Genomic DNA, 207,548 nt, shown 5'->3' on the forward strand with positions numbered 1-207,548 from the left:
GGCCAGGAGCCCGTGCAATCGGGCCCGGGAAAGCCTGCCGCCCCCCAGCCAGGCAGCATAGGCAAGCGCGACAAGCAGCAGTAGGCTCGGCCCGACGACATTGAACTTCACCGAAGCGACGGTGAGAAAGCGCGGCAGCAAGGCGCCGGTGTTCAGGCCGAGCAGGGTCAGGATGTCATCGACATAGGCGCGCACGATGCCGGTCACGAAATCGAGCGGCGCGAGCACGGCAATGACCAGCGCCGCGGCGACGGACGCGTCGCGCAGGCGCATCCGTCCGGACAGAACCGCATAGCCGACGAGGAACGTCCCCGACACCGCTCCCGTGACCTTGACCAGGAAGAGGGTGAGCAGCAGCAGGACGACAAGCCCCACTTGCAGGCGGCGCGCMTCGACGAAGAGGAGTGTCGACACGAGCAGGTAAAGCAGGAGGCTGATATGGCGGTTATAGTGCCCGAAGCCATCGAAGCCTGGCATCGGATAGAGGCTGTGCAGGTTGATCGGCAGCGACGCGAACAACAGGAAAGGTAGCAACAGGGCCAGTGCCTGGCCACGCGAGCGCTTCCCGACATGGGCGGCAATCAGCGCCATCATTGGCAAGGCGACCGGCAAGATGCCCCAGTTCGCCAGCAGCATCGGCTGCGCCTGCGGAAACAGGGCGTGGAGCCAGGTCACAAGATAGTAGCCGAGAGGGCCGACAGGGGCGAAAAAGTCAATATTGGGCAGTTGCCCGACCTCGATGCGTTGCGCAGCATCGAGATAGATGTTCGTGTCCCAGTAGTTGGGGCCCAGCGGCAGGCGCAGGGGCAGCATCAGGCCAATGACAACCGCTGCTGCGAACGCGACCAGCCAGATCAGCGGTGCTCCAGCGAGCCGACTTAACATCTGCGCGACGCCAAGCGCGGAGCCGGGCCTTCTGCCCTCTCTCATGTCCCCAACCGTCATGCCCAGATCCTTGGCCTCACAGCCAACATGACAGAGAAACCTTACTCGTATCCTGCACAAGCCATGGCCAATGCACTCTGCGGTCGAGTGAAGGGGGCTCGCGCGCCGGGCGATAATGCGGCGGGTATGTTCACCGCCGAGCGGGATTCAGCGAACGATGACGGTCCGAAGCACAGTGCCGCGGACGACAGCGGCCGACCGCAGACCGCTATCACCCATCTCGGAGAGGACTGATCTCCGCGAAACGGGATGGCAAAGCGAAGCCCAGTCCGAGCGGATCGTCGGCCTCGATAATGAAGGCGCCCTCGCCTGCGAGGTAGCTGAGGCCGCCGACTTCGACGGTGACCGCTCCCTCGGCGGGATAGGCAGCAGGCCCGAGGACACGCCCCGAGAAACGCCCGCCTGTGATACTGCGGAAACTCCGTGTCCGCCCCAGCCCGAGCAGCCCCTTGGCGTGGTCGAGCGCCATGCGGGCGGTCACGCCCGAGCCGGTCGGTGAGCGGTCGATCTGCCGCTCGGCGAAGATGCAGAGGTTGAAACTGGTCTCGCCCGGTCCGGCCTCGTCGGTCACGATCGTCCCGTAGAGAAAGCCAAGATCGGGCTCGGTGGGATGCGTGATCGGCGCGCCGGCCCGCACAATGTCGGTGAGGGCAGCAGCAGCCTCGGTCAACTGCTCGACCGGGGTTTCGAAGAGATCGAGCCCGAAGCGTGAAGCCGGAAGGATGCAGTAGAAGGCTCCGCCATAGGCGATGTCCGTCGTGACGCTTCCGTAGCCGGGCACCTCGACCACACGGTCGCGGGCATGGACGAAGGCCGGCACACTCTCGAAGCGCACCTCCCCGACCTTCCCGTCGGCGACGTCGCAGGCGAGCCGCAGCAGGCCGCAGGGCGCCTMGATGGCAAAGTGCGTGACGGGCTCGACCGCCGGCACCAGGCCGCGCTCGATCGCATAGCGGCCGAGCGCGATGGTGGCGTGGCCACACATCGTCGAGTAGCCCTCGTTATGAGTGAAGAGCACGCCGAAGGCAGCCTCGGGATGACTCGCCTCGACCGGAATGACACCGTACATTCCGGCATGGCCGCGCGGTTCCAGCATCATCGCACGGCGCAGCTGATCGTGGCTGTCGCGCGCCTGTCGACGCTTGTCGAGAATCGTCGCGCCGGTCAGCTCGGGATAGCCGCCCGTAACGATGCGCACCGGCTCGCCGCAGGTGTGGTAGTCGAGATAGCTCAGGCGCATTGGCGCGTTCCCCTCACTCATAGGGTGGTTTGGGTGTGAGACGCGGCGGATCGCAGCCGCGCCGGCCGCAGGTCTCGGCTGCGACCTCTGCCGCGAAACCCATTGCGGATGCGGCAACGCTGTCTGACAATCCGCGCAGTCCTGCTCCGAGCTCGCCCGCCTGCGCGAGCGAAGCGAGAAATGCGCCGATGAAGCTGTCGCCGGCGCCGATCGTGTCGACCAGCTCTGCAACCGGAACGAAGCCGCGGACAGTCCTTTTCCCTGGCCGTTCGAGCGCCGCTCCGCGATCGCCCTCGGTCAGCAGGATCGCTGAAACGCCCCGGTCGAACCAACGGCGCAGCGGCGCAACGTAGCCGCCGGGATAGAGCCAGTCGGCATCGTCCGTACTGAGCCGGATGAGGTCTGACAGCGCCATGCGCTGCTCGATGGCGGCAAGCGCCGCCTCCCGATCCGGCAGCGCCGGCGGCCTGATATTGACGTCATAGCTGGTGCTCAGGCCGGCGGAGCGCGCCTGGCGCAGCAGCGTCAACGCCGCGTCCCCGGATGGGCCGATCGTCGCTCCGAACGAGGTGACATGCAGATGGCCAAAACCCGTGAGGTCGGGCGATGGCGGAGGCTCGGCCAGTGCCGTACCGGCGAGGTGGAAGTGATATCGGGCCCCGCCATCGACCCCAAGCGGGTCAACGACCGCCAACGGTGTGGGAGCATCGCTCTCAGCAACGAAGCGCCGATCGATCGCCTCTGCCACAAGCCGGGCCTGGAAGCGCCGCCCCGTGACGTCGCGCGAGAGCGTCGCGCAATAAGCCACGGAGGTGCCGCAGCGGGCGAGCGCCAGCGCTGTGTTGAAACCGGATCCGCCCAGCACGCACTGATAGCGCTCGCCGCACCCATCCTCCGGCACCAGATCGGCGAGCGCTTCGCCGAAGACGAGGACCGCCCCCTGGTTCACAGAAGCCCGCGCTTCGCCAGATTGCGCATCAGATGCGAGGCGCCGAAGGTCCAGGGTTCGCATTCATCGGTGCGGCGCATGCAATTGACGAGCGCTCCCAGTTCCGGCGCGGCAATCGTGACGATGTCCCCATATTTGTGGGTGAAGCCGCCGCCCGGCGTGTCGCGATCCTTGATCGGAGCAAACATGGTGCCGAGATAGAGCGCCGCGCCATCGGGATACTGATGGTTGCGATTGAGCATCTGCGCAGCAAGATCAGCCGGGTCGCGGCTGATCTTTGCGATCGAGGACGAGCCTTCGAGCCTGAAGCCGTCCTCGCCCTCGACCGTCAGCGTCACGGTTGTCCTACGGACATGGTCGAGCGAGAAGCCGGCGTCGAAGAAGCGGATGAAGGGACCGACCGCTGCGGCTGCATTGTTGTCCTTGGCCTTGCCGAGCAGCAGCGCCGAACGGCCCTCGACGTCGCGCAGATTGACGTCATTGCCGAGCGTTGCTCCGACGATGGCGCCGGTCGAGGCGACGATCAGCACGATCTCCGGCTCGGGATTGTTCCAGGTCGAGGCCGGGTGCAGGCCGGCATCGACACCGGTGCCGACGGCCGACATCGGCGGCGCCTTGGTGAAGATCTCGGCATCCGGCCCGATGCCGACCTCGAGATACTGGCTCCAGGCTCCCTGCTTGATCAGCACGTCCTTGAGATGCATCGCCTCGGGCGAGCCGGGCTTCAACTTCGAGAGATCGTCACCGATGAGCTTGCCGATCTCCTCGCGGATCGTGGCGGCGGCGGCCGGGTTGCCCCGCGCCTTCTCCTCGATCACGCGCTCCAGCATGGAGACCGCGAAGGTCACTCCAGCGGCCTTGACCGCCTGCAGGTCGAGCGGCGCGAGCAGCCAGGGCTTCGTCGCATCGCGACGCGAAGGCGGCGTGTTTGCAAGGATGTCGGCGAGCGTCCCGATGGGCTGCCCCTTGGCGGCGCGCAGGGCTGCGGCGGGATCGGCCGTCTCGCAGAGATCGCGCATCGTGGCGCAGGCAGCGGTGATATCCACAAGTTCATCACCGCGCAGAACGACGACCGCGGGACCGGCGACGTCCGGGCGCCAGACCCGGCCAGCGAGCGCGGCGGCTGCGGCGTCCGCCGGCAAAGTGTTCCGTGGCGTCAGGGCAAGCTCGGGCATGATCGATCGTCCGTTGGTGGAATTGTCACGTTGAAAGTCGCAGGCGAGAACAGCCGCTTCGCAGCCAATGTGCAAGAGTGCAGGGACGCGGATCAGACATGGCGCACATGTCGTGCGATTGTCATTGAAACGTCACCTGTTCTTCATGCTAGCTTGCGCACCAACGACAAGAGCCGCCCGCACGAGCGGGGCATAAGGGAGAGATAGATGACATCCAGATCGCGCTTGATGATTTCGGCCGCGGTGTTGACGCTGGCCGGTGCGGCTCCGGCCGTCGCGCAGACAGAGATCCAGTGGTGGCATGCGCTGACCGGCGCCAATAACGACGTTGTCGTAAAGCTGGCCGAGGAATTCAACGCCTCCCAGAAGGAATACAAGGTCGTTCCGGCCTATAAGGGCTCCTATCCCGACACGCTGAATGCCGGCGTCGCCGCCTTCCGCGCCGGGACCGCGCCGCACATCCTGCAGGTCTTCGAAGTCGGCACCGGCACGATGATGTMGGCCAAGGGCGCGGTGAAGCCCGTGCACGAACTGATGAAGGAAGCCGGCGAGCCTTTCGATCCCAAGGCTTATTTGCCGGCGATCACCGGCTACTACTCGACCGCTAAGGGCGACATGCTCTCCATGCCGTTCAACTCGTCGAGCATGGTGATGTGGTACAACAAGGACGCCTTCAAGAAGGCGGGCCTGAACCCCGACGCCCCGCCGAAGACCTGGCCAGAAGTCTTCGAGGCCGGGAAGAAGCTGAAGGCTGCCGGATATGACAAGTGCGGCTTCACCAATGCCTGGGCCACCTGGGCGAATATCGAGCAGTTCGGTGCCTGGCACAACATCCCGATCGCGACCAAGGCGAATGGTCTCGATGGCTTCGACACGGTCCTGAACTTCAACAGCCCGCTCTTCCTGAAGCACTGGACCAACCTAGTCGAGCTGCAGAAGGACAAGACGTACGATTACTCCGGCCGCACCAATAACGGCGAAGGCCGCTTCACCTCGGGCGAATGCCCGATCATGCTGACCTCCTCGGGCTTCTTCGGCAACGTCAAGGCCAACGCCAAGTTCGACTGGGCCAACGCCGCGATGCCGTACTATCCGGAAGCGGCCGGGGCACCGCAGAACTCGATCATCGGCGGCGCTTCGCTGTGGGTGATGGGCGGCAAGAAGGCTGACGAATACAAGGGCGTCGCCAAGTTCTTCACCTTCCTGTCCGATGTCGACCGCCAGGTGAAGCTGCACACCGAGTCCGGTTATCTGCCGATCACCAAGGCMGCCTATGCCAAGGTCAAGGACTCGGGCTTCTACAAGGACAAGCCCTATCTCGAGACGCCGCTGCTGGAACTCAACAACAAGGAGCCGACCGAGAATTCGCGCGGCCTGCGCTTCGGCGGCCTGGTCCAGATCCGCGACATCTGGTCGGAAGAGCTCGAAGCGGCGCTGAACGGCCAGAAGACACCGAAGGCTGCGCTTGACGCCGCCGTCGAGCGTGGCAATCAGGCACTGCGTCAGTTCGAACGGACCGCCTCGCGCTGAACCGGCTACGATCCAGAGCCGGGGCATTCCGCCCCGGCTTTTCTCTTGCTTCACGGGCTGCATGCAGAAGAACGCCTATTTCCGGAGCCTGACGATCCCGCTCCTGCTGCTCCTGCCGCAGCTCGCGATCACGGTCGTGTTCTTCTATTGGCCCGCAAGCCAGGCGGTCTGGCAGTCCTTCCTGCTGGAAGACGCCTTCGGGACGTCGACCCAGTTCGTCTGGTTCGAAAACTACCAGAGCCTCTTTTCCGATCCGGGTTACTTCAAGGCGCTGCGCAACACCGCGATCTTCTCGACCTTTGTCTGCGTGTTCTCGCTCTCGATCGCGCTGCTCTTTGCCGTCATGGCCGACCGCCAGATCCGCGGCGCGGAGATCTACAAGACCCTGCTGATCTGGCCCTATGCCGTGGCTCCCGCCATTGCCGGCGTGCTCTGGATCTTCATGTTCGATCCCTCGCTCGGCATGCTCGCGCGTGGACTGCAGAACCTCGGCATCGCCTGGAATCCCCGGCTCAACGGCAATGACGCCATGACGCTGGTCATCCTCGCCGCGACCTGGAAGCAGATCAGCTATAATTTCCTGTTCTTCCTCGCCGGGCTGCAATCGATCCCCAAGAGCGTGATCGAGGCGGCGGTGATCGACGGCGCGCGGCCGATGCGCCGCTTCTGGACCATCATCTTCCCGCTGCTCTCGCCGACGACGTTCTTCCTGCTCGTCGTCAACATCGTCTATGTCTTCTTCGACACCTTCGGCATCATCGACACGGTCACTGGCGGCGGGCCTGCGGGCGCGACCGAGACGCTGGTCTACAAGGTCTATTCCGACGGCAAGGGCGGCTCCAATCTTGGTGGCTCGGCGGCACAATCGGTCATCCTGCTCGTGATGGTCATCGCCATGACGGCGGTGCAGTTCCGCTTCATCGAGCGCAAGGTGAATTACTGATGGCCTCGGTGCTCTGGAAGGAACTGACGGCCGAGGATCTGCGTCACAAGGCGGCGAAGGATGCGATCGTCGTCCTGCCCGTGGCCTCGATGGAACAGCACGGGCCGCACCTGCCGGTCGGCGTCGACACCATCCTGTGCGAGGGCGTCTGCAAGGCCGCGGCCGAGCGCCTGGACGAGGCCGATGTCGTGGTCGCCCCGACGCTCTGGTGCGGCATGGCCGAGCATCACATGGCCTTCGGCGGCACCTTCACCTTCGACATCCCGACCTATCGGTCCGTGCTGCTTTCGCTGCTCAGGAGCATCGAGCGGCATGGTTTCCGCCGGGTCGTGATCGTCAATGGCCATGGCGGCAATATCGCCGCGCTCGGTGCATTCCTGCCGGATTTCGCGCGCGAGACCGGCCTGCGCATCATCGCGACCACCTATTTCGAGCTGGCGCAGACTGCGATGCTGCCCTTCATGCAGGATCAGACCAGCGTGATGCATGCCTGCGAGATCGAGACCTCGATGATGATGGTGCTGGCGCCGGAAACGGTGAAGCAGGAGCGGCTGGGGCAGGCCTTCGGCATGCTCGGCGCCGATCCGCGTGGCCTGATGCGCCCGACCGTCGCGCGCTACCGCCCCTTCCGTGAGATGACAGAGACCGGCGTGATCGGCGATGCGCGGCGCGCGACGCCGAAGAAGGGCGAGGAATTCCTTAACGCCTGCGCCGAGGCGCTCGCGGCCTTGCTGCGCGACGGGGAGGCCTGGCACTGATGGTCGAGAACCGCCGCTTCGGCGACATCGTCGCCTATATCATCCTGACGATCGGCGTGCTGATCGTCGCCTTTCCGGTCTGGCTGACCTTCGTCGCCTCGACCTGGGATGCTGCGACCATCATCAACGGCCAGCTGCCGCTCTATCCTGGCCCGCATTTCTTCGAGAACTACTACCGCATCCTCTTCGTCGGGACCTCGGGCTCGACCCGCGAGCCGGTGGCCGTGATGATGTTCAACTCCTTCGTGATGGCGCTGGCCATCGCGTTCGGCAAGATCTTCATCTCCGTGCTCTCTGCCTACGCGGTCGTCTATTATCGCTTCCCGTTTCGGATGGCGGCATTCTGGATCATCTTCGTCACCCTGATGCTGCCGGTCGAAGTCCGCATCTTCCCGACCTTCAAGGTCGTCTCCGATCTCGGCATGCTCGATACCTACCAGGGCCTCGCCGTGCCGCTGATCGCCTCGGCGACCGGCACATTGCTGTTCCGGCAGTTCTTCATGACGATCCCCGACGAACTGCTCGAGGCCTCGAAGATCGATGGCGCCGGTCCGTTCAAGTTCTTCAAGGATACGGTGGTCCCGCTCTCGCTCACCACGATCGCGGCGCTCTTCGTCATCCAGTTCATCTATGGCTGGAACCAGTATCTCTGGCCGCTGCTGGTCACCACCAAGGATTCGATGCAGACCATCGTCATCGGCATCCGCAAGATGATCACCACGGCCGATGCGCTCACCGAATGGCAGCTCGCCATGGCAACCGCGATGCTGGCGATGCTGCCGCCCGTCTTCGTCGTCATCGCCATGCAGCGGCTCTTCGTGAAGGGCCTGGTGGAAACCGAGAAGTGACATTGCGTACCGGCAGCCCGGCCCGCTGAGCCGATCGCCGATTATCCGTTACCGACTGACCAAGGAACCCAATGGCCCAGGTTACTCTTTCCAGCGTCAAGAAGGTCTATGCCGGCGGCGTCGAGGCCGTGAAGGGCGTCTCTTTCGACATTCCCGATGGCGGCTTCTGCGTGCTGGTCGGCCCCTCCGGCTGCGGCAAGTCCACTTTGCTGCGGATGGTGGCAGGCCTGGAGACGATCTCGTCCGGCGAAGTCTCGATCAGCGGCAGGGTCGTCAACCAGATCGAACCGGCGGACCGGGACATCGCCATGGTGTTCCAGAATTACGCGCTCTATCCGCATATGAGCGTCTACGACAACATGGCCTATGGCCTGCGCAACCGCGGGACGCCGAAGGACGAGATCGAGAAGCGGGTCAAGGAAGCAGCCCGCATCCTCGCGATCGAAGGCCTGCTGGAGCGCCGGCCGCGCCAGCTCTCGGGCGGCCAGCGCCAGCGCGTCGCCATGGGCCGCGCCATCGTGCGCAAGCCCCAGGTCTTCCTGTTCGACGAGCCGCTCTCCAATCTCGACGCGAAACTGCGCGTGCAAATGCGCGTCGAGATCAAGAAGCTGCAGCGGGCGCTCGGCGTCACCGCGATCTATGTCACGCACGATCAGGTCGAGGCGATGACGCTCTCCGACAAGCTCGTTGTGATGAATGGCGGCCAGGTCGAGCAGATCGGCGTTCCGGCCGAGGTCTACCGCAAACCCGCAAGCCGCTTCGTCGCGACCTTCATCGGCTCGCCGCCGATGAACCTGCTGCCGGCAGCCATCGACGGACCCGGCATCGTTGCGCTCGGCGACGCGCTCCTCGAAGCGCGTGACCTCAAGCAGAACCTCGCATCGGGAACGAAGGTCGAGGTGGGCCTGAGGCCAGAGGATATCGAGATCGCGTCCGAGGGCCAGGCCGGGGCCCTGCCCTTCGATGTCGAGTTCATCGAGGAGCTGGGCGCGACCCAGCTCTTCCACGGCAAGCTTGCCGGACAGCCCTTCGTGATGCAGGCCGCAACCGGCGATGTCGCTGCCGAGGCCAAGCGCCTGTGGATTTCGGTCGACCCCGACCGCGTCCACGTCTTCGATGCGCAATCGGGCGTCCGACTCGGGCGCGAATAAAAGGGATCGACCGCGGAGGATCTCCAGCGGCCGGAAACAGCCGCTGGATGCGCTGCTCAGCCCGCCGACCGTTCTTTTGCATCGCGTTCGTAGACGGCGAGGAATGCCTTGCCCATCAACGAGCTTTCGCCATCGATGGCTTTCCGGAGCACGGCGCCCCGGATTGCCTGGATCCCTCGATCCTCGGGCGCTGCTGAACTCGCGAACTCGGCAAGATGAACGGCGAGGCGCGCCTGGCCGTCCTCGGCCAGCGCCGCGGCCCGCTCGGCCAGTTTCTCGGCGCCGCCCGCAAGCCGAGCCAGTTCGGACGCAAGATCAGTGTTCTTCGCCGGCTTCAGGTTTGCGGGGTTTCCGTCAAACCAACCCGCATAGAAATGGTAGATCCCCCGGACCAGAAATTCGGGGTCATCATATTTCGGCAAGAGATAGGGCTTCGCCAGATAGGCGGCCGGGACCTTGACCGCGCGCAGCACCTCGTCGAGCGTCGCACCCTGGTTCATCAGCGCCAGGGTATCGCGAACCAGATGCTCAAGCGCTTCGGCCCCGTCGCGCAACACCTGCGCTGCCCGGCCCTCCCCGACAATGACCGGGCCATGTCCGGGGATCAGGATGCCCGGCTTCAGGCGCTCCATCCGGCGCAGGGCGACAGCCCACTCGGCTGCATAGCGCTGAACCTTGCGCGGATTGCCTGCATTCGGGAAAACCCAGATTACGAAGTCCCCGCTCGCCAGCACGCGCCGCCGCGGCAGCCAGACGAATGTGGCATCGTCGGTCTCGCCGCGCCCGTGGATGAGTTCGAGCTGTTCGCCACCGATCGCAAGCGATAGCGTGTCGTCATAGACGTCATCGGGACGCCGCTGGCCTATCGGATAGACATAGTCCGGCTTGTTGAACTGCTGCCCCTGCACGATGCTGTTGAAGCCATGGGAGGCTTCATATCGCTCCATCCGGCGCGGGACGTTGCGATGAGCCACGATTCTCGGCCGCGGCCTTGCTCTCGCATCGGCCTCCTCGTCGATCACCTTGATGCCGCTGGTGTGGTCGATATGGCCGTGGGTATAGATCACGGTGTGGATGGGGCTGTCGTCCCAGCTGCGGATCGTCGCAAGCGTCTGGGCGGCGGTATCTGGCTTGGCCGTATCGATCAGGACAAGGCCCTCACTCGTCCGAATGGCGGTGACGCTGCCGCAGAAATAGGTGGTGTGGACGGTGATGATGTTCTCTGCCACTGCAGTGATAGCGCCGGCAGAGACCGCCTCAGTCCATTCCTCCATCTGCGCTGCGCCACTCCAAAGGCGCTCGAACAATGCGTCCTGCCGCATCTGAATTCCTCCGTCGACCAGAGCATGTCGATAGCACCGCTGGGGAGGAATGACAGGCCACACACGCGCAGTCCTGACGCGCGATGTCAGCTATGAGCAAGGCGCGCGGTTCGGTGTCGCGGCAACGCGCTCCGCCCCCTGCGACCTACCCCCCGGGCCCGCCCTCGATCTCGCTGGCCCAGGCCAGCGCCGCCTCGTACTCGATCGGTTTGAAGCAGCGGATCTCGACGAAGGGGATGACCGGATTGGCGATCGCCACCAGCGTCTCGATCCAGCCCTTGTCGCTGATCAGGGCCTCACGCGGAAAGCGCCTGAGTTCCGACAGCTTGCTGAACCCATAGCGCAGATCCGTGGCACCCGCCCGGAGCGTGATATCGTGAAAGCCGGTCAGATCGACCAGAACGCCGATCTTCTCGTGCCGGGTCAGCCGTGCGTCGATATCGGCGATCACACTGTCATAATCCTCCACGGTCAGCGTGCCGGAGAGGCGGTAGGCCGCGACATGATCGGGCCCAGCGAGGATTTCGAACATGGACGTCATCCTTTCGCTTCAGACAACGCAGCAGGCCCGCCGCGGTTTCGATTGCTGCCATTGCGCGGTCATGCGTCGTGGTTAGTCTCGCCCTCCACAGGAGGAACGCAGCATGAGCGATGAACTCGTCTTCTACACCCACCCGATGTCACGCGGCCGGATCGTGCGCTGGATGCTGGAGGAAGTCGGCCAGCCCTATCGCACCGAGCTGGTCGGCTTCGGCCCGCCGATGAAGGCGGCCGCGTACAAGGCGCTCAATCCGATGGGCAAGGTGCCGGCCCTGAAGCATGGCGACATGATCGTCACCGAATGCGCCGCGATCTGCGCCTATCTCGCGGACGCCTTTCCCCAGGCCGGGCTGGCGCCGGCACCGGGCAGCAAGGAGCGCGGCCCCTATTATCGCTGGCTCTTCTTTGGCGCCGGCCCGACCGAAGCTGCGGTGACCAACAAGATGCTTGGCGTCGAGGTGCCACCGGAGAAGACCGGCTCGGTCGGCTATGGCTGCTTCGCCGATGTCATGGACACATTGGAAAAAGCGGTATCGCAGGGCGAGTATCTGGTCGGCGACAGGTTCAGCGCGGCCGATGTCTATCTCGGCGCGCAGATCGGCTGGGGCCTGCAATTCGGCACGATGGAGCGGCGGCCGGCCTTCGAGGCCTATGCCAAACGACTGCAGGCCCGCCCGGCAGCGATCCGCGCCAATGAGATCGACAATGCGCTGATGCCGCAGCAGCAGCCGGCGGCGGAATAGGCGTCGTTCCACGCTGAGTGCATGCCAAACCCGGCCTCTGGCCGGGTTGTTGCGCAGCGGCGCATCGCCTAATCCTGCGAGAATCGGCCGGCTATCTTGCTGGCCTCTCCCATCTGCGAGACGGGACGTTCCGGGCTGTGCCCGGCAGCAGGCAGAAATGACCGACACATTCGACATTGCCCGGCCGCGCCACGGCATGGGTTTCTATCCCTTCGTGGCGATGATGGCCGCACTGATGGCGACGAACGCGCTTGCGATCGACGCCATGCTGCCGGCCCTGCCCCAAATGGGCGAGACACTCGGCATTGCCGAGCCGAACGACCGGCAGTGGATCGTCACCAGCTATCTGCTCGGCTTTGGTGTGGCCCAGATCATCTACGGCACGCTTTCCGACCGCTTCGGCCGACGGCCCGTGCTGCTGACCGGGCTCAGCATCTATGTCGTCGCCAGTGTGTTCGCTGCCTTCTCCGGCTCCTTCGAGATCATGATGGCGGCGCGCGTGCTGCAGGGCGTCGGAGCAGCCGCGACGCGGGTGCTCGCGGTCTCGATCGTACGGGACTGCTATTCCGGCCGCGACATGGCCCGCGTCATGTCGCTGGCCCTGATCGTCTTCCTGGCCGTACCGATTCTGGCGCCCTCGATCGGCCAGGCGATCCTCTGGGTCGCACCCTGGCGCTGGATATTCGGCGTACTGACCGCCTTCGGCGCCATCGTGATGCTCTGGACCGCAATGCGCCTGCCCGAGACGCTGCATGAGGAAGACCGTACGCCGATCAAGTTCGCCAGCATCGTCTCCGCCTTCCGCACGGTGCTGACCTCGCGCATCGGCGTCGGCTACATGCTGGCGATGACCTTCGTTCTCGGCGGCTTGTTCGGCTTCATCAACTCGGCACAGCAGGTCTTTGTCGATGTCTTCCGGGCGCCGGAATGGTTCACCACCATCTTCGCCCTGATCGCCGCATGCATGGCGGTCGCGTCACTGCTGAATTCGCGCATCGTCGGCCGACTCGGCATGCGCCGGGTCTCGCATGGCGCATTGCTCGGCTATATCACGCTGACCAGCCTGCACGCGGTGCTGGCCCTTGCCGGCAAGGAAACGCTCTGGCTCTTCGCCATCATGCAGGGTGGGACGATGTTCTGCTTTGGCCTGCTGGCGCCGAATTTTGGGGCGATGGCGATGGATCCGCTTGGCCATGTCGCGGGTACGGCCTCGTCCGTCCAGGGTTTCATCACCACGGTCGGCGGAGCACTGCTCGGCTTCTATGTCGGCCAGCATTTCAACGGCACCGTCGTGCCGCTGACACTCGGCTTCTCACTCTGCGGGCTCATGGCGCTCGCGGTGGTTCTGGCGGTCGAGAAGGGGCGGCTCTTTCACCCGGCGCCGGGGCGCAGCTAGCGGCCTGCCCTCTGGGCGCGGAACGTCGTTCCAGCCCGGGCACGCGCGGGTCGCAAGCCGCCGGTCCGTCAGGCCCGCTTCGTGCGCTTGGACGCTGCGGTCTTGGGCCGTGCAGCCTCGGCGATCGCGGCGGCCTCTGCGTCTGCGGCTTCCTTCGCCAGCCGCAGCGCGCGCAAGCGCGCGGTCTTTTCCGTAACGGCAACCTGGGCGGCGCGCTGCGCATCCAGCCCACGCTGGGCTTCCTGCCGCTTTTGCTCGGCCTTCTCCAAATTCGCCTGGGCCCGGCGCTTGGCTTCGTCGGCCGAGAGTCCTTTGGTCGACATGGCAGTCCACTCCTTCACGATTGCCGCCCGGTTGGCGGCACTCACAGCGACGCGCCCTATCGGTAGCGCGCATCCAGGCGCACTGGACTGCGTCGAGCAGACCCTTGCGCCGGCATCGTCAGGCTGGCCTGAGCTCAGGCTGCCGCCGGTGCAAGACGCGGCGGACGAACAGGCTTGGCCTTGGGCTTCGGCGCTGCGATCAGTCCTTCGCGCTGAGCCTGCTTGCGCGCCAGCTTGCGTGCACGCCGAATGGCGTCAGCCTTCTCGCGAACCCGCTTCTCGGACGGCTTCTCATACGCCGCACGCCGCTTCATCTCGCGGAAGACGCCTTCGCGCTGCATCTTCTTCTTCAGGACGCGCAGCGCCTGGTCGACATTGTTGTCGCGAACGAGAACCTGCATCTCGGGCTCCTTTCAGAAAAGAAAAAAGGGCCGGGTAATCCCGACCCTTCGTCCAACCGTGCTGCGTATCGTCCTGAAAGGGGGGCGCCAGTACATCCGTGGTMGCCACTCGATTCGGAATGCTACGTTTGCACGGTCATGCAGATCACTCGGCGCGAAGATTGTCCGCGGACATCTTGCCAGAGCGCTTGTCCTGGACGAGCTCGAAGGTGATCTTCTGACCTTCGCGGAGCTCGCGCAGACCAGCACGCTCGACAGCGCTGATGTGGACGAAAGCATCCTGACCGCCATCATCGGGCTGAATGAAGCCGAAACCCTTAGTCGAATTGAACCATTTAACAGTGCCGGTGGCCATGACGAATTCCTTCTCGCAAGGCATTAGTTCGCATGAGACGACGCCTCACACGGTGTTCGATTTTGAGCGGGAAGTTCGTCAGCTAGCGCGCCATTAGCGCGGGGGCCAATTCATTCGGCCTAAGATCGATGCCCCTATATGGGTGATTGTGACCAATTTGTCAATGCAACCTGTCGTCGAAGCAGGACCGCAGCCTTGCGTGCCCCTGTGCGGCCATCGACCCCACCCAGACATAGCGCGAGCTCACGACGCCTCTTCGAGCCCTTCGGGCTGCCGCTGAAGCAGCCGCAGCGGACGCCCTTCACCCGATAAGCCCGACCATGCCAACCACGACCGGCCCCATCAGCGGCAGCAGGACGTTCGAGATCGCATAGGTCACGGTGTAGCCGATCACCGGCGTCGAATTGCCCGCAAGGGAGACCAATGCGCTGATCGACGGAGTGCTGCAGTGCTGGCCAGCGATGGCTCCGAGCAGGATCGGAGCCTCGATCTTCAGCAGGTAATGCCCGATATAGAGTGAAGCCAGGGCCGGCAGTGCGGAGACGAGAATCGCCAGGACCGGCAGCACCAGCCCGTACTGCTTGAGCAGCGCGAAGGCATCGGGCCCGACCGACAGACCGATTGCGGCGATGAAGGTCGCCAGGCCGAAGTCCTTCATGAACTCTGCAGCATGCAGCGGTATCGCGCCATAATGCGGGCGATGCATGTGGAGCCAGCCGAAGACCAGGCCGGAGACGAGCGCACCACCGCCGGTCCCCAGCGTCAGGTTCAGGGCGCCGACCCTGAAGCTCAGTTCTCCCAGCAGGAGACCCGCGACCACTCCCAGCCCGAGCATCACGAAGTCGGTACTCGAAGTCGCCGGGAGCAAGTGGCCGAGCTCCGGGGCCGCCCGCGTGATCGCGTCCTCGGAGCCGTAGAGCGTCAGGACGTCGCCCTGCTCGAGAACGGTGCCCGGCAAAGCGGGAACGATATGCCCGAGCCGCCTGATGCGCGAAATGAAGACACCGCGCCGCTGTTCCGCGCTCGCCAGCCGACGAAGATCCCGAATCCGGCGCCCCATCACCTCGCTACGGACGAGCACGACCTCGCGCTCGACGAGTGGCACGTTGTCGCCTGCCGGCATCGGCACCTCGGCGCCCAATCTCTCGCTGATCGCGATGACGGCGCGGCGGCGGCCGAGCACGAGGACAACATCGTCGGCCTCCAGCACCATGTCCGTGGTTGCCTTGGTAAAACCTTCGCCGCGGCCGACCTGTTCGATGGTCACAACGCCATTGACGCTGTTTTCGAAGGCGCCGACGCTGCTTCCCGCAATCGGCCCGGCATGGAAGCAGCGGGAGACGATCTCGGGCACGCCGTTCTCCTTGCCCGCGTCGTCCTCGGCTCCCAGTTGTTTTGCAAGCGCGGCGGATTCCTCGCGCACGTCGATCCGCAGCAGCAGGGGACCGATCTGCGTCGTGAAGACGACGATCGCCACGAGGCCGAAGAGGTAGGTGACGCTATAGGCCGTCGCCATGTTGGATTGCAGCCGCGCCACTTCGGCTGCCGGCAGGGCCAGCCGGGCGATCGCATCCGAAGCCGTCCCGAGCACAGCCGATTCCGTGGCCGAGCCGGCGAAGAGCCCCGACGTGGTGCCGGGATCCAGGCGGAACAAGATGATGGCCGCTGTAAGCAGCAGCAGGACCGTCCCGACCTCGACGAAGGACAGGATTCCGTAGCGCCAGCCACCACGGATATTGTTGAAGAACTGCGGTCCGGCCGTAAATCCGAGAGCGAAGATGAACAGCGCGAACGCCGTGTTCTTCAGGTCCGCGCTGATGGTGACACCAAGCTGCCCAAGGGCCAATGCGACGAAGAGCGTGCCGCAGACACCGCCGATCTGAACGGGGCCAATTCTGATCTTTCCGATCAAATGGCCAAGAGCCAGCGAAATGAACAGTGCAACAACCGGCTGTTCAACAAATGCCACGATGGACCCCAGTTCCAGAGCAGTGGTCGACGGCGACTATTCGCTGCCTGCCCCTGCTCTGCAAGAGCCGCGATCGCCGGTGCGGCACTCGTCTGCGGCACATCGAGGTCGTCCACTCATTGGCCAGTGCCAAGTGAAGTCGCGGCACGTCGACGATTTGGATTGACTCCAAAGAAAGTTCATCCCTAAATCGTGCACGATCCAAGATGCGGGATAATAGGCATTGAACGGGGCGCGAAAGATCGAACGGGTCGTCCTTGGCGACCAGGTCTATGAGGCGATCAAGGAACGCATCCTCGATCAGGCCTATGCGCCGGGCGAAAAGCTCAATGTCGATGGGCTGGTGCGCGAACTGGCCGTCAGCTCGACGCCGATCCGCGAGGCGCTGACGCGGCTCGTCGCGGAAGGGCTCGTGTCGGCCGTCCCCTTCGTCGGCTTCGCGACCGCGGCGCTGCCCGATCGCAACTATTACGAGGACGTCTACAGCTTTCGGAGCGTGATCGAGCCCTGGGCCGCGGCAGAGGCCGCCAGGCGGCGCCCCGGCGCCGATGTCATCACGGCGCTGCGCGACGCCGTCGCGGTCATGATGGCCGATCCGCCGTCCCGCGAGTATCGCAGCCACCGCGCGTTCACCGAAGCCGATGACCGCTTCCACCGCCTCATCCTGACAGCGGCGGGCAATCAGGTCGCGCTGAAGAGCTATGACGACCTGCGCTTCCATCTGCACATTTCACGGCTCTACCTCAGCCGCGAGCAGGATGTCGGGATCACCCATGCCGAGCATTTCCGCATCATCGATGCGCTCGAGACCGGCGATMCTGAAGCTGCCGCCGAGGCGATGCGACGGCATCTCGAGGGCTCCCATGAGAGGCTGATCAAATAGGCCGCCCGTCAGAGGCAGCTGTGCAAGAACCACCATAACATCCGGGAGGATATGATGTTTCTACGACGCCTTGCCGCGGCGAGCCTGATCGCAGGCAGCTTCCTCGCGACAGCCGCCCAGGCACAGACCCTGCGCTTTGGCCATGCGAACACCACCACCGAGATCGCCGGCGAACTGTTCCAGGAATTCGCCGATCGCGTGAACAAATCGACCGGCGGCGCCGTCACCATCAAGGTCTTCCCGGCCGAGCAGCTCGGCAAGGAAATCGACCTGTTCAAGCAGGTCAAGGAAGGCGCCCTCGACATCTCAGCGCCCTCGATGGCGGCCGCCTCCGCGCTCGTACCCGCCCTCGAGATTCCGAGCGCGCCCTTCCTCTGGAAGGACTGGAGCGAGGCCGAGGCGATCATTCGCTCTGCTGCCTTCGACCCGATCTTCGACGAGCTCCGCGACAAGCATAGCATCGTCCCGGTCAGCCGCATCTGGTACTGGGGCTGGCGCAACATGACGACGCTCGACCGCGCGGTGAAGAAGCCGGAGGACCTGCAGGGCCTCAAGATCCGCGTGCCGGAAAGCCCGGTCTGGGTCGAGATGATCAAGGCCTATGGCGCCTCTCCGACGCCGGTTCCCTTTGGCGAGGTCTACACCGCGCTCCAGCAGAAGACGGTTGACGGCCAGGAAAACCCGATCCCGACGATCTTCTCGCGCAAGTTCTATGAGGTGCAGGGCTATGTCGCGATGACGAAGCACATGCTCCAGAACAACATGATCGTCATCAACAAGGACAGCCTCGCCCGGTTGAAGCCCGAGCATCGCGAGGTCCTGTTCGCCGAAGCCGCCCGCGCCTCGGCCCTGAACACCTATCTCCAGCAGAAGCGCGAGGCCTCGATGCTCGAGGACATCCGCAAGTCCGGCCGCTCCAAGATCGTCGAGGATGTCGATCGCGACGCCTTCGCCGCCAGGTCCAAGGTGGTGGCAACCGCGATGGAAGGCCGCTGGGGCAAGGCCCATCTCGACAGCGTGCTCGCCGCCATCGACGCTCAGCGCAAGCGCTGACCGGCATGACCGGGCTCGACCTGATCCGGCGGCTCGACGACTGGTCGAGCCGCCTGGAGAACGCCTTCCTTGCCGCGCTGCACGGCGCGATCGCGACGCTGGTCTGCGCCGCCGTCGTCTTCCGCTACGCGCTGAACGATCCGCTGACCTGGTCCGAGGAACTGATCCTGCTGCTGTTCGGCTGGATGATCTTCCTCGGCATCGCCAACGCCTTCCATGCCCGGACCCACATCATCATCGATGTCGTGGTGCTGTTCGCCCCGCGCTGGCTCTGCACCCTCTTCGGCGTCGTGGCGCTGCTCGCGACAGCGGCGGTTCTCGGCACGCTGACCTGGTTTTCCTGGCGCTATCTCCAGCGCGAACTGCCGAACCTGACGCCGATGCTCGGCATTTCGGCCGGCTGGACGGTGGCGCCGCTCTTCGTCGGGAGCCTGCTGTCGCTACTGCATCTCCTGCGCAACCTGATCGACGAAGGCGTCACCGGCGCACTCTGGTCCGACATCACGACGCGGGACTAGCGGCATGGTCTCCATCCTTCTCCTGACCTTCGCGGTCCTGCTCGTAGTCGGCACGCCGATCTGGGTCGCGATGGCGGGCTCGGCCCTGCTGACGATCTTCATCGAAGGCGTGCCGCTCACCGTCGCCGCCCAGCGCATCGTGGCCGGCGTGCAGTCCTTCCCCCTGCTGGCGATCCCGCTCTTCACGCTCGCCGGCTCCCTGATGAACGCGTCGGGCATCTCCGAGCGGCTCTTCAGCTTCACCAAGGCACTGGTTGGCCATATCCGCGGCGGGCCGGCCCATACGCTGGTCGTCGGCGAGGTCTTTCTCTCCGGCATCTCCGGATCATCCGTCGCCGATACGGCCGCAGCCGCACGGGTCTTCGTGCCGCAGCTCGAACGCATGGGTTATCCACGTGCGTTTGGAGCGGCGCTGTCAGCGGTTGCCGGCACGCTTGGCCCGATCATCCCGCCGTCGATCCTGATGGTGGTCTATGCCTGGCAGGCCAATGTCTCGCTCGGCAGCCTCTTCGTCGCCGGCATCATTCCTGGCCTGGTCATGGCCGGCTGCATCATGGCGACCATCGCCATCCTGGCGCTGCGGCGCGATTTCAAGCCGGCCGGCTCGTTCTCGTTCCCGAATCTCTGGAAGGAGTTCAAATACGCTTCGCTGGCGCTGCTGATGCCGGTGCTGATCATCGTCGGCTTCCGGGCGGGGTTATTCACCGCAACCGAGATCGCCGGCGTCGCCGCCGCCTATTCCCTGGTTGTCGGCATGTTCATCTACCGTTCGATCAAGCTTGCCGACCTCCCGGCGATCCTGATCGGCACGGCGCGCGAGACGGCGGTGGTCATCGCCATCGTCGCCGCGGCCTCGCCCTTCAGCTGGATTCTGGCCATCGAGCAGGCGCCGCAGCTGGTCACCAGCTTCATGACCTCGATCTCGACGGATCCGCTGGTCGTTCTGCTGATCCTGAACATCGCCCTGCTGATTGCCGGCATGTTCATGGAGACGATCGCCATCATGATCATCCTGGTGCCGATCCTGCTGCCGCTGCTGGCCGCGTTGCAGATCGACCTCGTGCATTTCGGGATCGTGCTGCTGGTCAACCTCGTCATCGGCCAGGTGACACCGCCCGTGGGCGTGCTCTGTTTCGTCGCCATGGCGATCACGCGCGTCAAGCTCGGGGCCCTGCTGCGGGAGCTCTGGCCCTTCCTGATCGCGCTCGTCGTGGCGCTCGCCATCATCACCTATGTGCCGGCCCTGAGCCTCTGGCTCCCCCGGATCGCCGGTTTCTGAGAGGATCATCATGACCAGGATTGCAGAGGTTGAGGTCGTCGAATTCTCGTTCAAGAGCAGAAATCTCGGCCGCTCGGCCGAGAATGCCCGGGCGGTCTACAATGTCGGATACAAGCCGAATTCAGAGCTCGAGCTGACCAAGTTTGCGATCGTCATTCGCAGCGATGACGGCGCCGAGGGACAGTATGTCATGCACTGGGGCGGAACCCGGGCCACGATGGCGCAGACGCTCTCGCTTGCGCCCAACCTGCTCGGCCGCAATCCGGACCACCGCGAGGAAATCTGGAACGACATGAAGCGGGAGCTCCGCCAGCATGACGGGATGGGGATCGGACCGATCGACATCGCGCTCTGGGACCTGGCGGGAAAGCGCTTCGGCGCTTCTGTGTCGCAATTGCTCGGCGGCTTCCGCACGCGGCTCAAGACCTATGCCTCGACCTATCACGGCGACCGCAATGGCGGGCTCGACAGCAAGGAGGCCTTCTCCGACTTCGCCGAGGCCTGTTACGCACTGGGCTACCGCGCCTTCAAGCTCCATGGCTGGCATGAGGGCGACGCGCGCGAGGAGGCGGCAAACGTCCTGCATGTCGCCAGGACGGTCGGTGATCGCATGACTTTGATGCTCGACCCGGCCAATGAGCTCAGAACCTTCGCCGACGCACTCTATGTCGGGCGGGCCTGCGACGAGGGGGGCTATTTCTGGTACGAGGACCCGATGCGTGACTGTGGCGTCTCCGCGTTCGCCCACAAGAAGCTGCGCGAGATGCTGAAAACGCCGATCCTGCAGACCGAGTATCTGCGCGGCTTCGAGCCCAAGGCCGATTTCCTGATCAATGGCGGCACCGACATGCTGCGCTCCGATCCGGAATACGATCTCGGCATCACCGGCGCGATGAAGATCGCCCATCTCGCCGAGGCCTTTGGCGTCGATGTCGAGATCCATGCCTGCGGGCCTGCGCATCGCCACTGCATGGCCGCGACTCGTAACACCAATTTCTATGAGCTTGCGCTGGTCGGCCCGGATTGCCCCAACGCCGTGCCACCGGTCTACACCTGCGGGTACAGCGACCAGCTCGACGGTGTCGACAAGGATGGCTGTTTTCCCGTGCCCACGGGGCCAGGCCTCGGCGTGAGCTATGACTGGGATTACATCCGTGCCCATCAGACGGGGCGGGAGCTGTTCAAGCTCTAGATGCGTATTGGGAGGGCCGGCCTTTTTCGGGCTGGCCCTGGTCCTTTCTACCGCCGCCTTGGGGCGACGGGCATGCCGGGAATCGTCTTCAGTCCGGATAGAGAGATAGAGATTCGCATTGGCTCGGGAGGTGACGCCGCCGATCGCCCTCCCGCAGAAGGCGGAGATCAAGCCGTCTTGAGGTTCACCGCCGAGGACTTGCCGGTCTTGCGATCGGCCTCGAGATCGTAGCTGATCTTCTGGCCTTCGTTCAGGCCGCGCAGGCCCGAGCGCTCGACAGCGCTGATATGGACGAAAATATCGCTTCCGCCCGCGTCAGGGGTGATGAAACCATAGCCCTTGGTCTCGTTGAACCATTTCACGGTACCCGTGCTCACGTGCTATCCCTTCAGTCACTATTCAGGTTGGCTCATGCCAGCCCGGGAACCACTGTAGGGTCGAAAATACGCATGTGGCAATGATGCCGTTAAAAACCGCGTCGGCGCCCGCAAAACGCCCCAATGCTCAGGAGCGTCCGCCGTCGACGGAAAGCACCTGGCCGCTGATCCAGCCGGCCTGTTCGCTCAAGAAAAACAGCGTGGCATTGGCGATGTCCTCGGGCGTACCGAGGCGTCGGGTGTGGATGCTCTCGACCAGTTTCTTCTGGCCGGCCTCGCCATAGCTTTGCCATTGCCGTTCCGTTGCCGGATTGGAGCGCACGAAGCCGGGCGCGACGGAGTTCACCGTAATGCCATGCGGGCCGAGCTCCCAGGCGAGCTGCTTCGTCAGCCCGACCAGCGCGTGCTTGGCACTGGCATAGGCCTGGATGCCGGTGAGGCTCGGGCGCAATCCCGCACCGGACGAGATGGTGACGATGCGGCCATAGCCGGCCTGCTTCATCACCGGTGCTGCGGCTTGCGTCAGGAAGAAGGCGGCATCGACATTGGCGGCGAAAATGCTGCGCCAGTCCGCCTCGGGAATCTCCTCGATCGGCCGCCCGACCTGGCCGCGCACCCCGCCCGCCGCATGGACGAGCAGGTCGAGCGAGTCGTTTTCGGCCGAGATCGTGCCAAGCAGATCGCGCGCTGCGTCCGGCGTCGCGAGATCGACGGCATGAAACCTGGCCCCGATCTCGGCTGCGGTCTTCGCGACCCCCTCGGCATCGATATCGGCGAGATGCACCCTAGCCCCGGACCGAGCCAGGGCGGTTGCGATGGCTCGGCCGATGCCCTGGGCAGCGCCTGTGACGAGGGCTACGCGATTGTCGAAGCGGAGTTGCATTGGTCGATCAGCACCTTCAGCGTATCGAACGAGAGTGGGCGCTCGCCGTCCTCGACCTCGTGGATCAGTCTCACCAGCGTCTCGATCGTCGGGGTCGGAATGCTGGCCTCGCGCCCGAGGCGCGCGATGATGCCGATCTGGGGATCGACCTCGGTCTTGCGCTTGCGCACGGCAAGGTCGCGCCAGATCCCGGAATGCGTCTTGGCCGTCTTCGAGGTGTAGTCGGCGAGCCAGGCGATCGCGGCGATCTGCGGATATTCCGGCCGGCCCGGCGCGAAGACCATCGGATCGAACTCGCCGAAGCCGAGCGAGGAGACGCCACGCGCCGCCGCGACCGCACCGACCTCCCGCCCGAGTTCGAGCCAGACGGCGAGCCGCTTCGGATCGGCGAAATTCGCCGACATCGAATCATCCGTCAGCGCCGTGGCAAACAGCATCGCCCCGTAGGCGAGCTTGCCCCACAGATAACCCCAGATATTGCTGGTCAAAATCGAGTCGGGCTCGAAGAGCAGCATCAGCTTGTGCATTTCGAGGGCGCGCGGCGTCATCGCGCCATCGATCTCGCCCACGACGACAGCACCGCGGTTGCCGTAGAGAATCTCGCCCGGCCCGTGCCAGTCCGCGCCGAAATTGACGAAGCAGCCCATGGTCCGGGCCTCGCCGACGTGCCTGGCAATGGCCAGTTCGTTGAGGCCGTTCTGGGCAGAGAGCACGAAACCGTCCTCGGCCAGATGCGGGGCGAGCGCGTCGAGTGCCGTTTGCGTGGCGCCCGCCTTCACCGCGAGCACGATGCGCTTGTAGGTTCCTGTCAGCTCCGCCGGCGTCACCGCGGGCACGACCTGGCGAAATTCCTCGATCGGCCCGCTGATCGCGAGGCCCGTCGTCCGGCAGGCTTCGACATGTTCGGGGACGACATCGACGAGCAGGACAGGAATGCCCGCGCGCGCCCAATAGGCTCCAAGCGTGCCGCCGATCGCGCCCGCACCCCAGATGACGATCGGCTCAGGCGTGCTCACGCAGCCGCCTCGAGCTGACCGGCGACTTCGACATCGCGATGGGTCGCGACATGGATGAAGCCATCGGGCGTCACCCAGCCACGATACATGCCCGCGGAATTATAGGGCGCGACGATGCTGCCATCGGCACCAATCGCGACCAGGCCAGCCCCGATCCTGTGCTCGGTGAGCTCGGCTATCGCCCGGGCGGTCGCCTCCTCGAGGCTCAGGCCGGCATAGGCCATCAGCGAGGCGATCTCGTGCCCGACGCAGTAGCGGATGAAATATTCGCCCTTGCCCGTACCCGAGACCGCGCAACGCCCGTCGCGCGCATAGGTACCGGCACCGATGATCGGCGAGTCGCCGACACGGCCGGCCGGCTTGTTGGTGTAGCCGCCCGTGGAGGTCGCAGCAGCGAGATGGCCCTGGGCATCCAGCGCGACCGCACCGACCGTGCCGTGCTTCTCGGCCTCGCTTGCTTCGGACATGGTGCCGACAAGCTCGCGGATCTTCATCGAGGACAGATTCTTGCGGCGCCGCTCGGTCGAGAAATACTCGTTTTCGACCATGTCGAGCCCCTCCGACTCGGCGAAGCTGTCCGCGGCCGTGCCGGCCAGGAAAAGCGGATCGCCGCGGCGCATCAGCACCTTGGCGGCGCCGATCGGGTTCCGGATGCGCTTGACGCCGCAAAGGGCGCCGGCGGCCAGCGTCTCGCCATCCATGATGGAGGCGTCGAGCTCATGCTCGCCATCCGCGTTGAACGCGGCCCCGTGGCCGGCATTGAAATGCGGCGAATTCTCCATCACCAGCACCGCGGCCTCGACCGCATCGACGGCCGAGCCGCCCTTGCTGAGAACGGCCCAGCCGGCGCGGAGCGAGGCGGCGAGATCCGCCTTGGCCTCGGTCCACTCCGTTTCGGTCATCTCGGCCTTGGGCAAGGTGCCACAACCGCCATGAATGGCCAGGGCAATAGGTGAGATTGTCATGGGTAATCCTGGTGCGTTTCCCTCTCTCCCGCAGTGGGAGAGGTCGAACCGTGTAGTCGGGAAAGGGGAGAGCAGGCGGCGGGGCACATACCCCACCTACTGGCCTTGCGGCTAGTCTCTCCACGCATGCCCGATACTCGTTCGGCGCGTTTTTATACCGGTTCCTGCATATTTGCAGGAACCGGGCGAGCGAGGCCGAAGCCTCATTTCTTGGCGGGCTTGATGTCCATGGCGAGCGTGTCTTCATCCACGCGCGGCTTGATCACGACCTTGTCCTTCTGCATGGCCCAGGCCGAGCCGACGGCGACGATCGGCAGACGTGGCCGGTCCTGTGCGACGATGGCGTTGGCATCGGAGAGGAACTTGTTGCGCTTGGCCTCATCCATCTCCACCGCCGCATCCTCGATCAGCTTGTCGAGCGCGGCGTTCTTGTAGCCCAGCACGTTGAAGGCGCCGAGCTTCTTGGCCGGATCGTTCGAGTGCACCACCGAGGAAAGCGTGTAGTTTGACTCACCGGTCAGCGTGCCCCAGCCGGACATCGACATCGAGAAATCACCGCGCAGGCGGGCCGGGAAGAAGACCGCGCCCGGCTGGGCATTGGCATTCACGTCGATGCCGATCCGCGCCAGCATCTGGGCGATGGACGTGCCGACCTGACGGTCGCCGGGAAGGCGGTCATTGGTGAACGAGAAGGCGACCTTGAAGCCGTTGGCGTAACCGGCCTCCTCCATCAGCTTCTTGGCCTTGGCGAGGTCAGGCTTCAGCGCCGGCAGCGACTTATTGTAACCCGCGATATCCGGCGTCACGAGCTGGTTCACCGGCGAGCCGAGACCTTCCATCGCAATCTCCGCCAGGGCCGGGCGATCGATGGCGAGATCGATCGCCTCGCGCACCTTGACGTCCTGGAGCGGGTTCTTCGGCAGCGGTGAGCCATCCTTGGCGCTGACCTGCGGGGACTTGTCCCGCATGTCGAGCTCCATGTTGAAGACATAGACCGTGTCGACCGTCGTGACCGCGAGCTTGGAGTCGCGTTTCAGGGTCGGCACGTCGGATGCCGGCGCCCGCACGATGATATCGACCTGCCCGGCCTTGAGCTGGGCGACGCGGGCGGCGTCGTTCGGCAGCTCCTTGCGCAGCACGCGGGCCCAAGGCTCCTTCTCGCCCCAATAGCCGTCGAAGCGCTCCAGCACGAGCTGGTCCTTCGGCGTCCAGGACACGAACTTGTAGGGGCCGGTACCGACCGCTGCCTTGCCGGTATTGAAGGCCTCGTTGGCGTTGTCCTTGGTCAGTCCGGCCGCCGCCTTGTGGGAGACGATGAAGAGGCGGATGAAGTCGTTCGGCAAGTTCGGGGCCGGCCCGTCGGTGACGATATGGACCGTCAGCGGATCGATGATCTTCACCTCCTTGACGCGGCGCACATAGATCGTGGTCGGGTTCGGCCCGGCGACCACGGGGATGCGCTCGATCGAGAATTTCACATCCTCGGCGGTGAAGTCGGAACCGTCATGGAACTTGACGCCCGGGCGCAGCTTGAACTCCCAGACCGAAGGCTCGATCGCCTTCCAGCTCGTCGCAAGCCGCGGCTCGATCTGCAGCTTGTCGCCCGACCAGGTCAGCGTGTCGAAGACATGCTTCAGCGCTTCGGCATGGGTGCCGGTCGCGGTGAAGTGCGGATCGATCGATTCCGGGCCGGCGCGAACGCCGATTGTAAGCGTCTGCGCTAGGGCGACCCCGGAGACGGAGGCGCTGAGTGCGGCCGCGAGTCCGAAGATGCGGACGGTGGTGGCAAGCTTCATGACGAATTCCCCTGTTTTGTTTCGGTAAAGGCCGACATGTCGGCCCTCCCGCTGGTTTATTATGTGGCCTCGGCGGTGGCAGTCGGCCCACGCAACGAGGCGCCGTGGTGTCACTTGATTAGGCGATCCTGACTCGACTGTTGTTCTCAATTGGCGCGGTACGGCAGTGAAGACCCACCACCATCCCGCAACTCTTTGGAAGAACGCTTCGCCCGACCCGGTCTATGACTGGGGCTCGAGATCCGCCGGCCACACCGGAGAGGCAATGACGAGCTTGTCCATCAATTCGCAAAGCTGGCGCTGCTCGGCCTCGGTCAAGGCCGAGAGCATGGCGCTCTGCTGCTTCACCATCAGCGGCATGGTCTCCTCGAAAATGGCGCGTCCTGCAGGCGTCAGGCGCAGCACGAAGCTGCGCAGGTCGTCCCGGTCCGTCTCGCGCTTGAGCAGGCGCCGGGTCAGCAGCTTCTGGATGGCGCGGCTGAGCGTGTTCTTCGGCAAACCGGACGAGGCCACGATGTTCTTTGCAGCCACACCCTCCTTCAGGCCGACCGCGTAGAGCGCGACGAATTCCGGGCGGACCAGGCCGTAGCGGGTCTCTATCCAGCGATAGACCGGATCGTTGAAGCGGAAGGCGACGAAGTTCAACCGGAACGACAGCCAGCAGGGATTGTCCCAGAGCTTGGTGACGGTGAGCGGGTCGAGATCGCGCAACGCCGCTTCGCGCTCATGGTCGAGACGCGAGAGTGATGTGGGGGCGCGGCGCATGATGAGCTCCCGTTTAGTTCCAAATGGAACTTGACGACGTTCTGACTGGGAGTCAAGGATGGCGCACTGCCAGAGAAAAGCAAGGAACGGGCCGTGCGTGTCGCCGAGATGAATTGGATGCAGATCGAAGCGCAGGCCCAGCGGGATGACCGCTGTGTGCTGCCGCTCGGCTGTGTCGAGCAGCACGCCTATCTGAGCCTCGCCACCGACGCGATCCTGGCAGAGAAAGTGGCAGGCGATGCGGCCGAGCCGCTGAACGTACCCGTCTTCCCGGTGCTGGCCTATGGCATGACGCCAGGCTTCGTCGCCTTCCCCGGCACCGTCTCGCTGCGGATGAGCACCTATGTCGCGCTGATCGAGGATATGCTGGAGGGCTTCTACCGCTCCGGCTTCCGCCGCATCGTGCTGGTCAACGGCCATGGCGGCAATGCACCCGTGATGACCTTCTGCACGGAATGGATGGGCCGCCGCCCCGATGCCAGCGTCAAGCTGCATGATTGGTGGGCAGGGCCGCGCTTCCAGGCGGCGGTGAAGGCGGTCGATCCCGCTGCCTCGCATGCCTCCTGGATGGAGAACTTCCCCTGGACCCGGCTCGACGGCGTCGCCATGCCGGATGCAGTGAAGCCGCCCTTCGATCGCGCGCTCTACCAGGCCTCGAACCCGGCGAAGAAGCGCGAGATCCTGGGCGACGGAAATTTCCACGGGCGCTACCAGCGCTCCGACAACGAGATGCTCAGCCTCTGGCAGGTCGGCGTCGAGGAGACGCGGGCGGTGATCGCGGAGAACTGGCCGTGACCGCAGGCGCCAGGCGCTTCGTCAGATGCTAGGGCACATCCTCGGGCGCATCGTCCAGGCTCTGCTGGTGATGCTCGTCATGTCGGCGCTGGTTTTCGTCGGCGTCTACGCCATCGGCAACCCGATCGACGTGTTGATCGGGCCCGATGTCAGCCAGGAGATGAGACTCGAGACGATTGCCCGCTACGGGCTCGATCGACCGCTCTGGGAACAGTATTTCACCTTCCTTGGTCGTGTGCTCCACGGCGATTTCGGCCGTTCCTTCGTCTTCGGCATGCCGGTGCTGGAACTTATCCTGTCGCGCCTGCCCGCGACGCTGGAGCTGACGCTGGCTGCCGTATTCGGAGCGGCCCTCATCGGCGTGCCGGCCGGCATCTATGCCGGCTACAAGCCCGACAGCCTGCTCGCCAAGATCATCATGGCGATCTCGATCCTCGGCTTCTCCGTACCGACCTTCTGGATCGGCCTGGTTCTGATCATCACCTTCGCAGTCGAGCTGCAATGGCTGCCTGCCGGTGGCCGCGGCGAGACCGCTTCGCTTTTCGGCGTCGAGTGGAGTTTTCTGACGTTGAACGGGCTCAGCCATCTGGTGCTGCCGGCCCTTAACCTCGCCTTCTTCAAGCTCGCCCTGATGACGCGGCTGGCCCGGGCCGGGACGCGCGAGGTGATGCTGACCGATACGGTGAAATTTGCCCGAGCCGCCGGACTTTCGGAATGGACCGTCCTGCGCCGGCATGTGCTGCGCCTGATCGCGATCCCGATCGTCACCGTCTTCGGGCTCGAATTCGCCTCGACGCTGGCCTTCGCGGTCGTCACCGAGACGATCTTTTCCTGGCCCGGTATCGGCAAGCTGATCATCGACTCCATCACCTCGCTCGACCGGCCGGTCATGGTCGCCTATCTGATGCTCGTCGCCTTCGTCTTCATCACCATCAATTTCCTGGTCGATCTGACCTATGTCGCGCTCGATCCGCGCCTGAGAAAGGCGCGCGCGTAATGAAGCAGGCTTCGCCCCTCGCCCGATTCTGGAACGAGTTCCGCGAGAGCAAGGTGGCGCTCGCAGCCCTCGTCGTCGTCGTGCTGATGATCGGCGTGGCGCTCCTTGCGCCCTGGATCGCGCCGCAGGATCCCTATGATCTCGCCAATCTCACCCTGTCAGATGCGCGCCGCCCGCCGGGCTATGTCGGCTCCGGCGGCTTCACCCATCTGCTCGGCACCGATGCGCAGGGCCGCGACCTGTTCTCGGCCATCCTCTATGGCCTGCGCATCTCGCTGCAGATGGGGTTGATCGCCGGTTCGCTCGCCTTCACGGTCGGCGTCACGCTCGGCATCACCGCCGCCTATCTCGGCGGCCGCTGGGAAGCGTTCATCATGCGCATCATCGATCTCCAGCTCGCCTTCCCGGCGATCCTGCTCGCGCTGGTGATTTCGGCCGTGCTCGGCCAGGGCAAATTCCAGCTCATCGCGGCGCTGGCAGCCGCGCAATATGCCTATTTTGCCCGCACGGCCCATGGCGCAGCCGCGGCCGAGCGCGGCAAGGACTATGTCGAGGCCGCCTTCTCGACGCCGCTGCCGGCCCGCCGGGTGGTCTGGCGCCATATCCTGCCGAACTGCCTGCCGCCCCTGATCGTGGTCGCGACGGTGCAGGTGGCGAGCGCCATCGCGCTCGAAGCGACGCTTTCCTTTCTCGGTGTCGGCCTGCCGGTGACAGAGCCCTCGCTCGGCATGCTGATCTCCAACGGCTTCCAGTACATGATGTCGGGCCGCTACTGGATCTCGATCTATCCCGGCGTCGCGCTGATCATCCTGATCGTCGCAATCAACCTCGTCGGCGACCAGATCCGCGACCAGGTCAACCCGAGGCTCAGGCGATGAGTGGCTCGGCCGAGGCAGTGCCGCTGCTCGAGGTCCGTGACCTCGCGACGCATTTCCACACCCGTGCCGGCGTCGTGAAAGCCGTCGACGGCGTCTCCTTCTCACTGAAGCGCGGCGAGGTCATGGGCCTCGTCGGCGAATCCGGCTCCGGCAAGAGCATCACGGGTTTCTCGATCATCGGCCTGATCGACCCGCCAGGAAAAATCGAGAGCGGCTCGATCCGGCTCGAAGGGCGCGAATTGATCGGATTGCCGTCCCGCGACCTGCGCGCAATTCGCGGCAAGATCATCTCGATGGTCTTCCAGGACCCGCTGATGACGCTGAACCCGGTCCTGACGATCGGCGCCCAGATCCTGCTGGCGCTGGAGGCGCATGAGAAGGTTTCGGCAGAAGAAGGGCGCAGGCGCGCCATCGCGGCGCTTGCCCAGGTCCGGATTCCAGAGCCCGAGGCGAAGGTCGATTTCTACCCGCATCAGTTCTCCGGCGGCATGCGCCAGCGCGTCGCCATCGCCATCGCTCTGCTGCACCGGCCAAAGCTGATCATCTGCGACGAACCGACCACGGCGCTCGATGTCTCGATCCAGGCCGAGATCCTGGCCGAAATGAAGGAGCTGGTGGCGGAGCTCGGCACGGCACTGATCTGGATCAGCCATGATCTGGCGACGGTCGCCTCGATCGCCAGCCGCGTCTGCGTGATGCGCTACGGCAGGATCGTCGAGACCGGGCCTGTGCTCGACGTGCTGACCAGGCCGCAGCATCCCTACACCCAGTCGCTGCTCGATTCGCTGCCGTCCCGCGCCAAGCCGGGCACTTTCCTCGCCCGGGGCGGCGGTGTCCCCGATGCATCGCCGCCGGCACGCACCTCCGGTGCCTCACCGTCGCGTGGATCGAAGGCGGACGCCTCCTATTTCGTCATTCAGGACGTCAGCAAGCTGTTCCAGACCCCGCCCGGCATCCTGCGCCTGCTCGGCCAGAAGCTTGGACTGTCGCAACCGGGCCGTGGGGTCCAGGCCGTCGCTTCCGTCAGCCTGACCGTCCCGCGGGGGGAGGCACTCGGCCTCGTCGGCGAATCGGGCTCGGGCAAATCGACGCTCGGGCGTATGGCGGCCGGCATCTATGCGCCGAACTCCGGCACGGTGCGGCTGGAGGGCGAGCCGGTGATGGGCGGCGGCGCGCGGCCGCACAAGAACACCACCCGGATCCAGACCATCTTCCAGGACCCCTTCGCCTCGCTGAATCCGCGTATGAGCATCGGCGACAGTATTGCCGAGGGGCCGATCATACATGGCATCGTCACCAGGGCGGGGGCGGCCGAATATGTCCGGCAATGGCTCGCCGCCGTCGGGCTCGATCCCGCCTTCGCCAGCCGCTATCCGCATCAATTCTCCGGCGGCCAGCGCCAGCGCGTCGCGATCGCGCGTGCGCTCGCCATGCAGCCTGATGTCGTGGTCTGCGACGAGCCGGTCGCCTCGCTCGACGTCTCGATCCAGGCACAGATCATCAACCTGCTGATGCGGTTGCGGACCGAGTTGAACCTGACCCTGATCTTCATCTCGCACGACCTCTCGGTGGTGCGCCATCTCTGCGACCGGGTCGCGATCATGTATCGCGGCAAGATCGTCGAGGAGGGGCCAGCGGGCCAGATCTACGACAATCCGCGCCACGACTACACACGCAGGCTCCTGGCCGCCGTGCCGGTCCTGCCGACCGCCCCGCCAGCCTGAAGGACACCCGCCATGACCGAACCTGCTCTCGAACCCTGGCAATGGCCCGAGGAGGTCTGGCGCGACAAGGTCGAGCGCGTGCGCGCAGGCCGCAACCTGAAGCCCACGAAATGGAAGAACGGCGCGCGCTGCGCCGTCGCCCTCTCCTTCGACGTCGATCATGAGACGAACGAATTGCGCGATGGCGGCAAATCGGTCGGCCGCCTCTCCTGGGGCCAGTATGGCAACCGCGTCGGCATGCCGCGCATCCTCAGCCTGATGGCGAAGGAACAGATCCAGGCGACCTTCTTCGTGCCGGCGGTGACCGCCCTGCTCTATCCCGACGAGCAACGCCGCGTCATAGCGGAAGGCCACGAGATCGGCCTGCATGGCTGGATCCATGAGGTCAACACCGCCGTGCCGCCCGCGGCCGAACGCGAACTGCATCTGCGCTCAGCCGATACGCTGGAGAAGATCACCGGCGTCAGGCCGGTCGGCATGCGCACGCCGTCCTGGGATTTTTCGGAAGTGACCCTGAGCATCGAGCGCGAACTCGGCCTGCTCTACGATTCCTCGCTCTTTGCCGATGACGACCCCTACGAGATCATCGAGAAGGGCGAGCCGACGGGCATGGTCGAGCTTCCGGTCGAATGGATCCGCGACGATGCGGTCTATTTCAACATGAACCGCTTCCAGGCGCTGCGGCCCTACACGGCGCCGGAAGCCGTATTCGACATCTTCCGCCGCGAATTCGACCGCGCCCATGAGGAAGGCGGGCTCTTCCTGCTGACCATGCATCCCCATGTCATCACCTACCGCTCGCGCATCTGGATCCTCGAGGAGCTGATCCGGCATGCCAAGGCGAAGGGCGATTGCTGGTTTGCCAGCCACGCCGAGATCGCGCGCTATGCAAAGGCCGAGGCCGGGCTTTAGCCCGCACAGCTCGGGTCGGGCGGGGAGGAACCCTGCCCGATTTCGGCCGTTTTCGGTTCATGGCGGGTTCAGTGCGCACGCGCGCTGATAGCCCGAGCCACTGAAACGGAAACGGAACTCATGACGCGCACGAAAAACTGGCTTCTGATCGGTACTGTCCTTCCCGGCCTGACCCTGTCGCATGGCGGCTTCGCGGTCGAACCGGCGCAGGCACCGATGAGATTAGCGCAGGCTCCTGCGCCGTCGGACGAAGAGCCCGGACAGCCGCGCCGGCCTCGCCCCCCGGGAGCCCCAGCCGCGCCCGGCGAGGCGCGCCCGCCTGGGGCCGAACGCCCGCGGCCCGCTCCCGGAGCACCCGGGGCGCCGCCTGCGATCCAGCGGCCGGTCGCGCCTCCGGCGCCAAGCGCAGCGCCACCCGCGCAGCCACGCCCACGCGCCGCGCCGCCGCCTGAACCGCGCCGCGAGCCGCAGATGCCGCGCCCCGTGCCGCCGGGCGCCGGCGAACCCGGACGCCCACCAGCCATACGGCCGCAACCCGCGCCCCCGCCCTCCTCCGCGCCTCAGCCAATCCCGGCGGTGCCGCGCCCGGCTCCTCCAGCCCAGCCCAGCCAGCCTCAGGCCGTGCCGCCGCGCGCCCAGCCGCCCGTCCCGGCCCCCGTGCAGCCGCCGGCAGCCCGTCCGATTCCCGCCCCACAGGCGCAGCCGCCGGCAACCGCACCGTTGACGCCCCCAGCAGGGGGACGCGCTCCCGGAGCGGCTCCGCAAACCCAGCCGCCCGCTACCGCCCCGCTGGCGCCACCTCCTGCCGGCCGTGCGCCCGGCACGCCCCCGGCCGGCCAGGCGCCAGCGGCAGCTCCGGGCCAGCCTCCGGCGGCTCGCCCGACGCCAGCACCGGTGCCAGGAACGGCTCCGCAAGCCCAGCCGCCCGCCACCCAGCCACTGGCGCCGCCTCCGGGTGGTCGTGCGCCCGGCGCGCCGCCAGCCGGCCAACCGCCTGTGACCGCTCCCGGCCAGGCGCCAGCGACGGCTCCTACCCAACCCCCGGCGGCTCGCCCGACACCAGCGCCGGTGCCAGGAACTGCCCCGCAAGCTCAGCCGCCCGTGACCCAGCCGCTGGTGCCGCCTCCGGGTGGTCGTGCGCCCGGCGCGCCGCCAGCCGGCCAACCGCCTTCTGCAACACCCGGTCAGGTTCCGGCGCCGCTACCCGCTCAGCCGCCGGCAGCAGCCCCGCTCGCCCCGCCCCCCGGCGGTCGCGCGCCCGGCGCAGTCCCGCCGCCCGTTGCACCGCCGCAGCCGGGCCAGACGCTCGCTCCGCCTCCGGCCGGCCAGCCTCCAGCCGCTGGACCCGGGCAACTGCCCCCGCCTGACCGGCAGGGCCGTCGCGGTGGCATCGGCCTCGGTGGCGCGGCTGCGATCGGCCTTGGCGTCGGCGTGCTCGGCGGCATCATGGCGACGCAGGGCGCGACCCGCCTCGACGATGTCCGCGGGCGCCGCGAGGAGCGCCGCGAGGGCGACGTCACGATCATTCGCGAGCCCGGTCGCACGATCATCCGCGACGACGACCGTGCCATCATCCGCCGCGACGAGACCGAGCGCTTCCGCGACCTCGGCTGGCAGGGACGGACCGAACGGCGCGGAGACGAGAACGTCACCGTGTTCGAACGGCCGGACGGCAGCCGCATCATCACCGTGACCGACGAGGATGGCCGCCTGATCCGCCGGACCCGGCGCATGCGCGATGGCGATGAGATCGTGATGATCGACAACACCCGCCGCGATCGGCCGGATATGCGCTTCTCGGACGAGGTCGTCGTGCTGCCGCCGCCGCCGCTGCCGATCCCGCGCGAGCGCTATATCGTCGACGCCGAGCAGGCCGACCAGCGCCTGATCTATGAGACGATCACCGCCCCGCCGATCGCCGCGATCCCGCGCCGCTACACGCTCGACGAGGTCCGCTACTCGCCGGACCTGCGCGCCCGCATGCGCAGCGTCGATATCGACACGGTAACCTTCGAGACCGGGTCCTGGGAGGTCACCCCCAACCAGGCGCAGCGGCTCTCGGTGATTGCCGCCTCGATCAGCCAGGCACTGCAGCGCGCGCCGAATGAGGTTTTCCTGGTCGAGGGCCATACCGACGCCGTCGGCTCGGATGTCGACAACCTCTCGCTCTCGGATCGCCGGGCCCAATCGGTCGCCGAGATCCTGACGCGCGATTTCCAGGTGCCGCCGGAGAACCTGACGACGCAGGGCTATGGCGAGCAGTATCTCAAGGTGCAGACGCAGGAGGCCGCCCGCGAGAACCGCCGCGTCACGCTCCGACGCATCACCCCGCTGCTGGCCGGGCAGAATCAGCCGCAGTGAACCAATAGAACCGGCGCGGCGGGCGACCGTCGCGCCGGTCTCCCCGGATCAGGGGATTCAGGAATCAGCAAGCTCTCCGGCTTAAGACCTGTCGTAAGGAGAGTTGAGATGAGTGAGACAACCGTCGCGATCGCGCAGGGCTTTGCCGCAAGCCAGGCAGCCTCGACCCGCCAGACCTTGCAGACAGCGATGGTGAAGCAGCAGGCGACGTCCGACCAAGCGCTCGTGGATATGCTGCAGCAGAGTGCCGAGTCCCAGAAGGCTACTCTTGCCGCTGGCCAGGGCCAGAACGTCGACATTCTCGCCTGAGCCCGGCATTCCGGCGCCGCATGGCAGGGCCGCATCCCGCCCCTTGCCGGTTGCGTTCAAGAGCCGCCGGCCCTAACCTCCGCTTCGTTCCGAGGGGTGCTCGCAAGAGCTGAGATGGCGTCCAAAGCCGAACCCGTCGAACCTGATCCGGGTCATACCGGCGGAGGGACTGGAACGCGGCGTGCGCCACACGTGTACCCGCAGACAGCGACTGGACCGCTTCTAAACCCGGATCTCCTGAACCTTGGACCAAGGAGGAGATCCCATGAACGCCCACACCAAGCCCCAGAAGAATACCGTCAAGGCTGCCCCTCAAAGCGTGACGACCGGACCGATCATCGGCTCGCGCAAGATCTATGTCGCGCCGCCGGACCATCCCGAGATGCGGGTGCCCTTCCGCGAAGTTCAGCTCACCACCGATTCCGAGCCGCCGGTCCGGATCTACGACCCGTCCGGTCCGTTCACCGAGAGCGATGTCACGATCGACCTGAATGCCGGCCTGCCGCAGCCGCGCCGCGCCTGGCTCGATGCCTCCGGCTTCACGACCGTGCCCGGCCGCGCCGTCACTGCCGCCGATAACGGCCATATCTCGCCTGAACAGCTCGTTCCCGCCTGCCCGGCCCCACGCCCGATCCTCGAGGCGAAGCCCGGCCAGATGGCGACCCAGTACGAGTTCGCCAAGGCCGGCATCATCACGCCCGAGATGATCTATGTCGCGCATCGCGAGAATCTCGGCCGCGCCGCGATGCTCGAAGGCGCACGCGAGCGCCATGCCGATGGCGAGAGCTTTGGCGCCTCGGTTCCGGAATTCGTCACCCCTGAATTCGTGCGCGAGGAAATCGCCCGCGGCCGCGCCATCATCCCGGCCAATATCAACCACCCCGAACTGGAGCCGATGGCGATCGGCCGCAATTTCCTGGTCAAGATCAACGCCAATATCGGCAATTCGGCCGTGACGTCCGGCGCTGCCGAGGAGGTCGAGAAGCTGGTCTGGGCGATCCGCTGGGGCGCCGACACGGTGATGGACCTGTCGACCGGCCGCAACATCCACAACATCCGCTCCTGGATCCTGCGCAACTCGCCGGTTCCGATCGGCACGGTGCCGATCTACCAGGCGCTTGAGAAGGTCGGCGGCGACCCGATCAAGCTCGACTGGGAGGTCTTCAAGGACACGCTGATCGAGCAGGCCGAGCAGGGCGTCGACTATTTCACCATCCATGCCGGCGTGCGCCTGCCCTATGTCCCGCTCACTGCGAGCCGCGTCACGGGCATCGTCTCGCGCGGCGGCTCGATCATGGCGCGCTGGTGCCTCGCGCACCACAAGGAGAGCTTCCTCTACGAGCGCTTCGACGAGATTTGCGAGATCATGCGCAAATATGACGTCTCCTTCTCGCTCGGCGACGGCCTGCGTCCGGGCTCGATCGCCGACGCCAATGACCGCGCCCAGTTTGCCGAGCTGGAGACGCTGGGCGAGCTCACCAAGGTCGCCTGGGACAAGGGCTGCCAGGTGATGATCGAGGGCCCGGGCCACGTGCCGATGCACAAGATCAAGGAGAACATGGACAAGCAGCTGCGCGAATGCGGCGAGGCGCCGTTCTACACGCTGGGACCGCTGACCACCGACATCGCGCCGGGTTACGACCACATCACCTCGGGCATCGGCGCGGCGATGATCGGCTGGTTCGGCTGCGCCATGCTCTGCTATGTCACGCCCAAGGAGCATCTCGGCCTTCCCAACCGCGACGACGTCAAGACCGGCGTCATCACCTATCGGATCGCGGCCCATGCCGCCGATCTCGCCAAGGGCCATCCAGCGGCCAAGATCCGCGACGACGCGGTCTCGCGCGCCCGCTTCGACTTCCGCTGGGAGGACCAGTTCAACCTGGCGCTCGACCCCGATACGGCACGTTCCTTCCATGACGAGACCCTGCCGAAGGATGCCCACAAGGTCGCGCATTTCTGTTCGATGTGCGGGCCGAAATTCTGCTCGATGAAGATCACGCAGGATCTGCGCGCCGAAGTGCTGGCGATGGGCGAGAACGAACGCGCGGCGCTCGAGGGCATGGCGGAGAAATCGCAGGAATTCCTCGCCAAGGGCGGCAATCTCTACTTGCCGGCGGCGGAATGAGCGCGACGATGACCGCGGCCCGCCTCGACGCGACGGTCGTTGCAGGCGTGCTGGCGCGGGTGGCAGCGAGCCGCCCGCGGGTGCAATGCCTCACCAATACGGTGGCGCAGAACATTACGGCGAACATGCTGCTCGCCTTCGGCGCGATCCCGTCCATGGCGATCCATGTCGACGAGATCGCGGCAATGGCCGAGGGCGCCGGCGCGATCCTGATCAACATCGGCACGATCAATGCCGAGAGCGAACTCGCCATCCCGAAGCTGCTGGAGGTCGCGCGCGACCGACAGAAACCGCTGGTCTTCGATCCGGTCTTCGTCGAACTCTCGCCGCTGCGCCAGCGCGTGGCGCGCGAGGTCTTGCGCCTGCCGAACATCGTCGTGCGCGGCAACGCGACCGAGATGGCCGCGCTTGCTGCCGATCTCAAGACGGCGCGCGAGCGCAACCTCACGCTCGTCACCACCGGCAAGGTCGACCGGATCATGCGCGCAGGCGGCATGCTGTCCGTCTCCCATGGCCATCCGCTGATGACGAGGGTCACCGGGGTCGGCTGCGCAGCGGGCGCCCTGATCGCGGCATGCTGCGCGGTCGAGGGCGATCCGGCAGTCGCGGCCGCCGCCGCGCTGACCGCCTATGGCGTCGCCGGCGAGATTGCGGCAGAGACATCGCAAGGGCCCGGCAGCTTCGCCGTGCACCTGATCGACGCGCTGGCAGGGATGGACGAGGCCACGCTGCGCGAACGGATGGGAGAGCACGGGTGAGCGTTGATATCCGCCTTTACGGCATTGTCGATCCGCAGATCGCGGCCGGGCGCTCGCTGGCCGACCTGGCGCGTGCCGCGGTCGATGGCGGCGCCACCCTGATCCAGCTGCGCGCCAAGACCGAGACGACGCGCGAGATGGTGCGCGAGGCCCGGGCCATCCGCTCGGCCCTGCACGGCACAAGGGTGCCGCTGCTGATCAACGATCGCGTCGATGTCGCGCTCGCTTCCGGTGCCGACGGCGTCCATCTCGGCGCCGACGACATGAAGCCGAACGATGCCCGCCGCCTGCTCGGGCCCCGCGCCATCATCGGCGCGACGCTGAAGCATGAGGATGAACTCTCCGCATTGGCCTCGGCGAAGATCGACTATGCCTGCATCGGCGGTGTCTTCCAGACCTCGCACAAGGACAATGCCGGCTCCTCGCTCGGTCTCGACGGCTTCACGGCCCTGCGGCGCAAGGCTGCTGCCGCATTGGGGCCGCTCCCGGTCGGAGCCATCGCCGGCATCACGGCAATGAATGCGGCCTCGGTCATCGAGGCAGGGGCTGACGGCATTGCCGTGATCGGCGCGCTGTTCGTGCAGGACGATGTCGAGGCCGCCGCGCGCGCACTGCGCGCGGTGCTCGAGCGGCTGCTGCCGACGCCGCCAGAAGCTCCCGCATCCACCTGAACCGTCACGCGGCAATGCCGGGCGCGCAGCCCCGCCACGAGCGCCCGGCCCCTTGCTTCGCGCCCGTCGCTCGCCCATGAACGGCACGACATCGAGGGAGCGCTGCGTCATGACGAATTATGTGATCGAACCGCCCGCCATCAACGCGGTTCCGGTAGCGGGTGGCGGGCTCTTCCCCGTGCGCCGCATCTTCTGCGTCGGACGCAACTATGCCGAACATACCCGCGAAATGGGGGGCGATCCCGACCGCGAGGAGCCGTTCTTCTTCACCAAGCCCGCGGACGCAGTGGTGATCAACGGCACCGACATGCCCTATCCCAGCAAGACCAAGGACCTGCACCACGAGATGGAGCTGGTCGTCGCGATTGGCACCGGCGGGCGCGACATCCCGGTCTCCGAGGCGCTCTCGCATGTCTATGGCTATGCGGCCGGGCTCGATATGACCCGCCGCGACCTGCAGGGCGAAGCCAAGAAGACCGGCCGCCCCTGGGACATGGGCAAGGGCTTCGACCAGTCGGCCCCGATCGGGGAGATCGTGCCCGCGAGCCATAGCGGCCATCCCGCGGCCGGCAAGATCGAGCTCACGGTCAATGGCCGCGTGCGCCAGACCTCCGATCTCGCCAAGCTGATCTGGAGCGTGCCGGAGACGATCGCCTATCTTTCCGGCCTCGTCGCGCTGGCTCCCGGCGACCTGATCTTCACCGGCACGCCGGAAGGTGTCGCCGCCGTCGTCGAGGGCGACGTGCTGGAAGGCGCCATCGACGGCGTCGGCACCGTCCGCACCCGGATCGCCTGAAGAGACTTCGAGGAACCTGACCATGCAGCTGACCCCTGACGCCCGCGGCGTCTATCCCATTGCGCCGACCCCCTTCACGCCCGATGGCGCCATCGACTGGCCGAGCACCGACCGGCTCTTCGATTTCTACGCCGGCATCGGTTCTGACGGTATCACCGTGCTCGGCATCATGGGCGAGGCGCCGAAGCTCGAACCGGAAGAGTCCGTCGGGCTCGTCAAGCGCGCCGTCGCGAAGATGGGTGGCAAGCCGATCATCGTCGGCGTTTCGGCGCCGGGCTTTGCGGCTATGCGCTCGCTGGCGCGGCAGGTGATGGATCTCGGCGCCGGCGGCGTAATGATCGCCCCGCCGCCGAGCCTGCGCACCGACGACCAGATCGTCGGCTATTACGCCCAGGCCGTCGAGGCGATCGGCAGCGACATTCCCTTCGTCATCCAGGACTACCCGCTGACGCTCTCGGTGGTGATGACGCCGGCCGTGATCCGCCGCATCGTCCAGGACAACCCGTCCTGCGTAATGCTGAAGCACGAGGACTGGCCGGGACTCGAGAAGATCTCGACGCTGCGCAAGTTCCAGGCGGAAGGCAGCCTGCGCAAGATCGCGATCCTCACAGGCAATGGCGGGCTCTTCCTCGATTTCGAGATGGAGCGTGGGGCTGACGGCGCCAATACCGGCTATGCCTTCCCGGAATTGCTGATCGACGTCGTCCGCCTTTCCAGCGAAGGCAAGCGCGACGCGGCTCATGACATCTTCGACGCGCACCTCCCCCTGCTGCGCTACGAGCAGCAGCAGGGTGTCGGCCTTGCCGTCCGCAAATATACGATGATGAAGCGCGGCATCCTGGCCAGCGACGCCCAGCGCAAGCCGGGCGCCGGTCTGACGGCCGCGGCCAAGGCGGAAGTGGACTATCTGCTGACGCGGCTGGCAAAGCACGACCCGCGCGCCAGGTTCTGAAGGCCGGAATCGCGATGGCCCCCTCTCAACGAGAGGGGGCCATCGCCTTGTCTTCAAGCGCTCAGTGCGTGTGCTCGGCGGCTGCGCCCTTGGCGCCGATCCCCTCGACCTTGAACTCGACCTCCACCACACCAGCCTTCTCGAAGGTCAGCGTGCCCTTGACGCGCTCATCCTGCTTCAACGGCTGCTTCAGCTCCTGGAACATGATGTGGAAACCGCCGGGCTTCAGCTCGACCTTGGCGCCGGCCGGGATTTCGATACCTTTTTCAAGCTCGCGCATGGTCATCACGCCATTGGTGACCGCCATTTCATGGATCTCGCCGCGACCGGCGAAGGGCGCAGAGACCGCAATCAGCCGGTCGGGCGTCGAACCGGTATTCTCGATCGAAAGGTAGCCGCCGCCGACCTTGGCGCCGGCCGGCGTGGCGCGCGACCAGGGATGGCCGATCTTCAGCGGGCCAGCCTTGTAGTCATGGGCGAAGGCGGCGGCGCTCGCGAGTGTGAGCGCGATCGCGGCGAGGTAGTGAACGGGCTTGTTCATCAGCATGGTCCTGAAAGAGGTCGCGGCCATTCGCGAATGGCCGGAAATCCCGGCTTGCGGCGGCCTGTCCGGCTGGCCGCGAGACGAGAGGGAGAGACGAAATCGTGTTCAGGATGCGATCGGCGGCGCTCGCGATTGCGGCAGCCCGAGGACCGCGCCATGGATGGCATCCGTCCGAATGGGAACGGAGCGCTCCAGCGGGGCCGCAAGGCGCGCGCCCACCGGCTGAGGCGGTACAGGAGGGATCGCAAGGGCAGGATTGATCGGGCAGCCAATGCAATGCTGGACGCCATTCGCCGGCTCCGGAACCTCGGACGTGTCCGAGACGGACTGCCCGGAACACAGAACCGCACCTGCGAGCGCTGGATGAGCCGCAAAGGCTGACGCCGGCGCCAGGCCTGCCGCCAGAACGGCCAGCGCATAGACGGCCGCAAGCCAGGCTCCGAGGACGGAGCGGCGCAACGTCTCAAGCGGGGGACCAAGGGCCGACATGGCGCGACTTGGCCTCGTCACCTGCTCTCCGTCAAGCCGCGCTCTGTCGCAGGGGGAGGTCCGCGGGATGGTCGAGGAGAGATTTCTGCCCCCTCGGCAACGGCGCGCGAAAGATTCATTCCCTTTCATTCGTTTCTTTAAAAGAACGATCGGGTTGACAAAGAGGACACTTTCACCCAAATTGGCACTGTCGCTGGACATGGTTCGGCGGCCGCGGAGATTTGAGCGAGCAGCTTGCGCCGCGTCACCAAACGCTAAAGCGCCACGACCGGGTCGTGGGCTCCAGTGACGAGGAGATGAACATGACCGTTTCGACCTTGCGCCGGTCCGCTGCCACGATGCTGATGGCTGCCTGCTGTTGTCGATGCTGATCCTGCATTGAAAGACCGCCCGGGCTGACGCCGGGGCCTCTCCCAATCCGATCCGCCCAATCGAACGCCGCCCATGCGGCGGAGGTAAGCCATGACCCAGTCGCAGACCCAGCAAGCATTCATCATCGAAATCGGCGAGACCCAGGCCGGTCTCGTCAATCGCCGCAACGACGAACGCTTCTTCACCTTCATTTCCGCCTCGTCCGCCTTTCGCGCACTCGAGGGCCTCCGTTTCGCAACGCCAAGCGCTGCCRAGATCGCGGCCCGGCAACTCGCCGCCTCCCAGCGCCGTCCCGCGCTGCGGCTGGCGTCATAGCGGGGGCAGGCCGATGCCGCTGATCACGACCCTGAGCGCATTGCTGCGGGACTGGCTCGACCGGGCCCTTTCCACCGCGCTCGCACCATCTTCGACCCAGGAGCGAGTGGACGAAGACGAGAACACACGCCGCTCCATCCACGACGTGACGCTGGAACAGCTCGGCATCTCGCACTGGTCCTGCCACACGCTCCTCTGAGGTTATGATGAACGCTCTCGTGAAGCCCGACGCCTTCAGCGTCGGTGCCAATCCCGTTTTCAGTCCCGAGCCGGCGATCCGGTTCGAGAATGTCGGCAAAATCTTCTCCGGCCGCTCCGGGCAAGGCGCCGTGACTGCGCTCTCGGGTATCGATCTCACCGTGCCGCGCGGCGCAATTCTCGGGGTGATCGGCCGCTCCGGCGCCGGCAAGTCCACGCTGATCCGGCTGGTCAACGGTCTGGAGCGGGCGAGTTCCGGCCGCATCCTGATCGAGGACGAGGATGTCACAGGGCTGACCGAAGCCGGTTGGCGGGCGCGGCGCCGGACGATCGGCATGATCTTCCAGCACTTCAACCTGCTCTCGTCGCGCACCGTCTTCGACAATGTCGCGCTGCCGCTTGAAATTGCAGGCGCGCCCAGGGCCGAGATCGAACGCCAGGTCACGCGGCTGCTCGATCTCGTCGGCCTGTCCGACAAGCGCGAACGCTATCCGGCCGAACTCTCCGGCGGCCAGAAGCAGCGCGTCGGTATCGCCCGCGCGCTTTCGACCGAGCCGAAGGTGCTGCTCTGCGACGAGGCGACCTCGGCGCTGGACCCCGAGACCACACAGTCGATCCTCGGCCTGCTGAAGCGGGTCAACCGCGAGCTCGGCATCACCATCCTGCTGATCACCCACGAAATTCCGGTGATCAAGGAGATCTGCGACCGCGTTGCAGTGATCGAGGGCGGGCGGATCGTCGAGGAAGGCGAGACCTTTACCGTCTTCACCCAGCCCAAGCACCCGACCACCGCGCGCTTCGTCGAGACGGTGACCGGTGTCGAACTTCCCGCCCATCTCGCCGGCCGGGTCAGGCCGGAGGCACGTCCAGGCGACAGCGCCCTGCTGCGCATCACCTTCATCGGCGAGAATGCGACGGCCCCGGTGATCAGCCGGCTGAGCTCGATCGTCGGCGTCGATGTCAACATCCTCGCCGGACGGATCGATGCCATTGCGGGCCAGCCCTTTGGCAGCCTGCTCGTCTCGGTCACGGCCCATGAGCCGGAACTCGCTGCCGTGCTCGGCGCCCTGAAGAGCCTCGAACTCAAGGCGGAGGTTATCGGCCATGTCTCCTGAACTCATCCGCCTCATCGCCCAGGCGACCGCCGACACGCTGCTCATGGTTGCGGTCGCAGCCGGGATCGGTACGCTGATCGGCCTGCCCCTCGGCGTCTTCCTGGCGACCAGCAAACGTGGTGAGCTCTTCGCCGCGCCCGCCGTCAACGCCGTGCTCGGCGTGCTCGTCAACGCCACGCGCTCGACGCCCTTCATCATCCTCGTTGTCGCGATCATCCCTTTCACCCGGCTGCTCGCCGGCACCTCGATCGGCACCAATGCTGCCATGGTCCCGCTCACCGTCGCAGCCGCCCCCTTCATCGCGCGACTGATCGAAGGCGCCATCCGCGAAGTCGATCAGGGCCTGGTCGAGGCCGCGCGCGCCATGGGGGCGAGCCCGCTGCAGATCGTGCGCAAGGTCCTGGTGCCCGAAGCACTGCCGGCGATCACACTCGGACTGACGCTGGCCATCGTCAGCCTGATCGGCTTCTCGGCCATGGTCGGCGCCGTCGGTGGCGGCGGCCTCGGCGATCTCGGCATCCGCTACGGCTACCAGCGCTTCATGCCGGACGTGATGGCCGTCGTCGTCGCCGTGCTGATCGTCCTCGTCCAGACCGTGCAGAGCATCGGCGACCGGCTTGCCCGGCGCCTCAACAAGCGCCTGCGCCACGTCTGAGCCAATCCGTCCTCAACCGTTCAAACAGCCGCAAGGAAACATCATGTCGATCAATCTGACCCGCCGCGCCGCGCTTGCCGCCTCCGGCCTCGCCCTTCTCCTCTCGGTGCCGGCCCTGGCCCAGCAGAACCAGACGCTGCGCATCGGCGTCTCGCCCGGCCCGCATGCCGAGATCCTCGAGAAGGTGAAGCCGATCGCCGCCAAGAAGGGCCTCGACATCAAGATCGTCGAGTTCTCCGACTATGTCGTACCGAACCAGGCTCTGGATGCAGGCGAGCTGGAGGCCAACTCCTTCCAGCACCAGCCCTATCTCGACAACCAGGTGAAGGACCGCGGCTACAAGCTGGTCAGCGTCGGCCTGACCGTGAACTTCCCGCTCGGGATCTATTCGTCGAAGTACAAGAGCTGGGCCGAGATTCCCGATGGTGCGACCGTCGCCATCCAGAACGACCCGACCAATGGCGGCCGCTCGCTGCTGCTGCTGCAGGACAAGGGCGTGATCAAGCTGAAGGACGGCGTCGGCGTGAAGCCGAGCGTCGCCGACATCACCGCCAATCCGAAGAAGCTGAAGATCATCGAAATCGATGCGGCGCAGGCGCCGCGCTCGCTCGCCGATGTCGGGGCCGCCTCGATCAACACGAACTACGCCGTCGACGCCAAGATCGAGCCGACCTCGGCCATCCTGCGCGAAGACCCGAAGGGCCCCTATGTCAACGTCATCGCCGTGCGCGAGGCTGACAAGGACAAGCCCTGGGTCAAGACCCTGGTCGAAGCCTATCACTCACCCGAGATCAAGGCCTTCGTCACCGAGCGCTTCAAGGGCAACGTGCTCGCTGGCTGGTGATCTCAATCGTTCCTCCCACCTGGTCACGCGATACGGCCAGGCACCTGCCCCGGATGCGCAAGCATCCGGGGTTTTTCTTTGCAGGCAAGATGGGCCGGGCCTGCGGCGGCGCAGGCGGCTATGATGGCAGCAGGATTGTCGCGATCAGAGGAGGAGATCATGCGTTGCCTGCCGCTCGCCGCCTGCGCCCTCGCCTCACTGCCGGCCGCCGCCCAAACCGAACGGCTGGCGCGCCCTGAACTCGTGCTCAAGACAGTGGTTCCGGGAATGCCGACCGGTCCCCAGCAGGAAATCAGGGTGATGACCGCCATGATCAAGCCGGGAGACAGGACACCGTTCCATACGCACCGTTTCCCGGTGACGGTCCATGTCATCGAAGGCGCCTTCACCCTGGAAATGCAGGGGCGCACGGCCGTGACAGTGAAGGCCGGCGAATCGCTGGTCGAACCGCCGAACGTCAAGATGACCGGCTACAACCGCGGCAACGAGATGCTGAAAGTGGTGATCTTCTATGTCAGCGAGCCGGACACGCCGTTCCTGGATCCGGTTCGCTAGAAACCCGGCAACGTCAAATCGTCAGACCGGACCTTCCGGTCCGACGATCCAGCCATCTGTGTTTGCGTCGTCTTTCCCGAAAACCGCAATCCGCTTTTCGGGGCGGTGCCTGAGGCCCGCTGCCGGGCGATTGCGCGTGCCTTACCGCGAGATCTTGCCGAAGGCGAAGAACTGGGTCTCGCCGGAGGAATCGTCGACACCGTCATTGTCGGTGACAACGAAGAGATTGCMAGCCTTGTCGACAGCCATGCCCTCAACCTTGTCGAGCCCATAGCCGCCAGCCTTCATCAGATCCGGCGTGAGATCGCGCAGCGGCTTCTTCTCGACGGTCGGGATGGCGGCGGCGCCGATTGCGGCCGGCGTCAGACMCTTGACCGAGAAGGTGGCCAGCGTCTTCACCGCCTTGGCGCCGAAGAGATTGTCGCGCTCGATCACGGCAAAGGTCTCGTTGCCGAGATAGGTCAACTCGGAGAGGCCCATCCAGGCACCGGCGGCCGGAGCCGTCAGCGGGTAATGCAGCACGCCCCACTGCTTGCTGGCCGGCTTGTAGGACAGGATCTTGGTCTTGCCCTTGGGATCGTCCTTCCATTCGCGCTGCACGGCAAGCCAGACGGTCTCGTCCGCGCCCTCGCCGGTCACCGTCACGCCCTCGAAGCCGAAGCGCACGGCATGCTTGTCGAGCTCTTCGGGAAGGTGGATCTCCTCCTCGATCTCACCCTTTGCGGTCGCCCGCAGCAGGATATTGCGAGTCGGCTTGTCCTTGATCTCGGGATTGCCCTCCGAAGCCAGCCAGAAGCCGCCATTGGCGCGGGTCGCGATCCCTTCCAGGTCATAGGAGGCGGGCTTGCCACCCTTGGTCACCGTCAGGCCGGCGACGATCCTGGCCGGCTTCTGCGTGGCGTCGATCTCGAGGATGCGGGACGGCGTATAGGCGCTGTCGGTCACGGCAAAGAGGCGGCCAGCTGTGCTGCCATGGGCGGCAAGTCCGGACAGCGCGCCCCAGCCGATCGGCAGACCCTCATGATCCTGCGAGACGATCGTCGGATAGGCGGCGGGGCCTTCGTTGCGCTCATAGATGGTCACTGCGGAACGGGCGCCACCCTTCTCGCCGACATCGGTCTCGGAGGCCGACACAAGGAGATTGCGCTGCGGGATGGCAAGCAGGCCTTCCGGACCGATGCCACCCGGCAGGGCCTGGAGGTAACGCGGTGCTTTCCCGGCGCCCTCGTCCTTGAAGACCAATACGAGCGAGGCGCGCTCCAGGCCGACGAAGATCAGCTTGTCATTGCCGTAGGTGCCGACCTCGATCCCTTCCGGTTCGCTGCCCTTGGCGGCCGAGCGCTTTTCCGGATAATGGCCGTGACGCATGGCGATATGGTCGACCATCGCAGCCGAATCGAACTCGATCGTGCCGTCCTTGCGGAAGATGGTGAAGCCGCGCGAGCCACCCTTCCAATCGCCTTCATTGGCGGTGACGAAGCGCTCGGTGTCGATCCAGCGCACCGCGTCCGGCTCGCGGGCGACGCCCTTGAGTTCCTCGACCGGCTTGATTTCGCCGTCGCGGGTCTTGTCGATGTTCTTCAGATCGACGGTGCCGGCGGAGAAATGGGTGACGATCTTGCCGGTCTTGGTATCGATGATGGCGAGGTGGTTGTTCTCCTGCAACGTCACCACGGCGAGGCCGTCCTGGTTGACGTCAACGAATTCCGGTTCGGGGTCGGTCGGCTCGATGGCGGCGATGCCCGTCAGGTCGATCACCTGGCGCGAGGCGCAATCGGCGCCGCCATCCTTGATGCCGACCAGGGTCAGGTTGCCGGCGGGCAGCTGCGGCAGCGCACCTTTGTTCAGCTTCTCGTCGCGCTCGTTCTCGATGACGATGGCGATCTTGCCCTTGTCCTTGGTCAGCGTAATCGAATCCGGCTGGCCGCCGAGCTCGCATTTGGCAACGACCTGCCGCGCCTTGAGATCGACCGTGGCAAGGTGCCCGGCGGGCTCCTTGAAATTGTCGCCGGAGGTGACGACCACGACGAAGGCCTTGTCGCCAAGGATCACGACCGAGGTCGGTTCGCCCTCGAGCGGAATGAAACCTGCCGGCTTCGGAGCGGAGGCCGTCGTGATGTCGATCAGGCCGAGGGCCTTCTGCTCGGCATCGGTATAGGCCAGGAGCGTTCCCGCTTCGTTGGCCGCGATGATCTCCGACACCGTCTTTTTGGACGCGTCGCGATCGGGCGGCAGGTTGAGCGGCACGGAGAAGGTCGCGACACGGTTGAACATCGGCTCGGCCAGAGCCGTGCCGCCAAGCAGGACCGAGGCGAGAGCCGCGAGAACGAGTGAGGTGCGCATGGGGCGGTCCTGTTCCGTTGGGGCAAGAAACTGTGCAGGCCGCATCAGCTATTGAGTGCGGACGACAGTTTCGTGACGCTTTCCCCGATCGGAGCCCGCGCTCCCCCATTGGGCCGCGAACAAGACGCCCACGCCACAAGATGGCTTTGCGAAAACAGCTCGACGCCCTCCGGCGGCGGCCGGAAGGCGTCGAGTTGGAGATGCCTGCTGCTTACGTTCAGGCGGCGACGGCGACGGCGGTCGAGCGCTTGAAGCCGATGATCTCGAGTTCTGTGACGATCGCGACCGCTGCAGCCTGTGCCAGCACGAAGGCGATGCCGAGCCCGGTCGGCACAAACCATCCGGCAACCAGGATCAGGATGCTGTCGGCGATCCAGAGGAGGTTGATGCCAATCACCGCGTAGACGGCGAGCCGCGGCAGGGTCTCGCGACTGGAGAGGAGGGCCAGCAGCGCGGCGCAGGGGAGCAGCACCAGGCCGGCGCCGCGGAGGAAAGCCTCGGGGAAGCCGAGCAATCCGGTGAGCGGCGCAGCAGCGAAGGCGAGCAGCAGACCGGTGGCGGCGCAGGCAGCGGCATCGAGAGCAAGGGCATTGCGGAGGAAGCGCGAGGACTGGATCGAGGACATGGCGTGGTCTCCTGGGTGTGAGTCCGTTCCGGCGGCCGGCCCGGGCTGTTGATGTTGGAGCCATGCTGACGCTGTCGTGTCGGCCCGTCGATTAAGCGAGAGGTAATTGGAACGAACCGACAGCCCGGATAGGTTTCTCGCCATGAACAAGCATCATCAACCCACCGTCGGTCACCTCATCCGCGACTGGCGCCAGCTGCGCCGGCTGAGCCAACTCGACCTCGCGCTGGAAGCGGAGATCTCCCAGAAGCATCTCAGCTTCATCGAGAGCGGCCGCTCGGCGCCGAGTCGCGACATGGTTCTGCACCTGGCGGAGTATCTCGCCGTGCCGCTGCGCGAGCGTAACGCCCTGCTGCTGGCCGCGGGCTATGCCCCGGTCTATCTCGAACGGTCGCTGGAGGATCCGAGCTTGCAGGCAGCCAAGTCGGCGATCGATCTCGTGCTGAAGGGGCACGAGCCCTATCCGGCCGTCGCGGTCGACCGGCATTGGACGTTGCTTGCCGCGAATGCCGCGGTGACGCCTCTCCTCGGCCTTGTCGCGGATGCCGAGCTGCTGCGCCCACCCGTCAACGTGCTGAGGCTCAGCCTGCATCCGAGCGGGCTCGCACCCTTCATCGTCAATCTCGCGGAATGGCGAAGCCATCTGATCGCAAGGCTGAGGCAGCAGATCAGGGCGACGGCCGATCCGATCCTGGCCGATCTCCTCGTCGAGCTGCTGACCTATCCGGCGCCACTTCAGCCCGCTCGCAAGGGCCACGCGCCGGAACCCGAGGCGGAAGCTGCGATCGTCGTGCCGATGCAGCTGAAGGTCGGCGAGCAGGTGCTCTCCCTGATTTCGACGACAACCGTCTTCGGCACGCCGGTCGACATCACGCTGTCGGAACTGGCGCTGGAAACCTTCTTTCCGGCCGATGCGGCGACCGCCGAGGCGCTGCGGTTGATGGCAATCGCATCCGCGGACCGGTCCGGAGCAGCTTGAACTTTTCCGGGAACCTTTGCCCGTTCCAGCCGTTTCCTCAGCACAAGTCGCTGATACGACATGCGTTTTTTAACAGAGGAACAGGACCCATGGGCAGCACCGCGGACAAGATCAAGGGCATGGCCAACGAGGCCGCCGGCAACGTCAAGCAGGGCGTCGGCAAGGCGATGAACAAGCCGGGGCTTCAGGCCGAAGGGATTGCGCAGGAGCGCAAGGGCGAGGCCCAGCAGGCCGTTGGCAAAGCCAAGGATGCGGTCAAGAAAGTGATCGACAAGGCCTGATCTGCATCAGGCCGGCGATCTGAAAGGCGGGTGCCCCGGACGGGTCGCCCGCCTTTTCAATTGCGGGGCCCGCGCTCAGGCCGCGCCGCCGCTCATGCCGCCCAGGAACTCCTTGACGCGACCGAAGAAGCCGGCGGTTTCCGGGTGGGTTGCGCCTGAGCATTCGCGCTCGAATTCGAGCAGCAATTCGCGCTGACGCGCCGTCAGCTTCTGCGGCGTCTCGACCACGACCTCGATATAGAGATCCCCGACCTCGCGCGAGCGCAGCACGCTCATGCCCTTGCCCTTGAGCCGGAACTGCTTGCCGTTCTGCGTGCCCTCGGGAATCTTGACGCGTGCCTTCTCGCCCGTCAGCGTCGGGACTTCGATCTCGCCGCCGAGAGCAGCCGAGGTGAGGCCAAGCGGCACCCGGCAGAACAGATCGGCCCCGTCGCGCTGGAAGATCGCGTGCGGCTTGATCGACAGGAAGATGTAGAGGTCGCCCGCCGGCCCGCCGCGCAGGCCAGCCTCGCCCTCACCGGCAAGCCGGATGCGTGTGCCATCCTCGACGCCGGCCGGAATGTTGACCGACAGCGTGCGCTCGCGAGTGACGCGCCCGGCGCCCGAGCAGTTCTTGCAGGGGTCGTCGATGACTTCGCCGCGCCCGTTGCAGGTCGGGCAGGTGCGCTCCACCGAGAAGAAGCCCTGATTGGCGCGCACGCGGCCATGGCCGCCGCAGGTCGGGCACTGGCGCGACGTCGAGCCCGGCTTGGCGCCGGTCCCGGAGCAGGATTCGCAGGCAATCGAGGTCGGCACGCGGATCGAGGCGCTTTTGCCGGCGAAGGCGTCCTCCAGCCCGATTTCGAGATTGTAGCGGAGATCGGCACCGCGCTCGCGGCCATTGGCACCGCGCGGTCCACCGCGGCCCCGCGCATCGCCGAAGAAGGAATCGAAGATGTCCGACATGAAGTCGGAGAAATCGGCCCCGCCGCCGGCACCACCGCCGCCATTCTCGAAGGCCTGGTGGCCGTAGCGGTCATAGGCGCCGCGCTTCTGGCCGTCGGCCAGGACCTGATAGGCCTCGTTCAGCTCCTTGAACTTGGCCTCGGCCCCCTTGTCGCCGGGATGGCGATCGGGATGGCATTGCATCGCGAGCTTGCGGAAAGCACTCTTGAGCTCCGCCTCGTTAGCCGTCTTCGAGACGCCGAGGATCTCGTAGTAGTCGCGTTTGGACATCAAACAGCCACCCCTTCGTTCTTCTCGGCATCATGGCCGGGGGAACCCGGCCATGTTCGTCAGAAGAACGACATTTCCCTTGCAAGAGGCCCTTCCCGAACGAGATGGCCGGGGCGAGCCCGGCCAGGTCGTCGTGGAGAGGTCAGAGCGCGATCAGGCGCTCTTCTTCTTGTCGTTCTTGTCGTCGCTGACATCCTTGAAGTCGGCGTCGATGACGTCGTCCTTCTTGGCGTCGGCATGCTCTTCGCCGCCTTCAGCCGTGGCACCCTCGGCCTGGCTCGCCGCATACATGGCTTCACCGAGCTTCATCGAGGCCTGCATCAGGTCGGTCGTGCGCGAGGTGATCGCCTCGACATTCTCTTCGGCCAGCGCGGCCTTGAGCGCGTCCAGTGCGGTCTCGATCGCTGACTTGTCGGCGGCAGAAACCTTGTCGCCATAGTCCTTCAGCGACTTCTCGGTGGAGTGCACCAGGCTCTCGCCCTGGTTCTTGGCTTCCACCAGCTCGCGACGCTTCTTGTCCTCGGCGGCATTCGCCTCGGCGTCCTTCACCATCTTCTGGATGTCGGCCTCGGAGAGACCACCGGAAGCCTGGRTGCGGATCTGCTGCTCCTTGTTGGTGGCCTTGTCCTTCGCCGTCACCGAGACGATGCCGTTGGCGTCGATGTCGAAGGTCACCTCGATCTGCGGCATGCCGCGCGGCGCCGGCGGGATGCCCATCAGGTCGAACTGGCCGAGCATCTTGTTGTCGGCAGCCATCTCGCGCTCGCCCTGGAAGACCCGGATCGTCACCGCGCCCTGGTTGTCCTCGGCGGTCGAAAAGACCTGGCTCTTCTTGGTCGGGATCGTGGTGTTGCGGTCGATCAGGCGGGTGAACACGCCGCCGAGCGTCTCGATGCCGAGCGAGAGCGGGGTCACGTCGAGCAGCAGCACGTCCTTGACGTCGCCCTGCAGCACGCCGGCCTGGATCGCGGCGCCAATGGCGACGACCTCGTCCGGATTGACGCCCTTATGCGGCTCCTTGCCGAAGAACTGCTTCACCACCTCCTGGACCTTCGGCATGCGGGTCATGCCGCCGACGAGAACGACCTCGTCGATCTGGCCCGCCGAAAGACCGGCATCCTTGAGCGCCTTGCGGCAGGGCTCGATGGTGCGCTGGATCAGATCGTCGACCAGGCTCTCGAACTTGGCGCGCGAGAGCTTGATGGCGAGGTGCTTCGGCCCGGAGGCGTCGGCAGTGATGTAGGGCAGGTTGATTTCGGTCTGCGCGGCGCTGGAAAGCTCGATCTTGGCCTTCTCGGCAGCTTCCTTCAGGCGCTGCAGGGCGAGCTTGTCCTTCTTCAGGTCGATGCCCTGCTCGCGCTTGAACTCGTCCGCAAGGTACTCGACCAGGCGCATGTCGAAGTCTTCGCCACCCAGGAAGGTGTCGCCATTGGTCGACTTCACCTCGAAGACGCCGTCGCCGATCTCGAGGATCGAGACGTCGAAGGTGCCGCCGCCGAGGTCATAGACCGCGATCGTGCCGGTGGTCTTCTTGTCCAGGCCATAGGCGAGCGCAGCCGCGGTCGGCTCGTTGATGATACGCAGCACCTCGAGGCCGGCGATGCGACCGGCATCCTTCGTGGCCTGACGCTGGGCGTCGTTGAAATAGGCGGGAACGGTGATGACCGCCTGCGTGACCGGCTGCCCGAGATAGGCCTCGGCGGTCTCCTTCATCTTGGTCAGGGTGAAGGCGGAAATCTGCGAGGGCGAATAGTCCTTGCCGTCAGCCTCGACCCAGGCATCGCCCGTCGGGGCCTTCTTGATCCGGTAAGGGACAAGATTCATGTCCTTCTTCGTCATCGGATCCTCAAAGGTCCGACCGATCAGGCGCTTGATGGCGAAGAAAGTGCGCTCCGGATTGGTGACGGCCTGACGCTTGGCCGGCTGGCCGACAAGCCGCTCGCCGTCATCGGTGATGGCGACGATGGAGGGCGTGGTGCGCGCGCCCTCGGAATTCTCGATAACCTTCGGTGTAGTGCCTTCCATCACGGCAACGCAGGAGTTCGTCGTGCCGAGGTCGATACCAATAACTTTACCCATGGACGGGATCCCTTTCGATTAGCAGATCGCCGACCGGCGACGCATTTCGCACCGCCTGCCGGCCCATGGACCGGCCCGCCCCCGCCTTACGCGGCAAACGGAACCGGCATTCCACGTTTCGCGGTCGTCAAACCGCCTCTTGGCGGCGTATATAGTGAGGGTGTTCCCGCCCTTGCAAGACACGGAGCCGGATTAAGAATCGGCAACCGCGCGCGTCACGCGGGGAGACGTCGCGGCCGCATCATTGCCAAGCAGTGTTGCGCCAATGCTCTTGCACGCGTTCGCTCGCCAATTCATGCAGAAGATTGCGTTTACCATTTCACGGCACCCGATGCTGACCAGACCCGGCCGCATAGCCCTCAAGATCTTCGCGATGCTGGCTGCAGCCGGTTCGGGTGGGCTTGCCCAGGCTCAGCCGATGCAATTGCCGGGCGCGCAACCCTTCAATCCGCCGGGCGCACATCAGGCGGCGCCCCCCGGCACGGGCGGACCGGCCAAGCCGCACACCCCGTCGATGCCGGCCATCAAGCTGCCGACCGAGGAAGGGATCATCGGCCGCGTGCTCCGGCAGAATGGCGGCGCCGGCGAAGCGGTCTTCGAGAAGACACCGACCGGCTTTGGCCTCAAGCTCAACGCTGCCGGCTTCCAGCCCGGCAACCTGACCGAGCCCTGTGCCATTTCCTTCGGCGATACGCCGCTGCCGGTGACATCGCTCGGCAAGCCGGCCGGTGTGCCACGCTACAAGCTGGAGGCCTCGGCCTGCCCGATCGTGTTCGATGTCCTGGAGGGCGCCTTTCTGGTGGTCGAGCCGGAGCAACCCTGCGTGATCGAGGCAGCCGCCTGCCGGATCGATCCGCGAGGCCTCTGGGGCCCTGATGCACGCACCCTCTCGGCGCGGGCCAAGGAGATCGAATCCGAACGCGGCAGGGCGGAGCGCGCGGTGCGCGAGGGCTTTCGCGCGCTTGCAGCCAAGGGCGATCTCAGCACGCAGCGCAGCATCGCGCGGGAACAGGCCGGGTTCACCTCCGAGCGTGAGCTGACCTGCCGTGATTTCCAGCGCGAAGGCTCGCTCGGTTTCTGCGCCGCGCGCATCACAGAGGCCAAGGCTGCCGCAATCCGTGCCCGCCTCGGCCTGCCCGAACCCAAGCCCGAACGGCCCAAGCCGGCGCGACCGGCCGTGGCCCGCCCGGTCGCGCCGGCGGTTGCCGTTCCGACCCAGTAAGCCCGACCCTTACACTTTCGGCAGGTCCGGAACCTTGTAGGCCGTGGTCGCCTTGATCCGTTCCATCGCGAAGCGGGAGGTGACGTTCTTCAGCGGAATCGTCTCGATCAGCCGCTTATAGAACCCGTCATAGGCCGCCATGTCGGCAACCACCACGCGCAGCATGTAGTCGACATCGCCGGCCATCCGGTAGAACTCCATGACCTCCGGCATCGACGCGACCATCTGCGCGAATTTTTCCAGCCAGGGACCGGAATGGTCGGCGGTCTCGATCTGGACGAAGACCGTGAGCCCGAGTCCGATCTTCTCCGGCGCCACCAGCGCGACACGCTTGGTGATGACGCCCGTCGCCTCCAGCCGCTGAATCCGCTTCCAGCAGGGGGTCTGCGAGAGGCCGACGCGATCGGCCAGCTCGGCGATCGAGATGTTCGCATCACCTTGCAGGACAGTCAGGATTTTCCGGTCGATCGCATCCATTCTCTCAGCCCATCAATTGGAGAACTAATTTCCTATTGAATTGGGAATCTAGAGAAAAATCATCTTTTCGATGCCCGCATCTTGCTTTCAGATAGAAAATCCTTTTCTCAATCTGTCAACCGGCGTTCTCGCCGGACCGATTTTCACGAAGGATGGATCGATGGATCGCCGCCAGTTTCTGCTCGCCGGCTCTTCGCTTCTCGCGAGCACTCCCCTTGCCGGCGCTGCATGGGCCCAGAGCGGCGTGACAGCCCGTGTCGGCTACATCCCGGTCATCGGCACGGCGCCCGTCTTCGTTGCCAATGGCGAAGGCTGGCTCAAGGAGGCCGGCATCAATGCCGCCTTCACGGTTTTCGAATCCGGTCCGAACATGATCCAGGCCCTGGCCTCGGGCACGATCGACCTCTATGTCGCGGGTATCGCGCCACTTGCCGTCGCCCGCTCGCGCAGCGTCGACATTCGCGTCGTGGCCGCAACTGCGATTGCCGAGAACGTCTTCGTGGCAGCTCCCGCGCTCGCCAAGTTCTTTACGTCCGGCACCGCACCGGCTGCGGCCTTCGAGGCGCATAGGGCCGCCACCGGAAAACCGGCCCGGCTTGCGACCCAGCCCGCCGGCTCGGTGCCCAACACCACCCTGCAATATTGGCTCTGGGAGGTCGCCAAGGCCGACAAGGCCGATGTCGAGGTCGTGCCCATGGGCATCGACGCGACACAGCAGGCCGTGCTCGCTGCAGCTGTCGAGGGCGCGATCGTGCGCGAGCCGGCGCTGTCGATCATCCAGACCCGCAATCCCGGCATCAAGCTGATTGCCGGCGGCGAGGAGCTGTTCCCCGGCCAGCCCGGGACCGTGGTCGCAGCATCAGGCGATTTCGTGACCAAGAATCCGGACGCCGTGCAGAAGCTGGTGACGAGCCTGGTGCGTGCCGCCGCTCTGATCGCCAAGGACCCCGACAAGGCTGCCCCGCATGTCGGCGCCGCGCTTGGCAAGGGCATCGTCGACCCGGCCCTGATCCGACAGGCGCTGACCTCGCCCGCCAGCAAGTTCCAGATCGATCCGCGCGTCATCATCGAGCCGTCGCGTGCCATGCAGGCCTATCAGGTCAAGCTCGGCTCGCTCGAGAAGGAACTGCCTTTCGACGGCCTGTTCGAGACCCAGTATTACGAGCGCGCCATCAAAACCCTCTGACAGAATCCGGCGGCTGATCTTGACCTCGCTCAGGGCTCCGGCCCTCGCCTTTGCAGGCCTCCTCGCCTTCCTGCTGCTCTGGGAGGCGATCCCTCATTTCGGGCTGGTGAACCCAGCCTTCCTGCCTGGCCCGTCTGCCTTGCCGAAGGCATTCTGGCGCGAAGTGACCTCGGGCGCGTGGTTGTCGGCGATCGGCGGCTCGCTCGGCCATTATTTCACGGGCCTCATCGTCGGCGCCGGCCTCGGCATTGCCACTGGCGTGCTCGTCGGCATGTCGCGCACCGCGGACGAAGCCACGGCCTGGGTCGTGCGCGTGCTTCGGCCGATTCCCGGCCTCGCCTGGGTGCCCTTCGCCATCATCTGGTTCGGGGTCAATCCGTCGGCGGCGGTCTTCATCATCGCCATCGGCGTGTTCTGGATCGTCTTCTTTGCGGCACAGGGCGCGATCCGCGGCGTCGATCGTGACCTGATCGAGGTCGCGGATGCGTTTGGTTTCCGATCGGCCTGGCAGCGTCTGAGCAAGATCCTGCTGCCGGCCGCAATGCCCGGCATTCTGGTCGGCGTCCGCACCGCGCTTGGCCAGGCCTGGATGGCGGTGGTCGCCGCCGAGATCTTTGGTGTCGCCGGCGTCGGGCAGCGCATGATGCAGGCCTCCAGCCTGCTCGCGACCGACATCGTGGTGATCTACATGCTGACCATGGCCGCGCTTTACGGCCTGCTCGACACCGCCTTCGTCGCTTTCCAGGGATGGGTGCTGCGATGGAAAGCGTGATCGACATCAAGGCCCTGTCGCTGACCTTCACCCGCGACGGGGAAGCGACCGAGGTGCTGCACAAGCTTGACCTCCAGGTCGCGCGCGGCGAATTCCTCGCCATTGTCGGCCCATCCGGCGTCGGCAAGTCGACCCTGCTGCGCGTCATCGCCGGGCTCGCCAAACCGAGCGGCGGCGAGGTCATCTTCCATGCCAGGGACCGGACCCGCCGGCCGGTCGCGCTGGTCTTCCAGGATTCGCGCCTGCTGCCCTGGCGCAAGGTGATCTCCAATGTCGGCTTTGGGCTCGAGGGGCGGGCCTCGCGCCCTGCGCGGCTCAAGCAGGCTCAGGAGATGCTCGATCTCGTGGGGCTCGGTCAGCTCGCACAGCGCTGGCCCCACCAGCTCTCGGGCGGCCAGCGCCAACGCGTTTCGCTGGCGCGCGCGCTCGCGGTCGAGCCGGAAATCCTGCTGATGGACGAGCCCTTCTCGGCACTGGACGCACTGACGCGCGAAACCCTGCAGGACGAGCTGATCCGCGTCTGGCAAAGCACCGGCAAGACCGTGCTCTTCGTCACACACGACATCGACGAGGCTGCCTATCTCGCCGACCGCGTCGTCGTGCTCTCGGGCGCACCCGGCCAGATCATCGCCGAGCATCGGATCGCCGCTCCGCGCCCGCGCCGCCGCGGGGCCGCCGCCGAGACCGAGATCGTGCGGGCCGTGCGCCGCGGACTTGGCGCCGATATCGTCGCGGATGGCGCAGCGATCTGATCGCCGGTCACACCACGTCGTGATTCCAGCCGACGCGCAGCGCAGCCTCGGACACCCTCCCGGGCGCCGGGAGCGATGATCGCGTCCGGAACGGCGGCGCTGCGCGGCTCGTCCGGAATGGTGACGCTCCCGTGCGCGGGGCGACATCATAGCGCGGGGCATCCTTGCGCCTGACGCCCGAAGAAGGCCCTGCTCACGCGCTATCACCGGCTTGTCATTGGCGCGCAGCGCCAATCTGGGGCAGGTGAGCTGAGGCCTTTACGATTTGATGACGGAAAACATGGTCGAGCGCATTACAAACGGCTTGCTGCGGCGGGGCCTTCTCATCCTCGCACTGCTCCTGCCCGGCGCCGCCCTTGCCGCCGAATCTGCTGCGGTCACCAGCCCCCGCGTCACTGCGACCCTGCTCTCCAGCCGCGACGTCGTTGCGCCCGGCGAGCGCTTCCAGGTCGCGCTCAGCCAGAAGATCGCCAAGGGCTGGCACACATACTGGGCCAATCCCGGCGATTCCGGCGAACCGACGCGGATCGAGTGGACATTGCCCGCAGGCTTCAGCGTCGGTGCGATCCAATGGCCGGCGCCGAAGGCGCTCCCGGTCGAGCCGCTCGTCAATTTCGGCTTCGGCGATGCCGTGCTGCTGCCGGTGGAGATCACCGTTCCCGAAGGCGCACAGCCGGGCGAGCGCCTTGCCCTCAAGGCGAACGCGACCTGGCTGGTCTGCGAAAAAATCTGCATCCCCGAGGAAGGCTCCTTCACGCTCGACCTCAAGGTCGGCCCGGCCCCGGTCGCCGATGAGGCGGCACAGTCGCGGATCGATGCGGCCCGCGCCGCGCTGCCGCAACCTGCCGATTTCCGGGCGAAGCTGACCCAGGACGGCGATGCGCTCGCCCTCGCGCTGCCGGGCCTCGGGCAGCCCGTCGAGGAGCTGCGCTACTTCCCGCTGCTCGAGACCTTGATCGAGCACGCAGCCCCGCAGACCGCGACGAACACTGCCGCCGGCACGGTCTTGCAACTTGCCCGCTCCAGCTCGTTCAAGGTCGGCGAGACCGAGCTCAGCGGGGTCATCACCTATCGCGAGGCCGGCGTGCCGCGCGCGCTGAGCCTGATGGCCGATGTCGAGCCTGCGCTGGTCAATTCCACCACGGCGCCGCAAGCGGCCCAGGCCCCGGCCGTGGTGCGCGTCGCCGCAGCGCCCGAAAGCAACCTGACGCTCTGGGCGGCACTGGCCTTCGCCTTCGCCGGCGGCCTGATCCTCAACCTGATGCCCTGCGTGCTGCCGGTGCTGTTCATCAAGGCGCTCGGCTTCGCGCAGGCCGCGCAGGCGAGCCGCGCCGAGGTGCGCGAGCAGGGTCTGCTTTTCCTTTGCGGCGTCCTTACCAGCTTCATCATCCTTGCCGGCGCGGTGATCGCGCTGGCAGCGCTCGGCACCAGCATCGGCTGGGGGTTCCAGCTGCAATCGCCGCCCGTCGTGATCGCGCTGGCGGTCATCATGGTGCTGATCGGCCTCAACCTGCTCGGCGCATTCGAAATCGGCGGCTCCGTCCAGGGTGCCGGACATGGGCTTGCCTCCAGCGGCGGACGCTTGGGCGCCTTCATGACCGGGGCGCTCGCCGTCATCGTCGCGACGCCGTGCACCGCCCCCTTCATGGGCGCGGCGATGGGATATGCCGTGACGCAACCGCCGCAGATCGCGCTTGCGGTCTTCCTGGCGCTGGCGCTCGGCTTTGCCGCGCCGGTGGTCCTCCTGTCCTTCGCTCCCGGCTGGCTGCGTCTGCTGCCCAAGCCCGGCCGCTGGATGGTCATCCTCAAGCAGGCCTTTGCCTTCCCGATGTTCGCGACTGCGACCTGGCTGGTCTGGGTCGCCTCCGTCCAGGCCGGCCCCGGCGGCGTGCTTGCCGCTCTGGCTGCGATCCTCGCCGCCGGCTTCCTCGTCTGGCTGCTCGGCCTCGGCCGCAGTGCTGGCGGGCGGACCCGAGTCGCCCTGTCGGCTCTCGCCCTGTTCGTCGCCGTCAGCGCCGGGGCCTTCGTGCTGCAGAGTGCCGTTCCAAGCGCGACGGACGCAGCACGAGCCGGCGACATCGAGCCCTGGTCTCCCGAGCGCGTCGCCGCGCTGCAAGCGGAAGGGCGTCCCGTTTTCGTCAACTTCACCGCGGCCTGGTGCATCACCTGCCTTGCCAATGAGCGGGTCGCGCTGGTCCGGCAGGAGGTCAAGGACACCTTTGCCAAGCTGAACGTCGCCTATCTCAAGGCCGACTGGACCAACCGCAATGCCACCATCGCAGCCGCACTTGCCGAGCACGGCCGGGCCGGCGTGCCGCTCTACCTGTTCTATCCCGGCACGAAGGGCGCGCCGCCCGAAATCCTGCCACAACTCCTGACGACCGACATGCTGGTCGAGGCCGCCGGCCGTGCCGCCGGCAAAGAGGCGAGGACCGCGCAGAACCGACCCTGATCCTGGGAAGACGGAGGCAGACATGACAGCTGTGACACGTCAGAGGTTCATCGCAGGCTTGGTCCTTGCGGGCCTCACCCTCGCAGCGGCCCCGGCGCTCGCGCAGAGCGGCCCGCGGATCGGTGCGCCGGCCCCCGCCTTCTCGGCGCTCGATGTCGACGGCCGGACCCGGTCGCTCCCGGAATTCGCGGGCAAGACCGTGATCCTGGAATGGACCAATCACGACTGCCCCTATGTCCGCAAACACTACAACAGCGGCACCATGCAGAGCCTGCAGCGCGATATGACGAAGGAAGGCATCGTCTGGCTGAGCGTCGTCTCCTCACCGCCGGGTGAGCAGGGCTATGTCACGGCCGCCCAGGCCAAGGGGCTGACCGCCTCGCGCAACGCCGCCCCCAGCGACCTGTTGCTCGACCCCAAGGGCACCATGGGCCGCGCCTATCGCGCGCAGACCACGCCGCATCTGTACATCATCGATGGCAAGGGCACGCTGGTCTATGCGGGCGCGATCGACGACAAGCCCTCGGCCAGCGCCGCCAGCCTGAACGGCGCCAAGAGCTATGTGCGCCAGGCAGTCGCCGAAATGAAGGCCGGCAAACCGATCTCAGAAGCCACAACCAAGGCCTATGGCTGCGCGATCAAGCTCGCCCCGCTGAACTGACAGCAGCGAGCGCCGCCTCCGCACTGTCGCGGTGCCGCCGATCCACCTATGTCGAGGTCAGCGCGGCATGGTGCCTGATCGGCCACATCGACGATCGGATCCCTGGTCCGGCCGGCGCTTAGGGCGTCTCCTTGAGCGTCGCCTATCTCGCGACCAGCTGGACCAGCCCCAAGACAAAGCTCCATCCGGGCCGGGAAACGTCGTCACGTACGAGCCGGAAGCCGAGATTGCTCGGAGGCGTGCCGGATGCGCAGCCGCCGGCGCGCGCATCGCGAACGAAATCCGCCATGTAGGCCCGATGGCGGCCCTCAACGACGCGAACCCCGCAATTGGCCAGGACAGCCGTCCTTGCCCCCGTAGCAGCGACGGCGATGCGCTGAAAACAGGTGTCGGTCCATTCCCAGACATTGCCGGCCAAATCGAGAAGGCCATTCTCGTTCGCGCCGAAACTTCCAATCGGTTGTGGCGCCTTTGCGACTGTCGTCACGCGGCTCGCGTCCCTGTCATAGATCGCAAGCGCTCGCTGGCCGGGGTCGCCGCCACTGAGGTTTTCCGGCAGGGCGTCGTCGTGGAATCGGCTCGCGGCTGCATAGGCCCACTCGCCGTCCGTCGGTAGCCGGAACGTCGCCCCCGTCTCGCGTGACAACCAGGACGCATAGGCCTGAGTATCCCGCCAGCTCACTCCGACGACGGGACGGTCAACGGCAGCAGCGTCGGTGCCCGCCATCGGGCACGCTCGGGCTTTGACGCAGCGCAGATAATCCGCGACCGTGACCTGATTTTTCATCACAGCCAGCGGCCTGTCGACAGCAACCGCCACAATCGGCGCGATGATCGGCTTCCCGTCCCGCAAGAACTCGCCGCTGGCACGGTAACGGAATGTACCGGACCGCAGTTCCACGAGCTCCGGGAACGGCGCACGTGCTGTCGCCGATCCGGTGCCATATCCCGGCGCAAGGGCCGAGATCGCGATGGGCGCCAGCGCCGCGCTGGCCAGGGCCATGAGTTTGAACGCGGACAGCATGATGCCTCCCGAGGCGGCCGTCCGACGGCCCTAGGCGGGTGATGGTCAGATCATTTATGCGCGACGTTGCTCACAATCGGTTCGGGCGCCTTTACCTGGGTCATCAGGTCATCATTCCATTGACCCTCGACCCTGAAATGGGCTGTCGCACCAAGTTCGAAGGCCTCGATCATGTTGTGGTTCACGTATCCGACAATGCCGGGCTGAAGGAATTTGGTGAGCGCCGCGCCCGCGGATCCGCCCCGAATGAACCAGGTTTCGAGATTGGTCTCGGGAGGATTCGAGAACTTGCCGGTCTCCCAGACATAGTCTCCGAACCCGCCGACCAGATGTGGACGTGTGTCGCGGCTTGCCTGGGAATGCACGATCAGCACGTTCTCACCGACCTTTGCGGGCATCGCGTTCTTGCCCGTCAGGGCTCCGACCGCGCCGTTGAACACGACGTGACTTGGCACCAGCTTTCGCATGACCTCCATCGTGTCCATGTAGGCGTCGCCATGCGTGTCGTAGTGCTTGAATTTGCCCTTCTCGTCGCGCGGAACGTAATAATCATGCTCGCCGATGTAGTAGACGCGATCGTAGTGAAGCGGCCGTCCGGCCGCATCCTTGAGGCCGTCCCGCGGCAGCACCATCACGGCGCCGCTCATGCCCGAGGTGATATGCCAGGGGGTCATGGCACCTGGGATGCAGTGATAAGCGAACACACCCGTCCGGGTGGCCTTCCAGCGCAGCACGGTCTGCTCCCCGGGGTTGATCAAGGTCAGATCGGCACCGCCTGATGCGCCCGCAGCAGCATGGAAGTCGATATTGTGCGCCATCGAGTTGGTGTCGGGATTGGCAAGCGTCACCTCGACATAATCACCCTCGTGCACGACAAAAAGCGGCCCAKGGATCGACCCGTTGAAGGTCATGGCCTGCAACGTGGTGCCCTCTTCGTCGATAACGATCTTCTTCTCCTCGACCCAGAGCCTGAACTCCATGATCCTTGGGCCCAGCTTGGTCGCCTGCTCGTGAGGATGAACGAAGGGCGGTGCGACGAACTCGACCTTCTGTCGCGGCAGATCGAGCACCTGAGCCGATGCTGGAGCGACCAGCGCCCCGGCCAGGAATGCGGCGCCCCTGAGGGCGGCACGTCGGGAGATGGTGGCCTTACCACCGGCAATCTCGAATGCCTGTCCCATGGCCATCCCCCCTTGAGCACCATTCATTCGAAAGGATACCGGCGGTGCAATCGTGGAACTACGGACCAAGGTCGAAGAGCATTCGGGCGGTAGGTCTTGCAGCCCTTTGGCCGTGGCGCTGGCGCGCCCGGAGCAGGGAACGGCAGATGCTGGACTCGGGCAGAGCCACTACGGGCAGCTATCGCCGGCCGCGTCGCTTGGCCTGTTCCCCCGCGCCCTTCGGCCGCGATTCCGGAACCGGACCCATCTCGTCCAAGTTCGGCTTGCGCGGACGCGAGACCGGTTTGGCTTCGCCGCCGCCCCAGTTATGCGGGCCCATGTCCTCATCGGTGGGTTTGCGCGCCCGTGTCGGCAGGTTCGCCGACGCGCCGTAGCTGCGCTCCCCCTTGTACTTGCCAGCCGAGGCCTCGACATCGCTCTGGCGGGCGAGCGGGTCATCGGAGATGGCGAGTTCGGTCGCCTGCAGGCGCTTGATCTCGTCGCGCAACCGGGCGGCCGTCTCGAATTCGAGATCGGCGGCAGCCTCGCGCATGCGCTTCTCGAGATCGGCCAAGGCGGCCTTGAGGTTGTGCCCGGCGATCGGCGCATCGACCAAACCCTTGTCGACCGTGACATGGTCGCGCTCGTAGACCGAGCCGAGGATGTCGCCGATGGCGCGCTTGATCGTCTGCGGCGTGATGCCATTCGCGAGGTTATAGGCCTCCTGCTTCTCGCGGCGGCGATTGGTCTCCGCCATCGCGCGCTCCATCGAGCCTGTGATGTGGTCGGCATAGAGGATGACCTTGCCGTCGACATTGCGGGCGGCGCGGCCGATGGTCTGGATCAAGGAAGTCTCGGAGCGCAGAAAGCCTTCCTTGTCGGCGTCGAGAATGGCGACGAAGCCGCATTCCGGGATGTCCAGGCCCTCGCGCAGCAGATTGATGCCGACCAGCACGTCGAAAGCGCCGAGGCGGAGATCGCGCAGAATCTCGATGCGCTCGATCGTGTCGATGTCGGAATGCATGTAGCGCACGCGCACGCCGTTCTCGTGGAGGTACTCGGTCAGGTCCTCGGCCATGCGCTTGGTCAGCACGGTGACGAGGCTGCGGTAGCCCTTCTCGGTGACCTCCTTGATCTCGTCGAGCAGGTCGGCAACCTGGTGCTTGGCGGGGCGGACCTCGACCGGAGGGTCGATCAGCCCGGTTGGACGGATGACCTGCTCGGTGAAGACACCGCCGGTGCGGTCCATCTCCCAGCCGCCGGGCGTCGCCGAGACATGCACCGATTGCGGGCGCATCGCGTCCCATTCCTCGAAGCGCAGCGGCCGGTTATCCATGCAGGACGGCAGGCGGAAGCCGTATTCGGCCAATGTCGCCTTGCGGCGGAAGTCGCCCCGGTACATGCCGCCGATCTGCGGCACGGTGACGTGGCTCTCATCGGTGAAGACCAGCGCATTGTCGGGCAGGTACTCGAACAGGGTCGGCGGCGGCTCGCCCGGCTTTCGGCCGGTGAGATAGCGCGAATAGTTCTCGATGCCGTTGCACGAACCGGTCGACTCGATCATCTCTATGTCGAAGGTGCAACGCTGGTCGAGCCGCTGCGCTTCGAGATAGCGCCCCATGCGATTGAGTTCCTCAAGGCGGGCCTTGAGCTCCTCCTTGATCGACTTGACAGCCTGGGTCAGCGTCGGGCGCGGCGTGGTGTAGTGCGAATTGCCGTAGACTTTCACGAATTCGAGGTCGGCCGTCTTTTGACCGGTGAGCGGATCGAATTCCGAGATGCTTTCGACCTCGTCGCCGAACAGGCCGATGCGCCAGGCGCGGTCCTCATAGTGGGCCGGGAACAGCTCGATGACATCGCCACGCACGCGAAAGGTGCCGCGGGCGAAATCGCCAAGCGTGCGCTTGTATTGCAGGGCGACGAGATCGGCGATGAGCTGACGCTGCTCGATGCGCTCGCCGAGTTTGATGGCGAAGGTCATCGCCGTATAGGTCTCGACCGAGCCGATGCCGTAGATGCAGGAGACGCTGGCGACGATGATGACGTCGTCGCGCTCCAGCAGCGAGCGCGTGGCCGAGTGGCGCATGCGGTCGATCTGCTCGTTGATCGAGGATTCCTTCTCGATAAACGTGTCCGAACGCGGGACGTAGGCCTCCGGCTGATAGTAGTCGTAGTAGGAGACGAAGTACTCCACCGCGTTGTCGGGGAAGAAACTCTTGAATTCACCGTAGAGCTGTGCGGCCAGCGTCTTGTTCGGGGCGAGGATCAGAGCCGGGCGCTGCGTCTCCTCGATCACCTTGGCCATCGTGAAGGTCTTGCCGGAGCCGGTAACGCCGAGCAGGACCTGGTCGCGCTCCTGCCGTGCGACGCCGTCGACGAGATCGGCGATCGCGGTCGGCTGGTCACCAGCCGGCTCGAAATCCGACTGCATGCGGAAGGCGATGCCGCCCTCGGACTTGTCCGGGCGGGCCGGGCGATGCGGCGTCCAGGGCTTGCCGGGATCGATGAAGGGGCTGCCGGACTCGAGCAGGTGCTGCAGCGAATGCGCGGTGACGGAGGCAGCGGTCTCGCCCTCGGCCTCGCCGAAGGCAGAGGCCGCGTCGCCTTTCTTCGGCTTTTTCTTCAGCTTGGTGTCGCCGGGGCGCGGCTCGCCATAACCGGCCTGCGGCTGGTCGCTGAAACCGGAGGCGCCGCCCGGGACCGCCCTGCCGCGGTTGATCGCGGGATTGAGCAGATCGGCGAGATAGCCCTCGAGCGGCTTCAACTCGGGCTTGGTGGCCTTGGAGTTCGGCGTGCGCGCGGAGGCGGGCTTTTTTGCAGGCTTAGCCTTGGCGGTCGTGTCGGAGCTTTTCGGCATGGCGGCAATATGGGGCGAAACCGGGCGGAGCGCGAGGGGTACGCCGTCGCAGCAGGCGGATAACTGACAGCAGGTGACAGGAGTACACCGTGGCAGGAGAAGCCGGATTGAAGCGGTCCCGGGGGTGGGCGCGATGCAAGTCCGGCTTTCATCGCGCGCCGGCGCATATCGAGACGGAGCGAGGCTTATCCGCGGGACTTGGTCTTGCCGCAGCCGCCGGACATGTTGAGGGTCACGGCTGCGCGAATGAGAGCCTTCAATGCCCCTTCGTCAATCGTCTCACCCTCGTGGATGTCGATGGCCCGCCTGGTGTTGCCATCCAGACTGGAATTGAAGAGGCCCGATGGGTCGTCGAGTGAGGCCCCCTTGGCAAAGGTCATTTTGACGACGCTCTTGTAGGTCTCCCCAGTGCAGATCAATCCGTCGTGGGACCACACCGGAACCCCTCGCCATTTCCACTCCTCTACCACCTCAGGATCGGCTTGCCTGATCCATACGCGGAGCTGGGAGAGCATCTTGCCTCGCCAGTCGCCCAGCTCGGTGATCCGCTCGTCGATCATCCGAGACGGGGAGTTTTCGTTCTGGGACTCGCTCTGGCTCATGATCTTCCCTTCTCTCCGGAACTCTCGCTTCTGGGATCGGGCCAACCGTCTGCTCGAGATCGCAGCGCAACCTCTCGAAGAGGCTGGGCCGGCCGGTAAACGTCTTGGAGAGCACGGTGTGTCTGCACGGATCACAACGCATAACTCTCTGGCTATTGATCTGCATTCATAATCATTGGGCTATACGTCAGTCAATCGAAGCCTGCGCGCGCAACGATCGCCGTCGGGTCTCGCAACTCAGGATCAAGGTGGCCGCGACGGACGGCCCGACGCAAGCGCGGCGCTCTTCCGGCATCGGCTGCCCCCTTGGGAACGGGACTGCGCTCGTGATCGGGGGCCAGGGGCAGCGCGCGATGGCTCTGCTCTTGATGGTGCGGCCGGACACGGGGGTGTAGACTGTTCGGGTCTTGTCTTCGGCAGTGCCTGATCCCCATCTCCAAGTGATCGCCGCTTCAGATTCCAGCATCGGGTTGGCGCTGCATCGCAAGCAGTCGTGAGGACGTAACACTGAAAGCTGTGGTCCGGTTCGCCGGATGTGCCGAGATCAATAGGAGGAGGCCAGAATGACTCGCGCCTTCGTCAAGGAAGCCGAGGAAAGAGGGACCCTGGACGAGCTGCCGGACCGGCCAGTCTCGCCTCACCCGAACCTCGTGACGCCTGAGGGGCTCGCACAGATCGAGGCCCAGCTGGCGCGCTGGCATGACGAACACGCGGCGGCGCTGGCCGGAGGCGACCGCACCGAGATCGCTCAGACGCGGCGCGAGTTCCGCTACTGGGCGGCGCGGCGCGCCAGCGCCAAGCTGGCCCCTGCGCAGGAAAGGCACGACATCGTCCGCTTCGGCTCGACAGTGACGATCCGCCGGGCCGATGGGCGCGAGCAGAACTGGCGGCTGGTCGGCGAGGACGAGGCCGATCCGGCACACGGAACGCTGCCCTATGTCGCGCCGTTGGCGAGCGCGCTGATGGGCAAGGGCATTGGCGAGAGCGTCAGCATCGGCACTGAGGCGGTCGAGATCATCGCGATCTCCTGAGGCGATCGTTCAGCTATCCGCGAGCCAGGCCTGAATCCCTGCTGCAGCTGCGACTCCGGTCGCGAAACAGGCCTGCAGCAGATAGCCGCCGGTCGGCGCCTCCCAATCCAGCATCTCGCCTGCGACAAAGGTACCGGGCAAGCGTTTCAGCATGAAGCCTTCCTCGACCTCGGCCGCGGCGACGCCACCGGCGGTGGAGATCGCCCGCTCGATCGGTCTGAGACCGGTGAGCACCAGAGGCGCGGCCTTGATCAGTGCGGCCAGCCTCTCCGCGTCTTCGGGGAGTGGCCCCTTCGCCGCTTCGCGCAGCAGCGCAATCGCGGATGGAGCAAGACCTGCAGCCTTGCGCAGATGATTGCTCAGCGTCACGCCCTTGCGACGATGCGCGAGGCGCTGGACCAGCAGTGCCGCCTCGTGATCGGGCCGCAGATCGATGGTGATGACCGCCCTGCCCTCGCGCAGGATCGTCTCGCGAATCGGGGCAGAGAGTGCATAGACCGCGCCGCCTTCCAGACCCGTCGCATCGATCATCGCCTCGCCGGGCACGGATTGGCCGCCGAAGCTCAGGACGATGCGCTTCAACGGTACTCCGGCAAAACGCTCTCGCATGGTCTGGGACCAATCGACCGTGAAACCGCCATTGGCCGGGCGCAGCGGCGCGATCGCAACGCCGCGCGCCGCCAACAAGGGTGCCCAGCCACCATCCGAACCCAGCCGTGGCCAGCTCGCACCGCCGAGCGCGAGCAGCGTCGCGTCGGGCCGCGCCTCGACATCGGCGCCATCGCGGCTCCGGAACGTCAGAGCTCCCGCTTCGCTCCAGCCGGTCCAGCGCTGCCCAGGCGCGAAGGCGACGCCGAGACCATCGAGCCGGCGCAGCCATGCCCTCAGCAGGGGCGAGGCCTTCATGGCGCGCGGGAAGACGCGGCCGCTGCTGCCGACGAACGTGTCCTGCCCGAGCGCATCGGCCCAGTCGCGCAGGGATTGTGGCGGGAAGGCGCGAATGGCCGGCTCCAGCCAGGCTTGCGCATCGCGATAGCGGGGCAGGAACCTGTCGAGCGGTTCGGAATGGGTAAGGTTCAATCCGCCGCGCCCGGCCAGCAGGAATTTGCGGGCCGGCGAGGGCATGCGATCGTAGATCGTGACGGTGTCCCCGGCTGCCGCAAGGCGCTCGGCCGCGATCAGCCCGGAGGGCCCTGCTCCAATAATGGCGACGTGATGTGTGGGCATCGGTCCGGCTTGCCGTCAGCGCGCCCTGCGGTCAAGGGTAATCCCGCCCCGAAGGCCATCGACAGGGACGAACCATGCCGACCATCGCCGCCTATTTCGGCGCAGCCATTCTCGAAATCGCCGGCTGTTTCGCGTTCTGGGGCTGGCTCCGGCTCGACAAGCCCATCTGGTGGCTCGTACCCGGACTGTTTTCGCTCGCCCTGTTCGCCTGGCTGCTGACGCTGGCGGAGAGCGAAGCCGCCGGACGGGCCTATGCCGCCTATGGCGGCGTCTACATCGTCAGTTCGCTCGCCTGGCTCTGGGCCGTGGAAGGCTTTCGCCCCGACCGCTGGGACATTATCGGTGGGCTGATCTGCCTCGCCGGCGCGGCGATTATTATCGCAGGGCCGCGCGAGGGTATCGGCCCGAAAGGTGGATTGCGGTTTTCGGGAAGGCCGATGCAACCATAGACGGTTAGATCGTCGGGCGGATTCGATATCCGGCCCGATGATCCAAGTCCCCGATGATCCAAGTCTCAGCTCCGCGCAAAGGTCTCGTCGAAGGCATAGCCGGCACCGCGCACGGTCCGCAGCGGGTCCTTGGCGTTGTCAGGAGTGATCGCCTTGCGCAGCCGGCCGACATGGACGTCGACGGTGCGCTCGTCGATATAGACGTCGCGGCCCCAGACCGCGTCGAGCAGCTGGGCCCGGGAATAGACCCGCCCCGGCGCCTGCATCAGGAATTCGAGCAGGCGGAACTCGGTCGGGCCGAGATGCAGCTCGCTGCCTGAGCGGCGGACACGGCGGGTGGTGCGGTCGAGTTCGAGATCGCCGGCGGCCAACAGGCCGGCGACATGACCCGGCTTGGCGCGGCGTAGCAACGCCTGGATGCGGGCGATCAGCTCGGGCAGCGAGAACGGCTTGACGACATAGTCGTCGGCCCCGGTGGCGAGGCCGCGCACACGCTCGGTTTCCTCGCCGCGGGCGGTGAGCATGATGATCGGCACCCGCTCGGTATCGCGACGGGTCCGCAGCCTCCGGCAGAGCTCGATGCCGGAAAGGCCCGGCAGCATCCAGTCGAGCAGCACGAGGTCCGGCGTATGATCGCGCAGATGCAGCTCGGCATCGTCGCCACGCGCGACGCTGTCGACCTCGAAGCCCTCGGCTTCGAGATTGTAGCGCAGCAACAGGGTCAGCGGCTCTTCGTCCTCAACGATCAGGATGCGTGCAGGCATGTCTCACTCGGTCCCAAAGGTGTCGGGCGCCGGTCACTMACCGGTGGCGGCGTCCAGAAGGATATTGGTCGTGTCGAGCTTCGGGCGGGCTGCGTCCAAGGCTTCGCCCGTGACGAGATAGTGGATCGTCTCGGCGATGTTGGTGGTGTGGTCGCCGATGCGCTCGACATTCTTGGCGCAGAACAGGAGATGCGTGCAGAAGGTGATGTTGCGCGGGTCTTCCATCATATAGGTGAGCAGCTCGCGGAAGAGCGAGGTATAGAGCGCGTCGATCTCATCGTCGCGGCGCCAGACCTCCATGGCCTTCTGCTCGTTGCTGACGGCGTAAGCGTCGAGCACGTCCTTGAGCTGGGCCTGAACCAGGCGGCTCATATGCTCGAGGCCGACGACCGCGCGCGACGGCGGCTGGAACTGGCCGGAGATGGCGACCGCGCGCTTGGCGATATTCTTGGCGAGATCGCCGACACGCTCGATATCGGCGGCGATGCGGATGGCGGAGATCAGCTCGCGCAGGTCGTTGGCGAGCGGCTGGCGCCGGGCGATGGTGAGCACCGCCTTCTCCTCTACCTCGCGCTGCAGATTGTCGAGGCGCTGGTCGGCGCTGATGACCTTCTGTGCCAGCCCGGTGTCGCGGCGCACCAGGGCGACTGTCGAATCGCCGAGCATGCGCTCCGACATGCCCCCCATCTCGGCCAGGCTGCGGCGGATCCCCTCGAGATCGGCATCATATGAGCGGACGATGTGATCAGTCATCGCGGCGTATCCTTTGTCGGCAAAGCAGTTGGAAGGCTGGGCGCCGGTTCAGCCGAAGCGGCCGGTGACGTAGTCCTGCGTCTGCTTCTTGTGCGGGTTCATGAAGATGGTGTTGGTGGCGTCGAATTCGATCACCTCACCGAGATACATGAAGGCGGTGTACTGCGAGATACGCGCCGCCTGCTGCATGTTGTGGGTGACGATGACGATGGTGAAGTCGGTCTTGAGCTGCTCGAGCAGGTCCTCGATCTTGCCGGTCGAGATCGGATCGAGCGCCGAGGTCGGCTCGTCGAACAGGATGACTTCCGGCTTCTGGGCAATGGTCCGCGCAATGCAGAGGCGCTGCTGCTGGCCGCCGGACAGGCCCATGCCGGAGGTCTTCAGCTTGTCCTTGACCTCGTCCCAGAGCGCGGAACGGCGCAGCGCACCCTCGACGCGGTCATCGAGCTCGGATTTCGGTGGCTTCTCGTAGAGGCGGATGCCGAATGCGACATTGTCGTAGATCGACATCGGGAAGGGCGTCGGCTTCTGGAACACCATGCCGACGCGCGAGCGCAGCTCGTTCACATCGATATCGTTGCTGATGACGTTGCGGCCGTCGAGCAGGATCTCGCCGGTGGCGCGCTGCTCGGGATAAAGCGAGTAGATCCGGTTGAAAATGCGCAGCAGGGTCGACTTGCCGCAGCCCGACGGTCCGATCAGGGCCGTGACATGGCGGTCCCGGAAGTCGAGATTGATGTTCTTCAGCGCCTTGTGCTCGCCGTAGTAGAAATCGAGGTTCTTGACCGCGATCCGGACGGGGGCCTCGGCATCAAGCGCTTGCGGGCTCAGTTCCAGCGTCGAAAGCATCGACTTGTTCCTTCAGATCGAACGCGACGAGGGTTTAAGGCCGTTCATTTGCCGCCCCGCACGATACGGCGGGCGATAAGCGAGAGGCACAGGATCGAGACGGTGATGATCAGCGAACCGGCCCAGGCGAGTTGCTGCCAGTTCTCATAGGGGGCGGAGGCGAACTGGTAGATCGTCACCGGCAGGTTGGAGACGCCGCCGACGAGGCTGGGCGAGAACCAGAAATTGTTGTTCAGCGCAGTGAAGATCAGCGGCGCCGTCTCGCCGGCGATGCGCGCCAGGGCCAGCAGGATACCGGTGACCATGCCGGATTTCGCCGCCCGCCAGGTCACGCTGGTGATGACGACCGAAGGCGGGGCGCCGAGCGCAGCACCGGCTTCACGCAACGAGCTCGGCACGAGGCGCAGCATGTCCTCGGTGGTGCGCACGATCACCGGGATCGCGATGATGCCCAGCGCCACGCCGCCGGCCCAGCCGGAATAGCCGCGGAATGGCTCGACCAGGATGACGTAGACGAAGAGGCCGATCAGGATCGACGGCGCCGAGAGCAGGATGTCGTTGATGAAACGGATCAGGTCCGCGAGCTTGGAGCCCTTGCCGTATTCGGCAAGGTAGGTGCCGGCGAGCACGCCCACCGGCGTCGCCACGGCGATGCCGAGGAAGGTCAGCACGATCGAGCCGACAATGGCGTTGGCAAGGCCGCCCCCCTCGCTGCCGGGACCGGGCGTCACCTGGGTGAAGGTCGCGACGGAGAGCCCGCCGATCCCCTTCACGAGCAGCATGCCGAGAATCCAGAACAGCACGAAGATGGCGAGAAGGGTGAAGCTGGTGGCGATGATCTTCATCGCCCGATCCGCGGTGCGGCGCGCGGGGCGGACGCGGCCCCAGACCTGATGAGGCGTCGTTGCGGGCGGGGTGACGGCGCTGTTCATGGCCAGGCTCCGCTCAGAAGGACTTGACGCGCGCGACAAGGATACGCGCGATCACGAGGACGACGAAGGTGACGAAGAAGAGGATGCAGCCGAGCGCGATCAGCGCGTTGAGCTGCAGGCCCATCGCCTCGTTGAATTCGTTGGCGATGCGCGAGGCAATGGTCGAGCCGGGGTCCATGATCGAGGCCGAAAGCCGGTTGGCATTGCCGACGACGAAGGTCACCGCCATGGTCTCGCCAAGCGCGCGGCCAAGACCGAGCATGATCGCGCCGATGATCGAGACGCCGGCCTGCGGCACCAGCACATGGCGCACGACCTCCCAGGTCGTGGCGCCGATGCCATAGGCGCTCTCACGCAGCACGGACGGGATCTGCTCCAGCATGTCGCGGGTGATCGAGGCGATGAAGGGGATGATCATGAAGGCGAGGATGATGCCGGCCGTCAGGATGCCGAGCCCCGAGGGCGAGCGCGAATACAGCACGGTGCCGACCAGCGGAATGCCTTCGACGATGTTCGAGACCGGGATCTGCACATATGCCGCGAAGAGCGGCACGAAAACGAAGAGACCCCACATGCCGTAAATGATCGAGGGCACGGCGGCGAGCAGCTCGATCGTCGTCGAGACCGGGCGCTTGAACCAGGGCGGCGCGAGCTGGGTGAGGTAGACGGCGATGCCGAGCGAGAGCGGCACGCCAAGGACCAGCGCGATCAGCGCGGTCGACAAGGTGCCTACGATGGCAGGCCAGGCGCCATACTGCTCGTTCTGGGTGTCCCAGACGCTGGACGTGATGAAACCAAGGCCGAATTCGCGGAAGGCGGGCCAGCCGCCGATGATCATCGAGGCGATGATGCCCGCGAGCAGCACCAGCACGAAGAGCGCGGCGGCCCGGCTGGCATTGCGGAAGACAATGTCGAAGGTGCCCTTTGGAGTGCGGCGAATGGCGGGCGCGCCGGGCGCGGCCATCTGGTCTGTCACGGCAGCCATCCGTGGTTACTCCGGTCGCATAAGAAGCACGAGGAAACGGGTCTCACAAAGTCGAACGCGAGGCGGGAACAACCCGCCTCGCGTCATAGCATGGATCAGAAGATCGGCTTGCCAGCCGGGTCGGTGGCGCCCTTCCAGGCGGCGCGGACCTGATCCTTGACGTTGGCCGGGAGCGGCACGTAGTCGAGATCGAGCGCGAGCTTGTCGCCGTTCTTGAAGGCCCAGTCGACGAATTTCAGCGCGGACTGCACCTCTTCGGGCTTCTCCGGCTTGGCATGGACGAGCAGGAAGGTGGCGGAGGTGATCGGCCAGGCCTGGGCGCCCTTCTGGTTGTTCAACGAGATGCCGAAGCCGGGAGCCTCGTTCCAGTTCGCATTGGCGGCAGCGGCCTGGAAGGACTTGTCGTCCGGAGCCGGGAACTGGCCGTCGGCGTTCTCGACCAGCGCATGGGCCAGTTTGTTCTGCTTGGCATAGGCGTACTCGACATAGCCGATCGAGTTCGCGACCTGCTTGACGGAGGCCGAGACGCCCTCATTGCCCTTGCCGCCGATGCCGACCGGCCACTGCACGGCCGTGTTGGTGCCGATCTTCGACTTCCAGTCCGGCGAAACGCGCGAGAGATAGTCGGTGAAGACGAAGGTCGTGCCCGAGCCGTCCGAACGATAGACCGGGTTGATGTTGGCGTCAGGCAGGGTCAGGCCGGCATTGATGGCGACGATCTTGGGATCGTTCCACTTCTTGATGGTGCCCTGATAGATGTCGGCGATGATCGCGCCGGTGAGCTTCAGCTTGCCCGGCTCGACGCCGGCAATGTTGACGGCCGGAACGACGCCACCCATGACGGTCGGGAACTGGATCAGGCCGTCCTTGGTCAGGTCCTCGCCCTTGAGCGGGGCATCGGTCGCGCCGAACGCAACCGTCTTGGCCTTGATCTGCCGGATACCGCCGCCTGAGCCGATCGACTGATAGTTGAGACCGATATTGGTCTCCTTCTTATAAGCTTCAGCCCATTTCGAGTAGATCGGGAAAGGGAAGGTCGCGCCCGCGCCGGTAATGTCGGCGGCCTGGGCAACGCCGGCCAAGCCGATCGTCGCAGCCGCGAGAATGAGAATTTTGCGCATTAGAGGAGTCCTCGTCTGGGTCGCAGTCTTTAGCAGCCCCGCTAGAACACCTTCCATGTGACAGACAGATGACAGACCGTCACGTTCGCCGTCACATTGGTCAGGACGGGCTCCGCATCATCGCGCCGAGGCGCGGCAGGATCGCCTTGAAGAGGGCGCCCTTGCCGTACTCGCTCTCGATGGTGAGACGGCCGCGATGGCGTAACACGATGTGCTTGACGATGGCGAGACCAAGGCCCGTGCCGCCGGCCTCGCGGCTCGCGGCCGTGTCGACACGATAGAAGCGTTCGGTGAGGCGGGGCAGATGCTCGGGCGGGATGCCTGGCCCGTCGTCACGAACGCTGACGCTGGCTTCGCTCGCGCCCTCGACCACATTGATTGCAACCACGCCGCCCTCACGGCCATATTTGATGGCGTTCTCGACGAGGTTCTCCATCAGCCGCAGCAACTCGTCGCGGTCCCCCGCGACTTGGACCGGCTGGGTCGGCGTCTCGAGCTTCAACGCCACCTTGCGCTCGCGTGCCATCAGGGTGAGCGAGTCGACGATCTCGCGCGAAATCGCGGAGAGATCGACAGGCGTGTCCGGCGCGAGATGGGCGCGCAGCTCGATGCGCGAGAGCGAAAGCAGATCGTCGACCAACCGCGCCATGCGCAGACCCTGTTCGCGCATGATGGCGAGAAAGCGGTCGCGCGCGCCGGTATCGTTGCGCGCCGGTCCCTGCAGGGTCTCGACGAAGCCGAGAAGGGAGGCGAGCGGCGTGCGCAGTTCGTGGCTGGCATTCGCCACGAAATCGACGCGCATGCGTTCCGTGACGCGCAGCTCACTCAGATCCTCGAAGGTCAGCACCACGGGATTACGCCAGACGCCGCCGGTCAAAGCTGCGATGTGGATGCGGAATGTGCGCTCGACCGGCACGCGCTCGACCAACTCGATGACCCGGCGCCCTCCACGGCGCGAAACCTGCTCGATCGCGTCGATCAGGTCGGGGTCGCGCAGGACGAGCGTGAGCGACTGGCCGCGTTCGAGCGCCGGAATGAGCGCGCGCATCGCTGGGCTCAGTGCCTGCGCCACCCCTTGCGCATCGAGCAGCACCACGGCGGAACCCAGCGCCTCGATCAGCGCTGCAGTGGCCGGCGCGTGGGGATCGACGACATCGACCATGTGAACATGCCTATCAGGAGGAAGCTGGCGCCCTCATAGGGGCTGGCACGCGCTCTGCCAATCGCTCCGGGCGAGATGCCCCCCGCACTTGCGAGGCCCCCCACAGCGCGCGGCGACACTGGGCGAAATCCACGCCATCCAGGATCTCAGCAGGAACGAAGCGCGCTTGGGTGGTCACTATCGGCGACGCGCCGGGCGCCGCGGAGGCCGAGGCTGTCTCGACCATGATCGGAATTGCGACCGGCCGCTCTCGCTCAGATCAAGAATGTATTTTCAGCCAATTATCATCGTTTTATTGAGACAACATCGGACTTGGAAAGGCTACTGATAATGATGCTCAATCGATGCAACGATGACCATCGGCATGGCCAGCCATCTTTTGGCCTTCTACGGACACTATTCGGACATGGAACTGGTCAGCCAGACCAAGAATTTGGTGGCTTGAGCCTTCCATTCTCCCTAGTCTTGTTGAGTCTTTTATGCGTCATTTTATCTTGGCTGCATGCGTTGCAGTATGCCTCCCTGCGACCGCCCAAGCCAATGTCCCCGCCGGCAAGGTTTCCTTCCAACCGCAAGTGAAGGGGTTGGGCTGCCTCAAACCGGAAACCCTGGCGATGATCAGCGAGTTGGTCGCCAAGATCGGCCCGATCAAGATCACCTCGACCTGCGGCGGTCGCCATGCCCGGAACTCGCAGCATTATAGCGGAAAGGCGATCGACTTCAGGCCACTAGCCGCCTCTACACGCAGCGCGGTCGCTGCCGCCAAGGCCCTCGCGAGCACCGGCGGCGTCGGTTCCTATTCGAACGGCATCGTCCATGCGGATGTCGGCGCGCGCGAGGCCTCCTGGTATGGGCACAAGCGCAGCAGCCGCCAGGTCGCCTACGCAGCGCGCAGCAGCCGCTAAAGCGTCGGCTTTCGAGAAAGACGCGGCAATCACAGCAGTCGGATCATCTGACCGGATACGAGATCAGGTCAGATGATCTGAAGGGGCGGCACCCTAGATATCGTGGCGCTTAATGCGGCGGATCATTTCGTGCAGCGCCAGCATCACCAGCGCCAGGATGAAGGGCAGCAGGTAGTAGATGATGCGGAAGAGCAGCAAGGCTCCAAGCACATGACCATAGGGCAGTCGGTTGAGCGCGACGAGCATCGTCGCCTCGAAGACTCCCAACCCGCCGGGCGTATGGGCGGCGATGCCGATCAGGCAAGCGAAGACATAGGCCGCCAGGAAAGCCGGATATTCCAGCCCATAGCCGCCGGGCAGCAGTACGAAGAGCACGGCGGCGGCGGCGCAGACCTCGCAGGCGCCAAGTGTCATCTGGCCTAGCGTGATGCCGAGCCCCGGCAGCGGCAGATTCCAGCCGCGGACCCGGAAAGTGCGTTCGTCGGTCGCGACCCAGACGAGATAGCCGAGGATGGCGAGCCCCGTGGCGCCACCGACGACCTGCACGACCCAGGGCGAGGTGCGCGCGAGCATCGCGACAGAATCGGTGGCATAGAACAGGCAGGCGCTGAGGATCGCGCCGAGGCCGAGCCAGAAGGTCAGGCCGGCGATAATCGTCAGGCGAGCGACCTCGGAGGCGCGCACCCCCTTGGCCGAGTAGATCCAGTAACGAACGGTGCCGCCCGTCACGATCGGGAATCCGAGCGTGAAGGACACGGAATAGCTGGTGAAGGAGGCGAGTGCGGTCGTTCGGTAGGGGATCGACATCCCCAGCCTTCTCAGCGCCAGCGCATCATAGCCGGTCAGCAGCAGATAGCTCAGCGCGGTGAAGCCGAGCGCCAGCCCGATCTGGCGGCGGCTGGCATCGGCGAAGGCACCGGCTACCTGGCCCGGCTCCATCTCGCGGATGATCAGCCAGAGGACGGCCAGTGAAGCGACGAAGATGACCGTGCTGGCAAGTGGGCCGAGCCAGCGCCAGCGACTGCGTTTGCGCAGCGGCATTCCGGGCTCGTGCGGGCCGTACGACATGCTCTCTCGTGGTCAATTGCGCGAGGTGGGAATGTGCTCGCGTCGATTGCGGACGGGAGGGCACCGCAGCGCCCCGGCCCCGACAGATAGCGCCTCGGCCGCGATCCACAAGACGGGACGACGCGGCGAATGCGCACCATGAGGCTGACGCAGGTCGCGTCGGGCCGGCATTGCGACGGCCCGACGACATCTGTCCGCTTCAGCCCAAGCTTTTGGCCAACCTCAAGTTTCTCCGGCTTGAGCCGCAGCGAAGAATGCCTCCGGCCCCTCGATCTCGACCAATTTGCGATTCTCGATCAGCCAGAAGCGATTGCCGACCGCCCTGACGAAGCTGCGGTCATGCGAAACCAGCAGGCAGCTCGCCTCATGCGCCATGAGTTCGCCCTCCAGCGCCTCCTGCCCTTCGATGTCGAGATGGTTCGTCGGTTCGTCGAGCAGGTAGAAATTCGGATTGGCCAAGCGCAAGACCAACATGGCGAGCCGCGACTTCTGCCCGCCCGAGAGCGCGCCGATCCGGCTGCTCTGCATGTCGATCGACACACCCGCCCCCGCTAGCAGGCTGCGCGCCGGCTGGTCGCCGACATCGAAGCGCCGGGTGATCACGCCGTGCGGCGTATCGCTATCGGCGAGTTCGGAAAGACTCTGACTGCTATAACCAAGAGCAAGCGACGGCGTGACCTTGATGCGCGCAGCGTCGGTTTCCGCGATCGCGTCCCTGATCAGGCCAATCAGTCGCGACTTGCCGGTCCCGTTGCGGCCCAGCAGCACGATCCGGTCACCCTGGGCGATCGACCGCTTGCCGGTCTTGAACAGCGGCGCCCCATCCGGCGTCTCGACGGAAAGATCGTCGAGGGTCACCAGGACTTTGGCATGCGTGCCGCGATTGGCCAGCCTGATCGCGCCCGATGAGCGCTCCTGATAGCCAGGCCTCGCCGCCTCTTCCAGGCGCTCGGCCCTTTGCCTGAGCTGCTTGGTCTTGACCACGAGGAGGTCGCTGCCGGAATTGATCCCGATATTGTTCAGCTTCGCCGCCTGCCGGCGCAACTGCTGCGCCGCCTTCATCTCGCGCTGGTAGCGACGCTCCTCCGAGGCGTCGACCTCATCCAGCGCGGCGCGCGCCCGCGTATAGGGCAGCGCGAAGACCGGTGAGCTCTCCAGCCTGAGGAACAGCGTGCGATTGGACACCGCGTCGAGGAAGGCGCGATCATGACTGGAGATCACCACGGGCACGTCGCGCGGCAGACCGTTCAGCCATTCCTCGAGTTGGCTGATCCGGGCGAGGTCGAGATGGTTGGTCGGCTCGTCGAGCAGCAGCATGTCGGGATCGGTCACCCAGACGCTGGCCAGCATGGCGAAGCGTTGCCAGCCGCCGCTCAGCTGCGACAGGGGGCGCCGGCGAAGCGCCTCGGGAATTTCGAGCGCCTCCAGCGCAACGTCGACGCGCCAGGATTCCGTCTCGGCCTGCTCCATCGGGAGCGCGCGACGGACGAGGTCATAGAGGGGCAACGCCAGCAGCCCGGCGGGAATTTCCTGCTCGACATGGCCGACGCGAAGTCCGCGCGACCGCGTGATCTCGCCAGTCGTAGGCTCATGGGAACCAGCAAGGCAGCGCAGCAGGGTGGATTTACCCCGGCCATTGGCTGCGACGAGGCCGAGGCGATCTCCCGCCCCGATCGCAAGATTGAGATTGGAAAAGAGCGGCGCACCGAGCGTGACGCCAAGTTTGCGGGCGTTGATCAAAGCCATAATCGTTCTCTGGACTGCGCGAGCCGTTGTCCGGCATCCAGGAAAGGCGCGTTCCACGGCCTTGAGGATGCGGATGCCGGATGCCTGTGCGGCGTCAGCTMGTTGGGTTGGGAGAGGCGCAGTTCACCGGAGCCATGAGGCTCGACGCTGCGCCGCCACGAAGGGCAGACCGGAAGAGAACCGTTGAGCGATCGTCTTTGGGTCAGCCCTGCAAGACAGCTTGCAGGGCCTGAACGGGGCCACGCTGACGATGGTGACGAAAGAACGTAATCACGCAGCCCCCCTTTCTCGAGTGAACGATGGCAACAGCCCTAGCGCCGTTCCAAATCGTTCGCAACTGCGGCTTGCCTCAGGCAGTCTTGCGGAAAACGCGCAGCGTCTTGAACAGGCCGACCTCCTCGACCGGGCGCGACTTCGCCCAATCCGCAATGATCGGCTCGGCCGAGGCATAGGCGAAGGAGCCGGTATAGAACAGGATATAGCCGCCGGCGTCAGTCTGGTCGGTGAAGAGCTGCATCACCTCGAGATCGGTAAGCGCGCCATAGGCATCGTTCTTCTCGCTGCGGAACTCGCAGGAATGGAACAGGGTGACGATATCGAAGCGCGGCAGCAGCTTTGCGTTGCTGGTATAGATGTCACCGAAATAGGCGGAATAGGTCTTGGTGATCGAGGGGTTCTCGGTCGCCAGCTTGACGAAGGCATCATATTCCTTGGGCGAAGCGGTGATGCCCAGCACCGTGCAGTCGAGCTCCGGCTCGGCGCAGCGGATGCCGATATAGTGATGCCCGCCGGTCCCGAAATGATAGATGCGCTTGCCGGTGAGGCTCTGCTCCTCGAGCCATTCGACGAAATGCACGTCACAAGGGCACTGCTCGACCCGCAGGCCCCAATAGACGTCCCAGATGTTCAGCATGCGATCAGCTCCGTTACAGGCAGGTCCGTCATACCTGCGGCATGAGGCAAGGCGGGCTTGGTCGGGCCCGAGGTACAGGGTTTCGCGGCAAGGCTGACCGAAACGACCGTCATGTCAGGCCCCGCTCCACCACACTGGCCCGCAGGGCGGGCGTGCCATCCGGATTGGCCATCCGCGCCACGCCGCCGGCCCGCTTCATCACGAGATGGTGGCTGGCGGCCTCCGCAAAGCCAGGGCTCTGGCCCATCAGCAGGATGATGGCGCCGGGCCGCACGGCTCGCAGCTCGGCGATGAGCTCGAGCGCAGTGTCGGTTTCGAGGGCGCTGGTGGATTCGTCGAGCAGGAGCACGTCAGGCGCTTCGAGTTCGGCGCGGGCCAGCGCCAGGCGCTGCCTGTCGCCCGTCGCCAGGAGCTTGTCCCAGTCGCGATGCTCGTCGAGGCTCGCGGCGAGCGCAGAGAGCCCGTAACGGCGCAAGGCATCGGCAAGCGCATCGCCTGGACGGGTCAACGCCGTATCAAGAATCGTGCGCAGGCTGCCTTCGCTCAGGTGCAGGCTGTGCGGCACGACGGTCACCCGCGCTCCTTCCGGCAGGGAAATCTCGCCTCTGCCCCAAGGCCAGAGACCGGCGAGCGCCTGGATCAGCGCCGATTTGCCGAGCCCGAGTTCGCCCGAAAGATGCAAGGTCGCGCCGGCCGGCAGGGAGAAGCTGAGATCGGCGGCCAGGTTGCGGCCATCGCGATCGGTCAAGGTGACATCCGCGAGACACAGCAGAGTGTCAGGGCTTTGCTTCACGGTCAGATGATCATCCGGCCGGCTCTGTTCGACACGGTCGAGCGCGTCGGCCAGTTCGTTGACGCGCCGCGCGGCGGCCAGCCACTCGGCGATGCGCATGAAATTGTCGAGCACCCAGTTGAAGGCGTTCTGCACGGCGACAAAGGCGGCAGCGACTTGAACGACCCCGCCGAGCGACATCTCGCCGGAGAGATATTTCGGCGCGGCCAGCAGCAACGGAACGACCGGAACGAGCGCGCCGCTGCCATTGGTGATCCAGGTCAGCCTGCCGCGCTGGCGGATCATGGCGAGCCAGCGCTGCGCCAGGCTGTCATAGGTGCGCGCAACGGCGCGACGCTCGCCTGCCTCGGCGCGAGCGAGCGCGATCGGCTCGCCATGATCGCGAATGCGCATCAGGGCGAAGCGCAACTTGGCTTCGCCCTCGTTTCGAGCCGCAACGAGGCGCGGCAGCCGGCGGCCGACAACGGTGATCAGAAGCGAAACCAGCACCGCATAGAGGATTGCCGCCAATACGAGATAGGCCGGGATGGTGATCGCCCCCGAGCCGRCCGGAATCGTCAGCGCGCCCCCGATCTCCCAGAGGATCTCGATAAACATCACGATGGTGATGAAAGCCGACAGCAGACCTATGGCAAAATCGACGAGCGGTTCGGTTGCCMAGCGCACATCGTCGGCGATGCGATATTCGGGATTGGCCGGCTCGTCATTCGAGAGGCTCAGACGGAAGAAGCGTCGCTCTCCAACCCAGCCGTCAGCGAGCTTCGCCGTTACCCATTGCCGCCAGTGCACCTGGAGCGTCTCGCGCGTGACCAGGATGGCGACGCCGATACCGGCGACGATGAGCGCGAGCACCGGAAAGACCGCCATGGCGGTCAGCGCGCTCTCCGTGTCTTTCTTCTCCAGCGCATCGAAGAACCAGCCGTTCCAGCGATTGACGGTGACATTGACGAAGACGCTGAAGATGATCGATGCCGCCAGCGACAGCGTCCAGAACCAGGCCTTGCCACGGGTCGTTCCACGCCAGAAACCGCCGGTCAAGCCGGCAAAGCGCCAGGCGACCTGCCGATCGGAGGGCAGGCTTTCGGCAATGTCAGGCGCTTCGACTGACTTCAGCAAGAACGATGATCCCCCCGGATCGGAACAACACACGTCCACGCCCGGGTTTTCCCGATTGCCGCACACGCCTGCCAGCATGGCGCCTATCCTGCGCTCGATGAACCAAGGCTGAATGATTCTGACCTTGCGGCACCGATGCCACCCCGCAGTTTCGAACTGTTCTATTTATTCAATGAAAACAATACGTTGCACTACAACCCCCTCGCGCCTACTGAATTTCGCCATGTAAGAATCGGTCACGGCGAGGCAACGAGATGGGCGAGATTTCTGCAGGGGACGTAGTTGCGGCAATCGGCCGGAGCGACGAACTCATCATCCAGGAAACGCTGCGGACCAAGGCGACCACGCTCGAACTGCGTCGGGCGCTCGCCTTCGCAAAGGGCCCCGCCAATGCAAGCCCGGCCGCCTATCAGGCGTTGCCGGCGCGGATGCAGCGTCTCGTCGACCTGCTGACTGCTGCGCTCGAGGGATCGGCGCAGCCGCTCGGTCCCGCCCAAGGTGAGAAACCCAACCATCGGCGGGAGGACGCCCACCGTGCCGCTTGAACTGATCCATGACGAGAACACCGAGGCCGCCCGCGCCGCGCTGCGGCAGGTGGTTATGACGGCATTCTGCAACGCCTTGCACGATTCCCAGCTCGCCCCGATGACCGTGATGCGGCTCGCCGCCGAGGCAATCGGCTCGATCTATCGCGAGGTCTCCGATGCCCATCGCCATGAGGACGCTTGTCCATGCGGCTGGCGGCCGAGCCCGGAGCAGGATATCGACGCCCTGCAGGTGGCCCTGGCGCGTCTGGCAAGACCGGCGCCGATCCCCGATCTGAGGCTGGTCGAGGTTGCCGGCCGGGCTTAGATCATCGGTGATCTGAGTCTTCGGGTTTGCATCGGCTTTCCCGAAGGCCGCAATCCACTTTTCGGAACGATGCTTCAAGCGCGGGCACGCGCGAAAGCGCCAACGATCGAGGACGTGAGGACATGAACCAGAGCCAGGCGGCCCTTGCCGCAGCGCCCGGGGATGGCGAGACGCTGCTGCGCCTGCTCGAAACGCGCCGCTCGGTCGGGATGACGATGCTCAGCGAGCCGGGCCCGGATGCTGCAGCGCTGGCCCGCATCCTGACGATCGCCGCCCGCGTGCCCGATCATGGCGTGCTCGAACCCTGGCGCTTCATCGTGCTTGCGGGAGAAGCGCGCAAACGGGCAAGCGAGCGTGTCTCGCGGCTCTATGCCACCGAGAACGCGGCGATGGATGCCGAGAAGCGTGAGAAATTCACCGGGATCATCGGCCGCTCGCTGACCTATGCGCCCCTGATCGTCTTGGTCGTCAGCAAAAGCGACCCCGAGGCGCGCGTCCCGGTCTGGGAGCAGGATCTCTCCGCCGGGGCGGTCTGCATGAACCTGCTCACCGCAGCCCACGCGCTTGGCTTCGGCGCGAACTGGCTCACCGGCTGGGCCGCCTACAGCCCCGGCGTGCACGCCCTGTTCGGGCTTTCGAGCGGCGAGAAGCTCGCGGGCCTCGTCCATATCGGCACGGCGAAGGAAGCGCCGACCGAGCGCCGGCGCCCCGATATCGACGCGATCACCACCGTGTGGACGGGGACGGACTGACCCTGTTCCCGGTGAGTCTGCGTCAGACCAGCGCCGGGCTGGCAGTCGCGCCGATCGTCTGACCGAGATAGCTGCGCTCGAAGGTCTCCATCACCGTCGCCACCATCTTGCGGGCGACATGGAGTTGGTCCTCCTCGAAAGCGATGGCACGCGGCGAGTTCAGGACGATCTCGTAGCTCGGGAAGTAATCGACGAAATCGAAGCGCCGGTAGAGCTCCTCGGCGACGGCGCGCAGCACCGATTTCGAGGCGCTGTTGGCCACGATGACGTCGGCATCCTTGAACGTCGCGCCTAGCGGCACTGGCGAAACGGTGACGATGAAACGCATCTCCGGATGGCAGTGCTCGCGGATCAGCGTGATCGCGCCGAGCATGTCGTTCAAGGTCGCCTCATAGCCGTAGTCGACGAAGCGGAAGCGCTCGGGCATGCGCGAGAGCCAGGTCGGGCCGGGGTGGATATTCATGGCGAGCCCGGTCTCGGAGTCGAGCCAAGTCTCGGTCAGCCCGAGCGTGAAGAAACAGATCCGCGCGTCCCTGATTCGCGAGGTCGCGGCCGTCAGGCGCTTGCGGTTGGCAAGCGCGGTCTGCTGGTCGAGCAATCTCAGGCCGCTGGCGTGCGGATCGAACCACTGGTCAGGGGCAAGCTCGATCAGCCCTTCATTCGGATAGGGTTCGTCGAGCAGGACGCGCTTGAGCTCATGCGTCATGGACCGCACCGAGTACTTGTTGAGCGCGCCGCGACTCAAACTTCCGCGCGCCGCACCACCGCCGCGGCCCGTCGCCTCGTTCCAGCTCTCGAAATGCTCAGCGGGAACGCCATGGCCTTCGAGCAGGAGCGACAGCCCACGCATCATCAGGACGTTCTCGACCTCGCGCGCGAAGCAGGAGCCCATCGTAAAAATCGGCCAGGCCGGATCGATCTGGAACTTCGGCTTATGCTCGACCGAGAGATAGTTGCCGGTCGTCAGTCGCTCCTTGGCCATGCGCTCGGGCTTGCCCGAGATCCAGCCGCGCACCGGATTGCCGCGCATGATCGTGAGCGCGGTGCCCGCGTCGTATTCGATCTTCATGGTCTGCTCCTGCCGCTCCTGGCCGTCGACACCATGCCGCCGACCTCTTTCAGGGTGTTCGGTTCAGGCGCCCCCACAGCTTACGCGCTGCGGGGAAGCTCGCCCTCCCCCTTCAACAATCAGGGTTCAGGACAACGGGTCAGCCTCACATCCGGTGGGGAACGCCGTTCCTGTCGAGGAAGTCACGCATGCGGTCGTAGGAGGCGGCATAGCTCTTCGCGAGCGTGTTGAGCTGCGCTTCCTGATAGACGGCTCGCCACCCGCCTTCGGCGAGGGCGGACTCCGGCACGACAGGGATCTTCAGGGTCTCGGCCAGCTCCTGGCTGCGCGTGTCATAGGCGACGAGAACGCCCGGCACGCCCTGCGCCACCGCCGGCAGCACGCCGTGGACGCGGTAGCCGACCGCAAGATCGAGCCCCTGCGCAAACGCGTCATAGCGCTCGACATCGAAGAAGGTGAAAAGCTGTTTCTCGTAGATCCGGCGCATCGCCGCATCATCGGCGCCGCTCCACCAGCCGGTGTGAACGAACTCGGCCACCGCCTTCTCCATCGCCTTCTCGTCGCGCAGGAAGAAGGCTTTCTCCTCCTGCTCGCCATGCGAGGACATCACCATCTCGCTCTGGCGATCGACCTTGAGAAGCGCGGCCTTCTGGTTGCGCAGATAGGCCTCCGGGTCGGCGGTATAGCTCTTGTCCGCCTCGCGCCTGAGGCTGAAGGCGACCTTGCGGATCTCGCGCTGGTCCGGAACCCGGATGGCGAGATCGCGCTTGCGGGTCCGAAAGATCGAGGGGCAGCCGACCACCTCGACATTGCGAATGCCGTTATGGCGCAGCGTCTCGGCGCTGAAGGCGCCGCGCACGCCAATGGCGGCGCAGCGGTCGGAAACGATCTGCCAGAACCGCTTCGAGGCGTCCGGCAGTTCAATGGCGCGGTTCTGGCTCGCCTGCGCGCCGACGCCGATGGCGTAGACCGGCAGCTTGACCTTCTCCAGCACCTCGACGGCACGGAACCACTCCATCTTTTCATGGATGAAATTCGAGCCGCGGACGAAGACGTAGTCGAACTCGCTGGCATAGCGCTCGATATCGGCCTCTGTCGGATTCATGATCTTCATCGGCTCGAGATGCGCATAGCGCAGCAGCTTGAGCGTCGAGTCGAAGACGATCATGTCGCCGATGTTGAAATAGTCGGAGAGTAGCTTCTCCATCGGTGCCCGGTACCAGCGCACCTTGTCGTGCTCGTAGACCTCTCCGGCCGGGTAGATCACCAGTGCGCGCAGCTTTTTCTCGGTCGCGATCGGGGCGAGGCCCGAGCCGGGCGCGATCTTGCCGCTCTCGGCATCGAGCACCGCAATCTCGCGCGGCCGACCGTCCGCGAGCCTGGGCAGCGGGATGGTGAGCTCGGCGACGACGGCATCGCCGGTTATCACCGCGCCCGGCTGGATCGTCGCATAATCCTGGCCGTCGAGCCGCAGGCGCAGCGCCGGCCAGGCCCCATCGGGACGCCTCGCGACGGAGACGACGATCTCGTTCGTTGTGGCACGCAGAATTTTCAAGGCTGGTCCTTCACGATGTGAATCTTGACGCGGACGAGGTCGCGCTCGGGACCGAGCTTGCAGTCCTTCACCCGCATCCGGGTCATGAACAGGAACGCCTCGTCCCCGGTCGTTTCGAAATTGCGCGAGGTGGAGTCGGGGTCGGCAACCGCGCCATAGGCGTAGCGGGTCGTGTCAGCGCAGTTCTTGCTCCACATCGTCGGATGCACGACGAGCGTCTGCAGCGGCGACCAGCGCAGCAGATCCGCGGACCAGCTATAGGCGACGCGGCCGCCCGCGATCCCCTGGCTGGGGTCGGGACCGAGATGGAGCACCGCCAGATAAAGTCCGCTCGGCTCGTGCTTCGTGACGGAGCCGACCGTGGTCGGCAGTCCCTTGAGCGGCTGGCAGGGCTTCGCCTGCGACAGGTCCTCGCGATAGGGATCGACCGCGCGCACCGTGTAGTCGGTGCCGTCAAAGGCCCGCCACGAGGCGGCATCCTTGATGTCGGTGCTGCGGAACAGGCAGACGCCACCCTTCTGGCCCTCGCCGCCGGTGGTCGCGATCAGCGCATACCAGGCGCCGTCCCGCTCGATGATGTTGGACGGGTTGAAGAAACCGCGATGGCGCCCCTGGCCGACATCCTGGCGGAACGCCGGCGCGGCGACGAGCTGGCGCGGCTCTGCGCTGAAATGGCGCCCGCCATCAGTCGAATGCGCTGCCGTTACGACATTGTACCAGCAGCTCATCCTGTCCTTGAAGTGGCAGGCATTGCCGTAGCGGTCGGCATGGTATTCCGCATGCATCAGCCCGAAGACGTCGCGACCGTCGCTGGTCCATGTCGCGGTCAGCCAGTTCTTGTCGCTGAACTCGCTCGGGTCCGGACTGCTCTTGGCCTCGAAGGAGACCGAACAGGAAATCCCGATCCGGTCGAGGCTGGGGCCGGCCATGGCGCGGTTGCGGTAATTGCTGGCGAAGGCGACCACCGCGCCGTTCTGATTGCGGAAGGCCCGCAATGGCGCGTCTGGAATATGCCATTCCTCGCAGCGCTGGCGCGACCAGGCGTAGACGGTCTCCTCCGTGGCGCCGGGAACGATCTCGACGCGATAGCCGGGAGCCTGCGCAAATGACAGGTGCGGAACGGCGAGCAGCGGCAAGGCCGCCAGCGTGGCCGCAAGGATGGTGCGTTCCACCATCAGGCCACCTTTCGTTCGGCCTCGGGAATGGCGGGGGCGACCGCCGCCCTGACCGCCGGGGCGCGCATCTTGGTGTCGACCTTGTTCTCGACCAGGAAGTCGCGCATCGCGGCGTAGACCTGGGCATAGGTCGTGTTGAAGCGGTCGAACCGCGCCTGATCCCAATGCTCCTCCAGCCTGAAATCCTGGCCGGAGAAAACGTCGAAGCTCGGGATCTGGAAGGTCTCGGCGAACTCGACCGTGCGGCTGTCATAGGTGAAGTAGATCGAGGGCGTGCCGTTGGCGAGCGCCATCAGGTTGCCGTGCAGCCGGTAGCCCAGCACGAGGTCGAGGCTGCGTACGAGATTCTCGTAATCGGCAACCACGTCCGAATAGAACATCCGGCCGCGATAGAGCGCCTCCATCGCCTCATCGAGGTACCAGGAGGTGGCCCACTCGTTTCCGCGCAGCGCCGCCATCGCCTCCTCCTTCTGCTCCGGCGTTCCCAGCGCGAGTTTCTTCTCCTCGATCTCGCCCTGCGCCATCAGCGTCGCCTCGAACCGGCCCGCCAGCGACTTCACGAGGTCGCGGTGGAAGGTGAGGTAGCGCTTGATGTCCTGCGCATAGGTCGGCGAGACCTCGCGCCGCAGCGTGATGCCGACCTTCTTCACGCTGTCGAGCGCAGGCAACTTGATCGCGAGATCCGGCCTGTTGGCGCGGAACGCCGTGGGGCAACCGATGATCCGGACATTCTTGATGCCGATCTCGTTGAGAATCTCGGCCGAATAGGTGCCGCGCACGCCGAGCGAGGCGGTCGAATCCGCCATCAGCCTGAGCACGGTCTTGGTGTCCTCGCTGAGCTCCAGCTTGCCGCTGACCGGCGCCTGCGCGCCAATGCCGAAGGCGATGACCGGTATCTTTAGCCGGCGCAGCACATCGGCCGTCTGGTTCCATTCCATCTCGGCATGGACATAGTTCGAACCGCGCAGGAAGACGTAGTCGTATTCCGCGTTCAACCGGTCGATCAGCGCCATGTCCGGATTGGCGATCKGAAGGACGTCGAGCTTCTCGAAATTCAGCAGCTTCAACGAGGAGTCGAAGACGAAGGCGTCGCCGATATTATGGTAGTGGTTGATATGGCTCGCGAGATCCGCGTGCTGGTACCAGCGCACATTGTCATGGTCGTAGACCTCTCCCGATGGGATCATGACGAGGATGCGGGCCATGGTTCTGTCTCCCCTGGTTTTCGTGTCGGCTTCTTCTGGCATCAGGCGATCATCGGCGTGGCCGCGCGGCTGGCCGGAACCGGCATGCCGCGCTGCTCGATCAGGCGCTGGTAGAGCGCGATATGCTGGGCGGCGCAGTCGATATGGGTGAGCGGACGGGTGATCCCGGCGCGCAGGCGCGACCAGAGATCGGGCTCGCTCAGGGCGCGCGTCATGCAGTCGACCAGATCCTCCGAGCTGCCCGAGCGGAAATGCAGGCCGTTGACCTCGTCGACGATCTTCTCGGCCATGCCACCGATATTGCTCGAAAGGATCGGGCGGCCGTGGAAATAGGCCTCCTGGATCACGATCGGCGAGTTCTCCCACCAGACCGAGGGCATCACCACCCAGTCGACCGAGCGCATCAGGTTCGGCATCTCGTGGTTCTGGAAGGCACCGCAGAAACGCACCCGCCGGCCGGCATTCTCGACGAGTTCGGCGAACTTCTTCTTGTAGGCCTCGGGCTGGCGCTCGAGATTGCCGCCATAGACGAGCAGGATGGAATCCTCACCCCAGACGGCTTCCGGGATGCGGGTGACCGCATCGATCAGCACATCCGCCCCCTTGTAGGGCGTGAGCTGGCCGAAATAGGCGAAGCGCGAACGCCGTGCCGTCTTGTCCGGCAAGGGCCGGGGCGGTGCGACCTCGGCAACGTCGATGCCGTTCTCGATCACCGAGAAGCGATCGGCCGAGAGGCCCCAATCCTGGTAGCGCTCGGCCAGGAAGCGGCTCGGCGAGATGAAATGATCGGCGAGATTGAGCATGCCCCGGATGAAGGTCTCGCGCGCCAGGAAGCGGCCGGGCGCGATATCCGGGAAGCAGGCATTGCAATCGGTCGGCGAGGCCCGGTAGCAGAGCTTGAAAGCGCCGGTCTTCACCATCTGGCCGTGATGATGGCAGATGCTGAGATATTCGTGGAAGGTCACCACGATGAGAGCGTCGGGCAGCGTGTCCCGCACCGCGAACAGGCATTCGAGCCCGAGCCCGATGAAATGGTGGAAATGCACCACATCCGGCTTCAGGTCGCGCAGCACGCGGACGAAATCGCGCTCAATCTCCTCGGTGTTCCGGTTCGAGAGCAGGAAGTGATCGTATTCCTCGGCGTAGTAGAGTAGCTCGCCGCCGCGCTGGCGCAGGCTCATCAGTGCCGTACCGGCGTGACGCGGCGTCGGCGAGCCGACACGGGCAAGGTAATGCGCGTCGAGGCCTTCGCTTGCCTGCAGGCCCTTGTGCAGATTGTAGGAGGCGATTTCGGCGCCGCCGAGAGACAGGGTCGGGTGTCCATGGGACACGACGAGTACGCGCATCATCATCCTCGCATGTTCGAAACGGCCAGCGCCCAGCGACGGTCGAAGCTGGAGCGGTCGGCGAGCTGGGCAAGCGAGACCAGATGCGGCCGCGCCATCTCGCCATCATCGACGACGTAAACCTCGACCTCCGGCACCCAGAGCGAGGGGAAGCCGTTCATCCTGAGCTTCAGGCAGAGATCGAGGCCCTTTTCGGCCGTCGTGAAGTAGTTGCGGGCGAAGCCCCCGGCTTCGATGAAGGCGGCGCGCGACATCACACAGCATTCGGTGGCGCCGGCCGCGACTTCCATCGGACCGAGATTGCCGATCGCCTCCAGGGGATAGCCGACGAAGCGATTGAAGACACGCCGGCTCGGCCCCTCCCCTTCCATCCAGGCGCCGGCCCAGCGGATCGAGTTGTCTTCGAAAAGCAGCGTGGGGCTCGCGACGCATTGTCCGCCACGCGCCTTGAAGGCGCGCTCGAGCCGGCCAAGCCAACCGGGCATGCGGATCTGCGCGGCCCCCGAGAGTAACGCGATGGTCTGGAAGCGGCAGGCGCGCGCGCCGGCCTCCATCGCGTCGCAGGCGTCCTCGACCCCATCGACGAGCGCAAGCCGCACGGCGAGGCCGTAGAAGCGAGCAAGCCGGCGTGCCTCGGCACCGACCCGGTCAAAGCTCTCGCCGGGGACCGCGAGCACGATAGGCACCGGGCGTATCTCGGGGTCGATCGCAAGCAGGGCGAAGAGCGAGGAGAGCTCGCGCTGGCGATGGTCGAGGCCGATCACCAGCCCCAGATTCGCATCAGCCTTGAAGGCGCCGATATCGATGGTCTCGATCACGCGCGGCGGGGCGATCTCGGCGGCCTGCAAGGCGGGAGCGATCTGGCGTTCGACCACTGAGGCTGCGGTCGAGGATTTCGGATCAAGCAGCGCGAAGACGCGTTCGAGCGTGCGCCGCGGCTGGCCGCGCCCGGCCTCCAGGGGCAGGAAGGCAGGGCCGGATCCCTCGATCTCGAACTCGAGATAGAGCGGCTGGCCGGGCTCAGGCGTGAGCTTCGGTGCGAAGACGATGAAGCCGTGGCTGTTGCGCCGGCCGCCGAGCATATGGGCAAAGCGCGGATCGCCTGCAAAGGCATCGGCGACGTCCGGACGCGACACGCGTGTCCAGACGCGGTCGAGCACGCAGGACTGGCTTCCGGAGCGCAGCGTCACCGCGCTGACATGACGGTCCGGATCGAACAGCCAGCCGATGATCAGGGTGCCGGTGCCCTCCACGATGGTCGCGTCGTCGATGCCGGCCCGCACCGGCGCCTCCAGCAATGCGACCGTGTCGCGGCCGTCGAAGCGCTGCGAGGCACGCCGGAGCTTGTCGGACGTCGCCTGCGGCGCGCTGCCGCGCTGCAGCCCGTCGCGCAAATGGCCGGGAACCGTGATCGGTTCGAGCAGGACATGGCGCTCATAGACATCGAGCGCGCGCCAGCCATCCGTGGCGCGGAAGAACAGCCGCTCGATCTCGCTGGGATGGCGGATCTGGCATTCTTCGAGCAGGCCGAAGAAGCCTCGCGCGCCGTCGGCAAGATCGTCGCGCTCGAAGGTTCCTGCCTCCAGAACGGCGAAGGACAGCCCGCCATGGGCGATGAGCAGCTTGGTCCGGCCTGCCGTGAAATCGGAGGTCCAGCCCTGAATGAAAACGCCGTCGTCGATCGGCCCCATGACCTCGACGAAGCCGCCGGGCTTGGCGATTGACTGGAGCAGCATCGAGGCTGCACGCAGGCGGCGCGGATTGGGTTTTCCGGCGAGCAGGATCTCCAGGAGCCCGTCGACAACCATCGGGAAAGCCTGCCCCGAATCCTCGGCAAGGCCGGCAAGGAAGGATTGCAGCGGCAGCGGCTTCGACGCTAGCACGAGGCGCAGCGGCCGGCCGGGGCGACCGAGCAGCAGGGCGCCGGAACCGGAGCGGTCGGTCGCGGGCGCGGGTGCGAGGCAAAGGAAGCCGATGGCTGCCGAGGCTTCGGCCTGCGGCCGGCGCCAGGTCAGCGCCATGGTCTCGGCCTTGTTGCGCGGATTGCCGTCGACGGCGACAGGCACCTTGCCCGGCATCGCGTCGCAGGTGCTCATGATCAGGATGGCGTTCTCGCCGAGCGGCGTCCAGGCGACGGTCGGCGCCGGGCTGATCCGGGTCTGATCGGGGACGATCACTTCACTCATCGCATCACCGGTCCAGCAGGATCAGGGTCAGGGTCACGAACCACATCAATGCAGCGAGCCCGGAGAGCGAGCCGAGCAGGATGGTCGCCTGCCGCATCGGGCGCTGCGCCTCCTTGCGGATCGTGACCAGGCGCTCATCGAAGCTGCGCAGCGTCGCATCGAAACGGAGCTGGAAGACATCGAGCTCGGCCAGGCGCTGGGAAATATGGTCGGCGCGCGCGGCCTCCGCGGCCTCGTCGCGCTGTACGCCGCTGCCCGCCATGCGCGTCGTCATCTCTTCGAGTTTCTCGACGAGTTCCTTCTGGGCGAGCTGCCCACGCCGGTTGAGCGCGATCAACGCCTCGACGCGATCGAAGAAGCGCGCAAGCGGCACCGCGATCGCAGCCTCGGCTGCGAGCTCGGCCGGCGGCGGCAATCTGAGCTCGAGCTCGACATCCGTGCTCGGAGAGACGCCGACGATGCTCAGTCGGTCGCGGGCTGCGACCAGCGTGTCATCGAGTTCCATCGCAAAGGCATGGCGCCCGTCGCCAATGCCGTTGCGGCGAAGGTCGATGCGGCTCTGGTCGGCGACGGCTTCCATCGCAACCCGCCCATCAAGCTTGAGCCGGACCTTGAGCCGCTCCTCGGGACGGGTTTCATCCCAGATCCAGCCATGCAGGCGGTTGCCGTCGAGGGCATCGACACGGCCATTGAGGCGCGCCGGCACGACATTGGGCAGCCGCTCGGTTCCGTCGGGATCGCGCATGACCGTCATGCCGCCTCCGCGAGTGTGAGCCTGTCGAACAGCGCGAGATGCGCCGTGGTGCATTCAGCGATGGTCGGCTGGGGCCGGATGCCGTCGACGAGGCGATCCCACAGGCCCTTCTCCTCGACCGCGCGCCGCAAGGTGCGGGCAAGCTGGGCTGGATCGCCCGGCCGGACATGCAGCCCGTCGATGCCGTCCCGCACCATCTCGGCCATGCCGCCGATGCCGCTGGCGATGACGGGGCGGCGGTGCTGGAACGCCTCCTGGATGACGAGCGGGGCGTTCTCCCACCAGATCGAGGGCATCACCACCCAATCGATCTCGGCCATCAGCTCCGGCATCTCCTCGCGACGATAGGGACCGCAATGGGTGACCGTGCCGTCCGAGGCCGCGAGCGCCGCCTCGAACTCCGCAACGAAGGCCTCGCTCTGGAACGGTGCCCCGCCATGGATGCGTACTTCGAAGCCGCGCAGGCCCGAGGCGCTGAGCAGCGAGGCTGCCTTGACCAGCTCCACAACGCCCTTCCAGGGATTGACGTTGCCGAAATAGCCGAAGCTGGCACGGGGCCCGCGCTTGGCCCGGTGCGGTGCCGGCTCGTGAGCCGGGCGCGCGTTCTCGATGATGTCGATGCGGTCGCCCGCCAGCCCCCAGTCGACATAGCGCTGGCGCAGGAAGCGGCTCGGCGCGACGAACTGATCGACCGCTGCGAGATGGGTCTTCAGGAAGCGCTCGCGCAGCAGGAAGCGGTCGGAGCCGATTCCGGGAAAGCAGCCCCGGCAGCGTGTCGGAGAGGCTGCGGTGCAGCGCTCCTTGTCGGTCGGCCGCACCATCAGCCCGTCATTATGGCAGATCGGGTAATAGTCATGCAGCGTCATCACGATCTTCACCGCCGGCAGGAGGCGCCGCGCCAGCGTCAGGAACTCGGCCCCGATCAGCACGAGATGGTGGATGTGAATCACATCCGGCCGGTATTCCTGGAGCAGGCCGGCGAGATCCTGAAGGGTGCCGTAGTGATCGATCTGGCTGAGATAGAAGCGGTCGAAATGGCCACTCCACAGCAGGACATCGCCATCGGTTCCGGTAGCCTGCAAGGCCGTGCCGGGATGCGCCTCACGGTGGATCGCGTTGGTTGCGCCGAGGAAGAGCACGTCGCAGCCCTGCTCGCGGTAACCGCCGGCGAGGTCGTGAGCCAGAATCTCGGTGCCGCCGGGATGCAGGTCGGGATGGTTATGAGCGACGACGAGGATGCGGCGGCTCATCGGCTGCGCTCCGGCTTGGTCGCGATCAACACGTCCTGGTAGTGCGGTGCGTTGATGCCGCGCCAATGGCCGCGTCCAAGGCTCTCGACGAACAGCCCGGCAGCTTGCGTCTGCGCGATCAGGAACTCCTCCTCGATGCCGGCGGCAGCGAGCGGCGCCTCCTCGATCGCGTACCAGCCCGGCCCATCGCGCCAGCGCTTGAATTTCAGGCGCTCCTGCCCCGTCGGCTGCCCGTCAATGGCGAAGGCGGTCAGGAACAGGCGTCCGCCCGGCGCAAGCAGGCGGCAGGCCTCCTTGAGGTAGACCGTCAGTTCCTCCGGCGGCAGATGCGTCGCCACAGAGACCATCGTGATGAAATCGAAGCTCTGGTTCGCGAAGCCGAAAGCGACTTCGGTGCCGGGCAGCGAACCCTGCGGATTGTAGAGGGGATGAGCGATGTCAAGCCGCTGAAAGCGGAAGCGCGGGTAGACCGGCGTGATCGTCTGGGCACACCAGAGGATGCCATCCATCACGGGGTCGACGCCGTCATAGCTCGCTTTCGACGGATCGAGATACTGCGTCAGCGGCACCGCCATGCGGCCGATGCCGCAGCCGATGTCGAAGACCCGCTCCGTCGGCTTCAGGCGGCCGATCCGGACGTAATGGCCCAGGAATTCCGCGCCGATCTCGCGGTAGTCGCCGTCACCGACAAAAATGTTCTCGGCCGGGGGATGCGGCAGGAAGCGATTGGTACGGATATGGTCGAGCAGCCAGTCGAATTCCTTGCCGGGGGGGCTGAGGATCGTGCCCGGGCTGGGCTCTATGGGACGCAGTGCCAGGGTCGCCGTCATGCAGCGCTTGCCCTCCTGAGGACGGTACGGGGAAGAATTTCGGCGTCGCGCGCGGGCGCGGCCTTGCGCGGCAGAGCCGATTCATCGGCCATCAGCGCTTCGATCTGGGCGTCCCAGCGGCCCGTCTGCAGCCAGGCATTGTGCTGCGAGGCAACGCCGCGGGTGTAATCCAGGCTCTTGGAGATCGACTGGCGCTCGAGATGGTAGAGCGCGACGGACGGCACATATTTGATACCGAAGCCGGCCTGCCGGATCTTCAGGCAGAGGTCGCTATCCTCGTAGTCGCCGATGACATAGCTGTCGTCGAAGCCACCGACCTCGTTGAAGAGCGCACGCGGCAGCACGATGCAGGCACCGGTGACGCCGGGTACGAGCCGCTCGACATTGGCGGGCCGATAGCTGCCCGGCATGCCCTTGAAGTAATGATGGTTGAGCCAGACGCCGTGACGGTCCCGCTTGAAAAGGAGGCCGGCATGCTGCAGCGAGCCGTCGTCATAGAGCAGTTTCGGCCCGACTGCGCCGACACGCCCGCGCCGGTCGAGCTTGCGCGCCAGCGCGGGMAGCCAGCCGGCCTCGCTCGGGATCACATCCGAATTGACCATGGCGAGCACATCGCCACGCGCCGCCTCGGCCCCGGCATTGCAGGCGGCCGAGAAACCGCCATTGCGGCCCATCACCACGAGCTGGATCGGCAGGCCATAGGCAAGGTGCAGGCCGCCGAGCAGATGCGCGACCTCAGCCTCATGCTCGGGGGAATCGAGCACATAGATCAGCTCGGCCTTCTCGACGAACCAGGGATCGGCCGCAAAGGCTGACACCTGGATCCGCAGAAAGTCATAGACCCGGTAGAGCGGGACCACGACCGAGACACTCGGCCGATCCGGCAAGGAGCCGATCGTCCGCACACGTGGCTCCGGCAGGCTGTCGCGCAGCGCGGACTGGCACGCGGCAAGCACGGGAGCGAGGCTCTGCTGCAGGATTTCAGCCGTAAGATGCTGCGGCGGGATCGAGGCCAGGGCCCGGGCGCGGATGGTCGCAATGTCGGCGGGCTGCGTCGCCGGGCGCAGGAAAAGCGTGGTACCCGATCGCAGCTTCAGCTCGCAGCGCGGCTGCAGGACCGGAGCGCCGCAGGCATAGTCGGGCACGAGACCGAGGAAGCCGGTCACGGCCCGGTTGTCGCCGCCGGGCTCTGCCATCACGGCCGGGAACCGCGCGATCCGGTCACCGATCGGGCTCGGCGCGCCGGTGCTGCGGTGAATGAGGATCTGATCGAGCAAGCCGTCCAGATCGCGGTACCACCCCCCGAGCAGCAGGCCGGCAGAGGTCGAGACGGCGAGATCGAGCTCGGCCGAGGGCAGGTCGTCGTGACGACGGACGCTCTGGACCGGCAAGGGCAGTCGCCTCTGCATCTCGATCGCGAGCAGGCGCCCCTGTTCGGACTGGCCGGCCAGTTGCTCGACGAGCCAGCTGCGCAGATCGTCGCGCTCACTGGCCTTCCCGGCCCACCAGCGGCCAAGCGTCGGCGCCGTGGCGCGCTCGGGAAGGGCCCGGACGATCAACCCGACATCGCTTTGCAGGACGAGCAGCCCCGCTCCGCGCGGCTGGGGCTCATCAAGGACTAGGTGCAGCGAGCGGCGGGCACTCCGGTCAGGTTTGCCGAGCCTCGGATTCGCAGCGATACGCGTCAGGCTTGCGGGGCCGAGCCAGTATGCCACCTTGATCGCGTCGAGGCGCCCGGGCACCGAGGATTCAAGAAGGATCTTACCGTCGGGCAGCGCAGCGACCGGCAACACAGGCGTCGGTTTGCGGGAAAGTGCGAGCAGGAACTGGCGCAAGAAGGCGAGATAGGCGGTCGTCTCCCGCAGGTTGAACAGGGTTGGCCAGGTCGCGATCAGGGCGTTTGCCAGGGCAATCCTCGCGGCCGGCGTCAGCTCGCGCAGAATCTCGGGCGCCTCCGCCATTGCATGCACGAATTCGGGATCGAAGGAGACGGCCTGATCCGGACCGAGATTGCCACCGGACAAGGTCGCGACGATCTCGTCATGGCCGGAATGCCGGAAGACAGAGACGATCCGGGTGCGCCCGTCGCCTAGACCCAGCGTCAGCGAGGCGGAGGAAACGCGCCGCTCCCGGCTTGCCAGCGATACGACCTGCCGATCAGCGAGCGGTCCGTCGAGGCTCCAGCTCAGCAGGAACACGGAACCACAGAGCCGCAGCAACTCGGGATTGGAGTTTTGGTCTCCGACCAACTGGGTCGTCGTGATCGTCAACATGGCTCAACTTCCGACGTGTCAGGGTGCGACGCCGGCCGGGAGTAGCCGGCGTCGCGAGGTCGTTACGCGACGGTGAAGTAGGAGTTCGGATCGCTCTGGACGTCCTCGGCGGTGACGCCGACGAGAGTGAGCGAATCGCCGTTGCCGAGATCGACAACCGCATTGCCGTTGACCGTCGTCGTCCGCGCGGCGAGGTCGTCTGCCGAGGTAACGCCGGTGCCGTTGATGTCGGAGGCGATCTGCAACATGTCGTGACCGGCATCGAAATCGAGCACGAGATCGTTGCCGCCGCCCCCTTCGAAGACGAAGACGTCGTTGCCGGCACCGCCGGACAGGATGTCGTTGCCCTCCCCGCCGAAGAGCAGGTCGTCGCCCGAACCACCCTGGAGGATGTCGTTACCCTCGCCGCCCATCAGGACATCGTTGCCCGAGCCGCCCTGGAGCAGGTCGTTGCCGAGACCACCCTCGAGCACGTCATTGCCGGAGCCGCCCTGGAGGATATCGTTCCCTTCGCCACCGATGAGAACGTCGTTGCCGGAGTCGCCCTGCAGCAGGTCGTTCCCCTCGCCACCCATGAGCACGTCATCCCCCTGGCCGCCGGAGAGCAGATCATTGCCCTCGTCGCCGGAAAGGACATCGTCGCCTTGACCACCGAAGAGGATATCGCGCCCCTCGCCACCGAAGATGACGTCATCGCCTTGGTCGCCGAAGAGGACATCGTCGCCGTCTTCGCCGAACAGGACGTCTGCTCCATGGCCGCCCTTGACGACGTCGTCGCCGGCACCGGCATGAATCACATCGCTGAACCGTGTCCCGATCAAGAAGTCGTCGAACGCGCTGCCTTCTATCGTGGCCATAGTCACCTCCTGGAAATGAACTGAGGCGCCCCGAGGGTCTCGGCGCGCATTCGCCAAAACACCTCGCAAAACGGCGCCGCCCCAATGACGATCAGATGACTCGTCATTGCTCAACGGAGCTAAGCCTACCGAATATGTGCGATGCAGCAAGAGATTTGTTGTGACAATATTATGGCGCGAAAAGATTTACTGGCGTTAATTCTCTAATTGCCAGACGTTATACATTGAATGAATTTCAAAATTCGAAATATAAATCGAAACGTATTCTTACTTTGCTGAATTCACTGCGAAAATTCGCACCGACCGCCCCTGTTCAGTCCTCCCGGAATGCCCGGTTGAAGCTCTCGGCGAAGGGGGCCAGCAGATAGTCCACGGCGCGCCGCGAGCCGTTCACGATCAGGACCTCTGCGGCCATGCCGGCATGAAGGGTGACCTTGTTCTGGGCGAGACTCTCTGGCGTGATCTCGGCCCGGACAATGAAATAGGCGACGCCGGACTTCTCATCGACAAGCTGGTCGGCAGCGACATAGGTCACCTTCGAGATCAGCGGCGGCATCAGCCGCGCATTGAAGGCGGTCAGCCGCACCCGCGTCTCGGCACCGAGCTTAACCGAGTCGATGTCGCGCGGATCGACCTTGGCCTCGACGATCAGGGGCTCGCGCTCGGGCACGATGTCGAGAATGGCCTCCCCGGCGGCAATCGCACTTCCGGCGGTCCGCGCCCGGATATTGGCGACGATACCCTCCTGCGGGGACATGACCACGAGGCGGCGCAGCACGTCCTCAGCCTGGACGATGCGCTCGACCACCTCGGACAAGGCGAGCTGGCTATCCTGCAGATCCTTGGCGATCTCGTTCTGCCGTTCGAGGCCGAGCGAGGTGATCTCGAGCTGCGCGCCTGCGACCGCCTGCTCCGCCTTGGCCTTGCGGGCCGCGGCCTCGCCACTGCGTCCGGCAAGCTCGCTCTGCTTGGTCTGGAGTTCGACAAGCTGGCTGCGCTTGGCATAGCGCTTCTCGTAGAGGTCCCCGACCACGCGGACCTCCTCGTCGATCAGGCTACGCTGAAAGCGCGTCGCCTCGATCTGGGCCTGAAGCGCCTCGGTCTCGGCCTGATGCTGCTCGATGACACGCTTCTGGATGCTGATGCGCCCGTCATAGACCTGGGTGCGCGCCTGGAAGAGCTTGCGTTCCGCTCTGATCACCTCCTGCGCAATCGGCGTTCCGGCCATCTTGAGATCAGTGGGAAAGTCGATCTCCGTCGCGTTGTTCTGCTCGGCGCGCAGCCGGGCCAGCCTGGCCTCGAAGCCGACGCGCTTGCCGTGGAGCTGCTGCAGCTCGGCGCGGGCACGTGCATCCTCGAGCCTCAGCAGGGGCTCATCCTTGACGACGCGGTCCCCTTCAAGCTTGAGCAGCATCTTCAGGACGCCGCCTTCGAGATGGCTGACGGTCTTGCGCTTGCTGTCGACCACGACGGTACCGACCGCGACGGCGGCATTGTCGAGCCTTGCCGTCACCGCCCAGGCCCCGAAGCCGCCGAAGCCGATCGCGATCGCGCTGACACCGGCCAGCACGAGATTGCGCAGCGAGGGCATCCGCTCCTCCGGCTCCTCGACGGGAGTGACCGGAATGAGCGCGCGGCTCGTGCTCATGGGGGCTGGGAGCTTGCTCATGCCGTCACCTCGCGGGGCTTGCTCATGCCGGTCTGCGACTTGGGTTCGATCTCGACGAGGCCACCAGGCGTGATCATGCCGGCGATCGCGGAACGCGGTCCGAACTGGGCGATCCTGCCCTCGCGCAGCACCAGGATCTTGTCGACGATCTGCATCACCGAGGGGCGATGCGCGATCAGGATGACCATGGCACCGCCCTCGCGCGCGGCATTGATGGCGCGAATCAGGCTCTGTTCGCCTTCCGCATCAAGATTGGCATTGGGCTCGTCCAGCACCAGCAGGCGCGGCGCGCCGTATAGCGCCCGGGCAAGGCCGATACGCTGGCGCTGGCCGCCCGAGAGCTTGAAGTCGCCGTCATTGACGTTCGTGTCGTAGCCGAGCGGCATGCGCCCGATCAGCTCATGCACGCCGGCAGTCCGAGCGGCCTCGAGAATGGCCTGCGGCTCCGGAATGCGCATCCGGGCGATATTGTCGGCGATGGTACCGTTCAGCAGCGAGACCGATTGCGGCAGATAGCCCACCATGGCGCCGAAGGAGGCGCGCTCCCAGAGATAGACATTGTGACCGTCGAGATAGACGCCGCCGACATTCGGCTTCAGAACCCCGACGAGCAGCCGCGCCAGAGTCGATTTGCCGGCTCCGGACGGGCCGACGATGCCGAGCACTTCGCCCGGCGACAATGAGAACGAGACACTCTTGATGACGGTCTGCTCTGCCCCGGTCGGAGCGTAGACGACGCGGTCGATCACCAGATCGCCCTGGGTCGGTGGATTGGCGGTGGTCTGGCGCCGTGACGAGCCGAGCAGCAGCAGATCGCGCACGCGCTTCCACGCGGCGGCCGCGAGCACCCATTGCCGCCAGTCGGAGATCATCGAATCGAAAGGCGCCAGCAGGCGGCCGAGCAGGATGCTCGCCGCCATCAGCGTGCCCACCGAGACTTCGTTCTTGATGATCAGCGTGGCACCGGTCGCATAGATCGCGAGCTGCATCGTCATGCGCGACGCGCGGGTCACCGCTGCAATCAGCTTGCCGCGGCGCGTGCCGAGATCGAGCAGCTCGATCATCGCCACCTGTTTGCCGCGCCAGCGCCTGGCCAAAGCCGGCAGCATACCCATGGCCTCGATCGTCTCGGCGTGGCGCAGGCTGGCGCCGACATCGTTGATGCTGGCGACGCCTTCTTCGTTGGCCTCCTTCAGCACACGGCGCGTCAGCACGTCGGAGAGCACGCCGAGCATCAGCAAGATGATCAGCGAGATCGCGCCGACGAGCCCATAAACCGGGTGGAAGGCAAAGAGCACGGCAAGGAAGATCGGCGACCAGGCCGCCTCGAGCGGCGTMGCGATGGCCGAGCTCGCGATGAAATAGCGGATATCGTTCAGGTCGCGAATCGCCTGGGTGGCCTGGGCCGAGCCCTGTTCGAGCGAAGCACTGACCGCCGCTTCCAGCGCCGGCAGATTGAGGCGCCGGGCGAAGCCGCTTGCCATGGTCTGGAAGGTCAGGGAGCGAATGAACTCGATGGCACCATAGAGAACGAGACCAGCGATCGCGATCACCAGCAGCATGGTGAGCGTGTCGAAGCTGCGGCTGACGATGACGCGGTCCTGCACCTGCACCATGAACATCGGCACTGTCAGCAGCAGGATGTTGACGCAGAAACTCAGGAAGGCCGCATAGGCAAGGCCACCGGCAAAGGAGCGCTGCAGTTCACGGATCAAACCATCGGGCGCCGAAGCTGCGACCTTCATTCATATCTCCGTTGCAGAGGGGTCCGGATCGGCCAGGGTGACGGCCAACCATCAACCACAAAATATCGCTAGAAGGGGACACGATCGATTACTAGCATGTTGCGCTAGGAGTGTCGTTATGATGACAGACTAAGAATCGAATATCTTCGATTATTAAAGAGGAATATGGCCAAAAAACGCAATACTTTGAATTTTGAAACAGTTTATACATATCAAAAAATTGCTACAATCTTAGTTTCCACATATCGTCGATGGCATGTGCTTTGCGTATAGGCTATTCCACTCCAGAAGGGGTTTTCTTCGGGCGGGGTGCCCATTTTCAAACCAGGCGGAGTAGAGAATGCATTCGAAACCGCAATACGGCGCCCAGTTCCTGGGTGCCGCAGTCAACGGCCAGCCCGGCCGACCAGAGCGGAGAACTGATTCGGACAATGGAATTTCGAGGAACACCGTCACCCAGCTCGACCTCGCCCGCCTGATCGACAGGGTCCACCGGCGTTTTCTCGACTATCTGCGCCTGGAGTTGACCCGGCTGGGCGTCGATGATGTTTCGCCCTCGCAGGTGATGGTGCTGCTGACGATCGGCACTGGGGAGATCGCGGTGCGCGACCTGCTCGACCGTGGCTATTATCTCGGCTCGAACGCCTCCTATAACCTCAAGCAGCTGGTCGAGAGCGGCTACCTCGAGCGCGGCGCCTCGCCGCGTGACCGGCGGCTAGCCCGAATCTCGCTGTCTCCCAAGGGCCAGCTTCTGGTCGAGCGCCTCAAGCAGCTCGATGAGAGCAATCAGTTCGGCCCGAGCCAGGATCTCGATGTCGAACCGGACATGCGGACGGCCTACGACACCTTGCGGCGTCTCGAGCAACTCTGGAGCGACGCCCTGCGCTATGGAGGGGTTCTGCTGGCGTCATGCGCGTCTTATTCGTTCATCGTTCAGGATCTGGTCAATTCGCTCACCTGATCGGGCGCCTCCTCGGCGACGGCGCCGAGGTGACGCTGGTTACGGAACATGCGGAAGCCGTCCGTCCCGGGCTGCGCCAGATTCTCTACACCGTCAGCGGACCCGTAACGGCGAGCCCCAGCCTCGCCGCGACGGAATATCACGTCAGGACAGGCGAAGCCGTGGCCTCCGTCCTACGGCGACTGCCGCGCAATGAACGACCCGACGTCATCATCGGTCATACCGGCTGGGGTGGGCTGCTCTTCGCGAAGGACGCGCTGCCAGCCACGCCGGTGATCGGCTATTGCGAGTACTATTACAACGATCGGGACTCGGATTTCGATTTCGAACCCGCGGACGAAGCGACGGACGCGGAGCGCATGCGGCTGAGAATGCGCAATGCCGCGCAACTCCTCACTCTGCAGGCCATCGACGCCGCCTATACCCCGACGCGCTGGCAGCACCGGCAATACCCTGCCAGCATCCGCGACCGGATCGCGATCTGCCATGACGGCATCGATACGCAGCTATGCCGGCCGAATGCGGAGGCCAGTTTCACGCTGCCCGATGGCGAGGTGATTCGCGCCGGCGACAAGATCGTCACCTTCGCCGCCCGTGACCTTGATCCCTATCGCGGCTATCCGCAATTCATGCGCGCCGCCGCGCTGGTCGCGCAGGCAAGACCCGATGCCCGCTTCATTGTCGTCGGCGGGGATGGCGCAGGTTATGGCCGGCCGCGTCCGGATGGGCAGCTCTGGCGAGATGCGATGCTGCAGGAAACCCGGCTTGGCGAGCGCCTCGTTCACATTTCCTGGCTGGCACATCAGGAGCTTCGGCGACTGTTCCAGGTCTCCGCGGTTCATGTCTATCTGACTGTGCCCTTCGTGCTCTCCTGGTCCCTGCTGGAAGCGATGGCCTGCGGCTGTCTGGTCGTCGGCTCACGCACACCGCCGGTCCAGGAGGTGATTACCGACCGCCGCAACGGGCTGCTCGCTCCGTTTCACGACGTGCCGGCCCTGGCAGCCACGATCGTGCAGGCACTCGAACGGCGGGGCGAGCTCGAGGGCCTGCGCTGCGCGGCACGGGCGACAGTGCAGGCGAGATTCGAACTGGAAAGCTGCCTCGACCGACATATGCGCCTGATCGAGAGAGTGGCGGCACAGGGCGATCCCACGGGGACGGAGATGCCCTGGGTCGAGGCCGGCTGAAGCCGCGCTATTGCACCATTTGATCAGGGCCGCGCTGGAAGGTCATGGCCTCGGTGATCAGGCGTCCGCGCCGCATCGGCTTCACGCCGGCCTCCTGCCAGCCATCGGCCATCATCAGCCGCGCCACCATCCTGTGAATGCGCTTGAGATGGGTAGCGGGATCGCAGGATAACCAAGTTCCGCAGGTTTCTTCGATGAGTGTGACCAAAGGCTCGAGAGGAGGATCCCCCTGCTCGGCTGCGTATTGCAGGGCCGCATAGCCGGCCGGGGAGGAAATGATCTCCCAGACTTCGAGCGGTTCAGTTCCCCTCATCATGGTTGCCGGCCTTTCCGTCTGCCCGGCAGAACCGGACCTATTACTACCGCGAGTAGAAAATCCTGCGTCCGGCCGCCATCGGATGCAGAATGCAGAACTATACTACCGTTTCATTGAGGAAGGAAAGTGCCGGGCGTCGTTCCGCGAGCTCTTGGGCCGACGAATCCGGAGGGAATGGACCGCCGCGGGCGCGTCGTCCGCGGCATCAGGCCGCCGTCACAGCCGCGCAACAGCACCAAACTCCCCGGAAGCGAGGCCGTGCCGCATCTCGAGGCGTAATGCGTCAGCCCACCTGCCTCGTCTCTTGGCATGCCTCCCAGAGGCGGCCGCCGATCACGATCCCCGCCGCCGTCAGGCGCTCGGCCCCCTGCAGGATCGCGCCGGTCGAATCGACATAGTCGAAGGCCCCGGCCTCAAGCGACAGGATCGAGATGTCGGCGATCGCCCCAGGGGCAAGCGTGCCCAGCTCCGGACGCTCGATCGCCTGCGCTGCATTGACCGTCGTGCGCCTGATCACCTCGTCCAGCGGCATGCCGAGGCAGAGAAACTTTGACATCGTCGTCGTCAGATCAAAGGCCGGCCCCTCGATGCACAAGGCATGGACGTCGCTGGAGATCGTGTCCGGAGCAAAGCCGTTGGCGAGCATGGTGCGGGCGACGTCGAAGGAGAACGAGCCCATGCCATGGCCGATATCGAAGATGATGCCGCGCTCGCGCGCCTCACTGACGGCCGGCAGCACGCCGCCATCGCGCGTCACGGGCGAGTTCGGGAACGGCCGGAAGCAATGGGTCAGCACATCGCCGGGGCGCATCAGGGCGAGCACCTGATCGAGCGTCGGAGGCGGGTGATCGATATGCACCATCATGCGCATGTCGAGCCGCTCCGCCGTCTGGCGCGCGATTTCGAGCGGGACGAGACCGGCAGTACCTGACGCGTGATGGCCGACGCGCACCTTCAGACCGGCGAGCACATCGCGATTGGCCTCGGCGACCGCGAGGGTGTCGATCGGCGCCAGCAGGCGCTGGTCACCACCCTCGCCGACCATGATGGTCTTCGAGAACGCATAGATGCCGGCAAAGGAGATGTTGAGATAGGCAACGATTCGCACGGGGCAGGTGTCGATGACATGCCGGCGGAAGCCATCGAAATTTCCGGCACCGGCACTGCCGGTATCGACGAGCGTGGTGCAGCCGCGACGCGCGAGGATCAGCGGGTCGACACCCAGCGACGTCCCGCCCCAATAGACATGAGTGTGCAGGTCGATCAGGCCGGGCGTGACGATCCTGCTGGAAACATCGTGGATCTGCGGAGCGTCCAGGCGCGGCGCCAGGGCTGCAATGCGTCCGTCCGCGACACCGACATCAAGAACCGCATCGATGCCCTGGCCGGGGTCGACAACCCGCCCGCCGCGCAGAACCAGATCGAGAGAGGACATTGGTTACCCCTGGGTCATATGGAATTTAATTACAGAGCCAGATAGAAATATCAATCACTTCGGCGCAAATTCATCCTTATATTGCTATGCAGCATGAAATTTGGCGATTGACAGATGCCGTTTGCGTAATAAATTTTCACCACCCTCACAATAGGCAACGCGAACGGCAGGGAGAGGCCAATGCGGAACCGCGATCACAATCAGAATTCTGTCACCCGGCGCGGACTGGGCGTCCTGGCAGCGGCCCTTGGCGCCTCGGCTGCGCTGATGCCGATGGCGGCCATGGCGCAGAGCGCATCCAGCGCCAATCTCGCCATGGTCGGCGAGCCGCAGTCGCTCGATCCGATGGCGTCGACCGCAGATCTGGTCGGAACGATCATGCAGCACGTCTACGAGCCGCTGTTCACCTTCGATGCGAACTGGGCGACGCAGCCGATGCTGGCGGCAGCACTGCCGACGGTGTCCGCGGACGGCAAGACCTACACGATCGAGCTGCGCAAGGGCGTGAAGCTGCATAACGGCCGGGACCTCGATTCCGAGGACGTCGTCGCCTCGCTGAAGCGCTGGCTCGAGATGACGCCGCGCGGCAAGGGGCTGGCTAAGAGCATCGCGAGTCTGACCGCCAAGGGCCCGTCGACCGTCGAGATCCAGCTTAGCAAGGTCGAGCCGGCGCTGCTCGCCCATCTGGCGCTGCCCTCCGGCTTCGCCGCGATCATGGCAAAGGAATCGATCGCCACCCCGCTGACCGAATTCGTCGGCACCGGCCCCTACAAGTTCCGCGAGCGCAAGCCGGACCAGTTCGTCGTGCTGGTGAAGCATGATGGCTACGCCTCGCGCAGCGAGCCCGCCTCGGGCTATGCCGGCAAGCGCGAAGCCAAGATCGACGAACTGCGCTTCATCCCGGTGCCGAGCGCCAATACCCGCGTCGAAGGCGCCATCGCCGGCCAGTATCAATTCGCCGACCAGCTGCCGGTCGAGAGCTACAAGAAGGTCTCAGCCGCGAGCGGCACGCGCCCCGTGCTGACCATGCCCTTCGGCTTCCCTTATTTCCCGACCAACACCAAGCAGGGGCCGATGGCCGACCTGAAGGTCCGTCAGGCCTTCCAGATGGCCCTCGACCTCGAAGAGGTGATGATGGCCGGCTTCGGCGAGCCGAAATTCTTCGCACTGGCGGCCGAGCATTTCCCGAAGGGCTCGCCGTTCTATTCGGAGGCCGGCAAGGACAAGTACAGCAAGCCGGACGTCGCCGGCGCCAAGAAGCTGCTGGCCGAGGCCAAATATGACGGAGCGCCGATCCGTATCCTCAACTCGAAGCAGTATGATTTCCATCACCGCATGGCGCTGGTGATGGCCGAACAACTCAAAGCCGCCGGCTTCAAGGTCCAGCTCGATGTCGTTGACTGGGCCACCCTGGTCCAGCGTCGCGGCGACCCGGCGCTGTGGGACATCTACATCACCCACTCGGCCTTCCTCCCCGAACCGATGTTGTCTCCACCGCAACTCGGCGAAGGCGCTCCGGGCTGGTGGTCGAGCCCGGCCAAGGAGGCTGCGCTCAGCGCCTTCAACAACGAGCCCGACCCGGCGAAGCGCGGCGCGCTCTGGGGCAAGGTCCAGCAGGTCGTCTATGACGAGGTGCCCTATATCCGCGCCGGCAACTTCGCCGCACTGGCGGGCGCCTCGCCGAAGCTGTCCGGCTATGCGGCAATGCCGTGGCCGTCCTTCTGGAACGTCGCTCTCGCCAAGTAAGGCGCAAGCTTGATGTGGCGGGGTGCGTTCGCGCGCCCCGCCACAGTCGTATCCGCTTCCCGCGAAAGGAGCGCATCCGGTGCTCGCACATATCGGACGTCGCCTCGCCGGCCTGCTGCTGGTCCTCTTCCTCGTTGCCGCGCTGGTCTTCTTCCTGACTCGGCTGGCGCCCGGCGACCCCGCGGCCCTGATGCTCGGCGACCAGRCGACGCCGGAGGATGTGGCACGCCTGCGCGAGACTTACGGGCTCGACAAGCCGCTCCTGCTGCAATTCGTGCTCTGGCTGAAGGAATGCGCGACCGGCAATCTCGGCCAGTCGATCTTCCTGCAGCAGCCTGTGATCCAGGCGCTGCTGCAACGCGCCGAGCCGACCTTCTTCCTCGCGATGTTCTCGCTCGCCATTGCCGCGGCGATCGGCATCCCGGCCGGCATCGCCTCCGCGGTCTGGCGCGGCCGCCCGATCGACCAGGCGGTGAGCGGGCTCGCCATGCTCGCGGCCAATATCCCGAGCTTCTGGCTCGGCCTGATCTTCATCCAGCTCTTTGCCGTGCGTTTCGGCTGGTTCCCCGTCGCTGGCTATGGCGCGCCCGACGCCTCCTTCTTCGAGCGGCTCCAGCACCTGTTTCTGCCATCCGCCGTGCTCGGCGTCGTCAACTCCGCCCTCATCACGCGCTTCACCCGCGCCAGCATGCTCGATGTGCTCGATGCCGATTTCGTGCGGACGGCACGGGCGAAGGGCATCTCGGAACTGCGCGTGGTGCTGCGCCACGCCTTCGGCAATGCGCTCGTCCCGATCATCACCGTGCTCGGCCTGACGCTTGCCCTGCTGATCGGCGGCGCGATCGTGACCGAGACCGTGTTCGGCCTGCCCGGCGTCGGCAATCTCGTCGTGTCGGCGGTGCTGCGCCGCGATTATCCCGTGATCCAGGGCGCGCTTCTGGCGGTCGCGGCGATCTACGCACTGATCAACCTGGCGATCGATGTGATCTACACCCTCGTCGACCCACGGGTGCGCCAATGAGTTCCGCCGTGACCTCAGCTCCGACACTTCTGTTCTTGCGCCGGCTCTTCCGCCGCAAGCTGGTGCTGCTCGCAGCCGTGATCCTCGTGATTGCCTTCGCACTCGCCCTGCTGGCGCCCTGGCTCTCGCCGTTCGATCCTGCCTCGATGCGCATGGCAAGGCGCTTGCGCCCGCCCGGCGAGGTGAACTGGTTCGGTACGGATGAGCTCGGCCGCGACGTCTTCTCCCGGGTGATCTGGGGAGCGCGCGCCTCACTGGGAATCGGGCTTGCCGTCGTCGTGATCTCGATCTCGATCGGGGCCGCGCTCGGCCTCGTCGCCGGCTATTTCAAGCGCGCCGACGCCGTGATCATGCGCCTGGTCGATGCGCTGATGTCGCTGCCCGACATCCTGCTCGCCATCTTCCTCGTCGCGGTGCTCGGCGCCTCCGCGGGCAATGTCGTGCTGGCGCTCGCCATCGTCTACACGCCGCGCGTCGTCCGCGTGATCCGCGCCTCGACGCTGGTGGTGCGGGAACTGCCCTTCGTCGAGGCGGCACGCGCACTCGGCGTCTCGATCTGGCGCATCCTCTTCGTGCATGTGCTGCTCAACGTCGCCTCGCCCCTCCTGGTGCAGGCGACCTTCATCTTCGCCTATGCGGTCCTTGCCGAAGCCGGGCTGTCCTTCCTCGGCGCGGGTGTGCCGCCGGAGACGCCGACCTGGGGCACGATGATCGCGTCGGGCCAGCAATATGCCGAGGACGCATTCTGGGTCGTCGGATTTCCCGGTGTCGCGATCGTGCTGGTCGCGCTCTCGCTGCAGATCGTCGGCGATGGCCTGCGCGACATGCTCGACCCCAAGCTCAGAAAGGCGCTGTGAGATGACCGCGCCCCTTCTCGCCATCGAAGATCTCGCCGTTTCCTTCCGCACCGAAGAAGGTGAGGTGACGCCGGTGCGCGGCGTCTCACTGCGGATCTCGGAGAACGAAACCGTCGCGGTGGTTGGCGAGTCCGGCTCCGGCAAGTCAGTGACGAGTTTCGCCACCATGGGCCTGCTGCCACGCCCGTCGGGGCGGGTCTCGCAGGGCCGCATCCTGTTCCGTCGCCGTTCCGGCGATACGATCGACCTCGCCACCGCGCCCCGGGCCACCATGCAGGCGCTGCGCGGCGCCGAGATCGCGATGATCTTCCAGGAGCCGATGACCAGCCTGAACCCCGTGCTGACCGTCGGCGAGCAGATCGCCGAGGCGGTGCGGCTGCATCTCGGCTATGACCGGCGCAAGGCCTGGGCGCACGCCGTCGAGATGCTTGGCCTCGTCGAAATCCCCGATGCGGCGCGCCGCGCCTCGGACTATCCGCATCACATGTCGGGCGGCATGCGTCAGCGCGTCATGATCGCGCTGGCGCTCTCCTGCCGGCCGGCCCTGCTGATCGCCGACGAGCCGACCACGGCGCTCGACGTCACGATCCAGGCGCAGGTGCTGACGCTGCTTGACCGGCTGCGGCGCGAGCTTGGAATGGGCGTGCTCTTCATCACCCATAATCTCGGCGTCGTCGCCGAGATCGCCGACCGCGTGACGGTGATGTATGCGGGCGAGGTGGTCGAAAGCGCGCCGGTTCGGGACCTCTTCAACGCACCGCGCCACCCCTATACGCGCGCCCTGCTGGAGTGCATGCCGTCGCGCGCAATCCAGGACTCAAGCGGTCGGCGCGTCGTGCGCTCGATCCCGGGGCAGGTTTCGCGCGTCGAGCGCGGTTGCGCCTTTGCGCCGCGCTGCGCTGATGCAACGCCTGCCTGCTCCATCGAGGCCCCCATGCTGGAGAATGATGCGGGGCGGCAGACACGCTGCCTGCGCTGGAGGGAACTTGCATGAGCACGGAACCGCTCCTCACGATTGCAGGCCTTTCCAAGAGCTTTGGCAAGGCACCCCACCTGGTGCGCGCCGTCAACGACGTCAGCTTCTCGCTGGCGCGCGGCGAAGCGCTCGGGCTGGTCGGCGAATCCGGATCGGGCAAGAGCACGATCGGCCGGCTTGCGCTGCGCCTGATCGATGCGTCGGCAGGTCAGATCCGTTTCGAAGGACAGGACATCACGGCAGCGCCGGAACGCCGGTTGAGGCTGTTCCGTCGCCAGGCGCAGATGGTGTTCCAGGACCCCTATGCCAGCCTCAATCCGCGGCTGCGCGTCAGCAGCATCGTCGGCGAGGCGCTCGATGCCCATGGCCTTGCGCGCGGGGCGGCACGCAAGGCGCGGATCGCCGAACTGCTCGAACTCGTCGGCCTTCCCGCCGCACATATGGAGCGCTACCCCCATGAGTTCTCCGGCGGTCAGCGGCAACGCATCGGCATCGCGCGGGCTCTCGCCGTCGAACCGAGACTGATCATCGCCGACGAGCCGGTCTCGGCCCTCGATGTCTCGGTGCAGGCACAGGTGCTGAACCTGATGCAGGACCTGCGGCGGCGGCTCGGCCTGGCGATGCTGTTCATCTCGCATGACCTCGATGTCGTCGAGCTGATGTGTGACCGGATCGCCGTGCTCTATCTCGGCCGCATCATGGAGATCGGCTCGACGGAGCAGGTCGCCCGCCATCCGCGCCATCCCTATACGCGGGCGCTGATCGCCGCATCGCCGAGGCCTGACCCGGACGCGCCGCCGCGCGAGCGCATGCTGACCGGCGACATCCCGTCTCCGCTCGCTCCGCCCTCGGGCTGCGTTTTCCGCACCCGCTGCCTGCACGCGACGGAGCGTTGCGCCAAGGAGGCTCCGGTCTTGCGCGGGACGGGATCGGAACATCAGTTTGCCTGTCATTTCGATATCAGCCACAGTCCGAGCGCATGACAGACATCGTCCCTGCTGACGCAGCCGGCCGCCCCAGCGGCCCCGACGATTCGATTGGCGCCTCCGACATCATGAGCTCCATCAGGCAGGGGCTCGGCGCGATGTCCGAGAGCCAGCAGAGGGTGGCGCGCCTGTTCCTCGACGAAGTCGAATGGGTGGTGAAGGCGAATGTCGAGGATATCGCGGCGCGCGCCGGGGTCAGCGCGCCGACAATCGTACGCTTCGCCCGGCTGGTCGGTTGCCAGGGCCTGAGGGACCTCAAGCTGAAGCTCGCCGGAGCGGTGGCGCTCGGCGCGCCGTTCCTGCACCGTTCCGTGCGGATGGGGGAGACCGCGAGCGACGTGCTGCGCAACGTCACGGGCAGCATCACGACCGTGCTCGCCGAATGGCAACGCCGCATCGATCCGCTCGATCTCGATCGCGCCGCGGCTGCGATCAGCAAGGCAAGGCGGATCGATTGCCTCGGCACCGGCGCGACATCGCATTTCCTGGCGCAGGATCTGCAGGCGCGGCTGTTCCGCCTCGGCCTGAACGCCAATGCCTTTTCCGATGCGCATTTTCAGCTCGTCGCAGCGGCAACGCTGACCTCGGAGGATGTGCTGGTCGCGATCTCCTTCGTCGGCCGCATGCCGGCACTGCTGCGCGCCGTCGAGGTCGGCAAGGCCCGTGGTGCGACGATCATCGCGCTGGCCCAGGGCGGAACGCCGCTTGCGCAGCTTGCCGACGTCGCGCTGCCGCTGGATGTTCCGCACGACACCGCAATGCTGGTCGGGACGGATGCCTATGTGGTCCAGCTCATCGCCATCGAAGTGCTGATGATCCTTGTCGGCCTGCGTCAGGGCCCGCAGCTGATCGGCCGCATGAACGATGTTCAGCACGTCCTGCGCCATTACAGCGTCGACCGTGAAGACCCGTCGGTGCTGCATGCGGGCTGGCGCCAGATGCTGGACTCCGACCCGAACGCCGATCCAAAGGACTGATCGTGGGGGCCGGTGCGGCTCCGCACAGGCCAACCTCTTCGTGTCCGATCGCGCCACGATGGCGGACAACGCGGGAGACCGGCCCGTCGCGGGACCTCGTTCTCTTCCTGTCGCCGTGCCCATCACCCGTTCAGACGCTGGGCGCGATGACGAAGCCCCGGCCCGGAGCGCCGACGAGCGAGCCATCAACCTCGCTCCGATCGATGTCTTGGACGCCGGCCCCAGGCGGCCCATCGAAGGCATCCGCGGCTAGCGTCTCAATGATGTCGGACGGCCCCGAGACCACGGCCTCCACCGTGCCGTCGGCCCGGTTTCTCACCCAGCCCGCCACGCCTGCAGCGCGTGCGCGCGCACAGAACCACTGCCGATAGCCAACGCCCTGCACGCGGCCCGAGATGATCAGGTGAAGGTTCATGCTCCTTCCCGTCCCTTGGGCACCCGCGAAAACCGCACGCGCACCGCATCGCTCAACGGTCGCTCCCTCGGGCTGGCCATCGCAGCCGGGCGAACGGACATCCCCATACTACCGGACACCCTTCGACGACGCATCCCCGGCAATGCCGATGCGGGCGCGTGACCGACGGCTTGTGCGCCAATCAATCATATGATGATATGATCATACAATGGCGCGCCCCTCCAATTTCCATTCGCATCTGGTCGACCGCCTTGGCCGCATGATCGTCGGAGGCCAGATCGGCAACGACGGCGCATTGCCGCGGGAAGACGAGCTCGCCACCCAATTCGCCGTCAGCCGCACGGTGATCCGCGAAGCGACGAAGACCCTTCAGGCGCTCGGGCTGATCACGACGGGGCCCCGCGTAGGCTCGCGCATCCAGCCGATGTCATCGTGGCGGCTGCTCGACCCTCAGGTGATGGACTGGATCACCGATGCCGGCATGGCGAGCGGGTTCGAACGCGATCTTCTCGAACTGCGCAACATGATCGAGCCCGCGGCAGCAGCCTTCGCCGCCGAGCGCGGCACGCCCGCTCAGATCGGCGCCGTCGCGGCGGCGCTGGAAGGGATGGCCGACGCTCCGGGCAAAGCGGAACACGAGGCGGCGGATTTTCGCTTCCATGAGGCGATTCTGGAGGCGTCCGGGAACAGTCTTCTGCTCCAGCTCAAGCCGATCCTGCACGCCGTGCTGAAAGCCTCGTTCCGGTTGTCGATGCACGACCACGAGCGGGCCCAGGCGTCCGTTGCGATCCACCGCCATGTCGCATCAGCGATCACCGCGCGCAGGCCCGAGCAGGCTCGCGAGAGCATGATCGCGCTTCTGAAAGTGGCCCAGGCCGATATCGACCTCGCCCCCGGACGGACGACCTCCGTCGCGGAAAGGAGCGAGGGAACAAGAAACTCACAGGAAACGCACCATGCTCGCAAAAGCCGAAAGATGGATCCTACGAGGGCTTGAGGCTGTCCTGGTCATCCTGCTCGCCGGGATGGTCGTGATGGTCTTCGGCAATGTCGTCCTGCGCTATGCCTTCAACTCCGGCCTCGATCTGTCCGAGGAGCTGTCGCGCTATTTCTTCGTCTGGCTGACCTATATCGGCGCCGTCGTGGTGATGCGCGAAAACGGGCATCTCGGCGTCGACACGCTGGTTGGCGCGCTTGGCCGCCAAGGCCGTTTGATCTGCATGATCATCAGCGACGCCTTCATCCTGGCCTGCTGCGTGATGCTGCTCGACGGAACTTGGAAGCAGCACGAGATCAACGCCACCGCGGTCGCGCCGGTCACCGGGCTGAGCATGGGCTATGTCTATGGTGTGCTGTACTTCGCCGGGATTGGCATCGGCTTCATCACGCTTGCCCGGCTCGTTCGCGCCCTGACGGGAAAACTCGGCGAATTCGAACTGGCCGAGTTTGCCGGCGACTACAGCGGCAATCCTTCACATGACCTGAAGGGCCACCTCGAATGACGATCACCATCTTCCTCCTCTCGCTCTGCGGGGCGATGGCGCTCGGCATGCCGATCGCGTTTGCGCTGATCGTCTGCGCGGTCGCGTTGATGCTCTGGCTCGGCGTCTTCGACACCCAGATCATCGCCCAGAACATGATCATCGGCGCGGATTCGTTCCAGCTCCTGGCGATCCCGTTCTTCCTGCTCGCCGGCGAGCTGATGAATGCCGGCGGCCTGTCCAAGCGCATCGTCAACTTCGCGCTCTCGCTGGTCGGCCATCTCCATGGCGGCCTAGGTTACGTCGCGATCTTCGCCTCCATCATCATGGCCTCGCTGTCAGGCTCTGCTGCGGCCGATACCGCTGCGCTCGCCTCGATCCTGCTGCCGATGATGCGCCAGGCCGGCTACGATACCGGTCGCTCGGCCGGCCTGATCGCATCCGGCGGCATCATCGCCCCGATCATCCCGCCTTCGATCGGCTTCATCGTCTTCGGCGTCGCCGCCAATCTCTCGATCACCAAGCTCTTTCTCGCGGGTGTCTTTCCCGGGCTGCTCATTGGCCTGTCGCTGGTGATCGCCTGGTTCATCGTCTGCCGCCACGACAAGATCACGGTCCTGCCGCGGCGCAGCGGCGCCGAGCGTTTGAAGGCGACCTGGGACGGTTCGCTTGCCCTGCTGATGCCGCTCGCAATCCTCGGCGGCATCCGCTTCGGCATCGTCACGCCGACCGAAGCGGCCGTGGTCGCGACCGTCTACGCGCTCGTCGTCGGCATGTTCGTCTATCGCGAGCTCAAGCCGCGCGACCTCTACAAGGTGGCGTTGACCGCCGCCAAGACGACGAGCGCAGTCATGCTGCTGGTCGCCGCGGCCGTCGTCTCGGCCTGGCTCATCACCCAGGCCAATATCCCGGCCGAGCTGTCGAGCGTGCTCGAGCCGTTCATGGACAACAAGACGGTCCTGATGATCGTCATCATGCTGCTGGTCATGGTCGTCGGCACTGCGCTCGACTTCACACCGACAGTGCTGATCCTGACACCGGTATTGATGCCGGTGATCAAGCAGGCGGGCATCGACCCGATCTATTTCGGCGTGCTCTTCATCATCAACAACGCCATCGGCCTGATCACGCCGCCGGTCGGTATCGTGCTCAACGTGGTCTGTGGCGTGGCCCGCATCCCGATGTCTCTGGTGATCCGCGGCGTCTGGCCATTCCTCGTCGCCCAGACCGTCGCGATGTTCCTGCTGATCCTGTTCCCGCAGCTCGTGACCGTTCCGCTTGCCTGGCTGAGCGGCCGCTAATCCAAAAACCAAGGCAATCAAGGAGAAAGCCCATGCTGAGCTCACGTCTCGTCTCCATCCTCGCCGGCGTCGCGCTTGCGGCGCTTGCAGGGTCCGCCCAGGCGCAGATCAAGGAACGCAATATCCGCGTTTCCAACGGCATCAACGAGGACCACCCGGTCGGCAACGGCGTCGCCAAGATGCGCGCCTGCATGACTGAAAAGTCCGGCGGCAAGCTGAAGCTCCAGGGTTTCTGGGGCGGCGCGCTCGGCGGCGACCTGCAGGCGACGCAGGCGCTGCGTGCCGGCACGCAGGAGATGGTGATCACCTCCTCCTCGCCGCTGGTCGGCATCATGCCTGCGCTCGGCGTCTTCGACCTGCCCTTCCTCTTCACCAACGAGAAGGAAGCCGATGCAGTCCTCGACGGAGCCTTCGGCAAGTACATCTCCGACAAGCTTCCCGCCTTCGGCGTCGTCAACCTCTCCTACTGGGAAAACGGCTTCCGCAACCTGACCAACTCGAAGCGCGCCGTCTCCAAGGCTGAAGAGCTCACCGGTCTCAAGGTCCGCGTGATGCAGAACAACATCTTCCTCGACAGCTTCAAGAGCATGGGCGCCAATGCCACGCCGATGGCGTTCGGCGAGGTTTTCGCGGCGCTCGAGACGCACGCGATCGACGGCCAGGAGAACCCGCTCGTCACCATCGACACCTCGAAGCTCTACGAGGTGCAGAAGTACCTGACGATGACACGCCACGCCTATACCCCGTTCCTGGTGCTCTATTCCAAGAAGCTCTGGGACCAGCTCTCCAGCGAAGAACAGGCGATCCTGAACGAGTGCTCGACCGTCGGCCGCGATGAGGAGCGCCGCGTCTCGCGCACGCTCAACGACACGTCGATGGCGAACCTGAAGAAGCAGGGCATGCAGGTTTCGGACGTCTCGGCCGACGAACTGACCAAGATGCGCGAGGCCACCGCGGCCGTTTATCAGCGCCACGAGGCCTCGATCGGCAAGGAGACGATCGACCGCCTCAAGGCCGATCTCGCCAAGATCCGCGGCACCAACTGAACAGGAGAGCCCCGGAGCCGCACGACAGCTCCGGGGCTACCGCCATGCGCATCACCCGCATCGAACCCTTCATCCTGCATATCCCGGTGACGGGCGGCTCGATTGCCGACTCGACCCACCGCATCAGCCATTGGGGCGTCGTCGGCGCCAAGATCGTCACCGAGGACGGCCTCGAAGGCTACGGTTTCACCGGCACTCATGCCGACATCGCCTCCGACCGGCTGATCACCTCCTGCATCCGCGACTGCTATGCCCCGTTGCTGATCGGCGAGGATGCTTCCGAGATCACGCGGCTCTGGCTGAAGCTCGCCCGCCACCCGGCCCTGCAATGGGTCGGACGCGCCGGTATCACTCAGCTCGCTCTCGCCGCGGTCGATGTCGCGCTCTGGGACCTCAAGGCGAAGGCGGCCGGGGTACCGCTCTGGCACCTGCTCGGCGGCGCAACCAAGCCGAAGCTCGAAGCCTACAACACCGATATCGGCTGGCTTTCGATCCCGCGGGACGAACTTGTCGAAGGCTGCCGCATGGCGGTCGAACGTGACGGCTTCCGGCGCCTCAAGGTCAAGGTCGGCCATGCCGACCCCGGGATCGACATCGCCCGGCTGGAAGCCGTGCGCCGTGCCATTGGTGACCACGTCTCCCTCGCCATTGACGGCAACGGCAAATGGGATCTGCCGACCTGCAAGCGCTTCTGCGCGCGGGCCGAGGCGCTCGACATTTTCTGGTTCGAGGAGCCGCTCTGGTATGACGATGTCGGCTCGCATGCCGCGCTGGCGAAGGCGACTTCGATACCGATTGCGCTCGGGGAACAGCTCTATTCGCTCGACGCCTTCCGCGCCTTCGTCGCGGCCGACGCCATCCACTACGTCCAGCCCGACGTGACCCGCCTCGGCGGCATCACCGAGTACATCCAGGTCGCGGAGCTTGCACTCGCCAGCCGCCTGCCGGTCGCGCCCCATGCTGGCGAGATGAGCCAGGTCCATGTCCATCTCGCCTATTGGCATCAGGCGACGCCGATCCTCGAATACATTCCCTGGATCAAGGATGCCTTCGTCGAGCCCGCCAATGTCGCCGATGGCTATTTCCTAAGACCCCAGCAGCCCGGCGCCGGCACGACGCCGACCGCTGGGGCCCTCACCCGCTACGCCAAGCCTCTCGCTTGAGAAACCTCATGAAAATCACTGCTGTTGAAACCATCCGCCTGACCGAGTTCGGCAACATCATCTGGGTGCGGCTCCACACCGATGCGGGCCTGGTCGGTCTCGGCGAGACCTTCATGGGCGCCGCCGCGGTCGAAGCCTATCTGCACGAGACCGTGGCGCCGAAGCTGCTCGGCAAGGACCCGCTCCAGATCGAGGCGCGCAATGCCAGCCTGAACAACTATCTCGGCTGGCGCGGCTCGGGCGTCGAAACGCGCGGCAACTCGGCCGTCGACATCGCGCTCTGGGACATCTACGGCAAGGCGATCGGCCAGCCGGTCAGCGTCGCGCTCGGCGGCAAGACGCGCGACACGATTCGCACCTACAACACCTGTGCCGGCTACAAATATATTCGCGATGCGCGCTCGCAGGCTGTCGCCAACTGGCATGTCGGCGAGCAAGGCGGCCCCTATGAGGATCTCGAAGGCTTCCTCTATCGCGCCGACGAACTCGCCCATTCCCTGCTCGAGCAGGGCATCACCGGCATGAAGATCTGGCCCTTCGATATCGCGGCAGAACGCGCGGCCGGCTGGGACATCACGCCTCAGGAACTGAACACCGCGCTGGAGCCGTTCCGCAAGATCCGCAAGGCGGTCGGCGACAAGATGGACATCATGGTCGAGTTCCACTCGCTCTGGAGCCTGCCCATGGCGAAGAAGCTGGCGGAGCGCCTGGCCGAATTCGACACCTACTGGCACGAGGACCCGTTCCGGCTCGACAATGTCCACGATCTCGGCGAGTACGCCCGCCACTCCAAGGCCTGGGTCTGCGCCTCGGAAACGCTGGCCTATACCCATTCCTTCCGAGATTATCTCGAGACCGGTGCCGCCGGGGTCGTCATGCTCGACCTGTCATGGTGTGGCGGCCTGTCGGAAGCCCGCAAGATCGCAGGCATGGCCGAGGCCTGGCACACGCCGGTCGCCCCGCATGACTGCACAGGCCCGGTCGTCTACGCGGCATCGTGCCATTTCTCGATGCATGCCCGGAACACGCTGATCCAGGAATCGGTCCGCGCCTTCTATACCGGCTGGTACACCGAGCTGGTCACCGACCTGCCCAAGGCCGAGAACGGGATKATCACCGTATCGGACGCGCCCGGCCTCGGCCTCGAGCTGCTCCCTGGGCTGGAGAAGCGCGCCGACGCTATCGTGCGCTTCAGCCGCCTCTCCGACCTCTGAACTTCGGTATCGGCGCCCGCCGTCGCATTTCCGACCCGGCCTCCGAGCGAAGCCGGGTCGCTGCAAGGATCTCGCGCCCTGCTCTGCTCCCCGCTCAGCTGAGCATGCGCGTGTCGCCGCAGACCGAGATTTCCTGACCGGAGATTGTCTTGGCGAAGGGGGACGCCAGGAAGACGATCTGCTTGGCGATGTCGTTCGGGTCGACGAACTGCTTGATCGAGACGCCCGCGAACAGGCGCTGGGTCATCTCCTCATGCGAGATGTTGAAGCTGCGCGCCTTGTTGGCGATCACGCTCTGGATACGGGCACCGTCGACCAGGCCGGGGCAGATCGCATTGGCCCTGATTCCGAACTCGCCGAGCTCCGCCGAGATCGCCTTGGTGAAGCCGATGACCCCCCATTTCGCCGCGCCATAGGGCGAGCGCAGCGGAAAGCCGTGCTTGCCGGCCTGGCTCGACAGATTGACGATGCTGGCATTGGCGGATTGCTTGAGATGCTGCACGGCGAGCCGGGTGCAGTTGTACTGACCGGTCAGATCGACTGCGACACAGGCATCCCAGTCCGCGGGATCGATTTCGTCGACGCGGCCGGTCGGCCCGGCTATGCCGGCATTGTTGACGAGGCAGTCGAGCCCGCCGAGCGCCGCCAGCGCCTCATTGAACAGATTGGCCACCGCGTCGCGGTCAGAGACGTCGCAGACCGATTGCGTGATCGCCGGATCGCTGGACGCCATCGCTGCCAGGGCCTCGCGATCGACGTCGCAGATATGGACCCTGGCGCCTTCCGCCGCAAAGGCGCGTGCCGTCGCCCGGCCAATGCCGTTGGCGCCCGCCGTAACCAGAACGCGCAATCCCTTGATCTGCAAATCCATTGTCGTCTCCCCCCGATGCCCGCGCCGTAGCGCCTCTCAGATTGCGGCGAACCCTGACTATGGCGCCAGGCCACCGGTGCTTTCGATATGGGCGGCGGCTGCAGCGATATCGGCTTCCAGCGCGGCCCTTGCAGCCTGCGGATCCCGGCGCCGCAGGGCATCGAGCAGGGCGGCATGGGAAACCACGGCGCTGCCACCGTCGAGGCGGCGCGGTTCGTGGCGCATATCGAGATTGAGGATGGGGCCGGCCTTGAGCCAGAGCCGCTCGATCATCTCGACCAAGGTCGGCATGCGCGCCGCCTCATAGAGCGTGAAATGCAGATTGCGGTTGGCTGCGACTGCGCCAGCGGCGTCTGGGGGATCGGCGCTCGCCGCCTGTCGGAACGCGGCCTCGTGCCGGGCAATCTCCTCGATCTCGGCTTCGTTTGCCGCCTTCGCCGCCTCTTCGGCCGCAAAGCCCTCGACGACCAGGCGCAGGCGCGTCAATTCGCGAAACTGTGCCAATCGCAGCAGCGGAACGCGTACGGCACGTCCGGGCAGAACCTCCAACGCGCCATCCGCGGCGAGCCGGCTGACCGCCTCGCGCACCGGCATCATCGAGACACCAAGAGCCTCCGCGACACGCCGCAGCGAGAGCTTCTCACCCGGAGCAAGCCGGCCGGCGACGAGCAGCGCCCGCAATTCCCCGGTGACCCTCTCCCCCAGGGTCTCGCGCGTCAGCGCCCCGACCTCGTCGAGCGCGGATGCATCGCGACCAGCCGAGACATCACCGATCCCATCGTCGGCAGCCGGATTCGCGAAGGACTGGACAGGGGCAACCATGTCTGCCAACCTAACTGTKATCACAGATCACGACAAGTGGATATCAAGCCGCCAGCAGAGCAGACAGCAGGTCGACAATCTCCAGCGCAAAGCGCGGAACCGTTCTGGGAGGAACGCAATGGCAGACCATCAGCAGTCGAAATTTCGTTTGTCACGACGTCAGGCCCTTGCCGGGCTTGGAGCCGGTGCCGCTACCGGATTGATTGCAAGTCCGTCGCTGATCCTGGCGCAGACGCCGGATGCCATCCGCTTCGGCCACCTGACGCCGCGCACCGGTTTCCTCGGTCCGCTCGGCGAGTACGGCGTCATGGCCGTCGACCTCGCCGTCGAGGAGATCAATGCTGCGGGCGGCATCAATGGCCGCAAGCTCGAGGCCCTGAAGGAGGATTCGGTCAATCCGCAGACCGCCTCGACCAAGGCCGAGCGCATGATCGAGCGCGACAAGGTCGCGTGCATTCTCGGCGAGATTTCCTCGGCCTCCTGCCTGACGATCTCGCAGGTCGCAGCGCGCAACAAGATCCTCTTCGTCAACACCGGCGGCAACTCCGATGCCCTGCGCGGCGAAAGCTGCAACCGCTACATGTTCCATGTCGAGCACCAGAACTCGATGTATGTGAAGAGCTGCGGCCGCTCGCTGATGGCGCAGGGGCTGGTCAAGGGCAAGAAGTGGTTCTCGCTGACCGCCGACTACGCCTTCGGCCATGACCTGCTCAAGGTCGCCAAGCGCTTCATGGAGGCCAATGGCGGCCAATTCGCCGCCGACAAGCTGGTGCCGACCGACGCAACCGACTTCTCGGCGCTCCTGATCGAAATCCGCGCCGCCAAGCCCGACATCGTGATCTCGAACCTTGCCGGCAACCAGATCACCAATTTCCTCAAGCAGTATTCCGAATTCGGCCTGACCTTCCCGGTCGCCGGATTCGGCTTCGACACGGCGCTCGCCTGGGCTGCCGGCAAGGACAATTTTGGCGGCGTCTGGCCCTGCGTGTGGCACCACCTGATCGATACGCCGGCGAGCAAGACCTTCGTCTCCGCCTTCACCAAGAAATACGGCAAGCCGCCGGAGAACCAGGCCTGGGGCGATTACATGGCCGTGAAGATCATGGCCCAGTCGATGAACGAGCTGAAGAGCACCGATACCGCCAAGATCCTCGAGCATTGGGAGAAGGGCGCGAAATTCGACGTCATGAAGACGCGCGAAGGCTATTTCCGCGCCTCGGACCACCAGCTGATGAGCGAAATGTACACGATCACGGCGCTGCCGGCAGCGCAGGTCAAGAACCAGTGGGATCTCTTCACCTCCTCGCCGCCCGTGCCGGGACCGAACGAAAGCCTCGAAGTGATCGCGACGACGGGGGACGAGGCGGTCTGCAAGATGAGCTGAGGCGCTCCCCCCCTTGCCAGATCCGCGCCGTCATTCCGGATCGGCCGCGCCAGCGGCGCCGATCCGGAAGCCATCGTAGAGCCCAGCGCCCTGGGATGGTCCCGGCACTCCGCTTCGTTGCGGCTGGGATGAACGAGCCTCCCGAACCTCTCGGGCGCGCCGCGCCCCTGCCCGACCCTGTCGATCAAGCAAAGGCGTCCCCTTGCTCATTCTCTTCATCCAGCAGGTTCTGAACGGACTGCTCGACGGCGTCTATTACCTTCTGATCGCCCTCGGCCTGTCGCTGATCTTCTCGCTCGGCGGCATCGTCAATCTCGCGCATGGCGCCTTCTATGCGATCGGCGCCTATCTCACGATCGTGCTCGCGCCCCATATCGGCTTCGGCGGCGCGATCATCGCGTCGCCGGTGCTGGTGGCGCTGATCGGCATCGTCGTCGAGCGCGGCCTGTTCCAGCGCTTCTACCGCTCGGACCCGATCCTTTCGCTGCTGCTGACCTTCGGGCTCGCGATGGTGGCGGAGCAATCCCTGCGCATGATCTTCGGCGCGCCGCCGCTCTCGTTCTCGATCCCGCCGGCGCTGCGCGGCCAGATCTTCCTCGGCGAGTTCATCTATTCGCGCTATCGCGCGCTTCTGCTCCTGATTGCAGCAGCTTGCGTACTCGGGCTCTGGTTCCTGCTCCAGCGCACGGCCTTTGGTCGCGTCGTCCGGGCCGGCGTGCAGAACCCCGACATGGTCGGTGCGCTCGGCATTTCGCTGCAGCCCTACATGATGGCTGTAGCCGGCATCGGCATCGGGCTTGCCGGCCTGGCCGGCGTCCTGCTCGCGCCGATCTACTCGATCCATCCCGCCATGGGGCAGGAGATCATCACCCCGGCCTTCGTCGTCGTCGTCATCGGCGGCCTCGGCTCCTTCTGGGGCGTGGTCGTGGCGGCGCTGATGGTCGGCGTGGTCAAGGGCATCACCATCGGCCTCGGCTTCACGCAATGGTCGACCGCGGTGATCTACCTGATGATGCTGCTCGTCCTGCTGTTCCGGCCGCGCGGCCTGTTCGGCGAACGCATCCAGCGCTTCGAGTGAGGGCGAAATGACAGCCTCTCAGCGCGACCGCGCGCCTCTCCTGATTGCCGCCATCGGCCTCGCCGCCCTGCCCTTCCTGATGCATTTCATTGGGCTCGGCACCACCTCGGCGACCGAGATCGTCGTCTTCGCCATTGCCTGCATGGCCCTGAACATTCTCGTCGGCACGACCGGACTCGTCTCCTTCGGCCATGGCGCCTGGTTCGGGCTCGCCGCCTATGCCGCGGGCTTGATCCAGCGCAACTGGCTGCCCGGCCAGTTCGCCCTGCCGATCCTGCTCGCGGTGCTCTTCGTGGGCGTGCTAGCCTTCGCGTTCGGCGCCCTGATCCTGCGCCGCAAGGGCGTGTATTTCTCGCTCCTGACCCTGGCGCTCGCCGCCATGACCTATTCGATCGCCTTCCGCTGGACCGCCGTGACCGGCGGGGAGGACGGCCTCGGCGGCATCAGGCGCCCGCTCTTCGCTGGCGTCGATTTCGATCAGGCGCTGCCGTTCTACATCCTCGTCGCGCTGATCGGCATGGCAGTGGTCTACGGGCTCTGGCGCTTCCAGCGCTCTCCGGTCGGCACCGTTCTGGTCGCGATCCGCGAGAACGAACAGCGCGCCCGGTTTCTCGGCTACCAGACGAATCGCTACAAGCTCGTCGCCTTCACCATCTCGGCGGCCCTGACCGGGCTCGCCGGCACGCTGCTGCTGTTCAACAACCGCATGACCTCGGCCGAGCCGATCTCGGTCGCCTTCTCCGGCGAATTGCTGGCGATGGTCGTGATCGGCGGCATGCGCTCCTTCCTGGGCCCGGCTCTCGGCGCGCTCTTCTTCGTGATCTTCCGCGACTATCTCTCGAGCCTGACGCCAAACTGGCTGTTCTGGTTCGGGCTGCTCTTCGTCGGCTTTATCGTCTTCTCGCCCATGGGGCTCGTTGGCGTCGGCGAGCGGCTGCTGCGGCCCTTCCGCAAGCAGGCTGCCGAAGATGCGGCAATGTCGGCGCGCAAGGTCGGTGCGGTCACGCTCCCGGATTTCATGAAGCCGCAGAACTGGGTCGAGGGCGCAATCCTTACCGCGACCGGCCTCGCCAAGAGCTTTGGCGGCATCAAGGCGGTCGAGGGTGTCACTCTCGCGATACGCGACCGGTCGCTGCATGCGCTGATCGGCCCGAACGGTGCCGGCAAGACGACCGCCTTCAACCTGATCTCAGGCCAGTTTCGGCCGGATCATGGCGAGGTTCGCCTGCGCGAGCGCGAGATCACGGGGCTCTCGCCCGAAGCGATCACCCGCGCCGGCATCGGCCGCGCCTTCCAGATCACCAATCTGTTCCCGTCGCTTTCCGTCGCCGAGAATGTCCGTCTCGCCGTGCAGGCGCGCGCTCCGGAGCGCTTCGGCTTCTGGCGGGCGGCGGAGTCGCTGGGACAGGTTTCGGACGAGACGCGGCAGGTCATCGAGACCATGGGCCTGCGCGGCATCGAGAGCGCCGAGGCCGGCTCGCTCAGCTATGGCGGCCAGCGTCTGCTCGACATGAGTCTCGCCCTTGCCACCAAGCCGCGTGTCCTGCTCCTGGACGAACCACTCGCCGGTCTCGCAGCAGCCGAGCGCGAACGCGTCGGCAACCTGATCAAGTCGATCTCGGCCGACCTGCCGGTGCTGCTGGTCGAGCACGATATCGACCGCGTCTTCCAGATCGCGGACCATGTCACGGTGATGAACGAGGGCAGCGTGCTGGTCGATGGCACGGTCGAGGACGCGCGCTCCTCCCCGCAGGTTCAGGCGGTCTATATCGGCTCGGGAGCGCATGCGCTGGCCGAGAAGCCACGCCCCAGTGCGGCAGGAGAGACGATTCTGCTCGGGCTTTCCGGCGTCGACACCTATTACGGCAAGAGCCACATTCTCCGCGACGTCAGCTTCGACGTCCACGTGAACGAGATCGTGGCGCTGCTCGGCCGCAACGGCGCCGGCAAATCGACCTTGCTGAAGACGATCACCGGCATCGCGCCGCCCGCCACGGGAACGATCAATCTTGCCGGTTCCGACATCGCACGCCTGCCGCCGGCCGTGATCGCGCGCGGCGGCATCGCCTATGTGCCGCAGGGGCGCGGTCTCTTCGCCGGCATGAGCGTCAAGGACAATATGGAACTCGGCCGCCTCAAGCGCCTGACCGGCAACGGCACGCGCTGGGAGGACGACAAGATCTTCGCCTTCTTCCCACGCATCAAGCAGCGCTGGCATTCCCCGGCCGACTACCTCTCCGGTGGCGAGCAGCAGATGGTGGCCGTGGCGAGGGCGCTCTCCGGTGACACGCGTGTCCTGCTGCTGGACGAGCCCTTCGAGGGCCTCGCCCCGGCTGTGGTCGAGGAACTTTTCGAGGCCTTCGACAAGCTGAGACAGGAGATCGCGATCGTGATCGTGGACCACCATCTCGACCTTGCGCTGGCACTTTCGGACCGCACGGTCGTGCTTGAGCGCGGCCAGGTCACTCATGTCGGCCCGTCGAAGGCTCTCAGCCAGGACCTGGCGCTACGCCGGCAGGTGCTCTGGCTGTGAGCGCCCTGCCTCAACCCTATCCCGACCTTCGTCGCTTCCCGCAGGATCAACACGCATGACCAAGATCGCGATCATAGGCTCCGGACTGATCGGCCGTGCCTGGGCCACCATCTTCGCCAGCCATGGTTTCGACGTCGCACTGCATGATGTCGCGCCCGGAGCGGCCGAGGCCGCCCGCACCCATATCGGCAGCAATCTTGAGGAACTCGCCGGCCACGGCCTCGTCGAGGACCCACGGGGCTCGCTCGCGCGTATCCGCGTCGCCTCGGGCCTGGCGGATGCCTTGAACGGCGCCGACCTCGTGCAGGAGAACGGGCCGGAGGCCGTGGAAACCAAGCGCGCCCTCTTCGCCGAGATGGACAGGCTTGCCGCGCCGGAGACGATTCTCGCCTCCTCGACCTCGTTCATCATGGCCTCGGTGTTCAGCGAGACGCTCCCGGGGCGGGCCCGCTGTCTCGTCGCCCATCCCGTCAATCCTCCGCATCTCGTACCCATCGTCGAACTCGCACCGGCGCCCTGGACGGCTCCAGCCGTCCTCGCCCGGGCCAAGGCGATCTATGAACAGGCCGGGCAGGTTCCGATCGTGCTGCGCAAGGAGAAGCCGGGCTTCGTCCTCAACCGCCTGCAGGCCGTGCTGCTGGCGGAAGCCTTTCGCCTCGTCGGCGAGGGCGTCGCGAGTGCGGAAGACGTCGACAAGACGATCCGCGACGGGCTCGGCCTGCGCTGGTCCTTCATGGGGCCGTTCGAGACGATCGAGCTCAACGCGCCCGGCGGTATTCCCGATTACTGCGCCCGTTACGGCGCCTCCATCGCGACCATGGCGGCACAAGCCGTTGGCGGCGACCCGTTTGGCGCGGAAACCGTCGCCACGGTCATGAGCGAATGGCCCGGAACGCAATCGGCCGAGCGGGTGAAGCGCCTGAGCGACTGGCGCGACACGCGGCTGGCCGCACTGCAGGCCCATAAGCGCGCGGCCGCGCGCAAACCCGTCTGAAATCCTTCATCCTGACCGCTGATGGGAGCCGCCATGGCCAAGAACCGCAAAGTCATGATCACCTGCGCCGTGACCGGTGCGATCCACACCCCCTCGATGTCGCCTTACCTGCCGGTGACCGCCGATGAAATCATCGACGCTGCGGTCGGCGCCGCCGAAGCGGGAGCGGCGCTCGTGCATGTCCATGCTCGCGATCCCGTCACCGGCAAGCCGGACCAGTCCCCCGAGGCCTTCGAGCCCTTCCTGAAGGTGATCAAGCAGCGCAGCGATTGCGTCATCAACATCACCACGGGCGGTGCGCCGACCATGGGTATCGAGGAGCGTCTGCGACCCTGCGCCTATTTCAAGCCCGAAGTCGCTTCGCTCAACATGGGCTCGATGAATTTCGGTCTGTATCCGATGCTGAGCCGCTTCAAGGCGTTCAAGCATGATTGGGAGCAGCCCTATCTCGAAGGCTCGAAGGACCGCATCTTCAAGAACACGTTCCAGGACATCGAGAACATCCTGACGACCTGCGCCGAGAACGGCACGCGCTTCGAGATCGAGTGCTACGATATCGGACATCTCTACACGCTGGCGCATTTCGTCGATCGCGGGCTGGTGAAGCCGCCCTTCTTCGTCCAGTCGGTCTTCGGCCTGCTCGGCGGCATCGGGCCGCACCCGGAAGATGTCGCGCATATGAAGCGCACGGCCGATCGGCTCTTCGGCGACCAGTACCATTGGTCGGTGCTTGGCGCCGGGCGTCACCAGCTTCCGATCGCCGCAATGGCTGTCGCGATGGGTGGCAACCTGCGCGTCGGTCTGGAGGATTCGCTCTGGATCGGGCCGGGACAGTTGGCAAAATCCAATGCCGAACAGGTCCGGGCGGCGCGGAAGATCATCGAAGGTCTCGGACTGGAGCTGGCGACTCCGGACGATGCGCGCGAACTGCTGCAGCTCAAGGGGGCAGACAAGGTCGCCTTTTGAACGGCGCCGCTACTAAAGCATCGGCCCGAAAAGTGGATTGCGGTTTTCGGGAAAGCCGACGCAAGGACAAAGGGTTAAATCATCGGACTGGATACGATATCCGGTCCGTTGATCTAACTCCGCCTCGAAATCGCGGCCGACCTACTGCCGGTCATCATGACGGTGCCGAACGCCTCGATCTGCGCGGCAGAAGATGCATCGTCCCTCGCGCCCCCGACGATTCCGTTCAACGGCAGCGTTTGCTGGAATGCATAATTGAGGCGACCGCCGCGGCGCAGAGGCCGAGCAGACATGCCGAGACAAGCAGGGTCGGCATGATACCGGCCCTGTCGAACCCTGCCGCATAGATCAGCGGCATGGCCGACTGCCCGAGCATGGCCGCCATCGAGTGCAACGCCATCATCGCGCCCTGCGTATGCGGGGTGAGCGTCGCCAGATAGGTCTGAAGTGGAATGGCTGCACTGCGATAGGCGAAGCCGAATGCCAGCAATGCGCCGAACTGCAAAGGCCAGGGAAGATGGGCACTCAGACTTGCCATGGCGAGCGTCATGACCAGCCCGCCGGCCAGGGTGAAATGGACTGGCGTTATCCAGCGCAGGGTGCGGCGCAGGCTGACCCCATAGGCAATGCTGCCGATCATGAAGCCGGAGAGCACGATGCCGACGGTGGACGCACTGGCTCCGACGAGAAAGGCAATGTGCGGGAACAAGCCCTGTGTCAGTCCGGTCAGGGCAAGCTGCAGCCCAAGACCGCGGCGGGCGCTCGCCAGCCCGAGAATCCTGCGATAGGCAGAGAACGCCGAGCCGAACCCGGCGCGCGATGACGAGACTTCGCGGGTATCGCGCAGCGCCGCCGTGACGATAGCGAAACAGGTCAGGCCGATCAGGCCGGCCACGAGCAGGCTGCCGCGCCAGCCGAGCGCATCGGCAATGAAGCCGGACCCAACGGCCCCGGCCAGCGACCCTGTGACCGAGGCCGCACTGGCCTTGCCGAAAGCCTCCTGATGCCCCTCAGGCGCGATCCGCTCCGCCAGGATGGCAAAGCACAGCGGGAATGTGCCGGCCGTGAAGAAGCCGACGACGAGCCGGGTGGCGAGCAGCAGCTCGAAACTGGAGGCAAGGCTGCCGAGCAATGTGCCAAGCGCGCTCACCCCGAGGCAGACGCGCATCACCCGCAATTTGCCGAGTTGGTCGCCGAGAGCACCGGCAATCGGCTGTGCCAGGGCATAGGCGAGCGCAAACGCCGTCGCCATGGCCACAACCTGGCTGCGAGGCACCGCAAAATCCCGGCTGAGCAGGGGCAGCACGGGGTCGAACAGGAACACTCCGAGCGAAGAGCCGAAGCAGGCGAGGCCGAGAATGCGCAGCAATGCGTGCTGCTGGCCGGGCGGCGGCTTCGCGACTTGGCGTGGGGCGTGGCCCCCTGGCGTGCCGACCGGCAGACTGGTCATCAGCTTGCGCAGCCCCCTCAGCGTCATCGGCTGCCCCGAACTCGGGCTCATCCGCTCAGGCACAGACGAGGGATGTCCCCGCCGAGGCGCCTCGTCCCTTGCCCCCCGAATGCCGGCATGAGCCCATGTGATTTGGCCCTGCGCCGGCCGAACAAGATGCGCGCTTTCGTCAAATTCCAGACGGATCGGCCGTTTTCGCGGCTCTTTCAGCAGCATCTTTCAGATGGCATGGCTCAGACGTTCGAGGTCATCGGCGCTGGCGTCATGGCGCCTCCATTTGCGGGATCGCTCGCGGAGCAAGGAGCCAGCGTCACCGCCATCGCACGCGACGTTGGGGGAGATCGGGCGCCGCTCCGCAGGCCGGAAGATCCTCTGTCGGTGCGGTTCGGAGATTGAGTTCGGCGTGGCGCTGGCTCTTGCCCGCCATCCGCAATGTGCCGAGAAGCACTGGAATTTCCAGCGCGTCTCGGTGTCTACGTCGCGGCCACAAGGGAAGCGCGACAGGCGCGGCTATGCAGGTTCATCCCTGCGAAGCGAGGCGGCCACCCGCACGGATGCGGGGGCGCGGGATCGTCCGGTCAGCGGCGGCAGACTTGCACGCGGCGGACGACCCAGCGGCCACGATGGTCGCGCACGCGACGGTTTTCCCACCAGCAGCGGCCATGGCGTGGCGCGACATGCCGCGGGGGCGAACGGTGCCATTGTGCGAGTTCGACGCCGGGATTGGTGGCAACGCTACCAGCCGATGATACCGGGGCAGCAAAGGCAGTGCCCGAACACAGTGCTCCGATAACCATCCCAGCAGCGAGCGCTGCTCCGCGAATATCAACCAATTGATCCTCCTTGGCCTCAAGCCAAATTTTGACCCGGCGCATCACCACGCCAGGCAATCGATCGGCCGCTGTCACGGCCGATCGTTCCTGCTCCGCCCGCTTTGACCGCGAGCTCGGCGAAAACTCTCGGCAGTCGGACAGAATTCAGAAGCGCCAGATGAGCGGAACGATGAAGACGGCCACCACGAAGAACCAGATCAGCAGCGGCAGGCCGAGCTTCCAGTAATCGCTGAAGGCATAGCCGCCTGGCCCCATCACCATCAGATTGGTCGGCGTCGCGATCKGGGTGAGGAAAGCTCCGGCGGCGGCAACGGCCGTGCTCATCAAGACCGGCCGCGGCGAAATCCCCATGCTGGCGGCCGCAGCGACGCCGATCGGGATGACGATGAGCGCGGTCGCGGTATTGCTGATCAACTGCCCCATGACGGCAGTCAGGACGAACAGACCTGCAAGCAAGGCGACCGGCCCGGCATCGCCGACCATGTAGACGAGCCGCTCGGCCATCAGCTTCGCCGCACCGGTTTCCACCATCGCGGTCGAGAGCGGCATCATGGCGCCGACGAGGATCACGGTGGTCCAGCCGATCGCGCGGTAGGACTGCTCGACATTCATGATACCCGACAGGATGATCGCGCCTGCAGCCAGCAAACCTGCGACGGCGGGCGGGACGACGCCTGTGGCAAGCAGCAGAACCATCGCGACGAGAATGATGACAGCCTGCTTCGCGCCGGGGCCCATCGGCACGGCCTGACGGCGCACCAGTTCGGGCGAGCTCACGACGAGGACATCGGGATCGTCGAGATGGACGTCGAGCGCCTTCCAGGTGCCCTGCAGCAGCATGGTATCGCCGGCTTGCAGCACGATGCCACCGGAATCCTTGGTTGCATTCGCGGCGGCGAGTTCCGCCCCCGCGCGCTGCACGGCCAGAACGATCAGATCGCCACTGTCGGTGACCATCCCCGGGAAAACGGTCTGGCCGATCAGGCCGGAGCGCGGCGGGATCACGACTTCGGCCAGACCGGAGCGCTGGTTGAACAGCGTCTCCGCGCCCTGCCCCTGCTTTGCCTCCTCACGGAAGGCGAGATGCATCTCCGCCGCCAGTGTCGCGGCCGCGTCAACCTCACCGCGAACCAAAAGATGATCGCCATCGGCAATGACCGAGCGGCGGATGGGGCTTGCGGTTTCGCCCTCCTGAATGGCGACCAGCTGCAGCCCCGGATAGGCCGACAGGTCGATGCTGGCGGGCGCAGCGCCGAGATAAGGCGAACTGGCACGCACGCGCATCTGATAGATGCCGCTGGCAAGGCCGTATTGCTCGACCAGCGTCTTGGCATGCCGGCTGAAATCGGCGGGCATGGTCGCGCCATTGCGCTCAGGCAGCAGGCGCTGGCCGAACAGGATGATGATCGCCATCGTGCCCGCCAGCAGCGGCACGCCGACCAGAGCGAATTCGAAGAAACCGAAGCTGCCCATCCCTGCATCGCTACTGGCCTCGGAGACCAGCACGTTCACGGGAGTTCCCGTCAGCGCCAGCATCGAACCCGCATGCGCGGCGAAGACCAGCGGCATCAGCAGTTGCGAAGAATTGCGCTTGAGCCGAACCGCGATGACGACAACAACCGGCAGCAATGCAGCGACGGCGCCGTTGAGGCTGATCACCGCGGTCAGCAGCGAAACGAGAATCATGGTGAGAATCAGAAGGCGGGTTCGACTTTCCTCCCCCGCTCCCTTGATCAGGAGTTGGCCTGCCCAGGCGGTGACGCCGGTGACCTCGAGCCCGGAGCTGACGACGAAGAGCGAGGCGATGAAGACGACGGCGGGGTCGCCGAAACCGCCCAGAGCCTGGGGGAGGGTCAGGACACCGGTCGCCCAAAGGGCAAGCGCTACTCCCATCGCGACCAGAACGACGGGAATCTTGTTCCAGATGAACAAGACCACGGCAACGGCGATGATGGTGCCGGTATAGGCTATCGGGCTCAATCGCTCAGCTCCCTATTGGGCCCTGCCAGGCCGCAGAAATGCGTAGGGCGCAGCATGCCGGCGCAGGCTACGCCCCGGCACACCGCACCCAGCCAAGGCCTCAGTCTTCCAGGGTCGCCATCAGGATACCGATGCGGCAACCCTTTTCGTACTCGGTGAGATTCACATACTCCTTGATGGTATGGATCTCGGCCTGCCCGGCGCCGATGGTGATGGTCGGAACCCCGTGCTTGTCAAACCAGTTGGCGTCGAGACCACCATTGGAGAACAGATAGGTCGGCTCGATGCCTAGCAGCTTGAGCGCCTTGGTGGCACGCTTCACCACCGGAGCATCCTGGCCCAGTTCGAAGGGGGGGTAAGCCGGCTTCTGGCTGAACTTCACCTCCGCGGTGTTGCCCTCATGATCCTTCACCTCGCCCTGCGCCTTGGCGAAGGCCTCCTTGTAGCCGTTCGCGATCTTGGTCGCGAAGGCAGCCTCCGGGCTGCGCGCCTCGCCGCGGATATAGACGTAGTCGGTGACGACATTGGTCGCATCGCCGGCCGCGACCGTGCCGCCCTTGCCGCCGAAAATGCCGACATTGCTGGTGCCGTGGCCGTCGGATTTGACGACCTTGCCGAACCAGCCGGCACGCTGTGCCTCGGCGATCGCGATGGCGCCGACCAGCGTCGCCGAAATGCCCTTTTCCGGCGCGACGCCGGCATGGGATGCCTTACCCTTGATCTCGACTTCCCAGTTCTCCTGGCCGACTGCACCGACGAGCAGCTCCGAGGCGAGCTGGCCATCGACATTGATGCACATCGCAGCCCCGCCGAGATCGGCCGGGTTGAGTTCACGGGCACCATGCAGCCCGCTCTCCTCGCGGACGGTGAAGAGCAGGGTGATCGGCGGATGCGGCAGCTTGTGCTTGATCAGCGTCTCGGCGAGCACGACCAGGAGCGCGACGCCGGTGCGGGCATCGCCGCCGAGCGCGGTCGTGCCGTCGGAGACGATGCGGTCGCCCTCACGCCGAGGTTTGGCGCCGGCGCAAAGCGGCACGGTGTCGAGATGGGTGGAGAACAGCAGGCGTGGCCCCGGCCGCGTGCCCGGAAGATCGACGAAGAGATTGCCGGTCTCCGTCGGCACCGGGATGCGCTTGTTGGCATCGTCGAAGCGGATCGCGGATGCCGGCACCCCGACCTTCTTCAGCGCCTCGCTGACCGCAGCCCCGATCTTGGCTTCCTGACCGGTCACGCCTTCGACCGAGAGGAAATTCATCAGGTGGTCGATGGCACTGGCGACGTCGAGGGGGAGTGAGGGGCTGCTCATGATGTCCATCCGATCAGGTCAGGGTTATTTCGTTTCGGGCTGCGCGACCGGCCGTCACAGGCCCCAGGGCAGGCCGAGCATCTTCCAGACCGCGAAGAGCGCCGTCCACAACACGAACATCCAGACGACATAGGGCAGCATCAGGGAGACGATCGTGCCGACACCCGCGGTCTTGTCGTATTTCTGGGCGAAGCCCACGACGAGGGCGAAATAGGCGTTGAGCGGAGTGATCGCGTTCATCGGGGAATCGCCGACGCGATAGGCGGCCAGCACCGCTTCCGGCTCGACGCCGAGCTTCATCAGCAGCGGCACGAAGACGGGCGCGAAGATCGCCCATTTTGCAATCGCGCCGGTCAGCAGGAGGTCGATGATCGCKACCACGACGATGAAGCCGAGCAGCAGCGGCAGCGCGCCGATATTGGCCGACTGCAGGACGCCCGACAGGCTGAGCGCCATGACGGTGCCCATGTTGGTATAGGTGAAATAGGCGACGAACTGGCTCAGCACGAAGAACAGGAAGATCGTGCCGCCCAGATTCTTGATCGACTTCTCGATCGCCGCGATCACCTCCGGCAGCGTCCGCAAGGTCCCGGCTCCGATGCCATAGGCCCAGCCCGTGGTGAGGAACATCAGCATGATCAGTGCGATCAGCCCGTTCATGAAGGGCGAGTTGCCGATCAGCTCGCCGGTTGCCGGATTGCGCAGCGGCGCCCCCKACGGCAGTGTCAACAGACAGAACACCGCAACCAGCGCKAGCAGGCCGAGCCCCGCGAAGCGCAGTCCACGCGTTTCCTGATCGGACAGCGAAGCGCCCTGCTCCGTCGTGGTGCCTTCGGCCGCCAGCTTCGGATCGTAGACGCCAAGGCGCGGTGCGATCATCCGGTCGGTGATGAAGGCGATGACGACGGTGAGGAACAGCACCGAGGCGATCGAGAACCAGACATTGGAAGCCAGGCCGATCGAGCGGTTCGGATCGACGAGATGGGCGGCGTCATTGGTGAACTCGACGAGAACGGCGTCGAGCGGCTTGATCAGCATATTGACCGTGAAAGCTCCGGCCACGGCAGCAAAGCCGAGCGCGAGACCGGCGAGCGGATGCCGCCCAACGGCGAGATAGGCAATGCCGGCGAGCGGGATCAGGACCAGATAGCCCGCATCCGCGGCAATGCTGGCGAGGATGCCGACGAAGGCCAGGATATAGGTCAGCGCCCACCCCGGCGACACGATGACGAGCTTCCGGATCAGCGCCGTCACCAGGCCGGATTCCTCGGCCACGCCGGCCCCGATCATCGCGACGATCATCAGCCCCACGGCGGTGAAGCTCATGAAGTTCGGAATCAGCGACGAATAGATGAAGCGAATGCCTTCGACGTTGAGCAGGCTGCGTATCGCCGTGCTCGCCATCTCGACCTTATGGGTGTCGGGATTGATGCGCTCGAAGGTGACCGCCGCGCCGAACAGGCTGAGCACGGCCGACAGCACCATGACGATGGCGATGAGGATGAGGAAGATGACGACGGGATGGGGAACCATGTTCCCCACTTTCTCGACCGCATCGAGAAATCTCTGCATCGTGGTCTTTGACGCGACGTTCCCGGTAGACATGTCTTGCCCTCCCCTAAGCCTTGGACTTCGGCCCCACGGGGGGTCGCGATGAGCAGGTGTGCCGCCGGAATCGTTGCCGAGGCGGTCATACCGGCAACTTAATTCCCTGCGCGCCGAGGGCATCGGCACAGAATCCCAAAGCTTGGACCGCCTGTCCCAAAGTTGACGGCAAGCTTGCTGCCTCCGGATGGGTTCTTTATCCTGACACAGCCGCTCGAGATCCTCCGATCTCCTATTTGCAGATTGGGGACGTCGACGTGACACCGACGCACGGTAAGGCATGCAAGAGCAATTCGGTAAGCCCGTTACTGCGTGCAATGCTTGGCGCGCGCCCGAATCCTGGGGCTCTTTGACCATGGGCCGCCGCCTCGACACCTTGCGGATGAGCCTGGCGGGACTTGCCGTCGCGTTCGGCCTCAGTGCTTGCGCTTCGGCGCCACGCGGATTGCTTCAACCTGTCGAGCCCGTTGCCGGTACCGACCGTGTGAACATGCTTGCCGCGACGACGCGCGCTCCCTCGGCGGAAGCGGGTGTTCTGTTCAGCGGCGAGCGCGGAGATACGGTCTCGTTCAGCAATATCGTCGTCTCGATCCCCAAGGATCGGGAGGTCGGTACCATCCAGCTGCCGCGCACGGCTCCCGGCAATGCGGCAACGGATTTTGTCGTCACCTCGACCGCGCCGGTCGCCAAGACGGACCTCGTCAAATGGTTCAAGTCGACGGGCGGGCGCAAGCGCCGGGTCTTCGTCTTCGTCCACGGCTTCAACACGCCGTTCGACCGCGCCGTCTTTCGTTTCGCACAGTTGACCCATGACGCCGATGCCGATGCGTCCCCGGTCCTGTTCTCGTGGCCGTCGCGCGGCCATCTGCTCGACTACAGCCGGGATTTCGACAATGCATCGTATTCCCGCTCGGATCTCGCTTATCTGCTGAAGGCGGCTGCAAGCAGCCCCTCTGTCGGCGAAATCGTCATCCTCGCCCATTCCATGGGGAGCTGGCCTGCCGTCGAGGCCGTCAGGCAGATCGCTCTCGAGCAGGGCGGCGTCCCCCGGAAGATCAACAATCTCATTCTGGCCTCGCCCGATCTCGATGTCGGCGTGTTTCGCCGGCAAGTCGAGGACATGGGCTCCCAGCGTCCGCAGATCACGCTTTTCGTCTCGCAGAACGACAGGGCGCTGCAGCTCTCCCGCTTCATTTCCCGCGGAGCGACGCGCCTCGGCGGCATTGACCTGACGCGCGACGAGTACCAGCAGCAGCTGGCGGGGTTGTCAGGCATCACGGTGCTGGATCTCAGCGCCATCAATGCCGGCGACCGCATCAATCACGACCTCTTTGCCGCCAGCCCCGATGCGGTCCGCCTGATCGGAGGCCGGCTGCTCCAAGGCCAGGTCATCACCGATTCCGACGTTTCCACTCCGCTGATGGCTGCGGATGCGCTCGGTTCGGCCGCCAGCCTGATCGTTACCGCGCCGATTCGCGTCTTCGACGCAGCGTCCCCGCGCCAGTAGCGAGCCAAGTGCCGCAAGAGGACCACCTGCTTCCTCCTGATAACGACAATTCTCGGCGGTTTATTGCTTGCCATTGCTAGCTCCGAGCGTCACAGTTTCTTCACGGAACTGAGAAACATTGACCTCCCGTTGGTACGCGGGGCCAAGATTAACGTAACGCTATCGCGAGGAGAATGCCGTGTCGGCTCTCTCTAGTACCAATTCAGGGATCCCGGGCGGAGCGGTCTTCGTTCAGAACTTCTCGACCAAGGGACTGCCCGCGGAGGATCAGTTCGACGCGTGGCGTTCTCTGCTCTCCGAGACGATCGATCTCTTGCCTACGCCGAACGCGTCCGAGCCATTCGACGCCGAGTTCTCGTCGTGGAGCTTCGGCGACGTCGTTCTGACCAGGACGCTCTACGCCGACGCCCCCGCTCGCCATTGGCGGCACAGGCCGCGGTCCTTCATGGATCATTGGTGCGTCGTGCTCGCGCATTCCTGTTCGCCTGAGTGCAACCTGCTTTCCCTGAGCCCCCCCGAGCGGCAAGGCAATCTCAGCTTCCGCTCGCTCGCCATGCCGTTCGAAGGCCAGGCCGAGGACACGGAAGTCCTGACGCTGTTCCTGCCTCGTAACTTTTGCCAGGAGGAACTCGTCGATTTCGAGCGGGCGCACGATCTGGAAATCAATCCCGAACTCGGGGCGCTGCTCACGGGCTATATGGAGAACCTCGCCCGACAACTGCCGCATATCTCGGTGGAGCATGCGCAGGGCCTCGCCACCGCGACGCGTTCGCTGGTCGCGGCCTGCATCGCGCCGCGGGTCGAACGTTCCGAGGCTGCGGAGGTGCCGCTGACCTCCCTTCTGATCGATCGTGCCCGGCGCGTCGTCCGGCAGAACATGGCCTCCCCCGAGTTTGGTCCCGAGCGGCTGGCGCGCCTCATGGCGATGTCCCGCTCCAAGCTCTACCGGCTGTTCGAGAGCACGGGTGGCGTGGCTCATTTCATCAATCGCGAAAGGCTTCGCGAGGCGCATCGCCGACTCGCATCGACTCGCGATGCCCTGTCGATCCACGTCATCGGCAATGAAGTGGGCTTTATCGATCATTCGACCTTCAGCCGGGCGTTCCGACGTGAGTTCGGCTACAGCCCCACCGAGGCGCGCGAACGGCACCTGACCAAGTTCTCCTCGCTCCCATCTGGACTTGCCCAGCAGGATGCGGCGCTGGACGATGCAGCGGGAGGGAGCGGAGATGAACGCGCCGCACACAGCCTTGCCGACTAGCCGAAGAGCATGAGGTTCTCGGCATGAAGGGGGCGACGGGGCGCCTCTCCTTTCTCTACGCGGCCCTTTTCTTCGAGCTCGGCGTCAATCTGCCGTTCTTTCCGCTCTGGCTGCGCGCGCAATCGCTTGGTGACGATGCGATCGGCATCGTGCTTGCCGCACCGCTGCTGACCCGCATCATCGCAAATCCGGTCGTTGGCGTCCTCGCGGACCGGAGCGTGCGCATGACCATTGCGCTGGTTGCCTGCTCGGTGGCTGTCGTCATCGGCACAGGTTTTCTCGCCTTTGCCGCGGGCTTCCTGCCAATCCTGCTGCTGGTGATTGCGATCGCGCTCGCCCAGGGTCCACTGATCGCCCTCACCGATGCCGTAACCCTGCGCAGCCTCGAGGGCTTGCGCTCGGCAGAGCTGCGCTACGGGCGGATTCGCCTGTGGGGCTCGGCGGGCTTTGCGCTCGCCAATCTCTCGGCGGGCTGGATGCTCGACTGGCTGCCGATCTCGTCCATCATCGGAATGTTGCTGCTGTCGGCGCTTGCCACCGCGCTTGCCACGGTCGCCGTCGCAACCATTCGCCTGCCGGAGAGATCAGCCGCTCCCCACGAGAGGGCCGGGTTGGTGGAGAGGCCGCATCTGCTGATCCTGACGATTGCCGGGGCGGCACTCGTCCAGGCGAGCCACGCCGCCGTCTACGGGTTCAGCACGTTGCACTGGCAAAGCCTCGGCATTTCCGGGGGTACCATGGGAAGCCTCTGGGCGGCGGGCATCGCGTCGGAGATCACATTCTTCAGTCTGCTCGGATACGTCATCCGCGGCTCGGCCGGAGCAGGCGTCCTGCTCGCCGCCAGCGGCGCTGTCGCCACATTGCGCTGGGCCGGCATGGCTCTCGACCCGGATATCGCCTTCGTCGTCCTGCTGCAGCTGACGCATGGCCTGACCTTCGGCGCGACGCATCTGGGCAGCATCTTTCTGCTCGCGAAGTTCGCGCCGCGCAGCATGCTGGCCCAGGCTCAGGCCTGGCTTGCCGCCGGATGGGCCGGGGTGATGGCGGCTCTGACGACCCTTGCCGGCTATCTCTACGGCTCGTGGGGGGAGCATGTTTATGGCCTGATGGCGATCGCTTCCGGCATCGGCTTCCTCTTGCTGATCCCTGTCGCAGCCAGCCTGAGACGGGAGGATACGGCTCCGCAGCAAGGACCTCCGGACGCCGAGTACCCTGTCCCAAAATTGGGATGACCAGCGCAGAGTTGGGATTCTGAGCTAATCCGCGCTTCCCGGACTGTTGGTAGCGTCCGTCCCTGCCGCCCGAAGAGATTGGCGACGGACACTTGTCTTGCGCCCGAGGTTCCACGGCCTCTGCCTCGCGGTTGCCAGAGGAAGAACATGATGCTTTTGAACGGCTTGCGAGAGAACCCGTTCCCCGCGAATGGCAGGATCGTTGCAAGAACTCCGCCGTGTGCGAGGGCGGCGCTGCGAGGGCCGAAGGCATGAGCGTGCGTCGCGGCCCTGGTCCCTCCCGGTCTCTGCATGCAGCCGCGCTGACCGTCATTGCACTCGCCTCCGCAGCCTGCCAGCGCGAGGCCGACGAGGCCCCGCCGCCCGTGCGGATCGTCCGCACGATCACGGTCGACGAGCCCCGCCAGGCAGCGGACATCAATTTCACCGGCCATATCGAAGCGCAGGACCAGGCGTCGCTCTCCTTCCGCATCGGTGGCCGGCTGGCGGAGAGGCGCGTCGCGGTCGGCGCGACGGTACGCGAGGGAGAGGTCGTTGCCCGCCTCGACCCCGAGAACGAACTCAACGAACTGCGTTCGGCGCGGGCGGCACTCACGGCTGCTCAGGGCCTTCTGAGAAAGGCCGACAACCAGTTGCAGCGCCAGAGCCATCTGCTCCAGCGCAATGTCACGACGCAGGCGGATTTCGAGGCTGCCGAGCAGGGGCGCACGGCTGCCCGGGCTCAGGTCGACGCCGCACAAGCCCGCGTCAATTCCGCAGAAGATGTCGTCGGCTTCACCACCTTGAAGGCCGATGCACCAGGCGTCGTGACCAGGATCGGCGCAGAGCCGGGCGAGGTCGTCGCTGCCGGCCGGATGATCGTGCAACTCGCAAGGCGCGAGGGGCGCGATGCCGTATTCGAGGTGCCCGCCGCATTGATGCGCAGCCTGCCGGCCGATGCGCGCGTGTATGTCGCGCTCACCGGCGATCCCGGCACCACCGTCAGGGGCCGGGTACGCGAGGTCTCGCCCCAGGCCGACCCGGTGACGCGGACCTTCCGAGTCAGGGTCGGCCTCTCAGAGCCTCCGCAGTCCTACCGGCTCGGGACCGCGGTCCTCGGCACGATCCGCGGCAGCGAAGCCTCGGCCATTACCATACCGTCGACGGCGCTGGTGCGCCGCGAGCAGGATACCGGAGCCTGGGTCGTCGATCCCAAGACGCTCACCGTGTCGCTGCGCAAGCTCGACGTCCTCAGCGCCGACCCCGCGACGGCCCTGATCGGCAAGGGCCTGGCACTTGGCGATGTTATTGTCACGGCCGGCGCGAGCCTTTTGCAGGAAGGCCAGCATGTGCGGCTGACCGGGACGGAAACACGATGAGCTTCAACCTCTCGGAATGGGCCCTCAAGAACCGCTCGGTCGTGATCTATCTCATGATCGTCGCCGTCGCGGCCGGCGTGCTCGCCTTCGTGCGGCTTGGCCGCAATGAAGACCCCTCCTTCGTCATCAAGTCGATGGTCGTCTCGGCGGCCTGGCCGGGCGCGACCATGGAGGACACGCTGACGCAGATCACCGAGCGGCTCGAGCGCCAGCTCGAGGAAACGCCCGGCCTCGATTTCGTCCGCAGCTTCACTACGCCCGGCGTGACGACGATCTTCGTCAACCTGAAGCAGTCGGTCCCGGCGCGCCACGTGCAGGACACCTGGTACCGGGTCCGCAATCTCGTCGGGGACATCCGCCATACCCTGCCCCAGGGTGCGGTCGGGCCGTTCTTCAACGATCGCTTCGGCGACACTTTCGGCATCATCTACGGCTTCACCGCAGATGGCTTCACCAGCCGTGAGCTGCGCGACCATGTCGAAGCAGCCCGTTCGCGCCTGCTCCTCGTGCCAGACGTCTCGAAGATCGAGATCATCGGCGCCCAGGACGAGCGCATCTTCGTCGAATTCTCCGTCAGGGAACTCGCCAATCTCGGCATCGATCGCTCGGCCCTGCTCGGCGCCCTGCAGAGCCAGAACGTCGTGCGCCCCGCCGGCATCATCCAGACTGAGGACGAGAAGGTCTCGCTGCGCGTCTCGGGCGCCTTCCAGTCGGAAGCCGATCTGCTGAACGTCAATTTCCCCGTCGGCGATCGCATGGTTCGCCTCGCGGACATCGCCACCGTGCGCCGCGGTCATGCCGATCCGCCTCAGCCGATGTTCCGCGTCAACGGACGGGAAGCGATCGGACTGGGCATCGCGATGCGCGATGGCGGCGATATCCTGGCGCTTGGCAAGAATATCCAGCGTGCAATGGCGACCATCACCGCCAATCTGCCGCTCGGCATCGAGCCGCGCCTGGTCGCCGATCAGGCCGTGACGGTCGATCACGCGATCGACGATTTCATGACCTCGCTCTGGCAGTCGATCGCGATCATCATGGCGGTGAGCTTCATCAGCCTTGGCGTGCGCCCCGGCCTGGTCGTTGCGCTGTCCATTCCGCTGACGCTCGCGGTGGTCTTCGCCGTGATGCTCGTTGCCGGCATCGACATGCAGCGGATCTCGCTCGGTGCGCTGATCATCGCGCTCGCCCTGCTCGTCGACGACGCCATGACGACGACCGACGCGATGGTGACGCGTCTCGCCGCCGGCGAGGAGAAGGCAAAGGCTGCGACCTACGCCTTCAAGAAATATGCGATGGCGATGCTTGCCGGAACCTTGGTGACGATCGCCGGCTTCGTGCCGATCGGTTTTGCAGCAAGTTCGGCCGGCGAATACACATTCACCCTCTTTGCCGTGGTCAGCATCGCCCTGGTGGTGTCCTGGTTCGTGGCGGTGATCTTTGCACCGGTGCTTGGCGTCGCGATGCTGAAGGCGCCGGATCCGGCATCGAGCAATGCCGGCCCCGGCAGGGTCGAACGAACCTTCCGGCAGCTCCTGTCCGGGGCCATCAGGCTGCGCTGGGCGACCATCGCGGTGACGCTCGCATTGTTCGTCGCCTCCGTCCTCGCCCTGCCGCTGGTGCCCCGCCAGTTCTTCCCCGCCTCCGACCGGCCCGAGCTTCTGGTCGACCTGACACTGCCGCAGAACGCCTCGATCTATGCGAGCGAGCAGCTCGCGACCCGGTTCGACGCGGCACTCAAGGGCAACCCGGATGTCGATCGCTGGAGCACCTATGTCGGGCGCGGCGCAATCCGCTTCTATCTGCCGCTCAATGCGCAATTGCCCAACGACTTCTTCAGCCAGGCCGTCATCGTCGCCAAGGACGTGCCGGCTCGCGACCGCCTGCAGGCCAAGCTGGAAGAGCTCCTGGCCAAGGAGTTTCCGAATGTCGTCGCGCGCGTCTATCCGCTCGAACTCGGGCCGCCGGTCGGCTGGCCCGTGCAGTACCGCGTCAGCGGGCCCGACATCGCCGAGGTGCGCTCGATCGCGATGAAGCTGGCTCAGGTCGTCGCGACGAGCCCCAAGACCGAGCAGATCAATTTCGATTGGATCGAGCCTGCGCGCGAGCTGCGCCTGCGCGTCGATCAGGATGAGGCACGCCGCCTCGGCCTGAGTTCGCAAGCGCTTGCGGCGATCCTGAACACCGTCGTTTCCGGCACAGTCGTGACCCAGGTGCGCGACGATATCTATCTCGTCGATGTCGTCGTGCGGGCCCAGGACGCCGACCGCGTCTCGCTGGATACGCTGCGGACCATGCAGGTCGCGTTGCCCGGTGGACGCTCCGTGCCGGTGTCGCAGTTCGTGACGTTCAGCTACGGGCTGGACGCGCCGCTGATCTGGCGGCGCGACCGGGTTCCGAACCTGACAGTCGCCGCGGACGTCAAGCCCGGAACGCTGCCGGAGACCGTCGTCTCCGCCTTGCAGCCCTCGATCGACGCGCTGCGGAAGACGTTGTCGCCCGCCTACAGCATCGCCGTCGGAGGAACCGTCGAGGAAAGCGCCAAGTCGCAATCCTCGGTCATCGCCGTCGTGCCGGTCATGCTGCTGATCATGTTCACCGTGCTGATGGCCCAGCTGCGGAGCTTCAGACTGTTCGCCATCGTGCTCAGCATCGCGCCTCTCGGCCTCATCGGCGTGGTCAGCGCACTGCTCGTGTCGGGCAAGCCACTGGGTTTCGTCGCCCTGCTCGGCATCCTGGCGCTGATCGGCATCATCACCAAGAACGCGGTGATCCTGGTCGGCCAGATCGAGGCCGAGCGGGCCAGCGGCAAGAGTGTCGTCKAGGCGGCGCTCGACGCCAGCAGCACGCGCTTCCGGCCTATCATGCTGACGGCGGTCTCGACCGTGCTCGGCATGATCCCCATCGCCCCAACGGTGTTCTGGGGCCCGATGGCCTTCGCCATCATGGGCGGCCTCCTGGTCGCGACCGTCCTCACTCTCATCCTGCTGCCCGTGCTTTATGTCACCGTCTTCGGCGCAGGCTCGCCCACACCGAGCAAGACGAAAGCCCGGGCGACGGCCGCTGCGGGAGTTTCTTCGCGATGAGACCGATCTCAGCCATCCGGTTCCAGCCCTCGGCCACGCGCATTCTCCGCGCCGCTGCCGCCTCGATGTTCGTCCTGGCGCTCGCTGCCTGCCAGAACCAGGAGGCCGCCCCTTCGGAGGGCCGCCCGGTCCGCGTGGTCAAGGTCGAGGCCGGCAAACTCGCCAACGACATCAAACTGAGCGGCGAGATCCAGGCCGAGAAGAATGTCGGACTCGGCTTCCGCATCGGCGGCCGTGTCGCCGAGCGGCCGGTCAATGTCGGAGATCGCGTCGCAGCCGGACAGATCGTTGCCCGCCTTGACCCCTCGCTCGAACGCAACGCTCTGACGGCCGCCAAGGCAACGCTCGAAGCGGCCCGCGGCGAGGTGAACACGACGCGAAACACGTTCGAGCGTCAGGAACGGCTGATGGCGCAGGGCTTCACCACCCGGCCTCGTTTCGATCAGTCGCTMAAGGCGCAAGAGGCCGCGCAGGCCCAGTTCGAGGACGCCGAAGCGCAAGTCGAGCTGGCACAGGACCGGCTTGGCTTCACCGAATTGCGCGCAGGCGTCTCGGGCGTCGTAACCGCGCGCAGCATCGAGCCCGGCGAGGTCGTGCAGGCTGGGCAAGTCGTGCTTCAACTGGCGCGCGAGGACGGCCGTGACGCCGTCTTCAACGTGCCCGCCACGCTGCTGGAAACGCTGGAAGGCGACACTCCGATCCGGGTCGCTCTCGCCGAGGCTCCGACAGTGAGCGCATTTGGCCGTGTCCGAGAGGTGGCCCCGCAAGCCGACCCCGTGACCCGGACCTTTGGGGTCAGGATCGGCCTGATCGATCCGCCGGAGGAGATGCGGCTGGGATCGACCGTGGTCGGGACCATGGAGCTCACCTCGGCCTCCATCGTCTCCGTTCCGGCCAGCGCCCTGACCCAGCAGGACCTGTCGCCGGCAGTCTGGATCGTCGATCCCGTGAAGTCGACGGTCTCGCTGCGCAATGTCGACGTCCTGCGCTTCGACCCCGGCCTCGTCATCGTCTCGCAGGGGCTCGAGCCCGGCGACGTCATCGTCTCCGGAGGCATTCAGGCGTTGCACCCGGGCCAACGCGTGCAGCCGCTTCCCGCCGCGCGCGAGGCCGGCCGCACTGCGGCGGCGGCCCGGCCGCCGGGAGGCCCGGCGCTCCCACCTTCGTGACGCATGAGGCCCCTTCTCCGCCGCGGGCGGACCCCTGCAACCAGAGAGTATCCTGGCAGGATCACACCATTCACCAGTCAAGCGATGCCATGATGTCCTCTCGGAGACATTCTATGGAGATCATCCCCGCGGTCGGCGAGGCTGAAAGACTCAGAACCGAACTCCTCGTCGTCGGCGTATTCAGCGGCGGCGCATTGGTCGGGTCGGCGCGGCGTCTCGACGAACGGGCAGCCGGCAAGCTGTCCGCGATTGTCGGGCGCGGCGAACTTGGCGAGGCCGCCGGCGCAACCTTGCTGCTCCATCATTTGCCGGGCTCCGTCGCGACCCGCATCCTGCTCGTCAGCCTMGGCAAGCCCGAAGCCTTCTCCGACCGCGCCTATCTGCGGGCTCTTTCGGCAACGGCGAAGATCATCGCGGAGAGCGTCGTCGCCGAAGCCGTCATCGCCCTGGCCGAACACGAGGTCCCCAAGCGCAGCTTGAACTGGCAGGTTCAACAGGCTGCGCAAATTCTGGCCGATGGCGGATACGTCTTCGTCCTGCCCGGAACCCATCCTCGCCGCCAGATCGCGCGGCCCCGCCCAGTGCGCAGCATCATGCTGCTCGTTCCGCAGACCCTCACCTCGGAACTCCTCGGCGCGCTGCGGCAGGGCATCGCGGTCGCCGAAGGCGTCGCCTTGGCGAAGGATCTTGGCAATCTGCCGGGCAATATCTGCACCCCCGCCTACCTCGCCAGCACCGCGAAGGAGATGGGGAGGGAGTTCGGCTTCAATGTCGAAGTCCTGGAGCGCGAGGATCTCGAAGCGCTCGGCATGGGCGCCTTTTTGGTCGTCGGCAGGGGCTCCGCCAATCCCTGCAAGCTCGTCGTGATGCAGTCCAATGGACGCAAGAGCCGGAGCCGGCCGATCGTCCTCGTCGGCAAGGGCATCACCTTCGATATCGGAGGCACGCCGCTGACCCCGGGAGGCGACCCCGACGAAATGAAGTTCAACATGAGCGGTGCCGGCTGCGTTCTGGGGGTGATGCGTACGGTCGCCCGACTGGAGCTGCCGATCAATGTCGTTGGACTGATCGCCGCGGCCGAGAACATGCCGGGCGGCAGCGCCAGCCGCCCCGGCGACATCGTCACCTCGATGTCGGGCCAGACCATCGAGATCCGGACCCACGAGGCCGAGGGGCGGCTTCTGCTGTGCGATGTCCTGACCTATGCCGAGCGCTTCTCGCCGGCCTGCGTCATCGATGTCGCGACCTTGACCGAGGCTTGCGTCGTGGCGCTGGGCTCGCATGCGAGCGGCCTCTTCGCCAATGACGATGCACTCGCCGCGGAACTCCTGAGATGCGGGGGCGTGTCGGGCGATCGTGTCTGGCAGCTCCCGATCTGGGACGACTATTTCGGCCAGCTCGGCAGCAGCTTTGCCGATACCAGCAATCTCGGGGGGCCTGCGGCCGGCGCGATCACCGCCGCCTGCTTTCTCGCCCGCTTCGCCAGGGCCTATCCCTGGGCCCATCTGGATATTGCCGGCACCGCGTCGATCTCCGGCGCCACCAAGGCCTCGACCGGCCGGCCGGTTCCACTGCTCGCCGAATTCCTCATCGGCCGCGCCGCGGAAGCAGCGTCGCCGAATGGCCTTTCCCTCCCCTCCCCCTCAGCAATGGAGCTGCACTCATGAGCGATCTGGTTTTCATCGGCTTCCCGACCGAACAAAAGGCCGAAGAGGTCCGTCAGAAGGTCCTTTCCCTCCAGCGCGAATATCTGATCGAGCTCGGCGACGCCGTTGTCGTCGTCAAGGACGAGAAGGGACAGGTCAAACTCAACCAGATGATGAACCTGACGGCGGCAGGCGCAGCGTCGGGCGCCCTCTGGGGCACCTTGATCGGCTTCATCTTCCTCGCCCCGCTGCTGGGCACGGCTCTCGGTGCGGCCTCAGGCGCATTGGGCGGAAAGCTCAGCGATGTCGGCATCAACGACCAGTTCATGAAGGACGCGGCCAGCGCCTTGCAGCCCAACACCGCCGGGCTCTTCCTGCTGATCCGCAAGATGACCACCGACAAGGTCCTTGCCGACCTGAAGGGCGTCGGCGGCACGCTGATGAGCACCTCCTTCGACGAGACCAAGGAGGCTGCGCTGCGTGAGGCGCTGGCAGCCAGCGCCAGCGCCAGTGCCGAAGCGGCTCCTCCGGCCGCCACATGACGCTGGACTGGGGCGCCGGAGCGGGAGCAGAACAGGCCCAATGGGCCATCGCGACGGCGCGCCTCGACGATTTCCGCCCCCTGCTGCCGGCAGAGGAGGAGGTCGTCGCCAAGCTTCTCAGCGGGACTTTCGACCGCCTGGGAGATGGCTCGCGCCCCGAGAAACCTGACCCGGCGCGGGTCATTCGCGCATCCTTCCTGCGCTTTCTCATGCTCGGAGGTGAGGAAGGCTGTCGGCCCCACGAAAAGGGCGTCAGGATCAGCGGCGCCTGGATCACGGATGTTCTCGATCTCGAAGCCTGTCGCGTCTTTCGCGACATCGGCCTGAACGATTGCCATTTCGAGGCCGCGCCGATCTTCAGGGCCGCGATCATCAACCGCCTGTTCCTGGACGGCTCCTCGCTTCCCGGGCTCCAGGCTGAGCGGCTCGAGGCGCGCGGCGGCGTTTATCTGCGCGGCGCGGAGGTCACTGGCGAGGTTGATCTCGTTCAGTCGCGTCTCGGCGGCAATCTTGAATGCGATGGCGCCACCATTCGCGCACCAAGCGGCTACGCGCTGCTCGCCCCGAGCCTGGAGGCACGCAACGTCCTGCTGCGGGGGGCGACACTACGGGGCGGCATCAACCTGTCCGGTGCAGTGCTTGCCGCAGATCTCGACTGTGCCGGCGCCGCCGTCACCCGCACTGATGGCATTGCAATCGATGCCAACGAAATCGAGAACCGCGGTAGCGTCGTGCTGCGCAGCGCGCGCATCGAAGGCGAGATCCGGCTGATCGCCTCGCAGATCGGCGGCGACATCGACTGCTCAGGCGCCGTTCTCGCCGCCGCCGGCCAGACTGCGCTGGACATGAGCCGCAGTGCGATCAAGGGCGCGTTCTTCCTGCGCCGGGATGCCCAGGTGAACGGTGCGCTGGTGCTGACCGGCGCTTCGATCGGGACCATCCATGACGAGGCGGCCTGCTGGCCCAAGCAGGGCGATCTTCTCCTGAATCGCTGCCGCTATGGCGCCTTCATCGACGGGCCAGTCGATGCCGAGAGCCGGCTCGACTGGTTAGGGCGGCAGGCGCCCGAGCGCTGGGGCGAGGATTTCTGGCCCCAGCCCTATGAGCAACTGGCCTCCGTCTTCCGCGAGATGGGACATGGCGAAGATGCTCGCGCCGTGCTTGTCGTCAAGGAGCGACTGCAACGCCAGGCCCGGCGCAAGCGGGCGGCCAATCCCGTGCTCCGCGGGCTTCTGACAGCCGCCGACGGTGTGCTTGGAATCACCCTTGCTTATGGTCGTCAGCCACTGCTGGCCTTCGTCTGGCTCCTCTTCTTCTGGTTTCTGGGCGTTGCCATCTTCGGTTACGCCGAGCACCGGGGGGCCGTGATGCCCAATAGCGCCGTGGTCCTGCGTTCGCCCGAATGGACCTTGTGCGGCATCGAACGATCCGAGCAGCGCTCCCTGATCGCCACCCAGCAGACGAGCGGCCTGGCCGAGCCCGGCCAGACCCAGCTCGCCTGCTTCCGCCAGCGCTGGGAGGCCTCGAGCTACCCGGCCTTCAGCCCCTGGATGTACTCGCTCGATACGCTGCTGCCGGTGCTCGACATGGGGCAAAGAACCTTCTGGCGGCCCAATCCGTCCAAGCCTGGCGGTCGTATCGCCATCAACTATTTCTACTTCCAGTCGATCGTCGGCTGGGCTTTGAGCCTGCTGGCAGTTGCCGGTTTTTCGGGATTGGTGAAGTCGCCCTAACCCGGCCGACCCGCCTCGCATTCAGGATGGGAACGACGTGAGCAAAGCCCCGACATCTGCGCGCGCCCCCCGCAGCGGCGATGACAACGCCAAGCGCGAGCCCCTCTCAATCGACCTGGCGCTTCAGGGTGGCGGCGCTCATGGCGCCTTAACCTGGGGCGTGCTGTGCCGGATCCTCGAGGAGGACTGGCTCGAGATCGAGGCGATTTCGGGAACCTCGGCCGGCGCGATGAATGCGGCCGTGCTGGCCTCCGGCTATGCCAAGGGCGGCCGTGCTGGCGCACGCGAGGCACTTGAGCTCTTCTGGCGAAAAGTCTCGGAAGCGGCGCGCTTCAGCCCGTTCCAACGCAGCCCGCTGGACATTCTGCTCGGGCGCTGGACGCTCGACAACTCGCCGCTCTTCGTCGCCATGGACATGATGTCGAGGGTGGTCTCGCCCTACAGCCTGAATCCCACCGGCTCGAACCCGCTGGCCGATATCCTCGCCGAGGTGATCGATTTCGGCAGCCTGGCGACAAGCCCGATCAAGCTCTTCATCACCGCCACAAATGTCCGCACAGGCCGGGGGCGGGTGTTCCGCAATGCCGAGATCACGCCCGACGTGCTGCTGGCCTCTGCCTGCCTGCCGACCCTGTTCCAGGCGGTCGAGATCGATGGCGAGAGCTACTGGGACGGCGGCTATTCCGGCAATCCGACGATGACACCGCTGATCAAGCACAGCGATGCGCTCGACACCATCCTGGTCCAGATCAACCCGGTCGAACGACCCGAGACACCGCGTACTGCGCGCGACATCCTGAACCGACTGAACGAGGTGTCGTTCAATGCGGTGCTGCTGAAGGAATTGCGGATGATGGCCCTGCTGCGGCAGAAGGCCAATCCCGAGAGCGGCGAGGGCGCGCGCTGGGCCCGCATGCGCCTCCATCGCATCACCAGCGACGCCATGACCGAGCTCGGCTACTCCTCCAAACTCAATGCCKAATGGGAGTTCCTGACCATGCTCCACAACGAGGGAAGGCGCTCGGCAGAGTCCTTCTATCGGGAGCATCGGGACGACATCGGCAAGACCTCGACGCTCGATCTCGACGAATTGACCGAGGGCATCTGAGGATAGCGAGCGGATCTGCCGCGCGCTTCAGCACCGACCTCCCGACACCAGGCCTGACCAGGAATGAAGATGACCTCCGGCAAGATCTATCAAGGCGCCCTGATTCTGATTGCGACGATCATGGCGGTCGCCGCGTTGTCGATCGCCAGCTCGGTCTTCGCGCCGGTCGCCTTCGCGCTCTTCATCATCGCGCTCGTCTGGCCGCTTCAGAAGAGCCTGCAGGCCTTCCTGCCCCGCCTGCTCGCGCTCGCGATCAGTGTCGTGGTCATGGTCGTCGCCTTCTTCGCCTTCGGGTCGCTGATCGTCTGGGCTTTCGGCCGTGTCGGCCGCTGGATCGTCAGCGACGCTGCGCGCTTCCAATCCTTCTACGACCAGATCACGGTCTGGCTGGAAGGGCATGGCGTGGCCGTGGCCGGCGTCTGGTCGGAGAACTTCAATGTCAGCTGGATGCTGCGCACCGCCCAGACCATCACCGGCCGCCTCAACAGCACGATGAGCTTCTGGCTCGTCGTCCTCGTCTACGTCATCCTCGGCCTGCTGGAAGTCGACGATTTCGGGCGCAAGGTGCGCACCATGCGCAACCGCGAGACCGGCCAGGTTCTGCTGCAGGGCAGCACGGCCACCGCCAGCAAGATCCGCCGCTACATGGTGGTCAGGACCCTGATGAGCCTCATCACCGGCCTGCTCGTCTGGGGCTTCGCCAAGGCTGTGGGCCTTCAGCTTGCGGAGGAATGGGGCTTCATCGCCTTTTCCTTGAATTACATTCCCTTCCTGGGTCCGCTCGTCGCCACGGTTTTCCCGACCCTGTTTGCGATGACGCAGTTCGGGTCCTGGCAGGCGGTGATCGCGGTCTTCGCCTGCCTCAACCTGATCCAGTTCATMGTCGGCAGCTATATCGAACCACGCGTCGCCGGCAGCGCGCTCTCGATCTCTCCGGCGACCGTACTGTTCTCCGTGTTCTTCTGGAGCTATCTCTGGGGCGTCTTCGGCGCCTTCATCGGCGTCCCGATCACGATCGCATTCCTGACCTTCTGCGCCCAGCATCCCTCGAGCCTATGGCTCGCGGAGCTCTTCGGCTCGCCGGAGAAGGATGCGCCTGCGATCCCGATCGACGCAGCCGTCAAGAGCTGAGGCCGGCGTCCGGCCTGGGCGCGACCTCGATCCGCTGCGGCGCGAGCAGGGCAAGCCCGCCATCCGTGGCGGCTGCGAGCGTGTGAATATAGAAGCCGGTTGCCTCGTCATCGGTCGCCTCCATCACGGGAGACGGCGCCGAGACGATCTTCAGCGGACCGCAGCGCCCGATCCAGTCGACATGGCGGTGGCCGTGCATCGCGACGAGCCGGTGCGACATCGGCTTGAGCTGGCGCACGAACCGGCTGCCATTGATCAACGCCGTGCCGATGCGCTCCGAGAAGGCCTTGGCTGGCTTCGGATATTCCACGGGATGGTGATGCAGCGCGATGACCCAGCGCGCCTTCGGGTATTGGCGCAGGATCGCGAGCATCGCCCGCATGTCCTCTTCCGAAACGAGGCCCAGCGCATTGGTGAAGGAGAAATGAGTTTCGGCGTTCGAGTTCAGCAGCACGAGCCCTAACCCGTCCGCTTCCGCCGGCGGCAGTAGCATCGGGAAGATATCGTCCCAGATATTGGCCAACCCCGCCGACAGGCGCAGCGAGCCCGCATCGGCGAAGGCGGCGATCGTCTTTCGATGGGGCTCCAGCGCCGCCGACAAGGTGCTGCCCAGTCCCGTCCGGTCCTGGTCGACGACCCGGACCCGGTCGCCCTGGATGGCGGCCATGGCCGACAGCGTCCGCATCTGTCTCAGGCGCTTCCCGGGACTCGTCGGCAATTCCAGCCGCGCCGGATTCGCGCGATCCACGATGTTCACGTCGTGGTTGCCGGGAAGGATGAAGCTCCTTTCGGCCAGCGCGGGATGCCGCGCCATCGCGTCCAGGAATTCCGCCCATTCCGCCGACCTGCCCGCATCCGTCATGTCACCGGTGATCAGAACGAAGTCGAGCGGTTCCTGGGCATGGATCTCGTCCAGTCTCTCGAGAACCTGGGCAAGCCGCTCGTTGCCACGCGGGCCGGCGCGCCCGCTTTCGATCCGAAAACCATAGCGCTCCCCGACGACATGGATGTCGGAGAGATGCACGACCCGCCATTTGCGGGCTGACGGCGGCGCCTCGTCATAGGACCCAAGATCGCGCGGCTGATCCATCAACCCATCGGCAAGGCCCCAGGCGAGCGAAGCAACGGCGAGATATCCGCTCATGACGGTCACCGTATTGGCAAGCGCGGGAACGACCAGTCGCAAGGGATTGGCAAGGTCAGCGATCTCGCCCGACCAGCGTGTCGCGGGCCAGGCAAGCGCGGCAATGCCCGCGGCCATGAGGAAGGCAGCAAGGCCGGCGCCAATGGCCGTCGCGGCCCGCAGGCCCGCGCGCTTGTCCTCGCTGGCCTCGGTCGTGAGAAAGCGCTCGGCCAGATGCCGCAGACCCTCGCGGCACAGGGCGTAGCCCGGTTGGACGGCGAGCGAATTCAACGACCAGAAGCTGCGTTCGGCGGCACGGAACAGCGGCCTGAAACCGAACCAGCCGAGGGCCGCGATCAGCGCCAGGAGAATGAGCGGCCCGATTCCTGCCAGCGCGTAGATCCGGCCCGACATCGAGGTGAACCAGGCCGTGGCGACAAGCGGGGCAAGTCCGAGCAGGACGCCCGGCAAGAGAGCGAGGATGATCCAGGCCAGCGCAAGCTTGGGCAGGTTGATTTCCCCCAGCATGCTTCCGGCGATGGCAATCAGGGAGCGCTTCTTGGTGCTGCTGGCGTCGTCCTCTGCGTCTCCAGCCCGCGGTTCGATGATCATCGGCATGGTCAGTCACGATCCAGGAAAACTGCGCTCGCCAGGACAGATCGGCGTCGAATGGTCATGCCTTGCCCCGCAGCAAAATCAGGATGCACACAGCTCAGTTGCCTCGAAGGACATAGCCTTGATGCCAGAGTCATGCACGCTTTCACGGCCAATCTTTCATACCCAAACCGAGAATGGGACGCCGAGCACAGAAGTGAGACACGGGGCTGATGACCGGCGAAAGGGCAGATGCTACTTTAAAATCAGATATTTGCACAATTTGTAACGTGATTTCAATAGAATTGAACGCGCCACTTCAATGCACGAAAGACAAGATTGCAGCGATATTTCAGTAATAATTCGCCAACAGCAGCGTTGGCGAGATTTTGATTGCTATCATATTACATCAAATGAGACACTTTCGCTCCGGAAGATGAAACCGCAATCTTCGATATTCGTCTTATCTAAGCTTCAAATCGAACAAAATACTTGCGCACGAGCATCGTCTCGAGGCCGCGACCGGCATGCGATCATCGGGCTGCCGGCCCCGCCCACACCCGGCTCGCGCCAGCCGGCCAAAGGGGCATGGTCATGACCACCGAAGCCGGCAGGGCGCCGCCCCTTGCCATGCTCACGCGCAGTCTCGGCTTTCTCGCGCTATGGCTGATCCTGATGGGCCCCGCCCTGAAGGATCTGCCCATCGGTCTGATCGCCGCAGCCGCAGCGACCTGGACGAGCACGGCGCTTTGGCCGGAAAGCGGAAAACTGTCCACGCGCGGCCTCTTGCGCTTCCTGATCCGCTTCATACCGCAATCAGCCGTGGCCGGCGTCGATGTCGCGCGCCGCGCCTTTGCCCCACAGCCGGCCTTGTCGCCAGGCTTTGTCACCTATCGCACCGCGCTGCCGCCCGGCATGGCCCGCAGCGCCTCATGTGCGGTCATGAGCCTCCAGCCCGGCAAGCTGCCCGTCGCGGCGGATGCGGACGGCACGCTTCATATCCATTGCCTCGATCTGCGCGAACCGGTGGCGGAACAGATCGCCGCTGATGAAGCAGCCTTCTGCGGTACTCTGGAGAATGGGGGCGATCATGGCTGACCTCTTCACGGGAGCAGCGCTCTTCATCCTGACCGTCACGGCGCTTGGACTGTTCAAGGTGCTGCGCTCCGACATACCCGTCGAACGCATGATGGCAGTTCAGTTGCTGGGCACGGGGGGCGCTGCCGCCGTGCTGCTGCTCGGCGCCGCTTCGCGTTCCGCCGCCATGACGGATGTCGCCTTGCTGCTGATGCTGCTGGCCGCCGTCTCCTGTGCTGCCTTCACCTTCGGGCAGTCCGGCCTCGGCGCCGACGCATCCGAACAGACGGAGGACGAGGCGTGACGGCGCTCGCCAATGCCTTCACGCTTATCGCCGTCGGCGGCGGCGCTCTTCTGTTTCTCGCCGGTACGCTCGGCCTGCTGCGCTTCCCCGACACGCTCAGCCGCCTTCACGCGTTGAGCAAAGCCGACAATCTGGGGCTCGGGTTGATCGTGCTTGGGCTCCTGCCGCAGGCCGAGAGCTTCGCAGGCGGCCTGAAGCTGGTCTGCGTCTGGCTGCTGGCCCAGATCTCGGCCGCAACGGCGAGCCAGTTGATCGCCGGGGTGCTCTATCGGCGCAAGCCCCGCCCATGACCATGCTTCTCGATCTCGCGCTCGTCGCGTGGCTTCTCGCGCTGGCCGTCCATGTCGCCAGGGCCAGGGATGATCAGGGTGCGATCATCGCCTTCATTGCCTTCGGTCTGCTGCTTGGACTGGGCTGGACGCGGCTCTCGGCGATCGACGTTGCCATGACCGAGGTGGCGATCGGCGGCGGTGTCACCGGCATGCTGCTGCTTCGGGCCGAAGCCCGGCTGCGCAAGCGCTCATCCCGCCCCCATGCCCCCAACAGAACCGCCAAGGCAGGCGCCGCGATCGCCTGCACGCTCGTGGCGGCTGGCCTCGCGCTCGCCGTGCTTTCCTTCCCCTCGCCCGCCCCGACACTCGCACCTGCCGCTGCCGCGGCGCTGGACGCGACCGGCCTCGGCAATCCCGTGACGGCCGTCCTGCTGGCTTACCGGGCGTTGGATACGCTGCTTGAGAAGGTCGTTCTGCTGCTCGCCCTCCTGGGGGTGTGGTCGCTGGCGCCCGATCAGCTCTGGGGTGGTGCACCAGAGGTGAGGCAAGCGCTTGCGCCGCCGCCCTTTGTCTACCTCGCCCGCGTATTGCCCCCCTTTGGCGTGCTGATCGCCGTCTATATGTGCTGGGTGGGGGCCGACGCGCCGGGCGGGACGTTCCAGGCTGGCACCGTGCTTGCCGCGATGTGGCTGCTCGTCATGTTGGCCGGCCTGCGTCCCGCACCGGAAACGAGGCGGACGACGCTGCGGCTCCTTCTGGTCGGGGGACCGGCCCTGTTCTTCGCGATCGGCTTCCTCGGCTTTGCGATCGCAGGCGGCTTCCTCGCCTATCCGGAGGGCGCGGCCAAACCCATCATCGTCGGCATCGAGGCAGCGCTGACGATATCGATCGCCCTGACGCTCGGCCTGCTCGTGGCCGGCCCCTCCAGCAGGGCTCCGGCCCCATGAGCCTCGCATCCCTCGGCCCCGCCACATTGTTTGGCCTGTGCGGCGCGGCGCTGGCCGGAATCGGCCTGTTCATCGTGATCACCCATGCCGGCCTCCTGCGCAGGATCGTCGGGTTCAACATTCTCGGCGCGGGCATCTTCCTGGTCTTTGGCGCGGCGGCACGGCGCGGAGCAGCCGCCGGATTTTCCGGCGACCCGGTTCCGCAGGCCATGGTGATCACCGGCATCGTCGTCGCATTCTCGGCGACCGCCCTTGCCGTCGCGCTGCTGCAGCGCCTGTTCGATCTCACCGGCCGCGAAAGCCTGGACGCGCCAGCGGCCGGCGACAAGCAGCGGGCCGAGCCATGACCCCTCTCGCGCCCGCCTCCGTTCACCTTGCCACTCCCGGCGGCTATCTGCTGGTCCTTGCCGTGACCTTGCCCGTCCTCGGCGTGCTGGCCATGCTGATCCTCGCCCCGCGCCATGCCAGGCAGGTCGCGCTTGTCACCGTCGCCGCCGGTCTCGTCACCGCGATCGCTATCGTGGCCGAGTTGATCCGGACCGGCAGCGCGCTCACCTATGTCGTTGGCGGCTGGCAACCGCCGCTTGGAATCGCACTGCGCGCCGACGGGCTTTCCGCGACGATGATCGCGATGACGGCGGTGGTGCTCACGGCAACATGCCTGTTTGCGCGGGACCTCTATGCGCTGGCCCCGAAGACGCAGGACGGGAGGGCGCCGACGACCTTCTGGGGCTTGCTGCTGGCAACCTGGAGCGCGCTGAACGCGGTCTTCGTCGGCGAGGACCTGTTCAACCTCTATGTCGCCCTCGAGTTGCTGACATTCGCCGCAGTCCCGCTGGTCTGCCTCGATGGCCGCGCCGAGACCGTCGCCGCAGCGTTGCGCTACCTGATGTTCGCGCTGCTCGGGTCCCTGCTCTACCTGCTCGGCACCGGGCTGCTCTATGGCAGCTACGGAACGCTCGATATCCAGATGCTGTCGCGCCTGAACGAAGGCGGGCCGGCCCTCTCGGTGGCACTTGCCCTGATGATCGTAGGGCTTCTCGCCAAAGCTGCCCTGTTTCCGCTGCATCTCTGGTTGCCCCCGGCCCATGCCGGCGCACCCGCAGCCGCGAGCGCGGTGCTCTCGGCTCTCGTCATCAAGGCGCCGGTCTTCCTGATCCTGCGTCTCGTGCTCGACATCGCCCCCCCGCAGGCAGCGATCCTGGCCGGTCAGATCCTGGCGGTTCTCGGCGCGTCCTCGATCCTGTTCTGCAGCGTCATGGCGCTTCGGCAGGCGCGGCTGAAGCTGATGATCGCCTATTCGACCGTGGCGCAGATCGGCTATCTCTTCATCGTCTTCCCGCTCGCAGCCGGAAATGAGGCGCAAGCTCCCTGGGAAACCATCGCCTGGACCGGAGGTGCCCTCCAGCTGGTTTCTCACGCGTTCGCCAAGGCCGCGATGTTCCTTGCGGCCGGCGTCATCGCCGAGGCCTTTGGCCATGACCGGATCGCCGATCTCGGCGGGTTCGGCCGCGTACTCCCGATCAGCGCGGCGGCCTTCGGCCTCGCCGGCCTGTCCCTGATGGGGATTCCACCGAGCGGAGGCTTCATTGCGAAGTGCCTCTTGCTGACGGCCGCGGTGCTGAACGGCCACCCATGGCTTGCCGCCACCATTCTGGCCGGAGGCCTGCTTGCAGCGGGCTATGTCTTTCGCGTCGTCGACCGCGCCCTGGCAACACCGGCCATCGCGCTCGTCGCACAGAAACCGATACCGCGGCGCCTCGAGCTCGTGGCCCTTGTTCTGGCGGTGGCGGCCGTGCTGCTTGGTTTCGTACCGCTCGAGCCCTTCGGCTTCCTGCAGCTGGGGCGCTCCGGGGTCATCGCAACGGTGGCGCCATGAACGCTTCCGGCCTGCTCCTTGCCTCTTCGTTGCTCCTCCCGCTCGCAATGGCGGCCTGCTGCATCTTCGGGCGCTTCCGGACCCGTGCGCTGTCGCTGCTTGCTGTCGCGCCCCTGCCAGGCCTGCTCGCGGCGCTTCTGGTGCCGGACGGAACCTCGGTCTTCTTCCCGCCGCCATTCCGGATGTCGCTCCTCCTCGATCGGCCGGGTGCAATCCTGCTCGGCGGCGCCGCCCTGCTCTGGAGCGCAGCGGGCGCCTTCGCGTCCTCCTACATGGGCCGCGAGCCGGCCGCTGCCCGCTTCGCCGTCTGGTGGCTGCTGACGCTGACAGGCAGCCTCGGCCTCTTCATCGTGGGCGATATCGCGAATTTCTACCTGCTCTTCACGCTGGCGAGCCTCGCCGCCTATGGGCTGATCGTGCATGAGCAGACCGCACGCGCTCACAGAGCCGGCGTCGTCTATGTCGTGCTGGCACTGCTCGCAGAGGCGTTTCTGCTGCTGGCCTTCGTGATGCTCGCGGCCGGCCACCCCGACGCCAATCCTGCGATCCGGGACGTGGTCGCATCCCTGCCAACATCCCCGATGCGCGACAGCATCGTTGCCCTGCTCATCCTCGGCTTTGCCTTGAAGATGGGCCTCGTGCCGTTGCATGTCTGGCTGCCGCTCGCCCACCCCGCCGCGCCGATGCCCGCTTCCGCCGTGCTCAGCGGGGTGGTCGTCAAGGCGGGCGTGATCGGCTTGATCCGCTTTTTGCCCTTCGAGGCCGGCCTGCCATTCTGGGGCAACGTGCTGATCGCGGCCGGCATCGTCACCGCGTATTTCGGCGTCATCGTCGGTGTGACCCAGACCCGCGCCAAGACCATCCTGGCCTATTCCACGGTCAGCCAGATGGGTCTGCTCGCCGTCCTTCTCGGTGTCGGGCTCGAGAATGCCGATACCGGGGCGACGAGCCTCGTTGCCTACTACGCGGTGCATCATACGCTGGTGAAGGGGGCCCTCTTCCTGGCGGTCGGCATTCTGGCTGCGACCGGGCAGGCACGGTTGCGTCCCGTCCTGCTGCTCACCGCCCTCCTGGCGCTCAGCCTCGGCGGCATGCCCCTGACCAGTGGCGCCCTTGCCAAACTCGCGACCAAGCCGATGCTGGGCTATGGCTATGTCAGCCACGCGATGGCGCTGGCCGGCGCTTGCAGTACGCTGCTGATGCTGAATTTCCTGTCGATCGTGGCGCGCGACGCACGGGAGAACTCCCCGTCCTCCGCTCCTCCCGGACAGCTCCTCCCCTGGCTCATCGTCGCGGCCGCCTCGCTGGTGATCCCATGGTCGCTCTATCCCGCAATTGCGGGCGAAGGCATCGCCAGCCTGCTGCAGCCCGACGCGCTCTGGAAGGTGGCCTGGCCCATGCTGCTGGGCGCGCTTGCCATGCTGCTGGTTCGTCGCATCACGGCATTGCCTGGCTCCATCCCCGAGGGTGACATCGTCGTGCTGGCAAAGGCCGGTACCTCCGTCATTCAGCGCCTMGCTGCCGGCATCGAGCAGGTGGACGCCCTGCTGCGCCGCTGGTCGGTGGCCGGGCTGTCGCTCATCATCGTTGCCGTTCTGCTGGGAGCGCTGATGTATCGAGCCTGAACGCGAGCGGGTCTGTGCTCCCTGGCTCTCTGGCTCTCTGGCGCCCCGGCCATGGTCGGATACAGTACCCGCATCCGCCCTTCTGCAGCGGAGCACATGACCCCGCTTCGGTGAACGACCAGGACAGCGGAGGCCTCGTGCCGTGGCCGCTTTGACACGCATCATCACAGGACTGGACCAGACTTGAGCCCGATCGAGAGTACCGCCGTCATCACCGTGATCACGATTGCCCTGTTCGCCTGGAACAGGCTGCCGGTCATCGTCGTGGCCATTGGAGCAGCGCTTTCGCTCTGGGCGACCGGTGCCGTCACGCTCGAGCAGGCTCTCGCCGGATTTGGCGATCGCGCGGTGCTGTTCATCGCCAGTCTCTTCATCGTCAGTGCCGCGCTCGAGAAGACGGGCGTGACCGCCTGGGCCGGACAGCTCCTGATCGCCAAGGCGGGCGAGAACAGGCGGACCCGCCTGCTGATCATCATCATGACGGCMGTCGGCTGCCTGAGCGCCCTGATCAGCGGCGGCGGCGCGGTGGCAGCCCTGATGCCGGTCGTGGTGATGGCCGCGATCCGGCTGCGGCAATCCCCGTCGCAGCTCCTGATGCCGCTGGCCTTTGCGGCCCATGCCGGCTCGAACCTGCTGCTCACCGGTGCCCCGAAGAACATCCTGGTCTCGGAAGCGCTGGAAGATGCCGGGTTGCAGGGCTTCGCCTTTGCCGAGTTCGCTCTCGTCGGCATTCCCCTGCTCGCCGGCACGATGGCGATCATCCTGCTGCTCGGGAAGCGCCTGTTGCCCGAGCAGAGCAGCGCGCGCTTGCCCGCCGACTTCAGCCGCCACGCCCAGACGCTGGTCGAGCACTACGGACTGAGCGACGGCGTCTTCCGGCTGCGCGTGCGCGCCACCTCGTCCTATATCGGGAGTGCGCCCGCAGCCCTGGACTTCGCCGGCGATCAGCGTCTCACCTTGATGGCCGTTCAGGCCGGAGATTCCGGCACGCCATTGCGCGCGCCGGCGATCTCGGAGGGCGACTACCTGCTGGTGAAGGGCGATGCGGCAGCCGTCGCCGATCTCGCAGCGGAGAAGCACCTCGCCTTGCGCGAGGACCGAGGGGACGACGAGGCCGGGCCGAGCCTGTTTAACCGCCGCTCCGGCCTCGCGGAAGTCGTTATCCCGCCGCGCTCGGCCCTGATCGGGCGCGCGATGTTCCCGGGCATGATCACCGATAGCGGCGATCTCGTGGTGCTCGCGGTGCAGCGGGCCGGCGTCGATCTCGAACCCGACGATGCTCTCCAGGCTGGCGATACGATCCTGCTGGAAGGCAGCTGGAAAGCACTCGACCTGCAGCTCACGGACCCCGACATCCTGGTCGTCAACTCGCCCGATCTCGTCAGGCGCCAGGCGGTGCCGATGGGCGCCGGAGCCGGCGTCGCCGTCGCAGTGCTGGCCTGCCTCGTCGTGCTGCTCGCCACGGGCATCGTCCCGCCGGCGGTGGCCGGGCTCGTCTCGGCCTGCCTGCTGATCCTCACAGGCATCGTCACGGTCGAGCAATCCTATCGCGCCATCAACTGGACGACGGTGATCCTCGTCGGTGCGATGATGCCGCTTTCCACCGCCATGGTGCAGTCGGGCGCGGCACAGCTCGTGGCCAATTACCTCGTTGCGCTCACCGGCGATGCCGGACCGATCGTCTTTCTCGCGGGCCTTTTCGTGCTGACCGCAAGCCTCGGCCAGATCATGAGCAATACGGCCACCACGATGCTGGTCATCCCCATTGCCATGGCGGCGGCCACCGGCATGGGGGTTTCGCCCCGCCCGATCCTGATGAGCCTGTGTATCGCGGGTGCAGCGTCCTTCATGACGCCGATCGCGACCTCGACGAACATGATGGTGATGGGCCCCGGCGGCTACAGCTTCAATAGCTACTGGAAGCTCGGGACGCCGCTGATGATCTGGTTCTTCATCATGGCGGTGTTCTACGTACCGCTAATCTGGCGGTTCTGAACTCCGGCGGTCCGGACTCGAACCGCCGCCCATGATCCAATCGGCGCGGAACCGGCTCCGCCGCCGCCTATCGCGTGGCGGGTACGGCAGGAGATGCGGACGCCGCGCCACGCAGCGGTTCGTCGATCCGGTCGATCAGATAGGGAAAGAAAGGGTTCGACGACATGCGCAGCAGCGAATCCAGATTCACGATCAGGGTGCCGCGCTCACCGCGGGCGGCGACCGCCCCGAGCTTGATGCCGAAATCCTCCGCCGGATCGGGCTTGAGGCCGTAGAGGCCATCGGTGACCGGGAATGGCAGGGCGACATGCGACAGTGAAAACACGTCGAAGGGATAGGACAGCCCGAGGTCTCGCACGGTCTCGGCCGATGCGCCGGCCTCGGTCACCCGTTCGACGACATCGCTGGAATCCTCGCTGGCATTGGTGATGATCGACACCCGGAAATTCCGCGGCGGTGCCGGCAGCATGCGGCTCAACAGCGTGTCGGAGGCCGAACTCAGCAGCGGCCCGAACTTGGTCGAACGGTTCAGGTCGAACAGGACGAGCTCGCTGCCATTCGCCGGCAGATGGGCATAGAGCGAGGTGATGATCGCCCGCGTGCTCACGGTGAAATCCATCACCGACTGGAAGCTGATGAGCGGCGCCAGGTCCTTCAACCGGTTTTCCCGCGCCAGCCGCAGGATCTTCTGCTGCAGGGCGCTGGTCAGCAGATGCGACTGGCGCGCGCCGTTGACCGGGAAGGAATTGTACTTGAACGGGTTGAACTCGGGCAGGACGCTGAGCCAGGCCGCCTTGGCGAAAGCCGGCAGGATGGCCGGCAGGCCGGCAAGCCCGGCGAAGCGTGCGAAGGCCGTGATCCCGATCATCGGCGAGATCAGGACAAGGCGGTCCGGCCGCGCCAGTTCCTTGTTCTCGAGCGCTTCGAGCGCATACATCAGCGCAAGTGCGCCGCCATTCGAGAACCCGACGAGATGCAGTGGCGCGGCGGGCTCGACCCGCTTTCTCGCCTCCCTGACCGCGAGGCGCGTCGCAGCCAACCAATCCTCCCATTCGATCTCGGTCAGCCCGGCCGGCACTGTGCCGTGTCCTGGCAGACGGATCGCGATGGCGACGAAACCACGGTCACGATATTGCCGTGCGACGTGGCGCAGGCTGTAGGGCGAATCCGTCAGCCCGTGCAGGAACACGGCCACGCCGACCGGCTTGCCCTCCGGCTCCATGACATAGGAGCGGTTCCAATCCTGCTTGAAATGCTCGGGATGAATCGCGCTGCCGTCGAAATAGCGATTGACCGGAACACGCTCCTCAGGGGCGAGCTTTTGCGTGACCTCCGCCCGCACGCCCGCGAAAGCTGCCGCCTCCGCCTTGAGATAGTCGTCCCAGCTGCCGCGATCGAGCTCCTTGATCGAGAGTTCATGCGGCACATAAGTGTGCCAGGGTTCAAGCGGCGCGCCGCGCTGGGTGTCGTAGATGCGCAGTCCGAGCAGGGACAGCGCGACGATCGCGAGGACGGCGCCCCCGCGTTTCAGCGTCTTGCCGATGAAACCGCGCATGCCTGGAACCTTCGAGAATCTGCTCTGCCGATGATACGCCGGACCGGGAGGTCAGGCAGCAGCCTTCCGGGCGGCGAGCGCGATCGCGATATAAGCCCAGCCGGCGAAGAGCAGCGAGACGCCCACCAGCGTGCCGGGCGCATAGATGCCGCCATAGGGGAGCCGCATCGCCAGCGCGACGCCAACGACGATCGTGATGATGCTGGACAGGAACATCCAGCCCACGCCGCTCTGCGCCCGCATCTTGATGGCAAGCCCGAGCTGGGCGAGGCCTTCCGCGATCAAGACAAGGGCAATCACCAAGGTGATGGCAATCGCCCCCTTCATCGGGTTGAAATACACCAGAATGCCGCCCAACAACTCGATCATCCCGACCAGCAACTGCCAGACGAAGCCACTCCACTCCTTGACCATGAAGGACTGGACCACCTTGAATGCGCCAGCGACAGCCAGGATCAGGCCAAGGAACAAGGTCACCGCCATGGTCGAGATGGCAGGGCTTGCAATCGCGATGATCCCGCAAATGACCAGGGCGATCCCGAGTGCGATGATCTTGCCTGACATCAGCCGAACGAGGCTGTGATCGGACCTGCTTGAATTCTGGGCCATGAGTTGCGCAATCCGTCGCTGTAGAAGCAAGCGATGGCCTTGCCGCCGAGGCCGCCCGCCGCACCGGCAGACAGTCGCAATCGGGCAATGCCGTCATGAGCAGTTATGCCGCGCCTGGTCTCGGGACGGATCAGCAGGGAATCCCAAAGCTAGTCAGGGAATCCCGTTTTCATGGATTTTGGCGGGCAGCGGCCCGGGTGTGCCGGCGCAATGACGCGACGGACGCCCGGACCGCGATCAGGCGCGGATCGGAGGCCTCACGCACCGACCTTCGCCAGGACGTCGGCGCGCAGGAAGCGCTCGATGAACAGCATGAACAGCACGGACGGGACGAGCAGGATCAAAGCCGTGATCGACGCGACCTGGTAGTTGCCGCCCATCGCCGCGTTGTAGAGCAGCAGCGGCAATGTCGTGACCTGCGGCACACCGACGAAGAAGGTGCCGGTGAATTCGTCGAGCGATTCCAGGAACACGAAGATGCCGCTGGCGATGATGCCAGGCGCAGCCAGCGGCAATGTCACGGTGGCGAAGGTACGCAGGGGTGACGCGCCAATATTGCGGGCGGCGAGCTCCAGGTCCTTGTCGACTGCGGCAAAGGCCGCCGCCGCGATCCAGACGGAATAGACGAGGCCGTGAGCGGCATGGACGAGGACCACGGCAAAGACCGTGCCGTTGATGCCGATCTGGTAGAAGACGCGCGCGACGTTGATGTAGATCGCGACGGACGGGAATGCCTGCGGCAGCAGGAACATCACCATGAACAGCGCGCGCACCGGCAGCTTCAGCCGCGCCAGCGCATAGCCGGCCGGGATCGAGAGCGCGAGCGCGACAATGACCGTCAGCACCGCGATCCATACGCTGGTACCGAGCGAGGCCATGGCGTCGCCGGTCGGGCGGAAGACCTGCTCCCAATAGCGGGTGCCATAGGTCACCGGCAGCTTGTAGGGCGTGTACCAGCGCTCGGCGACGGACCACAGCGCAAGGTTCGCAAGCGGACCGATGAGGACGAAGGCGAAAGCGGTGAGAAGGGCGGCAGCCAGCGCCGCCTTCGCCGTGGAGGCAAGCCGGATCATGGTGCGGCCTCCTTCGACATGCCGCGTTTCAGGTAGAGGATCGCGGCACCGGCACTGATCAGATAGGTGATTACGCCGAGCGCATTGGCAGTGGCGTAGTCGCCATAGGCGTTGATGCGGAAGGCCATGTCGACGGTCAGCATGGTCGGCTGCGAACCCGACACCATCATCGGCACCGAKAGCACAGAGAGCATCGTCACGAAGGACAGGACCAGCGCGACGAGGAGCGTCGGCATCACCTGCGGCAGCGCCAGCTCCACCAGCACCCGCAGGCGCGAAGCGCCGAGATTGCGGCCGGCTTCGAGCGTCGCCCGGTCGATCGACGCCAATGCGCCGGCCAGCAGCAGGGCCACGAACGGCGTCTGCTTCCACACGAAGGTCGCGATGATACCGCGCCAGTCGAGAAAGCTGGTCGCGCTCAATGGGTCCATCAGGCCAAGCGAGACGAAGGTGTTGTTCATCAGCCCGTTCTTGGCGAGGAAGGTCCGCATGCACTGCGCCGCGACGATGAAGGGGATGAAGAGCGGCCAGCGATAGAGCGCCTTCAGCGTACCCACGACCCATCTGTTTTCGCCGAGCGTCAGCGTTCCCGCGATAGCGATCGCAGCCAGTGCCGTCAGCAGGCAGGAGGACAGCACGATGATCACCGTGAAGACGATATCGCCGGAGTAAAGCTCAAACGCCTTGGCKAACCATTCCAGCGTCAGCGAGCCGTCCGGGCGCGTGAAGGCCGAGACCAGCGAAAAGCCGAGCGGATAGAGAAACAGAGCCGCGACGAGGAGCAGGCCCGGCGCGATCAGGATCAGCGCCAGCTGGCGTTGGGACATGGGCAGATATGCCGATCGAGAGGAGAGGTGGCCCGACTTGCGTCGGGCCAGGAGGTGGTGGAACGTCTCAGTTCGCGACCTTCTTCTCGTAACCTTCGAGAATGTCGTTGAAATAGGGCGCGATCGGGAACGCCTTGGCGTTCTTGGACAGGTCCGTCGGGGTGATGTCGGTGAAGAGCTTGTTCCAGGCAGCCTGGTCGAGCTTGCCTTCAAGGTTCTTGGCATCGATGCCCGGATACCAGTTGAACTTCTTCACGATGCCGTCCGCCTGCACCTGCGGGCTGGTCGCGAGCGCGATGAACTCCTCGGCGAGCTTCCGGTGCGCGGTCTTCTCCGGCACGGCGTAGTACATCGGCTGGCCCGGCATGCCGGGGGCCGCGAGCTTCAGCTTCATGTTCGGCGGCAGCTTGCCGTCAGCCTGCCAGGAATAGAACATGTCGACCCAGACCGGCCCGATGGCGATCTCGCCGCGGTTCAGCATGTCGAGTGTGCCGGCATTGCCGGGGGTGATCACGACGCTCTTGTTGAAGTCCTTCAGGTCGGCAAGCGCGCCATCCCAGGTTGCCTTCACCGCCGGATCGTACGGTCCCTTGATCAGCTTGTCGGCGTCGCCGCCGAAGGCGTAGACCCAGCCCGCCACGAAGGCGACGCCGGACATGCCGCCCTTGATGCCGTTATAGCCGAACTGCTTGGGGTTCTTCTTGGCCCAGTCCTTCAGCTCCGCATAGGTCGCCGGAGGCGATTTCAGCATGTCGGCATTATAGGCGAGCGCAGTCTGCGACTGGAACATCGGGATCACGAAGCCGGAAACATCGGCGCCGAGCGAGTTCTTCGCGGTCTCGCTGGAGACGAGCTTCGCGGTCTCGACCTTGTCGGTATATTTGGCGAGGAGACCTTCCTTCACCATCGTGCCGGCGGCCTTCTGGTGGATGACGACAACATCGAAATCCGAAGCGCCGGCGCTCTTCTGGGCGTCGAGCTTCTCGAAGATCTTCTGCGATCCGGAGTCGCCGGCGCCGGTTCCGACGGAGACGACCTTCACGCCGGGATGCGACTTCTCAAACATCGGCCCGAGATAGTCCTTGACGTAGTCGACCATGTTCTGGTCGCCGGCGGTGGCGACGTTCAGGGTCTGAGCGGACAGCGGCGTCGCCACCATCAGCGCTGCAATCGAGCAGGCAACTGTAAGAATGCGCATGAGCTGACTCCCTGTCAGGCGGCGATCCCGGCCTCGGATGCCGGGAAGATGTGGAGGCGCTGCAGCGGAATGCGCAGGCCGACTTTCGTTCCGAGTTCGTGACGGGCAGCGTCGTCGACCGTGATCTGGCGGCCGGCGGCTTCGACCCGGTAGCGGTAGACTCCGCCGGGATAGGCGCGAGCCGCAATGCGTCCGGGCACCAGCAGGTCGTCGGAGGCTGGGGCGTCGGCCGCATCGAGGCGCGCGACATCGTCGCGGAAATAGGCGACGGCATCTCCGACAGGCAAAGCATCGAACGCCTCGGCCGCGATCTGGGCCGTGGCGTCCCCTGCCCTCAGCGAGGCGCCGCGCTCGGAGCGCTCGACATGAAGGGGAAGGACATTCTCCGCCCCCATGAAATTGGCGACGAAGGCGGTCGCCGGGCGATCATAGACCTCTTCCGGCGTGCCGACCTGCGCAATCCGCCCCGCCTGCATGATGACGAGCCGGTCGGCCATGGTCATGGCCTCCTCGCGGTCATGCGTGACATGGACGGCGGTCAGGCCAAGACGCTGCTGGATCGCGCGGATCTCATGGCGCATCGTCATGCGGATCTTGGCGTCGAGATTGGAGAGCGGCTCGTCGAGCAGCAGGATGCCCGGATCGATCGCCAGCGCCCTGCCAAGCGCAACGCGCTGACGCTGCCCGCCCGAGAGCGCCGTGACCTTGCGGCCCTCATATCCGGTCAGGCCGAGGAACTCGAGCATGGACGCGACCTTGGCGGCGATCTCGGCCTTGGACGCACCACGCAGCTTCAGCCCGTAGCCGATATTCTGCAGCACCGTCATATGCGGCCAAAGCGCATAGGACTGGAAGACCATCGCCATCCCGCGCTTCTCCGGCGGGAGTGACGCGACATCATTGCCGCCGACGATGATCGAACCGGATTGCACCGGCACGAAGCCGCTGAGCGAACGCAGCAGGGTGGTCTTGCCGCAGCCGGACGAACCAAGAAGCGCCGTGAAGCTGCCGGGCGTGAAATCGAGGCTGACGCCGTGCAGCACCTGCGTGCCGCCATAGGCGACATGCAGGTCACGCACGCTGATGGCCGCGCCGCTGCGCGCCCTGTCCGGCACTCCCACTTGCAAACGCTTTCTCCCCTGTCGCGACCTTTTTTCCAGCTCTATGGAATATCTCTTCCATTTTCTGGACCGCTTGGAATAAACATAACGAACACTCGCGCCGATGTGCAACAGGTTTATGAAGGCTTGATGTCACCCCAAATTCATTCGATCTGGCTGATGCCGAGCGCCGAGGACGGCGCATTCCTCTCCAGCCTGGTTGCGGATCTCTCGGGCCGCTTTGGCACGCCGCTGTTCACGCCACATCTGACGGTCAAGGGTGACACGGATCTGCCCATGGCCGCGCTCGCAGGCGGGATCGCGGAGGCCGCAGCCGCAGTCCCGGCCTTCCGGGAGGCGGTCGCCGCGATCGAAACCAGCGACGCCTATTTCCGGTCATTCTACGCGCGTTTTCGCATCAGCGCGCCGCTGGCGCAGCTCAAGCAGCGACTGGACAGCGACATGGCAGACAGCTTCATGCCGCATGTCTCGTTGCTCTATGGCCCCGTCGCGCCCGCCCCGAAGGCCTCGGCCGCGGCCGAGTTTCAGCGCATGCTGGCCGGGAGAGCCATCGTCTTTGACCGGCTCTGCGTGGTTCGGTCAGGCCAGGACATCCCCATTTCCGAATGGGCGGTGATCGAGACGGTCGAGCTTGGCAAGAACGGAACCTAGACGAGCCCATCGGCTCAGTTCGGCCGGAAAAACGACATCCGGACAAGCGTCAGGCCGCTGCCTCTCGCGAAGGTGAGTTCGCCGTCATGGGCGCGTGCGACTTCCGCGGCGATCGATAGGCCGAGCCCGGAGCCTCTGGAGTGCCCGCCCTTCTCGAAGGGCCTGGTCATTGTTTCCGCCAGCTCGATCGGGAAGCCGTCGCCATCGTCACCAACCTCGATCCAGGCGCTTCCCGTGTCCGCCGAGACCGTCACGGACAGCCTCGTATGCGCTCCATGGACGAGTGCGTTGTCGATGAGGTTGGCAAGCGCCTCGCGCAGACTCACCGCGTCGCCGTCGATCACCGGAGCCGAAGGCGCCGGCGTGAAGGAAATATCGACCTCGCGCGGCAACGAGAGCGGCACGGCCTTGGCGAGAACCGATTTTGCCAATTCGTTGAGATCGACGGGCGCGGCGCGTGCCGCGTCGGCGCGGTGGATGACCATGGCGTGGTCGAGCAATTGACTGGTCAGACGCGCCAACTCGGTGGTGCGCTCACGAACGCGGGCGATATGTTCGGCGCGGCGTTTCAAGGGGCTCGCGCTCGACAGGATCTCGACCTGGGCGTCGAGTGCGGCGAGCGGCGTGCGAATCTGATGGGCCGCGTCGGCAATGAATCGTTGCATCACGGCCATGCGATCGGAAAGCCTGCGCATGAAATCGTCGATGGCGTGGACGAGGTTGCGGATCTCGACAGGCGGCTCAGTCTGGATCGGGCGCAGATCGTCGGGGCGCCGTCCTGCGATTTCCAGCTCGATCCGCGTCAACGGCTTCAGGGCGAGGCGCACCGCAAAGCCTGTCGCCAGCAAGGCGAGCACGCTCATCGCAGCGATGACACCCAGTGCCTTGAGAGTGAGATCGCGCGCAAGCGCCGTGCGAGCATCGGTCGTCTGGGCCACCACGATGGTTGCCCAGCCGCCGAGCATGGCATCGTCGATCTGGCGGGCGACCGTCGCAATGCGCACGCCCTGTCCCTGAAAGGAGCCGTCCTCGAGCACGACGCCGCTGCGCGCGGCTGCCGGTTCCGCCCCCGAGGCGAGATCCTCATAGCCTGCAACCACCACCCCGCGCGGATCGACCACCTTGTAGAAGACCAGATCATAGGCGGCGAGTGTCGCGATCGCGGCGACGGGGGGATCAAGCGCGACGACCCCGCCCTGGACATAGACATTCTCCGCGATCTGGATCGTGCCGCCGCTGAGCAGCCGATCATAGGCCTGCTGTGCCGCGATCGTCGCCGAGTGCCAGGCGGCGACGCCGAGCACGACCGCGCCGAGCCCCAGCACCGCCGACAGAACGACGATGATGCGGACCCGCAGCGAGAGGAGCAGGTCATGTCGTTGCAAGCTGATAGCCCAGGCCGCGCATGGTTCTGATCTCGATGGGGGCATCTGCGAGCTTGCGCCGCAAGCGCGCCACGAACTGCTCGACGGCGTTCGGACTCGGTTCCTGATCGAAGTTGAAGAGCTGCTCGATCAGTTCCTCCTTGGGCACGATCCTGTCCGGCCTGGCCGCCAGGATCTCGAGCACCGTCAGCTCGCGGCGCGTCAGGTTGAGCGTCCTGTCGCCGATGCTCGCGACCCGGCCCGCTCGATCGATCACGAGCGGGCCCACTCGCAGCATATTGTCCGAAAGCCCGGCGCTGCGCCGCAAGAGGGCGCGAGCACGTGCTTCAAGTTCGCGGTAGTCGAATGGCTTGGTCAGGTAATCGTCCGCGCCGAGATCGAGCGCGCTGATCCGCTCGTCGACAGCCGAACGCGCGGTGATGACCAGGACCGGTGTCTTCAGCCGTCTCGCGCGCAGGCTCTTGAGCAGCGTGAGCCCGTCCTCGCCCGGCAAGGTCAGATCAAGAATCACGAGATCATAGGCCTGGACCTGAAGCAGCTCGGCAGCTGTGCGCCCGTTCGATTCCCAATCGACGGCGTGACCGATCTTCTCGAACCGCATCACGACGGCCTCGGCGATATCGGCGGTGTCTTCGACGACGAGAACGCGCACGGCCAAAACATCCTTCGTCGGAGTCAGGTCGGAGTCAGGTTCGCAGGTTACTAGCATGGCAAGCGCCGCAAGTGCGCAGGGAAACGAAAGCAAGGGAGGGCCGATGCACGCCCCATTCACCACCAGCGCCGCCGCGCCGCTTCTCTCCGTCGAGGGCGTCACGCTGCAATACAAGACGCCGGATGTGGTCGTCACGGCGACGCGCCGCGTCTCCTTCGACGTCTATCCGTCCGATCGTTTCGTCCTGCTTGGCCCCTCCGGCTGTGGCAAGTCGACCCTGCTCAAGGCGATCGGCGGCTATCTGAGCCCGGTCGAGGGGCGCATCCGCCTCAAGGGACACGAGATCACCGGGCCAGGACCGGACCGGATGATGGTCTTTCAGGAATTCGACCAGCTTCTGCCCTGGAAGACGGTGCGCGAGAATGTCGTTTTCGCCCTGACCTCGAGCGGCCGCGCCGGAGCGCCGGAGGCCGAAGAGCGTGCGAAATCCTATATCGACAAGGTCGGCCTGACGAAATTCACCGACAGCTATCCGCACATGCTTTCCGGCGGCATGAAGCAGCGCGTCGCGATCGCGCGCGGCATGGCAATGGAGCCCGACGTCCTGCTGATGGATGAGCCCTTCGCCGCGCTGGACGCGCTGACGCGCCGCAAGATGCAGGACGAGTTGCTGCGGCTCTGGGACGACACCCATTTCACCGTGCTGTTTGTGACGCACTCGATCGAGGAGGCGATCCGTATCGGCACCCGCATCCTGCTGCTGTCGCCCCATCCGGGCGAGGTCAAGGCCGAGCTCAACAGCGTGCCCCCCGAGGAGATGGGCACCGGCACGCAGGCCGCGCTCGAAACCCGCATCAACGACATGCTCTTCGCGGCGCATTGAGACGGAGACGACAGACATGACCGACCTCCTGACCTTCCGCCCGGAAATCATCCGCGACGTCAATTCGAGCGATGCGCCGGTCGTGGCCAAGTCGCTGAGCCTCATCGAACGGACCTACCGCCTCGGCTTCGTGCGCAAGGGGCTGATCCTCGCGGTGCTCGCCATTGCCTGGGAGGCCTATGGCCGCTGGCTTGGTAACCCGCTGCTGTTCCCGACCTTCGGCGAGACGGTCGATGCCTTCGTCAGCAATATCGCGAGCGGCGTCATTCCGCAGCGCATGCTGGTCTCGCTGCAGACCCTGATCATCGGCTACGGCATCGGCATCGCGCTCGCCGCGCTCCTGACGACCTTGGCCATCGGCTCGCGCATCGGGGCGGACCTGCTCGAGACATTGACCTCGATGTTCAATCCCTTGCCGGCGATCGCACTCTTGCCGCTGGCATTGATCTGGTTCGGCCTCGGCTCGGGCAGCGTGATCTTCGTGCTCGTGCATTCAGTGCTCTGGGCAATCGCTCTGAACACCCATGCCGGCTTTCGGTCGGTCTCGAATACGTTGCGCATGGTCGGTCAGAACTACGGCTTGCGTGGGTTGAAGCTCGTTCGCCTCATCCTGATCCCCGCCGCCTTCCCGGCCATCCTCACCGGCCTCAAGGTCGGGTGGGCCTTTGCCTGGCGGACGCTGATCGCTGCGGAACTCGTCTTCGGCGTATCGTCCGGCTCGGGTGGCCTCGGCTGGTTCATCTATGAGAACCGCAATCAACTCGAGACGGCCAATGTCTTCGCCGGCCTCTTCACCGTGATCCTGATCGGCCTCTTCGTCGAGAACGTCATCTTCGCCACGATCGAGCGCAGGACGATCCGCCGCTGGGGCATGCAGCACTGAAACATCCAGTCACCAAGGCCGAATGGCCGCATCAAAGGGAGGACGACAGATGAAACACACAAACTGGTTCAAGGGGGCGCTTGCCGCAGCCGTGATCGGGACTGCCTTCTGCGCCGGTGCGGCGCGGGCCGAGGTCAGCGAGGTCCGCGTCTCCAAGGGCTTCGGCATCCTCTACCTGCCGCTGATCGTGATGCAGGACCAGCAGTTCCTCGAGAAGCGCGCGAAGGCGGCCGGACTTGGCGACGTCAAGGTGACGTGGCTGATGCTTGATGGCGGCAATGTCATCAACGACGCGATGATGGCCGGCACGCTCGACTTTGCGGGAACCGGCGCACCCGGCTTCGTCACGCTCTGGGCAAAGGCCAAGGGGATTCCCAATGTCGAGGTCGTCGGCGTCTCCGGCATGAGCTCGACCTCGCTCTGGTTGAACGCCAACAAGCCCGAGCTGAAGTCGCTCAAGGATTTCACGGGCAGCGACAAGATCGCGCTGCCCGGCATCAAGACTTCACTTGCGGCCGTCGTTCTGCAGATGATCGCGGCCAAGGAGTTCGGCCCCGAGAACTACGCCAAGATGGACCCGATGACGGTGAGCTTGCCGCATCCCGAGGCGCTGGCCGCGCTCATCGGCGGCAAGACCGAGATCAAGGCACATTTCACCTCGCCGCCCTTCCAGTACATCGAAGCCAAGGCACCGGGCGTGCACCGCGTCCTGAACTCGGTCGATTATCTCGGCAACATCACGCTCGACGTCACCTTTGCGCCGAAGAAATTCGTGGATGCCAACCCAAAGATGACGCAGGCCTTCATCGAAGCGATGGATGACGCCAACGCGCTGATCGCCAAAGACCAGAAGCTCGCGGCCGAGATCTACGCCAAGAGTTCCAAGGTGAAGGTCGACGCCGCCGAGATCCAGGCGATGATCGAAGATCCCGACGCCCGTTTCTCGACGACTCCGAGCGGCGTGATGCAGTTCGCCGAATTCATGCACCGTGCAGGTACGATCAAGATCAAGCCGGCCAAGTGGAGCGACATGTTCGTCCCGCAGTTGACGGGTCGCTCCGGCAGCTAGCCCCCCAATGGCTCATCGCCGGCGGCATAATGCCGGGCGATGAGCCCGGAATATCGCGATCTGAGCGCCGGCAATGCTACGGGCCCGCTGCGATCGCGGGCAGGACGAGGATCCCACCAGGCGGGCAGGCTCTGATTGCTCCGCCGAGGCACTCGCTACCGGGCCGGCCGGCGTGCCATTCTGCCGCGAACCAATTGGCGCGCGGTTGATCGGCTCACGCAGATCATACCAACGCGCCCAGGCCCCATCCACCGGGGGACGCAGCCGTCAGATCCCTCGGATCAGGCCGCCATCAACCCGAATCTTGGCGCCCGTGACATAGGACGCCCGCTCGCTGGCAAGGAACGCAACGACATCGGCGAATTCCTGTGGCTTGCCGTAGCGGCCGGCCGGAATCGTCGCGATCGAGGCCTTCGTGATCGCGTCTTTCGTCGCGCCGGCCCGCGTCGCAGCTGCGTCGTCGAGTTGATCGACGCGCTCGGTGTGGATGCGACCGGGCAGCACGACATTCACCGTCACCCCCTGCCCCGCAACCTCGGAGGCCAGCGTCTTCGACCAGCCGACGACTGCGGCACGCACGCCATTGGAGAGCGCGAGACGCGGAATCGGCTGCTCGACGCCGGAGGAGACGATGGTGACGATCCGGCCCCAACCCCGCTCGGTCATGCCAGGCAGCAGACGCTGCGCGACATGAAACAGGTTGGCCGCCATGGCCTCGAAATGCATCAGCCAGTCCAGGCGCTTCGCGTCGCGGGCCTCGCCCGGCGGAGGCCCGCCGGAATTGCCGATCAGGATGTCGACGCCGCCCTCGGCAATCAGCTTGTCGGCCAGCGCATCGATCGAGGCGATATCCGCAAGGTCGAGCGTGGCGGCGACCACGCGGCCGCGCTGCTCAGCCGGCAGCTCGCCGATCCAGGCGGCGAGCGCGTCTTGATTGCGCGCCGCCGCGATCACCGTCGCACCTTCGGCGGCGAGCGTGCGTGCGATCGTCGCGCCGAGGCCGCGGCTGGCGCCGAGCACCAATGCGCGCTTTCCGTTGAGGCCCAGATCCATCAGTTGATCTCCTTGAGGCGCCGCGCCTGACGGGCGACGAGACGTTCGATGTCGGCGATGTCGGCCGCCGAAAGGGCTGACCCGGGGCTGCGTACCATGCCCGACGCGATCGCGCCGCGCTTGGCGAGCAGATATTTGCGAATGGCGAGCCCGTGACCAGGCTGCTGCTCATAGCGCGCCAGCGGCAGATAGGCGTCGAACAGGTCATGGGCGCGTTCGACGTCCCCGGCGGCATGGGCCTTCCAGACATCGACCATCATCTCGGGATAGGCAAATCCGGTCATGGCGCCATCGGCCCCGCGCGACAGTTCCTCGGGCAGGAACATCGCGCCGTTCCCGACCAGGATCGATATGCGCCGCCCGCCGTTCTTGTCGCTGGCCGCACGCAGGGCCGAGATCTTGGCAAGCCCCGGCCAGTCCTCGTGCTTCAGCATCACGCAGCTCGGCTGCGCCGCGACGATGCGCAGGATCACCGAGGAGGCGATCTGGACATTGGTGACCAGTGGGAAATCCTGCAGCACGAAGGGGGTCTTCGGTCCGAGCGTCTTTGCGACCATGTCGTAATAGGAGACGATCTGGTCGTCCGTCCGCAAACTTGCGGGCGGCGCCACCATCACGCCCGCGGCTCCGTCAGCCATGACGCTGTCGCTCAGCTCCCGCATCGCGGCAAAGCCCGGCGCCGAGACGCCGACCACGACCGGAACACGCCCCTGCACCCGCGCCAGGACCCGCCGCACGAATATCCGCGATTCCTCTGCCGTCAGTTTCGGCGCCTCGCCCATCATGCCGAGCACGGTCAGGCCGGTGGCGCCCTTCTCGAGGTAGAAATCGACCATGCGGTCGGTGCTCGGCAGGTCGAGCGCGCCGTCCTCCGTGAACGGAGTGACCGCGATTACATAGACGCCCTTCGCGCCTTCATCCAACAACGCCATGATGATCCTCAGTTCTCGACGGGGTCGGGCAGCAACTTGCCCGGATTGAGCAGATTGTGGGGGTCGAACAGGGTCTTGAGCGAGCGCATCAGGTCCAGCTCGATCGGCGCCTTGCAGCGCGGCATCTCCGCGACCCGAAGCTGACCGATGCCATGCTCGGCGCTGATCGATCCGCGGCGCTTGCACGTCTCGTCATGAACGATGCGGGTGAGTTCCGGTGCGAGGGCGGCGAAGTCCGCATCGCTCTGTCCCATACGCGGCAGCAGATTGTAGTGCAGGTTGCCGTCGCCGAGATGGCCGAACACGATGGGGCGCACGCCGGGAGCAGCAGCGATGACAGCCGCATCGGTGGCTGCGACGAAATCGGCCATGGCCGCGACCGGCACCGAGACATCGTGCTTGGCAGCCTTGCCTTCGCGCACCAGCGCTTCCGAGACGCCTTCGCGGATGCGCCAGAACGCCTTGGCCTGCACACCATCCTGGGCGATGGCGGCGTCGAGAACGATCTCCGTCTCGACGGCTTCTGCCAGCGCGCCTTCGAGCCGCTCGGTCAGCGCCAACTCGTCATCCGCATCGGACAATTCGATCAGCACCGCCGCAGGCGGAACGGCGCCAAGCGGCAACCGCGCCTCGGCGCTGTGCTTCAGGATGAGCGAGAGGCAATCGCCGGTCATGAATTCGAAGGCGGTCAGGCGATCGCCACAGCGCGCACGCACCGAAGACAGCAAGGACAGGGCAGCGTTCGCGTCGCGCAAGGCGACGAAAGCGGTCGCGCGCGCCAAGGGTTGAGGAAACAGTTTCAGGACCGCGCCGGTGATGACGCCCAGCGTCCCTTCCGATCCGATGAACAGATTCCGCAAGGCGTAACCGGTATTATCCTTGCGCAGCGCGGTGAGGCCATCCCAGATCCTTCCGTCCGGCAGAACGACCTCGAGCCCGAGCGTCAGTTCACGCATGGTGCCGTAGCGCAGCACGGCGACGCCGCCGGCATTGGCCGCAAGATTCCCGCCGATCGTGCAGCTCCCCTCGGCTCCAAGGCTGAGCGGGAAGAAGCGTCCAGCCGCTTTCGCGGCCTCCTGGACCTTGGCAAGCACGCTGCCGGCATCGACCGTCATCGTGTTGCCGATCGGATCGACCGCGCGGATGCGGTTCATGCGCGTCAGCGACACGACGATGGCGCGCCCCGACATATCCGGCGTCGCGCCGCCCGACATGCTGGTGTTGCCGCCCTGGGGCACGACCGGAATCCTCCGCGCCGTGCAAAGCGCCATCACGGCCGCGACCTCCTCGGTCGAGCCGGGCCGGACGATGGCGGCAGCAGCCCCCCTGTATTTTCCGAGCCAATCCGTCAGGAACGGCGCCTGCGCTTCGGCATCGACAAGCACATGCCTCTCACCGACGATGTCGGCGAGGCGCGCAACTAGATCCGTCACGCGGCATGTCCCCGAAGCGGGCGGCCGCCCCAGCCGAGCCGGGCGCGGCCGATCGCCATGGTCACCGCAGCCTGCGTCGGCTCGACCACGGGTACGCCGAGCGCCTGCTCGAGCGGGTCCCGGAAACGCGCCATGCCGGCGCAGCCCATCACCAGCACATCGGCGTGATGGGTATCGCGCAAGGTGCGCCCGACATCGGTCATCCGTCCCATGGTCCGCGCGTCATCGGCAAGCTCGGCGACMGTCAGGCCGATCGAAAGATCGCCGGCCAGGCGGTCCGTCACACCCATCGCGCCGAAATAGCGCAAGTGACGCGGGATCGAGGCCGGCAGAATGGCGATCACGCCGAAGCGCTGGCCCAGCGTCAAAGCGGTCAGGACCCCGCACTCGGCAATGCCCAGCACCGGCTTCTCGCTCTGCTCGCGCAGCGCGTACATGCCCGGGTCGGAGAAGCAGGCGATCACGAAGGCCGAAGCCTCGTTCTCCAGCGCGGCGGCCCGCCTCAGCATGGGCTGTATCAGGCCGTCGATATCGCGCTGGGACTGGATGCCAGCAGGCCCCTCGGCCAGGGTCAGGCACTCGATCGGCGGACCATCGACCGAGCGCAGCGGCGCCACCGCGGTATCGATGCCGGCGGTCACTGCCCCGTTCGAATTGGGGTTGATGACAAAGATCGTGCCGCTCACGGGGCCTCTCCTTCGGGCTTCGCACGCAGCGCGCTCTGTTGCGCGCGCCAGGTGTCGAGCGTCTGGCGCGGCGCCTGGAAGCGGTCGCGCATCGTGACATACCAGTCGGAACCATGCAGGCGGCCGACCAGGTCGAGCTTGTCGATGTCGACATGCAGCCGCTCATCGACCGCGCCATCCCGAATATGGATGTGCTGGATTTCGCCGACGACGAGGTTGCGATGGCGTGTGCCCAGCGACAGCGACACCGTCTCGCGGCATTCGAGCTGGACCGGTGACGCTGCGAGGCGTGGCGCGGCGACCTTGCGGCCGGGCGCTGTTTCAAGCCCGGCGGCTGCGATCTCGTCGACATCGCCGGGAAAATCGATCGCGCAGACCTGCATCGCGTCGACGAGCGCCCGGTCGACGAGGTTGACGACGAAACTCCCCGTCGCGCGGATGTTGCGCATCGTATCCTTCAGCGGGGCATCCCCCAGATCGCGGCCTTCGATGCCAAGCACGACGAGCGGCGGTGCGTGGCTGAAGACGTTGAAGAAGCTGAAGGGCGCAGCATTGGCGTGCCCCTGCGCATTCACGGTGGTGACGAGCGCGATCGGCCGCGGCAACACGGTGTTGACGAGCAGCTTGTAGAGATCGCGCTCGGCCAGATCGGTGACGGACCACTCCATCGCGTCAACCCAGGGTCGCGTCGAGCAGGCGCACCGTTTCACCGAGGACGCGTGCGCCATCCCCGGCCTGTTGTGGCTCGATCGACTCTTCCGGGGCGTGGCTGCGGCCATCGAGACAGGGCACGAAGATCATGCCGATCGGACCGGTGCGGGCGACGAACACGCCATCATGCCCGGCACCACTCGGCAGGTCCCGCGTCGACAGACCGAGCGAGGCCGCGGCAGCGGCGATCGCCGAGCGCACGGCCGGCGCGCAGGCCGTCGGCGGCACATGGCTGATCGGTTCCGACCGCACAGTGAGACGCAGCGCCGCCAGTGCCGGCTTCAGATCGCTGACCAGTTCCTCGCCGAACGCCTTGACCGCCGCCTCGTCGCCCGAACGCACCTCGAGCGTCAGAACCGCCTCACCAGGCACGGCATTGGCGGCATTGGGGCTGATCTCGATGCGACCAAAGGTGGCGACCAGGGGTTGGGGATCGTTCGATCGCGCGCCGGCACGCTCGTAAGCGGCCTCGATCAGCTTGGCCGCGCCGACGAGCGCATCGGCGCGCAAGGGCATCGGCGTCGCACCCGCGTGGTCGGCCCGCCCGGACACGATGATGCGCTCGCGCCGAATGCCGACGATGTCTGTAACGACACCGATCGCCGTGCCCTCGCTCTCCAGCACGCGCCCCTGCTCGATATGCACCTCGACATAGGCCGCGACGCTCTCGGCGGTACGCCGCACCGAGGCGATCTCGTCGGGCCGGCCGCCGACGAAGCCGATACCCTCGCGCAGCGTCATGCCGTCGGGGCGCGTCATCGCCAGCATCTCGTCGGAGAGCGCACCGGCAAGCGCACGGCTGCCGATGCAGGAGAGGCCGAACTCGCTCGGCTCCTCGGCCAGGAAATCGTAAACCTCGAGCGAATGCCGCAGCCGGTCGCCGCGCTCGATGAAGCTTTGCGCGACTTCCAGTCCCGCCAGCACGCCGAGAATCCCGTCATAGCGTCCGCCCGAGGGCACCGTGTCGGAATGCGAGCCGATGATGATCGGCTTCAACGAGGGATCGGCGCCCGCAAGGCGGCCGACGAGATTGCCGCCTGCGTCGATCGTCGTCTCCAGACCGGCAGCGCGGAACTCGGCCGCCAGCCATTTGCGTCCTTCGAGGAAGCGCGGCGTAAAGGAGCGCCGCGTCCAGGGACGATCGGGATCGGTGATCTTGGACAGCGCCTCGATACGCCGCCACAAACGCTCTGCGTCGATCGACATCGTTCGCCGCTTTACGCCGCAGGCCGCAGGAAGCGGCCGTCGCCCGCTTCGTTGCAGATCTTCGCGCCATCCCAGGCAAGAGCGCCACGGACATAGGTCGCAGCCACCCGCACGCGGAATTCGCGGCCCTCGAACGAGCTCCACTTCACCGCCGCAAGGCTCTTGCTCGGATCATGGATGAAGCGGCCGGGCTCGAGCACGACGATGTCGGCATCCGAGCCTGGCGCGAGACGGCCCTTGTCGGCGAGCAGGAAGGCCTTCGCCGGGCCTTCGCAAAGCTGCTTCACCGCCATGGTCGGGGAGATGCCGTGCTCCTCGCAGCCGGTCCACAGCGCCGGCAGCAGGGTCTCGATGCCGGGACCGCCGGAGGTGTTCTTGAAGATGTTGGGGTCGCCCTTCTTCTCCAGCCCCCAGGAGACGTGGTCGGAGGAGATGAAGTCGCAATGACCGGCGGCGAGGTGGCTCCAGAGCAGCTCGCTCTCCGCCTTCGGCCGGATCGGCGGGTAGTGCTTGATCTTGGCACCGAAGCGAGGCGCGTGCTCCTCGGCGTTGAGCATGAAGTACTGCACGCAGCTCTCGACCGTCGCCCTGTAGCCGGCGCGCTTGTAGAGGTTGCAGATCTCGAAGCCGCGCGAGGTCGAGACATGGACGGCATGGGCGCGGGCGCCGGTCTCGGCGCCGATCTCGTAGATCCGCGCCGTGGCGAGGTTCTCAACCAGCGGGGTATGGGCGCGCAGGAAGGCGTCGGAGCCGGTATCGCCGGCCTCGATCAGGCGCGCGATGTTCCGGCGCGTCATCTCCTGGTCCTGGTTGTGGACACCGCAAAGGAGCCCCGTCGGCTCGATCAGCTTGAACGCCTCGTAGAGCGTGTCGTCGCCGATGCGCGGGAAGCGCGTCGGGTTCGCCTCGAAGGTCGAGAACTTGAAGGCGCAGGCGCCGGCATCGACGAGGCCCGGAATGGCATGCAGGCCGTTTTCGATGGTGATCGTGGCATAGAGCGCGACATCGACATGTGCGTCGCGTTCGACGATCGCGACCTTCTCGTTGAAAAGCCTGGCGTTGGTGACCGGCTCGGGCTCGTCATAGGGCATGTCGACCATGACGGTGACGCCACCGGCGGCGGCCGCGCGCGAGCACATGCCGATGCCCTCGTGGTTGGCCTGGCTCCCGGAATGGACCTGGCCGTCGATCACGCCCGGGATGATCCACTGACCGCGGAAATCCTGCGTCTCGCGCGCCGAAGGCGGTGTACCCGCACCGACAGCGCCGACCTTGCCACCAGTGACGGCGACATAGCCATCCTCGATGATCTGGTCGGACAGAACGACATTGCCGCGAAGAACGAGATCGAAATCACTCATGGTCAGATGCCCGGTTGATGCTGTCTGGCCCGCAGGCCATGCGTGTCACGATAGCTGCTCGGCCTCAGAGCCAAACATACCAATTTCGCCGTCGCCCATAATCGGTCGTTATCGCGACAGCGGAAGCAGTGCATGTGCGCGTCAGGCGGATCACCCGAGCGCATAGCCCGTGAAATCCATCCCGAGCGCCTTCTCTACGATCGGGTAGACACTCGGATCCGTCACGCTGGAGCTCAGCGGGATGCGATCCTTGGCAATGCGCAGGATCGAGAGCTCCATGCCCTCAGTKACATGGCCGACGCTGACGGGCCGGCCATCCGAACCGAGCGTGGTGATGACATCGGGATAGCTCGCCAGGCGCGCGCCATCGAGATCGGTCACCGCCATGTACTCATTCATGACATGGAGAATCCGTGCCGCGGCGCCGGAGCCGACCTGGATGGTTCCGATATCAAAGGCTTCGCTGGTGTACTGCACCGACTTGCGGACAACAGTCCCACGCCCGATGATCGATCCACCGGCCTGGTCGCAGATTGCGTCGATGACCGCGGGCCCGCCCTTGGGCGTGGCGGCCAGGATGCGCTCCCCGAGCGCCAGCGCCATGGAAATACCGCCGAGCGCCGCGTGCTTGCGCACATAGGACGCCGGAACCGGGTTCCGGCAGGACGCGATGAACCCGCCCGACATGTCCGAGGCCGTGCGCAGGATCGGCGAGACCTTCCCCGTCGCGCCGCGCGTCACGAGCTCGATATAGGAATTCTTGGCGCGATTGCCGCCGACAGCCGTCTGGATCGTCGCCTCGGGGCTGTTGGCAAGGCCGATCGACCCCATGTCGCCGGTGGGATGGGCGCGGATATCACCAACGGCATCGATCACCTTCACGCCGAGGAGGGCGCTCGGGAGCCAGGCATTGAGCGTGCTCGACATGCCGTTCTGGCCGATGATCAGGCCATAGACTGGCTTGCCCAGCGCATCCTGCAGCAGCTGGACGGCCCGGACGTAGTCGACGCCCTGCATCTCCCAGTCCGTCGTGCCGGCAGGAGCGCCGATTGCAGCCGCGGTCGCGATGATCGCGTCGTCCGGCGCCTCTTCGATCGAGACCAACTCCGGCCGGCCGGCCATCACCGCTGCAGTCCCCAGCATGCGCCCGTGCTCGGCCCAGCCACCGCCACCCGCAGCAAAGATCGAGCCGCCTGCAATAGCCGCCTCGACATCCCCAATCGTCAGAAAACGTCCCATCGGTCAGCCTCGAATCAACCTGGCATGCCGGCATCCCGCCGAGCCCGGACGAACTTAGATGGCGGCACGTCCAAGCAAACATGCTAATTCGGCTGGAGGTCATAACTGAATGTTATTCGCATGCGATTGAACCTGCGGCAGCTGGAAGTTTTCCGCGCAATCATGATCACCGGATCGATCAGCGGCGCGGCGCGCCTGCTCTCGGTCTCGCAGCCAGCCATCAGCCGGCTCCTGGCCTATACGGAGGACCGGCTGGAGTTGCGCCTGTTCGAGCGCGTCCGCGGTCGGATCCAGCCGACGCCGGAAGCGCGGCGCCTCTTCACCGAGGTCGACCAGGTCCACCAGGGCGTGCTGCGCGTCAACGAACTCGCCGAGGAACTGCGCGAGCGCGGGACCGGCACGGTCCGCATCGTCGCCAGCCCGAGCGTCGGCCAGACCATGGTTCCCGACGCGATCGCGCGGCTGCGCGGGCGCTTTTCCGATCTGCGCGTGGAGTTCGAGATCCTGACGCTGCTCGAAGTGATCGCCAAGATCACCAGTGCGCGGGCCGATCTCGGTGTTTCCGTGCTGCCGGTGGACGAGCCGACCATTCAATCGGAGGTGGTCACGGAGGGGCGCCTGATGGCGATCATGCCGCGCGACCACCCGCTGACCCGATTGCGCGTCGTCCGGCCAGCCGATATCGCCCCCTATCCGCTGATCGGTTTCGGGCCGCAGACGCCCTACGGAGACATTGTCCAAAGGGCACTGGCTTGCGGCCCCGAGCCCCTTCGCATCAGCACCGTCGTTCGCTTCACCCCCGTCGCCTGCGCGATGGTCAGAGCCGGAGCGGGGGTTGCCGTTGTCGACGAATTCGTCCTGCGCGGCCGGACATGGCCCGAACTGGTCTCACGTCCGCTCGCGCCCAAGACGCGTGTGCGCGCGCATCTGCTGACACTTCGCTACGAACCCCTGTCACGCACGGCACGCGCCTTCGTCGACATCCTGCGCGATCTTGTCCCGCCTCCGCCTGGCGGACATGGCGAGGAGGCCGACGCCGGGGACTTAACACAAGGTTATGGCAACCCGACAACAAGTGATTGGTAAGGCATGAATTCGCACTGTTAGAGTTTTGCCTCTGGGCGGCCGGATCGTTGCAAGCGACAGGCGCGGCGATCGCGGCCCCCGGGGACAACATCTAACGGGAGCAGGATGATGAGGTTTTTGTCGGTCAAAGCGGCGCGCACGGCCGTTCAGGGATTCGCCGTGGCGGCGCTCCTTGTCACCCCTGTGCTGGCCCAGGACGCCGATCATCCAGCCAATGAGAAGCTGAAAGTGGCTTGCGACCTCGGCTTTGCCCCATTCTGCTTCAAGACGGCGGCCGGCGAGACCACCGGGTTCACCTATGACATGTCGCTGGCGCTGGCGCAGAAGCTGGGCCGCCCGGGCGTCGACGTAACCGACTCGAACTTCTCGGCGATCTTCGCCGGCCTCTTCTCCAAGCGCTATGAGATGATCCCGGCGCCGACCAACATCACGCCGGAGCGCGCCCAGCAGATGCTGTTCAGCGAGCCCTACATGCCGACCGGCCTCGGCTTCCTCGTCAAGAAAGGCGGCAAGATCGCCAATCTCGAGGAGCTGAAGGGCAAGGCGCTGACMGTGAACAATGGTAGCATTTCCGACAAGTGGCTGACCGACAACGAAGCCAAGTACGGCTATACGATCCAGCGCTACAACAAGAATGCCGACGCGGTGCAGGCCGTGATGATCGGCCGTGCCTTCGCCAACGTCGCCGATGCACCGGTCTCGCGCTATGTTTCGACGCAGACGCCCGCTGCCGAGGTTGCGTTCGTGCTCGACAGCGGTCGCAATTTCGGCATCGCCTTCCGCAAGGAGGACGCAGCGTTTCGCGCCAAGGTCGAGGAAGCCCTCGAATGCATCAAGACGGACGGAACGCTCGCCAAGATCCATGAGAAATGGTTCGGCGTGAAGCCGGACGCCTCGTCCTCCTCGGCGAAGATCTATCCGGGCATCGGTGCCCCGGACTTCGAGGGCTATGACGCGACCGAGCACAAGGCCGTCTGTAAGTGAGGTCGGCGACCGCAATCACGCCTGCATCCGCAGACCCGATCGTCGCCATAGACGGTCTGCGGAAGAGCTTCGGCAATGTCGAGGTCCTGCGCGGCGTCGATCTCAGGGTCGCCAAGGGCGAGGCCGTCGTGATCGTCGGCTCGTCCGGCTCGGGCAAGAGCACCTGCCTGCGCTGCATCAACCGGCTGGAGGAACCGACGGCAGGGACCATCCGCGTCGGCGGCGAGGAAGTGACCGGCGCCAAGGTCGATCTCAACCTGCTGCGCCGGCGCATCGGCATGGTCTTCCAGGGCATCAACCTCTATCCGCACAAGACCGCCCTGGGAAACGTGACCCTGGCACTGCGCAAGGTGGCAGGCCTCGGAAAGGCCGAGGCCGAGCAGAAGGCGCGCCAGCATCTCGAACTGGTCGGGCTCGCGCACAAGGCCGACTCCTATCCGGCGCAACTATCGGGCGGTCAGCAGCAGCGCGTCGGCATTGCCCGCGCCATGGCGCTGGAGCCTCAGGTGATGCTTTTCGACGAGCCGACCTCGGCGCTGGACCCTGAGCTCGTGGGCGAGGTCCTGAACGTCATGGTCCGCACCAAGGAGATGGGCATGACCATGATCGTCGTGACGCATGAGATGCATTTCGCGCGCGACGTGGCCGACCGCGTCGTGTTCATGGATCATGGTGCCGTGCTGGCGGAAGGCACCCCGGAAGACATTCTGGTCTCGCCGCAACACCAGCGCATCCGCGACTTCGTCACGCGCTCCAGGGCCTGACAGCACGTCATGGACCAGATCGTCCGCTATTTCTTCGACTTCTCGCTGATGTCCGCCTATTGGCCGGATATCCTGCGCGGCTTCCTCATCACCATCGAAATGTCGATCCTGACGGTGCTGATCGGCGTGCCGCTCGGCCTCGCCATCGCGATCCTGCGGCTTTACGGCTTCAGGCCGCTGAACGCGCTGATCATCCTCTATATCGATTTCTTTCGCTCGATCCCGCAGCTCGTGCTGATCATGCTGGCCTATTTCGCGCTGCCCTCCTTCGGGTTGATGCTGGGGCCGTTCACCGCCACCGTCCTGTCGCTGGCGATCGTGCTCTCGGCCTTCTCCGAAGAGATCTTCTGGGCCGGCATCAATGCGGTTGCCAAGGGCCAATGGGAAGCCGGGCGCTCGACGGGCCTCGGCTTCAACCAGACGCTGGTCCATATCATCCTGCCGCAGGTCGTGCGGATCTCGATCCCGCCCCTGACCAACCGCGCGATCGGTATCAGCAAGGGCACGACGCTCGGCTCGGTCGTCGCGGTCCCCGAACTGCTCAATGTGACATCGAGCATTCAGTCGAACGTCGCCAATCCGACAGCCCTCACCGTTGGCGCGCTGCTGTTCCTCGCCCTGTTCCTGCCATTCGTGCGCTTCACGCGCTGGCTCGAACGCGCTTACGCTCATCCGAGGTCGTGATGGACGAACTCGTCACGACATTTCTCAATATCGACGTCCTCCGGGAAGTCTGGCCACTGCTCCTGCAGGGCTTCTGGATGACGCTGGCGCTTGCGGCGGTCGCCGTGCCGCTATCCGTCGCCTGTGGTGTCGCCATCGCGATGGCGCAGGATTCGCCCAGCAGGCTGCTGCGGATGCTGCTGGTCGCCTATGTCGACGTCATGCGGGCGATCCCGCCGCTGGTGCTGCTGATCTTCATTTTCTTCGGCCTGCCCTTCCTCGGGCTGAAGCTGAACGAGTTCACCGCCGCCGTGCTCGCACTGACCCTCAACGGGTCCAGCTACTTTGCCGAGATCTTCCGTGCCGGCATCGAGTCCGTGCCGAAGGGTCAGCGCGAAGCGGCGCGCTCCACCGGGCTGACCTGGCGCCAGAGCATGACCTATGTCGTGGTGCCGCAAGGCGCCCGCAATGTGCTGCCCGACCTGATCAGCAACACGGTCGAGCTGGTCAAACAGACCTCGATCGCCTCAGCCGTCGCCCTGCAGGAACTGCTGCGTTCCGCGCAGCTCGCCCAGGGCCTTCTGTACAACCCGACGCCGCTGGTTGCGGTCGCGATCGTCTATTTCCTGATGTTCTGGCCGTTCGTCCGGATGGTGTCGCGCCTGCAGCACAGGGCCGTCGCGCAGGCCGGATGAGTGCCGGCCCGCGTCCGGACCAGCGGCGAGGTCATCCGTGTTCGCATCGGCTGTCCCGAACACCGCAATCCAACGTTCGGGCCGATGCCTTAGACCGGGAACAGCCGCGTCAGGCGGTTGGGGCTGGTCTCCGCAAGGAGTATGTCGCCGTTCGGCGCGAGCCACATGCCATGCGCACCGTTCAGCACAGGACGACAGCGGCCGAGCAGGCTCCCATCAGGGGCGAGCAGGCTGAGCGTGGGAATCGAATCGCAGACATGGATGCGATCGGCGGCATCGGCGACGACATCCTGCGGCCGCAGAAACCCATCCCAGATGGCGAGCAGATCGCCGGTGGCTGTGAAGGCCTGCACGCGGCTGTTCTCGCGATCGGCGACGATCACGCGGCCATCGCTGAGAACGCAGATGCCATGTGGCGTCAGGAACGCGCCCGGCGCCGTGCCGACGGAGCCCCAGCTCGACAGATGCCGCCCGGCGCGGTCGAAACGATGCACGAGCGCGTGGCCATAGCCATCCGCCACATAGAATCCTCCGTCCGGGGCAAAGGCGATATCGCTGGGATGACTGAACGGCGCGCCCGGCTGATGCGTCTCGCCGATCTGGCTCCGCACCGCGCCATCCCGGTCGCAGAACAGGATGCGGTGAGCATCACGATCGACAATGGCGATCACGCCATCGGGGCCTGCCGCAATCTTGTGCGCATCGACGCAGAGACCTTCGCCCCAGCTCGCGATCCGGCATCCCTCACGGTCGAGAACCACGACGCAGGGGCCGGGAGCGTCGACCGCGACGTCGGAGCGCAGCAGCACATAGGCGCGACCTTCGGCATCGTTCGTGACGTCGGTGATCTTTCCCGACGTTTGGGACAAATCGCCCCAAGGCCGCTCGACGCCAAAGCTCCGCTCGCCCAACCGGACGCGCAATTCCGTCTTCATCATCCCCTCGAGACTGCGGCGCAGCCGCGCCGGCTTGTGAATGGCGAGCCAGCCGCCAGAACCGGAGAACTGCAATGAGCGATTTCGATCTCGTCATTCGTGGCGGAACGACGGTGACCGCGTCCGACATCTCTGTTTGCGATGTCGGCGTCAAGGATGGGTTGATTGCCGCGATCGGCGCCGGTCTGCCTCGAGGCGACACCGATATCGATGCGAAGGGATTGCTGGTCCTTCCGGGCGGGGTCGACACGCATGTGCATCTCGACCAGCCCTTCTCGTCCGGCGCCGACATCGCCGACGATTTTGCGAGCGGGACAGCGTCAGCTGCGGCGGGCGGCACGACAACGATCGTCTGCCACGCGCCTCAGACGCGCGGCGGGTCGCTTGCCGAGGCGGTTGCGGCCTATGGCGCGAAAGCGAAGCAGGCGCGCATCGATCACGGTTTTCACCTGCTGATCAACGACCCGACGCCCGAGGTGCTCGAGCGAGAACTGCCGGCGCTGGTTGCAGCGGGGCATCGCTCCGTGAAGGTCTTCATGACCTATGAGAGCAATCGCCTCGCCGATGCGCAGATCCTGCAGACGCTCGCGGCGGCGCGACGTGCCGGAGCACTCGTCTGCGTGCATGCCGAACATCACGAACTGATCGGCTGGCTGACGCAGGCGCTGCTGGCGGCAGGGCTGAGCGCACCAAAGCATCTTGCCTGGGCGAAACCCATGGTGGTCGAACGCGAAGCGACCCACCGCATTCTGGCGCTGGCGGAGGCGCTCGACACCCCGGTCCAGGTCTTCCACGTCTCGGGCGCACAGTCCGGGGAGGAGGTGGCGCGGGCCCAGGCCCGCGGCCAGAAGGCCTGGGCGGAGACCTGCACGCAGTATCTCGTGCTCGGCGAATCCGACATGGACCGGCCGGGCTTCGAAGGCGCCAAGTTCATGATCTCGCCGGCGCTGCGGCCGCCATCCGATCGCGAGGCGCTCTGGCAGCTCATCCGAGACGGCGTCATCGATATCGTCTCGTCCGATCACTCGCCGCTGCGTTTCGACGATCCGCGCGGCAAGAAGCAGCACGGCGAAACGGCCCCCTTCAACAAGATCCCGAACGGCGTTCCCGGCCTCGCAGCGCGCTTGCCGATTCTCTATTCCGAGGGGGTCGCCAAGGGGCGCATCGATCTGCGCACGTTCGTCTCGCTCGTTGCGACCAATCCGGCGCGCCGTTTCGGGCTTGCCCCGCGCAAGGGTTCCATCGCGATCGGCGCCGATGCCGATATCGTCGTCTTCGATCCGACCAAGCGCATGCGCCTGACCAACGCGCTGCAGCACCATGGCAGCGACTACACGCCCTATGAGGGGCTCGAGGTGCTCGGCTACCCCACTGCGACCTACCAGCGCGGCCAGTTGATCTTCGACGGCACCAATGTGCTTGCGCAGCCCGGAGCCGGACAGCTGATTGCGCGATCGGCCTATGCGGAAATCGCTCCCACCGGACGTTTCCCGACGCCGTTCAATCCATTTGGTTAGGCCCGGTTCTGGCAGACGCGCCGTTGTCTGAACGACAGGGGCCTCGCGATCAATTTCCCCCGCTGACGCCCGCAGCGCGGCGGACATCGTCGACCGCCTGCTTCACGGCCGCGCTCCGGTGAACAACCGTCCTTCCGGCCTCGATGAGCAGCTCGACCTGCTCGCGCGGCAGCGAGAGCCGCGTTTCGACGCGGTTMAGGTGGGACGCGACGTTCTGTTCCAGATCAGCGAATTCAAGGTGTTCGACCTTGAAATCCACCTTACGGCAGTCCCAGCCGTCAGCGCTGCCCCGGATCCGGCGCACGGTTTCCAACGGCAACCCGCAACGATAGCGGACCACCCGCTCCTTCCACCTTTCGACGGCAAAGTTCAAAGCGTCGAGACCATGGCGAGACGATGAGGTCATGCCGGTATCGATTGCCGCTTCGACCAGCGGCGCCAGCCAGGGGCCATTCATCGAAGCCCCCCAATCATCCGTTTGCCCGCGGCCAGCATCGGCAACGATGAACAGGAAATGGCGCAGCTTGACGGCCTGCTCCGCCGATAATGGTCCGTGCGGTGTCTTTGACGCGCTTCTTTCGAGGACGAAACCCGTTATGCCCAGATTGTCCGTCAGCCCGCCATCCATCAGCCGCACAAACTTGATGCCGTCTTCGGCATGATAGGAGTGCAATGCGTTGGCGTAGGCCGTCAGTCGCGTGGATGGGTTGGAGCCACTCAGCGCCTCCTTCAACCAGGCGGGGCGGCTATAGCCGCAATCCTGTTTGGTGGCAGCCAGCACGACGGGCGCAAAGACGACAGGCACGGCGGCGGAGGCTGCCACCGCATCCGAAATCTTCAGCTTGTCGAGATCACTGCAGAGCGCCGCAAAGGTATCGTAGCTAAATAGAAAAGGCGTCCGATTGTAGATATCCGAAGCGCTGATCCAGACGGACGGTGCGTTCGCCCATTTGAAACGGGTAAAATCTGCCCCATCGAACAGATTATCGTTCAACCAGCGTGCAAAGGTATTTCGGTCATTGACGCCGCCAGCCACTGCCCGGGACAGGCTGAAGGGTGACGCCAGCGATGTTTCCATGCTCGCTTCTGCGTGCTGGAACAAGAAGCGATCATCGAAATCACGGTAGTCGTCGCGGCCACGATAGCCGAAATAGGCCGCGGTAATGGCGCCGCCGGAGACCCCGGAAATCATCCGGACATTATCGACCATCGTACGTCGATAAGGCTTCTCGTCGACGACGATATCGTCAAGCGCACGCAGGACGCCGTAGGAAAAGGCTGAAGCGCGAACGCCACCTCCCGAGAAGGCGAGGCCAACGACCATCGAGCCGTCATCCCCGCGATCGGGGACGAATTCCGGCGACGGTGGCGGCGTCTTCTCCGCGTGACTATTGACGGGCCCGACATCCGCAGCCGAGCAGGCGCAGAGGATGAGCGTGGCCATCAGCCAGATGGCCTTCACGCCCTTCTMAGCAAGCAGCCTCATTCGCTCTCCGGCACCGTCGCACGATGGCTGGTTACGTAACTGACATTCCGGCACATAGCCGATTCGGTCCAACCGCTCGATCAAATTGCAACCGGCAATCAGGTTCTGGCTCGGAATCCCGCCATTGACTGCTTCGGCATCCGACGCAGTTTCGTTCACTCATGAAGGCCGGACCGTCGCCGGTGCGACGGGCCGCCCCGATAGGGTTGCGGTCTTGGCCCGACCACCCCATCGGAGCGGCCGTGTACAAGACCAGATGCTGCCAGGCGGCCCGCCCTTTGGCCCGCAGCTGCGCTCAGGCGCGCCTTATGGGCAGGGCCCCGTGAAACGGCGACCGCTCCTGTCCTGGAAGATGCAGTTGTTCGGGGTTGTCGCCCGGCCGACGACCGCACCGGTCACGCCACCAGCGAGGGCACCGATCGCGGCCCCCCGTCCGCCGCCCGCGATCCCACCAATGAGCGCACCGCCGCCAGCGCCAATTGCAGCGCCGCCAAGCGTGCGCTGCGACTGAGACTCAGGGTTGCAGCCTGCGAGGAAGAGGCCGAGGCCGATAAAGCCGGCGAACGTGATCGAACGGATCATTATGGGGCTCCTTGTTCAAGAGTGCGCGCGAATGCGAACGCATCAATCTAGGCCAAGCAGCCGAACCTGCCATCGCCCTGCGTCCCAATCTATGTGCATGGCGTTTCTTGCCGCCCTGAACCGAAGGCTGAAAACCGCCGCTTGGCATGCGCCCTCCGCGAGCCCGCTGCCCGCACTGGAGTGGCAATCGATTGGCCACGGATCATCGAAACGGACCAATCGGTCGGCGGCGCTTCGGGGCGCGGCCGGCCGATAGGCGGATACATCCGTCGTGAAGTGGGCATGGCCCCATCCGGCAAGCTGCCCCTGATGATCGCAACGAGACGCCGGTCCGCCACGGCTGCCAGCCCCGGAATATCAACTTCGACTTAATCGGCCCGCCCAACAGGATTTGAACCTGTGCTGTCTCCAGTTCGGCCTTCGATCAAACGCCTGTTGCGAGCGTCCGGCAATCAGCTATCCACCATCCACGGATTGCGCCCGTAGCTCAGCTGGAAATCGCGCCAAACGCGCTCCGAAAAATCCCTTACATTACAATAGATTGAGTGCCGACCCGACCCTAGGAAGCGGTCCGCAAGGGATCACGGCACGATCCCGCCACAGCCGGCGCAAGCCCATGCGATACCTGGTCTTGTCGCCTTACTCGTCACCCCAGGGCGATCGCTGCGAACGCACGTAGCTGCTCCCCGCTATTGAAGGCGCGTCCGGAGAAATGCGGGGCGAGCACGACCCGCGACGCACCAAACCGGCCAATTTCAAACCCGCCCGTGGTCACCCATGGACCATCGAACAGCTTCCGGAAATGCGGCCAATGTCCCTTGCCATAACAAATGACCAGGTCGCGCGGCGCTGAGCTCAGTGTTGCCCTTAGCAAGTCGATCCGGCGAGCCAGGCAATCCCTCATATAGCTTTCCCGGTCACCGTAGCGTCCGAACTCCTTATACGGCCAGACACGGATGTTATTGCTCGGATAGGGCATCAGCTCGGTGAGCAGTGTGTCGCCGCCAGCGCGACCTAACCGTTCAAATTGATAGCGTTGCCGGTCTGCGAGGCTCGGAGCCGAATTTCCCTGCCGTCGAAGCATCAGGTCGCACATCGGTCTCCAGGTTCGCTGGGTCTGCACTTGGGGCGTCAACTCTACGATCGGATCAAATAAAGATCTCCGCGCAAGTCCGCTGCGCAGATCATCGTTCGAACCGGCTCCCTCTTCCATCCCAATGAAGACGACAGGGGCGTTGCGCGTCCCATAGCCGATGAACCCTTCGATGCGATCCCAATCGACTACGGATGCGTGCATGCTGCCCCCTGAAACCGCATGTCTGGATATACCGCGCTGTGTAAAGCCGTGTCAGCAACCAACGAGTGGGCTGGAGACTGCCGTTCGCTTCGATCGTCTTCTCAAAGAACTAAACGAAATCGCGGCAACCTGGGGATGCAGTTGGCGACGCCCACGCCCGGCCGACTTGAACACGTGGATCTGCGCGATATCGGGCTATCTGAAGCGTCGGACTTCACCCCATGGCTGGCCCGCAGCGAGAAACTGGTCGTATTGGCGGAAACGCTTGGGCTCGACCTCGAGCTTGAGGCATTCCCTGGCCCGGATGTCCGAGGACTTTAGGCGCGGCCGACCATCACTGAATGGTATCCTGTCTTCGAATCAACGAAACGGGCGCCAGGAGTCTCAACCTTGAACAGCATTCCCGGCGGACGCTTTGTCGTGCTCGACTTCGAGACAACCGGCCTCAGCCCAGCAATGGGTGCTCGGGTGATTGAAGTATCAGCTCGCGAAGTGCTGGATGGTCGAGCAGGCCGCGAGTTACTCACCTTCGTCGACCCAGGCGTTCGCGTGCCCGCGGAGATCACTCAGATCACCGGCATAACCACTGCGATGCTGATCGGAGCACCGACCTCGGCCATAGCCATGCGTCAGCTGGCGTCCTTCATTGGATCGTCGCCCGTCGTTTGCCACAACGCGGGCTTCGATCGAAAATTCTACGAGCATGAGGCGAGCGAATTCCTTGAGGGGCGGCCCGTTCGCACTCTTTGCACTCTGCTGTTGGCTCGGCGCATGTTTCCGGGCCGGAAGAGTTATCGATTGGGCGGCCTCATCGAAGAGATGGGCATTTCGTTCCCTGGACGGCTCCATCGAGCGAGTGCAGATACTTTCGTGACCGCGCACCTATTCGATCGCATCTGCGCAGACGCACGCTCTCTTTGTCGCGCCGAGCATTTCGATCACGACGTGCTGCACCGGCTGCAGCGTGTCCCGGCTGCGCGAGCGCGTGACTGGCTGGCGGCGTTAGGTAGCCCTGACGCAAAATCGCACCGCAAATTTGGATTAGCCGGTGCTGTCGCGCAGAACATCAGCTCGGTGAACTAACCCAAAATGAGTTGTTGCTTCTGAACCATCGTCGGCTTCGATTCCGCATGGACAGAAAAGACGACATCCCCTGGTGCTGTCTGGGCCATTCAATCCGACGCAGGGGCCGGCACTCCTCGTCCGATCCACAGTTGGCGAGTTTTGACCAGGCGCCGGGGTTCATTGCGGCTTAGAGGGCGTGCTGCGAAATCTGCTTCGCCGCGCTCKACCAGCCCACGATCGTGCCCAACCTGACCAGTATTCGGCCGTAGATCGAGGCGCCTCGTCGTTGATCTCCGGCTGGGCGGTGGCGTTCAGCGTGCCGCTCGCTCGGTGATCGGCATGTTCGACGATGCTGCCACGTCCGTCCGCACTGGCAGGTATAGCCTAGGTTGGTCGGGCCGCGATCAGGTCTGCCATGCGCTCGGCCATCATGATCACCGGCAGGTTCAGGTTCGCGCGTGGCGCGGTGGGCATGATCGAGGCATCGACGACGCTGAGGCCGCCCACGCCATGCACCCGCCCCGTGGCGCCGTCCACGACCGCGTCGGGGTCGACCGCAGCGCCCATGCGGCAGGTTCCGCAGCAGTGCCATTGGCCGAAGGCATGTGCCTTGACGTAGGCCTCGAGGATGTCGGGCTCGTTCAGCAGCGATTGCAAGCTGATGCCGCTTGAGACGGCGCGCTGGAAGAACAGCTTTCGCAGCGGCGGCAGAGCATCGATGGCGAGCGCAATCGGCGCGGTGATCAGGTAGTTGCGCACGGTCTGGCGGCCCAGCGACTTGGCAAAGCCGCTATAGCTCGAGGCGCCCGGCATCTCGACGAGATCGGCAAGGGGCCGCGTGGCAAAGAGCCTTGCAATAAGGTGGACGGCCGCGCCCATGCGCTGGAGATCGCGATGGTCGGAGAGATAATTGAAGTCCGCTGTCGGCTCCTTGCGCGGATCCGACGATGCCAGCCGCACCTCGCCGCGCGAATGAGCCTTATTGATCCAGGAGATGATTGTGCCGATCCGCGGTCCCAGCGGATGCCAGGCGGATTTGGCGGCGACCATCAGGAACATGTCGGACGGCCCGCACTCCTCGACGCCGGAACTGTAGCGCATGCCGACATGGATATGGCGGCGCGTCGAGTTGCCGAGCCGCGCCGCTGGCTTGATGTAGCCCGAGAGCGAGATGCCGGGGTGCTCCTGCAGATTGGCGCCCACGCCCTGCAGATTGGCCCGGACCTCGATGCCGAGCGAGCGCAGATGCCCGCCTGGGCCGATGCCGGAGCGCATCAGCAGGGCCGGCGAGTGCATGCTGCCGGAGGACACCACGACCTCGCGGGCCGCCAGCCTTTCCTGGCCCTTGCCCCTTGCGATGTCGACGCCGACGACCTGATTGCCCTGCATCGCCAGAGTGAGCACCTGAGTGTTGGTCATGATCGTGAGATTGGGCCGTCGCCGGGTCGCGGCGTCGAGATAGGCCATGGCGGTCGACACGCGATGCTGCCCGTTGTTTGACAGCGTTATAGCAAAATGCCCGTCGCCGAAGGCACCGTTCTGGTCCTTGATGTCTGGTAAACCCTGCGCTTCCATGGCGGCCTCGGCGGCAATGGAGAAGGCCGGCCAGCGCTCATGCGGGATGCGGTGGATCGGGATCGGCCCGCTCTTGCCGTGCAGCGGTCCCGAATAGTCCAGATCCGTCTCAGCCTTGATGAAATAGGGTAGCACGGCGTCCCAGTCCCAGCCCTCGGCGCCGGCCTGACCCCATTCGTTGTAGTCGTCGGGCGTGCCGCGATTGGCGATCTGGCCGTTGATGCTGGAGCCACCGCCGATCAGCATCGGTTGCTCGTAGCGCTTTGCGGGCGGACGGTTGGCCACATTGTGAAGATGCGGCTGAGTCTGCACCAGCAGGTCCGGCCAGTGGTTCTGCGGGTCGAACGCGGCCTTGCCGGGATAAGTGTCGAGGATCGCCGCACCTTCCTCCCCGGGCTTGAGGTCGCGCCCGGCCTCGATCAGCAGGACCTTTCTCGATAGGTCGGCGGAGAGGCGATTGGCCAGGACGCAGCCGGCCGAACCGCCGCCCACGATGATGATATCCCACATGGTGAGGCTCACGATGCTTGCAGAGGCAGGGAAAGGCGGATCAGGCGGAGAGGCCGAGGGCAGCGAAGGCAGCCGCCCCGGCCTCGGCCACCTGCTGGTCCTGAGCGGTCGAGCCAGAGCTGACGCCGATCGCGCCGACCACCTGTGTCCCGGCTCTCAGCGGCATGCCGCCGGCGAGCGTGGTAAAGCGGCCGCCATGCATGTTCTGGATGCCGAAGCCGGGTTCACCCGGTAGGGTCTTGGGCCCGATCGCCCGGGTCTCGACCAGGGTGCCGGCCGCAGTGAAGGCCTTTGCCAGCGCGATCTCGATCGAGGTGAATTTCGCCCCGTCCATTCGGCGGAAGGCCACCAGGTGGCCAGCGGCATCGACGATCGCGATGTTCTGCGGCACGCCGATCTGCGCCGCTTCCCTGGCTGCGGCAGTGATGACGGCCTCAGCCTCGTCGCAGCCGATATTGGAGATGGTATGCATGTCTCAGCCCTTGACCGAACCCTTGGTCAGGCCGGACACGATGAGGCGGCTGAGCAAGGCGAATGCGATGAGGATGGGGAGAATGGCGAGCGTCGCGGAGGCTGTCAGAGGGCCCCATTCGCGCCCGAAATAGCCGATGAAATTGTAGATCGCCGGCTGGATCGGCCGCAGGTCCGGCGTGTCGATCATCACCGAGCCGGCCACGAATTCGTTCCAGCAGGCGACGAAGGTCAGCACCCCGGCCGCGCCCAGTGCGGGCCGCGTCAGGGGCAGCATCACGCGCGTCAGGATCTGGAAATGCGTGGCGCCGTCTATGATCGCGGCCTCATCGAGTTCGCGCGGGATGGCTTCCAGCGAGCCCTTGATGATCCAAATCGCCATCGGCAGCTGGTAGGCGGTGTAGATCACCGGCAGCGTGAACCAGGAATTGGTCAGGCCCAGCCGGGTGAAATACAGATAGTTCGGGATCAGCAGCGCGGCCGCGCCGAGCGACAGCGGAATGCTGGCGACGACGAGCATGAACAGCGCCCGGCGCAGTGGGAAATCGAAGCGGTCGAAGGCATAGGCGGCAGGMAGCGCGAGCAGCAGCACGCTCGCCACCGTGACCACGCAATAGAACACGCTCACACGCATATTGCCGAGAAAGCCGCTGTCGACGACGCGCTGGTAGTTCTCGGCCGTCGGTATGAAATCAAACAGCACCGGAGGCGTCCTGAACAGGTCCGGTTGCGACTTGAGCGAGGTGAGCACGCCCCAGAACAGGGGCAGCAAATTGAGGCCGGCCAGCACCAGGAAGAGGGCGGCGATGACGAAGCCGAGCGGGCCGGGCAGGATCGCGCGGGCTCCGACCGGCTGGGCATTCTGCGCTGGGACGGGCCTGGGATGAGCGGCGGAAGAGGCAGCGCTCATCACGTCTTCCACTTCGCGAGCCTGACATAGGCCAGGACGAGCAGGATATTGCCGGCAAACATCACCAGGGCGAGCGCCGTGGCCGAGCCGAGGTCAAAATTCACGAAGGCGCGGTCGAACACCTCGATCGGCAGGATTCGTGTCGCATCGCCCGGTCCGCCGCCGGTCAGGACGAGCGGTGTCTCGACGGTATTGAGGTTGGACAGGGTCAGCACGATCGTGACCAGCAACAGCGGAGTCTTCAAGAGCGGCAGCACGATCAGCCAGAAGATCTGCCAAGGATTGGCGCCATCGATCTTGGCGGCTTCCTCGTAATCGTCGGGAATGCCCTTGAGCCCCGCGAGCAGGATGATCACGGCATAGCCAACCCGCTTCCACACCGAGACGCCAATCAGCAAGGCCATGGCGCTGCCGGGGCTGTTGAGGAGCTGCACGTCGGGGATGCCCGCCATCCGGATCAGCGATCCCACCAGCCCGATATCGCTGACGAAGACCCAGCGGAACAGCAGCGTCGCCACCACCGTCGAGATGATCCAGGGCAGGATGACGATCATCTGGACGACGAAGCCGAGCCGCTGGCCGAGTCGGTTGATCCAGACGGCGAGAGCAAGCGCGATGACCAGTGTCAGCGCGACGGCGGCGCAGGTGAACAGCGCGCTGCGCTCGAACGTGGCGGCGAGCACTGGATCGTCGAGCAGCCGTGCATAGTTTTCCAGGCCCGCGAAATCCGTCGGCGCGCCATACTGGATGCGGAACAGGCTGAACCAGAAGCCGTAGAGGACCGGCGAGAACAGCACCAGCATGAGCAGGGCCATCGCAGGCAGCACGTAATTGACGCCGGCKAGGCGCGAATACATCGTCATCGAGAGCGATCCCTGATCGAAGGCGGAGCCGGATTCGACTCCGCCTGGCTCACGTCAGCGATTGTTCTGACGGTTGAAGCGGGTTTCTGCCTCTTCGAGGGCCGCCTTGACGGCGACGCCTTCGACGATGATGCGTTGCGTCGCCTTGTTCAGCGCCTGCCGGTAGCCGCCGACATTGAACTCAATCGGAGTGAGCCAGCCATATTTGCTCGCCCCCTCGGCGGCGACGCGGATATAGCCGTTGCCCGGCTGGTCGACGAAGGGGGCGACCGCCTTCGCCGTTGATGCCATCAGGGGCGACTGCCCGCCGATGGTGACCCAGATCTTCTCGGCTTCCGCGCCCAACAGGTAGTCTACGAACTTGCCGGCCTCCTCCTTCTGCGTGCCCTTTGACCAGACGCCGACGGCCCAACCGGCCATGACAGCCGGCGAATGGGCGGACTTGCCGTTGCCCGGCCAAAGCATCAGGCCGACATTCTCCTTGCCGAGCTTGGCCTGCAACGTCGAGACGCGCACGCTCGGGCCCTGGATCATGGCGACGCGGTCGGAGGAGAACTGTTCGAAGAGGTCGTCGACCGTCCAGGTCGCCGATTGGGGCGGCGAGACATTGTATTTCTTGACCAGGTCGGTCGCGAAGGTCATGGCGGCGACGCCCGCGGGGCTGGCGAAATTGGCTTTTCCGTCCGGCTTGAACAGCGTCTCGCCCTCTCCGAGAAGATAGGGGATCATCATGTGCGGGTCGGCCTGCTGCTCGCTGAAGCCCTGGGCATAGCCATAGCGCGTCACCTGGCCTCCGGCGTTCTTCACCGTCAGCTTCTCGGCGGCGGCGCGGAAGTCATCCCAGGTCTTGATCGAAGCCGGGTCAATGCCGGCAGCCTTCATCAGATCCGCGCGGTAGACGATCGAGATGTAGTTCGGCGAGGCGAACAAGGCATATTGTTTGTCGCCCTTCTTGGTCAGGTCCCAATAGGCGCTGGCATGGTCCTTGACCTGTTCTGCCGGCCATTTTTTGATGAACAGCTCGTTGAGGTCGGCCAGCGATCCGGAGCCGATCGCGTCGCCAAGGAAATCGGTCACCACCCAACTGATGTCGGGCGCGTTGCCGGCGCGATGGGCCGCCAGGAACTTCGGTGTCATCTGATCCCAGACCTGCGTCTCCACGACGATCTTCGTGCCGGGATTGGCGGCCTCGTAATTCTTGATGATCTGCGCCAGGGCCACCTCGCGCGGCGTCGTCCCTGTGGCGCTCAGGAACGTCCACATGCGGATCGTCTTGGTCTGCGCCAAGACCGGGGCCTGTGGAACAAGCGCGCCTGCAGCCACGAAACCGAGCGCCGCCAGGCCATTTAGAACGTGACGTCTCTTCATGTTCATTTCCTCCCCATGAAAAAGCGGCCGATTAGGTTCGGCTCTGTGCGAGTTCTTCGATCAGATTGCGGGCCTTGAGATCAGCCAGCGCGTCCTTGAGCGAGCGGCCCAGATGGGCGCGCACCGCCTTCGCGTAGTCGTTGGGATTGCGGTCGCGCAGCGCTTTGATGATGGCGCGGTGCTCGACGGCTTCCGAGGCATGGCGCGTGCGCCAGGATTCGATGCCGCGCTGGATCCAGGCGTTCAGCACCTGCATCTGGATTCCGCGATAGGTCGAGAGCAGCAGGTCGTTGCCGCTGAACTCGACGATCTTGTGATGGAAGCTCGCGTTCTGCTCATGTCGATTCTTGTGCGAGATCTCCTGCGGATCGACTTCGAGGCGGCGCTGGACCTCCTCGATCGCGTCGACAGCCGTGATGTCGAGGCTGCCTTCGTTCAGGCGTCCGATCATCAGTTCGCCGGCCATCAGCTCGATTGCGAGCCGCACCTGCCAGAGGTCGAGAACCTGCTTCGCGTCGGGGTCGCGGATATGATAGCCGCGCCGCTGGATGACCTCGATGAAGCCCTCCGCCGCCAGTCGCATCAGGGCCTCGCGCACCGGAGTCAGGCTGACGTTGAAATGCTCGGCGAGCTTTTCCGGATAGAGCCGCGTGCCCCGCTCGAAGTAGCCGAAGACGATCATGTCGAGCAGCGTGCGCCGCAAGGTCTCGGCGAGCGTCTCGCCGGGCTTGCCGACGAGTTCGCCCATGTCGCCGGGGCTACGCACTGATATGGATGACATCGCCCCGCTCCGCGTTGGTCTCGAGGCCGTTCACGACGTAACGGGCAAGGCGTGCTAGATCCGGCTCGCCCCCGTGACCCGGGAAATCCTGAGCGACGAGTTGCCCGGCTTCCGTGACGAGTGGGCGCACCGCCATGTTGTCGCGCAGCGGGTTCAGCAGCCGGTTTGCCTCATAGACATGGACGGCTGGCGCCGCCCGGCAGGTATGCACTGCCGCCGAGACGGCKACGCAGCTGCCGACGCCATGCGGTGCCATCAGGATGCCGGAGCGCGCACAGAGCGCGCCGATCGCCATCAGACCCGACACGCCACCCGCGCGTGAAATATTTGGCTGCAGGAAATCGACCGCATCGGCAGCGACCAGTTTGGCGTGAGCGGCGAGCGTAAAATCGTTCTCGCCCGCTGCTACCGGCACGGGCGAAGCCCTGCGCACCTCGGCGAGGGCCTGGGGATCATCAGGCGGCACCGGCTCCTCGAACCAGCCGATATTGTAGGGAGCGAGCGCCTTGGCGACCGCGATCGCCGTAGGCACGTCATAGGCGCAATTCGCATCGAGATAGAGCGCCTTGTCAGAGCCCATTTCGCCGCGCACGGCAGCGATATGATCGATATCGATCGCGAGGCCGCGGCCGACCTTGAGCTTGATGGCGGTGTAGCCCTGATCGAGATAGGCCCGCGCGGCGCGCGCCGACTTGTCGGGATGATCCTGGAAGCCGACGGGGCTGACATAGGTCGCGACCGGGCCCGGCGAGCCGCCCAGCAGCGTCGCGAGCGGCAGGCCGGCGGCCCGCGCCTTGAGATCCCACAAGGCGATGTCGACGCCGCTCAGAGCTTCGATGGCGGGTCCGCGCGTGCTGCCCATCGCCGTGAAATAGCGCTCGAGGTCCCCGAGCATCTCGTTGGGATCGCCGATCTCGGCGCCGATCAGCACCGGCGCGATGACACCGTTGATGATCGCAGTCGCCGCGCCGGCATGGGGCAAGCCAAAAGCCTCGCCATAGCCGATGGCGCCGTCATTGCTCTCGACGATGACCAGCGTCGAAACCTGGCCGGTGCGGGGAATCCGCCGAAAATGAGCGGCCGGAGCGAGCAGTTCTGCGGGCACCTTCTCGATGCCGCCGAACACATCCGCGAACCGTGCTTCGAGCTGGATCGCCCTGAGTCGAGAAATCTTCAACGTCGCGCCTCCGATATTATAAATTATAATTTATTTTTTTTGGCGCGCCGTCAAGATGGAGTGGCCGACAAGATCGTCGCCTGCGACATGAAGCTTGGCCAGGGAGCGTGCCCTCTCGTTTAGTGAGCGGCCGAGCGTATCGTCCATACGCTTCGCGCCTGGGCACTCCGGCCGATGAAGCGCATTTCGTTGGCGCTGATGAAAAGGGCTGATTTGGAGAGTGACTGGCACTCACGTCTTTTCGACAATCCGGGGAAGCAAGTCCAAAGCGCTCGCGGCCACGGCCGCTGGGCTGGCGCCATGCTCGATGCGCCGGCTGACGGAATCATTCCAGCGGCGCCTAAGAGAGCATTGCCGACGCAGGGCAGCGGCAAGAGCTAGCCCATGGCCTTCTCCGCCGAGAAGGTGCGCCGCGCCTCTGCGCATGTCTGGCAACAGGCGATGAGCGGCGGCTTCGCGAGGGCGGCTTAAAATCCAGCCACAACCGCGGCCGCCCGACACGATACGAACCGGAGAGCTCTGCCAACTCGGCCTTCGCCGCCTCGTTCAAACGCCTGTTGCCGAGCGTCCGGCAATCAGCTATCCACCATCCGCGGATTGCGCCCGTAGCTCAGCTGGATAGAGCGTTGCCCTCCGAAGGCAAAGGTCACACGTTCGAATCGTGTCGGGCGCGCCAATAATTTCATGTAGTTAGATCAAAAGGCGCGGGACGGCGCCGAAGCATAGCTAGCACATAGCTAGCGGCGGCGCGGTTTTCTATCGATCCGCGCACGGCGTCGATGCCGGATAGAAGCTTGGGGCGAGAGCGCCAGCTGCCAGCCGGGCGACTGCGGCCTCCCAGTCTGGCGGAGTCCGCCCAAACGCCTTGGCGCCTGGCGAGAGCCGCACCCGCCGCACGATGACTGCTGCCGCCTGCGCCTCCGTCCGACGACCGACGCGCCAGACTCCCCAGCGATCAGCCCTGACGCTCGATGGTCTTCATCAGCGCCTTCTCCAGCGCCAGCATTTCGGACAAGTCCAATCCGTTTACGTCGAGCGTTCGCGTGTAGGACGTGTTCACGGTGGCGGTGGCCTCAATCGTCGTCTTGTCGCCGAAGCTCCGGGGGCTCAGCTTCATCACGCGCCATTGGTAGGCCTGGATCTTCACACGGGTCGCGTTGGCGTTTGTCTCGGTGCAGTTTTCGATCAACTCCTTGATCTTATCGAATTCCGCATGGGCCAGGCATTCTCTCGCACGCGCTAATTGCGCGGCAAAATCGGGATGATGAACCCTCCAATAGTCAACCTGATACCGGCTCGGCATGCCCGGACGCTGGCAAATTGTTCCAAGGTCATTTCCCTCAATCATTTGGCGACAGATTTCATCCCCGATCTCCTTGGAGAATGGGAAAGATGGTGGCCGCCCTGCGCGTCTGGGGCTGGAAGCAGCTTCCGCGCGTCTTGCGGTCGTCGTCTTCATGCCGCAGTCCCCCGCTGACCCGCCTTGGCGACCTCTGTCTTCAGCCATTCCGCCGTGACAAGACCGTCCTCGAAGGCCCGTAGGATCAGTGTGGCGCTTTGGGGCGCTGGATTCGTGCCAGCGCGCCAGTAGCGGACCGCACGTTCAGTGACGCCAGCCAGAAGCGCGACATCCTCATCGCCGATGCCGATCCGACACTGAAGTCGATGAAAGTCTGCCTGCATATTGGTACCCGCCGTATGCGTAGACACTATATATGCGATGGTTCGGCAGTGGAATTGATTTCCGAGGACGTTGCACCGTCCCACGCCGTGAGCAACTCCGCCCTCAATGCCGACCGGTTTGGCAGCAGCGCATGCGATGTTTCTGGCCGCGCGGCTCGCGGCAGAACTGGCCGCCTCCCTTGCGGCTGCAGAATAGAGGCTGATCTCCTGCTCATAGCGCTCGATCGATGCCCGCCGCGCGGCGATGGCCGCATCGGGAATCAACCCGCACCGCCATAACTCCCTGCGAATGTCATCCCGAGTTCGAAAGCTCTCCGCGCGTCTTCGCGTGTCTACGCAGGATCAGGGCCGGTCTGGTCTGGGACTCGAGGCGCAGCGCAAGGCAGTGACCGATTCCTTGATGGCGGGCGCTGGCAGCTCAAGCAGGAGTTTGTCGAGGTCGAGAGTGGCAAGCATGCCGATAGACCCCAGATTCAGGCGGCATTCGAGGCCTGCAAACTCTATGGCGCGACGCTGGTGATCGCGAAACTCGATCGCCTGTCACGCGATGCCCATTTCCTGCTCGGCCTGCAGAAGGCCGGCGTCAGGTTCCTCGCCGTTGATATGCCGAAAGCGAACGATGGTCGTTGGCATCATGGTGGTGGTGGCACAGGCCGAGCGCAAGATGATCTCGACCTGCACGAAGGCAGCGCTCGCCGCTGCCAAGGCCCGCGGCACGAAGCTCGGCAAGCCGAACATCCGCTTACAGTCGCGTCGGCATGCACCGCTGGTTCCCCGCCAACAGCGCGGGATTGTTGCCGTTATGTCACTCCAGCCGGCAATCACGGCGCTAGGCGATCAGTCCGCACTTCCCTGTCTGGGAACAAAGTCCGCTTTGTGCTCGTCTCACATGAGACATCGCCGTATCGCGGTTATAGGCGTTGGCGCCCATTCCCGACCATGGCCACGACGGACGGACGCATTGGCAGGGTGACATTGTGAAGGTCAGGCCCGTCCGTCGACGTCAGCGCAAACATTGGATGCGATCCGCCCTGCTGTGCGGTACAGCATACGCCCCTATCAGTTGCACTTCTGCGCACGCCCAGGCGGTCACAAATGTTTCCGACGGCGCCGGCCTGCCGGCGGCGATCGCACGGGCCAACAGCAACGTCCGAGATCTCGCCCAAAGGGCAAGTTCAGCTGGCGGTTCTAGGCCAGCAGGTATCCGCGCTCGCGCCGCATCCTGGCGCGGTCTCATGCAAGGGGGTGACGCATGGGGCTCTCGCTGATCAACGCGCTACGCCGGTACGCGGGTCGTCCGCGCAGGGCACTCTTTTCCCTTGCTGCTGCCGCCCCGATGGCGCTGCCCGCCGGCTTGCTGATGGTCGTCGGCGCTGTGATGCCGGTGCAGGCCGGAACGGTCACCATCAGCGGGAACCCGGCGACCGACACGACCAACCTGAACGCCGAAATTGCGGCGGCAAACGCGTCCGGCACGCCGTACACGATCACGATTGCTGCATCGGGAGCGAACAACACTATCAATCTGATGGCCTCCATCACCCATCTGACCCCCACCCAGACCGTCACGATCGTCGGAACCGGCGGAGCGAAAATCGATGGCGGCGGCAACCGCCAGCTCTTCGTTGTCGATACGGGCACGGTCGCTTTCCAGGATCTCACACTCCAGAACGGGTTCGCCCGGGGAGGCAACGGCGGTAACAGCAGCGCCGCGGCCGGTGGCGGCGGTCTCGGCGCCGGCGCGGGACTGTTCGTGAACGTTGGCGCCGCGGTTTCGCTCGAGAACGTGGGCTTCGCGAGCCACAACGCGACGGGCGGCAACGGCGGCACCACGGTCGCCAACCTCAATAACGGCGGTGCCGGCGGCGGCGGGCTGAACGGCGGCGTCGGCAGCAACAACGCCGGTACCACCGGCGGCAATGGCGGCAGCGGCTCCGGGTTTCCCCTCTCGGGCGGCACCGGTGGCAGCGGTGGCGGCAACGGGGGCGCCGGGAGCACCGGTGGCGGCGGCGGAGGTGGCGGCGGCAATGCGGCCGGCACGGGCGGTGTGGGCGGCAATGGGGGCTTCGGGGCTGGCGGCGGCGGTGGGGGCGGAGGCAGCGTTGCTCACGGCGCCGGTAGTAGCGGCGGTGGCGGCGGCGGTGATGGCTCCTCCGGCGGCGGCCTCAACGGGCAAGCGGGCACGGGATACGGCGGCGCCGTGTTCGTCATGGATGGGGGCTCGCTGATCATCAAGCAGGCCGGCGATTTCGCCTTCTCGGGCAATGCCGCCAACAAGGGAGTTTCGGGCCAAGTCGCGAAACAGAATCTCGGTAATGACATCTTCATCAGCAACCTCGGCGGTGCGCCGAACAACGTCACCTTGCAGATCGCTTCCGGCACGTCGATTCTTTCCGGATCGGCGTCGAGCGCGTCGGTGGGCAGCATCGCGGGCGAAGGCGGGATCACCAAGACCGGCGCGGGAACGCTGGTCCTCTCCGGCGCCAACACCTACACCGGCGGGACCACCATCAATGCCGGCACGCTCCAGGTGTCGTCCAACGCCAATCTCGGCGACCCGGCCGGCGGGCTGACCTTCAACGGCGGCACGCTCGCGACGACGGCGAGCTTCGACAGCTTCCGTGCCGTGACGCTTGCCGGCGCGGGCGGCGTCGATGTCGGGCCCGGGACCCAGCTGCAGCTCGGCGGCGCGATCTCCGGCGCGGGCAGCCTGACCAAGCTCGGGGCTGGCACGCTGCTGCTCTCCGGCTTTAACACGCATTCCGGCGGCACCACGGTCGCGGCCGGCATCCTGCAGGCCGGCAGCGCGGATGCACTCGGCTCGGGTGTGCTGACGCTGGATGGCGGCACCTTCAAGGCGGGTGAGAGCTTCATCAACAGCTTCGCCAACGCGATCGCGGTCAATGCCACGGGCGGCGCGATCGACGTCAACGGCCAGGTGATGACCCTCTCAGGCAACATCACCGACGGCATCGGCGCTGGCGGAGCCCTGTCCTTCGTCAACAGCGCCACCGACATCGGCGCGGTCGATCTCGGCGGCGCCAACAGCTATGGCGGCCCGACCTCGGTCGGTGCGGGCGTGACGCTGACGGCGCTCTCCGACACGGCCTTCTCACCGAACTCGGACGTGACGCTCGCGGCAACTGGCGCGCTGATGGTCAACGGCCATGCGACGACGGTGCGCTCGCTCTCGGGTTCGGGCATTGTCGTCAACGCCAGTGTGACGCAGGCCGGCTCGCTGACGATCGCGCTGCCCTCCGGCACGGCGAGCTTCGCCGGCACGCTCAGCGATGGCGAGCCGGGCGACGCGCCACTCGCGCTCGCCAAGGCAGGTGCCGGCACGCAGATCCTGACCGGTACCAACACCTTTAGCGGCGGTACCACCATCTTCGCCGGCACGCTGATCGGCCAGGCCGCGAGCTTCGGCAGCGGCGCGATCCTGAACAACGCCGCGATGATCATCGACCAGCCGACCGATGCCAGCTTCGACAATGCGGTCAATGGCTCCGGCTCGCTGACCAAGCGCGGCGCCGGCCGCCTGAACCTGACCGGCACCGGCAACCTCACCGGCCCGACCACGGTCGCGGTCGGCACACTCGCGGTCAACGGCTCGCTCGCCAATTCGGCCGTCACGGTGCTGAGCGGCGCGACGCTGGCCGGCTCTGGCACGGTCGGCGCCACGACGATCCACTCCGGCGCCACGGTTGCGCCCGGCAACTCGATCGGCACCCTCAACGTCAACGGCAACCTGGTGCTGGCGCCGGGCTCGACCTACGCGGTCGAGATCGCCGGCAACGGTACCTCCGACCGTATCGCCGCCTCGGGCCAGGCCACGGTCACCGGCGCCCAGCTCAGCATCACCGCGCTCGATCCGCAGGCGAGCTACATCAACGGCCAGCGCTACACGGTCATCACTGCCGCCGGCGGCGTCATCGGCACCGTCGCCGGAGCCGCGTCGCGCGCCGCCTTCCTCGATGTCGCTGTCGATCATCGGCCCAGCCAGGTCGATCTCATTATCGGGATCAAGAGCACGCCATCTGCCGGTGCAGGCCCGACGCCGGCGCCTGCGGTGTTCCAGACCGTGGCGCAGACCCGCAACCAGTTCGCCACGGCAGGCGCGCTCGACACCCTGCCGCAAGTCGGCGGCGCGCTAGCGCTCTACAACAGCCTCTTGATCCTCGACGCAGGCTCGGCCCGCCAGGCCTTCGGCGGGCTCTCGGGCGAGATCCACGCCTCGGCCAAGAGCGCGCTCATCGACGAGAGCTGGCTCCTGCGCTCTACCGTCAACGACCGGCTGCGCGCGGCTTTCGGCGCGGTCGGGGCCCAGCCGATGGCGACGCTGAGCTACGGCTTCACCGCCGATCTCGCCCCGAGCGCGACCGGGCCGATGCCCCGGCTCGGCTCGGATCGCTTCGCGGTCTGGGGCCAGGGCTACGGTTCCTGGGGCCGGAGCGACGCCGACGGCAACGCCGCCAAGCTGACGCGCTCGACCGGCGGCTTCCTGCTCGGCACCGATGTCGCGGCGTTCGATACCATGCGCTTCGGCGTGATCGCCGGCTACAGCCGCAGCAAGTTCGACGTGAACGCCCGGCTCTCCTCGGGCGAGAGCGACAACTACCATCTCGGCCTCTATGGCGGGGGGCAATGGGGCGCGCTCGGCCTGCGCACCGGCGCGAGCTACACCTGGCACGACGTCGCGACCCGCCGCACCGTCGCCTTCGCCGGCTTCAGCGACAATCCGCGCGCCGGCTACGATGCCGGCACGGCGCAGGTCTTCGGCGAACTCGGCTACCGCGTCGCTCTAGGCAAGGTGGCACTGGAGCCTTTTGCTGGCCTGGCCTATGTCAGCCTGCACACGGACGGGCTGAGGGAGACCGGCGGGGCGGCGGCGCTCTCGGGCCGCGGCGACGATACCAGCCTCGGCTATTCCACGCTGGGTCTGCGCGCCTCGAGCCAGTTCGCATTGCAGGGCATGGACCTGACCCTGCGCGGCACGCTGGCCTGGCGCCATGCCTTCGGCGATGTCGATCCGAAAGCGACGCTCGCCTTCGCCGGCAGCTCGCCCTTCAGCGTCGCCGGCCTGCCGATCGCGAAGAACGCCGCCCTCGTCGAGGCCGGTCTCGATCTCGCCATCAGCAGCAGCGCCTCGCTCGGCCTGAGCTATACCGGCCAGCTCGCGGCCGACACCCAGGACCACGCCTTCAAGGCGAACTTGGCGGTGAGGTTCTGACAAGGGCCTCGGGTCGCGGACGTCCAGTAGAGACCTCCTCGAATTATGTTCACCTTGAGGTCGTTACAAAGCCGGCAGTCGCGAGCGCTGCGTCAGTCGATCCAGCGATTGCGCCGACAACAAATCTCAGTTGGAACCGTGGCGTTCGCGCCAAAATATATGGATCCGCATCGACGCCGAAGATGCCCACGTAAACATTTTGTAGATGTCGCCGGTGCTTTCTCTGAGTGTCGTCACACAGAGCCTATGTGATTCTGCCTTTGATTCTGGCTTCGACTGCTCGCAATGCGATCGCGTACCGATCGCGCTCGCGACCTACGCGCGAGAGGGAGCAGGTATGGATTGGGGGCGTGTGCTTCCGGCTACCCTGCACGACGAGCGTGGAGCGCCGGATGTAACGAGCTTATCCGGAGGTGGTGAATGCGATCGGGTCACTCCTTGATTTCGTGCCCAGCCCTGGCTGCGGTTTTGCGGTATCTGGCCCCTTTCGTTTTAGGCGCGCCGAGCCAAATCGTCCCCGCTCTTGCGACGCCTCCCGTGAGGCTCAATCGATCTCCCGAATTTACCAAGCGTGGCCGCGCGCATGAGACGATGCGTCTGGTGGCTTGGCTTACAGCGGGTGCTGCTGGCGCAGTTTGGCTCCCTGCATCGGCCGCCTACGCTCAGCCCGCGTGCGTGACACCGAGTGGAAATGGAGGGATTGCGCAGAACGGCCCTCCTCCATGTACGGTCGGCAATATCTCGGTCGGCTTCGGGACAGCGATCACGGCCACGAATGGTGCCGATGTGACCGCAAATGGCCTGGTGCGGGCCCAGGGGTTCGGAACCGGAATTGACGCCAGCACCAATTCGCTCGTCACCGTAAACGGCCCGGTGACAGCGAGTGGCTTGGGGTTGGGTGCCAGCACCGGGGCACGGATCGAGGCCAACGGAATCGTGTTGAGCAATGACGGCGGTGGCGGAGCCATCGCCATGCAGGCCAATGGCGGGACCATCATTGCTCGCGCCGTTACTGTGAATTGGCCCAATGGCGGCGGTCAAAGTCTCGTGCAGGCCCTGGCCGGAGGGCTGATCGAGTTTACGTCCGGCTCCTCGATCAACAATCCCAATGGCGGTATCCCGTCCGCCTTGCTCGCTGACGGCGCGGGCAGCCGCATCATTGCCGATGGCCTGCTCGTTTTCAT

At 65.4% G+C, this 207,548-nt stretch carries 186 protein-coding genes, 1 tRNA gene, 1 pseudogene and 1 riboswitch (1 of these 189 only partly in view); of the genes and pseudogenes, 97 read left to right on the plus strand and 91 right to left on the minus strand.

Annotated elements, in window-relative coordinates; genetic code table 11:
- From AC1DIO_RS11420 to AC1DIO_RS11435, 4 genes are all read right to left on the minus strand, one after another.
- Nucleotides 1–945: the 5' portion of a hypothetical protein gene (locus AC1DIO_RS11420; RefSeq protein WP_476853415.1), read on the minus strand. The gene continues 768 nt to the left of window position 1, outside the view; the window shows 945 of its 1,713 coding nt (coding positions 1–945); the start codon lies at nt 943–945; its stop codon lies off the left edge, out of view.
- A gap of 211 nt (nt 946–1,156) precedes the next feature.
- The gene (locus tag AC1DIO_RS11425) at nt 1,157–2,185 is read right to left on the minus strand and encodes a proline racemase family protein (protein WP_476853416.1); all 1,029 of its coding nucleotides are present in this window, start codon (nt 2,183–2,185) and stop codon (nt 1,157–1,159) included.
- Nucleotides 2,186–2,198: 13 nt separating this feature from the next.
- The gene (locus AC1DIO_RS11430) at nt 2,199–3,134 is read right to left on the minus strand and encodes a PfkB family carbohydrate kinase (RefSeq protein WP_476776752.1); all 936 of its coding nucleotides are present in this window, start codon (nt 3,132–3,134) and stop codon (nt 2,199–2,201) included.
- Nucleotides 3,131–4,309, minus strand: a complete 1,179-nt coding sequence (locus tag AC1DIO_RS11435; protein ID WP_476776753.1) for a fumarylacetoacetate hydrolase family protein — start codon at nt 4,307–4,309, stop codon at nt 3,131–3,133. The genes AC1DIO_RS11430 and AC1DIO_RS11435 overlap by 4 nt, the downstream gene beginning before the upstream one ends.
- Before the next feature lie 207 nt (nt 4,310–4,516).
- Between AC1DIO_RS11435 and ugpB the strand changes: the two genes are divergently transcribed.
- From ugpB to AC1DIO_RS11460, 5 genes are all read left to right on the plus strand, one after another.
- Nucleotides 4,517–5,839 carry a sn-glycerol-3-phosphate ABC transporter substrate-binding protein UgpB gene (gene ugpB, locus AC1DIO_RS11440; RefSeq protein WP_476853417.1) on the plus strand — a complete coding sequence of 441 codons (1,323 nt, stop codon included), beginning with the start codon at nt 4,517–4,519 and terminating at the stop codon, nt 5,837–5,839.
- Nucleotides 5,840–5,900: 61 nt separating this feature from the next.
- Nucleotides 5,901–6,782: a sn-glycerol-3-phosphate ABC transporter permease UgpA gene (gene ugpA / locus AC1DIO_RS11445; protein ID WP_441490465.1), complete on the plus strand. Its 882-nt coding sequence runs from the start codon at nt 5,901–5,903 to the stop codon at nt 6,780–6,782.
- Nucleotides 6,782–7,540: a creatininase family protein gene (locus tag AC1DIO_RS11450; protein WP_069877983.1), complete on the plus strand. Its 759-nt coding sequence runs from the start codon at nt 6,782–6,784 to the stop codon at nt 7,538–7,540. Before ugpA ends, AC1DIO_RS11450 begins: the two co-directional genes overlap by 1 nt.
- Nucleotides 7,540–8,388, plus strand: a complete 849-nt coding sequence (gene ugpE / locus AC1DIO_RS11455; protein WP_441490466.1) for a sn-glycerol-3-phosphate ABC transporter permease UgpE — start codon at nt 7,540–7,542, stop codon at nt 8,386–8,388. Before AC1DIO_RS11450 ends, ugpE begins: the two co-directional genes overlap by 1 nt.
- Before the next feature lie 71 nt (nt 8,389–8,459).
- Entirely contained in the window at nt 8,460–9,539 is a 1,080-nt protein-coding gene (locus AC1DIO_RS11460) for a sn-glycerol-3-phosphate import ATP-binding protein UgpC (RefSeq protein ID WP_441490467.1), read from the plus strand.
- A 56-nt stretch (nt 9,540–9,595) separates the two neighbouring features.
- On the opposite strand, the gene AC1DIO_RS11465 is transcribed toward AC1DIO_RS11460, so the two are convergent.
- On the minus strand, nt 9,596–10,861 hold the full coding sequence (locus tag AC1DIO_RS11465) for an alkyl sulfatase dimerization domain-containing protein (RefSeq protein WP_476853418.1): 1,266 nt from the start codon (nt 10,859–10,861) through the stop codon (nt 9,596–9,598).
- Between the two features lie 145 nt (nt 10,862–11,006).
- Nucleotides 11,007–11,393 (minus strand): SpoIIAA family protein, encoded by a 387-nt coding sequence (locus AC1DIO_RS11470; RefSeq protein WP_476853419.1) that lies wholly within the window; start codon nt 11,391–11,393, stop codon nt 11,007–11,009.
- Nucleotides 11,394–11,505: 112 nt separating this feature from the next.
- Here AC1DIO_RS11470 and AC1DIO_RS11475 point away from each other — a divergent pair, with 112 nt between their 5' ends.
- Nucleotides 11,506–12,144 (plus strand): glutathione S-transferase family protein, encoded by a 639-nt coding sequence (locus AC1DIO_RS11475; protein WP_441490470.1) that lies wholly within the window; start codon nt 11,506–11,508, stop codon nt 12,142–12,144.
- A 157-nt stretch (nt 12,145–12,301) separates the two neighbouring features.
- Nucleotides 12,302–13,540: a multidrug effflux MFS transporter gene (locus AC1DIO_RS11480; protein WP_476776756.1), complete on the plus strand. Its 1,239-nt coding sequence runs from the start codon at nt 12,302–12,304 to the stop codon at nt 13,538–13,540.
- 68 nt (nt 13,541–13,608) lie between these two features.
- On the opposite strand, the gene AC1DIO_RS11485 is transcribed toward AC1DIO_RS11480, so the two are convergent.
- The 4 genes from AC1DIO_RS11485 to aspT form a co-directional block, all read right to left on the minus strand.
- Nucleotides 13,609–13,863, minus strand: coding sequence for a hypothetical protein (locus AC1DIO_RS11485; RefSeq protein WP_476853420.1), 255 nt, complete (start codon nt 13,861–13,863; stop codon nt 13,609–13,611).
- A 134-nt stretch (nt 13,864–13,997) separates the two neighbouring features.
- Entirely contained in the window at nt 13,998–14,264 is a 267-nt protein-coding gene (rpsU, locus tag AC1DIO_RS11490) for a 30S ribosomal protein S21 (protein WP_441490472.1), read from the minus strand.
- A 145-nt stretch (nt 14,265–14,409) separates the two neighbouring features.
- Nucleotides 14,410–14,619, minus strand: a complete 210-nt coding sequence (locus AC1DIO_RS11495; protein ID WP_043234255.1) for a cold-shock protein — start codon at nt 14,617–14,619, stop codon at nt 14,410–14,412.
- 301 nt (nt 14,620–14,920) lie between these two features.
- A complete protein-coding gene (gene aspT, locus AC1DIO_RS11500) occupies nt 14,921–16,588 on the minus strand; it encodes an aspartate-alanine antiporter (protein WP_441490473.1) in 1,668 nt (555 codons plus the stop codon).
- A 223-nt stretch (nt 16,589–16,811) separates the two neighbouring features.
- Between aspT and AC1DIO_RS11505 the strand changes: the two genes are divergently transcribed.
- The 5 genes from AC1DIO_RS11505 to AC1DIO_RS11525 are packed head-to-tail and all read left to right on the plus strand — an operon-like array spanning nt 16,812 to nt 21,513.
- Nucleotides 16,812–17,471 (plus strand): GntR family transcriptional regulator, encoded by a 660-nt coding sequence (locus tag AC1DIO_RS11505; RefSeq protein WP_476853421.1) that lies wholly within the window; start codon nt 16,812–16,814, stop codon nt 17,469–17,471.
- Nucleotides 17,472–17,525: 54 nt separating this feature from the next.
- Nucleotides 17,526–18,524 carry a TRAP transporter substrate-binding protein gene (locus AC1DIO_RS11510; protein ID WP_476776757.1) on the plus strand — a complete coding sequence of 333 codons (999 nt, stop codon included), beginning with the start codon at nt 17,526–17,528 and terminating at the stop codon, nt 18,522–18,524.
- A gap of 5 nt (nt 18,525–18,529) precedes the next feature.
- Nucleotides 18,530–19,042, plus strand: a complete 513-nt coding sequence (locus tag AC1DIO_RS11515; RefSeq protein ID WP_441490476.1) for a TRAP transporter small permease — start codon at nt 18,530–18,532, stop codon at nt 19,040–19,042.
- A gap of 4 nt (nt 19,043–19,046) precedes the next feature.
- On the plus strand, nt 19,047–20,321 hold the full coding sequence (locus tag AC1DIO_RS11520) for a TRAP transporter large permease (protein WP_441506336.1): 1,275 nt from the start codon (nt 19,047–19,049) through the stop codon (nt 20,319–20,321).
- Nucleotides 20,322–20,331: 10 nt separating this feature from the next.
- On the plus strand, nt 20,332–21,513 hold the full coding sequence (locus AC1DIO_RS11525) for an enolase C-terminal domain-like protein (protein ID WP_476767948.1): 1,182 nt from the start codon (nt 20,332–20,334) through the stop codon (nt 21,511–21,513).
- Nucleotides 21,514–21,680: 167 nt separating this feature from the next.
- Here AC1DIO_RS11525 and AC1DIO_RS11530 read toward each other — a convergent pair whose 3' ends face one another.
- The 6 genes from AC1DIO_RS11530 to AC1DIO_RS11555 form a co-directional block, all read right to left on the minus strand.
- Nucleotides 21,681–21,890, minus strand: a complete 210-nt coding sequence (locus tag AC1DIO_RS11530; RefSeq protein ID WP_043234173.1) for a cold-shock protein — start codon at nt 21,888–21,890, stop codon at nt 21,681–21,683.
- Between the two features lie 127 nt (nt 21,891–22,017).
- On the minus strand, nt 22,018–22,773 hold the full coding sequence (locus AC1DIO_RS11535) for an SDR family NAD(P)-dependent oxidoreductase (protein WP_476776759.1): 756 nt from the start codon (nt 22,771–22,773) through the stop codon (nt 22,018–22,020).
- Entirely contained in the window at nt 22,746–23,789 is a 1,044-nt protein-coding gene (locus tag AC1DIO_RS11540) for a ketopantoate reductase family protein (protein WP_476853422.1), read from the minus strand. The genes AC1DIO_RS11535 and AC1DIO_RS11540 overlap by 28 nt, the downstream gene beginning before the upstream one ends.
- Nucleotides 23,786–24,748 carry an isoaspartyl peptidase/L-asparaginase family protein gene (locus AC1DIO_RS11545; RefSeq protein ID WP_441490507.1) on the minus strand — a complete coding sequence of 321 codons (963 nt, stop codon included), beginning with the start codon at nt 24,746–24,748 and terminating at the stop codon, nt 23,786–23,788. Before AC1DIO_RS11545 ends, AC1DIO_RS11540 begins: the two co-directional genes overlap by 4 nt.
- A 209-nt stretch (nt 24,749–24,957) precedes the next feature.
- Nucleotides 24,958–26,550: an ABC transporter substrate-binding protein gene (locus AC1DIO_RS11550; RefSeq protein WP_476767951.1), complete on the minus strand. Its 1,593-nt coding sequence runs from the start codon at nt 26,548–26,550 to the stop codon at nt 24,958–24,960.
- A gap of 222 nt (nt 26,551–26,772) precedes the next feature.
- Nucleotides 26,773–27,315, minus strand: a complete 543-nt coding sequence (locus tag AC1DIO_RS11555) for a MarR family winged helix-turn-helix transcriptional regulator (protein ID WP_441490482.1) — start codon at nt 27,313–27,315, stop codon at nt 26,773–26,775.
- Between the two features lie 93 nt (nt 27,316–27,408).
- Between AC1DIO_RS11555 and AC1DIO_RS11560 the strand changes: the two genes are divergently transcribed.
- The 12 genes from AC1DIO_RS11560 (at nt 27,409) to AC1DIO_RS11615 (ending at nt 40,596) form a co-directional block, all read left to right on the plus strand.
- Nucleotides 27,409–28,110, plus strand: coding sequence for a creatininase family protein (locus AC1DIO_RS11560; protein ID WP_069878003.1), 702 nt, complete (start codon nt 27,409–27,411; stop codon nt 28,108–28,110).
- Between the two features lie 25 nt (nt 28,111–28,135).
- A complete protein-coding gene (locus tag AC1DIO_RS11565) occupies nt 28,136–29,107 on the plus strand; it encodes an ABC transporter permease (RefSeq protein WP_476776762.1) in 972 nt (323 codons plus the stop codon).
- Complete coding sequence (locus AC1DIO_RS11570; RefSeq protein WP_441490484.1) at nt 29,107–29,985, plus strand: ABC transporter permease; 879 nt, start codon at nt 29,107–29,109, stop codon at nt 29,983–29,985. The genes AC1DIO_RS11565 and AC1DIO_RS11570 overlap by 1 nt, the downstream gene beginning before the upstream one ends.
- Entirely contained in the window at nt 29,982–31,709 is a 1,728-nt protein-coding gene (locus tag AC1DIO_RS11575) for a dipeptide ABC transporter ATP-binding protein (protein ID WP_441506341.1), read from the plus strand. The genes AC1DIO_RS11570 and AC1DIO_RS11575 overlap by 4 nt, the downstream gene beginning before the upstream one ends.
- 12 nt (nt 31,710–31,721) lie before the next feature.
- Nucleotides 31,722–32,621, plus strand: coding sequence for a polysaccharide deacetylase family protein (locus AC1DIO_RS11580; RefSeq protein ID WP_441506342.1), 900 nt, complete (start codon nt 31,722–31,724; stop codon nt 32,619–32,621).
- 1,101 nt (nt 32,622–33,722) lie between these two features.
- Nucleotides 33,723–34,982, plus strand: a complete 1,260-nt coding sequence (locus AC1DIO_RS11585) for an OmpA family protein (RefSeq protein WP_441506343.1) — start codon at nt 33,723–33,725, stop codon at nt 34,980–34,982.
- 108 nt (nt 34,983–35,090) lie between these two features.
- Nucleotides 35,091–35,291: a hypothetical protein gene (locus tag AC1DIO_RS11590; RefSeq protein WP_441506344.1), complete on the plus strand. Its 201-nt coding sequence runs from the start codon at nt 35,091–35,093 to the stop codon at nt 35,289–35,291.
- An 82-nt stretch (nt 35,292–35,373) separates the two neighbouring features.
- A riboswitch (TPP riboswitch) is annotated at nt 35,374–35,478 on the plus strand.
- A gap of 78 nt (nt 35,479–35,556) precedes the next feature.
- Entirely contained in the window at nt 35,557–37,419 is a 1,863-nt protein-coding gene (thiC, locus tag AC1DIO_RS11595; protein WP_441506345.1) for a phosphomethylpyrimidine synthase ThiC, read from the plus strand.
- A gap of 8 nt (nt 37,420–37,427) precedes the next feature.
- Complete coding sequence (locus tag AC1DIO_RS11600; protein ID WP_441506346.1) at nt 37,428–38,177, plus strand: hydroxyethylthiazole kinase; 750 nt, start codon at nt 37,428–37,430, stop codon at nt 38,175–38,177.
- Nucleotides 38,174–38,848: a thiamine phosphate synthase gene (gene thiE / locus AC1DIO_RS11605; protein ID WP_441490808.1), complete on the plus strand. Its 675-nt coding sequence runs from the start codon at nt 38,174–38,176 to the stop codon at nt 38,846–38,848. The genes AC1DIO_RS11600 and thiE overlap by 4 nt, the downstream gene beginning before the upstream one ends.
- 109 nt (nt 38,849–38,957) lie before the next feature.
- On the plus strand, nt 38,958–39,644 hold the full coding sequence (locus AC1DIO_RS11610; protein WP_441506347.1) for a fumarylacetoacetate hydrolase family protein: 687 nt from the start codon (nt 38,958–38,960) through the stop codon (nt 39,642–39,644).
- Between the two features lie 22 nt (nt 39,645–39,666).
- A complete protein-coding gene (locus AC1DIO_RS11615) occupies nt 39,667–40,596 on the plus strand; it encodes a dihydrodipicolinate synthase family protein (RefSeq protein ID WP_441506348.1) in 930 nt (309 codons plus the stop codon).
- Nucleotides 40,597–40,657: 61 nt separating this feature from the next.
- Here the strand turns inward: AC1DIO_RS11615 and AC1DIO_RS11620 are convergent, their stop codons facing one another.
- Nucleotides 40,658–41,137, minus strand: a complete 480-nt coding sequence (locus AC1DIO_RS11620) for a copper chaperone PCu(A)C (RefSeq protein ID WP_441506349.1) — start codon at nt 41,135–41,137, stop codon at nt 40,658–40,660.
- A gap of 108 nt (nt 41,138–41,245) precedes the next feature.
- Nucleotides 41,246–41,650, minus strand: a complete 405-nt coding sequence (locus AC1DIO_RS11625) for a hypothetical protein (protein ID WP_441490804.1) — start codon at nt 41,648–41,650, stop codon at nt 41,246–41,248.
- A 441-nt stretch (nt 41,651–42,091) separates the two neighbouring features.
- Between AC1DIO_RS11625 and AC1DIO_RS11630 the strand changes: the two genes are divergently transcribed.
- The 6 genes from AC1DIO_RS11630 to AC1DIO_RS11655 all read left to right on the plus strand — a co-directional run bounded on the left by AC1DIO_RS11630 (nt 42,092) and on the right by AC1DIO_RS11655 (nt 45,683).
- Nucleotides 42,092–42,316, plus strand: coding sequence for a hypothetical protein (locus tag AC1DIO_RS11630; protein ID WP_476853423.1), 225 nt, complete (start codon nt 42,092–42,094; stop codon nt 42,314–42,316).
- 13 nt (nt 42,317–42,329) lie between these two features.
- Nucleotides 42,330–42,515: a hypothetical protein gene (locus AC1DIO_RS11635; protein WP_441506351.1), complete on the plus strand. Its 186-nt coding sequence runs from the start codon at nt 42,330–42,332 to the stop codon at nt 42,513–42,515.
- 7 nt (nt 42,516–42,522) lie between these two features.
- Nucleotides 42,523–43,629, plus strand: a complete 1,107-nt coding sequence (locus AC1DIO_RS11640) for a methionine ABC transporter ATP-binding protein (protein ID WP_441506352.1) — start codon at nt 42,523–42,525, stop codon at nt 43,627–43,629.
- Nucleotides 43,619–44,284 (plus strand): methionine ABC transporter permease, encoded by a 666-nt coding sequence (locus AC1DIO_RS11645; RefSeq protein WP_441506353.1) that lies wholly within the window; start codon nt 43,619–43,621, stop codon nt 44,282–44,284. Before AC1DIO_RS11640 ends, AC1DIO_RS11645 begins: the two co-directional genes overlap by 11 nt.
- A 43-nt stretch (nt 44,285–44,327) precedes the next feature.
- Nucleotides 44,328–45,128: a MetQ/NlpA family ABC transporter substrate-binding protein gene (locus tag AC1DIO_RS11650; protein ID WP_441490800.1), complete on the plus strand. Its 801-nt coding sequence runs from the start codon at nt 44,328–44,330 to the stop codon at nt 45,126–45,128.
- A gap of 159 nt (nt 45,129–45,287) precedes the next feature.
- Entirely contained in the window at nt 45,288–45,683 is a 396-nt protein-coding gene (locus tag AC1DIO_RS11655) for a cupin domain-containing protein (RefSeq protein WP_441490799.1), read from the plus strand.
- Nucleotides 45,684–45,824: 141 nt separating this feature from the next.
- Here the strand turns inward: AC1DIO_RS11655 and AC1DIO_RS11660 are convergent, their stop codons facing one another.
- Both AC1DIO_RS11660 and AC1DIO_RS11665 read right to left on the minus strand, forming a co-directional pair.
- Complete coding sequence (locus AC1DIO_RS11660) at nt 45,825–48,026, minus strand: esterase-like activity of phytase family protein (RefSeq protein WP_476853424.1); 2,202 nt, start codon at nt 48,024–48,026, stop codon at nt 45,825–45,827.
- Between the two features lie 217 nt (nt 48,027–48,243).
- A complete protein-coding gene (locus AC1DIO_RS11665) occupies nt 48,244–48,651 on the minus strand; it encodes a hypothetical protein (protein WP_476853425.1) in 408 nt (135 codons plus the stop codon).
- Between the two features lie 142 nt (nt 48,652–48,793).
- Here AC1DIO_RS11665 and AC1DIO_RS11670 point away from each other — a divergent pair, with 142 nt between their 5' ends.
- Nucleotides 48,794–49,630, plus strand: coding sequence for a helix-turn-helix domain-containing protein (locus tag AC1DIO_RS11670; protein ID WP_476853426.1), 837 nt, complete (start codon nt 48,794–48,796; stop codon nt 49,628–49,630).
- Nucleotides 49,631–49,719: 89 nt separating this feature from the next.
- Nucleotides 49,720–49,911 carry a CsbD family protein gene (locus tag AC1DIO_RS11675; protein WP_043234134.1) on the plus strand — a complete coding sequence of 64 codons (192 nt, stop codon included), beginning with the start codon at nt 49,720–49,722 and terminating at the stop codon, nt 49,909–49,911.
- 75 nt (nt 49,912–49,986) lie between these two features.
- Here the strand turns inward: AC1DIO_RS11675 and dnaJ are convergent, their stop codons facing one another.
- Together dnaJ and dnaK are read right to left on the minus strand one after the other, a co-directional pair.
- Nucleotides 49,987–51,126, minus strand: coding sequence for a molecular chaperone DnaJ (dnaJ, locus tag AC1DIO_RS11680; RefSeq protein ID WP_441506357.1), 1,140 nt, complete (start codon nt 51,124–51,126; stop codon nt 49,987–49,989).
- 153 nt (nt 51,127–51,279) lie between these two features.
- Nucleotides 51,280–53,205 carry a molecular chaperone DnaK gene (gene dnaK, locus AC1DIO_RS11685; RefSeq protein ID WP_476853427.1) on the minus strand — a complete coding sequence of 642 codons (1,926 nt, stop codon included), beginning with the start codon at nt 53,203–53,205 and terminating at the stop codon, nt 51,280–51,282.
- A 331-nt stretch (nt 53,206–53,536) separates the two neighbouring features.
- On the opposite strand from dnaK, the gene AC1DIO_RS11690 reads away from it, so the two are divergent.
- Nucleotides 53,537–54,427, plus strand: a complete 891-nt coding sequence (locus AC1DIO_RS11690; RefSeq protein ID WP_441490792.1) for a hypothetical protein — start codon at nt 53,537–53,539, stop codon at nt 54,425–54,427.
- A gap of 9 nt (nt 54,428–54,436) precedes the next feature.
- Here AC1DIO_RS11690 and AC1DIO_RS11695 read toward each other — a convergent pair whose 3' ends face one another.
- A complete protein-coding gene (locus AC1DIO_RS11695; protein WP_441490791.1) occupies nt 54,437–54,904 on the minus strand; it encodes an Lrp/AsnC family transcriptional regulator in 468 nt (155 codons plus the stop codon).
- 160 nt (nt 54,905–55,064) lie between these two features.
- Between AC1DIO_RS11695 and AC1DIO_RS11700 the strand changes: the two genes are divergently transcribed.
- From AC1DIO_RS11700 to AC1DIO_RS11720, 5 genes are all read left to right on the plus strand, one after another.
- Nucleotides 55,065–56,090, plus strand: coding sequence for an ABC transporter substrate-binding protein (locus tag AC1DIO_RS11700; RefSeq protein WP_441506358.1), 1,026 nt, complete (start codon nt 55,065–55,067; stop codon nt 56,088–56,090).
- A 19-nt stretch (nt 56,091–56,109) separates the two neighbouring features.
- Nucleotides 56,110–56,862, plus strand: coding sequence for an ABC transporter permease (locus tag AC1DIO_RS11705; RefSeq protein ID WP_441506359.1), 753 nt, complete (start codon nt 56,110–56,112; stop codon nt 56,860–56,862).
- A complete protein-coding gene (locus tag AC1DIO_RS11710; protein WP_441506360.1) occupies nt 56,850–57,614 on the plus strand; it encodes an ABC transporter ATP-binding protein in 765 nt (254 codons plus the stop codon). The genes AC1DIO_RS11705 and AC1DIO_RS11710 overlap by 13 nt, the downstream gene beginning before the upstream one ends.
- Nucleotides 57,615–57,894: 280 nt before the next feature.
- Nucleotides 57,895–60,066, plus strand: coding sequence for a protein-disulfide reductase DsbD family protein (locus AC1DIO_RS11715; RefSeq protein WP_441506361.1), 2,172 nt, complete (start codon nt 57,895–57,897; stop codon nt 60,064–60,066).
- 22 nt (nt 60,067–60,088) lie between these two features.
- Complete coding sequence (locus AC1DIO_RS11720; protein ID WP_441506362.1) at nt 60,089–60,727, plus strand: redoxin domain-containing protein; 639 nt, start codon at nt 60,089–60,091, stop codon at nt 60,725–60,727.
- Between the two features lie 142 nt (nt 60,728–60,869).
- Here AC1DIO_RS11720 and AC1DIO_RS11725 read toward each other — a convergent pair whose 3' ends face one another.
- The 4 genes from AC1DIO_RS11725 to AC1DIO_RS11740 all read right to left on the minus strand — a co-directional run bounded on the left by AC1DIO_RS11725 (nt 60,870) and on the right by AC1DIO_RS11740 (nt 66,370).
- Complete coding sequence (locus AC1DIO_RS11725; protein WP_441506363.1) at nt 60,870–61,751, minus strand: formylglycine-generating enzyme family protein; 882 nt, start codon at nt 61,749–61,751, stop codon at nt 60,870–60,872.
- 50 nt (nt 61,752–61,801) lie between these two features.
- Complete coding sequence (nirK, locus tag AC1DIO_RS11730; RefSeq protein ID WP_476853428.1) at nt 61,802–62,932, minus strand: copper-containing nitrite reductase; 1,131 nt, start codon at nt 62,930–62,932, stop codon at nt 61,802–61,804.
- Between the two features lie 178 nt (nt 62,933–63,110).
- A complete protein-coding gene (gene uvrB, locus AC1DIO_RS11735; RefSeq protein WP_441506365.1) occupies nt 63,111–65,768 on the minus strand; it encodes an excinuclease ABC subunit UvrB in 2,658 nt (885 codons plus the stop codon).
- 185 nt (nt 65,769–65,953) lie between these two features.
- Complete coding sequence (locus AC1DIO_RS11740; RefSeq protein WP_441506366.1) at nt 65,954–66,370, minus strand: DUF1801 domain-containing protein; 417 nt, start codon at nt 66,368–66,370, stop codon at nt 65,954–65,956.
- A 563-nt stretch (nt 66,371–66,933) separates the two neighbouring features.
- On the opposite strand from AC1DIO_RS11740, the gene greA reads away from it, so the two are divergent.
- Complete coding sequence (gene greA / locus AC1DIO_RS11745) at nt 66,934–67,401, plus strand: transcription elongation factor GreA (RefSeq protein ID WP_441506367.1); 468 nt, start codon at nt 66,934–66,936, stop codon at nt 67,399–67,401.
- Nucleotides 67,402–67,410: 9 nt separating this feature from the next.
- On the opposite strand, the gene AC1DIO_RS11750 is transcribed toward greA, so the two are convergent.
- On the minus strand, nt 67,411–68,628 hold the full coding sequence (locus AC1DIO_RS11750; RefSeq protein ID WP_441506368.1) for a TIGR03862 family flavoprotein: 1,218 nt from the start codon (nt 68,626–68,628) through the stop codon (nt 67,411–67,413).
- 74 nt (nt 68,629–68,702) lie between these two features.
- On the opposite strand from AC1DIO_RS11750, the gene AC1DIO_RS11755 reads away from it, so the two are divergent.
- Nucleotides 68,703–69,077 (plus strand): YnfA family protein, encoded by a 375-nt coding sequence (locus AC1DIO_RS11755; RefSeq protein WP_476853429.1) that lies wholly within the window; start codon nt 68,703–68,705, stop codon nt 69,075–69,077.
- A gap of 65 nt (nt 69,078–69,142) precedes the next feature.
- On the opposite strand, the gene phoB is transcribed toward AC1DIO_RS11755, so the two are convergent.
- From phoB to AC1DIO_RS11790, 7 genes are all read right to left on the minus strand, one after another.
- Complete coding sequence (gene phoB, locus AC1DIO_RS11760) at nt 69,143–69,841, minus strand: phosphate regulon transcriptional regulator PhoB (RefSeq protein ID WP_043235687.1); 699 nt, start codon at nt 69,839–69,841, stop codon at nt 69,143–69,145.
- 33 nt (nt 69,842–69,874) lie between these two features.
- Nucleotides 69,875–70,594, minus strand: coding sequence for a phosphate signaling complex protein PhoU (gene phoU, locus AC1DIO_RS11765; RefSeq protein ID WP_476853430.1), 720 nt, complete (start codon nt 70,592–70,594; stop codon nt 69,875–69,877).
- Nucleotides 70,595–70,642: 48 nt separating this feature from the next.
- A complete protein-coding gene (pstB, locus tag AC1DIO_RS11770) occupies nt 70,643–71,443 on the minus strand; it encodes a phosphate ABC transporter ATP-binding protein PstB (RefSeq protein WP_069878064.1) in 801 nt (266 codons plus the stop codon).
- 44 nt (nt 71,444–71,487) lie between these two features.
- Nucleotides 71,488–72,375, minus strand: coding sequence for a phosphate ABC transporter permease PstA (gene pstA / locus AC1DIO_RS11775; protein WP_441490779.1), 888 nt, complete (start codon nt 72,373–72,375; stop codon nt 71,488–71,490).
- Nucleotides 72,376–72,388: 13 nt separating this feature from the next.
- Nucleotides 72,389–73,360 (minus strand): phosphate ABC transporter permease subunit PstC, encoded by a 972-nt coding sequence (pstC, locus tag AC1DIO_RS11780; protein WP_069878068.1) that lies wholly within the window; start codon nt 73,358–73,360, stop codon nt 72,389–72,391.
- A 95-nt stretch (nt 73,361–73,455) separates the two neighbouring features.
- Complete coding sequence (pstS, locus tag AC1DIO_RS11785) at nt 73,456–74,481, minus strand: phosphate ABC transporter substrate-binding protein PstS (RefSeq protein WP_441506370.1); 1,026 nt, start codon at nt 74,479–74,481, stop codon at nt 73,456–73,458.
- 100 nt (nt 74,482–74,581) lie between these two features.
- The gene (locus AC1DIO_RS11790; protein WP_441490777.1) at nt 74,582–75,643 is read right to left on the minus strand and encodes an ATP-binding protein; all 1,062 of its coding nucleotides are present in this window, start codon (nt 75,641–75,643) and stop codon (nt 74,582–74,584) included.
- Between the two features lie 614 nt (nt 75,644–76,257).
- Here AC1DIO_RS11790 and AC1DIO_RS11795 point away from each other — a divergent pair.
- Entirely contained in the window at nt 76,258–76,548 is a 291-nt protein-coding gene (locus tag AC1DIO_RS11795; protein ID WP_441490776.1) for a hypothetical protein, read from the plus strand.
- Between the two features lie 93 nt (nt 76,549–76,641).
- On the opposite strand, the gene AC1DIO_RS11800 is transcribed toward AC1DIO_RS11795, so the two are convergent.
- From AC1DIO_RS11800 to AC1DIO_RS11815, 4 genes are all read right to left on the minus strand, one after another.
- Nucleotides 76,642–77,589 (minus strand): lysylphosphatidylglycerol synthase domain-containing protein, encoded by a 948-nt coding sequence (locus AC1DIO_RS11800; RefSeq protein ID WP_441490775.1) that lies wholly within the window; start codon nt 77,587–77,589, stop codon nt 76,642–76,644.
- Between the two features lie 249 nt (nt 77,590–77,838).
- Nucleotides 77,839–79,362, minus strand: coding sequence for an ABC-F family ATP-binding cassette domain-containing protein (locus AC1DIO_RS11805; RefSeq protein ID WP_441506371.1), 1,524 nt, complete (start codon nt 79,360–79,362; stop codon nt 77,839–77,841).
- 349 nt (nt 79,363–79,711) lie between these two features.
- Nucleotides 79,712–80,275, minus strand: coding sequence for a hypothetical protein (locus tag AC1DIO_RS11810; RefSeq protein ID WP_441490773.1), 564 nt, complete (start codon nt 80,273–80,275; stop codon nt 79,712–79,714).
- 109 nt (nt 80,276–80,384) lie between these two features.
- Nucleotides 80,385–82,184: an ABC transporter ATP-binding protein/permease gene (locus AC1DIO_RS11815; RefSeq protein WP_476853431.1), complete on the minus strand. Its 1,800-nt coding sequence runs from the start codon at nt 82,182–82,184 to the stop codon at nt 80,385–80,387.
- A gap of 254 nt (nt 82,185–82,438) precedes the next feature.
- Between AC1DIO_RS11815 and AC1DIO_RS11820 the strand changes: the two genes are divergently transcribed.
- The 3 genes from AC1DIO_RS11820 (at nt 82,439) to AC1DIO_RS11830 (ending at nt 83,788) form a co-directional block, all read left to right on the plus strand.
- Nucleotides 82,439–82,729, plus strand: a complete 291-nt coding sequence (locus AC1DIO_RS11820; protein WP_441506373.1) for a hypothetical protein — start codon at nt 82,439–82,441, stop codon at nt 82,727–82,729.
- Complete coding sequence (locus AC1DIO_RS11825; protein ID WP_476775023.1) at nt 82,719–83,036, plus strand: hypothetical protein; 318 nt, start codon at nt 82,719–82,721, stop codon at nt 83,034–83,036. The genes AC1DIO_RS11820 and AC1DIO_RS11825 overlap by 11 nt, the downstream gene beginning before the upstream one ends.
- Before the next feature lie 122 nt (nt 83,037–83,158).
- Nucleotides 83,159–83,788, plus strand: coding sequence for a nitroreductase family protein (locus AC1DIO_RS11830; protein WP_441506374.1), 630 nt, complete (start codon nt 83,159–83,161; stop codon nt 83,786–83,788).
- 22 nt (nt 83,789–83,810) lie between these two features.
- Here AC1DIO_RS11830 and AC1DIO_RS11835 read toward each other — a convergent pair whose 3' ends face one another.
- The 13 genes from AC1DIO_RS11835 to AC1DIO_RS11895 form a co-directional block, all read right to left on the minus strand.
- Nucleotides 83,811–84,857, minus strand: a complete 1,047-nt coding sequence (locus AC1DIO_RS11835) for a GSCFA domain-containing protein (RefSeq protein ID WP_441506375.1) — start codon at nt 84,855–84,857, stop codon at nt 83,811–83,813.
- A gap of 145 nt (nt 84,858–85,002) precedes the next feature.
- A complete protein-coding gene (locus AC1DIO_RS11840; protein ID WP_441506376.1) occupies nt 85,003–86,412 on the minus strand; it encodes a polysaccharide pyruvyl transferase family protein in 1,410 nt (469 codons plus the stop codon).
- Nucleotides 86,409–87,587, minus strand: coding sequence for a hypothetical protein (locus tag AC1DIO_RS11845; protein WP_476853432.1), 1,179 nt, complete (start codon nt 87,585–87,587; stop codon nt 86,409–86,411). Before AC1DIO_RS11845 ends, AC1DIO_RS11840 begins: the two co-directional genes overlap by 4 nt.
- On the minus strand, nt 87,587–88,792 hold the full coding sequence (locus AC1DIO_RS11850) for a polysaccharide pyruvyl transferase family protein (protein ID WP_476853433.1): 1,206 nt from the start codon (nt 88,790–88,792) through the stop codon (nt 87,587–87,589). Before AC1DIO_RS11850 ends, AC1DIO_RS11845 begins: the two co-directional genes overlap by 1 nt.
- 41 nt (nt 88,793–88,833) lie before the next feature.
- Nucleotides 88,834–90,138: a glycosyltransferase family 4 protein gene (locus AC1DIO_RS11855; protein ID WP_441506379.1), complete on the minus strand. Its 1,305-nt coding sequence runs from the start codon at nt 90,136–90,138 to the stop codon at nt 88,834–88,836.
- A 2-nt stretch (nt 90,139–90,140) separates the two neighbouring features.
- On the minus strand, nt 90,141–92,324 hold the full coding sequence (locus AC1DIO_RS11860; protein WP_441490763.1) for a glycosyltransferase family 2 protein: 2,184 nt from the start codon (nt 92,322–92,324) through the stop codon (nt 90,141–90,143).
- A 4-nt stretch (nt 92,325–92,328) separates the two neighbouring features.
- Nucleotides 92,329–93,078 (minus strand): hypothetical protein, encoded by a 750-nt coding sequence (locus AC1DIO_RS11865; RefSeq protein ID WP_476853434.1) that lies wholly within the window; start codon nt 93,076–93,078, stop codon nt 92,329–92,331.
- Nucleotides 93,075–94,328: a glycosyltransferase family 4 protein gene (locus AC1DIO_RS11870; RefSeq protein ID WP_441490761.1), complete on the minus strand. Its 1,254-nt coding sequence runs from the start codon at nt 94,326–94,328 to the stop codon at nt 93,075–93,077. Before AC1DIO_RS11870 ends, AC1DIO_RS11865 begins: the two co-directional genes overlap by 4 nt.
- Entirely contained in the window at nt 94,325–95,158 is an 834-nt protein-coding gene (locus AC1DIO_RS11875) for a class I SAM-dependent methyltransferase (protein WP_441490760.1), read from the minus strand. Before AC1DIO_RS11875 ends, AC1DIO_RS11870 begins: the two co-directional genes overlap by 4 nt.
- Nucleotides 95,155–97,431: a glycosyltransferase family 2 protein gene (locus tag AC1DIO_RS11880; RefSeq protein WP_441490759.1), complete on the minus strand. Its 2,277-nt coding sequence runs from the start codon at nt 97,429–97,431 to the stop codon at nt 95,155–95,157. The genes AC1DIO_RS11875 and AC1DIO_RS11880 overlap by 4 nt, the downstream gene beginning before the upstream one ends.
- A 62-nt stretch (nt 97,432–97,493) precedes the next feature.
- Nucleotides 97,494–98,288 carry a calcium-binding protein gene (locus AC1DIO_RS11885; protein ID WP_113517019.1) on the minus strand — a complete coding sequence of 265 codons (795 nt, stop codon included), beginning with the start codon at nt 98,286–98,288 and terminating at the stop codon, nt 97,494–97,496.
- Nucleotides 98,289–98,601: 313 nt separating this feature from the next.
- Complete coding sequence (locus tag AC1DIO_RS11890) at nt 98,602–99,957, minus strand: HlyD family type I secretion periplasmic adaptor subunit (RefSeq protein WP_476853435.1); 1,356 nt, start codon at nt 99,955–99,957, stop codon at nt 98,602–98,604.
- Complete coding sequence (locus AC1DIO_RS11895) at nt 99,954–101,702, minus strand: type I secretion system permease/ATPase (protein ID WP_476853436.1); 1,749 nt, start codon at nt 101,700–101,702, stop codon at nt 99,954–99,956. Before AC1DIO_RS11895 ends, AC1DIO_RS11890 begins: the two co-directional genes overlap by 4 nt.
- 340 nt (nt 101,703–102,042) lie before the next feature.
- Between AC1DIO_RS11895 and AC1DIO_RS11900 the strand changes: the two genes are divergently transcribed.
- Together AC1DIO_RS11900 and AC1DIO_RS11905 are read left to right on the plus strand one after the other, a co-directional pair.
- Nucleotides 102,043–102,663, plus strand: a complete 621-nt coding sequence (locus tag AC1DIO_RS11900) for a MarR family winged helix-turn-helix transcriptional regulator (protein ID WP_441506386.1) — start codon at nt 102,043–102,045, stop codon at nt 102,661–102,663.
- 29 nt (nt 102,664–102,692) lie between these two features.
- Nucleotides 102,693–103,850, plus strand: coding sequence for a glycosyltransferase (locus AC1DIO_RS11905; RefSeq protein ID WP_476823514.1), 1,158 nt, complete (start codon nt 102,693–102,695; stop codon nt 103,848–103,850).
- A 7-nt stretch (nt 103,851–103,857) separates the two neighbouring features.
- Here the strand turns inward: AC1DIO_RS11905 and AC1DIO_RS11910 are convergent, their stop codons facing one another.
- Nucleotides 103,858–104,166, minus strand: a complete 309-nt coding sequence (locus AC1DIO_RS11910) for a hypothetical protein (RefSeq protein ID WP_441490754.1) — start codon at nt 104,164–104,166, stop codon at nt 103,858–103,860.
- Nucleotides 104,167–104,449: 283 nt separating this feature from the next.
- Nucleotides 104,450–105,601, minus strand: a complete 1,152-nt coding sequence (locus AC1DIO_RS11915) for an amidohydrolase/deacetylase family metallohydrolase (protein ID WP_476853437.1) — start codon at nt 105,599–105,601, stop codon at nt 104,450–104,452.
- 180 nt (nt 105,602–105,781) lie between these two features.
- Between AC1DIO_RS11915 and AC1DIO_RS11920 the strand changes: the two genes are divergently transcribed.
- From AC1DIO_RS11920 to AC1DIO_RS11945, 6 genes are all read left to right on the plus strand, one after another.
- Nucleotides 105,782–107,347, plus strand: a complete 1,566-nt coding sequence (locus AC1DIO_RS11920; RefSeq protein ID WP_476853438.1) for an ABC transporter substrate-binding protein — start codon at nt 105,782–105,784, stop codon at nt 107,345–107,347.
- Nucleotides 107,348–107,426: 79 nt separating this feature from the next.
- Nucleotides 107,427–108,368, plus strand: coding sequence for an ABC transporter permease (locus AC1DIO_RS11925; protein WP_476853439.1), 942 nt, complete (start codon nt 107,427–107,429; stop codon nt 108,366–108,368).
- On the plus strand, nt 108,365–109,225 hold the full coding sequence (locus AC1DIO_RS11930; protein WP_441490751.1) for an ABC transporter permease: 861 nt from the start codon (nt 108,365–108,367) through the stop codon (nt 109,223–109,225). The genes AC1DIO_RS11925 and AC1DIO_RS11930 overlap by 4 nt, the downstream gene beginning before the upstream one ends.
- A gap of 1 nt (nt 109,226) precedes the next feature.
- Nucleotides 109,227–110,219, plus strand: coding sequence for an ABC transporter ATP-binding protein (locus tag AC1DIO_RS11935; protein WP_441490750.1), 993 nt, complete (start codon nt 109,227–109,229; stop codon nt 110,217–110,219).
- Complete coding sequence (locus tag AC1DIO_RS11940) at nt 110,216–111,184, plus strand: ABC transporter ATP-binding protein (RefSeq protein WP_441490749.1); 969 nt, start codon at nt 110,216–110,218, stop codon at nt 111,182–111,184. Before AC1DIO_RS11935 ends, AC1DIO_RS11940 begins: the two co-directional genes overlap by 4 nt.
- Nucleotides 111,185–111,255: 71 nt before the next feature.
- Nucleotides 111,256–112,164 carry a MurR/RpiR family transcriptional regulator gene (locus tag AC1DIO_RS11945; RefSeq protein WP_441490748.1) on the plus strand — a complete coding sequence of 303 codons (909 nt, stop codon included), beginning with the start codon at nt 111,256–111,258 and terminating at the stop codon, nt 112,162–112,164.
- A gap of 130 nt (nt 112,165–112,294) precedes the next feature.
- Here the strand turns inward: AC1DIO_RS11945 and AC1DIO_RS11950 are convergent, their stop codons facing one another.
- Nucleotides 112,295–112,579 carry an acylphosphatase gene (locus tag AC1DIO_RS11950; protein WP_441490747.1) on the minus strand — a complete coding sequence of 95 codons (285 nt, stop codon included), beginning with the start codon at nt 112,577–112,579 and terminating at the stop codon, nt 112,295–112,297.
- A gap of 208 nt (nt 112,580–112,787) precedes the next feature.
- Here AC1DIO_RS11950 and AC1DIO_RS11955 point away from each other — a divergent pair, with 208 nt between their 5' ends.
- Genes AC1DIO_RS11955 through AC1DIO_RS11980 form a run of 6 tightly spaced genes read left to right on the plus strand, consistent with a single transcriptional unit; the run spans nt 112,788 to nt 118,784 of the window.
- Nucleotides 112,788–113,576 carry a FadR/GntR family transcriptional regulator gene (locus AC1DIO_RS11955; protein WP_441490746.1) on the plus strand — a complete coding sequence of 263 codons (789 nt, stop codon included), beginning with the start codon at nt 112,788–112,790 and terminating at the stop codon, nt 113,574–113,576.
- Nucleotides 113,536–114,081 (plus strand): TRAP transporter small permease, encoded by a 546-nt coding sequence (locus tag AC1DIO_RS11960; protein ID WP_441490745.1) that lies wholly within the window; start codon nt 113,536–113,538, stop codon nt 114,079–114,081. Before AC1DIO_RS11955 ends, AC1DIO_RS11960 begins: the two co-directional genes overlap by 41 nt.
- The gene (locus tag AC1DIO_RS11965; RefSeq protein ID WP_441490744.1) at nt 114,078–115,361 is read left to right on the plus strand and encodes a TRAP transporter large permease; all 1,284 of its coding nucleotides are present in this window, start codon (nt 114,078–114,080) and stop codon (nt 115,359–115,361) included. The genes AC1DIO_RS11960 and AC1DIO_RS11965 overlap by 4 nt, the downstream gene beginning before the upstream one ends.
- A 32-nt stretch (nt 115,362–115,393) precedes the next feature.
- Nucleotides 115,394–116,407, plus strand: a complete 1,014-nt coding sequence (locus AC1DIO_RS11970) for a TRAP transporter substrate-binding protein (protein ID WP_441490743.1) — start codon at nt 115,394–115,396, stop codon at nt 116,405–116,407.
- Between the two features lie 44 nt (nt 116,408–116,451).
- Complete coding sequence (locus AC1DIO_RS11975; RefSeq protein ID WP_476823519.1) at nt 116,452–117,570, plus strand: mandelate racemase/muconate lactonizing enzyme family protein; 1,119 nt, start codon at nt 116,452–116,454, stop codon at nt 117,568–117,570.
- An 8-nt stretch (nt 117,571–117,578) separates the two neighbouring features.
- Entirely contained in the window at nt 117,579–118,784 is a 1,206-nt protein-coding gene (locus tag AC1DIO_RS11980) for a mandelate racemase/muconate lactonizing enzyme family protein (protein WP_476853440.1), read from the plus strand.
- Nucleotides 118,785–118,878: 94 nt separating this feature from the next.
- On the opposite strand, the gene AC1DIO_RS11985 is transcribed toward AC1DIO_RS11980, so the two are convergent.
- Together AC1DIO_RS11985 and AC1DIO_RS11990 are read right to left on the minus strand one after the other, a co-directional pair.
- Complete coding sequence (locus tag AC1DIO_RS11985) at nt 118,879–119,655, minus strand: SDR family oxidoreductase (RefSeq protein ID WP_441490740.1); 777 nt, start codon at nt 119,653–119,655, stop codon at nt 118,879–118,881.
- Nucleotides 119,656–119,712: 57 nt separating this feature from the next.
- On the minus strand, nt 119,713–120,477 hold the full coding sequence (locus AC1DIO_RS11990; protein WP_441490739.1) for a GntR family transcriptional regulator: 765 nt from the start codon (nt 120,475–120,477) through the stop codon (nt 119,713–119,715).
- Nucleotides 120,478–120,595: 118 nt separating this feature from the next.
- On the opposite strand from AC1DIO_RS11990, the gene AC1DIO_RS11995 reads away from it, so the two are divergent.
- The 5 genes from AC1DIO_RS11995 (at nt 120,596) to kce (ending at nt 127,432) form a co-directional block, all read left to right on the plus strand.
- Complete coding sequence (locus AC1DIO_RS11995) at nt 120,596–121,861, plus strand: ABC transporter substrate-binding protein (RefSeq protein ID WP_441490738.1); 1,266 nt, start codon at nt 120,596–120,598, stop codon at nt 121,859–121,861.
- Nucleotides 121,862–122,063: 202 nt separating this feature from the next.
- On the plus strand, nt 122,064–122,939 hold the full coding sequence (locus AC1DIO_RS12000) for a branched-chain amino acid ABC transporter permease (protein WP_441490737.1): 876 nt from the start codon (nt 122,064–122,066) through the stop codon (nt 122,937–122,939).
- Between the two features lie 7 nt (nt 122,940–122,946).
- Nucleotides 122,947–125,472 carry a branched-chain amino acid ABC transporter ATP-binding protein/permease gene (locus AC1DIO_RS12005; protein ID WP_441490736.1) on the plus strand — a complete coding sequence of 842 codons (2,526 nt, stop codon included), beginning with the start codon at nt 122,947–122,949 and terminating at the stop codon, nt 125,470–125,472.
- Nucleotides 125,473–125,527: 55 nt separating this feature from the next.
- The gene (locus AC1DIO_RS12010) at nt 125,528–126,466 is read left to right on the plus strand and encodes a 3-hydroxyacyl-CoA dehydrogenase (RefSeq protein WP_476853441.1); all 939 of its coding nucleotides are present in this window, start codon (nt 125,528–125,530) and stop codon (nt 126,464–126,466) included.
- A 33-nt stretch (nt 126,467–126,499) separates the two neighbouring features.
- Nucleotides 126,500–127,432: a 3,5-dioxohexanoate:acetyl-CoA acetone transferase gene (gene kce, locus AC1DIO_RS12015; RefSeq protein ID WP_441490734.1), complete on the plus strand. Its 933-nt coding sequence runs from the start codon at nt 126,500–126,502 to the stop codon at nt 127,430–127,432.
- Nucleotides 127,433–127,658: 226 nt separating this feature from the next.
- On the opposite strand, the gene AC1DIO_RS12020 is transcribed toward kce, so the two are convergent.
- From AC1DIO_RS12020 to AC1DIO_RS12035, 4 genes are all read right to left on the minus strand, one after another.
- Nucleotides 127,659–128,909: an MFS transporter gene (locus AC1DIO_RS12020; protein ID WP_476853442.1), complete on the minus strand. Its 1,251-nt coding sequence runs from the start codon at nt 128,907–128,909 to the stop codon at nt 127,659–127,661.
- A 950-nt stretch (nt 128,910–129,859) separates the two neighbouring features.
- The gene (locus AC1DIO_RS12025; RefSeq protein ID WP_476853443.1) at nt 129,860–131,695 is read right to left on the minus strand and encodes an SLC13 family permease; all 1,836 of its coding nucleotides are present in this window, start codon (nt 131,693–131,695) and stop codon (nt 129,860–129,862) included.
- Nucleotides 131,696–131,795: 100 nt separating this feature from the next.
- Nucleotides 131,796–133,001, minus strand: coding sequence for a M20/M25/M40 family metallo-hydrolase (locus tag AC1DIO_RS12030; RefSeq protein ID WP_476853444.1), 1,206 nt, complete (start codon nt 132,999–133,001; stop codon nt 131,796–131,798).
- A gap of 54 nt (nt 133,002–133,055) precedes the next feature.
- Nucleotides 133,056–134,606 carry an AbgT family transporter gene (locus AC1DIO_RS12035; protein ID WP_476853445.1) on the minus strand — a complete coding sequence of 517 codons (1,551 nt, stop codon included), beginning with the start codon at nt 134,604–134,606 and terminating at the stop codon, nt 133,056–133,058.
- Nucleotides 134,607–134,961: 355 nt separating this feature from the next.
- On the opposite strand from AC1DIO_RS12035, the gene AC1DIO_RS12040 reads away from it, so the two are divergent.
- The 11 genes from AC1DIO_RS12040 (at nt 134,962) to AC1DIO_RS12090 (ending at nt 150,379) form a co-directional block, all read left to right on the plus strand.
- The gene (locus AC1DIO_RS12040) at nt 134,962–136,113 is read left to right on the plus strand and encodes an alpha/beta hydrolase (RefSeq protein WP_441490729.1); all 1,152 of its coding nucleotides are present in this window, start codon (nt 134,962–134,964) and stop codon (nt 136,111–136,113) included.
- Nucleotides 136,114–136,291: 178 nt separating this feature from the next.
- A complete protein-coding gene (locus tag AC1DIO_RS12045) occupies nt 136,292–137,374 on the plus strand; it encodes a helix-turn-helix transcriptional regulator (RefSeq protein WP_441490728.1) in 1,083 nt (360 codons plus the stop codon).
- A 23-nt stretch (nt 137,375–137,397) separates the two neighbouring features.
- Nucleotides 137,398–138,606: an MFS transporter gene (locus AC1DIO_RS12050; protein WP_441490727.1), complete on the plus strand. Its 1,209-nt coding sequence runs from the start codon at nt 137,398–137,400 to the stop codon at nt 138,604–138,606.
- Nucleotides 138,607–138,857: 251 nt separating this feature from the next.
- The gene (locus tag AC1DIO_RS12055; protein ID WP_441490726.1) at nt 138,858–139,964 is read left to right on the plus strand and encodes an efflux RND transporter periplasmic adaptor subunit; all 1,107 of its coding nucleotides are present in this window, start codon (nt 138,858–138,860) and stop codon (nt 139,962–139,964) included.
- Nucleotides 139,961–143,050: an efflux RND transporter permease subunit gene (locus AC1DIO_RS12060; RefSeq protein WP_476853446.1), complete on the plus strand. Its 3,090-nt coding sequence runs from the start codon at nt 139,961–139,963 to the stop codon at nt 143,048–143,050. The genes AC1DIO_RS12055 and AC1DIO_RS12060 overlap by 4 nt, the downstream gene beginning before the upstream one ends.
- Complete coding sequence (locus AC1DIO_RS12065) at nt 143,047–144,219, plus strand: efflux RND transporter periplasmic adaptor subunit (RefSeq protein WP_441490724.1); 1,173 nt, start codon at nt 143,047–143,049, stop codon at nt 144,217–144,219. The genes AC1DIO_RS12060 and AC1DIO_RS12065 overlap by 4 nt, the downstream gene beginning before the upstream one ends.
- 113 nt (nt 144,220–144,332) lie before the next feature.
- Nucleotides 144,333–145,886, plus strand: coding sequence for a leucyl aminopeptidase (locus tag AC1DIO_RS12070; protein ID WP_476767618.1), 1,554 nt, complete (start codon nt 144,333–144,335; stop codon nt 145,884–145,886).
- Entirely contained in the window at nt 145,883–146,407 is a 525-nt protein-coding gene (locus tag AC1DIO_RS12075; RefSeq protein ID WP_441490722.1) for a DUF1269 domain-containing protein, read from the plus strand. Before AC1DIO_RS12070 ends, AC1DIO_RS12075 begins: the two co-directional genes overlap by 4 nt.
- Nucleotides 146,404–148,140: a hypothetical protein gene (locus AC1DIO_RS12080; protein ID WP_441490721.1), complete on the plus strand. Its 1,737-nt coding sequence runs from the start codon at nt 146,404–146,406 to the stop codon at nt 148,138–148,140. The genes AC1DIO_RS12075 and AC1DIO_RS12080 overlap by 4 nt, the downstream gene beginning before the upstream one ends.
- Before the next feature lie 109 nt (nt 148,141–148,249).
- Nucleotides 148,250–149,248: a patatin-like phospholipase family protein gene (locus tag AC1DIO_RS12085; protein ID WP_476853459.1), complete on the plus strand. Its 999-nt coding sequence runs from the start codon at nt 148,250–148,252 to the stop codon at nt 149,246–149,248.
- Nucleotides 149,249–149,311: 63 nt separating this feature from the next.
- Nucleotides 149,312–150,379, plus strand: a complete 1,068-nt coding sequence (locus AC1DIO_RS12090; protein WP_441490720.1) for an AI-2E family transporter — start codon at nt 149,312–149,314, stop codon at nt 150,377–150,379.
- Here AC1DIO_RS12090 and AC1DIO_RS12095 read toward each other — a convergent pair.
- A complete protein-coding gene (locus AC1DIO_RS12095) occupies nt 150,369–152,120 on the minus strand; it encodes a metallophosphoesterase family protein (protein ID WP_441490719.1) in 1,752 nt (583 codons plus the stop codon). The genes AC1DIO_RS12090 and AC1DIO_RS12095 overlap by 11 nt on opposite strands.
- Before the next feature lie 570 nt (nt 152,121–152,690).
- Here AC1DIO_RS12095 and AC1DIO_RS12100 point away from each other — a divergent pair.
- The 8 genes from AC1DIO_RS12100 to AC1DIO_RS12135 all read left to right on the plus strand — a co-directional run bounded on the left by AC1DIO_RS12100 (nt 152,691) and on the right by AC1DIO_RS12135 (nt 160,195).
- Nucleotides 152,691–153,194 carry a Na+/H+ antiporter subunit E gene (locus AC1DIO_RS12100; RefSeq protein WP_476767621.1) on the plus strand — a complete coding sequence of 168 codons (504 nt, stop codon included), beginning with the start codon at nt 152,691–152,693 and terminating at the stop codon, nt 153,192–153,194.
- Nucleotides 153,187–153,477, plus strand: a complete 291-nt coding sequence (locus tag AC1DIO_RS12105; protein WP_441506414.1) for a monovalent cation/H+ antiporter complex subunit F — start codon at nt 153,187–153,189, stop codon at nt 153,475–153,477. Before AC1DIO_RS12100 ends, AC1DIO_RS12105 begins: the two co-directional genes overlap by 8 nt.
- The gene (locus tag AC1DIO_RS12110) at nt 153,474–153,767 is read left to right on the plus strand and encodes a cation:proton antiporter (RefSeq protein WP_476767622.1); all 294 of its coding nucleotides are present in this window, start codon (nt 153,474–153,476) and stop codon (nt 153,765–153,767) included. The genes AC1DIO_RS12105 and AC1DIO_RS12110 overlap by 4 nt, the downstream gene beginning before the upstream one ends.
- Entirely contained in the window at nt 153,764–154,696 is a 933-nt protein-coding gene (locus AC1DIO_RS12115) for a hydrogenase subunit MbhD domain-containing protein (RefSeq protein ID WP_476767623.1), read from the plus strand. Before AC1DIO_RS12110 ends, AC1DIO_RS12115 begins: the two co-directional genes overlap by 4 nt.
- Nucleotides 154,693–155,043 carry an NADH-quinone oxidoreductase subunit K gene (locus AC1DIO_RS12120; RefSeq protein ID WP_441490714.1) on the plus strand — a complete coding sequence of 117 codons (351 nt, stop codon included), beginning with the start codon at nt 154,693–154,695 and terminating at the stop codon, nt 155,041–155,043. Before AC1DIO_RS12115 ends, AC1DIO_RS12120 begins: the two co-directional genes overlap by 4 nt.
- Nucleotides 155,040–156,575 (plus strand): complex I subunit 5 family protein, encoded by a 1,536-nt coding sequence (locus AC1DIO_RS12125; protein ID WP_441490713.1) that lies wholly within the window; start codon nt 155,040–155,042, stop codon nt 156,573–156,575. The genes AC1DIO_RS12120 and AC1DIO_RS12125 overlap by 4 nt, the downstream gene beginning before the upstream one ends.
- Nucleotides 156,572–158,200, plus strand: a complete 1,629-nt coding sequence (locus AC1DIO_RS12130) for a complex I subunit 5 family protein (protein ID WP_441490712.1) — start codon at nt 156,572–156,574, stop codon at nt 158,198–158,200. The genes AC1DIO_RS12125 and AC1DIO_RS12130 overlap by 4 nt, the downstream gene beginning before the upstream one ends.
- 183 nt (nt 158,201–158,383) lie before the next feature.
- Nucleotides 158,384–160,195 (plus strand): SLC13 family permease, encoded by a 1,812-nt coding sequence (locus tag AC1DIO_RS12135; protein ID WP_441490711.1) that lies wholly within the window; start codon nt 158,384–158,386, stop codon nt 160,193–160,195.
- A gap of 67 nt (nt 160,196–160,262) precedes the next feature.
- On the opposite strand, the gene AC1DIO_RS12140 is transcribed toward AC1DIO_RS12135, so the two are convergent.
- The 6 genes from AC1DIO_RS12140 to AC1DIO_RS12165 all read right to left on the minus strand — a co-directional run bounded on the left by AC1DIO_RS12140 (nt 160,263) and on the right by AC1DIO_RS12165 (nt 166,578).
- Nucleotides 160,263–161,750 (minus strand): alpha/beta hydrolase, encoded by a 1,488-nt coding sequence (locus tag AC1DIO_RS12140; RefSeq protein WP_441490710.1) that lies wholly within the window; start codon nt 161,748–161,750, stop codon nt 160,263–160,265.
- A 51-nt stretch (nt 161,751–161,801) separates the two neighbouring features.
- A complete protein-coding gene (locus AC1DIO_RS12145; RefSeq protein ID WP_441490709.1) occupies nt 161,802–162,359 on the minus strand; it encodes an HdeD family acid-resistance protein in 558 nt (185 codons plus the stop codon).
- 257 nt (nt 162,360–162,616) lie between these two features.
- Complete coding sequence (locus tag AC1DIO_RS12150) at nt 162,617–163,432, minus strand: ABC transporter permease (RefSeq protein WP_441490708.1); 816 nt, start codon at nt 163,430–163,432, stop codon at nt 162,617–162,619.
- A complete protein-coding gene (locus AC1DIO_RS12155; RefSeq protein ID WP_476853447.1) occupies nt 163,429–164,259 on the minus strand; it encodes an ABC transporter permease in 831 nt (276 codons plus the stop codon). The genes AC1DIO_RS12150 and AC1DIO_RS12155 overlap by 4 nt, the downstream gene beginning before the upstream one ends.
- Nucleotides 164,260–164,326: 67 nt before the next feature.
- The gene (locus tag AC1DIO_RS12160; RefSeq protein WP_476767625.1) at nt 164,327–165,457 is read right to left on the minus strand and encodes an ABC transporter substrate-binding protein; all 1,131 of its coding nucleotides are present in this window, start codon (nt 165,455–165,457) and stop codon (nt 164,327–164,329) included.
- Between the two features lie 14 nt (nt 165,458–165,471).
- The gene (locus AC1DIO_RS12165) at nt 165,472–166,578 is read right to left on the minus strand and encodes an ABC transporter ATP-binding protein (protein ID WP_441490818.1); all 1,107 of its coding nucleotides are present in this window, start codon (nt 166,576–166,578) and stop codon (nt 165,472–165,474) included.
- A 129-nt stretch (nt 166,579–166,707) separates the two neighbouring features.
- Between AC1DIO_RS12165 and AC1DIO_RS12170 the strand changes: the two genes are divergently transcribed.
- Nucleotides 166,708–167,229 carry a 2'-5' RNA ligase family protein gene (locus AC1DIO_RS12170; RefSeq protein WP_441490705.1) on the plus strand — a complete coding sequence of 174 codons (522 nt, stop codon included), beginning with the start codon at nt 166,708–166,710 and terminating at the stop codon, nt 167,227–167,229.
- A gap of 14 nt (nt 167,230–167,243) precedes the next feature.
- Here AC1DIO_RS12170 and AC1DIO_RS12175 read toward each other — a convergent pair whose 3' ends face one another.
- Entirely contained in the window at nt 167,244–168,614 is a 1,371-nt protein-coding gene (locus AC1DIO_RS12175) for a sensor histidine kinase (protein ID WP_441490704.1), read from the minus strand.
- Nucleotides 168,601–169,266, minus strand: coding sequence for a response regulator transcription factor (locus AC1DIO_RS12180; RefSeq protein WP_441490817.1), 666 nt, complete (start codon nt 169,264–169,266; stop codon nt 168,601–168,603). Before AC1DIO_RS12180 ends, AC1DIO_RS12175 begins: the two co-directional genes overlap by 14 nt.
- Nucleotides 169,267–169,369: 103 nt before the next feature.
- Between AC1DIO_RS12180 and AC1DIO_RS12185 the strand changes: the two genes are divergently transcribed.
- Genes AC1DIO_RS12185 through AC1DIO_RS12195 form a run of 3 tightly spaced genes read left to right on the plus strand, consistent with a single transcriptional unit; the run spans nt 169,370 to nt 172,101 of the window.
- Nucleotides 169,370–170,149, plus strand: coding sequence for an ABC transporter ATP-binding protein (locus tag AC1DIO_RS12185; protein ID WP_441490703.1), 780 nt, complete (start codon nt 169,370–169,372; stop codon nt 170,147–170,149).
- 16 nt (nt 170,150–170,165) lie between these two features.
- Nucleotides 170,166–171,032, plus strand: coding sequence for an ABC transporter permease (locus tag AC1DIO_RS12190; protein ID WP_441504867.1), 867 nt, complete (start codon nt 170,166–170,168; stop codon nt 171,030–171,032).
- A gap of 49 nt (nt 171,033–171,081) precedes the next feature.
- Complete coding sequence (locus AC1DIO_RS12195) at nt 171,082–172,101, plus strand: ABC transporter substrate-binding protein (protein WP_441490701.1); 1,020 nt, start codon at nt 171,082–171,084, stop codon at nt 172,099–172,101.
- Nucleotides 172,102–172,368: 267 nt separating this feature from the next.
- On the opposite strand, the gene AC1DIO_RS12200 is transcribed toward AC1DIO_RS12195, so the two are convergent.
- The 8 genes from AC1DIO_RS12200 to AC1DIO_RS12235 form a co-directional block, all read right to left on the minus strand.
- On the minus strand, nt 172,369–173,154 hold the full coding sequence (locus tag AC1DIO_RS12200) for an SDR family oxidoreductase (RefSeq protein ID WP_441490700.1): 786 nt from the start codon (nt 173,152–173,154) through the stop codon (nt 172,369–172,371).
- Entirely contained in the window at nt 173,154–174,086 is a 933-nt protein-coding gene (locus tag AC1DIO_RS12205) for a dihydrodipicolinate synthase family protein (protein ID WP_476853448.1), read from the minus strand. The genes AC1DIO_RS12200 and AC1DIO_RS12205 overlap by 1 nt, the downstream gene beginning before the upstream one ends.
- A gap of 8 nt (nt 174,087–174,094) precedes the next feature.
- Nucleotides 174,095–175,519 carry an FAD-binding oxidoreductase gene (locus AC1DIO_RS12210; protein WP_476767628.1) on the minus strand — a complete coding sequence of 475 codons (1,425 nt, stop codon included), beginning with the start codon at nt 175,517–175,519 and terminating at the stop codon, nt 174,095–174,097.
- Nucleotides 175,516–176,205, minus strand: coding sequence for an aspartate/glutamate racemase family protein (locus tag AC1DIO_RS12215; RefSeq protein WP_441490697.1), 690 nt, complete (start codon nt 176,203–176,205; stop codon nt 175,516–175,518). The genes AC1DIO_RS12210 and AC1DIO_RS12215 overlap by 4 nt, the downstream gene beginning before the upstream one ends.
- Nucleotides 176,202–176,873 (minus strand): flavin reductase family protein, encoded by a 672-nt coding sequence (locus AC1DIO_RS12220; protein WP_441490696.1) that lies wholly within the window; start codon nt 176,871–176,873, stop codon nt 176,202–176,204. Before AC1DIO_RS12220 ends, AC1DIO_RS12215 begins: the two co-directional genes overlap by 4 nt.
- A 4-nt stretch (nt 176,874–176,877) precedes the next feature.
- Entirely contained in the window at nt 176,878–178,122 is a 1,245-nt protein-coding gene (locus AC1DIO_RS12225; RefSeq protein WP_441490695.1) for a Zn-dependent hydrolase, read from the minus strand.
- 11 nt (nt 178,123–178,133) lie between these two features.
- Entirely contained in the window at nt 178,134–179,483 is a 1,350-nt protein-coding gene (locus AC1DIO_RS12230; protein ID WP_476834313.1) for a dihydroorotase, read from the minus strand.
- Nucleotides 179,484–179,633: 150 nt separating this feature from the next.
- Entirely contained in the window at nt 179,634–180,722 is a 1,089-nt protein-coding gene (locus tag AC1DIO_RS12235) for a DUF917 domain-containing protein (protein ID WP_476767631.1), read from the minus strand.
- Between the two features lie 120 nt (nt 180,723–180,842).
- On the opposite strand from AC1DIO_RS12235, the gene AC1DIO_RS12240 reads away from it, so the two are divergent.
- The 5 genes from AC1DIO_RS12240 to AC1DIO_RS12260 all read left to right on the plus strand — a co-directional run bounded on the left by AC1DIO_RS12240 (nt 180,843) and on the right by AC1DIO_RS12260 (nt 184,914).
- Nucleotides 180,843–181,808, plus strand: a complete 966-nt coding sequence (locus tag AC1DIO_RS12240; protein ID WP_476823541.1) for a LysR family transcriptional regulator — start codon at nt 180,843–180,845, stop codon at nt 181,806–181,808.
- Nucleotides 181,809–181,916: 108 nt separating this feature from the next.
- Entirely contained in the window at nt 181,917–182,792 is an 876-nt protein-coding gene (locus tag AC1DIO_RS12245; RefSeq protein WP_441504878.1) for a substrate-binding periplasmic protein, read from the plus strand.
- Nucleotides 182,789–183,556: an amino acid ABC transporter ATP-binding protein gene (locus AC1DIO_RS12250; RefSeq protein WP_441490689.1), complete on the plus strand. Its 768-nt coding sequence runs from the start codon at nt 182,789–182,791 to the stop codon at nt 183,554–183,556. The genes AC1DIO_RS12245 and AC1DIO_RS12250 overlap by 4 nt, the downstream gene beginning before the upstream one ends.
- A gap of 9 nt (nt 183,557–183,565) precedes the next feature.
- Nucleotides 183,566–184,240: an amino acid ABC transporter permease gene (locus AC1DIO_RS12255; RefSeq protein WP_476853449.1), complete on the plus strand. Its 675-nt coding sequence runs from the start codon at nt 183,566–183,568 to the stop codon at nt 184,238–184,240.
- Nucleotides 184,240–184,914, plus strand: coding sequence for an amino acid ABC transporter permease (locus AC1DIO_RS12260; protein WP_441490687.1), 675 nt, complete (start codon nt 184,240–184,242; stop codon nt 184,912–184,914). Before AC1DIO_RS12255 ends, AC1DIO_RS12260 begins: the two co-directional genes overlap by 1 nt.
- A gap of 89 nt (nt 184,915–185,003) precedes the next feature.
- Here AC1DIO_RS12260 and AC1DIO_RS12265 read toward each other — a convergent pair whose 3' ends face one another.
- Nucleotides 185,004–185,924: an NHL repeat-containing protein gene (locus AC1DIO_RS12265; RefSeq protein WP_441490686.1), complete on the minus strand. Its 921-nt coding sequence runs from the start codon at nt 185,922–185,924 to the stop codon at nt 185,004–185,006.
- Here AC1DIO_RS12265 and hydA point away from each other — a divergent pair.
- The gene (gene hydA / locus AC1DIO_RS12270; protein ID WP_476853450.1) at nt 185,924–187,366 is read left to right on the plus strand and encodes a dihydropyrimidinase; all 1,443 of its coding nucleotides are present in this window, start codon (nt 185,924–185,926) and stop codon (nt 187,364–187,366) included. The two genes, AC1DIO_RS12265 and hydA, sit on opposite strands and share 1 nt — an antisense overlap.
- 49 nt (nt 187,367–187,415) lie before the next feature.
- Here the strand turns inward: hydA and AC1DIO_RS12275 are convergent, their stop codons facing one another.
- From AC1DIO_RS12275 to AC1DIO_RS12285, 3 genes are all read right to left on the minus strand, one after another.
- Nucleotides 187,416–188,690 carry a patatin-like phospholipase family protein gene (locus AC1DIO_RS12275; RefSeq protein ID WP_476853451.1) on the minus strand — a complete coding sequence of 425 codons (1,275 nt, stop codon included), beginning with the start codon at nt 188,688–188,690 and terminating at the stop codon, nt 187,416–187,418.
- Between the two features lie 468 nt (nt 188,691–189,158).
- The gene (locus AC1DIO_RS12280) at nt 189,159–189,434 is read right to left on the minus strand and encodes a YMGG-like glycine zipper-containing protein (RefSeq protein ID WP_441490683.1); all 276 of its coding nucleotides are present in this window, start codon (nt 189,432–189,434) and stop codon (nt 189,159–189,161) included.
- A gap of 646 nt (nt 189,435–190,080) precedes the next feature.
- On the minus strand, nt 190,081–190,731 hold the full coding sequence (locus AC1DIO_RS12285) for a hypothetical protein (protein WP_476853452.1): 651 nt from the start codon (nt 190,729–190,731) through the stop codon (nt 190,081–190,083).
- 390 nt (nt 190,732–191,121) lie between these two features.
- Here AC1DIO_RS12285 and AC1DIO_RS12290 point away from each other — a divergent pair, with 390 nt between their 5' ends.
- Complete coding sequence (locus tag AC1DIO_RS12290; RefSeq protein ID WP_476853453.1) at nt 191,122–191,814, plus strand: 3'-5' exonuclease; 693 nt, start codon at nt 191,122–191,124, stop codon at nt 191,812–191,814.
- 366 nt (nt 191,815–192,180) lie between these two features.
- Here the strand turns inward: AC1DIO_RS12290 and AC1DIO_RS12295 are convergent, their stop codons facing one another.
- The 7 genes from AC1DIO_RS12295 to AC1DIO_RS12325 are packed head-to-tail and all read right to left on the minus strand — an operon-like array spanning nt 192,181 to nt 199,451.
- Nucleotides 192,181–193,881: a GMC family oxidoreductase gene (locus AC1DIO_RS12295; protein ID WP_441490680.1), complete on the minus strand. Its 1,701-nt coding sequence runs from the start codon at nt 193,879–193,881 to the stop codon at nt 192,181–192,183.
- A 40-nt stretch (nt 193,882–193,921) separates the two neighbouring features.
- On the minus strand, nt 193,922–194,353 hold the full coding sequence (locus tag AC1DIO_RS12300; RefSeq protein ID WP_441490679.1) for a GlcG/HbpS family heme-binding protein: 432 nt from the start codon (nt 194,351–194,353) through the stop codon (nt 193,922–193,924).
- 3 nt (nt 194,354–194,356) lie between these two features.
- The gene (locus tag AC1DIO_RS12305) at nt 194,357–195,262 is read right to left on the minus strand and encodes a carbohydrate ABC transporter permease (RefSeq protein WP_441490678.1); all 906 of its coding nucleotides are present in this window, start codon (nt 195,260–195,262) and stop codon (nt 194,357–194,359) included.
- Entirely contained in the window at nt 195,262–196,125 is an 864-nt protein-coding gene (locus tag AC1DIO_RS12310; protein WP_441490677.1) for a carbohydrate ABC transporter permease, read from the minus strand. The genes AC1DIO_RS12305 and AC1DIO_RS12310 overlap by 1 nt, the downstream gene beginning before the upstream one ends.
- A 54-nt stretch (nt 196,126–196,179) precedes the next feature.
- Complete coding sequence (locus AC1DIO_RS12315) at nt 196,180–197,493, minus strand: ABC transporter substrate-binding protein (RefSeq protein ID WP_441504886.1); 1,314 nt, start codon at nt 197,491–197,493, stop codon at nt 196,180–196,182.
- Nucleotides 197,494–197,524: 31 nt separating this feature from the next.
- Nucleotides 197,525–198,274, minus strand: coding sequence for a GntR family transcriptional regulator (locus tag AC1DIO_RS12320; RefSeq protein ID WP_441504887.1), 750 nt, complete (start codon nt 198,272–198,274; stop codon nt 197,525–197,527).
- Nucleotides 198,252–199,451 (minus strand): mandelate racemase/muconate lactonizing enzyme family protein, encoded by a 1,200-nt coding sequence (locus AC1DIO_RS12325; protein ID WP_476853454.1) that lies wholly within the window; start codon nt 199,449–199,451, stop codon nt 198,252–198,254. The genes AC1DIO_RS12320 and AC1DIO_RS12325 overlap by 23 nt, the downstream gene beginning before the upstream one ends.
- 599 nt (nt 199,452–200,050) lie before the next feature.
- On the opposite strand from AC1DIO_RS12325, the gene AC1DIO_RS12330 reads away from it, so the two are divergent.
- Nucleotides 200,051–200,127: transfer RNA gene (locus AC1DIO_RS12330), tRNA-Arg, on the plus strand.
- A 279-nt stretch (nt 200,128–200,406) separates the two neighbouring features.
- Here AC1DIO_RS12330 and AC1DIO_RS12335 read toward each other — a convergent pair.
- Together AC1DIO_RS12335 and AC1DIO_RS12340 are read right to left on the minus strand one after the other, a co-directional pair.
- On the minus strand, nt 200,407–200,910 hold the full coding sequence (locus tag AC1DIO_RS12335) for a terminase small subunit-like protein (RefSeq protein WP_476853455.1): 504 nt from the start codon (nt 200,908–200,910) through the stop codon (nt 200,407–200,409).
- Nucleotides 200,907–201,398 carry a hypothetical protein gene (locus tag AC1DIO_RS12340; RefSeq protein ID WP_476853456.1) on the minus strand — a complete coding sequence of 164 codons (492 nt, stop codon included), beginning with the start codon at nt 201,396–201,398 and terminating at the stop codon, nt 200,907–200,909. Before AC1DIO_RS12340 ends, AC1DIO_RS12335 begins: the two co-directional genes overlap by 4 nt.
- A gap of 25 nt (nt 201,399–201,423) precedes the next feature.
- Here AC1DIO_RS12340 and AC1DIO_RS12345 point away from each other — a divergent pair.
- The 3 genes and pseudogenes from AC1DIO_RS12345 to AC1DIO_RS12355 all read left to right on the plus strand — a co-directional run.
- Nucleotides 201,424–202,107 (plus strand): annotated as a pseudogene (locus tag AC1DIO_RS12345) (recombinase family protein).
- 279 nt (nt 202,108–202,386) lie between these two features.
- A complete protein-coding gene (locus AC1DIO_RS12350; protein WP_476853457.1) occupies nt 202,387–206,364 on the plus strand; it encodes an autotransporter domain-containing protein in 3,978 nt (1,325 codons plus the stop codon).
- Between the two features lie 786 nt (nt 206,365–207,150).
- Nucleotides 207,151–207,548, plus strand: a 398-nt coding sequence (locus AC1DIO_RS12355) for a hypothetical protein (protein WP_476853458.1), incomplete at its 3' end; no start/stop codon positions are given.

Source organism: Allobosea sp. 05T439, from assembly GCF_056396005.1.

Bases quoted from the DNA above. Each gene is read 5' to 3' on its own strand.
- kce (WP_441490734.1), top strand. From the start codon at position 126,500: ATGGCCAAGAACCGCAAAGTCATGATCACCTGCGCCGTGACCGGTGCG.
- pstB (WP_069878064.1), bottom strand. From the start codon at position 71,443: ATGCTTTCGACGCTGGAACTGAGCCCGCAAGCGCTTGATGCCGAGGCC.
- AC1DIO_RS11795 (WP_441490776.1), top strand. From the start codon at position 76,258: ATGATCAGCGAGTTGGTCGCCAAGATCGGCCCGATCAAGATCACCTCG.
- AC1DIO_RS11565 (WP_476776762.1), top strand. From the start codon at position 28,136: ATGCTAGGGCACATCCTCGGGCGCATCGTCCAGGCTCTGCTGGTGATG.
- AC1DIO_RS11555 (WP_441490482.1), bottom strand. From the start codon at position 27,315: ATGCGCCGCGCCCCCACATCACTCTCGCGTCTCGACCATGAGCGCGAA.
- AC1DIO_RS12055 (WP_441490726.1), top strand. From the start codon at position 138,858: ATGAGCGTGCGTCGCGGCCCTGGTCCCTCCCGGTCTCTGCATGCAGCC.
- AC1DIO_RS11935 (WP_441490750.1), top strand. From the start codon at position 109,227: ATGACCGCGCCCCTTCTCGCCATCGAAGATCTCGCCGTTTCCTTCCGC.
- AC1DIO_RS11550 (WP_476767951.1), bottom strand. From the start codon at position 26,550: ATGAAGCTTGCCACCACCGTCCGCATCTTCGGACTCGCGGCCGCACTC.
- AC1DIO_RS12100 (WP_476767621.1), top strand. From the start codon at position 152,691: ATGACCACCGAAGCCGGCAGGGCGCCGCCCCTTGCCATGCTCACGCGC.
- AC1DIO_RS12295 (WP_441490680.1), bottom strand. From the start codon at position 193,881: ATGTGGGATATCATCATCGTGGGCGGCGGTTCGGCCGGCTGCGTCCTG.
- AC1DIO_RS11640 (WP_441506352.1), top strand. From the start codon at position 42,523: ATGAACGCTCTCGTGAAGCCCGACGCCTTCAGCGTCGGTGCCAATCCC.
- AC1DIO_RS12170 (WP_441490705.1), top strand. From the start codon at position 166,708: ATGTCACCCCAAATTCATTCGATCTGGCTGATGCCGAGCGCCGAGGAC.
- AC1DIO_RS12225 (WP_441490695.1), bottom strand. From the start codon at position 178,122: ATGTCGATCGACGCAGAGCGTTTGTGGCGGCGTATCGAGGCGCTGTCC.
- pstC (WP_069878068.1), bottom strand. From the start codon at position 73,360: ATGGCTGCCGTGACAGACCAGATGGCCGCGCCCGGCGCGCCCGCCATT.
- AC1DIO_RS12160 (WP_476767625.1), bottom strand. From the start codon at position 165,457: ATGCGCATTCTTACAGTTGCCTGCTCGATTGCAGCGCTGATGGTGGCG.
- AC1DIO_RS11600 (WP_441506346.1), top strand. From the start codon at position 37,428: ATGACCGCGGCCCGCCTCGACGCGACGGTCGTTGCAGGCGTGCTGGCG.
- AC1DIO_RS12030 (WP_476853444.1), bottom strand. From the start codon at position 133,001: ATGAGCAGCCCCTCACTCCCCCTCGACGTCGCCAGTGCCATCGACCAC.
- AC1DIO_RS11835 (WP_441506375.1), bottom strand. From the start codon at position 84,857: ATGAAGATCGAATACGACGCGGGCACCGCGCTCACGATCATGCGCGGC.
- AC1DIO_RS11525 (WP_476767948.1), top strand. From the start codon at position 20,332: ATGACCAGGATTGCAGAGGTTGAGGTCGTCGAATTCTCGTTCAAGAGC.
- AC1DIO_RS11720 (WP_441506362.1), top strand. From the start codon at position 60,089: ATGACAGCTGTGACACGTCAGAGGTTCATCGCAGGCTTGGTCCTTGCG.
- AC1DIO_RS11995 (WP_441490738.1), top strand. From the start codon at position 120,596: ATGGCAGACCATCAGCAGTCGAAATTTCGTTTGTCACGACGTCAGGCC.
- AC1DIO_RS12240 (WP_476823541.1), top strand. From the start codon at position 180,843: ATGCGATTGAACCTGCGGCAGCTGGAAGTTTTCCGCGCAATCATGATC.
- AC1DIO_RS11610 (WP_441506347.1), top strand. From the start codon at position 38,958: ATGACGAATTATGTGATCGAACCGCCCGCCATCAACGCGGTTCCGGTA.
- AC1DIO_RS11750 (WP_441506368.1), bottom strand. From the start codon at position 68,628: ATGCCCACACATCACGTCGCCATTATTGGAGCAGGGCCCTCCGGGCTG.
- AC1DIO_RS11470 (WP_476853419.1), bottom strand. From the start codon at position 11,393: ATGTTCGAAATCCTCGCTGGGCCCGATCATGTCGCGGCCTACCGCCTC.
- thiC (WP_441506345.1), top strand. From the start codon at position 35,557: ATGAACGCCCACACCAAGCCCCAGAAGAATACCGTCAAGGCTGCCCCT.
- AC1DIO_RS12285 (WP_476853452.1), bottom strand. From the start codon at position 190,731: ATGCACGCATCCGTAGTCGATTGGGATCGCATCGAAGGGTTCATCGGC.
- AC1DIO_RS11510 (WP_476776757.1), top strand. From the start codon at position 17,526: ATGTTTCTACGACGCCTTGCCGCGGCGAGCCTGATCGCAGGCAGCTTC.
- AC1DIO_RS11460 (WP_441490467.1), top strand. From the start codon at position 8,460: ATGGCCCAGGTTACTCTTTCCAGCGTCAAGAAGGTCTATGCCGGCGGC.
- AC1DIO_RS12080 (WP_441490721.1), top strand. From the start codon at position 146,404: ATGACGCTGGACTGGGGCGCCGGAGCGGGAGCAGAACAGGCCCAATGG.
- AC1DIO_RS11790 (WP_441490777.1), bottom strand. From the start codon at position 75,643: ATGGTCGATGTCGTCGATCCCCACGCGCCGGCCACTGCAGCGCTGATC.
- AC1DIO_RS11965 (WP_441490744.1), top strand. From the start codon at position 114,078: ATGACGATCACCATCTTCCTCCTCTCGCTCTGCGGGGCGATGGCGCTC.
- AC1DIO_RS12350 (WP_476853457.1), top strand. From the start codon at position 202,387: ATGGGGCTCTCGCTGATCAACGCGCTACGCCGGTACGCGGGTCGTCCG.
- AC1DIO_RS11830 (WP_441506374.1), top strand. From the start codon at position 83,159: ATGAACCAGAGCCAGGCGGCCCTTGCCGCAGCGCCCGGGGATGGCGAG.
- AC1DIO_RS11945 (WP_441490748.1), top strand. From the start codon at position 111,256: ATGAGCTCCATCAGGCAGGGGCTCGGCGCGATGTCCGAGAGCCAGCAG.
- AC1DIO_RS12200 (WP_441490700.1), bottom strand. From the start codon at position 173,154: ATGGATCTGGGCCTCAACGGAAAGCGCGCATTGGTGCTCGGCGCCAGC.
- AC1DIO_RS11865 (WP_476853434.1), bottom strand. From the start codon at position 93,078: ATGACGGTCATGCGCGATCCCGACGGAACCGAGCGGCTGCCCAATGTC.
- AC1DIO_RS11690 (WP_441490792.1), top strand. From the start codon at position 53,537: ATGCTGACCAGACCCGGCCGCATAGCCCTCAAGATCTTCGCGATGCTG.
- AC1DIO_RS12145 (WP_441490709.1), bottom strand. From the start codon at position 162,359: ATGGCCCAGAATTCAAGCAGGTCCGATCACAGCCTCGTTCGGCTGATG.
- AC1DIO_RS11650 (WP_441490800.1), top strand. From the start codon at position 44,328: ATGTCGATCAATCTGACCCGCCGCGCCGCGCTTGCCGCCTCCGGCCTC.
- AC1DIO_RS11450 (WP_069877983.1), top strand. From the start codon at position 6,782: ATGGCCTCGGTGCTCTGGAAGGAACTGACGGCCGAGGATCTGCGTCAC.
- AC1DIO_RS11645 (WP_441506353.1), top strand. From the start codon at position 43,619: ATGTCTCCTGAACTCATCCGCCTCATCGCCCAGGCGACCGCCGACACG.
- pstA (WP_441490779.1), bottom strand. From the start codon at position 72,375: ATGAACAGCGCCGTCACCCCGCCCGCAACGACGCCTCATCAGGTCTGG.
- AC1DIO_RS11955 (WP_441490746.1), top strand. From the start codon at position 112,788: ATGGCGCGCCCCTCCAATTTCCATTCGCATCTGGTCGACCGCCTTGGC.
- AC1DIO_RS11635 (WP_441506351.1), top strand. From the start codon at position 42,330: ATGCCGCTGATCACGACCCTGAGCGCATTGCTGCGGGACTGGCTCGAC.
- ugpE (WP_441490466.1), top strand. From the start codon at position 7,540: ATGGTCGAGAACCGCCGCTTCGGCGACATCGTCGCCTATATCATCCTG.
- phoB (WP_043235687.1), bottom strand. From the start codon at position 69,841: ATGCCTGCACGCATCCTGATCGTTGAGGACGAAGAGCCGCTGACCCTG.
- AC1DIO_RS11480 (WP_476776756.1), top strand. From the start codon at position 12,302: ATGACCGACACATTCGACATTGCCCGGCCGCGCCACGGCATGGGTTTC.
- AC1DIO_RS11715 (WP_441506361.1), top strand. From the start codon at position 57,895: ATGGTCGAGCGCATTACAAACGGCTTGCTGCGGCGGGGCCTTCTCATC.
- pstS (WP_441506370.1), bottom strand. From the start codon at position 74,481: ATGCGCAAAATTCTCATTCTCGCGGCTGCGACGATCGGCTTGGCCGGC.
- AC1DIO_RS12050 (WP_441490727.1), top strand. From the start codon at position 137,398: ATGAAGGGGGCGACGGGGCGCCTCTCCTTTCTCTACGCGGCCCTTTTC.
- AC1DIO_RS11675 (WP_043234134.1), top strand. From the start codon at position 49,720: ATGGGCAGCACCGCGGACAAGATCAAGGGCATGGCCAACGAGGCCGCC.
- AC1DIO_RS11875 (WP_441490760.1), bottom strand. From the start codon at position 95,158: ATGACGGCGACCCTGGCACTGCGTCCCATAGAGCCCAGCCCGGGCACG.
- AC1DIO_RS11535 (WP_476776759.1), bottom strand. From the start codon at position 22,773: ATGCAACTCCGCTTCGACAATCGCGTAGCCCTCGTCACAGGCGCTGCC.
- AC1DIO_RS11725 (WP_441506363.1), bottom strand. From the start codon at position 61,751: ATGCTGTCCGCGTTCAAACTCATGGCCCTGGCCAGCGCGGCGCTGGCG.
- AC1DIO_RS12185 (WP_441490703.1), top strand. From the start codon at position 169,370: ATGCACGCCCCATTCACCACCAGCGCCGCCGCGCCGCTTCTCTCCGTC.
- AC1DIO_RS11910 (WP_441490754.1), bottom strand. From the start codon at position 104,166: ATGATGAGGGGAACTGAACCGCTCGAAGTCTGGGAGATCATTTCCTCC.
- AC1DIO_RS11615 (WP_441506348.1), top strand. From the start codon at position 39,667: ATGCAGCTGACCCCTGACGCCCGCGGCGTCTATCCCATTGCGCCGACC.
- AC1DIO_RS11975 (WP_476823519.1), top strand. From the start codon at position 116,452: ATGCGCATCACCCGCATCGAACCCTTCATCCTGCATATCCCGGTGACG.
- AC1DIO_RS12140 (WP_441490710.1), bottom strand. From the start codon at position 161,750: ATGCGCGGTTTCATCGGCAAGACGCTGAAACGCGGGGGCGCCGTCCTC.
- AC1DIO_RS11575 (WP_441506341.1), top strand. From the start codon at position 29,982: ATGAGTGGCTCGGCCGAGGCAGTGCCGCTGCTCGAGGTCCGTGACCTC.
- AC1DIO_RS11810 (WP_441490773.1), bottom strand. From the start codon at position 80,275: ATGCTGAACATCTGGGACGTCTATTGGGGCCTGCGGGTCGAGCAGTGC.
- AC1DIO_RS11820 (WP_441506373.1), top strand. From the start codon at position 82,439: ATGGGCGAGATTTCTGCAGGGGACGTAGTTGCGGCAATCGGCCGGAGC.
- AC1DIO_RS11655 (WP_441490799.1), top strand. From the start codon at position 45,288: ATGCGTTGCCTGCCGCTCGCCGCCTGCGCCCTCGCCTCACTGCCGGCC.
- AC1DIO_RS11435 (WP_476776753.1), bottom strand. From the start codon at position 4,309: ATGCCCGAGCTTGCCCTGACGCCACGGAACACTTTGCCGGCGGACGCC.
- AC1DIO_RS11885 (WP_113517019.1), bottom strand. From the start codon at position 98,288: ATGGCCACGATAGAAGGCAGCGCGTTCGACGACTTCTTGATCGGGACA.
- AC1DIO_RS11465 (WP_476853418.1), bottom strand. From the start codon at position 10,861: ATGCGGCAGGACGCATTGTTCGAGCGCCTTTGGAGTGGCGCAGCGCAG.
- AC1DIO_RS12195 (WP_441490701.1), top strand. From the start codon at position 171,082: ATGAAACACACAAACTGGTTCAAGGGGGCGCTTGCCGCAGCCGTGATC.
- AC1DIO_RS11920 (WP_476853438.1), top strand. From the start codon at position 105,782: ATGCGGAACCGCGATCACAATCAGAATTCTGTCACCCGGCGCGGACTG.
- AC1DIO_RS11620 (WP_441506349.1), bottom strand. From the start codon at position 41,137: ATGAACAAGCCCGTTCACTACCTCGCCGCGATCGCGCTCACACTCGCG.
- AC1DIO_RS12095 (WP_441490719.1), bottom strand. From the start codon at position 152,120: ATGCCGATGATCATCGAACCGCGGGCTGGAGACGCAGAGGACGACGCC.
- AC1DIO_RS12320 (WP_441504887.1), bottom strand. From the start codon at position 198,274: ATGTCATCCATATCAGTGCGTAGCCCCGGCGACATGGGCGAACTCGTC.
- AC1DIO_RS11495 (WP_043234255.1), bottom strand. From the start codon at position 14,619: ATGGCCACCGGCACTGTTAAATGGTTCAATTCGACTAAGGGTTTCGGC.
- AC1DIO_RS11670 (WP_476853426.1), top strand. From the start codon at position 48,794: ATGAACAAGCATCATCAACCCACCGTCGGTCACCTCATCCGCGACTGG.
- AC1DIO_RS12010 (WP_476853441.1), top strand. From the start codon at position 125,528: ATGACCAAGATCGCGATCATAGGCTCCGGACTGATCGGCCGTGCCTGG.
- AC1DIO_RS11515 (WP_441490476.1), top strand. From the start codon at position 18,530: ATGACCGGGCTCGACCTGATCCGGCGGCTCGACGACTGGTCGAGCCGC.
- AC1DIO_RS12020 (WP_476853442.1), bottom strand. From the start codon at position 128,909: ATGACGCTGAGGGGGCTGCGCAAGCTGATGACCAGTCTGCCGGTCGGC.
- greA (WP_441506367.1), top strand. From the start codon at position 66,934: ATGACTCGCGCCTTCGTCAAGGAAGCCGAGGAAAGAGGGACCCTGGAC.
- AC1DIO_RS11570 (WP_441490484.1), top strand. From the start codon at position 29,107: ATGAAGCAGGCTTCGCCCCTCGCCCGATTCTGGAACGAGTTCCGCGAG.
- AC1DIO_RS11755 (WP_476853429.1), top strand. From the start codon at position 68,703: ATGCCGACCATCGCCGCCTATTTCGGCGCAGCCATTCTCGAAATCGCC.
- AC1DIO_RS11960 (WP_441490745.1), top strand. From the start codon at position 113,536: ATGCTCGCAAAAGCCGAAAGATGGATCCTACGAGGGCTTGAGGCTGTC.
- AC1DIO_RS12280 (WP_441490683.1), bottom strand. From the start codon at position 189,434: ATGATCCGTTCGATCACGTTCGCCGGCTTTATCGGCCTCGGCCTCTTC.
- AC1DIO_RS12190 (WP_441504867.1), top strand. From the start codon at position 170,166: ATGACCGACCTCCTGACCTTCCGCCCGGAAATCATCCGCGACGTCAAT.
- AC1DIO_RS11665 (WP_476853425.1), bottom strand. From the start codon at position 48,651: ATGTCCTCGATCCAGTCCTCGCGCTTCCTCCGCAATGCCCTTGCTCTC.
- AC1DIO_RS12120 (WP_441490714.1), top strand. From the start codon at position 154,693: ATGAGCCTCGCATCCCTCGGCCCCGCCACATTGTTTGGCCTGTGCGGC.
- AC1DIO_RS11700 (WP_441506358.1), top strand. From the start codon at position 55,065: ATGGATCGCCGCCAGTTTCTGCTCGCCGGCTCTTCGCTTCTCGCGAGC.
- AC1DIO_RS12005 (WP_441490736.1), top strand. From the start codon at position 122,947: ATGACAGCCTCTCAGCGCGACCGCGCGCCTCTCCTGATTGCCGCCATC.
- AC1DIO_RS12040 (WP_441490729.1), top strand. From the start codon at position 134,962: ATGGGCCGCCGCCTCGACACCTTGCGGATGAGCCTGGCGGGACTTGCC.
- AC1DIO_RS11855 (WP_441506379.1), bottom strand. From the start codon at position 90,138: ATGCGCGTACTCGTCGTGTCCCATGGACACCCGACCCTGTCTCTCGGC.
- AC1DIO_RS11845 (WP_476853432.1), bottom strand. From the start codon at position 87,587: ATGGTGGAACGCACCATCCTTGCGGCCACGCTGGCGGCCTTGCCGCTG.
- AC1DIO_RS12150 (WP_441490708.1), bottom strand. From the start codon at position 163,432: ATGATCCGGCTTGCCTCCACGGCGAAGGCGGCGCTGGCTGCCGCCCTT.
- AC1DIO_RS11930 (WP_441490751.1), top strand. From the start codon at position 108,365: ATGAGTTCCGCCGTGACCTCAGCTCCGACACTTCTGTTCTTGCGCCGG.
- AC1DIO_RS11900 (WP_441506386.1), top strand. From the start codon at position 102,043: ATGCATTCGAAACCGCAATACGGCGCCCAGTTCCTGGGTGCCGCAGTC.
- AC1DIO_RS12220 (WP_441490696.1), bottom strand. From the start codon at position 176,873: ATGGAGTGGTCCGTCACCGATCTGGCCGAGCGCGATCTCTACAAGCTG.
- AC1DIO_RS12125 (WP_441490713.1), top strand. From the start codon at position 155,040: ATGACCCCTCTCGCGCCCGCCTCCGTTCACCTTGCCACTCCCGGCGGC.
- AC1DIO_RS11950 (WP_441490747.1), bottom strand. From the start codon at position 112,579: ATGAACCTTCACCTGATCATCTCGGGCCGCGTGCAGGGCGTTGGCTAT.
- AC1DIO_RS12105 (WP_441506414.1), top strand. From the start codon at position 153,187: ATGGCTGACCTCTTCACGGGAGCAGCGCTCTTCATCCTGACCGTCACG.
- uvrB (WP_441506365.1), bottom strand. From the start codon at position 65,768: ATGCCGAAAAGCTCCGACACGACCGCCAAGGCTAAGCCTGCAAAAAAG.
- ugpA (WP_441490465.1), top strand. From the start codon at position 5,901: ATGCAGAAGAACGCCTATTTCCGGAGCCTGACGATCCCGCTCCTGCTG.
- AC1DIO_RS11740 (WP_441506366.1), bottom strand. From the start codon at position 66,370: ATGAGCCAGAGCGAGTCCCAGAACGAAAACTCCCCGTCTCGGATGATC.
- AC1DIO_RS12335 (WP_476853455.1), bottom strand. From the start codon at position 200,910: ATGAAGACGACGACCGCAAGACGCGCGGAAGCTGCTTCCAGCCCCAGA.
- dnaJ (WP_441506357.1), bottom strand. From the start codon at position 51,126: ATGTCCAAACGCGACTACTACGAGATCCTCGGCGTCTCGAAGACGGCT.
- AC1DIO_RS11475 (WP_441490470.1), top strand. From the start codon at position 11,506: ATGAGCGATGAACTCGTCTTCTACACCCACCCGATGTCACGCGGCCGG.
- AC1DIO_RS12255 (WP_476853449.1), top strand. From the start codon at position 183,566: ATGGACCAGATCGTCCGCTATTTCTTCGACTTCTCGCTGATGTCCGCC.
- AC1DIO_RS11710 (WP_441506360.1), top strand. From the start codon at position 56,850: ATGGAAAGCGTGATCGACATCAAGGCCCTGTCGCTGACCTTCACCCGC.
- rpsU (WP_441490472.1), bottom strand. From the start codon at position 14,264: ATGCAGGTTCTCGTTCGCGACAACAATGTCGACCAGGCGCTGCGCGTC.
- AC1DIO_RS11485 (WP_476853420.1), bottom strand. From the start codon at position 13,863: ATGTCGACCAAAGGACTCTCGGCCGACGAAGCCAAGCGCCGGGCCCAG.
- AC1DIO_RS12075 (WP_441490722.1), top strand. From the start codon at position 145,883: ATGAGCGATCTGGTTTTCATCGGCTTCCCGACCGAACAAAAGGCCGAA.
- AC1DIO_RS11580 (WP_441506342.1), top strand. From the start codon at position 31,722: ATGACCGAACCTGCTCTCGAACCCTGGCAATGGCCCGAGGAGGTCTGG.
- AC1DIO_RS11805 (WP_441506371.1), bottom strand. From the start codon at position 79,362: ATGGCTTTGATCAACGCCCGCAAACTTGGCGTCACGCTCGGTGCGCCG.
- AC1DIO_RS11985 (WP_441490740.1), bottom strand. From the start codon at position 119,655: ATGGATTTGCAGATCAAGGGATTGCGCGTTCTGGTTACGGCGGGCGCC.
- AC1DIO_RS11520 (WP_441506336.1), top strand. From the start codon at position 19,047: ATGGTCTCCATCCTTCTCCTGACCTTCGCGGTCCTGCTCGTAGTCGGC.
- AC1DIO_RS12315 (WP_441504886.1), bottom strand. From the start codon at position 197,493: ATGAAGAGACGTCACGTTCTAAATGGCCTGGCGGCGCTCGGTTTCGTG.
- AC1DIO_RS11695 (WP_441490791.1), bottom strand. From the start codon at position 54,904: ATGGATGCGATCGACCGGAAAATCCTGACTGTCCTGCAAGGTGATGCG.
- AC1DIO_RS11890 (WP_476853435.1), bottom strand. From the start codon at position 99,957: ATGAGCAAGCTCCCAGCCCCCATGAGCACGAGCCGCGCGCTCATTCCG.
- AC1DIO_RS12300 (WP_441490679.1), bottom strand. From the start codon at position 194,353: ATGCATACCATCTCCAATATCGGCTGCGACGAGGCTGAGGCCGTCATC.
- AC1DIO_RS11915 (WP_476853437.1), bottom strand. From the start codon at position 105,601: ATGTCCTCTCTCGATCTGGTTCTGCGCGGCGGGCGGGTTGTCGACCCC.
- AC1DIO_RS12230 (WP_476834313.1), bottom strand. From the start codon at position 179,483: ATGAGTGATTTCGATCTCGTTCTTCGCGGCAATGTCGTTCTGTCCGAC.
- AC1DIO_RS11990 (WP_441490739.1), bottom strand. From the start codon at position 120,477: ATGGTTGCCCCTGTCCAGTCCTTCGCGAATCCGGCTGCCGACGATGGG.
- AC1DIO_RS11590 (WP_441506344.1), top strand. From the start codon at position 35,091: ATGAGTGAGACAACCGTCGCGATCGCGCAGGGCTTTGCCGCAAGCCAG.
- AC1DIO_RS12115 (WP_476767623.1), top strand. From the start codon at position 153,764: ATGACCATGCTTCTCGATCTCGCGCTCGTCGCGTGGCTTCTCGCGCTG.
- AC1DIO_RS12260 (WP_441490687.1), top strand. From the start codon at position 184,240: ATGGACGAACTCGTCACGACATTTCTCAATATCGACGTCCTCCGGGAA.
- AC1DIO_RS11970 (WP_441490743.1), top strand. From the start codon at position 115,394: ATGCTGAGCTCACGTCTCGTCTCCATCCTCGCCGGCGTCGCGCTTGCG.
- AC1DIO_RS12205 (WP_476853448.1), bottom strand. From the start codon at position 174,086: ATGGCGTTGTTGGATGAAGGCGCGAAGGGCGTCTATGTAATCGCGGTC.
- AC1DIO_RS11940 (WP_441490749.1), top strand. From the start codon at position 110,216: ATGAGCACGGAACCGCTCCTCACGATTGCAGGCCTTTCCAAGAGCTTT.
- AC1DIO_RS11860 (WP_441490763.1), bottom strand. From the start codon at position 92,324: ATGAGTGAAGTGATCGTCCCCGATCAGACCCGGATCAGCCCGGCGCCG.
- AC1DIO_RS11870 (WP_441490761.1), bottom strand. From the start codon at position 94,328: ATGAGCCGCCGCATCCTCGTCGTCGCTCATAACCATCCCGACCTGCAT.
- hydA (WP_476853450.1), top strand. From the start codon at position 185,924: ATGAGCGATTTCGATCTCGTCATTCGTGGCGGAACGACGGTGACCGCG.
- AC1DIO_RS11800 (WP_441490775.1), bottom strand. From the start codon at position 77,589: ATGCCGCTGCGCAAACGCAGTCGCTGGCGCTGGCTCGGCCCACTTGCC.